This is a genomic window from Rhodococcus huquni, assembly GCF_055231055.1.
Window position 1 is genome coordinate 1 of sequence record NZ_JBUYWE010000004.1, and the last position, 228,188, is coordinate 228,188.

At 65.3% G+C, this 228,188-nt stretch carries 222 protein-coding genes and 2 tRNA genes (1 of these 224 running past the window's edge); 147 read left to right on the forward strand and 77 right to left on the reverse strand.

Going from position 1 to position 228,188, the window contains the following annotated elements; translation table 11 throughout:
- Window positions 1–173: 173 nt before the first annotated feature.
- From ACZI8R_RS09225 to ACZI8R_RS09235, 3 genes are all read right to left on the reverse strand, one after another.
- Window positions 174–1,709, reverse strand: coding sequence for an amino acid permease (locus ACZI8R_RS09225; protein ID WP_463379305.1), 1,536 nt, complete (start codon window positions 1,707–1,709; stop codon window positions 174–176).
- A gap of 235 nt (window positions 1,710–1,944) precedes the next feature.
- The gene (gene ilvD, locus ACZI8R_RS09230; protein ID WP_463379306.1) at window positions 1,945–3,786 is read right to left on the reverse strand and encodes a dihydroxy-acid dehydratase; all 1,842 of its coding nucleotides are present in this window, start codon (window positions 3,784–3,786) and stop codon (window positions 1,945–1,947) included.
- A 52-nt stretch (window positions 3,787–3,838) separates the two neighbouring features.
- Entirely contained in the window at window positions 3,839–4,318 is a 480-nt protein-coding gene (locus ACZI8R_RS09235) for a PH domain-containing protein (protein ID WP_463379664.1), read from the reverse strand.
- 268 nt (window positions 4,319–4,586) lie between these two features.
- On the opposite strand from ACZI8R_RS09235, the gene ACZI8R_RS09240 reads away from it, so the two are divergent.
- The 5 genes from ACZI8R_RS09240 to ACZI8R_RS09260 all read left to right on the forward strand — a co-directional run bounded on the left by ACZI8R_RS09240 (window position 4,587) and on the right by ACZI8R_RS09260 (window position 10,870).
- A complete protein-coding gene (locus ACZI8R_RS09240; RefSeq protein WP_463379307.1) occupies window positions 4,587–6,515 on the forward strand; it encodes an acetolactate synthase large subunit in 1,929 nt (642 codons plus the stop codon).
- Window positions 6,512–7,015, forward strand: coding sequence for an acetolactate synthase small subunit (gene ilvN, locus ACZI8R_RS09245; RefSeq protein WP_463379308.1), 504 nt, complete (start codon window positions 6,512–6,514; stop codon window positions 7,013–7,015). The genes ACZI8R_RS09240 and ilvN overlap by 4 nt, the downstream gene beginning before the upstream one ends.
- Window positions 7,016–7,067: 52 nt before the next feature.
- Window positions 7,068–8,069: a ketol-acid reductoisomerase gene (ilvC, locus tag ACZI8R_RS09250; protein ID WP_463379665.1), complete on the forward strand. Its 1,002-nt coding sequence runs from the start codon at window positions 7,068–7,070 to the stop codon at window positions 8,067–8,069.
- A 201-nt stretch (window positions 8,070–8,270) separates the two neighbouring features.
- Window positions 8,271–9,863, forward strand: coding sequence for a phosphoglycerate dehydrogenase (serA, locus tag ACZI8R_RS09255; protein WP_463379309.1), 1,593 nt, complete (start codon window positions 8,271–8,273; stop codon window positions 9,861–9,863).
- Complete coding sequence (locus ACZI8R_RS09260; RefSeq protein WP_463379310.1) at window positions 9,860–10,870, forward strand: 3-isopropylmalate dehydrogenase; 1,011 nt, start codon at window positions 9,860–9,862, stop codon at window positions 10,868–10,870. The genes serA and ACZI8R_RS09260 overlap by 4 nt, the downstream gene beginning before the upstream one ends.
- Here ACZI8R_RS09260 and ACZI8R_RS09265 read toward each other — a convergent pair.
- A complete protein-coding gene (locus ACZI8R_RS09265; RefSeq protein ID WP_463379311.1) occupies window positions 10,867–12,084 on the reverse strand; it encodes an MFS transporter in 1,218 nt (405 codons plus the stop codon). The two genes, ACZI8R_RS09260 and ACZI8R_RS09265, sit on opposite strands and share 4 nt — an antisense overlap.
- A 75-nt stretch (window positions 12,085–12,159) precedes the next feature.
- On the opposite strand from ACZI8R_RS09265, the gene ACZI8R_RS09270 reads away from it, so the two are divergent.
- From ACZI8R_RS09270 to ACZI8R_RS09285, 4 genes are all read left to right on the forward strand, one after another.
- Window positions 12,160–12,933 (forward strand): fumarylacetoacetate hydrolase family protein, encoded by a 774-nt coding sequence (locus tag ACZI8R_RS09270; RefSeq protein ID WP_463379312.1) that lies wholly within the window; start codon window positions 12,160–12,162, stop codon window positions 12,931–12,933.
- Window positions 12,934–12,983: 50 nt separating this feature from the next.
- Window positions 12,984–14,459 (forward strand): glutamate--tRNA ligase, encoded by a 1,476-nt coding sequence (gene gltX, locus ACZI8R_RS09275; RefSeq protein ID WP_463379313.1) that lies wholly within the window; start codon window positions 12,984–12,986, stop codon window positions 14,457–14,459.
- A gap of 122 nt (window positions 14,460–14,581) precedes the next feature.
- A tRNA-Gln gene (locus tag ACZI8R_RS09280) sits at window positions 14,582–14,653 on the forward strand.
- A 75-nt stretch (window positions 14,654–14,728) separates the two neighbouring features.
- Window positions 14,729–14,801 (forward strand) — tRNA-Glu (locus tag ACZI8R_RS09285).
- Window positions 14,802–14,854: 53 nt separating this feature from the next.
- Here the strand turns inward: ACZI8R_RS09285 and ACZI8R_RS09290 are convergent.
- From ACZI8R_RS09290 to ACZI8R_RS09300, 3 genes are all read right to left on the reverse strand, one after another.
- On the reverse strand, window positions 14,855–15,019 hold the full coding sequence (locus ACZI8R_RS09290) for a DUF5302 domain-containing protein (RefSeq protein ID WP_463379314.1): 165 nt from the start codon (window positions 15,017–15,019) through the stop codon (window positions 14,855–14,857).
- 73 nt (window positions 15,020–15,092) lie between these two features.
- Window positions 15,093–15,590, reverse strand: coding sequence for a pyridoxamine 5'-phosphate oxidase family protein (locus ACZI8R_RS09295; protein ID WP_463379315.1), 498 nt, complete (start codon window positions 15,588–15,590; stop codon window positions 15,093–15,095).
- A 22-nt stretch (window positions 15,591–15,612) separates the two neighbouring features.
- The gene (locus ACZI8R_RS09300; RefSeq protein WP_463379316.1) at window positions 15,613–16,314 is read right to left on the reverse strand and encodes an IclR family transcriptional regulator; all 702 of its coding nucleotides are present in this window, start codon (window positions 16,312–16,314) and stop codon (window positions 15,613–15,615) included.
- 126 nt (window positions 16,315–16,440) lie between these two features.
- Between ACZI8R_RS09300 and leuC the strand changes: the two genes are divergently transcribed.
- From leuC to ACZI8R_RS09315, 3 genes are all read left to right on the forward strand, one after another.
- Window positions 16,441–17,853, forward strand: a complete 1,413-nt coding sequence (gene leuC, locus ACZI8R_RS09305) for a 3-isopropylmalate dehydratase large subunit (protein ID WP_463379317.1) — start codon at window positions 16,441–16,443, stop codon at window positions 17,851–17,853.
- Window positions 17,854–17,880: 27 nt separating this feature from the next.
- Window positions 17,881–18,489, forward strand: coding sequence for a 3-isopropylmalate dehydratase small subunit (gene leuD / locus ACZI8R_RS09310; RefSeq protein WP_463379318.1), 609 nt, complete (start codon window positions 17,881–17,883; stop codon window positions 18,487–18,489).
- A gap of 159 nt (window positions 18,490–18,648) precedes the next feature.
- Window positions 18,649–19,374 carry an HU family DNA-binding protein gene (locus ACZI8R_RS09315; RefSeq protein ID WP_463379319.1) on the forward strand — a complete coding sequence of 242 codons (726 nt, stop codon included), beginning with the start codon at window positions 18,649–18,651 and terminating at the stop codon, window positions 19,372–19,374.
- A 75-nt stretch (window positions 19,375–19,449) separates the two neighbouring features.
- On the opposite strand, the gene ACZI8R_RS09320 is transcribed toward ACZI8R_RS09315, so the two are convergent.
- Genes ACZI8R_RS09320 through cofC form a run of 3 tightly spaced genes read right to left on the reverse strand, consistent with a single transcriptional unit; the run spans window position 19,450 to window position 23,388 of the window.
- Window positions 19,450–20,379, reverse strand: a complete 930-nt coding sequence (locus ACZI8R_RS09320) for an NUDIX hydrolase (protein WP_463379320.1) — start codon at window positions 20,377–20,379, stop codon at window positions 19,450–19,452.
- Between the two features lie 13 nt (window positions 20,380–20,392).
- Window positions 20,393–22,594 (reverse strand): RNA degradosome polyphosphate kinase, encoded by a 2,202-nt coding sequence (locus ACZI8R_RS09325; protein ID WP_463379321.1) that lies wholly within the window; start codon window positions 22,592–22,594, stop codon window positions 20,393–20,395.
- Window positions 22,595–22,644: 50 nt separating this feature from the next.
- Complete coding sequence (cofC, locus tag ACZI8R_RS09330) at window positions 22,645–23,388, reverse strand: 2-phospho-L-lactate guanylyltransferase (RefSeq protein WP_463379322.1); 744 nt, start codon at window positions 23,386–23,388, stop codon at window positions 22,645–22,647.
- Between the two features lie 107 nt (window positions 23,389–23,495).
- Between cofC and ACZI8R_RS09335 the strand changes: the two genes are divergently transcribed.
- From ACZI8R_RS09335 to ACZI8R_RS09345, 3 genes are all read left to right on the forward strand, one after another.
- The gene (locus tag ACZI8R_RS09335) at window positions 23,496–24,494 is read left to right on the forward strand and encodes an NAD(P)H-dependent glycerol-3-phosphate dehydrogenase (RefSeq protein ID WP_463379323.1); all 999 of its coding nucleotides are present in this window, start codon (window positions 23,496–23,498) and stop codon (window positions 24,492–24,494) included.
- Between the two features lie 3 nt (window positions 24,495–24,497).
- Window positions 24,498–25,652 (forward strand): cystathionine gamma-lyase, encoded by a 1,155-nt coding sequence (locus ACZI8R_RS09340; protein WP_463379324.1) that lies wholly within the window; start codon window positions 24,498–24,500, stop codon window positions 25,650–25,652.
- A 63-nt stretch (window positions 25,653–25,715) separates the two neighbouring features.
- Complete coding sequence (locus ACZI8R_RS09345; RefSeq protein ID WP_463379325.1) at window positions 25,716–26,825, forward strand: D-alanine--D-alanine ligase family protein; 1,110 nt, start codon at window positions 25,716–25,718, stop codon at window positions 26,823–26,825.
- Window positions 26,826–26,834: 9 nt separating this feature from the next.
- Here ACZI8R_RS09345 and ACZI8R_RS09350 read toward each other — a convergent pair whose 3' ends face one another.
- On the reverse strand, window positions 26,835–27,407 hold the full coding sequence (locus ACZI8R_RS09350) for a DUF3515 domain-containing protein (RefSeq protein WP_463379326.1): 573 nt from the start codon (window positions 27,405–27,407) through the stop codon (window positions 26,835–26,837).
- Window positions 27,408–27,496: 89 nt separating this feature from the next.
- Between ACZI8R_RS09350 and ACZI8R_RS09355 the strand changes: the two genes are divergently transcribed.
- The 3 genes from ACZI8R_RS09355 to ACZI8R_RS09365 are packed head-to-tail and all read left to right on the forward strand — an operon-like array spanning window position 27,497 to window position 29,664.
- Complete coding sequence (locus tag ACZI8R_RS09355) at window positions 27,497–28,462, forward strand: thiamine-phosphate kinase (protein WP_463379327.1); 966 nt, start codon at window positions 27,497–27,499, stop codon at window positions 28,460–28,462.
- A 9-nt stretch (window positions 28,463–28,471) separates the two neighbouring features.
- The gene (locus tag ACZI8R_RS09360; RefSeq protein ID WP_463379328.1) at window positions 28,472–28,993 is read left to right on the forward strand and encodes a gamma carbonic anhydrase family protein; all 522 of its coding nucleotides are present in this window, start codon (window positions 28,472–28,474) and stop codon (window positions 28,991–28,993) included.
- Window positions 28,993–29,664, forward strand: coding sequence for a uracil-DNA glycosylase (locus ACZI8R_RS09365; protein ID WP_463379329.1), 672 nt, complete (start codon window positions 28,993–28,995; stop codon window positions 29,662–29,664). The genes ACZI8R_RS09360 and ACZI8R_RS09365 overlap by 1 nt, the downstream gene beginning before the upstream one ends.
- On the opposite strand, the gene ACZI8R_RS09370 is transcribed toward ACZI8R_RS09365, so the two are convergent.
- Both ACZI8R_RS09370 and rpmB read right to left on the reverse strand, forming a co-directional pair.
- Window positions 29,661–30,458, reverse strand: a complete 798-nt coding sequence (locus ACZI8R_RS09370) for an enoyl-CoA hydratase/isomerase family protein (protein ID WP_463379330.1) — start codon at window positions 30,456–30,458, stop codon at window positions 29,661–29,663. The genes ACZI8R_RS09365 and ACZI8R_RS09370 overlap by 4 nt on opposite strands.
- 110 nt (window positions 30,459–30,568) lie before the next feature.
- Window positions 30,569–30,760: a 50S ribosomal protein L28 gene (gene rpmB, locus ACZI8R_RS09375; RefSeq protein WP_463379331.1), complete on the reverse strand. Its 192-nt coding sequence runs from the start codon at window positions 30,758–30,760 to the stop codon at window positions 30,569–30,571.
- 252 nt (window positions 30,761–31,012) lie between these two features.
- On the opposite strand from rpmB, the gene ACZI8R_RS09380 reads away from it, so the two are divergent.
- The 24 genes from ACZI8R_RS09380 (at window position 31,013) to ACZI8R_RS09495 (ending at window position 60,538) form a co-directional block, all read left to right on the forward strand.
- Window positions 31,013–32,665 (forward strand): DAK2 domain-containing protein, encoded by a 1,653-nt coding sequence (locus ACZI8R_RS09380; protein ID WP_463379666.1) that lies wholly within the window; start codon window positions 31,013–31,015, stop codon window positions 32,663–32,665.
- Window positions 32,666–32,701: 36 nt separating this feature from the next.
- Window positions 32,702–34,957, forward strand: a complete 2,256-nt coding sequence (gene recG, locus ACZI8R_RS09385) for an ATP-dependent DNA helicase RecG (RefSeq protein WP_463379332.1) — start codon at window positions 32,702–32,704, stop codon at window positions 34,955–34,957.
- A gap of 149 nt (window positions 34,958–35,106) precedes the next feature.
- Entirely contained in the window at window positions 35,107–38,511 is a 3,405-nt protein-coding gene (locus ACZI8R_RS09390) for a pyruvate carboxylase (protein WP_463379333.1), read from the forward strand.
- A gap of 13 nt (window positions 38,512–38,524) precedes the next feature.
- Window positions 38,525–39,091, forward strand: coding sequence for a 16S rRNA (guanine(966)-N(2))-methyltransferase RsmD (gene rsmD, locus ACZI8R_RS09395; protein ID WP_463379334.1), 567 nt, complete (start codon window positions 38,525–38,527; stop codon window positions 39,089–39,091).
- Window positions 39,088–39,582, forward strand: a complete 495-nt coding sequence (coaD, locus tag ACZI8R_RS09400; RefSeq protein WP_463379335.1) for a pantetheine-phosphate adenylyltransferase — start codon at window positions 39,088–39,090, stop codon at window positions 39,580–39,582. The genes rsmD and coaD overlap by 4 nt, the downstream gene beginning before the upstream one ends.
- A gap of 91 nt (window positions 39,583–39,673) precedes the next feature.
- Window positions 39,674–40,423, forward strand: a complete 750-nt coding sequence (locus ACZI8R_RS09405) for a DivIVA domain-containing protein (RefSeq protein WP_463379667.1) — start codon at window positions 39,674–39,676, stop codon at window positions 40,421–40,423.
- Between the two features lie 148 nt (window positions 40,424–40,571).
- Complete coding sequence (locus tag ACZI8R_RS09410; RefSeq protein ID WP_463379668.1) at window positions 40,572–41,132, forward strand: YceD family protein; 561 nt, start codon at window positions 40,572–40,574, stop codon at window positions 41,130–41,132.
- A 2-nt stretch (window positions 41,133–41,134) separates the two neighbouring features.
- Window positions 41,135–41,317, forward strand: a complete 183-nt coding sequence (gene rpmF / locus ACZI8R_RS09415; RefSeq protein ID WP_463379336.1) for a 50S ribosomal protein L32 — start codon at window positions 41,135–41,137, stop codon at window positions 41,315–41,317.
- 13 nt (window positions 41,318–41,330) lie between these two features.
- Window positions 41,331–42,086, forward strand: coding sequence for a ribonuclease III (rnc, locus tag ACZI8R_RS09420; RefSeq protein WP_463379337.1), 756 nt, complete (start codon window positions 41,331–41,333; stop codon window positions 42,084–42,086).
- On the forward strand, window positions 42,079–42,957 hold the full coding sequence (gene mutM, locus ACZI8R_RS09425; protein WP_463379338.1) for a bifunctional DNA-formamidopyrimidine glycosylase/DNA-(apurinic or apyrimidinic site) lyase: 879 nt from the start codon (window positions 42,079–42,081) through the stop codon (window positions 42,955–42,957). The genes rnc and mutM overlap by 8 nt, the downstream gene beginning before the upstream one ends.
- Before the next feature lie 20 nt (window positions 42,958–42,977).
- Entirely contained in the window at window positions 42,978–43,412 is a 435-nt protein-coding gene (locus tag ACZI8R_RS09430) for an OsmC family protein (protein WP_463379339.1), read from the forward strand.
- Entirely contained in the window at window positions 43,412–43,681 is a 270-nt protein-coding gene (locus tag ACZI8R_RS09435; protein ID WP_463379340.1) for an acylphosphatase, read from the forward strand. Before ACZI8R_RS09430 ends, ACZI8R_RS09435 begins: the two co-directional genes overlap by 1 nt.
- A gap of 22 nt (window positions 43,682–43,703) precedes the next feature.
- On the forward strand, window positions 43,704–47,303 hold the full coding sequence (gene smc / locus ACZI8R_RS09440; protein WP_463379341.1) for a chromosome segregation protein SMC: 3,600 nt from the start codon (window positions 43,704–43,706) through the stop codon (window positions 47,301–47,303).
- Between the two features lie 46 nt (window positions 47,304–47,349).
- Window positions 47,350–48,768, forward strand: coding sequence for a signal recognition particle-docking protein FtsY (gene ftsY, locus ACZI8R_RS09445; RefSeq protein WP_463379342.1), 1,419 nt, complete (start codon window positions 47,350–47,352; stop codon window positions 48,766–48,768).
- Window positions 48,769–48,988: 220 nt separating this feature from the next.
- A complete protein-coding gene (locus ACZI8R_RS09450; protein WP_463379669.1) occupies window positions 48,989–50,248 on the forward strand; it encodes an ammonium transporter in 1,260 nt (419 codons plus the stop codon).
- 92 nt (window positions 50,249–50,340) lie between these two features.
- Complete coding sequence (locus ACZI8R_RS09455; RefSeq protein WP_463379343.1) at window positions 50,341–50,679, forward strand: P-II family nitrogen regulator; 339 nt, start codon at window positions 50,341–50,343, stop codon at window positions 50,677–50,679.
- Window positions 50,669–53,233 (forward strand): [protein-PII] uridylyltransferase, encoded by a 2,565-nt coding sequence (locus tag ACZI8R_RS09460; RefSeq protein ID WP_463379344.1) that lies wholly within the window; start codon window positions 50,669–50,671, stop codon window positions 53,231–53,233. Before ACZI8R_RS09455 ends, ACZI8R_RS09460 begins: the two co-directional genes overlap by 11 nt.
- A 96-nt stretch (window positions 53,234–53,329) precedes the next feature.
- Window positions 53,330–54,910, forward strand: coding sequence for a signal recognition particle protein (ffh, locus tag ACZI8R_RS09465; RefSeq protein WP_463379345.1), 1,581 nt, complete (start codon window positions 53,330–53,332; stop codon window positions 54,908–54,910).
- A 3-nt stretch (window positions 54,911–54,913) separates the two neighbouring features.
- Window positions 54,914–55,999, forward strand: coding sequence for an amidohydrolase family protein (locus ACZI8R_RS09470; protein ID WP_463379346.1), 1,086 nt, complete (start codon window positions 54,914–54,916; stop codon window positions 55,997–55,999).
- 174 nt (window positions 56,000–56,173) lie between these two features.
- Window positions 56,174–56,641 carry a 30S ribosomal protein S16 gene (gene rpsP / locus ACZI8R_RS09475; protein WP_463379347.1) on the forward strand — a complete coding sequence of 156 codons (468 nt, stop codon included), beginning with the start codon at window positions 56,174–56,176 and terminating at the stop codon, window positions 56,639–56,641.
- Entirely contained in the window at window positions 56,638–56,880 is a 243-nt protein-coding gene (locus tag ACZI8R_RS09480) for an RNA-binding protein (RefSeq protein ID WP_463379348.1), read from the forward strand. Before rpsP ends, ACZI8R_RS09480 begins: the two co-directional genes overlap by 4 nt.
- A gap of 11 nt (window positions 56,881–56,891) precedes the next feature.
- Complete coding sequence (gene rimM, locus ACZI8R_RS09485; protein WP_463379349.1) at window positions 56,892–57,440, forward strand: ribosome maturation factor RimM; 549 nt, start codon at window positions 56,892–56,894, stop codon at window positions 57,438–57,440.
- Window positions 57,441–57,450: 10 nt separating this feature from the next.
- Window positions 57,451–58,143: a tRNA (guanosine(37)-N1)-methyltransferase TrmD gene (gene trmD / locus ACZI8R_RS09490; RefSeq protein WP_463379350.1), complete on the forward strand. Its 693-nt coding sequence runs from the start codon at window positions 57,451–57,453 to the stop codon at window positions 58,141–58,143.
- A gap of 76 nt (window positions 58,144–58,219) precedes the next feature.
- On the forward strand, window positions 58,220–60,538 hold the full coding sequence (locus ACZI8R_RS09495; RefSeq protein WP_463379351.1) for a Tex family protein: 2,319 nt from the start codon (window positions 58,220–58,222) through the stop codon (window positions 60,536–60,538).
- On the opposite strand, the gene ACZI8R_RS09500 is transcribed toward ACZI8R_RS09495, so the two are convergent.
- A complete protein-coding gene (locus tag ACZI8R_RS09500; protein WP_463379352.1) occupies window positions 60,539–61,672 on the reverse strand; it encodes an FAD-dependent oxidoreductase in 1,134 nt (377 codons plus the stop codon).
- Window positions 61,673–61,794: 122 nt separating this feature from the next.
- On the opposite strand from ACZI8R_RS09500, the gene ACZI8R_RS09505 reads away from it, so the two are divergent.
- From ACZI8R_RS09505 to ACZI8R_RS09550, 10 genes are all read left to right on the forward strand, one after another.
- Window positions 61,795–62,679 (forward strand): hypothetical protein, encoded by an 885-nt coding sequence (locus ACZI8R_RS09505; RefSeq protein WP_463379353.1) that lies wholly within the window; start codon window positions 61,795–61,797, stop codon window positions 62,677–62,679.
- A gap of 94 nt (window positions 62,680–62,773) precedes the next feature.
- Window positions 62,774–63,115 (forward strand): 50S ribosomal protein L19, encoded by a 342-nt coding sequence (rplS, locus tag ACZI8R_RS09510; RefSeq protein ID WP_463379354.1) that lies wholly within the window; start codon window positions 62,774–62,776, stop codon window positions 63,113–63,115.
- An 82-nt stretch (window positions 63,116–63,197) separates the two neighbouring features.
- On the forward strand, window positions 63,198–63,977 hold the full coding sequence (gene lepB, locus ACZI8R_RS09515) for a signal peptidase I (protein WP_463379670.1): 780 nt from the start codon (window positions 63,198–63,200) through the stop codon (window positions 63,975–63,977).
- A gap of 17 nt (window positions 63,978–63,994) precedes the next feature.
- Entirely contained in the window at window positions 63,995–64,675 is a 681-nt protein-coding gene (locus tag ACZI8R_RS09520; RefSeq protein ID WP_463379355.1) for a ribonuclease HII, read from the forward strand.
- A 37-nt stretch (window positions 64,676–64,712) separates the two neighbouring features.
- Window positions 64,713–65,030: a DUF2469 domain-containing protein gene (locus ACZI8R_RS09525; protein ID WP_005240496.1), complete on the forward strand. Its 318-nt coding sequence runs from the start codon at window positions 64,713–64,715 to the stop codon at window positions 65,028–65,030.
- Window positions 65,031–65,187: 157 nt separating this feature from the next.
- Complete coding sequence (locus ACZI8R_RS09530; protein ID WP_463379356.1) at window positions 65,188–65,544, forward strand: YraN family protein; 357 nt, start codon at window positions 65,188–65,190, stop codon at window positions 65,542–65,544.
- On the forward strand, window positions 65,544–67,052 hold the full coding sequence (locus ACZI8R_RS09535) for a YifB family Mg chelatase-like AAA ATPase (protein ID WP_463379357.1): 1,509 nt from the start codon (window positions 65,544–65,546) through the stop codon (window positions 67,050–67,052). Before ACZI8R_RS09530 ends, ACZI8R_RS09535 begins: the two co-directional genes overlap by 1 nt.
- Window positions 67,049–68,185 (forward strand): DNA-processing protein DprA, encoded by a 1,137-nt coding sequence (dprA, locus tag ACZI8R_RS09540; protein WP_463379358.1) that lies wholly within the window; start codon window positions 67,049–67,051, stop codon window positions 68,183–68,185. Before ACZI8R_RS09535 ends, dprA begins: the two co-directional genes overlap by 4 nt.
- Before the next feature lie 182 nt (window positions 68,186–68,367).
- Window positions 68,368–69,141 (forward strand): siderophore-interacting protein, encoded by a 774-nt coding sequence (locus ACZI8R_RS09545; RefSeq protein ID WP_463379359.1) that lies wholly within the window; start codon window positions 68,368–68,370, stop codon window positions 69,139–69,141.
- Between the two features lie 51 nt (window positions 69,142–69,192).
- Window positions 69,193–70,137 carry a tyrosine recombinase XerC gene (locus ACZI8R_RS09550; RefSeq protein WP_463379360.1) on the forward strand — a complete coding sequence of 315 codons (945 nt, stop codon included), beginning with the start codon at window positions 69,193–69,195 and terminating at the stop codon, window positions 70,135–70,137.
- Here the strand turns inward: ACZI8R_RS09550 and ACZI8R_RS09555 are convergent.
- Entirely contained in the window at window positions 70,122–70,637 is a 516-nt protein-coding gene (locus ACZI8R_RS09555) for a M23 family metallopeptidase (protein ID WP_463379361.1), read from the reverse strand. The two genes, ACZI8R_RS09550 and ACZI8R_RS09555, sit on opposite strands and share 16 nt — an antisense overlap.
- Window positions 70,638–70,943: 306 nt before the next feature.
- On the opposite strand from ACZI8R_RS09555, the gene rpsB reads away from it, so the two are divergent.
- The 6 genes from rpsB to ACZI8R_RS09585 all read left to right on the forward strand — a co-directional run bounded on the left by rpsB (window position 70,944) and on the right by ACZI8R_RS09585 (window position 76,021).
- Entirely contained in the window at window positions 70,944–71,825 is an 882-nt protein-coding gene (gene rpsB, locus ACZI8R_RS09560; protein ID WP_463379362.1) for a 30S ribosomal protein S2, read from the forward strand.
- A gap of 137 nt (window positions 71,826–71,962) precedes the next feature.
- Window positions 71,963–72,787, forward strand: a complete 825-nt coding sequence (gene tsf / locus ACZI8R_RS09565) for a translation elongation factor Ts (protein WP_463379363.1) — start codon at window positions 71,963–71,965, stop codon at window positions 72,785–72,787.
- 186 nt (window positions 72,788–72,973) lie between these two features.
- Entirely contained in the window at window positions 72,974–73,702 is a 729-nt protein-coding gene (pyrH, locus tag ACZI8R_RS09570) for a UMP kinase (RefSeq protein ID WP_463379364.1), read from the forward strand.
- 81 nt (window positions 73,703–73,783) lie between these two features.
- Entirely contained in the window at window positions 73,784–74,341 is a 558-nt protein-coding gene (gene frr / locus ACZI8R_RS09575) for a ribosome recycling factor (RefSeq protein ID WP_463379365.1), read from the forward strand.
- A gap of 61 nt (window positions 74,342–74,402) precedes the next feature.
- Window positions 74,403–75,308, forward strand: a complete 906-nt coding sequence (locus ACZI8R_RS09580; protein ID WP_463379366.1) for a phosphatidate cytidylyltransferase — start codon at window positions 74,403–74,405, stop codon at window positions 75,306–75,308.
- 14 nt (window positions 75,309–75,322) lie between these two features.
- Window positions 75,323–76,021 (forward strand): class I SAM-dependent methyltransferase, encoded by a 699-nt coding sequence (locus ACZI8R_RS09585; protein WP_463379671.1) that lies wholly within the window; start codon window positions 75,323–75,325, stop codon window positions 76,019–76,021.
- Between the two features lie 16 nt (window positions 76,022–76,037).
- On the opposite strand, the gene ACZI8R_RS09590 is transcribed toward ACZI8R_RS09585, so the two are convergent.
- Window positions 76,038–76,394, reverse strand: a complete 357-nt coding sequence (locus ACZI8R_RS09590; RefSeq protein ID WP_463379367.1) for a LapA family protein — start codon at window positions 76,392–76,394, stop codon at window positions 76,038–76,040.
- A gap of 24 nt (window positions 76,395–76,418) precedes the next feature.
- Window positions 76,419–77,276, reverse strand: coding sequence for an HpcH/HpaI aldolase/citrate lyase family protein (locus ACZI8R_RS09595; protein WP_463379368.1), 858 nt, complete (start codon window positions 77,274–77,276; stop codon window positions 76,419–76,421).
- A 135-nt stretch (window positions 77,277–77,411) separates the two neighbouring features.
- Here ACZI8R_RS09595 and rlmN point away from each other — a divergent pair, with 135 nt between their 5' ends.
- On the forward strand, window positions 77,412–78,521 hold the full coding sequence (rlmN, locus tag ACZI8R_RS09600; protein WP_463379369.1) for a dual-specificity RNA methyltransferase RlmN: 1,110 nt from the start codon (window positions 77,412–77,414) through the stop codon (window positions 78,519–78,521).
- A gap of 8 nt (window positions 78,522–78,529) precedes the next feature.
- Here the strand turns inward: rlmN and ACZI8R_RS09605 are convergent, their stop codons facing one another.
- Window positions 78,530–78,802, reverse strand: a complete 273-nt coding sequence (locus tag ACZI8R_RS09605; RefSeq protein WP_463379370.1) for a DUF2631 domain-containing protein — start codon at window positions 78,800–78,802, stop codon at window positions 78,530–78,532.
- A gap of 120 nt (window positions 78,803–78,922) precedes the next feature.
- Between ACZI8R_RS09605 and dxr the strand changes: the two genes are divergently transcribed.
- The 5 genes from dxr (at window position 78,923) to ACZI8R_RS09630 (ending at window position 85,289) form a co-directional block, all read left to right on the forward strand.
- Window positions 78,923–80,080, forward strand: a complete 1,158-nt coding sequence (dxr, locus tag ACZI8R_RS09610) for a 1-deoxy-D-xylulose-5-phosphate reductoisomerase (RefSeq protein WP_463379371.1) — start codon at window positions 78,923–78,925, stop codon at window positions 80,078–80,080.
- A 6-nt stretch (window positions 80,081–80,086) separates the two neighbouring features.
- Window positions 80,087–81,307: a M50 family metallopeptidase gene (locus ACZI8R_RS09615; protein WP_463379372.1), complete on the forward strand. Its 1,221-nt coding sequence runs from the start codon at window positions 80,087–80,089 to the stop codon at window positions 81,305–81,307.
- 40 nt (window positions 81,308–81,347) lie between these two features.
- Window positions 81,348–82,505, forward strand: a complete 1,158-nt coding sequence (gene ispG, locus ACZI8R_RS09620; RefSeq protein ID WP_463379373.1) for a flavodoxin-dependent (E)-4-hydroxy-3-methylbut-2-enyl-diphosphate synthase — start codon at window positions 81,348–81,350, stop codon at window positions 82,503–82,505.
- An 81-nt stretch (window positions 82,506–82,586) separates the two neighbouring features.
- Window positions 82,587–83,423, forward strand: a complete 837-nt coding sequence (locus ACZI8R_RS09625) for a GNAT family N-acetyltransferase (RefSeq protein ID WP_463379374.1) — start codon at window positions 82,587–82,589, stop codon at window positions 83,421–83,423.
- A gap of 51 nt (window positions 83,424–83,474) precedes the next feature.
- A complete protein-coding gene (locus ACZI8R_RS09630) occupies window positions 83,475–85,289 on the forward strand; it encodes a penicillin-binding transpeptidase domain-containing protein (RefSeq protein ID WP_463379375.1) in 1,815 nt (604 codons plus the stop codon).
- Between the two features lie 7 nt (window positions 85,290–85,296).
- Here the strand turns inward: ACZI8R_RS09630 and ACZI8R_RS09635 are convergent, their stop codons facing one another.
- Window positions 85,297–86,169: a LuxR C-terminal-related transcriptional regulator gene (locus ACZI8R_RS09635; protein ID WP_463379376.1), complete on the reverse strand. Its 873-nt coding sequence runs from the start codon at window positions 86,167–86,169 to the stop codon at window positions 85,297–85,299.
- Window positions 86,170–86,286: 117 nt separating this feature from the next.
- On the opposite strand from ACZI8R_RS09635, the gene ACZI8R_RS09640 reads away from it, so the two are divergent.
- From ACZI8R_RS09640 to ACZI8R_RS09650, 3 genes are read left to right on the forward strand one after another with little or no spacing between them, the layout of a single operon-like run.
- Window positions 86,287–87,918 (forward strand): AMP-binding protein, encoded by a 1,632-nt coding sequence (locus tag ACZI8R_RS09640; protein WP_463379377.1) that lies wholly within the window; start codon window positions 86,287–86,289, stop codon window positions 87,916–87,918.
- 10 nt (window positions 87,919–87,928) lie between these two features.
- Window positions 87,929–88,786, forward strand: a complete 858-nt coding sequence (gene map / locus ACZI8R_RS09645; RefSeq protein ID WP_463379378.1) for a type I methionyl aminopeptidase — start codon at window positions 87,929–87,931, stop codon at window positions 88,784–88,786.
- A gap of 20 nt (window positions 88,787–88,806) precedes the next feature.
- Complete coding sequence (locus ACZI8R_RS09650; protein ID WP_463379672.1) at window positions 88,807–90,336, forward strand: cobyric acid synthase; 1,530 nt, start codon at window positions 88,807–88,809, stop codon at window positions 90,334–90,336.
- On the opposite strand, the gene ACZI8R_RS09655 is transcribed toward ACZI8R_RS09650, so the two are convergent.
- Genes ACZI8R_RS09655 through ACZI8R_RS09665 form a run of 3 tightly spaced genes read right to left on the reverse strand, consistent with a single transcriptional unit; the run spans window position 90,333 to window position 92,331 of the window.
- Entirely contained in the window at window positions 90,333–91,025 is a 693-nt protein-coding gene (locus ACZI8R_RS09655; RefSeq protein ID WP_463379379.1) for an ABC transporter permease, read from the reverse strand. The genes ACZI8R_RS09650 and ACZI8R_RS09655 overlap by 4 nt on opposite strands.
- Window positions 91,022–91,942 carry an ABC transporter ATP-binding protein gene (locus ACZI8R_RS09660; protein WP_463379380.1) on the reverse strand — a complete coding sequence of 307 codons (921 nt, stop codon included), beginning with the start codon at window positions 91,940–91,942 and terminating at the stop codon, window positions 91,022–91,024. The genes ACZI8R_RS09655 and ACZI8R_RS09660 overlap by 4 nt, the downstream gene beginning before the upstream one ends.
- The gene (locus ACZI8R_RS09665) at window positions 91,939–92,331 is read right to left on the reverse strand and encodes a GntR family transcriptional regulator (protein WP_463379381.1); all 393 of its coding nucleotides are present in this window, start codon (window positions 92,329–92,331) and stop codon (window positions 91,939–91,941) included. Before ACZI8R_RS09665 ends, ACZI8R_RS09660 begins: the two co-directional genes overlap by 4 nt.
- A gap of 73 nt (window positions 92,332–92,404) precedes the next feature.
- Here ACZI8R_RS09665 and ACZI8R_RS09670 point away from each other — a divergent pair, with 73 nt between their 5' ends.
- The gene (locus ACZI8R_RS09670) at window positions 92,405–92,947 is read left to right on the forward strand and encodes an alpha/beta fold hydrolase (protein WP_463379382.1); all 543 of its coding nucleotides are present in this window, start codon (window positions 92,405–92,407) and stop codon (window positions 92,945–92,947) included.
- Window positions 92,948–92,966: 19 nt separating this feature from the next.
- Here ACZI8R_RS09670 and mtr read toward each other — a convergent pair whose 3' ends face one another.
- Both mtr and ACZI8R_RS09680 read right to left on the reverse strand, forming a co-directional pair.
- On the reverse strand, window positions 92,967–94,343 hold the full coding sequence (mtr, locus tag ACZI8R_RS09675) for a mycothione reductase (RefSeq protein WP_463379383.1): 1,377 nt from the start codon (window positions 94,341–94,343) through the stop codon (window positions 92,967–92,969).
- Window positions 94,340–95,356, reverse strand: coding sequence for an alpha/beta hydrolase (locus tag ACZI8R_RS09680; protein ID WP_463379384.1), 1,017 nt, complete (start codon window positions 95,354–95,356; stop codon window positions 94,340–94,342). Before ACZI8R_RS09680 ends, mtr begins: the two co-directional genes overlap by 4 nt.
- 147 nt (window positions 95,357–95,503) lie before the next feature.
- On the opposite strand from ACZI8R_RS09680, the gene mqo reads away from it, so the two are divergent.
- The 7 genes from mqo (at window position 95,504) to ACZI8R_RS09715 (ending at window position 104,820) form a co-directional block, all read left to right on the forward strand.
- Window positions 95,504–97,024, forward strand: a complete 1,521-nt coding sequence (mqo, locus tag ACZI8R_RS09685) for a malate dehydrogenase (quinone) (protein WP_463379385.1) — start codon at window positions 95,504–95,506, stop codon at window positions 97,022–97,024.
- A gap of 50 nt (window positions 97,025–97,074) precedes the next feature.
- Complete coding sequence (locus ACZI8R_RS09690) at window positions 97,075–97,551, forward strand: GNAT family N-acetyltransferase (protein ID WP_463379386.1); 477 nt, start codon at window positions 97,075–97,077, stop codon at window positions 97,549–97,551.
- Window positions 97,552–97,710: 159 nt separating this feature from the next.
- Window positions 97,711–99,663: a magnesium chelatase subunit D family protein gene (locus ACZI8R_RS09695; protein WP_463379387.1), complete on the forward strand. Its 1,953-nt coding sequence runs from the start codon at window positions 97,711–97,713 to the stop codon at window positions 99,661–99,663.
- Between the two features lie 12 nt (window positions 99,664–99,675).
- Window positions 99,676–100,290 carry a cob(I)yrinic acid a,c-diamide adenosyltransferase gene (cobO, locus tag ACZI8R_RS09700; protein WP_463379388.1) on the forward strand — a complete coding sequence of 205 codons (615 nt, stop codon included), beginning with the start codon at window positions 99,676–99,678 and terminating at the stop codon, window positions 100,288–100,290.
- Window positions 100,290–102,095 (forward strand): cobyrinic acid a,c-diamide synthase CobB, encoded by a 1,806-nt coding sequence (locus ACZI8R_RS09705; protein WP_463379389.1) that lies wholly within the window; start codon window positions 100,290–100,292, stop codon window positions 102,093–102,095. The genes cobO and ACZI8R_RS09705 overlap by 1 nt, the downstream gene beginning before the upstream one ends.
- On the forward strand, window positions 102,092–103,318 hold the full coding sequence (gene cobA / locus ACZI8R_RS09710) for a uroporphyrinogen-III C-methyltransferase (RefSeq protein ID WP_463379390.1): 1,227 nt from the start codon (window positions 102,092–102,094) through the stop codon (window positions 103,316–103,318). The genes ACZI8R_RS09705 and cobA overlap by 4 nt, the downstream gene beginning before the upstream one ends.
- Before the next feature lie 11 nt (window positions 103,319–103,329).
- Window positions 103,330–104,820, forward strand: coding sequence for a DHA2 family efflux MFS transporter permease subunit (locus tag ACZI8R_RS09715; protein WP_463379391.1), 1,491 nt, complete (start codon window positions 103,330–103,332; stop codon window positions 104,818–104,820).
- Window positions 104,821–104,823: 3 nt separating this feature from the next.
- Here the strand turns inward: ACZI8R_RS09715 and ACZI8R_RS09720 are convergent, their stop codons facing one another.
- Window positions 104,824–105,495, reverse strand: coding sequence for a response regulator (locus ACZI8R_RS09720; RefSeq protein ID WP_463379392.1), 672 nt, complete (start codon window positions 105,493–105,495; stop codon window positions 104,824–104,826).
- A gap of 30 nt (window positions 105,496–105,525) precedes the next feature.
- Window positions 105,526–107,130, reverse strand: a complete 1,605-nt coding sequence (locus ACZI8R_RS09725; RefSeq protein ID WP_463379393.1) for a sensor histidine kinase — start codon at window positions 107,128–107,130, stop codon at window positions 105,526–105,528.
- Between the two features lie 122 nt (window positions 107,131–107,252).
- On the opposite strand from ACZI8R_RS09725, the gene ACZI8R_RS09730 reads away from it, so the two are divergent.
- Complete coding sequence (locus tag ACZI8R_RS09730; RefSeq protein WP_463379394.1) at window positions 107,253–108,248, forward strand: Bug family tripartite tricarboxylate transporter substrate binding protein; 996 nt, start codon at window positions 107,253–107,255, stop codon at window positions 108,246–108,248.
- A gap of 36 nt (window positions 108,249–108,284) precedes the next feature.
- On the opposite strand, the gene yaaA is transcribed toward ACZI8R_RS09730, so the two are convergent.
- A complete protein-coding gene (yaaA, locus tag ACZI8R_RS09735) occupies window positions 108,285–109,034 on the reverse strand; it encodes a peroxide stress protein YaaA (protein WP_463379395.1) in 750 nt (249 codons plus the stop codon).
- Window positions 109,035–109,089: 55 nt separating this feature from the next.
- On the opposite strand from yaaA, the gene ACZI8R_RS09740 reads away from it, so the two are divergent.
- The gene (locus ACZI8R_RS09740) at window positions 109,090–110,850 is read left to right on the forward strand and encodes a proline--tRNA ligase (protein ID WP_463379396.1); all 1,761 of its coding nucleotides are present in this window, start codon (window positions 109,090–109,092) and stop codon (window positions 110,848–110,850) included.
- Window positions 110,851–110,896: 46 nt separating this feature from the next.
- The gene (locus ACZI8R_RS09745) at window positions 110,897–112,630 is read left to right on the forward strand and encodes an acyl-CoA dehydrogenase family protein (RefSeq protein ID WP_463379397.1); all 1,734 of its coding nucleotides are present in this window, start codon (window positions 110,897–110,899) and stop codon (window positions 112,628–112,630) included.
- 12 nt (window positions 112,631–112,642) lie between these two features.
- Here ACZI8R_RS09745 and ACZI8R_RS09750 read toward each other — a convergent pair whose 3' ends face one another.
- From ACZI8R_RS09750 to ACZI8R_RS09760, 3 genes are all read right to left on the reverse strand, one after another.
- The gene (locus tag ACZI8R_RS09750) at window positions 112,643–112,900 is read right to left on the reverse strand and encodes an SHOCT domain-containing protein (RefSeq protein ID WP_463379398.1); all 258 of its coding nucleotides are present in this window, start codon (window positions 112,898–112,900) and stop codon (window positions 112,643–112,645) included.
- Between the two features lie 77 nt (window positions 112,901–112,977).
- Window positions 112,978–113,646 carry a response regulator gene (locus tag ACZI8R_RS09755; protein ID WP_463379399.1) on the reverse strand — a complete coding sequence of 223 codons (669 nt, stop codon included), beginning with the start codon at window positions 113,644–113,646 and terminating at the stop codon, window positions 112,978–112,980.
- Window positions 113,643–114,794, reverse strand: coding sequence for a sensor histidine kinase (locus tag ACZI8R_RS09760; protein WP_463379400.1), 1,152 nt, complete (start codon window positions 114,792–114,794; stop codon window positions 113,643–113,645). Before ACZI8R_RS09760 ends, ACZI8R_RS09755 begins: the two co-directional genes overlap by 4 nt.
- A gap of 110 nt (window positions 114,795–114,904) precedes the next feature.
- Between ACZI8R_RS09760 and ACZI8R_RS09765 the strand changes: the two genes are divergently transcribed.
- The 5 genes from ACZI8R_RS09765 to ACZI8R_RS09785 all read left to right on the forward strand — a co-directional run bounded on the left by ACZI8R_RS09765 (window position 114,905) and on the right by ACZI8R_RS09785 (window position 118,547).
- Window positions 114,905–115,804, forward strand: coding sequence for an ABC transporter ATP-binding protein (locus tag ACZI8R_RS09765; RefSeq protein WP_463379401.1), 900 nt, complete (start codon window positions 114,905–114,907; stop codon window positions 115,802–115,804).
- Window positions 115,801–116,673, forward strand: coding sequence for an ABC transporter permease (locus ACZI8R_RS09770; RefSeq protein WP_463379402.1), 873 nt, complete (start codon window positions 115,801–115,803; stop codon window positions 116,671–116,673). Before ACZI8R_RS09765 ends, ACZI8R_RS09770 begins: the two co-directional genes overlap by 4 nt.
- Before the next feature lie 152 nt (window positions 116,674–116,825).
- On the forward strand, window positions 116,826–117,239 hold the full coding sequence (locus ACZI8R_RS09775; RefSeq protein WP_463379403.1) for a hypothetical protein: 414 nt from the start codon (window positions 116,826–116,828) through the stop codon (window positions 117,237–117,239).
- Window positions 117,240–117,285: 46 nt separating this feature from the next.
- Window positions 117,286–117,528, forward strand: coding sequence for a hypothetical protein (locus tag ACZI8R_RS09780; protein WP_463379404.1), 243 nt, complete (start codon window positions 117,286–117,288; stop codon window positions 117,526–117,528).
- A gap of 92 nt (window positions 117,529–117,620) precedes the next feature.
- The gene (locus ACZI8R_RS09785; protein WP_463379405.1) at window positions 117,621–118,547 is read left to right on the forward strand and encodes an alpha/beta fold hydrolase; all 927 of its coding nucleotides are present in this window, start codon (window positions 117,621–117,623) and stop codon (window positions 118,545–118,547) included.
- Here ACZI8R_RS09785 and ACZI8R_RS09790 read toward each other — a convergent pair.
- The 4 genes from ACZI8R_RS09790 to ACZI8R_RS09805 all read right to left on the reverse strand — a co-directional run bounded on the left by ACZI8R_RS09790 (window position 118,528) and on the right by ACZI8R_RS09805 (window position 121,065).
- The gene (locus ACZI8R_RS09790; RefSeq protein WP_463379406.1) at window positions 118,528–119,142 is read right to left on the reverse strand and encodes an FHA domain-containing protein; all 615 of its coding nucleotides are present in this window, start codon (window positions 119,140–119,142) and stop codon (window positions 118,528–118,530) included. The two genes, ACZI8R_RS09785 and ACZI8R_RS09790, sit on opposite strands and share 20 nt — an antisense overlap.
- A gap of 43 nt (window positions 119,143–119,185) precedes the next feature.
- Complete coding sequence (locus ACZI8R_RS09795) at window positions 119,186–120,031, reverse strand: SDR family NAD(P)-dependent oxidoreductase (protein WP_463379407.1); 846 nt, start codon at window positions 120,029–120,031, stop codon at window positions 119,186–119,188.
- 78 nt (window positions 120,032–120,109) lie between these two features.
- Window positions 120,110–120,553: a ferritin-like domain-containing protein gene (locus tag ACZI8R_RS09800; protein WP_463379408.1), complete on the reverse strand. Its 444-nt coding sequence runs from the start codon at window positions 120,551–120,553 to the stop codon at window positions 120,110–120,112.
- Complete coding sequence (locus ACZI8R_RS09805; RefSeq protein WP_463379409.1) at window positions 120,550–121,065, reverse strand: hypothetical protein; 516 nt, start codon at window positions 121,063–121,065, stop codon at window positions 120,550–120,552. Before ACZI8R_RS09805 ends, ACZI8R_RS09800 begins: the two co-directional genes overlap by 4 nt.
- Before the next feature lie 178 nt (window positions 121,066–121,243).
- On the opposite strand from ACZI8R_RS09805, the gene rimP reads away from it, so the two are divergent.
- The 11 genes from rimP (at window position 121,244) to truB (ending at window position 132,173) form a co-directional block, all read left to right on the forward strand.
- The gene (gene rimP, locus ACZI8R_RS09810; protein ID WP_463379410.1) at window positions 121,244–121,822 is read left to right on the forward strand and encodes a ribosome maturation factor RimP; all 579 of its coding nucleotides are present in this window, start codon (window positions 121,244–121,246) and stop codon (window positions 121,820–121,822) included.
- Window positions 121,819–122,850, forward strand: coding sequence for a transcription termination factor NusA (gene nusA, locus ACZI8R_RS09815; protein ID WP_463379411.1), 1,032 nt, complete (start codon window positions 121,819–121,821; stop codon window positions 122,848–122,850). Before rimP ends, nusA begins: the two co-directional genes overlap by 4 nt.
- 44 nt (window positions 122,851–122,894) lie before the next feature.
- On the forward strand, window positions 122,895–123,224 hold the full coding sequence (locus ACZI8R_RS09820; RefSeq protein ID WP_463379412.1) for a YlxR family protein: 330 nt from the start codon (window positions 122,895–122,897) through the stop codon (window positions 123,222–123,224).
- A 108-nt stretch (window positions 123,225–123,332) separates the two neighbouring features.
- The gene (gene infB / locus ACZI8R_RS09825; protein WP_463379413.1) at window positions 123,333–126,245 is read left to right on the forward strand and encodes a translation initiation factor IF-2; all 2,913 of its coding nucleotides are present in this window, start codon (window positions 123,333–123,335) and stop codon (window positions 126,243–126,245) included.
- An 88-nt stretch (window positions 126,246–126,333) separates the two neighbouring features.
- Window positions 126,334–126,624, forward strand: a complete 291-nt coding sequence (locus ACZI8R_RS09830) for a DUF503 domain-containing protein (RefSeq protein ID WP_463379673.1) — start codon at window positions 126,334–126,336, stop codon at window positions 126,622–126,624.
- A gap of 107 nt (window positions 126,625–126,731) precedes the next feature.
- A complete protein-coding gene (gene rbfA / locus ACZI8R_RS09835; protein ID WP_463379414.1) occupies window positions 126,732–127,208 on the forward strand; it encodes a 30S ribosome-binding factor RbfA in 477 nt (158 codons plus the stop codon).
- Window positions 127,209–127,226: 18 nt separating this feature from the next.
- Window positions 127,227–128,240: a DHH family phosphoesterase gene (locus ACZI8R_RS09840; protein WP_463379415.1), complete on the forward strand. Its 1,014-nt coding sequence runs from the start codon at window positions 127,227–127,229 to the stop codon at window positions 128,238–128,240.
- A gap of 33 nt (window positions 128,241–128,273) precedes the next feature.
- A complete protein-coding gene (locus ACZI8R_RS09845; RefSeq protein WP_463379674.1) occupies window positions 128,274–129,626 on the forward strand; it encodes an MATE family efflux transporter in 1,353 nt (450 codons plus the stop codon).
- 19 nt (window positions 129,627–129,645) lie between these two features.
- Window positions 129,646–130,575, forward strand: a complete 930-nt coding sequence (locus ACZI8R_RS09850; protein ID WP_463379416.1) for a metallophosphoesterase family protein — start codon at window positions 129,646–129,648, stop codon at window positions 130,573–130,575.
- Window positions 130,572–131,234 (forward strand): 4'-phosphopantetheinyl transferase Npt, encoded by a 663-nt coding sequence (gene npt, locus ACZI8R_RS09855; protein ID WP_463379417.1) that lies wholly within the window; start codon window positions 130,572–130,574, stop codon window positions 131,232–131,234. Before ACZI8R_RS09850 ends, npt begins: the two co-directional genes overlap by 4 nt.
- A 24-nt stretch (window positions 131,235–131,258) precedes the next feature.
- A complete protein-coding gene (gene truB, locus ACZI8R_RS09860) occupies window positions 131,259–132,173 on the forward strand; it encodes a tRNA pseudouridine(55) synthase TruB (protein ID WP_463379418.1) in 915 nt (304 codons plus the stop codon).
- A gap of 6 nt (window positions 132,174–132,179) precedes the next feature.
- Here the strand turns inward: truB and ACZI8R_RS09865 are convergent, their stop codons facing one another.
- Window positions 132,180–132,899: a metal-dependent transcriptional regulator gene (locus tag ACZI8R_RS09865; protein WP_463379419.1), complete on the reverse strand. Its 720-nt coding sequence runs from the start codon at window positions 132,897–132,899 to the stop codon at window positions 132,180–132,182.
- Window positions 132,900–133,050: 151 nt separating this feature from the next.
- Here ACZI8R_RS09865 and ACZI8R_RS09870 point away from each other — a divergent pair, with 151 nt between their 5' ends.
- The 8 genes from ACZI8R_RS09870 to ACZI8R_RS09905 all read left to right on the forward strand — a co-directional run bounded on the left by ACZI8R_RS09870 (window position 133,051) and on the right by ACZI8R_RS09905 (window position 141,511).
- Entirely contained in the window at window positions 133,051–134,025 is a 975-nt protein-coding gene (locus ACZI8R_RS09870; RefSeq protein WP_463379420.1) for a bifunctional riboflavin kinase/FAD synthetase, read from the forward strand.
- Window positions 134,026–134,138: 113 nt separating this feature from the next.
- A complete protein-coding gene (rpsO, locus tag ACZI8R_RS09875; RefSeq protein WP_463379421.1) occupies window positions 134,139–134,408 on the forward strand; it encodes a 30S ribosomal protein S15 in 270 nt (89 codons plus the stop codon).
- Window positions 134,409–134,820: 412 nt separating this feature from the next.
- The gene (locus tag ACZI8R_RS09880; RefSeq protein ID WP_463379422.1) at window positions 134,821–137,100 is read left to right on the forward strand and encodes a polyribonucleotide nucleotidyltransferase; all 2,280 of its coding nucleotides are present in this window, start codon (window positions 134,821–134,823) and stop codon (window positions 137,098–137,100) included.
- Window positions 137,101–137,261: 161 nt separating this feature from the next.
- Window positions 137,262–138,620: a M16 family metallopeptidase gene (locus ACZI8R_RS09885; protein WP_463379423.1), complete on the forward strand. Its 1,359-nt coding sequence runs from the start codon at window positions 137,262–137,264 to the stop codon at window positions 138,618–138,620.
- 14 nt (window positions 138,621–138,634) lie between these two features.
- Window positions 138,635–139,741: an alcohol dehydrogenase catalytic domain-containing protein gene (locus ACZI8R_RS09890; RefSeq protein ID WP_463379424.1), complete on the forward strand. Its 1,107-nt coding sequence runs from the start codon at window positions 138,635–138,637 to the stop codon at window positions 139,739–139,741.
- Window positions 139,742–139,823: 82 nt separating this feature from the next.
- Entirely contained in the window at window positions 139,824–140,582 is a 759-nt protein-coding gene (dapB, locus tag ACZI8R_RS09895) for a 4-hydroxy-tetrahydrodipicolinate reductase (protein ID WP_463379425.1), read from the forward strand.
- Complete coding sequence (locus ACZI8R_RS09900; protein ID WP_463379426.1) at window positions 140,579–141,049, forward strand: hypothetical protein; 471 nt, start codon at window positions 140,579–140,581, stop codon at window positions 141,047–141,049. Before dapB ends, ACZI8R_RS09900 begins: the two co-directional genes overlap by 4 nt.
- Window positions 141,050–141,109: 60 nt before the next feature.
- On the forward strand, window positions 141,110–141,511 hold the full coding sequence (locus ACZI8R_RS09905; RefSeq protein ID WP_463379675.1) for a flavodoxin family protein: 402 nt from the start codon (window positions 141,110–141,112) through the stop codon (window positions 141,509–141,511).
- 40 nt (window positions 141,512–141,551) lie between these two features.
- Here ACZI8R_RS09905 and ACZI8R_RS09910 read toward each other — a convergent pair whose 3' ends face one another.
- The 3 genes from ACZI8R_RS09910 to ACZI8R_RS09920 all read right to left on the reverse strand — a co-directional run bounded on the left by ACZI8R_RS09910 (window position 141,552) and on the right by ACZI8R_RS09920 (window position 143,456).
- Window positions 141,552–141,986: an SRPBCC family protein gene (locus ACZI8R_RS09910; protein ID WP_463379427.1), complete on the reverse strand. Its 435-nt coding sequence runs from the start codon at window positions 141,984–141,986 to the stop codon at window positions 141,552–141,554.
- 101 nt (window positions 141,987–142,087) lie between these two features.
- Window positions 142,088–142,579, reverse strand: a complete 492-nt coding sequence (locus tag ACZI8R_RS09915) for a toxin-antitoxin system HicB family antitoxin (RefSeq protein WP_463379428.1) — start codon at window positions 142,577–142,579, stop codon at window positions 142,088–142,090.
- 31 nt (window positions 142,580–142,610) lie between these two features.
- Window positions 142,611–143,456, reverse strand: a complete 846-nt coding sequence (locus ACZI8R_RS09920) for a tyrosine-protein phosphatase (protein WP_463379429.1) — start codon at window positions 143,454–143,456, stop codon at window positions 142,611–142,613.
- Window positions 143,457–143,563: 107 nt separating this feature from the next.
- Between ACZI8R_RS09920 and thyX the strand changes: the two genes are divergently transcribed.
- Genes thyX through ACZI8R_RS09940 form a run of 4 tightly spaced genes read left to right on the forward strand, consistent with a single transcriptional unit; the run spans window position 143,564 to window position 148,011 of the window.
- On the forward strand, window positions 143,564–144,316 hold the full coding sequence (gene thyX, locus ACZI8R_RS09925) for an FAD-dependent thymidylate synthase (RefSeq protein ID WP_463379430.1): 753 nt from the start codon (window positions 143,564–143,566) through the stop codon (window positions 144,314–144,316).
- A 43-nt stretch (window positions 144,317–144,359) separates the two neighbouring features.
- On the forward strand, window positions 144,360–145,265 hold the full coding sequence (gene dapA, locus ACZI8R_RS09930; RefSeq protein ID WP_463379431.1) for a 4-hydroxy-tetrahydrodipicolinate synthase: 906 nt from the start codon (window positions 144,360–144,362) through the stop codon (window positions 145,263–145,265).
- Window positions 145,265–147,247 carry a ribonuclease J gene (locus ACZI8R_RS09935; protein ID WP_463379432.1) on the forward strand — a complete coding sequence of 661 codons (1,983 nt, stop codon included), beginning with the start codon at window positions 145,265–145,267 and terminating at the stop codon, window positions 147,245–147,247. Before dapA ends, ACZI8R_RS09935 begins: the two co-directional genes overlap by 1 nt.
- A gap of 53 nt (window positions 147,248–147,300) precedes the next feature.
- On the forward strand, window positions 147,301–148,011 hold the full coding sequence (locus ACZI8R_RS09940; protein ID WP_463379433.1) for a helix-turn-helix domain-containing protein: 711 nt from the start codon (window positions 147,301–147,303) through the stop codon (window positions 148,009–148,011).
- On the opposite strand, the gene ACZI8R_RS09945 is transcribed toward ACZI8R_RS09940, so the two are convergent.
- Window positions 147,993–148,568, reverse strand: coding sequence for a dihydrofolate reductase family protein (locus ACZI8R_RS09945; protein WP_463379434.1), 576 nt, complete (start codon window positions 148,566–148,568; stop codon window positions 147,993–147,995). The genes ACZI8R_RS09940 and ACZI8R_RS09945 overlap by 19 nt on opposite strands.
- Window positions 148,569–148,737: 169 nt before the next feature.
- Between ACZI8R_RS09945 and ACZI8R_RS09950 the strand changes: the two genes are divergently transcribed.
- From ACZI8R_RS09950 to ACZI8R_RS09960, 3 genes are all read left to right on the forward strand, one after another.
- Window positions 148,738–149,364, forward strand: a complete 627-nt coding sequence (locus tag ACZI8R_RS09950; RefSeq protein ID WP_463379435.1) for a TIGR03085 family metal-binding protein — start codon at window positions 148,738–148,740, stop codon at window positions 149,362–149,364.
- A gap of 93 nt (window positions 149,365–149,457) precedes the next feature.
- The gene (locus tag ACZI8R_RS09955; protein WP_463379436.1) at window positions 149,458–152,088 is read left to right on the forward strand and encodes a DNA translocase FtsK; all 2,631 of its coding nucleotides are present in this window, start codon (window positions 149,458–149,460) and stop codon (window positions 152,086–152,088) included.
- Window positions 152,089–152,272: 184 nt separating this feature from the next.
- Window positions 152,273–153,256 (forward strand): TerC family protein, encoded by a 984-nt coding sequence (locus ACZI8R_RS09960; protein ID WP_463379437.1) that lies wholly within the window; start codon window positions 152,273–152,275, stop codon window positions 153,254–153,256.
- Between the two features lie 27 nt (window positions 153,257–153,283).
- On the opposite strand, the gene ACZI8R_RS09965 is transcribed toward ACZI8R_RS09960, so the two are convergent.
- The gene (locus ACZI8R_RS09965) at window positions 153,284–153,568 is read right to left on the reverse strand and encodes a YciI family protein (RefSeq protein WP_463379438.1); all 285 of its coding nucleotides are present in this window, start codon (window positions 153,566–153,568) and stop codon (window positions 153,284–153,286) included.
- 58 nt (window positions 153,569–153,626) lie between these two features.
- The gene (locus ACZI8R_RS09970) at window positions 153,627–154,151 is read right to left on the reverse strand and encodes an amino-acid N-acetyltransferase (RefSeq protein WP_463379439.1); all 525 of its coding nucleotides are present in this window, start codon (window positions 154,149–154,151) and stop codon (window positions 153,627–153,629) included.
- 117 nt (window positions 154,152–154,268) lie between these two features.
- On the opposite strand from ACZI8R_RS09970, the gene pgsA reads away from it, so the two are divergent.
- From pgsA to ACZI8R_RS09990, 4 genes are all read left to right on the forward strand, one after another.
- Window positions 154,269–154,922 carry a CDP-diacylglycerol--glycerol-3-phosphate 3-phosphatidyltransferase gene (gene pgsA, locus ACZI8R_RS09975; RefSeq protein WP_463379440.1) on the forward strand — a complete coding sequence of 218 codons (654 nt, stop codon included), beginning with the start codon at window positions 154,269–154,271 and terminating at the stop codon, window positions 154,920–154,922.
- The gene (locus ACZI8R_RS09980) at window positions 154,919–155,461 is read left to right on the forward strand and encodes a CinA family protein (protein ID WP_463379441.1); all 543 of its coding nucleotides are present in this window, start codon (window positions 154,919–154,921) and stop codon (window positions 155,459–155,461) included. The genes pgsA and ACZI8R_RS09980 overlap by 4 nt, the downstream gene beginning before the upstream one ends.
- A gap of 70 nt (window positions 155,462–155,531) precedes the next feature.
- On the forward strand, window positions 155,532–155,861 hold the full coding sequence (locus ACZI8R_RS09985; protein WP_463379442.1) for a helix-turn-helix domain-containing protein: 330 nt from the start codon (window positions 155,532–155,534) through the stop codon (window positions 155,859–155,861).
- A gap of 209 nt (window positions 155,862–156,070) precedes the next feature.
- A complete protein-coding gene (locus ACZI8R_RS09990; RefSeq protein ID WP_463379443.1) occupies window positions 156,071–156,910 on the forward strand; it encodes a PspA/IM30 family protein in 840 nt (279 codons plus the stop codon).
- A 67-nt stretch (window positions 156,911–156,977) separates the two neighbouring features.
- Here the strand turns inward: ACZI8R_RS09990 and ACZI8R_RS09995 are convergent, their stop codons facing one another.
- Genes ACZI8R_RS09995 through ACZI8R_RS10005 form a run of 3 tightly spaced genes read right to left on the reverse strand, consistent with a single transcriptional unit; the run spans window position 156,978 to window position 158,849 of the window.
- The gene (locus tag ACZI8R_RS09995; RefSeq protein ID WP_463379444.1) at window positions 156,978–157,583 is read right to left on the reverse strand and encodes an energy-coupling factor transporter transmembrane component T family protein; all 606 of its coding nucleotides are present in this window, start codon (window positions 157,581–157,583) and stop codon (window positions 156,978–156,980) included.
- 10 nt (window positions 157,584–157,593) lie between these two features.
- Window positions 157,594–158,274: an energy-coupling factor ABC transporter ATP-binding protein gene (locus ACZI8R_RS10000; RefSeq protein WP_463379445.1), complete on the reverse strand. Its 681-nt coding sequence runs from the start codon at window positions 158,272–158,274 to the stop codon at window positions 157,594–157,596.
- A complete protein-coding gene (locus ACZI8R_RS10005) occupies window positions 158,271–158,849 on the reverse strand; it encodes a biotin transporter BioY (protein WP_463379446.1) in 579 nt (192 codons plus the stop codon). The genes ACZI8R_RS10000 and ACZI8R_RS10005 overlap by 4 nt, the downstream gene beginning before the upstream one ends.
- 198 nt (window positions 158,850–159,047) lie before the next feature.
- Between ACZI8R_RS10005 and ACZI8R_RS10010 the strand changes: the two genes are divergently transcribed.
- From ACZI8R_RS10010 to recX, 8 genes are all read left to right on the forward strand, one after another.
- Window positions 159,048–159,224: a hypothetical protein gene (locus ACZI8R_RS10010; RefSeq protein ID WP_463379447.1), complete on the forward strand. Its 177-nt coding sequence runs from the start codon at window positions 159,048–159,050 to the stop codon at window positions 159,222–159,224.
- Window positions 159,225–159,241: 17 nt separating this feature from the next.
- Window positions 159,242–159,949: a PIG-L deacetylase family protein gene (locus ACZI8R_RS10015; protein WP_463379676.1), complete on the forward strand. Its 708-nt coding sequence runs from the start codon at window positions 159,242–159,244 to the stop codon at window positions 159,947–159,949.
- A 64-nt stretch (window positions 159,950–160,013) separates the two neighbouring features.
- Entirely contained in the window at window positions 160,014–160,604 is a 591-nt protein-coding gene (locus tag ACZI8R_RS10020) for a TetR/AcrR family transcriptional regulator (protein ID WP_463379448.1), read from the forward strand.
- Window positions 160,601–162,130, forward strand: coding sequence for a glycerol-3-phosphate dehydrogenase/oxidase (locus tag ACZI8R_RS10025; RefSeq protein WP_463379449.1), 1,530 nt, complete (start codon window positions 160,601–160,603; stop codon window positions 162,128–162,130). Before ACZI8R_RS10020 ends, ACZI8R_RS10025 begins: the two co-directional genes overlap by 4 nt.
- Window positions 162,131–162,177: 47 nt before the next feature.
- A complete protein-coding gene (locus ACZI8R_RS10030; protein WP_463379450.1) occupies window positions 162,178–163,326 on the forward strand; it encodes a glycosyltransferase in 1,149 nt (382 codons plus the stop codon).
- A gap of 74 nt (window positions 163,327–163,400) precedes the next feature.
- The gene (locus tag ACZI8R_RS10035) at window positions 163,401–163,595 is read left to right on the forward strand and encodes a DUF3046 domain-containing protein (RefSeq protein WP_463379451.1); all 195 of its coding nucleotides are present in this window, start codon (window positions 163,401–163,403) and stop codon (window positions 163,593–163,595) included.
- Between the two features lie 142 nt (window positions 163,596–163,737).
- Complete coding sequence (recA, locus tag ACZI8R_RS10040; protein WP_463379452.1) at window positions 163,738–164,781, forward strand: recombinase RecA; 1,044 nt, start codon at window positions 163,738–163,740, stop codon at window positions 164,779–164,781.
- A gap of 4 nt (window positions 164,782–164,785) precedes the next feature.
- Window positions 164,786–165,310 carry a recombination regulator RecX gene (gene recX, locus ACZI8R_RS10045; RefSeq protein ID WP_463379453.1) on the forward strand — a complete coding sequence of 175 codons (525 nt, stop codon included), beginning with the start codon at window positions 164,786–164,788 and terminating at the stop codon, window positions 165,308–165,310.
- A gap of 1 nt (window position 165,311) precedes the next feature.
- Here recX and ACZI8R_RS10050 read toward each other — a convergent pair whose 3' ends face one another.
- From ACZI8R_RS10050 to ACZI8R_RS10065, 4 genes are all read right to left on the reverse strand, one after another.
- The gene (locus ACZI8R_RS10050) at window positions 165,312–166,181 is read right to left on the reverse strand and encodes an amino acid ABC transporter permease (RefSeq protein WP_463379454.1); all 870 of its coding nucleotides are present in this window, start codon (window positions 166,179–166,181) and stop codon (window positions 165,312–165,314) included.
- On the reverse strand, window positions 166,178–166,858 hold the full coding sequence (locus ACZI8R_RS10055) for an amino acid ABC transporter permease (RefSeq protein ID WP_463379455.1): 681 nt from the start codon (window positions 166,856–166,858) through the stop codon (window positions 166,178–166,180). Before ACZI8R_RS10055 ends, ACZI8R_RS10050 begins: the two co-directional genes overlap by 4 nt.
- A gap of 84 nt (window positions 166,859–166,942) precedes the next feature.
- Complete coding sequence (locus ACZI8R_RS10060) at window positions 166,943–167,776, reverse strand: glutamate ABC transporter substrate-binding protein (protein ID WP_463379456.1); 834 nt, start codon at window positions 167,774–167,776, stop codon at window positions 166,943–166,945.
- Between the two features lie 110 nt (window positions 167,777–167,886).
- Window positions 167,887–168,615 (reverse strand): amino acid ABC transporter ATP-binding protein, encoded by a 729-nt coding sequence (locus ACZI8R_RS10065; protein ID WP_463379457.1) that lies wholly within the window; start codon window positions 168,613–168,615, stop codon window positions 167,887–167,889.
- Between the two features lie 197 nt (window positions 168,616–168,812).
- Between ACZI8R_RS10065 and miaB the strand changes: the two genes are divergently transcribed.
- A complete protein-coding gene (gene miaB, locus ACZI8R_RS10070; RefSeq protein WP_463379458.1) occupies window positions 168,813–170,330 on the forward strand; it encodes a tRNA (N6-isopentenyl adenosine(37)-C2)-methylthiotransferase MiaB in 1,518 nt (505 codons plus the stop codon).
- Entirely contained in the window at window positions 170,327–170,902 is a 576-nt protein-coding gene (locus tag ACZI8R_RS10075; RefSeq protein ID WP_463379459.1) for an Rv2732c family membrane protein, read from the forward strand. Before miaB ends, ACZI8R_RS10075 begins: the two co-directional genes overlap by 4 nt.
- Before the next feature lie 72 nt (window positions 170,903–170,974).
- On the opposite strand, the gene ACZI8R_RS10080 is transcribed toward ACZI8R_RS10075, so the two are convergent.
- Window positions 170,975–172,333, reverse strand: coding sequence for a DUF349 domain-containing protein (locus ACZI8R_RS10080; RefSeq protein ID WP_463379460.1), 1,359 nt, complete (start codon window positions 172,331–172,333; stop codon window positions 170,975–170,977).
- Between the two features lie 138 nt (window positions 172,334–172,471).
- On the opposite strand from ACZI8R_RS10080, the gene ACZI8R_RS10085 reads away from it, so the two are divergent.
- The 6 genes from ACZI8R_RS10085 to ACZI8R_RS10110 are packed head-to-tail and all read left to right on the forward strand — an operon-like array spanning window position 172,472 to window position 178,428.
- The gene (locus ACZI8R_RS10085; RefSeq protein WP_463379461.1) at window positions 172,472–173,188 is read left to right on the forward strand and encodes a class III extradiol dioxygenase subunit B-like domain-containing protein; all 717 of its coding nucleotides are present in this window, start codon (window positions 172,472–172,474) and stop codon (window positions 173,186–173,188) included.
- Window positions 173,185–174,165: a tRNA (adenosine(37)-N6)-dimethylallyltransferase MiaA gene (gene miaA / locus ACZI8R_RS10090; RefSeq protein ID WP_463379462.1), complete on the forward strand. Its 981-nt coding sequence runs from the start codon at window positions 173,185–173,187 to the stop codon at window positions 174,163–174,165. Before ACZI8R_RS10085 ends, miaA begins: the two co-directional genes overlap by 4 nt.
- A complete protein-coding gene (locus ACZI8R_RS10095) occupies window positions 174,162–175,055 on the forward strand; it encodes a TrmH family RNA methyltransferase (RefSeq protein ID WP_463379463.1) in 894 nt (297 codons plus the stop codon). The genes miaA and ACZI8R_RS10095 overlap by 4 nt, the downstream gene beginning before the upstream one ends.
- Before the next feature lie 14 nt (window positions 175,056–175,069).
- Complete coding sequence (gene dapF / locus ACZI8R_RS10100) at window positions 175,070–175,936, forward strand: diaminopimelate epimerase (protein WP_463379464.1); 867 nt, start codon at window positions 175,070–175,072, stop codon at window positions 175,934–175,936.
- 58 nt (window positions 175,937–175,994) lie between these two features.
- A complete protein-coding gene (hflX, locus tag ACZI8R_RS10105) occupies window positions 175,995–177,407 on the forward strand; it encodes a GTPase HflX (RefSeq protein WP_463379465.1) in 1,413 nt (470 codons plus the stop codon).
- Window positions 177,400–178,428 carry a hypothetical protein gene (locus tag ACZI8R_RS10110; RefSeq protein ID WP_463379466.1) on the forward strand — a complete coding sequence of 343 codons (1,029 nt, stop codon included), beginning with the start codon at window positions 177,400–177,402 and terminating at the stop codon, window positions 178,426–178,428. Before hflX ends, ACZI8R_RS10110 begins: the two co-directional genes overlap by 8 nt.
- A gap of 7 nt (window positions 178,429–178,435) precedes the next feature.
- Here ACZI8R_RS10110 and ACZI8R_RS10115 read toward each other — a convergent pair whose 3' ends face one another.
- The 4 genes from ACZI8R_RS10115 to ACZI8R_RS10130 are packed head-to-tail and all read right to left on the reverse strand — an operon-like array spanning window position 178,436 to window position 182,579.
- The gene (locus ACZI8R_RS10115) at window positions 178,436–178,693 is read right to left on the reverse strand and encodes an HPr family phosphocarrier protein (protein ID WP_463379467.1); all 258 of its coding nucleotides are present in this window, start codon (window positions 178,691–178,693) and stop codon (window positions 178,436–178,438) included.
- A gap of 46 nt (window positions 178,694–178,739) precedes the next feature.
- Entirely contained in the window at window positions 178,740–180,797 is a 2,058-nt protein-coding gene (locus ACZI8R_RS10120) for a PTS fructose transporter subunit IIABC (RefSeq protein WP_463379468.1), read from the reverse strand.
- 28 nt (window positions 180,798–180,825) lie between these two features.
- Window positions 180,826–181,815: a 1-phosphofructokinase family hexose kinase gene (locus tag ACZI8R_RS10125; protein WP_463379469.1), complete on the reverse strand. Its 990-nt coding sequence runs from the start codon at window positions 181,813–181,815 to the stop codon at window positions 180,826–180,828.
- Window positions 181,812–182,579, reverse strand: a complete 768-nt coding sequence (locus ACZI8R_RS10130) for a DeoR/GlpR family DNA-binding transcription regulator (protein ID WP_463379470.1) — start codon at window positions 182,577–182,579, stop codon at window positions 181,812–181,814. The genes ACZI8R_RS10125 and ACZI8R_RS10130 overlap by 4 nt, the downstream gene beginning before the upstream one ends.
- 190 nt (window positions 182,580–182,769) lie before the next feature.
- On the opposite strand from ACZI8R_RS10130, the gene ptsP reads away from it, so the two are divergent.
- The 3 genes from ptsP (at window position 182,770) to ACZI8R_RS10145 (ending at window position 187,053) form a co-directional block, all read left to right on the forward strand.
- Window positions 182,770–184,446 (forward strand): phosphoenolpyruvate--protein phosphotransferase, encoded by a 1,677-nt coding sequence (gene ptsP / locus ACZI8R_RS10135; RefSeq protein ID WP_463379471.1) that lies wholly within the window; start codon window positions 182,770–182,772, stop codon window positions 184,444–184,446.
- Window positions 184,447–184,526: 80 nt separating this feature from the next.
- Window positions 184,527–185,798, forward strand: coding sequence for a uracil-xanthine permease family protein (locus ACZI8R_RS10140; protein ID WP_463379677.1), 1,272 nt, complete (start codon window positions 184,527–184,529; stop codon window positions 185,796–185,798).
- Window positions 185,799–185,910: 112 nt separating this feature from the next.
- A complete protein-coding gene (locus ACZI8R_RS10145) occupies window positions 185,911–187,053 on the forward strand; it encodes an acyl-CoA dehydrogenase family protein (protein WP_463379472.1) in 1,143 nt (380 codons plus the stop codon).
- A gap of 68 nt (window positions 187,054–187,121) precedes the next feature.
- On the opposite strand, the gene lexA is transcribed toward ACZI8R_RS10145, so the two are convergent.
- Entirely contained in the window at window positions 187,122–187,895 is a 774-nt protein-coding gene (gene lexA / locus ACZI8R_RS10150; protein ID WP_463379678.1) for a transcriptional repressor LexA, read from the reverse strand.
- A 231-nt stretch (window positions 187,896–188,126) separates the two neighbouring features.
- On the opposite strand from lexA, the gene ACZI8R_RS10155 reads away from it, so the two are divergent.
- A complete protein-coding gene (locus tag ACZI8R_RS10155) occupies window positions 188,127–188,615 on the forward strand; it encodes a LysM peptidoglycan-binding domain-containing protein (RefSeq protein WP_463379473.1) in 489 nt (162 codons plus the stop codon).
- 152 nt (window positions 188,616–188,767) lie between these two features.
- The gene (gene nrdR, locus ACZI8R_RS10160) at window positions 188,768–189,253 is read left to right on the forward strand and encodes a transcriptional regulator NrdR (RefSeq protein WP_463379474.1); all 486 of its coding nucleotides are present in this window, start codon (window positions 188,768–188,770) and stop codon (window positions 189,251–189,253) included.
- A 15-nt stretch (window positions 189,254–189,268) separates the two neighbouring features.
- Here nrdR and hrpA read toward each other — a convergent pair whose 3' ends face one another.
- Window positions 189,269–193,189 carry an ATP-dependent RNA helicase HrpA gene (hrpA, locus tag ACZI8R_RS10165; RefSeq protein WP_463379475.1) on the reverse strand — a complete coding sequence of 1,307 codons (3,921 nt, stop codon included), beginning with the start codon at window positions 193,187–193,189 and terminating at the stop codon, window positions 189,269–189,271.
- A 72-nt stretch (window positions 193,190–193,261) separates the two neighbouring features.
- Between hrpA and ACZI8R_RS10170 the strand changes: the two genes are divergently transcribed.
- Window positions 193,262–193,909 (forward strand): Pr6Pr family membrane protein, encoded by a 648-nt coding sequence (locus tag ACZI8R_RS10170; protein WP_463379476.1) that lies wholly within the window; start codon window positions 193,262–193,264, stop codon window positions 193,907–193,909.
- 34 nt (window positions 193,910–193,943) lie between these two features.
- Window positions 193,944–195,188 carry an aminotransferase family protein gene (locus tag ACZI8R_RS10175; protein WP_463379477.1) on the forward strand — a complete coding sequence of 415 codons (1,245 nt, stop codon included), beginning with the start codon at window positions 193,944–193,946 and terminating at the stop codon, window positions 195,186–195,188.
- Between the two features lie 18 nt (window positions 195,189–195,206).
- Here the strand turns inward: ACZI8R_RS10175 and ACZI8R_RS10180 are convergent, their stop codons facing one another.
- A complete protein-coding gene (locus ACZI8R_RS10180; RefSeq protein ID WP_463379478.1) occupies window positions 195,207–195,431 on the reverse strand; it encodes a hypothetical protein in 225 nt (74 codons plus the stop codon).
- Between the two features lie 40 nt (window positions 195,432–195,471).
- Between ACZI8R_RS10180 and ACZI8R_RS10185 the strand changes: the two genes are divergently transcribed.
- Window positions 195,472–196,131: a hypothetical protein gene (locus ACZI8R_RS10185; RefSeq protein WP_463379479.1), complete on the forward strand. Its 660-nt coding sequence runs from the start codon at window positions 195,472–195,474 to the stop codon at window positions 196,129–196,131.
- On the opposite strand, the gene ACZI8R_RS10190 is transcribed toward ACZI8R_RS10185, so the two are convergent.
- The 5 genes from ACZI8R_RS10190 to panB all read right to left on the reverse strand — a co-directional run bounded on the left by ACZI8R_RS10190 (window position 196,106) and on the right by panB (window position 199,754).
- On the reverse strand, window positions 196,106–196,612 hold the full coding sequence (locus ACZI8R_RS10190) for a hypothetical protein (protein WP_463379480.1): 507 nt from the start codon (window positions 196,610–196,612) through the stop codon (window positions 196,106–196,108). The genes ACZI8R_RS10185 and ACZI8R_RS10190 overlap by 26 nt on opposite strands.
- A gap of 69 nt (window positions 196,613–196,681) precedes the next feature.
- Complete coding sequence (locus ACZI8R_RS10195) at window positions 196,682–197,365, reverse strand: PhzF family phenazine biosynthesis protein (RefSeq protein ID WP_463379481.1); 684 nt, start codon at window positions 197,363–197,365, stop codon at window positions 196,682–196,684.
- A gap of 49 nt (window positions 197,366–197,414) precedes the next feature.
- The gene (pip, locus tag ACZI8R_RS10200) at window positions 197,415–198,371 is read right to left on the reverse strand and encodes a prolyl aminopeptidase (protein WP_463379679.1); all 957 of its coding nucleotides are present in this window, start codon (window positions 198,369–198,371) and stop codon (window positions 197,415–197,417) included.
- Between the two features lie 23 nt (window positions 198,372–198,394).
- Window positions 198,395–198,850: a hypothetical protein gene (locus ACZI8R_RS10205; protein ID WP_463379482.1), complete on the reverse strand. Its 456-nt coding sequence runs from the start codon at window positions 198,848–198,850 to the stop codon at window positions 198,395–198,397.
- A gap of 37 nt (window positions 198,851–198,887) precedes the next feature.
- On the reverse strand, window positions 198,888–199,754 hold the full coding sequence (gene panB, locus ACZI8R_RS10210) for a 3-methyl-2-oxobutanoate hydroxymethyltransferase (RefSeq protein ID WP_463379483.1): 867 nt from the start codon (window positions 199,752–199,754) through the stop codon (window positions 198,888–198,890).
- Window positions 199,755–199,904: 150 nt separating this feature from the next.
- On the opposite strand from panB, the gene ACZI8R_RS10215 reads away from it, so the two are divergent.
- From ACZI8R_RS10215 to ACZI8R_RS10230, 4 genes are all read left to right on the forward strand, one after another.
- On the forward strand, window positions 199,905–201,470 hold the full coding sequence (locus ACZI8R_RS10215; protein ID WP_463379484.1) for an alpha/beta hydrolase: 1,566 nt from the start codon (window positions 199,905–199,907) through the stop codon (window positions 201,468–201,470).
- 127 nt (window positions 201,471–201,597) lie between these two features.
- Window positions 201,598–202,938, forward strand: coding sequence for a type I glutamate--ammonia ligase (gene glnA, locus ACZI8R_RS10220; protein WP_463379485.1), 1,341 nt, complete (start codon window positions 201,598–201,600; stop codon window positions 202,936–202,938).
- Window positions 202,935–205,961, forward strand: coding sequence for a bifunctional [glutamine synthetase] adenylyltransferase/[glutamine synthetase]-adenylyl-L-tyrosine phosphorylase (locus ACZI8R_RS10225; protein ID WP_463379486.1), 3,027 nt, complete (start codon window positions 202,935–202,937; stop codon window positions 205,959–205,961). The genes glnA (ACZI8R_RS10220) and ACZI8R_RS10225 overlap by 4 nt, the downstream gene beginning before the upstream one ends.
- Window positions 205,958–206,929 carry an endonuclease/exonuclease/phosphatase family protein gene (locus ACZI8R_RS10230; protein ID WP_463379487.1) on the forward strand — a complete coding sequence of 324 codons (972 nt, stop codon included), beginning with the start codon at window positions 205,958–205,960 and terminating at the stop codon, window positions 206,927–206,929. The genes ACZI8R_RS10225 and ACZI8R_RS10230 overlap by 4 nt, the downstream gene beginning before the upstream one ends.
- 73 nt (window positions 206,930–207,002) lie before the next feature.
- Here ACZI8R_RS10230 and ACZI8R_RS10235 read toward each other — a convergent pair whose 3' ends face one another.
- The 6 genes from ACZI8R_RS10235 to glnA (ACZI8R_RS10260) all read right to left on the reverse strand — a co-directional run bounded on the left by ACZI8R_RS10235 (window position 207,003) and on the right by glnA (ACZI8R_RS10260) (window position 213,133).
- Window positions 207,003–207,992: a glycine betaine ABC transporter substrate-binding protein gene (locus ACZI8R_RS10235; protein WP_463379680.1), complete on the reverse strand. Its 990-nt coding sequence runs from the start codon at window positions 207,990–207,992 to the stop codon at window positions 207,003–207,005.
- 14 nt (window positions 207,993–208,006) lie between these two features.
- Window positions 208,007–208,762 carry an ABC transporter permease gene (locus ACZI8R_RS10240; RefSeq protein WP_463379488.1) on the reverse strand — a complete coding sequence of 252 codons (756 nt, stop codon included), beginning with the start codon at window positions 208,760–208,762 and terminating at the stop codon, window positions 208,007–208,009.
- Complete coding sequence (locus ACZI8R_RS10245; protein ID WP_463379489.1) at window positions 208,759–210,009, reverse strand: ABC transporter ATP-binding protein; 1,251 nt, start codon at window positions 210,007–210,009, stop codon at window positions 208,759–208,761. Before ACZI8R_RS10245 ends, ACZI8R_RS10240 begins: the two co-directional genes overlap by 4 nt.
- Window positions 210,002–210,658 carry an ABC transporter permease gene (locus ACZI8R_RS10250; RefSeq protein WP_463379490.1) on the reverse strand — a complete coding sequence of 219 codons (657 nt, stop codon included), beginning with the start codon at window positions 210,656–210,658 and terminating at the stop codon, window positions 210,002–210,004. Before ACZI8R_RS10250 ends, ACZI8R_RS10245 begins: the two co-directional genes overlap by 8 nt.
- A gap of 45 nt (window positions 210,659–210,703) precedes the next feature.
- Window positions 210,704–211,537, reverse strand: a complete 834-nt coding sequence (locus tag ACZI8R_RS10255; protein ID WP_463379491.1) for a putative protein N(5)-glutamine methyltransferase — start codon at window positions 211,535–211,537, stop codon at window positions 210,704–210,706.
- Window positions 211,538–211,696: 159 nt separating this feature from the next.
- A complete protein-coding gene (gene glnA / locus ACZI8R_RS10260) occupies window positions 211,697–213,133 on the reverse strand; it encodes a type I glutamate--ammonia ligase (RefSeq protein WP_463379492.1) in 1,437 nt (478 codons plus the stop codon).
- A gap of 224 nt (window positions 213,134–213,357) precedes the next feature.
- On the opposite strand from glnA (ACZI8R_RS10260), the gene ACZI8R_RS10265 reads away from it, so the two are divergent.
- On the forward strand, window positions 213,358–213,837 hold the full coding sequence (locus tag ACZI8R_RS10265; RefSeq protein ID WP_463379493.1) for an RDD family protein: 480 nt from the start codon (window positions 213,358–213,360) through the stop codon (window positions 213,835–213,837).
- An 82-nt stretch (window positions 213,838–213,919) separates the two neighbouring features.
- Here ACZI8R_RS10265 and ACZI8R_RS10270 read toward each other — a convergent pair whose 3' ends face one another.
- From ACZI8R_RS10270 to sucB, 5 genes are all read right to left on the reverse strand, one after another.
- Window positions 213,920–214,678, reverse strand: coding sequence for a DUF4191 domain-containing protein (locus ACZI8R_RS10270; RefSeq protein WP_463379494.1), 759 nt, complete (start codon window positions 214,676–214,678; stop codon window positions 213,920–213,922).
- Between the two features lie 72 nt (window positions 214,679–214,750).
- A complete protein-coding gene (lipA, locus tag ACZI8R_RS10275; RefSeq protein WP_463379681.1) occupies window positions 214,751–215,803 on the reverse strand; it encodes a lipoyl synthase in 1,053 nt (350 codons plus the stop codon).
- Window positions 215,804–215,846: 43 nt separating this feature from the next.
- On the reverse strand, window positions 215,847–216,623 hold the full coding sequence (gene lipB / locus ACZI8R_RS10280) for a lipoyl(octanoyl) transferase LipB (RefSeq protein ID WP_463379495.1): 777 nt from the start codon (window positions 216,621–216,623) through the stop codon (window positions 215,847–215,849).
- A gap of 72 nt (window positions 216,624–216,695) precedes the next feature.
- Window positions 216,696–217,586, reverse strand: coding sequence for a TIGR01777 family oxidoreductase (locus ACZI8R_RS10285; protein WP_463379496.1), 891 nt, complete (start codon window positions 217,584–217,586; stop codon window positions 216,696–216,698).
- Window positions 217,587–217,659: 73 nt separating this feature from the next.
- The gene (gene sucB, locus ACZI8R_RS10290; protein WP_463379497.1) at window positions 217,660–219,402 is read right to left on the reverse strand and encodes a 2-oxoglutarate dehydrogenase, E2 component, dihydrolipoamide succinyltransferase; all 1,743 of its coding nucleotides are present in this window, start codon (window positions 219,400–219,402) and stop codon (window positions 217,660–217,662) included.
- Window positions 219,403–219,738: 336 nt separating this feature from the next.
- On the opposite strand from sucB, the gene ACZI8R_RS10295 reads away from it, so the two are divergent.
- On the forward strand, window positions 219,739–220,077 hold the full coding sequence (locus tag ACZI8R_RS10295; protein ID WP_463379498.1) for an oxidoreductase: 339 nt from the start codon (window positions 219,739–219,741) through the stop codon (window positions 220,075–220,077).
- Between the two features lie 24 nt (window positions 220,078–220,101).
- On the opposite strand, the gene ACZI8R_RS10300 is transcribed toward ACZI8R_RS10295, so the two are convergent.
- Window positions 220,102–221,619: a leucyl aminopeptidase gene (locus tag ACZI8R_RS10300; protein ID WP_463379499.1), complete on the reverse strand. Its 1,518-nt coding sequence runs from the start codon at window positions 221,617–221,619 to the stop codon at window positions 220,102–220,104.
- Window positions 221,620–221,752: 133 nt separating this feature from the next.
- On the opposite strand from ACZI8R_RS10300, the gene gcvT reads away from it, so the two are divergent.
- Together gcvT and ACZI8R_RS10310 are read left to right on the forward strand one after the other, a co-directional pair.
- Window positions 221,753–222,853, forward strand: coding sequence for a glycine cleavage system aminomethyltransferase GcvT (gene gcvT, locus ACZI8R_RS10305; protein ID WP_463379500.1), 1,101 nt, complete (start codon window positions 221,753–221,755; stop codon window positions 222,851–222,853).
- 32 nt (window positions 222,854–222,885) lie between these two features.
- On the forward strand, window positions 222,886–223,989 hold the full coding sequence (locus tag ACZI8R_RS10310; protein ID WP_463379501.1) for a branched-chain amino acid aminotransferase: 1,104 nt from the start codon (window positions 222,886–222,888) through the stop codon (window positions 223,987–223,989).
- Here the strand turns inward: ACZI8R_RS10310 and ACZI8R_RS10315 are convergent.
- Genes ACZI8R_RS10315 through ACZI8R_RS10325 form a run of 3 tightly spaced genes read right to left on the reverse strand, consistent with a single transcriptional unit; the run spans window position 223,986 to window position 226,437 of the window.
- Window positions 223,986–224,750 carry an adenosylcobinamide-GDP ribazoletransferase gene (locus ACZI8R_RS10315; protein WP_463379502.1) on the reverse strand — a complete coding sequence of 255 codons (765 nt, stop codon included), beginning with the start codon at window positions 224,748–224,750 and terminating at the stop codon, window positions 223,986–223,988. The genes ACZI8R_RS10310 and ACZI8R_RS10315 overlap by 4 nt on opposite strands.
- Before the next feature lie 3 nt (window positions 224,751–224,753).
- Window positions 224,754–225,809: a nicotinate-nucleotide--dimethylbenzimidazole phosphoribosyltransferase gene (gene cobT, locus ACZI8R_RS10320; RefSeq protein WP_463379503.1), complete on the reverse strand. Its 1,056-nt coding sequence runs from the start codon at window positions 225,807–225,809 to the stop codon at window positions 224,754–224,756.
- Window positions 225,810–225,840: 31 nt separating this feature from the next.
- On the reverse strand, window positions 225,841–226,437 hold the full coding sequence (locus tag ACZI8R_RS10325; RefSeq protein WP_463379682.1) for a bifunctional adenosylcobinamide kinase/adenosylcobinamide-phosphate guanylyltransferase: 597 nt from the start codon (window positions 226,435–226,437) through the stop codon (window positions 225,841–225,843).
- A gap of 99 nt (window positions 226,438–226,536) precedes the next feature.
- Here ACZI8R_RS10325 and ACZI8R_RS10330 point away from each other — a divergent pair, with 99 nt between their 5' ends.
- The gene (locus ACZI8R_RS10330) at window positions 226,537–226,758 is read left to right on the forward strand and encodes a hypothetical protein (protein WP_463379504.1); all 222 of its coding nucleotides are present in this window, start codon (window positions 226,537–226,539) and stop codon (window positions 226,756–226,758) included.
- Between the two features lie 31 nt (window positions 226,759–226,789).
- Here ACZI8R_RS10330 and ACZI8R_RS10335 read toward each other — a convergent pair whose 3' ends face one another.
- Entirely contained in the window at window positions 226,790–227,446 is a 657-nt protein-coding gene (locus ACZI8R_RS10335; protein ID WP_463379505.1) for a DUF3043 domain-containing protein, read from the reverse strand.
- A 100-nt stretch (window positions 227,447–227,546) separates the two neighbouring features.
- Here ACZI8R_RS10335 and ACZI8R_RS10340 point away from each other — a divergent pair, with 100 nt between their 5' ends.
- On the forward strand, window positions 227,547–228,188 hold the 5' portion of the coding sequence (locus tag ACZI8R_RS10340; RefSeq protein WP_463379506.1) for a glycerate kinase family protein. Its footprint extends 453 nt past the window's final position; only the first 642 of its 1,095 coding nucleotides appear in the window; the start codon lies at window positions 227,547–227,549; its stop codon lies beyond the right edge, outside the window.

Genomic DNA, 228,188 nt, shown 5'->3' on the forward strand with positions numbered 1-228,188 from the left:
CACTCGCTCGAACACCTTCGCTTCGTCACCACCGAACTCAACGAACGCCCCAGGGCGGCGCTAGGCTACCGCCCACCAGTCGAAAAGTTCGCTGAGCTCATCGGTGCATCCACCACTTGAAACCGCCTCACGCGAACCGGTGTGACATTCGTCGGGGGGAGGGAAATGTGGGCTCAGTTCTCGACGAGTTCGGGAATGGTTTCTTCCTCGGGCGGATCGGCCGGTGCGCTGAGGCGGTTGCCGAGCACCGAATGCCTGCGGCTGTAGGCGAAGTAGATCACCACGCCGAGCGCCATCCAGACGAAGAAGCGGATCCACGTCTCGACCGACAGGTTCAGCATCAGCCAACCGCAGGCGAGCACGGCGAGGATCGGTACGAGGGGCACGAGGGGAACGCGGAATCCCCGCTCGAGGTCCGGGCGGGTGCGGCGCAGAATGATCACGCCGATGCACACCAGAACGAAGGCGAAAAGTGTGCCGATGTTCACCATCTCCTCGAGGGTGCCCATCGGGAAGAACGCGGCAAGCAGGCCGACGACGGCTCCGACGACGAGGGTGATGCGAACCGGTGTGCCCTTGCTTCCGGTGCGTGCGAGCTTCTTGGGCATGAGCCCGTCACGGGACATCGCGAACAGCACGCGTGTCTGGCCCAGCATCATCACCATCACGACGGTGGTCAGGCCCGCGAGGCCACCGAAGTTGATCGCGGTCTGGGCCCAGGTGATCCCGTGGGCTTCGAATGCGGTCGCGAGAGTTGCGCTGCTGTCGCCGACGAGTGGGCTGCCGGTGCGAAGGTCGGTGTAGTGCACCATCCCGGTGAGAACGAGGGTGACGGCCACGTACAGCACGGTCACGATTGCGAGGGAACCGAGAATGCCACGTGGCAGTGCCTTCTGGGGATTCTTGGTCTCTTCGGCGGTGGTGGCGACGACGTCGAAGCCGATGAAGGCGAAGAAGACGAGACTGGCGGCGGCCAAGAGTCCGTACCAGCCGTAGGTGCTGCCGTCGGCGCCGGTGAGGAACGAGAACAGACTCTGATGGACCCCGCTGGCGGTGCTCTCGGCGCCTTCGCTCGGCGGAATGTAGGGGGAGTAGTTCTCCTTCTTGATATAGAAGGCGCCGACTGCCACGACCAGCAATACGACGGCGATCTTGATCGCGGTGACCACGGCCGACACCCGCGACGACACCTTCGTGCCCGATACGAGGACTGCGGTGATGGCGCCGACGATGATGAGGGCGCCCCAGTCGAAGTCGACAGGCCCCAGGTGTGCGGTGGTCGAGCCGCTGAATCCGAGGACGTTGCCGAGATAGAGGGACCATCCCTTGGCCACGACGGCGGAGGCGAGTGCGAACTCGAGGATCAGATCCCAGCCGATGATCCACGCGACGAATTCACCGAAGGTGGCGTAGGAAAAGGTGTACGCGCTGCCGGCGACCGGGACGGTGGACGCGAATTCGGCGTAACACAGTGCGGCGAGTCCGCAGGCAATCGCGGCGAGTACGAATGCGAGTGAGATCGACGGTCCTGCAACGTTTCCCGCTGTTCGAGCGGTGAGGGTGAAGATGCCGGCGCCGATCACGACGGCGACACCGAACACCGTCAGATCCTTGGCCGTCAGCTCGCGGCGGAGTCGACTTCCGGGTTCGTCCGTATCCGCGATCGACTGCTCGACGGATTTCGTGCGCCATATGCCGACTCCGGGCATGGGAACTCCTCGATTCGTGCAGAGACTGTGATTCAGGTCTCATTGATGAATCGAGGGAACCACTGGTGATCGGTCTGCGCAAGGAATCGTGGAGAAACTGAGCTATCTGATCAGTGATCGAGAATCGAACGACGTCCGAACTGCGCGGACCGATCACTTCGACGTCGCCCTACTGCGACCAATGTCACACCGGTTCGCGTGAGCTGAACCGGTGTGACATTGGTCGGGGGTGGGGTCAGGGAACCTGGCGGACGGCACCCTTGTCGGCCGAGGTGGCGAGCGCGGCGTAGGCGCGTAGTGCGGTGGTGACGGTGCGCTGACGATCGACGGGCTTCCAGGGGTTCTCGCGTGCCTCCATCTTGGCGCGGCGCTCGGCCACCACGTCGTCGTCGACCAGAACCTCGAGCGCGCGGGATGCGACGTCGATGCGGATGCGATCGCCGGTCTCGACGAGGCCGATGACGCCGCCCGAAGCGGCCTCCGGGGAGATGTGTCCGATCGAGAGTCCCGAGGTGCCACCCGAGAATCGTCCGTCGGTGATCAGGGCGCACTTCTTACCGAGGCCCGCGCCCTTGAGGAACGCGGTGGGGTGCAACATCTCCTGCATTCCCGGTCCACCGGACGGACCTTCGTAACGGACCACGAGGACGTCGCCTTCGGTGATCTTCTTCTGGAGGATGGCGGAGACGGCCTCCTCCTGAGACTCCACCACCAGTGCGGGGCCTTCGAAGGAGTAGAGATCCTCGTCGATACCGGCGGTCTTGAGGATCGCGCCGTCGAGAGCGATGTTGCCGCGCAGCACCACGAGGCCGCCCTCGACGGTGTAGGCATTTTCGACGTCGCGGATGCAGCCACCTGCGGCGTCGGTGTCCAGCGACGACCAACGGTTCTCGGTGGAGAACGGCTCGGTGGTCCGGACGCCGCCGGGTGCGGCATGGAACAGCTCGAGGGCTTCCTCGGTTGCCTTGCCCGAACGGATGTCCCAGTCGTCGAGCCACTGACCGAAACTCTTGGTGTGGACAGTGGAGACATCGGTCTCGAGGAGTCCGCCGCGACGAAGCTCGCCGAGAAGGGCCGGAATTCCGCCCGCGCGGTGCACGTCTTCCATGTGGTAGTCGGAGTTGGGGGAGACCTTCGACAGGCACGGCACCTTGCGGCTGATCGCGTCGATGGTGTCGAGGTCGAAGTCGACCTCGCCCTCCTGTGCAGCGGCGAGGGTGTGCAGGACGGTGTTGGTCGATCCGCCCATCGCCACGTCGAGCGCCATCGCGTTACGGAAGGCGGCAGGGGTGGCGATGTTGCGGGGGAGTACCGACTCGTCCTCGTCCCGGTAGTACTTCAGAGCCGCCTCGACGACGGCGGTGCCGGCACGGCTGAACAGAGCGCGGCGCGCTTCGTGTGTCGCGAGCGTGGATCCGTTGCCGGGCAAGGCGAGACCCAGCGCCTCGGTGAGGCAGTTCATCGAGTTCGCCGTGAACATTCCCGAGCAGGAACCGCACGTCGGGCAGGCGCTGAGCTCCACCTCGGACAGTCCCTCGTCGGACACTGCATCGTTGGCGCTCGCAGAGATCGCGGTGATGAGGTCGGTGGGTGCCTGGGCGACGCCGTCGACCACGACGGCCTTGCCGGCTTCCATCGGGCCGCCCGACACGAAGACCGTCGGAACGTTCAGTCGCATTGCGGCATTGAGCATCCCGGGGGTGATCTTGTCGCAGTTGGAGATGCAGACGAGGGCATCTGCAGTGTGCGCGTTGACCATGTATTCGACGGAGTCGGCGATGATCTCGCGACTGGGCAGTGAGTAGAGCATGCCGCCGTGACCCATTGCGATGCCGTCGTCCACTGCGATGGTGTGGAATTCGCGGGCCACGCCGCCTGCCGCACCGATGGCCTCGGCGACGATCTCGCCGACGTTCTTGAGGTGAACGTGACCGGGAACGAACTGCGTGTACGAGTTCGCAATCGCGACGATCGGTTTCCCGAAGTCCGAGTCGGTCATTCCGGTGGCGCGCCAGAGTGCACGGGCGCCTGCGGCGTTTCGTCCTGCGGTGGTGGTTCGAGACCTCAGCGGGGGCATGAATTATTCCTTATATGGGCTGATAGAACTGCTACTCAACGCTACTCGCGAGTTATTGCTCCGATTCGCGGGGTCCTGGTCCGTCGGCTTCCGATTCGCTCGATTCCGTTTCCCGAGCGTCGGCCTGCGCCGCATACGGATCGGGTACTCGGCCACGGCTCGCCGCGGAGATCTGTGGCAGTCGGTCGAACGTGACGACGGGAAGCTTCACCTCGCCGCCGTCGGCGAGTGCTGCACGTGCCCAACCGTGATCCGGGAAGCGGAAGCCTGCGATTTCTTCCCATTTCAGTTTTCGAGAGCTGACGAGATTGCGAAGTTCGAGGCCGTCCTCGGTGACCGTCGTGCGCACGCGGGCCACCCAGATGCACGCCACGATCGGGGCGATCAGTAGCCAGCCGAAAGCGAGCGGCCAACCGAAGACCGGGAACGTCACGGCAAACAGGAGAAATGCGCACCCGATGTAGGCGAGTGGCGAAATCCGTATGACCTGCCGGGGAGTCTTGGCCGTATGGGATGATGGACGAGGTGGCACGGGCTGCTGCGAAGTTGACACCTCTACATCCTCGCACTGCAGCCGATGTATCCTACATTCTGGGACGGTCGACTCACCAGGTTTGACTGTTCACCGTTTGCGCGCCTAACGTCGAGCGCGTGAAACAGAATGAGTTGCTCGTAATCGGCCGGCGCGTCGTCGCCTGAGTCGATTCCTCAACTCGCAAGATAACGACGCGCCACCCTCGTACAGCATTGTGCTGACGGGGGTTTTTTGTTGCCCGGAGCCAGAATCAGAGGATTTTCCAGTGAGCGCACCAACTGCACGGCCCCAACCCACACCGCGGAAGGCGGCGGCCTCCGGCCCCGCCGCCGCGGCAGCAGCAACGCCGACGGGTAGCCGCCGCCAACTCGCCCCCGAGCGAGTCACCGGCGCACAGTCGGTCGTTCGCGCACTCGAAGAACTCGAGGTCGATACGGTCTTCGGGCTCCCGGGTGGGGCGGTTCTTCCGGTGTACGACCCGCTCTTCGATTCGAAGAAGGTTCGGCACGTCCTCGTGCGGCACGAGCAGGGCGCAGGTCACGCCGCCACGGGCTATGCACAGGCGACCGGCAAGGTCGGTGTCTGTATGGCCACGTCCGGTCCCGGCGCCACCAACCTGGTGACCCCTTTGGCCGACGCCCAGATGGATTCGGTTCCCGTCGTGGCCATCACCGGGCAGGTCGCCCGCAACCTGATCGGCACCGACGGCTTCCAGGAGGCCGACATCTCCGGCATCACGATGCCGATCACCAAGCACAACTTCCTGATCACCGATGCCATCGACATCCCGCGGATCATCGCCGAGGCATTCCACCTCGCGGAGAGCGGGCGTCCGGGTGCGGTGCTCGTCGACATCCCCAAGGACATCCTGCAGGCCCAGACCACGTTCTCGTGGCCGCCGGAGATGCGTCTGCCCGGATATCGTCCGGTCACGAAGCCGCACGGCAAGCAGGTCCGTGAGGCGGCCCGCCTGATCACGGACGCCAAGCAGCCCGTTCTCTACGTCGGCGGCGGCGTCATCAAGTCCGACTCCTCCCAGGAACTGCTCGAACTGGCCGAGCTCACCGGCATTCCTGTGGTGACCACTCTCATGGCGCGGGGTGCCTTCCCGGACAGCCACACGCTGAACTGCGGCATGCCCGGCATGCATGGAACCGTCGCCGCCGTGGCCGCGCTGCAGCGGAGTGACCTGCTGATCACCCTCGGCGCCCGGTTCGACGACCGTGTGACCGGTCAGCTCAGTTCCTTCGCGCCGGACGCGAAGGTGATCCACGCGGACATCGACCCCGCAGAGATCGGGAAGAACCGGTACGCGGACGTGCCGATCGTCGGTGACTGCAAGGAGGTCATCGGTGAACTCATCGAGGCCGTCAAGGCAGAACTGGCGACCGGAACGAAGTTCGAGCTGTCGGAGTGGTGGGCGTACCTCGACGACATCCGTAGCACCTACCCGCTGTCATACGACCGTCCTACCGACGGCGCGCTCTCGCCCGAGTTCGTGATCCAGGCCGTCGGACGCCTGGCGGGCCCGGACGCGATCTATTGCGCCGGCGTCGGCCAGCACCAGATGTGGGCTGCGCAGTTCGTGAAGTACGAGAAGCCCCGCACCTGGCTCAACTCGGGTGGTCTCGGCACGATGGGCTACGCCGTCCCGGCCGCGATGGGCGCGAAGATGGGCATGCCGGACTCGGAGGTCTGGGCCATCGACGGTGACGGCTGCTTCCAGATGACCAACCAGGAACTCGCGACGTGCGCGGTCGAGGGCGTTCCGATCAAGGTTGCGCTCGTCAACAACGGCAACCTCGGCATGGTGCGGCAGTGGCAGACCCTCTTCTACGAGGAGCGCTACTCCAACACCAACCTCGGTACTCACGGCGCGGTGCGCATCCCGGACTTCGTGAAGCTGGCGGAAGCGCTGGGCTGCCACGGTATTCGGGTCGAGCGTGAAGAGGACGTGGAAGCCGCGATCCGCGAGGCACAGTCGATCAACGACCGACCGGTCGTCATCGACTTCATCGTCGGTGCGGATGCTCAGGTGTGGCCGATGGTCGCCGCCGGCACCAGCAACGACGAGATCATGGCGGCACGGGGCATCCGTCCGCTGTTCGACGAAGACGAAGCGGTCGCCGAACCGGCCGTCATCCACGAAGCCATGGAGCGCGAGATGCGCGCCGCCGAGGAGGATCAGCAGTGAGCACGAGCCACACCCTCAGTGTTCTCGTAGAGGACAAGCCGGGCGTGCTGGCCAGAGTTGCCGCACTGTTCTCCCGTCGTGGATTCAACATCGAGTCGCTCGCAGTCGGTGGTACCGAGATCCCCGAGATCTCGCGTATGACCATCGTCGTCACCGTCGACGAGTTCCCCCTGGAGCAGGTGACGAAGCAGCTCAACAAGCTGATCAACGTCATCAAGATCGTCGAACAGGACGGTGACGCTTCGGTCGCACGTGAACTCGTGCTGATCAAGGTGCGGGCGGACGCGAACGTCCGGACACAGGTCATCGAGACGGTGAACCTGTTCCGCGCCAAGGTGATCGACGTTTCTCCCGAATCGGTCACGATCGAGGCGACCGGAACCCGGTCGAAGCTCGACGCGCTGCTGCGCATGCTCGACCCGTACGGTATTCGGGAGATCGTGCAATCCGGTGTGGTGGCCGTCGGTCGCGGACCGAAGTCCATCACCGCCACCCGCTAGTACTTACTTCGAGAAGAAAATCCAAGAAAGAGGTTGAGAAGTGGCAGTCGAGATGTTCTATGACGACGATGCCGATCTGTCGATCATCCAGGGCCGCAAGGTTGCTGTGATCGGCTACGGAAGCCAGGGCCACGCGCATTCGCTGAGCCTGCGTGACTCGGGTGTCGATGTGCGCATCGGCCTCAAGGAGGGCTCGAAGTCGCGTGCGAAGGCAGAGGAGCAGGGCCTGAAGGTCGGCACCCCCGCCGAGGTCTCCGAGTGGGCCGACGTGATCATGGTGCTCGCACCCGACACCGCTCAGGCGTCGATCTTCACCGCTGACATCGAGCCCAACCTGAAGGACGGCGACGCCCTCTTCTTCGGACACGGACTCAACATCCACTTCGACCTGATCAAGGCACCGGAGTTCGTCACCGTCGGCATGGTCGCTCCGAAGGGCCCCGGACACCTCGTGCGTCGCCAGTTCGTCGACGGCAAGGGTGTTCCCGCGCTCATCGCGGTCGATCAGGACCCGAAGGGCGAGGGCCAGGCTCTGTCGCTGTCCTACGCCAAGGGCATCGGCGGCACCCGCGCCGGCGTCATCAAGACCACGTTCAAGGAAGAGACCGAGACCGATCTCTTCGGCGAGCAGGCCGTTCTCTGTGGCGGCACCGAGGAACTGGTCAAGACCGGTTTCGAGGTCATGGTCGAGGCCGGATACGCCCCCGAGATGGCGTACTTCGAGGTTCTGCACGAGCTCAAGCTCATCGTCGACCTCATGTACGAGGGTGGCATTGCCCGCATGAACTACTCGGTGTCCGACACCGCGGAGTTCGGTGGCTACCTGTCCGGACCGCGCGTCATCGATGCGGACACCAAGGAGCGCATGAAGGCGATCCTGGCCGACATCCAGTCGGGTGAGTTCACCCGCCGCCTGGTCGCGAACGTCGAGAACGGCAACACCGAACTCGAGGGCCTGCGCAAGGAGAACGCCGAGCACCCGATCGAGGTCACCGGCAAGAAGCTGCGTGACCTGATGAGCTGGGTCGATCGCCCCATCACCGAGACCGCCTGAGTCTCGTTGTCGAAGTCCGGCCCGGTGTCGCAATTGCGACACCGGGCCGGACTCGTTTCCGGCGCGCGCGTCTGTAAGCGAAATCACGGCCGACGTTCCACTATGTGGTATTGCGGACCAGGATGCGGTTTCGGAGTGAGTACGCACTAAGCTGGGGGTGCTCGAATCACCCCCACACCCACCTATCCAGGGAGTTTGCACGTGAGCCAGCCAGGCCGTCCTGTTGTACTGATCGCCGACAAGCTCGCGCAATCGACCGTCGATGCGCTCGGCGACAGCGTCGAGGTGCGATGGGTCGACGGCCCGGACCGTCCCGCGCTGCTCGCTGCCGTTCCGGAGGCGGACGCACTGCTGGTTCGTTCGGCCACCAAGGTCGATGCCGATGTGCTCGCCGCAGCCACGAAGCTGAAGATCGTCGGCCGCGCAGGTGTAGGCCTGGACAACGTCGACATCCCCGCTGCGACCGAGCGCGGTGTGATGGTCGTGAACGCACCCACCTCGAACATCCACTCGGCCGCCGAGCACGCCGTCGCGCTGCTGATGTCGACCGCACGTCAGGTCCCGGCAGCAGACCGCACTCTGCGTGAGAACACCTGGAAGCGCTCGAGCTTCAACGGCACCGAGATCCTCGGAAAGACCGTCGGTGTCGTCGGACTCGGCCGGATCGGCCAGCTCTTCGCTCAGCGTCTCGCCGCGTTCGAGACCAACATCATCGCGTACGACCCCTACCTCCCGGCGGCTCGCGCAGCCCAGCTCGGAATCGAACTGGTCGACATCGACGAGCTCGTCGAGCGTGCCGACTTCATCTCGGTGCACCTCCCCAAGACCAAGGAAACTGCCGGCCTGATCAACGCCGAGCGCCTCGCTCGCGCCAAGGACGGCGTCATCATCGTCAACGCCGCTCGTGGCGGGCTCATCGACGAGGACGCGCTGTACGACGCGCTCGTGTCGGGCAAGGTCGGCGGCGCCGGCCTCGACGTCTTCGAGTCGGAGCCCTGCACCGATTCGAGGCTGTTCGAACTGCCCAACACCGTCGTCACCCCGCACCTCGGCGCCTCCACTTCGGAAGCGCAGGATCGCGCGGGTATCGACGTCGCGAAGTCGGTGCTGCTGGCGCTCGCGGGCGAGTTCGTGCCGGACGCGGTCAACGTCAGTGGTGGCCCGGTCGGTGAAGAGGTCGCGCCGTGGCTCGAGCTGGTTCGCAAGCTCGGCCTTCTCGCCGGAACCTTGTCGACCGACGCAGTGCAGACCGTTCAGGTCGTCGCGAGTGGCGAGCTGTCCGCAGAGAAGGTCGACATTCTCGGCCTGGCCGCACTGCGCGGCGTGTTCTCGGCTTCGAGCGACGAGGCGGTCACTTTCGTCAACGCACCGCAGATCGCGGAGCAGCGCGGCGTCTCGGTGTCGGTCGACACCCACTCGGAAGCCTCCACTCACCGCAGTGCCGTCGAGGTGCGCGCCGTGTCCGGTGACGGAGCCGTCACCTCGGTGACCGGCGCCCTCACCGGTCTGCAGCAGGTCGAGAAGATCGTGAACGTCAACGGCCGCAGCTTCGATCTGCGCGCACAGGGGCAGAACCTGGTCGTCCACTACACCGATCGTCCCGGCGTGCTCGGAACCCTGGGCACGGTGCTCGGAAATGCCGGCGTCGACATCCAGGCCGCCGCACTCAGCCAGGACGCGGAGGGTGAGGGCGCAACTGTGATCCTCCGCGTGAGCAAGGTGGTCGGCGACGCAGAGGTCGCAGCCATCGTGTCCGAGCTCGATGCTCGCGTCGCGCAGGTCGACCTGTCGTGAAGCTTGCCGTAATTCCCGGTGACGGCATCGGCGTCGAGGTCACGGCAGAGGCACTGAAGGTGCTCGAGAAGCTGGTCCCCGAATTGGAGACCACGGAATACGACCTGGGCGCTCGCCGCTACAACGCAACAGGTGAATTGCTCCCCGAAGGCGACCTCGAGGCGATTCGCAAGCACGACGCGATCCTCCTCGGCGCCATCGGCGATCCTTCGGTCACACCCGGTGTGCTCGAGCGTGGGCTCCTGCTCAACATGCGTTTCGCGCTCGACCATCACGTGAACCTGCGTCCTTCGCAGCTGTACCCGGGCTCCACATCGCCGTTGGCCGCGCAGCCGGACATCGACTTTGTCGTGGTGCGGGAGGGGACCGAGGGCCCGTACACCGGCAACGGTGGCGCGATTCGAGTGGGAACTCCGCACGAGATCGCGACCGAGGTCTCGATCAACACGTGGTTCGGCGCCGAGCGTGTCGTTCGGTATGCGTTCGCGCTCGCGCAGACGCGGAACAAGCACGTGACGCTGATTCACAAGACCAACGTGCTCTCGAATGCGGGTGCGATCTGGACCCGCGCGGTCGAGACGGTCGCAGCCGAGTATCCGGAGGTCGAGACGGCGTACTGCCACATCGACGCGGCGACCATCTACATGGTCACCGATCCGTCCCGCTTCGACGTGATCGTCACGGACAATTTGTTCGGCGACATCATCACGGACCTCGCAGGAGCGGTCACCGGCGGTATCGGACTGGCAGCGTCGGGGAACATCGACGCCTCCGGAACCAACCCGTCGATGTTCGAGCCTGTACACGGCAGTGCACCGGACATCGCTGGTCAGGGCATTGCGGATCCGACCGCTGCAATCCTTTCTGCGGCACTGTTGTTGCGTCATCTCGGACGCGCCGACGATGCTGCCCGGGTGGAAGCAGCCGTCGAAGCGGATCTCGCTTCGCGTGGCGACTCGAAGGTCGTCACCACCGAGGTCGGCGATCGTATCGCCGCAGCGCTCTAGCTCGAATCACGTTCGGATTCCACAGGAATCATCGGTATCGCAGCGGCGGGAAACGCCGCTGCGATACCGAAGGCCAGTGGAAAGCTCACTGCGCCGATGATCGCCCCGAACACGGGCGGCACCACGGACGCTGCGACGAACTGACCGGTGTTCTGCATCCCGAGGGCACGTCCGCTCCAGAACGGCCCCGAAATCTCTGCGACCGCAGTGAACGCCAATCCGTTGGGGGCAACGGTGGCAACCGAAGCGGCCATCAGCACGATCACCGAGGCCGTGAGATCGAACTGATCGGTCACCGCGAGCAAGAGCATCAGAACAGCGCCCGTGATGGCGACGAGGCGCATCGGGCGGAGCCTGGTGCCCACTCGATCGGACCAGTAGCCCACCGCGATACGTCCCGCTGCGCCCAGAAGCTGCGAAGCGGTGATCATCAATCCTGCCGATGTCGCATCCCAATCCCGTTCCGAGATCAGCCACACGAGGGCGTAGGTCCATACGGTGTATTGCGGCACCACGAGCAGAACCGACGCGGCATGGATGCGCCACAGAACAGCGCTGTCGCGATAAGGGTTGTCGAGCAATCCCTGTTCGGCTGCGACGCCGCGATCAGGGCGCGGTGGATCGACGATCCCGACGATGCTCGCGGCTGCCGCCACCGCACACACGGCCGCCGGAAGCGCGATCGCCCAGCCGATGCCGTGGGAATCGGCGATCGGGGGGATGGTCATTGCGGCACAGGCGATGCCGAGGGGAAGCGACATCTGGCGTATCCCCATTGCCAGTCCGCGACGCTCTGGCGGGAACCAGCCGACGACCACCCGGCCACTGGCCGCGTTCGCCGCCGATGCTGCCATTCCGCCCACCATCAGAAGCAGTGTGATCCAGGGGAGTGACGGCGCCAGTGCCGCGCCTGTTGCGGCTGCGGCGGCGAGAGCGAGCCCGGCCGCGAGCACGATGCGTTCGCCGAACCTGTCGGCCAGGCCGCCCCACAGAACGAGCGTGAGCATCACACCCACCGTGGGTGCTGCGACCACGATTCCGGTGTGCGCCAACGTCAGACCGTGGTCCTTCTGAAGCGTCGGAATGAGGAAGGCGACGCCGTTCACCAGGATGGCCTGCGCAGCCTGCGCGAACATGCCGAGGCCGAGCATCCACCACTTGCGCGTGGACGAGATGTTCTCGGCAGCCCGAGGTATTCGCATAGCATCTCGCATTCTGAGATCCCGTTCCCAATGATTGGTATTCGTGCGAAGTCTATACCTCTGTGCCGATCCGATAGACTCGGCGCCATGCGTCTAGGTCGAGTAGCAAGCCCTGATGGGGTCGCGTTCGTGAGCATCGAGGGTGACGGTGACGATGCTCGGGCGAAGGAGATTGCCGAGCACCCTTTCGGCAATCCCACGTTCACGGGGCGTAGTTGGGCCCTGGCGGATGTCCGGCTCCTCGCCCCGATCCTCGCGAGCAAGGTGGTCTGCGTCGGGAAGAACTACGCCGCGCATGTTGCCGAAATGGGTGGGGAGGCGCCGGAGGATCCGGTGATCTTCCTGAAGCCGAACACGTCCATCGTCGGTCCTGGTGCGCCGATCGTGCTTCCGGCCTCGTCGACGGAGGTGCACTACGAGGGTGAACTCGCCGTGGTGATCGGCCGCCCCTGCAAGGACGTTCCCGCCGCGAAGGCACTCGACGTCGTGCTGGGTTACACGGTCGGCAACGATGTGTCCGCTCGCGATCATCAGCGCAAGGACGGTCAGTGGACGCGGGCGAAGAGTCATGACACGTTCTGCCCGCTGGGTCCCTGGATCGAGACATCACTCGATCCGTCCGATCTCGATGTGAAGACCGAGGTCGACGGTGTGGAGAAGCAGAACAGCAACACTGCGCTGTTGCTGCACACCGTTCCCGAGATCATCGAATGGGTATCGTCGATCATGACGCTCCTACCGGGAGACGTCATCCTCACGGGAACACCGGAGGGGGTCGGCCCGATAGTGAACGGACAGACGGTCTCGGTGACCATCGGTGGAATCGGAACCTTGAGCAACCCGGTGGCATCCAAGCGCTGAGGACTAGCCTGTCAGACGACCTTCACTTTCCACGCCGACCCGAGTGAGCCATGAGTACCAGCGAAGTCCGTGTCCGATTCTGCCCGTCGCCTACCGGGACCCCGCACGTGGGTCTTGTACGAACGGCCTTGTTCAACTGGGCGTTCGCCCGGCATCACGAGGGCTCCTTCGTCTTCCGTATCGAAGACACCGATGCGGCTCGCGACAGTGAAACCTCGTACCAGGCCATTCTGGACGCCCTGCGCTGGCTCGGTCTGGATTGGGACGAGGGTCCGGAGGTCGGGGGCCCGTATGCGCCGTACCGTCAGTCCCAGCGCCGCGACCAGCACATCGAGGTCGTGTCCCAGTTGCTTGCTGCGGGAGAGGCGTACGAGTCGTTCTCCACGCCCGAGGAGGTCGAGGAACGGCACAAGGCTGCGGGGCGTGATCCCAAACTGGGATACGACAACTTCGACCGTGATCTGAACGACGAGCAGCGAGCTGTGTACCTGGCGGAGGGGCGAAAGCCCGTGGTGCGGTTGCGTATGCCCGACCACGACCTGACCTGGACCGACCTCGTACGCGGCGACACCACCTTCAAGGCAGGGACGGTTCCGGACTTCGCACTCACACGCGGGAACGGAGTTCCCCTCTACACCTTGGTGAATCCGGTCGACGACGCTCTGATGAAGATCACTCACGTGCTTCGCGGCGAGGATCTGTTGTCGTCCACTCCGCGGCAGTTGGCCCTGTACGAGGCACTCCAGCGAATCGGCGTTGCCGAGTTCACACCGGAGTTCGGCCATCTCCCGTTCGTGATGGGGCAGGGCAACAAGAAGCTCTCCAAGCGTGATCCCGAGTCGAATCTGTTCATCCATCGGGATCGCGGATTCGTTCCGGAGGGGCTGCTGAACTACCTCGCGCTTCTCGGTTGGGGTATCTCCGACGACCACGATGTGTTCTCGCTGGACGAGATGGTGGCGGCATTCGACATCTCGAAGGTCAACTCGAACCCGGCCCGTTTCGACCAGAAGAAGGCCGATGCGATCAATGCCGAGCACATTCGACTGCTGGAGCCTGCGGACTTCAGGGACCGGCTGCGCGAGTACCTGACGCACCACGGCCACCTCGACAGCGCTATCGACGATGCGGTGTTCGCCGCCGCAGCCGAGCTGGTGCAGACCCGCATCGTCGTGCTCTCGGACGCCTGGGGTCTGTTGAAGTTCCTCTTCGTGGACGAGTCGAGCTTCGTCGTCGACGAGGCGGCCGCGGCAAAGAACCTCAAGGAGGATTCTGCGCCGGTCCTCGACGCCGCGATCGACGCGCTGAGCGCCGCCGGCGAATGGAACGCGACCACGATCGAGGAAGCCCTCAAAACGTCGCTCATCGACGGATTGGGGCTGAAACCGCGCAAGGCCTTTGCACCCGTTCGAGTCGGGATCACGGGCTCGCACATCAGCCCGCCTCTGTACGAGTCCATGGAACTGCTCGGAAAGGACACCTCGCTGGCTCGCCTGCGGGCGGCGAGGGCGTCCGTCGCCGCGTAGAAGGCCTTGAAAACGTGCTCTGACCATACGATTTGGTAAACCACACCGGGGGGCTGGTAATCTCTTCTTCGGCCCGAGGCGGTCCGCGAAGCGTTTACGCCGAGCGAATCGAGCACGGCCATTGGGGTATGGTGTAATTGGCAACACAGCGGTTTCTGGTACCGCCATTCTAGGTTCGAGTCCTGGTACCCCAGCGGAAATTCGGTCGATTTTGAGACCGAACCTCAGCGAGCTAAGCTTGCCGAGCTTCCAAGAGAAATAGAAGTCCTGGCCCCGTCGTCTAGCGGCCTAGGACGCCGCCCTCTCAAGGCGGTAGCGCGGGTTCGAATCCCGTCGGGGCTACAAAGAAGAAGTCCTCCGATCGATGATCGGAGGACTTCTTCGTTTCGGCGTGGCTATCCGGTCTTGCGGCGGAAGTCGCGTTTGTGGTCTGCGGGGCCGTGCGCGTCGTGGATCTTGGTGTGCGAATCCTTGTGATCCACGGAATGTGAATCCTGGTGATTCTTGCGCTCCAGTGCCTCGCGGAACTTTTGCTTCGTATCGTCGCTTGATTCGGTCACGATGCCTCCTCGATAACGGTGTGTATCGAAACTACGCCGCGTACCCGGGAATGGCCCGTGATTTCTTTGCGCCCTATCGGTGGTGCGCGGTGTCGCCGGCAATCGGCATTGCCGGGATGCCGAGCTTGCGATGGTCCCATGAGCGGGTGCGCTCCGGAATCAGGCGGACGACCACGCGATTGTGCAGCAATTGTTCGATTGCGGGCTGAAGGTCGTCGCTGTACGGGCCCGTGTAGCGCTCCCACACGCTGACGCCCACGGCGAATGCGGCTTCGGGGTCGTCGACGATTTCGCCTCGTCCTTCGATCGCGACGCCACGCAGCGAATCGTAGGTGTCGCCGTCCTCGATCATCAGCGTCATGCGGTCGTCTCGGCGAAGGTTCACTGCCTTCTGCGATTTCGACTTGGTCTCGAACCAGATCTCGCCGTCGACCACCGCGTACCACATGGCGACGAGGTGAGGGGTCCCCGTCTTTCCGATGGTCGCCATGGTGGCGACTCGGCTGCGTGCGATGAAGTTGGTGATCTCGTCTTCGCTCATCGTGATCTGAGCGCGTTGATTGTTTCCCAAGGCCTTGCTCCTGTTCGTCGATTCAGAGACGTTTGTGTAGTGCCTCCGCTGCGGCGAGGAGATCCGCCGCCCAGCGGGCGCCCGGTCGGCGACCCATTCGGTCGATGGGTCCGGAGACGGAGATCGCCGCGATCACCGCGCCGTTCGAGTCTCGGACAGGTGCCGCGACACTGGCGACGCCCTGTTCGCGTTCGGCCGCGCTCTGAGCCCACCCGCGACGGCGTACTTCGAGGAGCACGCGCTCGCCGAACGAGGCCTCGGGGAGTACCGCGCGCTGCGTCTGTGGGTCGGCCCAGGCCAGTAGGACTTTTGCGCCGGAGCCCGCAGTCATGGGAAGGCGTGCACCGACGAGTACGGTGTCGCGAAGGCCCGCAGGAGGCTCCATCGACGCGATGCAGATGCGTTGTGTGCCTTCGCGGCGGTACAGCTGGACGCTTTCCCCGGTGATCTCGCGGAGTCGCGGAAGAACGAGCGCGGCGGCGGAGACGAGAGGATCGTTGGCGGTGGCGGCCAACTCGGCCAATCCGGGGCCGGGGCACCACAAGCCGTCGTTGTCGCGGGTGAGTAGGCGATGGACCTCGAGACCGACGGCGAGGCGATGAGCAGTCGCGCGCGGAAGTCCGGTTCGTCCGCACAGTTCGGTGAGGCTGCAGGGCTCCTCGGCGACCGCGTGCAATACGCCCATGGCTTTGTCGAGGACTCCGATGCCGCTATGCTGTCTCATAGGTCGATACCAACTTCTCGCATATTGGGATCATAGCGCACGCGGCACTCGATGTGGGCATCCCGAGAAGAGAGTTGCGACGACACGAAGATTGCGCACACCAGTTCACGTACAGAGGTGGAACAGATGGCAGAGAAAGCACGCACCCTCGCCGAGAAGGTCTGGGACGACCACGTCGTCGTCCGTGGCGAAGGCGACAGCCCCGACCTCATCTACATCGACCTCCATCTCGTCCACGAGGTGACCAGTCCACAAGCGTTCGACGGTCTGCGCCTGGCAGGTCGTGGCCTGCGCCGTCCAGACCTCACCATTGCCACCGAGGACCACAACGTTCCCACGGTCGACATCGACAAGCCGATCGCGGACCCGGTTTCGAAGACACAGGTCGACACCCTGCGCCGCAATTGCGAAGAGTTCGGTGTTCGTCTGCATCCCATGGGGGACATCGATCAGGGCATCGTCCACGTCGTGGGTCCGCAGCTGGGGCTGACGCAACCCGGGATGACCGTCGTGTGCGGCGACAGTCATACCTCCACGCACGGTGCATTCGGTGCGCTGGCAATGGGTATCGGTACGAGCGAGGTCGAACACGTGATGGCGACCCAGACACTGTCGTTGCGGCCGTTCAAGACCATGGCGATCACGGTCGACGGCGAATTGTCGCCCGGCGTCACCAGTAAGGACCTCATCCTCGCTGTCATCGCGAAGATCGGGACCGGCGGTGGACAGGGCTATGTTCTCGAATATCGGGGCGAGGCCATCCGAAAGATGTCCATGGAAGCGCGGATGACGATCTGCAACATGTCGATCGAGGCCGGCGCTCGCGCCGGCATGATCGCGCCGGACGAAGTGACGTACGAATTCGTCAAGGGTCGCCCGCACGCGCCGCAGGGTGCCGACTGGGATGCAGCAGTGGTCGCCTGGGAACAACTGAAGACGGACGACGGTGCGGTCTTCGACAACGAGGTCCACATCGACGCATCGAACCTCACCCCGTTCGTCACCTGGGGCACCAACCCGGGGCAGGGGCTGCCGCTGGGGGAGAAGGTTCCGGACCCGGCCGACATCGTCGACGAGAGCGAGCGCTACTCGGCCGAGAAGGCGTTGGCCTACATGGGACTCGAAGCGGGAACGCCGCTGCGTGAGGTCGGAGTGGACACCGTGTTCGTCGGCTCGTGCACGAACGGCCGAATCGAGGACCTGCGAGCGGTCGCCGAGGTCCTTCGTGGACGTCATGTGGCAGAAGGTGTCCGAATGCTGGTCGTGCCCGGTTCGATGCGAGTGCGCGCTCAGGCGGAAGAAGAAGGTCTGGGCGAGGTGTTCGTCGCCGCAGGTGCCGAGTGGCGTCAGGCGGGCTGCTCGATGTGCCTGGGAATGAACCCCGATCAGATCGCGCCGGGGGAGCGTTCGGCGTCGACCTCCAACCGCAACTTCGAAGGCCGGCAGGGCAAAGGCGGCCGCACGCACCTCGTCTCGCCCTTGGTGGCCGCGGCCACCGCGGTTCGCGGAACGTTGTCGGCACCGTCGGATCTGGTCTAGGACCCGAGGAATTTAGGAGATATTTCGATGGAATCCTTTATCACGCACAAAGGGATCGGTGTTCCGCTCCGGCGCTCGAACGTCGATACCGACCAGATCATTCCGGCGGTCTACCTGAAAAGGGTGACACGCACGGGATTCGAGGACGGGCTGTTCGCAGCATGGCGGGGCGATCCCGAATTCATTCTCAATGTCGCGCCGTACGACAAGGGCTCGGTGTTGGTCGCCGGTCCTGACTTCGGTACGGGATCGTCTCGCGAGCATGCGGTATGGGCGCTATCGGACTTCGGGTTTCGGGTCGTGATCGCTTCGCGCTTCGCCGATATCTTCCGGGGGAACGCCGGTAAGGCAGGCTTGCTCGCCGCCCAGGTGGACCAGCCGGACGTGGAACTGCTGTGGAAATTGCTCGACGAGCAACCAGGTCTCGAATTGATCGTCGATCTCGAAAACCGGACTGTGACGGCCGGAACAACTGTGGTGCGCTTTGACATTGACGACTACACGAGATGGCGTCTATTGGAAGGTCTGGACGATATCGGCCTGACATTGCGCCAGGTAGAAGCGATTTCCGAGTTCGAAAAGTCAAGGCCTTCATGGAAACCAGAGACCCTCCCGGGGAGGGTCGACGCGAACTGAAACGCTACGACTGCGGTCGAATCCGACGCCATTCGAGTCCATGTAATTGGCGCCACGCCCAATGAGAATTGGCGTGGCACATAGACTCTTGCCGTATTCGGGTTTACCGTGGTTCGTAGTCGGTCCGAAAAAGGACCATTAGTTTGCGGAGGAATTTCAATGAACAAGGCAGAGCTCATCGATGTTCTGACCGAGAAACTGGGGTCGGACAGGCGGACAGCGACGGACGCCGTCGAACATGTGGTGGACACGATCGTTCGAGCCGTTCACCGCGGCGAGAGCGTCACGATCACCGGATTCGGAGTTTTCGAACAGCGCCGCCGTGCCGCGCGTGTGGCACGCAATCCGCGCACCGGTGAGACCGTGAAGGTCAAGCCGACGTCGGTCCCGGCCTTCCGCCCCGGCGCTCAGTTCAAAGCCGTTATCGCTGGCGGCCAGAAGCTTCCGTCCTCCGGGCCCGCTGTGAAGCGTGGTGTGGCTGCACCTGCCAAGAAGACGGCTGCGAAGAAGACAGCGGCAAAGAAGGCGGCTGCCAAGAAGACCACCGCGAAGAAGACTGCGGCAAAGGCTCCCGCCAAGAAGACCACCGCTACCAAGACGGTGGCAAAGAAGGCTCCGGCCAAGACCGCTGCGAAGAAGACTGCGGCAAAGGCTCCGGCCAAGAAGACCACCGCAAAGAAGACTGCAGCTAAGGCCCCGGCCAAGAAGACCACCGCAAAGAAGACTGCGGCAAAGGCTCCGGCCAAGAAGACCACCGCAAAGAAGACTGCGGCAAAGGCTCCGGCCAAGAAGACCACCGCAAAGAAGACTGCGGCAAAGGCCCCCGCCAAGAAGGCTCCGGCCAAGAAGACGGCGGCAAAGAAGACTTCCGCACGGCGGAAGTAGTCCTTCGGTCGAAATTCGGCGCCGGCAACGCGATGACGCGTCGCCGGCGCCGAATTCGGTTCCTGGCGGGCTCGTTCAGTTCGCTCTCTTCACCGGCAATGGACTGTCGATATGGTCCGCGGCGCACAACCGTCCGCCGGACAGCGAGAGCACCCACATACTTGCTTTACGATTTCTCGCGGGCGGCAACTCGATTCCGTCCGCGTCGGCCCACCACGAAAGCAGGTCGGGGATCACCCCGCCCTGGCTCGAGATCACGGGTACGCCACCGTTGGACGCGATCTTTCGTACGAGGGTGCGGGTACCCGCATGGTCCGCCGCGAAACCCTCCTCGGAAAGCAGCGGATCCGTGTGGATTTCGATGCCTTCGGAATCGGCGAACGGCTGGACCGTCTGGATGCACCGCGTGCGATCGGCCGAGGTCACGGACGACGCACCGAACGCGCGGAGCTGGGCGGTGAGGGCGTCGGCTTGCAGACGCCCCTTGCTGTCGAGAGGACGCTTGGTGTCGTCACCCTTGTATCGCTTCTTGGATCCGGCCTTGGCGTGCCGGACAACGAGGACGGTGGCGGTATCCGCCGGCAGAGACTCGAAACGACGAAGAATCTGTCGGTCCATCGGATACGACAACTGATCAGGCACCTCGTGCACCGGCAACCACCGGAGTACGTCGACCTCGGAATTCGGAACGAATTCTCCGGAAACCGCCTCGCCGTTCCAGTATTCGACCCGCTTGCGGAGGCGATGCCCGGGAACGGGGTAGGACACGGAGCCCAAGTGGCGACCGGTGCGAATCGTCATTCCGGTCTCTTCGCTCACTTCGCGAATCGCGGCGACCAATTCGGTCTCACCAGGGTCGAGCTTGCCCTTGGGGAAAGACCAATCGTCGTACTTGGGGCGGTGAACCAGCGCGAGTTCTACCTCGTCCGGTCGACTCGGCGACTTGCGCCAGACGACGGCGCCCGCGGCGAAGACATTTGCCTTGAACGGCTTGTTCGACGACATGTTCGGTGACCCGTTATCCGGCGTTCGTCCGGCTGCGCATGAGCGCTTCTTGATGTTCTCTGACTTCTTCGCCGCGGGCGGGGGCAGCAACCCAGCCGCCGTCGGGCTGGAGAACCCAGCAGCGAGTCGTGGGATCGAGCGCCGAATCGAAGATGTCGCTCAACTGTGTGGCAAGTCGCGGATCCTTCACCTGGGCCATGACTTCCACCCTGCGATCGAGATTGCGGTGCATCATGTCCGCGCTGCCGATCCAGAACTCGTCCGAAGCTTGGAAGTGGAATATGCGCGAGTGCTCGAGGAATCGTCCGAGGATCGATCGGACCTCGATGTTCTCGCTCAGTCCCGGAACACCGGGCCTGAGACCGCAAATTCCGCGAACCACGATCTCCACCGGTACGCCGGCATCAGAGGCGCGGTACAGCGCGTCGATGACCTGTTCGTCCACCAGAGCGTTGGCCTTCAACCGAATCCGCGCATCGCGCCCCTGCTTCTTGGCGGCCACCTCCGCGTCGATGCGCTCGATGATGCCCTTCCGCACGCCGTAAGGAGCGACGAGCAGATTTCGATAGTTCGACTTTCGCGAGTATCCGGTCAGCGAGTTGAACAGATCCGTGAGGTCCGCGCCGATCTCCGGCGCTGCCGTCAGCAGACCCACGTCCTCGTAGAGGCGGGCTGTCTTCGGGTTGTAGTTGCCGGTACCGATGTGGCAGTACCGACGGATCGTGGAACCTTCTCGGCGAACCACGAGGCACGTCTTGCAGTGGGTCTTGAGCCCGACGAGACCGTAGACGACGTGCACGCCGGCCTGTTCGAGTTTGCGCGCCCACTTGATGTTCGCCTGCTCGTCGAAACGTGCCTTGATCTCCACAAGTGCGACAACTTGTTTGCCGGCCTCCGCCGCGTCGATCAGAGCGTTGACGATGGGTGAGTCACCGGAGGTGCGGTAGAGCGTCTGCTTGATCGCGAGCACCTGGGGGTCCGCCGCGGCCTGTTCGATGAAGCGCTGAACACTGGTGGAGAACGAATCGTACGGGTGTTGAACGAGAACGTCGCCGTCGCGCAGGGTGGAGAAGACACTCTTGGGTGTCTCGCGTTCACCGAATGCCGGGTGGGTGGCCGGAACGAACGGAGCGTCCTTGAGGGCCGGGCGATCCACCGCGTACACCTGCCAGAGGCATGAGAGGTCGAGTAGACCGGACACTTGGATGACGTCGCCGGGATCGACGTCGAGTTCGCGCAGCAACAACTCGAGCATGTGATCGGTCATGTCGTCAGCGACCTCGAGTCGGACCGGCGAACCGAAACGGCGCCGTGCGAGCTCACGTTCGAGGGCCTGCAGCAGGTCCTCGTCGCGATCCTCCTCGACCTCGAAATCCGCGTTACGGGTAATGCGGAACGCGTGATGCTCCACGATCTCCATACCGGGAAACAGCACGTCGAGGTGTGCGGAGATCAGTTCTTCCATCGGAAGGAATGCGTCGATCGAAGACGGAGTGTCGTTACGGCGTACGCGGACGAACCTTCCGACGTTGTCCGGCACCTTCACTCTGGCGAAGTGCTCACCTCCGGTAGCGGAGTCCTTGACGGTCACCGCGAGATTGAGGCTGAGGCCACTGATGTACGGGAAGGGATGCGCATGGTCGACGGCCAGTGGGGTGAGCACCGGAAAGACCTGATCGATGAAATGTGCGGACAGGCGCTCGTGGTCTTCGGCGGTGAGGTCCTGCCAGCGAACGATCGAAATCCCTTCGGCAGCGAGGGCAGGCCGAACGGAATCCATGAAGACCCGAGCGTGCTTGCTGGAAATCTCCTGGGTTCGAGTATTGATGAGCGCCAGCTGTTCGCGGGGTGACAGACCGTCTGCGGACCGCACGGAGAGACCGGTCTCGTCGCGGCGCTTCAGACCGGCCACCCGAACCATGAAGAACTCGTCGAGATTGGACGAGAAGATCGCCAGGAACTTCGCGCGTTCGAGCAGCGGGAGCGACGTGTCCTCGGCGAGGGCAAGGACTCGTGAATTGAAGTCCAACCAGCTCAATTCGCGGTTGAGGTAACGATCCGAAGCCACGCCGTCCGACAGCGCGTTCGTGATTCCGTTCGTTGCAGCGGGGGGTGCGGTGGGGATGTTCGACCGCGAATGCGACCCGTTCGGGGATCCGGCGTCGGACTCTGGCTTCTGGTCGGTGTGCCGGCCGAGTGCTTCAGTGTTGCTCACCCCACGATCATCCCTCACAATCCGAGAAGCGGACAATCATGCGCGAAAAATCACCGGTGTGACTCGGGCGCCGAACTCGACGAGAGTCCGGCGAGGACCCCGGCGGTGGCGGGGCCGACACCGAGTTCCGTTGCAGCCGCGATGTCGGGCTCGGTATCGACGTCCGTGCGTAGTCCCGGCCAGTCTCCGTCGAGTGGGTGCGCTCCCGATTCGAGATGTCGCCTTGCCGAGCTCGGGCCGAAGGAGGGCCGCAGTTCTGCGGTCGGATCACACGAGAACAACGCCGCGGTCCCGGTGCCGTGCCGATCGACGATCATCGAACGAGAATGTGCGCGCGCTGCGGCAAGTGCTGTCGCGAGTTCGTCAACCCGAATCGACGGTAGATCGGCTTGCAGTGCAACGAGGTCCGTCGAAGGATCGAGCCGCCGTACATGGTCTGCGGCCGCAGCGAGGGCCGAATTGAGGCCGCGTTCCGGCTCGTCGTGTCGCACACCGATCGGATGACGGGAAGCGTCGGACCGGGGCAGCGGGTCCGGATACACGTGCGCGCCGACGCTTCGGGCGAGCTCGGCCACCGCCTCGTCGGGGGTGACGACCGTGACTCCCGATACCGCCGAGGTGGCTCGGACCACGGACAAGGTGTCGTGGAGCATCGACAGCACGAGTTCGGTCCGCGCAGATGCGCCGACGAACTCGGCAAGACGAGTTTTCGCGACCGCCAGATCCTTCACCGCAACGAGGACGTGCACGTGCGGCTCGTGCGCACGTGTCTTCGCGCCAGCGCCGGTGCTCATGTGGACAATCCTGCCAGGTCTGTTCGCGTGCGCCTCACCCTGCCGGACTGTGACAGTGAACGATAGTGTTGGAAGAACACAATCGTCGATAGAGGTGAGGGGCCGACGTGACCAAGGCAGCGGTATTGGGTGCAGGGTCGTGGGGGACGGCCTTCGCGAAGGTTCTGGCCGATGCGGGCACCGATGTCACCATGTGGGCACGGCGGCCCGAGGTAGCGGACTCGATCGTGAGCCGTCACGAGAATGCCGCCTATCTGCCCGGCGTCGTGCTGCCTCCCGGTCTGACGGCCACCGCCGACCACAGCGAGGCCTTGGCGGATGCGGAACTCGTGGTATTGGCGGTGCCTTCCCAATCGCTGAGAGCGAATCTGGAGTCCTGGAAGGACTCCTTGCCCGCGGACGCGACCCTGTTGAGCCTCGCGAAAGGAATCGAGACCGGGACACTGATGCGGATGAGTCAGGTCATCGGTCAGGTCACCGGCGCCGATTCGAATCGGATCGCCGTTCTGTCGGGGCCGAATCTGGCACGCGAGATCGCATTGGGGCAGCCGTCCGCGACGGTGATCGCGTGCACCGATTCGACGCGTGCGCTGGCAGTTCAGAAAGACTGCGCCACACGCTATTTCCGGCCGTACACGAACTCGGACGTCATCGGCTGCGAGGTGGGAGGTGCCTGCAAGAACGTGATTGCACTGGCATGCGGAATGGCCGCGGGAACCGGACTCGGCGAGAACACCACCGCCTCGATCATCACCCGCGGTCTGGCAGAAGTCACCCGGCTCGGCGTGGCACTCGGCGCGAAACCGGCGACCCTCTCCGGCCTGGCCGGCGTCGGTGACCTCGTCGCCACCTGCACGTCGCGACTGTCTCGTAATCGGACCTTCGGCGAGCGTCTCGGCCAAGGCGGTTCGATCGAAAGTGCCCAGGCCGCCACCAACGGCCAGGTCGCGGAAGGCGTGAAGTCCTGCACGTCGGTCCGCGCGCTCGCGACGGGGTTCGACGTCGAGATGCCGCTGACAGAGGCAGTGCACCGCGTGTGCCACGACGGCCTCGACGTCGAGGAAGCGATCGGACAGTTGCTCGGACGCCGAACGAAGCCGGAGTAGAAGGTGCATCTCACCGGCGGTGAACCGGAGAGCACGTTCGGCGACTCCACACGCTGCGTCAAGGCTGTTGCCGCTCCGCACGCGCCCGGGGAGCCGATGCAGCGTGGGCCGGTGCCGGCGGCGCCCTACCAGCTCTCTCCGGACGAAGGCTCGGAGTCCGATACGTATGCGCGCGCGTCCAATCCGGGTTGGCGGGAACTGGAAGCCGCCTTGGCCGAACTCGAGGGCGCGACCGGAGCGCTGCTTGTGGGATCCGGGATGTCCGCGATCACCGTGACGCTGCGGACGTTGCTTGCCACGGGCGGCACCGTGATCGTTCCTTCCGACGGCTACTACCAGGTGCGCGCGTATGCCCGCGAGATGCTCGAGCCGTTCGGGGTGACCGTGCACGAGTTCGCCACCGCCGACATGCTGTCGCCTTCCGCCGAGACGGCGATAGCCGGTGCGGAGGGCCCAGTGGTCGTGGTGGCCGAGACACCGGCCAACCCGTCGCTCGACGTGGTGGATTTGCGTGCCCTGTCGGATTTGTGCACTCGATCGGAAGCACTGCTGGTCGTGGACAACACGACGGCAACCCCGTTGGGGCAACAGCCGCTGGCGCTCGGAGCCGATGTGGTGGTTGCCAGCGGCACCAAGGCGCTGAGCGGACACAGTGACCTGTTGATGGGGTACATCGCGCTGTCCGACGCCACATTGCTCGGCCGGATAGGGAGGGAGCGCCTGTTCTCGGGCACCGTTCTCGGCCCCTTCGAGACGTGGCTCGCGCACCGTAGCCTCGGCACCGCTGGACTCCGGTTCGAGAGGCAATGTGCGAACGCCCTCGCTGTCGCACAGATGTTGTCCGCGCACCCGAAAGCCCGGCGCGTTCGCTACCCGGGGCTGGAAGCGGATCCGTCATACGCAGTCGCCTCGCAACAGATGCGCAGATTCGGGGGACTGGTCACGTTCGAGCTGGACTCCGCAGCCGAATTCCACCGCCTTGTCGAGATTGCCGAACTACCGATCGCGGCGACGAGCTTCGGTGGGATTCACACCACCGTCGACCGGCGCGCCCGGTGGGGCGATCCGGTCCCGGAGGGCTTCGTGCGGCTTTCGTGCGGCATCGAAGACACCGATGACCTCGTCTCGGATCTCGAGGCCGCACTAGGCGCACTGTGAGCCGCGTCGGCAATCGGGCGGTGGGGTCGGTGGCTACCTGCGGTGACCGGTACGGTTTGTCTCGTGAGTGAACCGCGTATCAGGGTCGCCGTCGTCTTCGGCGGACGCAGTAGCGAGCATTCGGTCTCCTGCGTATCGGCTGGAAGTGTCCTGACCAATCTCGACCCCTCCCGTTACGAAGTGGTGCCTGTCGGCATAGCCCGGGACGGCAGCTGGATGCTGGGGTCGACGGATCCGGAGGCGCTCGCGATTCGCGACCGCACCATGCCGAGCGTGCAGCCCGGCGGTAGCGAACTGGCCCTGACCGCGGATCCGACCAGGCAGGGCGCGCTCGTGTCGCTCAGTGACGGTGAGGCGGGCAAGGTCCTGGCCTCGGTCGACGTCGTGTTCCCCGTACTGCACGGCGCGTACGGCGAGGACGGCACGGTGCAGGGCCTTCTCGAACTTGCCGAGGTTCCGTACGTGGGTCCGGGAGTGCTGGCGAGCGCGGCCGGGATGGACAAGGAGTTCACCAAGAAGCTGCTCGCCGCCGAGAACCTGCCCGTAGGACACCAGGTCGTCTTGCGCCCCGGCACGAGAACACTCACGCAGGAACAGAAGGACGGCCTCGAACTTCCCGTCTTCGTGAAGCCGGCCCGAGGCGGTTCGTCGATCGGGATCACACGGGTTGCGGATTGGTCGGGACTCGACGAAGCCGTCGCCCACGCGCGGTTGCACGATCCGAAGGTGATCGTCGAATCGGGGATCGTCGGCCGCGAGGTCGAGTGCGGGGTGCTCGAGTTCCCCGACGGTTCGGTTCGCGCGAGCGTGGTCGCCGAGATCAAGATGCCCGAGTCGAGTCGCGACGACGACTCCGCGTTCTACGATTTCGACACGAAGTACCTCGACGACATCTGCGAGTTCGACGTTCCGGCGAAACTCGACGACGACGTCAGCGACGAGATTCGCAAGCTGGCGGTCGAGGCCTTCCGCGCACTCGACTGCCAGGGCCTCTCCCGCGTCGACTTCTTCGTCACGGAGAACGGACCCGTCATCAACGAGATCAATACGATGCCAGGGTTCACCGCGATCTCGATGTATCCGCGTATGTGGGATGCGGCCGGAGTCGATTACCCGACGCTCGTGTCGACACTGGTGGACACGGCCTTGGCTCGCGGGACCGGTCTGAGGTAGAGCGGCCGGTCAGGACCCGGGGAGCGGTGCCGGATCGAGCGGTCGCGCTTCCAGGGTCTTCGCGGCCACGGCGGACATCTCTTGCAACGGTGTCGGCCCAGAACCGTTGGGCACGGTCAGTGCGACGTAGACGCCGCGGTCGACCAGGTACCAGGTGCTCGACTCGAGTCCGATCTCGGCGCCCGAGACCTCGAACCACTGCACACCGTCGATAACCTGAAGCGGCGCGGCCTGATCGAACTCCACCGGCCGGTCGACCCCGCAGCGCAGAACGACGGGATCGCCTTCGACCGGTTGCCAGGCAGCGGCGGATTCGGGCGCAGGCTGGGCCAGTTCGCCTCGTTCGAGGTCGCCCAGGTTGTCGGGCAGGGCTTCCACGAGTGCCGCGCACTCGGGGGTACCTGCGGCGGGCGCGGGCACTGTTCCCAGCGACACCGGTTCGCGGATGGGGTCGCGGCCGGCGAGGAAGGCCGCAACGAGGACCGCGACGACAAGGGCGACGGGGATTGCCACGGCGGTGGCAATGAGGGCCGGATGTCGGCGATGGTCCTGCTCGGGCTGTGATGTGTCGGTCTCGGGCATGCTCGGATCTTGTTCGTCGTATCGTCTGGACTGTTCGAATCTACCGTAGGAGGCACCCCATCTCTCCGATCGATGCCCAGCCCGACGACATGGACCCGCGTTCGCGCACGGTGGCGGAGGTGGGCGAATTCGGTGTGATCGGGCGCGCAACAGCGGCTCGGAAGCAGCCCGCAAGCACTCTGCTCGGACCCGGTGACGACGCCGCGGTCGTGCGTGCCGCGGATGGCAGAGTGACCGTCTCCGCCGACATGCTCGTCGAGGGTAGACACTTCCGGTTCGACTGGTCCACGCCTCATCAGGTCGGACGAAAAGCCTTGGCGCAGAATGCCGCCGACATCTTTGCGATGGGTGCGCAACCGACGGCACTGCTCGTGTCCATCGGTTGCCCTGCGAACACACCGGTCGATGTCGTCGACGGGATCTCGGCGGGGGTGGGCGAGGCCGCCGAAGAACTCGGGGCCGGTGTCGTCGGCGGTGACCTCGTCCAGGCGCAGCAGGTGGTGGTCGCGGTAACCGTGCTCGGGGATCTCGGCGGCGCAGATCCGGTCCTCCGGTCCGGTGCGAATGCGGGAGACGTCGTCGCGGTCACCGGCGGACTCGGGCGGTCTGCTGCGGGACTGGCGTTGTTGACGGCCGGTGCCGACACCGGGGCCGACGGGCTCGCCGGCCTCGTCGACGCGCATCGGGTTCCCGCGCCACCCTATTCGGCAGCGCGGGCGGCCGCAGGATCGGCGACCTCGATGACCGACGTCTCGGACGGTCTGCTGGCAGACCTCGGCCATCTGTGCACGGCGTCCGGGGTCGGCATGGATCTGGAATCTGCGCGGCTGGACCCCGACACCGAGGTCGCTGCGGCCGCAGAGTTGCTCGCTGCCGACCCACGTGAATGGGTGCTGACCGGAGGTGAGGACCACGCGTTTGCCGGGACGTTCCCGGTGGCGGCCGAACTGCCGGCCGGCTGGATTCCGATCGGACGGGTGCGAGAAGGTACCGGAGTGTCGATGGACGGTCGACCGGCCACGGGGGCCGCAGGGTGGGAAAGCTTCTCCGTATAAGTTGCAGGCATGGCTATCTACGCGCTCGGTGACCGAACCCCTGACATCCATCCGGACGCCTACGTCCACCCCGACGCGGTGGTGATCGGTGCCGTCACGCTCGCGGCCGGAGCGTCGGTGTGGCCCGGCGCGGTTCTGCGCGGTGACTACGGGACCCTCTCGATAGGGGAGCGGACCAATATTCAGGACGGCACGGTGATCCATTGCACGCCCGTCGATCCCACCGTGATCGGAGCGGGCTGCGTCGTCGGCCACAATGCTCACGTCGAAGGTGCCACGGTAGGTGACAACTGCCTCATCGCGTCCGGGTCGATCGTGCTGAACGGCGCGGTGGTAGGCGAGGGAGCAGTCGTGGGGGCGGGCGCTGTCGTCCCGTTCAAGTTCGAGGTTCCCAGCAGGCGAATGGCGTTGGGGGTGCCGGCCAAGGTGCGCGAAGGATTCGAGGTGCCGGAAGGCCACGTGGACCTCAATGTGCAGATGTACTCCGCGAATGCGGGGTACTACCGGGACGCACTGCGCAGGCTCGACTGATGACGCCGCTGAAGGAAGTCGTGGACGCCGGTTGGGCCCAGGCGCTCGAGCCGGTTGCCGGGCGAATCACCGAGATGGGGGATTTCCTGCGTGCGGAGAACGCCGCGGGCCGGGGGTACCTGCCGTCGGGTGACAACGTACTGAGAGCTTTCACGCACCCGTTCGAGGACGTCAAGGTCCTGGTCGTCGGGCAGGACCCGTACCCGACGCCGGGGCATGCTGTGGGGCTGAGCTTTTCGGTCTCGCCCGATGTTCGGCCCGTGCCACGAAGTCTCGGGAACATCTTCACCGAGTACTCGAAGGATCTGGGATTTCCCACGCCGTCGAACGGCGACCTCACGCCGTGGTCCCGCCAAGGAGTGCTGCTGCTCAACAGAGTGCTGACGGTCGTACCGGGTGAGGCTGCTTCGCACCGTAGGAAGGGGTGGGAAGCAGTGACGGAGCAGGCGATCCGGGCGCTCGTCGCTCGTCCGGAGCCCCTCGTGGCGATTCTCTGGGGGCGTGATGCCGCGACGTTGAAACCGATGCTCGGCGATGTTCCGGTGATCGAATCGGCGCACCCGTCGCCCCTGTCGGCGTCTCGCGGCTTCTTCGGATCACGACCGTTCAGCCGCGCCAACTCCCTGCTCGAAGAGTTGGGCGGCGATCCGGTCGATTGGCGATTGCCCTAGCTGCTGCGAGTCACCGAACCGAAGTCGGCGCGACGCTTCTCGACGAACGCATCGACGCCTTCGATCCCGATGGGACTGTCCGCGGCGGCCGATATGGACGCGGTCTCTGCGTCGAGCTGCTCGCTCAACGTATTGGTGATCGAGGCGGCGAGCAGCTTCTTGATGCCCGCGAAGGCGTCGGTGGGGCCTGCCGCGAGCGAGCGAGCGAGTCGGAAGGCTTCGTCCTGGATGACGTCGTCGCCCACGAGTCGGCTCAGTATGCCGATTCGAACGGCTTCGTCACCACCGAGAACCGAGTCGGAGAGGAGGATGTCGCGGGCACGCGAGATTCCCACGATTCGGGGAAGCAGCCACGACATGCCTCCGTCGGGGGTGAATCCGATGGAAGGGTATGCGGGGCGAAGCTTGGTGGACGGGCCACCGATCGCGATGTCTGCCAGGCACACGAGACTCATACCGGCCCCGGCGGCCCAGCCGTGGACCCCGGCGACAACGGGTGCAGTGAGCTCGCTGAGCGCTCGAACGAATTCGTGCAGCGCTCGGGCGACCTCGGCGACGTGAGCGCCGCGGTCGGGTGCAGAAGCGAATCCGTGTACGTTTCCGCCCGCGCAGAAGTTGGGTCCCTCGCCGACCAGGAGCACACTGCCCAGGTCGTTGCCGAGGATGCGGAGCGCCTCCGTGCCCTGAGCGACACCGTCCGAGTCGAGTGACGCACCGTTGTCCGCGGTGGCGATCACGATCCGCAGGACACCTTCTTCGTACGTCACTTTGGAGAGTTGATCTATGGAGTTCACGGACTGCACATTACAGACGACGATGCGCCCTGTGGACAGCACTGCACCCCACAGCGAAACGCTGTGGGGTGCAGTGTGAGTGTCTCGAGTTTCGAAACTCGGTGACGGTGTCAGCCTCGAGCGACCTTGCCTGCCTTCAAGCAGGAGGTGCACACGTTGACTCGCCGGGTGTTTCCGGGAGCAACCTGGGCGCGAACGCTCTGGATGTTCGGGTTCCAGCGACGATTGGTACGCCGGTGCGAGTGCGAGACCGACTTACCGAAGCCGGGCCCCTTGGCGCATACGTCGCAGACGGCAGCCATAGTCGCGAACTCCTTCAGATAGTGAACAGTGCTTCGTCCTCGTGAGGTATTCCCCCACGAGGCAACCGTGTAAGAGTAGCTGTTGAGGAGCGGATTGGCCAAACTCGCACCTGTGGCATGGATCGCCTCCGTTGCGCGGCGCACCGCCGGCTCGCGATATCCTGGCCTCATCCATCGTAGGTCCACGCCGAGAGGACGTTCGTGAACCCAGAGGTCCGGCCCGCTCAGGGCGCAGACCAGGCCGACTTCCTTATGGACGGCCGCCTGCTCGGACGGTGGGCTCACCTGTGTGTGGCAGGACTGGAGCAGCGATGCGCCGAGATCGACGATCTCAACGTCTACCCGATTCCGGACGGCGATACCGGCACGAACCTGCTGGCGACGATGCGTGCAGCCACTGCGGCCGCCGAAGAGTACGCACTGGACGGCGATGGGCAGCCGTCCCGAGACGCTCATCAGATTGCGGTGGCACTGGCCAGGGGAGCGGTTTCGGGTGCCAGGGGCAACTCCGGGGTGATCCTGTCGCAGGTGCTGCGCGGCATCGCGCAGGCTTCGGGCGAAGGCGCGCTCGACGACGCCGCCCTGCGCAGTGCTCTTCGCCAGGGCTCGAACCTGGCGGCCGATGCCGTCAGCGAGCCGGTCGAGGGCACCATCGTCACCGTTCTGAGGTGCGCTGCAGACGCCGCGGCGACCGCACCGCAGGGGGCCGGGCCGGCAGCGACTGCACGAGTGGCGGCGGACGCGGCGGCTGCAGCCCTGGTGCGGACGCCAACTCAACTCGACGTACTCCGCGTGGCGGGGGTGGTCGATGCCGGCGGATTGGGTCTCGTCGTGATCCTCGACGCGCTGGTCGAGTCGATGGACGGTGCAGCGCCCGAGCGCGACCTCGTGACGCGTCCGGCGCCCCGAGAACTGTCACCACGCACCGAGTGCGCGGCCACCGGGCACGAGCACGCTGGACGAGACCGCTCGGGGCGGGACTACGAGGTGATGTATCTCGTCGCCGATTCCGACGACGAACGTATGGCGGACCTGCGTGTGCACCTCGGCGCGCTCGGCGACTCCATCGTGATCGTCGCCGACGGAGTCGGCGGGTGGTCCGTGCACGTGCACTGCACCGATGCCGGCGCCGCTGTCGAGGCGGGCCTTCTGGCGGGCCGTGTGCACGGAATCCGAATCACGAGTTTTCTCGTCGACGCGCGTGACCAGGGCCTCGTGACTCCGAGTGTGCGTGTCCGGCCCCGTAGGAGTGGGCGGGGGATCATCGCCATGGCAGCGGGTGACGGCGCCGCGGAATTGTTCGAAGCCGAAGGCGCGACCGTCCTGCGTTGCGACACCCCGGTCACCCGTGGCCGGTTGCTCGGTGTGATTCGAGAGATCGAACGCAGTGAAGTGTTGGTACTACCCAACGGCGCGTTGTCCGCGCAGGAGTTGGTTGCCGTGAGCGCAGCGGCCCGCGACTCGAGTCACGAGGTGGTGTTGCTCGCCACGTCGTCGATGGTGCAGGGGATCGCAGCACTCGCGGTGCACGACCCGAGCCGCGACGCCGGTGACGACGCGTTCACGATGTCCGAGGCGGCGGCGGCCACCCGGTGGGGTTCGCTGCGAGTCGCTTCCGAACGTGCGCTGACCTACGTCGGAACGTGTGAGCCGGGGGACTCCCTCGGCCTGATGGGGCACGAGGTCGTCCTGATAGAGACGGACGCCGTCACGGCCGGTACCCGACTGGTGGACGTCGCGCTCGGTGGCGGCGGTGAACTCGTCACCGTGATACTGGGAGCGCACGCCCCGGAAGGACTCGGTGAACACATCGGCGACCACGTCACCCGAACGCACCCCGGTGTGGAAGTGATGGTCTACTTCGGCGGACAGGTCGACGATCTGCTTCAACTGGGTGTCGAATAGTCGAGCAGGACCGAGTGGTTCGGGAAGGAACGTGACATGGCGACGCTTTCGGATCGTCTCGATCTGCTCCTGGGAAACAAGACGGCGGAAGCGCTCGCCGAGGCCTTCGAGATCCGCACGGTGGAGGACCTGCTTCGTCATTACCCCCATCGTTACGCATCCCAAGGTCGTGAGCTGGCGGAGAAGGAGCCGCCCGAGGGCGAACACATCACCATCATCGCCAAGGTGACCTCCGCCGCGGTCGTGAAGATGCGCAACCGCCCGGGCCAGATGCTCAAGGTGGTGCTCACCACGGACACTCAGAACGTCGACGTCACCTTCTTCAACCCGCAGAAGGTCCGGCATGTGATCAAACCGGGTGTGCGCGCGATGTTTTCGGGGACGGTGAAGTACTTCCGTGGAAAGTGGAGTCTCACCCATCCCAGTTATCTGATCCTTCCCGAATCGCGCGGTGAGGAAGACCCGGTTGTCGAGGTCGGTCGCATTCGAGGCTCCGGCGACCTGGCCGGTATCGCGCGGGCCGGTGTCGATTCCGGTGCGGGCGTCGACATGTCGGTGTTCGACCGTGCCTTCATCCCGCTGTATCCGGCGACCAGGGACGTCGAGAGCTGGACCATCATGCGGTGCGTCCGGCAGGTGCTCGATCAACTCGATCCTGTCGTAGATCCGCTGCCGGACGCCACTTCGGCCGAGCACGGCCTCATCGGCCTGGACGCTGCTCTGCGCTCGATTCATCTGCCCGACACCAGGGAAGAGATCGACCACGCGCGAGATCGTCTTCGCTTCGACGAGGCAGTTGCCCTGCAACTCGTACTCGCGATGCGCCGCCGAGACAATGCGCAGCGAGTGGCTCCGGTGTGTCCGCCCGTGCCGGATGGAATCGCCGAACGCTTCGAAGCCAGACTGCCGTTCACGCTCACGGACGGCCAGCACGAGGTCGCAGAGGAGATCTCGGCGGATCTCTCCCGTCCGCATCCGATGAGCCGACTCCTGCAAGGCGAAGTGGGCTCCGGAAAGACGATCGTCGCACTGCGCGCGATGCTGCAGGTGGTCGATGCCGGGTATCAGTGTGCGTTACTGGCGCCGACGGAAGTCCTCGCCACCCAGCACGCGAAATCGTTGCGGGCGATGCTCGGGGGCCTGGGGACTGCCGGCGAGCTCGGCTCCGAGGATCAGGCCACCCGCATCACGCTGGTTACGGGCTCGATGTCGGTTGCGACGAAACGGGCCGCACTCAACGAGGTGGTCGTGGGTGACGCGGGGATCGTCATCGGCACCCACGCCCTCATCCAGGACAACGTGGACTTCTTCAAACTCGGCATGGTCGTCGTGGACGAACAACATCGGTTCGGAGTCGAGCAGCGAGATGCCCTGCGCTCCAAGGCAAGAGGCGGTCTGAGTCCGCACGTTCTCGTCATGACCGCGACCCCGATACCGCGAACGATTGCCATGACGGTGCTCGGTGACCTCGAGGTGTCGACCCTTCGACAGTTGCCCAAGGGACGCTCGCCCATCAAGAGCAGTGTGGTCCCCGCCCGTCAGAAGCCGCAGTGGGTCGGTCGGGCCTGGGAGCGGATACGTGAGGACGTCGCCGACGGTCGACAGGCCTACGTCGTGTGCTCACGTATCGGCGACGGTAAGGACGAGCCCGGCGGCAAGGACGAAAAGGACGCCCAGCAGCAGACGATCGCCGCGACCGAACTTCACGAGCAGTTGAGCACCCAGATTCTCCCGGACCTTCGTGTCGGGCTGTTACACGGTCGTCTGCCTTCGGACGACAAGGATGCCGCGATGGCGGCGTTCGACGTGGGGGATACGGACGTCCTCGTGTGCACGACCGTGGTCGAAGTCGGCGTGGACGTTCCCAATGCGACCGTGATGGTCATCGTCGATGCGGACCGATTCGGAGTGAGTCAGCTACATCAGCTTCGTGGACGCGTGGGACGTGGAAAGCATCAGGGGCTGTGCATCCTGATCACCGGCGCCAGTCCTGGTAGTCCGACGTACGAGCGGCTCTCGAGTGTGGCATCGACCAACGACGGATTCGAACTGGCGAGGCTCGACCTCGAGACTCGCCGCGAGGGTGACATTCTCGGAAAGGCACAGAGCGGGACGACCACGACATTGCGGCTGTTGTCGCTCCTCGAACACGAGGACGTCATAGCGAGTGCGGCACAATTCTCGCGTGCGGTGATCGACACCGATTCCACACTCGAGAATCATCCTGGACTTGCCGCAATGGTCGGCGCGGCTCTCGATTCCGAGAAGATCGAATACTTGGAGAAAGCGTGACCTGACGTGCGCAGATGTGCCGTGTGAGTGTTTCGCCGGTATTACCGAAGTTGCACCCTGCGGAAGTCTTCTTGTGAAGTCGTTTGTGGAATCTTGAATACTGGGACGCGGGTTCCCCGGCGCCCTTCCCAGCGGGGTAGTTTGCAGCCATGTTCTCAAAAGTGCTTGTCGCCAACCGCGGCGAAATTGCGATCCGCGCGTTCCGCGCCGCCTACGAACTAGGCGCCGGAACCGTCGCGGTGTTTCCGTACGAGGATCGGAACTCGATCCACCGTCTGAAAGCCGACGAGAGTTACCAGATCGGTGAGGAAGGGCACCCGGTGCGGGCGTACCTGTCCATCGACGAGATCGTGTCGGCCGCCGTACAGGCCGGGGCCGACGCCGTCTACCCCGGGTACGGCTTCCTGTCGGAGAACCCCGACTTGGCCGCTGCCTGCGCGGAGGCCGGAATCACGTTCGTGGGTCCGTCCTCGGACATCCTCGAACTGACCGGAAACAAGTCTCGGGCAATCGCGGCTGCTCGCGCGGCCGGACTGCCCGTGTTGGCGTCCTCGGAGCCCTCGTCGGACGTCGACGAATTGGTGGCAGCTTCCGAGAACATGGAGTTCCCCCTGTTCGTGAAGGCGGTAGCCGGCGGCGGCGGTCGTGGCATGCGCCGAGTGGCCGAGCCCGCGCAGCTACGTGAGTCAATCGAGGCCGCCGCTCGCGAGGCCGAGTCCGCTTTCGGTGACGCCACCGTGTTCCTCGAGCAGGCCGTGATCGACCCACGCCACATCGAGGTACAGATCCTCGGCGACGGCGAGGGCAACGTCATCCACCTTTTCGAACGCGACTGCTCATTGCAGCGGCGTCACCAGAAGGTCATCGAGATGGCGCCCGCACCGAACCTGTCCGAGGAACTGCGTGAGCGGATTTGTGCGGATGCCGTCGCGTTCGCCCAGCAGATCGGCTACTCGTGTGCCGGCACCGTGGAGTTCCTCCTCGATGCCCGTGGAAATCACGTCTTCATCGAGATGAACCCGCGCATCCAGGTCGAGCACACCGTGACCGAGGAGGTCACCGATGTGGACCTCGTTCAGTCGCAGTTGCGTATCGCCTCGGGCGAGACCCTGGCCGACCTCGGTCTGAGCCAGGACAAGATCACCCTGCGCGGCGCCGCGATCCAGTGCCGTATCACCACCGAGGACCCGGCCAACGGTTTCCGGCCGGACACCGGCCGAATCACGGCCTACCGCACACCCGGCGGCGCCGGTATTCGCCTGGACGGGGGCGCCACGCTCGGCGCAGAGGTGGGTGCCTACTTCGACTCGATGCTGGTCAAGCTGACCTGTCGTGGCCGCGACCTGGAGACAGCGGTGAGTCGTGCCAGGCGAGCGGTCACCGAGTTCCGAATCCGCGGTGTGTCCACGAACATTCCGTTCCTGCAGGCGGTTCTCGACGACCCCGACTTCCGTGCCGGGAGGGTGACCACGTCCTTCATCGAGGAGCGCCCGCAACTACTGACGTTGCGTTCGTCCGCGGACCGCGGCACCAAGATCCTCACTTACCTCGCCGACGTGACGGTCAACAAGCCGCACGGCGAACGTCCGTCGTCGGTGTACCCGCACGACAAGCTGCCCAAGATCGATCTGTCTGCTCCGGCTCCCGAGGGCAGCCGTCAGAAGCTTCTGACACTCGGCCCCGACGGATTCGCCAAGGCACTGCGTGAGCAGAAGGCCCTCGGCATCACCGAGACCACGTTCCGCGACGCGCACCAGTCGTTGCTCGCTACCCGGGTGCGCACGAGTGGGCTGTTGGCGGTTGCGCCCTACGTGGCTCGCACCACGCCCGAACTGCTGTCGATCGAGGCCTGGGGTGGGGCGACCTACGACGTCGCACTCCGGTTCCTGCACGAGGACCCGTGGTATCGCTTGGCCGCACTGCGTGAAGCTGTCCCGAACATCTGCCTGCAGATGCTGCTGCGCGGCCGCAACACCGTCGGCTACACCCCGTACCCGGAGAAGGTGACTCGCGCTTTCGTCCAGGAAGCGACGGACACGGGCATCGACATCTTCCGAATCTTCGATGCGCTCAACAATGTCGACCAGATGCGTCCGGCGATCGATGCGGTCCGCGAGACCGGAACCGCCGTCGCCGAGGTCGCGCTGTCGTACACGGGCGACCTGTCGAACCCGAACGAGAACCTCTACACGCTCGACTACTACTTGAAGCTGGCGGAGGAGATCGTAGAGGCCGGCGCTCACATCATCGCGATCAAGGACATGGCGGGCCTGCTGCGCGCTCCGGCCGCCGCGACACTCGTGACGGCGCTGCGCAAGAACTTCGATCTGCCCGTCCACGTGCACACGCACGACACCCCGGGCGGACAGCTTGCGACATATCTGGCCGCTTGGCAGGCCGGGGCGGACGCGGTCGACGGCGCCTCGTCGGCTCTCGCCGGCACTACGAGTCAGCCCGCGCTGTCGGCAATCGTCGCCGCGGCCGCACACACCGAGCAGGACACCGGCCTCGACCTGCAGGCGGTATGTGATCTCGAGCCGTACTGGGAAGCGCTTCGCAAGGTCTACGCGCCGTTCGAATCCGGTATTCCGGCGCCGACCGGTCGCGTGTACACGCACGAGATTCCGGGCGGGCAGCTGTCGAACCTGCGAACCCAGGCCGTTGCGCTCGGGCTGGGCGACCGGTTCGAGGAGGTCGAGGCCAAATACGCTGCTGCGGACCGGATGCTGGGTCGCCTCGTCAAGGTCACCCCGTCCTCGAAGGTCGTGGGCGATCTGGCGCTGCACCTCGTCGGGTCCGGCGCCTCCACCGAGGAGTTCGCCGAGAACCCGTCGCGTTTCGACATTCCGGATTCGGTGATCGGCTTCCTGCGCGGTGAACTCGGGACCCCGCCCGGTGGGTGGCCCGAACCGTTCCGAACCAAGGCTCTCGAGGGCCGCGGAGCGGCCAAGCCAGAGGTACCACTCAGCGAAGAAGACGAGAAGGCGCTGTCGGGAACGTCGGCGGAACGCCGGAGCACTCTGAACCGGCTGCTGTTCCCGGGGCCGGCCAAGGAGTTCCTCGAGCACTACGAGAAGTACGGCGATACCTCGCAGTTGTCTGCCAACCAGTTCTTCTACGGGCTGCGCCGGGGCGACGAGCATCGCGTGAAGCTGGCGCAGGGCGTGGAATTGATCATCGGTCTCGAGGCGATTTCCGAGCCCGACGAGCGCGGCTATCGCAACGTGATGTGCATTCTCAACGGCCAGCTCCGTCCCGTGTCGGTGCGTGACCGGTCGATCGCCAGCGAGGTGCCGACAGTGGAGAAGGCGGACAAGAAGAACCCGGCGCACGTCGCCGCGCCGTTCGCCGGAGTGGTCACCCTCGCAGTGTCGGAGGGAGACGAGGTCGAAGCGGGCGGAACTGTTGCCACGATCGAGGCCATGAAGATGGAGGCTGCCATCACCGCACCTCGCGGAGGCGTCGTCTCGCGTCTCGCGATCAGCAGCGTTCAGCAGGTCGAGGGCGGCGACCTGCTGATCGAGGTATCGGCAGGGGAGTCGGCGGCGCAGTGACGAGGCTGTTCCGATGACACGGATCATCGCGGGACTCGCAGGCGGACGTCGCTTGCGGGTCCCGCCTTCCGGTACCCGTCCCACCTCGGATCGTGTCCGCGAAGCCCTTTTCAGCATGCTCGATGCCCGCATGGACCTCGAAGGTGCTGCCGTTCTGGATCTGTATGCAGGTTCCGGTGCGCTCGGCCTCGAGGCGTTGTCGAGGGGTGCCTCCCACGTCGTGCTGGTCGAATCCGACCCCGCGGCAGCGCGAGTCGTGTCGAGCAACGTCGAGACCACGGCACTTCCGGGCGCCTCGGTGCGCCGCGCGCCGGTCGAGGCGGTAGTCGGATCTCGCGCGGATCGCGAGTTCGATCTCGTACTGGCCGATCCGCCGTACGGGGTCGACGACACCGTCGTGCGCGAAGTGCTGATCTCACTGCGCACCAACGGGTGGGTGGGCGAGGGGTCTCTCGTCGTCCTCGAAAGATCCTCGCGCTCACCTGAAACGGTCTGGCCCGACGGCTTCGAGGGTCGCAAGGGCAAGAAGTACGGGGAAGCCAGAATCGAACTCGCAACCTGCTACGGTCGGGACTCATGACTGGAGCTGTGTGCCCGGGATCCTTCGACCCTGTGACCAACGGCCATCTGGATGTCATTTCCAGGGCTGCGGCGCAATTCGACGAAGTCATCGTCACGGTGATGATCAACAAGAGCAAGCGCGGCTTGTTCACCGTGGACGAACGCATCCGGATGCTCGAGGATGCGACGAGCGATCTCACCAACGTGCGAATCAGTTCGTGGCACGGCCTGCTCGTCGACTACGCGAAGCAAGAAGGCATCACGGCAATCGTGAAGGGTCTGCGTGGTGCCAACGATTTCGACTACGAGTTGCAGATGGCCCAGATGAACCAGAAGTTGTCCGGAGTCGACACCTTGTTCATCCCCACCAATCCGACCTACAGCTATCTGTCGAGTTCCCTCGTCAAGGAAGTCGCAACCTTCGGGGGTGATGTCGCCGACATGTTGCCGGCGAAAGTGCACTCTCAGCTGCTCGAGCGCATCGCGGAGCGGGCAGCCGAAAAGAGCTGAATCCCGACACACCGGCTCACGCCCCACATCGGCGGAGTCGATCCGGCAGACTTGCCGGCAGTAGTTGTGTCACCGACGAATGGGGTTGCTTGTGTACCGGGTATTCGAGGCGCTGGACGAACTCGTCGCGATCGTCGAAGAGGCGCGCGGAGTTCCGATGACAGCCGGCTGCGTCGTTCCGCGCGGAGACACTCTCGAATTGCTGGACGACGTACGTGACGCCATTCCCGGTGAACTCGACGACGCTCAGGACGTGCTCGACCACCGCGACAAATTGGTCGGCGACGCACGCGCCAGCGCCGAGAAGACGGTGACGGTGGCCAACGCAGAGGCCGGTTCGACGGTCGAGAATGCGCGCGAGGATGCCGACCGGATTCTGTCGGACGCCAAAGCGCAGGCCGATCGCATGGTTTCGGAAGCCCGTGCGCACGCCGACCAACTCGTCGCCGATGCCGAGGCGGAAGCGGAGCGGGCGGTCGACGAAGGCCGTCGCGAGTACGAGTCCGTGACCGGCCGGGCGCGCTCCGAAGCCGATCGGATGATCGAATCCGGGAAGGCGACCTACGAGCGTTCGGTGGCCGACGGAACGGCGGAGCAGGAGCGCCTGGTCTCCGAGACCGAGGTGGTGCAGGCAGCGCACGCGGAGTCGGCCAGGGTCATCGATTCCGCGCACGCCGAGTCGGATCGTCTCCGCTCGGATTGTGACGTCTACGTCGACACGAAGCTTGCAGAGTTCGAAGACTTCCTCAGTGGCACGATCCGGTCCGTGGGCCGGGGTCGTCAGCAGTTGCGAACCGGTTCGGGTGTGCCCGACTACGAAGACGACCGCCGCCGCAGGTAGTCGCTCTTTACGTGCCCGAGCTACCGAGTTGAGCCCAGTCGACCGATCGCGTACCGTTGAGTGGTTGCCCAATCAGTACACGTCGAAAGCGATTCTCGTGACTTCCCGTCATCACCGTCCGTCGCATCCCACCAAGGATGCGGATTTTGTGCTGGGCACGTCCACTTTGGGGCGTCGTCCAGGCTCGATGCAGACGGTCGAGCGGGTCGTGTCGGCTCCGAGGCGTATCGGCCTGGATCTCGTCGCGATTCCAGAGGGATCGAACATCGACTTGGACGTGAAGCTCGAAGCGGTCTCCGAAGGTGTCCTGGTGACCGGAACACTGTCTGCGCCTGTCGCGGGTGAATGTTCCCGTTGTCTCGAGCCGTTCACGGACGAACTCGAACTGCGCCTCACCGAACTGTTCGCCTACCCGAACAGTGCCACCGACGAGACCACCGAGGAGGACGAGGTATACCTCGTCGAGGACGAGCACATCGACCTCGAACCCCTCGTGATCGACGCCGTAGGACTGGCGCTTCCGTTGCAGCCCCTCTGTAGTGAGGACTGCCTCGGATTGTGCTCGGAATGTGGCGTTCGCCTGGCGATTGCAGAATCCGGGCATGGGCATGAGATGATTGATCCTCGCTGGGCTGGTCTTGCAGCCAAATTTGGCGTGGATCCAGAACCGAGCACAAATCTTGTGAACACCGAAGCCGAGGAGAAGTAGAAGTGGCTGTCCCCAAGCGCAAAATGTCGCGATCGAACACCAGGTCGCGTCGCAGCCAGTGGAAGACCACTGTGCCCACCCTCGTCACCTGCCCCAACCGCGGTTGCGGCGAGAAGACGCTGCCCCATGTGGCGTGCCCGTCCTGCGGCACGTACAAGGGCCGCCAGGTGACTGCCGCAGTTTAAGTCTTCGGTAGACGTGACGAGCGACAGCACCGCAGTGCACGCCAGCGGCGAGGAGGATCACGATTCCCTCCTCGCCGCTCTCGGCGTGGACATAGAGCCCGAATTACTCATCCTCGCGCTGACGCACCGCTCGTATGCGTACGAGAACGGCGGGTTGCCGACCAATGAGCGGCTCGAGTTTCTCGGCGACTCCGTCCTCGGAGTCGTCGTCACCGAGAACCTCTATCGCGCGCACCCCACCAAGACCGAAGGCGATCTCGCCAAGATCCGCGCAAGCGTGGTCAACATGCATGCGCTGGCGGAGGTGGCCAGGCAACTCGGTGAGGGTGGTCTGGGCTCCCATCTGCTGCTCGGCAAGGGCGAGGAGATGACCGGTGGGCGTGACAAGCCGAGCATCCTCGCCGACGGGATGGAATCCATCCTCGGCGCCATTCATCTGGAGCACGGGATCGAGACGGCTCGACGAGTCGTTCTCGACCTCTTTGCCGATCTCCTGGATCGCGCGCCGCGTCTGGGCGCCGGCCTCGACTGGAAGACCAGTTTGCAGGAGCTCACCGCCGAACGTGGAGCCGGCGTGCCGGTCTACGAGATCGCGGCAACCGGACCGGACCACGACAAGGAATTCACCGCGACCGTTCTGGTCGGCGGAGACGCACTCGGTGTCGGGGTCGGCCGTTCGAAGAAGGAAGCCGAACAGAAGGCAGCCGCCACAGCGTGGAACGCGCTGTCCGATGCCGGGGACGGCGACGCTCCGGTCCTCGGTGCCTGAACTTCCCGAAGTCGAGGTCGTCCGCCGTGGCCTCGAGAAATTCGTGGTCGGATCCACCGTCGACTCGGTGGAGTTTCTCCACCCCCGATCCATTCGCCGGCACGTGCTCGGCGGCGCAGACCTCGCCGGGCAGATCGTGGGCCATCGCATCGTGTCCGCGGATCGTCGTGGGAAGTACCTGTGGTTGGTTCTCGACCCAGGAACCGTTGCGATAGTCGTCCACCTCGGGATGAGCGGGCAGATGCTCGTCCAGCCGGCGGATGCACCCGACGAGAAGCACCTGCGTATTCGTGCCCGACTGTCCGACGGCAACGACCTCCGATTCGTCGATCAGAGGACCTTCGGCGGGTGGGCAATGGCTGAATTGGTCGAAGTCGACGGCACCGCCGTTCCCGACTCCGTGGCCCACATCGCGCGCGACCCGATGGATCCCCGCTTCGACGTCGAGACCGTGGTGAAGACGCTGCGCGGCAAGCACACCGAGATCAAGCGCGCGCTGCTCGACCAGACCGTGGTGTCCGGGGTGGGGAACATCTACGCCGACGAGGCACTGTGGCGCGCACAGGTCCACGGCAACCGTCTCACCGACAAGCTCACCGGCCCGAAGTCGAGGGAGATCCTCGCGGCGGCGCGGACGGTGATGGACGCGGCTCTCGCCGAGGGTGGCACCTCGTTCGATGCCCTGTACGTCAACGTCAACGGAGAATCGGGCTACTTCGACCGCTCACTGCATGCGTACGGCAGGGAAGGCCAGCCGTGTGATCGATGCGGAGCGCCGATCCGCCGGGAGAAGTTCATGAACCGGTCGTCGTTCAGCTGCCCGGTGTGCCAACCGTCACCTCGCCTCAGGTCGCCCCGCGTTCGAGGATGACCGAGTGGCAGGATTGCCACATGACTGACGATAACGCCGCGCCGTCCACCGAGCTCTGGGTCGAGCGCACGGGAACCCGTCTCTACACAGGTCGCAGTTCGCGCGGCGCCGAGGTCCGTATCGGGTCGGACGGCGTGGAGGGTGTGTTCACCCCGGGCGAGCTCCTCAAGATCGCGCTCGCTGCGTGCAGTGGGATGAGCTCGGACTTTCCTCTGTCGCGCCGGTTGGGCGAGAACTACGACGCCACCATCCGGGTGTCCGGCGCCGCCGATCGGGAGAACGAGGTGTACCCCCAGCTTGACGAGGTCCTCGAACTCGACCTCAGCGAACTGGACGACGAGGCCCAGGCCCGTTTGGTCACGCTGGTGGAGCGGTCGGTCGACAAGGTGTGCACGGTGGGCCGCACATTGAAGGCCGGCACGAACGTGACACTGACGGTGTCCGGGGAGAGCTGATGGATCGGCTCACTGCCTGGGTGCACGGCAGGGTTCAAGGTGTCGGCTTCCGGTGGTGGACGCGGGCGCGGGCGCTCGAGTTGGGTCTCGTCGGATATGCGGCCAACAAGTCGGACGGGCGAGTGCTCGTCGTTGCCGAGGGAGATCACGCGCGACTCGAGACGCTGGTGGATCTGCTGCGCAGCGGCGAGACACCAGGCCAGGTCGATCTCGTTGTGGAAACTTTCGATCCGGCGCGCGGAGACCTGATCGGGTTCGTCGAACGGTGAACCGAAGGTAAACTCGTCGGCCATGCATCTGAAGAGTCTGACGTTGAAGGGATTCAAGTCCTTTGCGTCTGCGACGACTCTGCGATTCGAGCCCGGAATCACGTGTGTCGTCGGCCCAAACGGGTCCGGCAAATCCAACGTGGTCGACGCCCTGACCTGGGTCATGGGTGAGCAGGGCGCGAAAGCTCTACGTGGCGGCAAGATGGAAGACGTCATCTTCGCGGGCACCGCCGGCCGCGCACCGCTCGGCCGCGCGGAAGTGACGCTCACGATCGACAACACCGACGGTGCACTCCCGATCGACTACTCCGAGGTGTCGATCACGCGCCGGATGTTCCGAGACGGCGCGGGCGAGTACGAGATCAACGGCTCGTCGTGCCGGTTGATGGACGTGCAGGAACTGCTCAGCGACTCCGGCATCGGCCGGGAGATGCACGTGATCGTCGGGCAGGGTCGACTCGCCGCGATTCTCGAATCGCGCCCCGAGGATCGGCGCGCGTTCATCGAGGAGGCCGCGGGTGTCCTCAAACACCGCAAACGTAAAGAGAAGGCCGTTCGCAAGCTCGATTCGATGCAGGCCAATCTTGCGCGTCTCACCGACCTGACGACCGAATTGCGACGTCAGCTCAAGCCTCTCGGCCGGCAGGCAGAAGTCGCACGGCGGGCGCAGACGGTCCAGGCGGATCTTCGCGACGCACGGATGCGCCTTGCCGCAGACGATCTGGTCACGCGCCGCTCCGAGCTGGAGAATCAGGCACAGGACGAGAAGGTCGCCCGCGAGCAGTACGACCAGGTGACGGCGGCGCTCGACGACGCGAACCTCGAACTCGGTCGGCACGAGCAGTCCCTTGCCCGCCTGACCCCGGGAGCCGAGGCCGCAGCACAAACGTGGTTCCAGCTGTCGGCTCTGGCCGAGCGCGTCAACTCCACCATTCGCATCGCACGCGAGCGGGCCCGCCATCTCGATGCCGATCCCATCTCGAACCGGGGCGAGGATCCCGACGCGATGGAAGCGCGTGCCGAGCGCATCGCACTCGAAGAAGCCGAGCTGGTCGAAGCGACCGAGATGGCCCGCGCGGCGCTGGACGCGGCCAAAGAGCAGTTGGCGATCAACGACGACGCCGCTGCGGCTGCGGAGCGAGCACACATGGCAGAGGTCCGTGCCATCGCCGACCGGCGGGAAGGACTCGCCAGGCTCTCCGGCAGGGTCGACACGCTGCGCACGCGGGGAGAGTCGGTGGATGCGGAGGTTGCGCGCCTCACCGCTTCGATCGAAGAGGCCCGTGCGCGGGGCGAGCAAGCCCAGGTCGAGTTCGAATCGGTGCAGTCGGAGATCGGTGACCTCGACGCCGGCGAGCTCGGCCTGGACTCCAATCACGAACGAGCCGTCGAAGCGCTGAAGTACGCCAACGAACGAGTGGACGAACTCCAGGACCAGGAACGCGCGGCCAGCCAGCAGGTCGTATCCCTGAAGGCCCGCATCGAAGCGTTGTCGATGGGTCTCGAGCGCAGGGACGGCGGAGCCTGGCTGCTCGAGCACCGTGCGAACGACGGTGTTCTCGGTTCCCTGTCCGATCGGATCACCGTCGAGAAGGGCTACGAGGTTGCTGTGGCCGCCGCGCTCGGGCCGGCGGCGGACGCCGTGATCGCCGAGTCCCTCGATGCCGCGAAGGGTGCTGTCGCGGCACTGAAGGAAGGCGACGGAGGTCGGGCGTCACTGCTGATCGGAAGGGGCAGTGGGCCGAGCACGGATGCCGCGCCGGCGAACTCGCGGTGGGCACGAGATGTCGTCGACGCGCCGGCCGAGTTGCGTTCGGGTCTTGCTGCTCTGCTGTTCGGCGTCGTGGTGGTCGACGATGTGGACCAGGCCGTGGCGGTAACGACCGCCGACCCGAGTCTGCACGCGGTGACGAAGGGTGGAGATCTCCTCGGTGCCGGGTGGATGACCGGAGGTTCCGATCGGCAGCCGAGCACGATCGAGGTGCAGGCGGCGATCGACGACTCCGCCAAGGACCTGGCACACGCCGAACGCAGAGCCGAGGAACTGTCCGCAGCGCTGTCCGGCGCCCGCGAAGAGCAGGCTGCGAGGCAGGAGAGCGCGGAGCAGTCGTTGGCGGCGCTCAACGAGTCGGATGCCGCGATGTCGGCGATCTACGAGCAGCTCGGACGTCTGGGTCAGGTGGCTCGCGCCGCACACGCCGAGTCCGACCGGCTCGCTCAGCAACGCGATCGGGCAGAGAGCGGCCGGGGCGATGCTCTGACGGAACTCGCCGAACTCGAGGAACGGTTGCGGCTCGCCGAGCAGGAAGGCGGGGGAGAAGACGACTACGCGGCCTCCGCGAGCACCGGAACCGATCGCGAGATGGCAGCGGCGGCGTTGTCCGAAGCGCGTGCCGTGGAGGTCGACGCCCGGCTGACAGTACGTACGGCGGAGGAACGTTCGGAATCCGTGCGGGGCAAAGCGGATTCGTTGCTGCGGGCTGCTCGCGCGGAACGCGAGACGCGCGCGCGTGCCGAGCGTGCGATGAAGGCGCGGCAGAACGCAGCCGCCGTCGCCGGGGCGGTCGCCGAATCAGGTCAGCGAGTGGCGGACCATCTCGACGAGGTGGTCACCGCAGCCATGTTGCATCGTGACGATCTCGCGCGCCACCGGACCGAGCGCACCGAACAACTCGAACAGGTCAAGGAACGTGTTCGCGCTCTCACAGCACAGATGGCCTCGCTCACCGACGCCGTTCATCGTGACGAGGTGGCGCGGGCGCAGGCTGCCCTGCGGATCGAACAGCTCGAGGAATCGATTCTCGAGCAGCACGGAATCGGCCTGGACGACCTGATCGCCGAGTACGGACCCGACGTGCAACTGCCGCCCTCGGCCCTCGAACTCGAGGAGTACGAGCAGGCCAAGGAGCGCGGCGAGCAGGTCACGAAACCCGCTCCGGTGCCGTACGACCGCGCGACCCAGGAACGTCGTGCCAAGCGCGCGGAGAAGGATCTCGCAACGCTCGGCAAGGTCAACCCGCTCGCCCTCGAAGAGTTCGCGGCGCTCGAGGAACGCTACAACTTCCTCTCCACCCAACTCGAGGACGTGAAGTCGGCGCGCAAGGATCTGCTCGGAGTGGTGGCCGACGTCGACGCACGCATCCTGCAGGTGTTCGCAGAGGCGTATGCCGACGTCGAGCGTGAATTCGTTCAGGTGTTCGCGAAGCTGTTCCCGGGCGGTGAGGGCCGCCTGGTGCTCACCGACCCCTCGGACATGCTCACCACCGGAATCGAGGTGGAGGCCAGGCCACCCGGAAAGAAGGTCAAGCGGCTGTCACTCCTGTCGGGTGGCGAGAAGTCGCTCACCGCAGTGGCGATGCTCGTCGCGATCTTCCGCGCACGCCCGTCTCCGTTCTATGTCATGGACGAGGTCGAAGCCGCACTCGACGACACCAACCTGCGTCGCCTCATCGGCCTGTTCGAGCAACTTCGCGAGAAGTCTCAGCTCATCGTCATCACTCACCAGAAGGCGACGATGGAAGTGGCAGACGCACTGTACGGCGTGAGCATGCGTGGCGACGGAATCACGACCGTCATTTCGCAACGTCTGCGTGGGCAGGACATGGTGACAGCGGACGCTTGACCGGCGGGAGTGTGCGGCACCGGTCGTAGCCTGAAACAATGGCGGCGTGAATACCGGAGCTTGGATTGCCATTGCGGCCGTACTGGCCGTTCTCCTCGTCGTACTCGTCGTCGGCACGGTGCTGTACCGCCGTCGCCGCATCTCGCTCGCTGAGCCGGAGAAGCGTCAGGTCGATGCGGGCGAGAAGGACAAGTCGGGCGGCTATCAGGCCGGCAGCGGCTTCAGTTTCAGTCAGGGCGCCACGGCAACGGCACCTCCTCGCGAGGCGGTTCCGGTCCCGAAGACCCCGGCTCCGGAACCGACACAGCCGGCTGCGGAGACCCCACTCGCGGAGCCGCCCGTTGTCGAGCGGCCTACAGAGTCCCCGGTCGTGGACGACACGGTCGCCGACCGGGTAACCGCCGAACCTGTCACCGCGGAGCCGGCCCCGGTCGAGCCGGAAGTTGCTCCGACCCCCGCTCCTGCGGAACCCGAGCCGCTCCCCGCCGAACCCGAACCCGAATCCGAGGCGACACCCGCACCGGCGCCGGTGCTCGACGAGATCGCGCCGACCGAAGGCCGTCTGGATCGTCTGCGCGGACGCCTCTCTCGTTCTCAGTCCGCCGTCGGCAAGAGCCTGCTCGGCATTCTCGGCGGCGGCGACCTGGACGAGGATTCGTGGGAAGAGGTCGAGGACACGCTGTTGATCGCCGATCTCGGCTCGGCGACGACCGAAAAGATCGTCACGGCGCTACGTGAGCAGATGGCCGCGCGCAGTGTTCGCACCGAATCGGAGGCCCGCGCACTGCTGCGTGAGGTGATGATCGAGGAGTTGAAGCCCGATCTGGACAGGTCGATCCGAGCGCTCCCGCACGACGATCACCCCGCCGTGCTGCTCGTCGTCGGCGTGAACGGCACCGGCAAGACCACTACGACGGGCAAACTGGCCCGGGTGCTCGTGGGCGACGGGCGCCGGGTGCTGCTCGGTGCCGCGGACACCTTCCGTGCGGCAGCGGCCGACCAGCTTCAGACCTGGGCCGAACGAGTCGGCGCCGAGGTGGTGCGCGGCAAGGAGGGTGCGGACCCGGCAGCCATTGCATTCGACTCGGTCGTCAAGGGCACGGAGAACGGTGTCGATGCGGTTCTGATCGACACGGCGGGCCGGCTGCACACCAAGACCGGGCTGATGGACGAGCTGAGCAAGGTCAAGCGCGTCGTGGAGAAGAAGGCGTCCGTCGACGACGTCCTTCTCGTCTTGGACGCGACCATCGGTCAGAACGGGCTCGCGCAAGCCCGAGTCTTCGCGGAGGTCGTCGACATCACGGGCGTGGTGCTCACGAAGCTCGACGGCACCGCCAAGGGCGGCATCGTGTTCCAGGTCCAACACGAGTTGGGCGTGCCGGTGAAGCTGGTCGGTCTCGGTGAGGGTGCGGACGATCTCGCGCCCTTCGAACCCGCGGCATTCGTGGACGCTCTGCTGGGCTGAACGGAGCCTCACAGCTCCGATCGGGCGGCAAAGTGCCTGGCGAAACGTGTACGCAACACAAATAGTGGATGCGTTCACAAGCGTGAAACGGTGGAGTGCCACAGCCGAAACACCGTGAAACCACTCTTCTCCTTACGACGTGCTGTTCCCAGCGCGCGCGACGAGGAGGTAGTAAGTGAGTCCCGACGAAGTGTTGGCAAACTCCGGTAATGCCGCGTGGATGCTGATGGCGGCATCACTGGTGTTGCTGATGACCCCCGGCCTGGCGTTCTTCTACGGCGGGATGTCCCGCTCGAAGTCCGTGCTGAACATGATGATGATGTCGTTCGGTGCGATGGCCGTCATTGCCGTCGTGTACGTGCTGTGGGGCTGGTCGATGTCCTACGGAACGCAGGACATCGGCGGCGTCTTCGCGAATCCGTTCGAGTTCTTCGGTCTGAAGGACAGCATCACGGATGCGGACGGCAACTTCATCGCCGGTGCGTTCGGATACCCGAACGTCATCGACATCGCCTTCCAGGTGACGTTCGCGATCATCACCACGGCACTGATCAGTGGTGCACTCGCGGAACGTGTGAAGTTCGGGACGTGGATGGCGTTCTCGGCCGTCTGGGTCACGGTCGTCTACTTCCCGCTCGCTCACATGGTGTGGGGTGGCGGATTGCTCTCCGGGTCGGAGAGCGGACTGGCCGCGAAGATCTTCGGCACGATCGACGACGGTGAAGGCGGGTTGGTCGCGGCCGTCGAGCCGATCGACTTCGCCGGTGGCACGGTGGTGCACATCAACGCCGGTATCGCGGCCTTCGTCCTCGCCCTGATCGTGGGGAAGCGCGCCGGCTTCGGCAAGACCGCTTTCCGTCCACACAATCTTCCGTTCGTGATGCTCGGCGCTGCCCTCCTGTGGTTCGGGTGGTTCGGATTCAACGCCGGATCGGCCTTCGCCGCTGACGGGGCTGCCGGCCTTGCCTGGGTGAACACGACCGCGGCCACCGCTGCCGCCATCCTCGGCTGGCTGCTGACGGAACGGATTCGTGACGGTCATGCCACCAGCCTCGGTGCCGCCTCGGGTGCCGTGGCGGGCTTGGTCGCGATCACACCGGCCGCGGGATCTCTCAGCCCGGTCGGCTCCCTGGTCCTCGGCGCGGTCGCGGGAATTCTGTCGGCCCTCGCCGTCGGTCTCAAGTTCCGCTTCGGCTACGACGACTCGCTCGACGTCGTCGGCGTCCACCTCGTGTCCGGATTGTGGGGCACGGTAGCCATCGGCCTCCTCGGAACCGAAACCGGTCTGTTCTACGGTGGGGACTACAAGCAGTTGGTCGTTCAGGTGGTGATTGCCGTGGTCGCACTTGTCTTCACCGCAGTTCTGACCGCCGTGATCGCGTTCGCTCTGAAGCCGCTCGGTTGGCGCGTCTCGCCGGAATCGGAGGCCCGCGGAATCGACGAGTCGGAGCACGCAGAGACGGCCTACGACCTTGCCTGATCCGCTGATGGCACCTGTCAACTCGGGCGATGGCCCTACTGTGAATTGCAGAACCCTACTGTGAACCGCAGAACATTGGAAGGAATCGCGAAATGAAGCTGATTACGGCAATTGTCAAGCCGTTCACCCTCGAGGACGTGAAGACCAGCCTCGAGCAGGCTGGCGTGCTCGGCATGACCGTCAGCGAGGTCCAGGGCTACGGTCGGCAGAAGGGGCACACCGAGGTCTACCGCGGTGCGGAGTACTCCGTCGACTTCGTACCCAAGGTTCGGGTAGAGGTCGTGATCGACGATTCGGCTGTGGACCAGGTGGTCGAGGTGATCGTGGAGGCTGCGCGCACCGGCAAGATCGGTGACGGAAAGGTGTGGGTCTCGCCCGTCGAGTCGGTGATCCGGGTCCGCACCGGAGAACGCGGCGCGGATGCACTCTGACCCAGCCGGGTCCGGATCGGTCGGCCCTGATTCTGCTGCTTTGGCGGCGGGGTCGGGGCCGTCCTCGTCAGGGCCTACGAATCTCGCACCGCCCACTGCCGCGGACGATTTGGTGCGGGCCCGCCAGCAGCTTCTGATCGGCGGAGAGAGGGGCGCGTCGCACGGCGGCGGCCGGGCCCGCCGCCTCGACGCACCGGCGCTGCGGAACGCGCTGGTCGAACTGCACGAGTTCTGGTTGACGACCAAGGGCGCTGAGCTCGGAATGTCCCCTGATTGCGGTGTGGCACTGGTCGCTGTCGGTGGGTTGGGCCGCCGCGAGTTGCTGCCGTACTCGGATCTGGATCTCATTCTCCTGCACGACAACGTCGACCCGGACATCGTTGCGGGGATTGCCGATCAGTTCTGGTATCCGCTGTGGGACGCCCACATCAAACTCGATCACAGCGTGCGGACGATTCCGCAGGCTCTGCAAGTCGCAGCCTCCGACATGACGGCGGCACTCGGCATGCTCGAAGCCCGGCACATCGTCGGGGACATCGAGTTGAGCAATCTCTTGATCGGCGGTGTTCGCCGGCAGTGGCGCACCGACATCAGGAACCGATTCGACGAACTGATCGACCAGACCAGGTCACGCTGGGATCGAAGTGGTCAGATCGCGCATCGCGCCGAACCCGATCTGAAGAGCGGCCGCGGGGGCCTGCGGGACGTGCAGTTGCTCGGCGCGCTGGCCGTGGCGCAACTGACCGACGGTATGCCCGGTCTGGATCCCGATTCGCCCGGTGGCGGGCTGACGGTGGCTCACGAGCGGCTGTTGGACGTGCGTACCGAACTGCATCGCGTCGCCGGTCGTGCGCGCGATCAGGTTCTCGCTCAGGATGCGGACGAGATCGGCGCGGCACTACGCCTGGGCGACAGGTTCGACCTCGCGCGGACTCTCAGCGATTCCGCGCGGACGATCGGGTACTCGGTCGACGTCGGAATTCGTACGGCGGCCAATTCGTTGCCGCGGCGCGGACTGTCGATGCTGCGCAGGGTTCCTGTGCGCCGCCCGCTGGACGAAGGTGTCGTCGAGCACGCGGGTGAAGTGGTACTGGCCCGGGACGCCCGCCCGAGTAAGGATCCGGCCCTGATCACGCGGGTCGCCTCGGCGTCGGCCCGGACGGGGATGCCGATCGCTGCGTCGACTCTGAACCGGCTGGCGGACAGTGCACCCGAACTGCGGCAGCCGTGGCCGAAGGAAGCGCTCGACGACCTACTCGTGCTGTTGGGCAGCGGAACTCGGATGATCCCGACGATCGAAGCGCTCGATCGGACGGGATTGTGGGGCCGGTTGCTGCCCGAATGGGGTGCGGTCCGGGATCTGCCACCGCGCGACGCCGTGCACACGTGGACCGTCGATCGCCACCTCGTCGAGACCGCGGCCTACGCGAGTGGACTCACCACCCGGGTCAGCCGCCCGGACCTGCTGGTGCTCGGGGCGCTCCTGCACGACATCGGCAAAGGTCGCGGGGGAGACCACAGCGTGGTCGGCGCGGAACTGGCCGATCAGATCGGACGGCGGATGGGGTTGTGGCCATCCGATCTCGCACTGCTGACCGCAATGGTCCGACACCACCTGCTGCTTCCTGCGACCGCCACCCGTCGTGACCTCGACGACCCGGCGACCGTGCAGAAGGTGGTCGATGCGTTGGGCAGAGACACGGTCCTTCTCGAGCTTCTGCACGCGCTGGCCGAAGCAGATTCGCTCGCCACCGGGCCCGGTGTCTGGGGTGACTGGAAGTCCTCGCTGATCGGGGAACTCGTACGTCGGTGCCGCATGGTGATGGCGGGTGATCGGCTGCCGGCCCCGGACCCACTCGACCCCGAACACGTGGCGCTCGCCACGGCAGGTGGGGTGCACGTCGACCTCACCACCACCGATACCGCGCACACCTACGTCGTGACGGTGATCGCTCCGGACACATCGGGGCTACTCGCCAAGGCCGCGGGAGTGCTGGCGCTCAACTCGCTCCGTGTCTATTCGGCATCGCTGGGAAGCCACGAAGGGTCCGCGATCAATTCGTTCGTCGTGTCGCCCCGGTTCGGGGCGCCTCCGCAGGCCGGGCTGTTGCGGCAGGAATTGATCAGAGCTCTCGCCGGCGATCTCGACGTGACCGTAGCGCTCGAGACCAAGGACGCGGAGGCACGGGAGGCGCGGCAGGAGGAACGACGGGGCGAGCGCGGGGTGCCGACGTTGTGGGCGCAGGCGCCCCCACGCATCATCTGGTTCGATGCGCCGACGCCGGGCGAAGCGGTTCTCGAACTGCGGGCCGAGGACAGGGCCGGACTGCTGTGCCGGTTGGCGTTCGCGCTGGAACGGTGCGGCGCGGATGTGAAATGGGCGCGCGTGAGCACCCTCGGGTCCTCGGTGATCGATGCATTCTGTGTCGGTCGGGACGGTATCGACACCCGTGGGGTGCGGGAGGAACTGGAGGCTGCAGTCCTCGCGGTCGTCCCGCTCACCAAGCCGCCCGGGCCTGCGGCCGGAGAGGGGAGCGAGTCCGGGGGCGAGTGATCGTCGGATTCGAAGCGGCTACGCTGGTACCCGAGAATATCCACGTAGTCGACGCACGCGCGGCGGCACACTCGTACGAACTCAGGAGCGCACTCGGTGTTCGAATCCCTTTCCGACAGATTGACCGGATCTCTCAAGGATCTGCGTGGCAAGGGTCGACTCTCCGGAGCAGACATCGACGCGACGTGCCGCGAGATCCGGCTGGCGCTCCTCGAAGCCGACGTAGCGCTTCCGGTCGTGCGCACCTTCATCGCGAAGATCAAGGAACGTGCGAAGGGCGTCGAGGTCTCGGGCGCGCTCAATCCGGCCCAGCAGGTCGTCAAGATCGTCAACGAGGAACTCGTCGGAATCCTCGGTGGCGAAACCCGTCGCCTCGCGTTCGCGAAGAACCCGCCGACCGTGGTGATGCTCGCCGGTCTCCAGGGTTCCGGTAAGACGACCCTCGCAGGAAAGCTCGCGAAGTGGCTGAAGGACCAGGGCCACACTCCTCTTCTCGTGGCGTGCGACCTCCAGCGCCCCGGCGCGGTCACCCAGCTTCAGATCGTCGGCGAGCGTGCCGGCGCCGCGGTCTTCGCGCCGCATCCCGGAACCTCGATCGGTGGCGGCGACAACCAGTTGGGCGTTACGGCGGCGGATCCGGTCGAGGTGGCCCGCGCCGGCGTCGAGGAAGCCCGCAACAAGCAGTACGACGTGGTCGTGGTGGATACGGCCGGCCGTCTCGGTATCGACTCCGAACTGATGTCGCAGGCAGCGGGTATTCGCGACGCCGTGATGCCGGACGAGACCCTCTTCGTTCTCGACGCGATGATCGGCCAGGACGCCGTCAGCACAGCAGAGGCCTTCCGTGAAGGTGTCGGTTTCACCGGTGTCGTACTCACCAAGCTCGACGGTGACGCCCGCGGTGGTGCCGCACTGAGCGTTCGCGAGATCACCGGCGAGCCCATCCTCTTCGCGTCCACCGGTGAGAAGCTGGAGGACTTCGACGTCTTCCATCCGGACCGCATGGCGAGCCGCATCCTCGGCATGGGTGACGTGCTCAGCCTCATCGAAGCGGCCGAACAGCACTTCGATGCACAGCAGGCCGAGGTCACCGCCGGCAAGATCGGTTCCGGACAGCTCACGCTCGAGGACTTCCTCGAGCAGATGATGGCCGTCCGCAAGATGGGGCCGATCGGAAACCTGCTCGGCATGCTCCCGGGTGCGGGGCAGATGAAGGATCAGCTCGCCAACGTCGACGAGAAGCAACTCGATCGAGTGCAGGCGATCATCCGCGGTATGACACCGGCCGAACGCACCGATCCGAAGATCATCAACGCGTCGCGTCGCCTGCGCATCGCGAACGGTTCCGGCGTCAAGGTGTCCGACGTCAACCAGTTGGTCGACCGGTTCTTCGAGGCCCGCAAGATGATGGCCGCGATGGCCGGCCGCATGGGAATGCCCGGTGCCCGCAAACCTCAGCGCGGCAAGAAGGGGAAGAAGGGCAAGAAGGGCGGCAAGGGTCCGACGCCTCCGAAGATGAAGGGCGGCTTCCCCGGTGGGCTGCCGGGTGGATTCCCGGGCGGGATGCCCGGTGGCGACGGCATGCCGGACCTGTCCAACATGCCGAAAGGCCTCGACGAGTTGCCGCCCGGACTCGAGGGCCTCGACCTGTCTCAGTTCAAGCTCCCCAAGAAGTAGACCGTGAGCGCACTTCATCTGCGTGGCACGCTGCTGCCGGGCGAGCAACAGGTCGACCTGTGGATCGACGGCGACGTCCTCTCGTTCGAGCCGATCGAGGGCGCGGAGACGGTCTGTGAATCGGGCTGGATCCTTCCCGGCCTGGTCGATGCGCACTGCCATGTCGGCATCAAGTTCGGCGGTGGCGGGGGAGAGACACGGGAAGGTCTGCTCGAACAGGCTCTCGCCGAGCGGGACGCGGGTGTGCTGTTGCTGCGTGACGCAGGTTCGCCTGTCGACACGCGATTCATCGACGAGCGCGCCGATCTGCCTCGCATCGTTCGGGCGGGGCAGCACATTGCGGCGCCCAGACGTTACATCCGCGGGCTGCCGGTGGACCTCGAAGACGAGCAGCAATTGCCGGACGAGGTGGTTCGGCAGGCCAGAGCGGGCGACGGCTGGGTCAAGCTGGTCGGTGACTGGATCGATCGCTCGGTAGGCGACCTCACACCGCTGTGGAGCGACGAGATACTGGTGGAAGCCATTGCGGCGGCGCACCGAGAAGGGGCACGAGTCACCGCACACGTGTTCGGCGAGGACGCGCTGCCAGGCTTGATCAACGCGGGAATCGACTGCATCGAGCACGGAACCGGACTGACGGACGCCACCATCGAATCGATGGTGGCGAATGGAACAGCCCTGGTTCCCACGCTCGTGAACATCGCAACCTTCCCCGAGATCGCCGACTCTGCCGGCAAATTTCCGATCTATGCGGCTCACATGCGTGACCTGCATGCGAGGGTGGAGGACACGATCGGGGCGGCCCACGACGCGGGGATACCGATCTATGCGGGTACCGACGCCGGCGGCTCCATCAAGCACGGGCGGATCGCGGACGAGGTGGAGGCGCTCGAAGGTGTGGGCCTTTCGCCCACCGATGCGCTCGGTGCGGCGAGTTGGAATGCTCGTACCTGGCTCGGCCACGACGGAGTGACCGAGGGTGGCCCGGCTGATCTTGTGGTCTATCGCAACGATCCGCGCGGGGACGTCGGCACCCTGCGCGAGCCCGATCTCGTGGTGCTGCGGGGCCAGGTCGTGAAGTCCAGATGACCTCGTTTTCCGTGCGCAGCGTTCGTCTGGCAGAATGAACCGCTGTCGTCGCATCCGGTTACGTACCGCGCGGCGGTCACAGGTTGGAGGCAAAACCGGGCTCGCTATCCTTGCGGGTCGCTGAATTGCACGTGACATGCGCATTTTCGTGTGCGCTGAAGGAGAAGTACAGCAGTGGCTGTCAAGATCAAGCTCACCCGGCTCGGCAAGATCCGGAACCCGCAGTACCGCATCGTCGTCGCCGACTCTCGCACCCGCCGCAACGGCCGTGCGATCGAGACCATCGGCAAGTACCACCCCAAGGAAGAGCCCTCGCTGATCGAGGTCGACTCCGAGCGTGCGCAGTACTGGCTCGGAGTGGGCGCGCTGCCCACCGAGCCCGTCGAGGCCATCCTCAAGGTCACCGGTGACTGGCAGAAGTTCAAGGGCCTGCCGGGCGCCGAGGGCACCCTGAAGAAGGCAGAGGCCAAGCCCACCAAGCTCGAGCTGTTCCAGGCTGCGCTCGCGCAGGCCGAGAACGAGCCCGTCGCCGAGGCCGTCACCCCCAAGAAGAAGAAGGCCAAGGCCGATGACGCCGAGGCTGCTGCCGAGGCTCCGGCAGAAGACGCCGCTGCCGAGAACTCCGAGGCTGCGCAGAAGTGAGTGACGTCGTCGCCGATGCCGTCGAGCATCTCGTCCGAGGCATCGTCGCAAATCCCGACGACGTCCGTGTCGAGTTGATCACCGGACGTCGGGGACGCACCGTCGAGGTTCATGTGAACCCCGACGACCTGGGCAAGGTCATCGGTCGTGGCGGCCGTACCGCCACGGCTCTGCGGACACTGGTCTCCGGTATCGGTGGCCGCGGAATCCGGGTCGACGTCGTCGACACGGATCAGTAGACGGCCCGGCAGTGGAGCTCGTTGTCGGCCGAGTGGCCAAATCGCACGGCATCAAGGGCGAGTTGGTCGTCGAGGTTCGCACCGACGAACCCGAGGATCGATTCGTCGTGGGTGCCGAACTGCACGGCCGCAAGCCGCGCGAGCAGAAGCACGAAACGTACGAGGTGGAAGCCGCCCGGGAACACTCCGGGCGGCTTCTGCTGCGTCTCGTCGGGGTGCAGGATCGCACCGCGGCGGACGCACTTCGGGGGACGCTGTTCGTCATCGACAGCGAGGAACTGGAAACCCCGGACGACCCGGACGAGTTCTACGACCACGAACTCGAAGGTTTGTCGGTTCGTCTGGCCGACGGTTCCGAGGTGGGCACCGTCCTGGAGGTATTGCATTCGGCAGCAGGTGAACTGCTGTCCGTTCGTCCCGTGGGCGAGGACCGGGAGCTGCTGATCCCGTTCGTAGCGGCCATCGTCACGTCGGTATCGATTGCCGACGGCGTGGTCGAGATCGACCCGCCCGAGGGGCTGCTCGACCCCGACTTCGGTGAACCCGCCGACGGCAAGTAGGCGGTGACCTGTGCGTCTCGACGTCGTCACCATTTTTCCCGAGTACCTCGAGCCGCTTCGTGCGGCTTTGCTCGGTAAGGCCATCGACAAGGGTCTGATCTCCGTCGGCGTCCACGATCTGCGCGACTGGACCCACGACGTACACAAGGCCGTAGACGATTCTCCCTACGGCGGGGGTCCGGGCATGGTCATGAAGCCCACCGTGTGGGGCCCGGCACTCGACGACGTACTGAGTGGCCCGGACGCGGACAGTGACCCGATTCTCGTCGTCCCCACTCCGGCCGGAGTTCCCTTCACTCAGGAGACCGCGCACCGTTGGGCCGACGAGAGGCATCTGGTTTTCGCTTGCGGCCGGTACGAAGGTATCGACCAGCGCGTCTTCGACGATGCCGCCCGCCGAGTACGAGTCGAAGAGGTGAGTATCGGCGATTACGTACTCATCGGGGGCGAGGCCGCGGTGCTCGTGATGGCCGAGGCTGTGGTTCGGTTGATGCCCGGTGTGTTGGGGAATCAACAGTCGCACCAAGAGGATTCGTTCTCGGACGGCCTGCTCGAGGGGCCCAGTTACACGCGGCCGGCCAGCTGGCGCGAGCTGGACGTCCCGCCGGTACTGCTGTCCGGGGATCATGCGAAGGTCGCCCAGTGGCGGCGTGAGCAGTCGGTGGTCAGGACCACCGAGCGAAGGCCCGATCTGTTGCCTTGATGCGGCAGCGCCTGATCGCCGAAGTCCCCTTCACCGCTGAAATCTCTGTCTCACGGGGGCGGTAGGGTCAGTTTTCGTGACTCTGAAGACCGTGAACCAGCGCATCGCCGAAGAACTCGACGTTCGAGAGGGACAGGTGGCCGCGGCCGTCGACTTGCTCGACGGTGGGTCGACCGTTCCGTTCATCGCCCGCTACCGCAAGGAAGTCACGGGCATGCTCGACGACGCCCAGCTGCGCCAACTGGAGGAGCGGCTGCGCTACCTGAGGGAACTCGACGAGCGTCGAGAGGCGATCCTCGAATCGATCGACGGTCAGGGCAAGCTCGACGACCAGTTGCGTGGGCAGATCATGCTGGCGGAAACGAAGGCGCGTCTCGAGGACATCTACCTGCCGTTCAAACCGAAGCGGCGTACCAAGGCCCAGATCGCGCGCGAGGCCGGCCACGAGCCGGTTGCGGATGCGCTCATCGGCGATCCGACCACCGACCCCGCCCAGTACGACGCCGAGCAGCTCGAGGGCGCTCGCGCGATCCTCGTGGAGCGGTTCGCGGAGGACGCCGACCTGGTCGGTGAGCTGCGCGAGCTGATGTGGAGCCGCGGCAAACTCGTGACGGCGGTGAAGAAGGGCAAGGAGACCGAGGGTGCCAAGTTCGCCGACTACTTCGAGTTCTCCGAGCCCTTCACGAATCTGCCCTCGCACCGCATTCTCGCTGCCTTGCGTGGCGAGAAGGAGGGTGTGCTCTCGCTGACTCTGGCGCCGGATGCGGACGAGCCCGAGCCTGGTGTCCCCACCGTGTACGAGGGCCGGATCGCAACTCGGTTCGACGTCGCCGATCGGGGCCGGGCCGCCGACCGCTGGCTCCTGGACACCGTGCGATGGGCGTGGCGCACCAAGCTTCTGATCACCATGGGAATCGACATGCGGATGCGGCTGCGGCAGTCTGCCGAGCACGATGCCGTCGACGTGTTCGCCAACAATCTGCGTGACCTGCTTCTTGCCGCTCCGGCCGGTACTCGTCCCACGATGGGCCTCGACCCCGGGTTCCGTACCGGTACGAAGGTCGCTGTCGTCGACGCCACCGGGAAGGTCGTCGCGTACGAGACCATCTACCCGCACCAGCCACACGCCAAGTGGGACGCGGCACTCGTCACGCTCGCCCGACTGGTGAAGGAACACGGTGTCGAACTCGTCGCGATCGGAAACGGGACTGCGTCGCGTGAGACGGACACTCTCGCCGCGGAACTGATCAAGGTCGCCGGGGCGTCCGATCTCACCAAGATCGTCGTGTCGGAGGCGGGCGCGTCCGTCTACTCGGCGTCCGCCTATGCGTCCCAGGAGTTGCCGGACCTCGATGTGTCGATTCGTGGCGCCGTGTCCATCGCGCGCCGACTTCAGGACCCGTTGGCAGAGCTCGTGAAGATCGACCCCAAATCGATAGGTGTGGGGCAGTACCAGCACGACATCTCCGAATCCCTCCTGGCGCGATCCTTGGGTGCGGTGGTCGAGGACGCGGTGAACGCCGTAGGGGTCGACGTGAACACCGCATCGGTGCCGCTTCTCTCTCGGGTGTCCGGAATCGCGGGTTCGCTGGCCGAGAGCATCGTTGCTCACCGAGACCAGAACGGTCCCTTCGTCAGCAGGAAGGGACTGAAGGACGTATCCCGACTCGGCCCGAAAGCATTCGAGCAGTGCGCGGGCTTCCTGCGCATCGCGGGCGGTGAGGATCCGCTCGACGCCTCGAGTGTCCACCCGGAGGCGTACCCGATCGTGCGCAGAATCGTCGACACGACCGGCACGGGCGTTCGCGAGATCATCGGCAACACCCGCACGCTCCGAGCGTTGAATCCCGCCGACTTCGCCGACGAACGCTTCGGACTTCCGACCGTCACCGACATCATCGGTGAACTCGAGAAGCCGGGACGCGACCCGCGCCCCGAGTTCAAGACGGCGACCTTCGCCGCCGGTATCGAGAAGGTTGCGCATCTGAAGCCCGGAATGGTGCTCGAGGGTGTAGTGACGAACGTCGCCGCGTTCGGTGCCTTCGTCGACGTGGGCGTTCACCAGGACGGATTGGTACACGTCTCGGCTATGTCGAAGACATTCGTCAAGGACCCACACGACGTCGTGAAGTCCGGCGACGTGGTGAAGGTGAAAGTTCTCGAGGTCGACGAAGCGCGGCAACGGATCGGGTTGTCACTTCGACTCGACGACGAGCCGGGGGCCGGACAGCGCAAGCCTGCCGGCGACCGCCGCGAGAACGGCAAGCAGGGCGGCGACCGTAAACCGGGTGGCGGGGATCGGCGCGGTGGAAAGCCCACGGGTCGCCGTGATTCCGCACCGGCCGCAAGCGGTTCCATGGCGGATGCTTTGCGGCAGGCGGGCTTCGGGCGCTGATCAAGCGTCCTTGCGATACACCAGTCCGGACAACCGGATCGAAAGGTTGCGGCGCACCGCCGGAATTCTGCCGAGCGCGCCCAGCGCAAGATTTCGTGCTGGGCGCACGGCAGGTGGGACGGTGGCGAGCCTGGTCAGAACCTTGGAGAACGACACGATGTCGCTGGCGAGGGGCCGGCGGGCGTAGTCGTCGAGGATCGTGTCCGAGCCGCCGTCGAGTACGCGGCCGAGGGAGTCTGCGAGCGCGAGGGCATCGTGCAGTCCCAGATTCATGCCCTGCCCACCGGCCGGGCTGTGGACGTGCGCTGCATCTCCCGCGAGCAGTACACGTCCTTGGCGGTACGTGGCGGCAACTTTGTGATGGATGCGGAATCGGGAACCCCATTCCACTTCGCCGACTCGAACCGGCTGGATGGGGCCTCGGTCGTTCAGGAGATCTTGGATGAAATTCCGGTCAGGGTCTCTCGGCGCCTCGTCGACGGCGGCGACGATTCGGAAGTGACCTCCGGGCAGTGGTGCGGTGACGACCATGCCTGCTCGGGAGAAGAACAGAATCACTTCGTCGTGGGGGAGTGCGCCGTCGATGGATACGTCGGCGAGCGTGAACGACTCCGCCACGTCGTCACCTTCGAACGGGATTCCGGCGCTCTTGCGCACAGTGCTGTTCATCCCATCGGCACCGACCACGTAGCGAGCGTCGAGAGTCTCGCCGTCCGCCAGTTGCGCATGTATCGCGTCGCCGGATTCGTGTACGCCCGTCACGACAGTCGAGCGACGAATGGCGACGCCGAGATCGTCGAGCCGATCGTTCAACACGGTTTCGGTGACGTGTTGCGAGATCATCAACGAATAGGGATATCGGCTCGGCAAGGTGGTGAATTCTATTGGGACGAGCACCCGGTCGCGGTCCCGGACGGTGAAGCGGTGCGCGGGACTCCCGAGACTCACCAGAGTGGACGCGACCCCGATGGATTCGAGGATCTCCAAGGTGTGGGCATGAACCACGGCCGCACGCGACGATGCAGAACGTTGGTCGAAGCGGTCGACCAACGCGACCGACCTGCCTTGCTGGGTCAGTGCCGCTGCGAGGGCCATCCCGGTCGGCCCGGCTCCGACGATCAGTACATCGACCATGCCTGCCTCCTGGCCCGGCGACCTCGGCGAATCTGCTGCTGTCGTCGACGCTAGTGGGCGCGAGTGCCTGCGCGGAAGAGTCGGGCATGCGATGCTCGTGACGACCCGTGAGGAGGGCGCCGATGCGCGAGTGGCTCGAGCGCGAGATCGTCGGCAATGGTCGGCTCCCTCTGCTCTTCTTCCTCGTGGGGTTTCTCGCGGCTTTTCTCTTCATCAGGTTGAGCGTCCGGCTTATTCGAGCGGACGTGAAATGGTGGCCCGGCAACGTGACGCCGGGTGGTCATCACGTTCATCACGTCGTGTTCGGTGTCGTCACGATGCTCGTGAGTGGTGGGGCGATCATTGCCGTCTACGAGGACGGGACGCAGACGACAGGGGCGGTACTCGCGACATTCTTCGGTATCGGCGCCGCCCTGGTTCTCGACGAGTTCGCACTGATCTTCTATCTGAAGGACGTGTATTGGTCCGAACAGGGCAGAACGTCCGTCGATGCGGTCTTCATCGCGGTCGCTGTGACGGGCCTCGTACTGCTCGGATTCCGTCCTCTCGAATTGTTCGACGTCGCAGGCTTTCGGAGTGAACCCGATCCGTGGCTGCGCGCTGCGATCAGCGCGGCGACCGTTGTCAATCTTCTGCTTGCCGGCATCGTGCTCGCGAAAGGCAAGATATTCACAGGCATGGTCGGACTGTTCATCTTTCCGATCCTGATAGTGGGGGCGCTACGTCTGAGTAGGCCGGGTGCTCCGTGGGCCAGGTGGCGCTACACCCGCAAGCCGAAAAGGATGCGTCGAGCCATCGTGCGTGAGCGGAGGTGGCGGCGTCCGGTGATCCGGGCGAAGATCTACGTGCAAGATCTGGTGGCGGGTACACCCAGCGTCGAACACGCGAGAACGGCCGCAGAGGAAGAACTGGAGCACGTAGTGCACCCCGCACCTGCACCGATTTCCCTGATGGGGGATCCGTCTGGCACAATTGACGGGTTGCCTGGACCAGGTGACGCTACTTGAACTGGGCACGAACCAGACGAGCACCGGACGTGAATGCACTGCCGGGTGCCGCTCGGTTCCTCTGCTCCTGCGAAAACGCAAGGATGGAACACCGATGAACACCCTCGATTTCCTGGACAAGAAGTCCCTCCGCGACGACATTCCCGCATTCCGCGCCGGCGATACCCTCAATGTGCACGTGAAGGTCATCGAAGGCTCGAAGGAGCGTGTGCAGGTCTTCAAGGGCGTCGTGATTCGTCGCCAGGGTGGCGGTGTCCGCGAGACCTTCACCGTTCGTAAGGTCTCCTTCGGCGTCGGCGTCGAGCGCACCTTCCCGGTGCACAGCCCCAACCTCGCCCAGATCGAGGTCTTGACCCGCGGTGACGTTCGCCGCGCCAAGCTGTACTACCTGCGCGATCTCCGTGGCAAGGCCGCGAAGATCAAGGAGAAGCGCTGATCTTTCGGATGAGCCCGGCGTCGCACAGTTGCGGCGCCGGGCTAATCTGTTTTCTGTGACCGATTCGTCGAAGGAGCAGGCATTGTCGTCCGAGTCCGAGAATGCCCGAGATGAAGCCGACGAGGCGGTCGAACGTTTCGGGAAGAAGGGCAAGAAGAAGGAGCGATCCTTCTGGCGTGAGCTGCCCATTCTCATACTCGTTGCGCTCGTTCTGAGCTTTCTGCTCCAGACCTTCGTTGCACGGGTCTATCTCATTCCCTCGGAGTCGATGGAGCCCACGCTGCACGGCTGCCCGGGCTGCACCGGTGACCGCATCGTCGTGGAGAAGATCGGCTACCGATTCCACGATCCGAAGCCCGGCGACGTCGTCGTGTTCCGTGGCCCCGACTCGTGGTCCGAGGAGTTCGTCTCGACGCGTTCGGACAATGCCATCGTCCGCGGGGCACAAGAGGTCGGTTCGCTCGTCGGGCTGGTGCCCCCGGACGAGAACGACCTGGTCAAGCGTGTCATCGCTACCGGCGGCCAGACCGTCGAGTGCTGTGACGAGCAGGGGCGGATTCTGGTGGACGGAAAGCCGCTCGACGAGCCGTACGTCAAGATGGACTTCCCCTTCGTGCCCGGGCAACAGGATTGCGAGAGCGATCTGAAGTCCGGCCGTTGCTTCGCCCCCGTCACGGTGCCCGAAGGCAACATCTGGGTGATGGGCGACAATCGCAGCAACTCTGCGGACTCCCGTTTCCACGTCGGAGACGACTTGCAGGGCACGGTTCCGATCGAGAACGTGATCGGTAAGGCCCAATTCATCGCACTGCCGCCCGGCCGCACGGGTGGAATCAGTTCTCCCGATATTCAGGGCAACTGAGAAGTTGGCGTAATCGCTTGAGCACCTGGCCACCTCGCACCGTCATCCGTAGGGCCTCCGGTCTGCGGACGATGGAATCTGCCCTGGTTCGCAGCGGACTCGGGCCCGTGGCGGGCGTCGACGAGGCCGGCAGAGGGGCATGCGCCGGCCCTCTGGTGGTGGCGGCGTGTGTACTCGCGTCGAAGCCGCATCCCGCTCTGGCTCGACTCGACGATTCGAAGAAGCTCACGGAGAAGTCCAGGGAAGAACTGTTCCCGATCATCACCCGGCTCGCGTTGTCGTGGAGTGTCGTGCAGGTGCCTGCCTGGGAAGTCGATGCAATCGGCGTTCATGTCGCCAACATCGAAGGAATGCGGCGAGCAGTCGCCGGTCTGGGGGAGACGCCGGGATACGTACTCACCGACGGATTCCGGGTGCCGGGTCTTTCGGCGCCATCGTTGCCGGTGATCGGCGGAGACGGTGCGGCGGCGTGTATTGCCGCCGCGAGTGTTCTTGCCAAGGTGACCCGAGACCGAGTGATGATCGATCTCGAAAATGTGTACCCCGGATACGGATTCGCGATACACAAGGGATACAGCACGACGGCGCACATGTCGGCTCTGCACGAGTTGGGTCCGAGCGACGAGCATCGTTTCTCGTACGCGAACGTGGCAGCGGTTCGGGACCGGGTGGGCGTCGCTGTGAGTGGTGCGAGATGATGACTGTTCACACCCGAGTAGGAGGGCCTTCCGTCCGATGAGTGCCGAGGATCTCGAGAAGTACGAAACCGAGATGGAGCTGTCGCTCTACCGTGAATACCGCGACATCGTCGGTCAGTTCTCGTACGTGGTCGAAACGGAACGCCGCTTCTACCTGGCCAATTCCGTGGAGCTCTTGCCCCACAACGCCGATGGTGAGATCTACTTCGAGCTCCGGATGTCCGACGCGTGGGTGTGGGACATGTACCGCCCGGCGCGTTTCGTGAAGTACGTCCGGGTGATCACGTTCAAGGACGTGAACATCGAGGAGCTCGACAAGCCTGACCTGCGCCTTCCTGACAACGGTCTGTCCTGATACCCCGGTATCGATAGCGGCTTTTCCACATCGCTCCGGTTGTCCACAGATCGGTTTGCGACCTGGCCGTTTCGTTCGCGTGGTCCACGGCCGGGTGCACTCTGTTGATCGGAGCGGCTCCGAGGGGCGGAGTCGCCGGGGGTGACGGAGGCCGGCGGTGGGGCACAATCTCGCGCTCGGAGCACACGGAGAACAGCTGGCGGCCGACTATCTGGTCGAAGCGGGTATGGAGATCGTCGAACGCAACTGGCGTTCGCGACACGGTGAGATCGATCTGATCGGTGCCGAGAACGACTGCCTGGTCTTCGTAGAGGTCAAGACGAGAACGGGACGCGGCTTCGGTTCACCCGCCGAGGCCGTGACTGTCACCAAGCAGCGCCGGATCAGGCTGTTGGGCCTCGAATGGCTGCGCTCCTCGGGTCGACATTGGGGACGCGTCCGTTTCGACGTGGTGTCCATCCTCATCGAGAACGACTGCGCGCCGCGTATCGACCACATCGAAGGCGCATTCTGATGGCGCTCGGTCGCGCGCATTCAGTTGCCGTCACCGGTGTGGACGGACAGGTCGTCGAGATCGAGGCGGACATCGGTCGAGGCCTGCCTGCTGTTCACCTCGTGGGGTTGCCCGACACCGCTCTACAGGAAGCCAGGGATCGAATTCGTGCGGCGGTGACGAATTCGGAGGAGGAATGGCCGGATTCCAAGGTGATACTTGCGCTGTCACCTGCAACATTGCCGAAGGTGGGGTCCGTTTACGATGTGGCCTTGGTGGCCGCTGTTCTCGATGCGGCCAACAAGGTTCAGCGCGATCGCCTTCGGCGCACCGTACTGCTCGGTGAGTTGGCCCTCGACGGCCGACTTCGTTCGGTTCGTGGAGTTCTGCCCGCAGTACTGGCCGCCAAGAAAGCAGGGTGGGCCACCGTTGTGGTTCCGGAGGACGCGCTGCCCGAAGCCGGCCTGGTCGGCGGAATCGAGATACTCGGGGCGGCAACTCTCCGTGGGGTGCTCGGATGGCTTCGCGGCGAGCGGCAGCTGACTTCCCCGGAGCCGCCGACTCACGCGACGCGCGCGGACTACGCGGACCTCAGTGAGGTCGCCGGCCAGTCGGAAGCGCGGTGGGCGATAGAAGTAGCGGCAGCGGGCGCTCATCACCTGATGCTCACCGGGCCACCCGGAATCGGCAAGACCATGCTGGCGCAGCGGCTTCCCGGTGTCCTGCCTGCGCTGACCGAATCGGAGTCGTTGGAAGTCACCGCAATTCACTCCGTTGCGGGCACCCTTCCGTCCGGACGTCCGCTCATCGACCTTCCGCCGTTCATCGCTCCCCATCACACCGCGACGGTCAGCGCCCTCGTCGGCGGCGGCAGCGGCATGGCGAAGCCGGGCGCGGTGAGCCGTGCCCATCGCGGGGTGCTCTTCCTCGACGAATGTGCCGAGATCGGCACCAAGGTCTTGGAAGCACTTCGTACGCCGCTCGAGGATGGCGAGGTGAGGATTGCGAGACGCGATGGCGTCGCCCGCTATCCAGCGAGATTCCAGCTGGTTCTGGCGGCCAACCCGTGCCCGTGTGCGCCCGCGCGGGAGGCGGATTGCGTGTGCGCGCCGACCGCTCGGCGTAAGTACCTGGGCAAGTTGTCGGGGCCGATCCTCGACAGGGTGGACTTGCGGGTGCGGATGCAGTCCGTGGCGACCGGCGCATTGATCGACGAGGTCGGTGAGAGCACCGAAACGGTCCGCGAGCGCGTAGCGCAGGCGCGGACTGCTGCAACCGAGCGGTGGCAGGACTTCGGTTGGATCAGCAATGCCGAAGTACCGGGCCCGGCGTTGCGTCAACGATTTCGTCTGTCCAGAGACGCGCTTGCGCCCGTAGAGCGGGCATTGCAACGCGGTGTGATCACCGCTAGGGGCGCGGATCGTGCTTTGCGAGTTGCCTGGACCCTCGGGGATCTGGCCGGGGTGGACATGCCGGGCGCCGACCAGGTGACCACGGCGTTGGGATTTCGCGATCGGGGGACTCGATGACGCTGCAACAAGAAATCGGGGATCCGCGCCTACAGGCGTGGGCGTATCTATCGAAGGTGGTGCAGGGCCCGTGTGCCCCGTTGTCCGAGTTGATCGACAAGGTGGGGCCGGAGGAGGCCGCCCGGGCAGTACGTGAGCGAGACCTCTCCGAGTACCTGGGGGAGCGAACGGTTGCCCGAGCGCACGTGGACACGGCCGGCGACGACCTGCGGCAACTGTCCGAGATCGGCGGGCGTCTCGTCACTCCGGACGACGACGAATGGCCGAGGTGGCGCATGCTCGCGTTCGACGGCCTTGGGCATTCGCGTGCCGACGGCGCACCGCTGGCGTTGTGGGTCGTCGGCTCTCGCTCGCTCGCGGACTTGACCGAGAGATCGATGTCGATCGTGGGAACCCGCGCCGCGAGTGGCTACGGCGAACACGTCACGGCCGAGATTGCCGGTGACCTCGCACTCGACGGCTGGACAGTCCTCTCCGGCGCAGCCTTCGGGATCGACGGTGCCGCACACCGCGCAGCGCTCGGAGTGGGTGGTGTGACCGTCGCCGTGCTGGCGTGCGGGGTCGATCGCGCCTATCCGGCCGGGCACGCGCGGTTGTTGCGTCAGATCTCTCAGAACGGTCTGGTGATCAGCGAATATCCGCCGGGTACGTCGCCGGCCAAACATCGATTTCTGGCACGAAACCGATTGGTCGCCGCGTTGTCGGATGGCGTGGTCGTGGTGGAGGCCGGGTGGCGTAGCGGCGCTCGAAACACCGCTGGTTGGGCTCGGAGAATGGGACGCCCGGTGATGGCCGTGCCCGGCCCCGTCACGTCCGCATCCTCGGCCGGCTGCAACCGGATGATCCGAGAAGGTGAGGCGCGCCTGGTGACGCGGGCGTTGGACGTGGTCGAGGAGGCGGGGCCGATCGGCCTCACCGACAGCGAGGACGAGAAGGTGACACGTGAGACGGATTCGCTCGAGGGGAACGCACTGCTGGTCTACGAGGCGCTGCCGATTCGGGGATCCCTGTCGGTCCAGGACGTGTCCGTGGAATCCGGGGTGCCGATCGGAAACGTGCGAACAATGCTCGCGCAGTTGGAACTCGACGGATTCGCGGCCCCGGACGAGGACGGCTGGAGGCGATCACCATGAGTTCGTCGGGATCCAGAGGTGGACGACTCTGGAAGATCCGTGGCTCCGGGTGTTCGATCCACGTGATGAATGGGGGACCGAGATTCCGGACGCCGCTCATGGGCCGTATCTCCCTCATTCGCGTACGGTAGTTAGGTAATGCTTACTTGTGTACGCGTGTAATCGAGGATTCGAGGTCGTAAATGGCGAAGCCGACAACGGTGCTGACAGTGGTTCGAACGCAACAGCTGACGCCCCACATGATTCGAGTGCACCTCGGCGGTTCGGGTTTCGACTCGTTCACTCCCAACGCCTTCACCGACATGTACGTGAAGCTCGCATTCGGAGTAGGTGAGGACTCGGTAGTCCGCACCTACACGATTCGATCGGTCGATCTTGTGAAGCGGGAGATCGCCGTCGACTTCGTTGTGCACGGAGATGTCGGCGTCGCCGGTCCGTGGGCGGCGTCGGCGCGTCCCGGGGATGAGCTGGAGGTTCGTGGCCCGGGAGGCGCCTTCGTACCCGACCCGTCGGCCGATTGGTATCTGTTCGCCGGTGACGAGACTGCGATTCCCGCCATCTCCGCCGCCGTCGAACGGCTCCGACCCGATGCGGTCGGAAACGTGCTCGTGGAGGTCGGCGGCCCCGAGGACGAGTTGCCGATCAGTGCGCCGGCCGGCGTGGACGTGCGGTGGATACACCGAGGTGCGTCGTCGGATCAGGTGGAGGATTCCAAGTCCGGTGACGGAGCGCCGCTTGTCGAAGCGGTTCGGAACGTGTCGTGGCGCGATGGGCAGGCGCACGTGTTCATTCACGGTGAGGCGCAGGCGGTCATGACCAACCTGCGGGGGTACGTCCGCAAGGAGCGTGGAGTCTCCGCAGGTTTCGCGTCCATCTCCGGATACTGGCGCAGGGGGCGGACCGAAGAGGGCTTCCGAGTGTGGAAGTCGGAGCTCGCTGCGGCCGAGCAGGGCTGAGTATGGCGTGTCCCGCTTGCCTGGCGACCACCGGCCACGAATCATGGCTGTATGAACGGTGAGCGCGGGTCCGGGGTCGCGTTGCCGCCTGAACTCGACGAGGTGCTCGACGAGTATTCGGAGCATCTGCGCCTCGGCCGCGGAAGGTCGGAACACACTGTTCGCGCCTACCTCGCCGACGTACGGTCGCTGCTGCGTCACTTCGCTTCAGCAGAGCCCGAAGCGAAGATTTCGACGCTCGACCTTTCGGTTCTTCGGTCCTGGCTTGCTGCTCAGGCCGCGGCAGGGACCGCGCGGACGACCCTCGCGCGAAGGACATCGTCCGCGCGAAACTTCACGGCCTGGTTGATGCGCACAAGGCGTCTCGCGACCGACCCGGGCGTACGGCTGGTCGCGGCGCGTGCTCACCGAACACTGCCCGCAGTTCTTCGCCGCGCGCAGGCAGTGGAAGCGATGGATGCGGCAGAACTCGGTGCAGCGCAGGAAGACCCGATCGCGCTCAGAGATCGGCTCGTCGTCGAACTGCTCTACTCGACCGGTATTCGGGTGGGTGAACTGTGCAGCCTGAACATGGTGTCCGTGGACAAGCATCGCCGTCTGTTGCGGGTGATCGGCAAGGGTGACAAGGAGCGGTCGGTTCCGTACGGCCGGCCGGCCGCGGACGCCATCGACGCGTGGTTGCGTGCGGGCAGGCCCAAGTTGGTCACCGAATCCTCCGGCAATGCGCTGTTGCTCGGAAAGCGCGGCGGGAGATTGGATCAGCGGCAGGCACGCAGCGTCGTTCACGACGTGATGTCCGCGGTGTCGGGGTCGCCGAACCTGAGCCCCCACGGGCTCCGGCACAGCGCAGCAACGCATCTCCTCGAAGGCGGCGCCGACTTACGGGTCGTCCAAGAACTGCTCGGGCACTCGAGCATGGGAACGACGCAGCTCTACACGCACGTTTCGGTCGAGCGATTGCGGGCGGTGCACGATCAGGCTCACCCGAGAGCCTGATCCGCCTCGACCGGTTTGAGGCGCAGGGGAGCGGTGCGGACGAGGCGGAGCGGGTCGAGATATTCACGGTCGCGTCGTACGCCCCAGTGCAAGCAGGCGACAGCCGGGCAGCCGGGGTGGCCGGTGTCGAGTACGCCCAACACCGTTCCGATTCCCACGCGCTGGCCGCGGCGCACGCGGGCGATCACCGGCTCGTAGGTGGTTCGCAGGCCGCCGTCGTGATCGACGGAAACCGTCGGCTTACCGGCCACCTCGCCGGCGAATGCGACGATTCCGGCCCCCGCGGAGAGCACGGCCTGCTCGGGGGGGCCGACAAGGTCGACCCCGCGGTGACCCGGTAGCCAATTGTGTTCCGGTTTGTCGAACGTGCGTACCACTTTCGGTCGGGGGTGGAGCGGCCAGTCGAAATCGGAGGTCGGTATCGCGGCTGTGTCTGGGGTACCGATCAGGAGTAGGGCCGCCAGTATCGGCAGGAGAGAAGCGCTGCGAGGTCGGTTCACTGGGACGACAGTGCTCGATCTTCGCGCACGAAACCGCACGTAACTCGTCATGTGGACGGACCGTTCGGTTGTCCACACGGGCGCGAAAGGGGCTTGACAGATATCGCGGTTATGGGGAGTGGGTTGCAGGCCGTACACTGGTCGAGCGGTCTGTGCTCGCACAGTCCGACTTCGCGCGCCCGCGCATGATCTACGGCCTTCGGCTGGTCTCGCACCCAGAGTGCGAGTCCGAAGTCCTGCGGGCGCCAGGGCGGAGCGTCACCGACACTCCGCGTGAACCGGCAATTGAAAGAGAGATACACAGCCATGGCTGTCGTAACAATGAAGCAGCTGCTCGACAGCGGCACGCACTTCGGTCACCAGACCCGTCGTTGGAACCCGAAGATGAAGCGTTTCATCTTCACCGATCGCAACGGCATCTACATCATCGACCTGCAGCAGACGCTGACGTACATCGACAAGGCGTACGAATTCGTCAAGGAGACCGTCGCTCACGGCGGCACCATCCTCTTCGTCGGTACCAAGAAGCAGGCGCAGGAGTCCATCGCGGGCGAGGCGACTCGCGTCGGGATGCCCTACGTCAACCAGCGTTGGCTCGGCGGCATGCTCACCAACTTCACCACCGTCCACAAGCGCCTGCTCCGCCTCAAGGAGCTCGAGGCGATGGAGCAGACCGGTGGCTTCGAGGGTCGCACCAAGAAGGAAATCCTCATGCTCACGCGTGAGATGACCAAGCTGGACCGCACTCTCGGTGGTATCCGCGACATGGCCAAGGTTCCGTCGGCCGTGTGGGTCGTCGACACCAACAAGGAGCACCTGGCGGTTGCCGAGGCTCGCAAGCTGAACATCCCGGTCATCGCGATCCTGGACACCAACTGCGATCCCGACCTCGTCGACTACCCGATCCCGGGCAACGACGACGCCATCCGTTCGGCCGCACTGCTGACCAAGGTCGTCGCTTCCGCGGTTGCCGAGGGCGTGCAGGCACGTGCCGGACAGAGCGCCGACAAGGATGCCAAGCCCGAGGCCGGCGCCGGCGAGCCCCTCGCCGAGTGGGAGCAGGAGCTGCTTTCGCAGGCCACCCCCGCCGCTGAGGCACCGGCAGCAGAGGCACCGGCAGCCGAGGTAGCAGAGGCACCGGCAGCTGAGGCCGCACCGGCCACAGAGGCCCCCTCCACCGAGGCCTGATTCGGACGACAACGGCCCTGACCAAGAAAGTCTTTGGTCAGGGCCGTTTCACCGTCTTCTTCACGTACTACCCTGACGTACGTCGTGACAGACACCTCGACGTACGACCCATTACACAATGAGGAGGCTCGCTCACAATGGCGAACTACACCGCCGCTGACGTCAAGCGGCTCCGTGAGCTCACCGGCTCCGGGATGATGGCATGCAAGAACGCGCTGGCCGAGGCCGACGGGGACTTCGACAAGGCTGTCGAGCAGCTGCGCATCAAGGGTGCCAAGGATGTGGGTAAGCGTGCCGAGCGCACCACCGCCGAGGGCCTGGTCGTCGCCAAGGACGGCGTCCTACTCGAGATCAACTGCGAGACCGACTTCGTCGCGAAGAACGCGGAGTTCCTGAAGGTCGCCGAGTCGATCGTGGCAGTTGCCGCCGAGGCGAAGCCTGCCGACATCGACGCGCTGAAGGCGCTCGAGCTCGACGGCAAGACCGTCGACGCGGTCGTGCAGGAGCAGTCCGCGAAGATCGGCGAGAAGCTCGAACTGAGCAAGATCGCCTCCTTCGACGGCCCGGTTGCCGTCTACCTGCACAAGCGCAGCGCAGACCTGCCGCCCGCCGTCGGCGTTCTCGTCGAGTACAGCGGCGAGGGTGACGCGGCTGCCGAGGCTGCCCGCAATGCTGCGATGCAGGTCGCCGCGCTCAAGGCGAAGTACGTCACTCGCGACGAGGTGCCCGAGGAGATCGTCGCCAACGAGCGGCACATCGCCGAGGAGACCGCGCGCGCAGAAGGCAAGCCCGAGCAGGCTCTGCCGAAGATCATCGAAGGCCGCGTCAACGGCTACTTCAAGGATGTCGTGCTGACCGAGCAGTCCTCGGTGCAGGACTCCAAGAAGTCGGTCAAGGCGATCCTCGACGAGGCAGGCGTGACCGTGAAGCGGTTCGTGCGCTTCGAGGTCGGCGCCTCCTGATCGATTCGTGGGACGTGTGGCCCCGTCGGCCGAGAGTTCGCACTCGAACCGGCGGGGCCAACGTATGCCACGGAGCGGTACCGATGAGGCAGGATCGGAAGTGAATCCGCGGCTGGTACGAGCCGCGGCGGCTGGGTAGACAGCCGATGAGATCGAACGAGCGTGACGGAAGAACCGAGGAGAACAATGTCCGAAGCAGCCAACGAACGTCCAGGCTTCCGCCGTGTCCTTCTGAAACTCGGTGGCGAGATGTTCGGTGGCGGCAGGGTCGGTCTGGACCCTGACGTCGTGACGAAGGTGGCCGAACAGATCGCCGGCGTAGCACGCTCCGGCGTCCAAGTTGCCGTCGTCATCGGTGGTGGAAACTTCTTCCGTGGTGCCGAACTGCAGCAGCGCGGGCTCGATCGCGCCCGGTCCGACTACATGGGAATGCTCGGGACGGTCATGAATTCGCTTGCACTGCAGGACTTCCTGGAGAAGCAGGGAATCGACACTCGCGTCCAGACCGCGATAACGATGGGTCAGGTCGCCGAGCCCTACATTCCACTGCGTGCCCAGCGGCACCTCGAAAAGGGTCGCATCGTCATCTTCGGTGCCGGCATGGGCATGCCCTACTTCTCGACCGACACGACGGCTGCACAGCGCGCGCTCGAGGTCGGTGCCGAGGTCGTTCTGATGGCGAAGGGTGTCGACGGTGTCTACTCCGCCGATCCGCGCCTCGATCCGGACGCGACCATGTTCGACCAGATCACGCACCGCGAGGTGATCGAGCGCGGACTTCAGGTTGCCGACGCGACAGCTTTCAGTCTGTGTATGGACAACAAGATGCCGATGATGGTGTTCAATCTGCTCACCGAGGGCAATATCGCCCGCGCGGTGGCCGGTGAGAAGATCGGAACACTGGTCAAGTCCTGAGCGGGCCTGACTTGGGCGGCGACGCCGACGTGCAGAATCAGAGCAACGACACCGAAGCAGAACGAACATGGAGGACATGCCGTGATTGATGAAGCTCTCTTCGAAGCAGAAGAGAAGATGGAAAAAGCTGTCACGGTGGCGAAGGACGACCTCGGTTCGATCCGCACGGGTCGCGCCAACCCGGGCATGTTCTCTCGCATCGTCATCGAGTACTACGGTTCGATGACTCCGATCACGCAGCTCGCCAGCATCAACGTGCCGGAGGCGCGCCTTGTGGTGGTGAAGCCGTACGACGCGGCACAGCTGGGCGCCATCGAGACGGCGATCCGCAACTCGGATCTCGGTGTGAATCCGACCAACGACGGAAGCTTGATCCGTATCTCGGTTCCTCAGCTCACGGAGGAGCGCCGCAAGGAATTGGCCAAGCAGGCCAAGGCCAAGGGCGAGGACGGCAAGGTGTCGGTGCGTAACGTCCGGCGCAAAGCGATGGAGCAGCTGGCGCGCATTCAGAAGGACGGCGACGCGGGTGAGGACGAGGTCGGTCGCGCGGAGAAAGAACTGGACAAGACCACAGCGCGATACGTTGCTCAGATCGACGAGCTGTTCAAGCACAAGGAAGCCGAACTGATGGAGGTGTGAGTGTCCTGTGGGCACTACACACGGCAGTTCGACATCGATACGAGGGGCGGAACGGGAGACAGTGACCGTGCCAGCAGAACGAGGGACACCCGGTGGACCTGCATCGGGCGAGCCGTCGGCGGCAGACGCTGATCCCGGCAGTGCTCCGAAGTCGAAGGCCGGCCGCAATCTTCCAGCCGCCATCGGTGTGGGGCTTGCGCTCGGCGTCTCGCTGATCCTCATCCTTGCCTACGTACCACTCGTCTGGATCGGTGTCGTCGCGGTCGCGATGGCCGTCGCAACATGGGAAGTGGCGAAACGCCTACGTGAGGCCGATATTCGGGTTCCGCGAGTTCCTCTGATCGCCGGCGGCCAGGCGATCCTGTGGCTGGGGTGGCCCTTCGGTGTCCAAGGGGTTCTGGCGGCGTTCGCGGGCACCGTTCTCGTATGCATGATCTGGCGACTGTTCGACCACGGGTTGAGCGCGACCCCGCGAAACTTCCTCCCCGACACGGCAGTGACGACCTTCGTTGCCGCCTGGATTCCGCTCTTCGCCTCGTTTGCCGTCCTGATGGTCCTGCAGGAGGACGGCGCCGGACGAGTGCTGTGCCTGATGATCGGTGTCGCGTGCTCCGATATCGGCGGTTACGCGGCGGGGGTGCTGTTCGGCAAGCATCCGATGGTGCCGCGCATCAGTCCGAAGAAGTCCTGGGAGGGCTTCGGCGGTTCGCTGTTGTTCTGTGTCATCGGCAGCATCGCTACGGTGACGCTGATCCTCGACGAGAATCCGTTGATCGGCCTCGTGTTGGGTGTGGTGCTCGTCGTCGTCGCCACGCTCGGTGATCTGATCGAATCGCAGATCAAGCGCGAACTGGGAATCAAGGACATGGGAACCCTCTTGCCCGGGCACGGCGGCATCATGGATCGTCTCGACTCGCTGCTGCCCTCCGCCGTGGTCACGTGGCTGATCCTGACGCTCTTGGTGTGAGCCTCCCTGCCGGTGTGACGATTCCGAGCCCGAACATCTGGCACTGGCCGGAGCTGTACGAGATCGAGAATCGCGCCCAGGACGCGGACGGCTCCGTGTACCGAACTTTGTCCGACGTGGCCGACTGGTCGGACGGACTCGTCGTAGACCTCGGTTGCGGGAGCGGGTTCCACCTACCGATGTTTGCCGAAACGGCTTCGTCGGTGATCGGTGTCGAACCTCATCGCCCGTTGGTGGCGGCGGCCCGGCACCGGACGCGGGAACTCGAGAACGTCGAAGTACGCGAGGGTAGGGCCGAGTCCATACCGGTCACCGACGGCGTGGCGCATCTCGTTCATGCGCGGACGGCTTACTTCTTCGGCCCGGGGTGCGGGGCGGGGATCGCCGAGGCGATGAGAGTCCTCGAGCCGGGCGGAGTCCTAGCCGTGATCGACCTCGATGCGACGGCGGGCACGTACGGACAATGGATGCGGTCGGATCTGCCGCAGTACGACCCGGCCCTGGTGGAGAAGTTCTTCGAGGCCCAGGGCTTCGACCTGCTGCGCGTCGACACCCGGTGGGAGTTTCAGGACCGTGAGTCACTGCGCGGCGTGCTCGGCATCGAGTTCACGAAGCGGACGGCCGCGAAGGCGTTCGAGCAGACTCCGGGCCTCGCCCTGGACGTCCGGTATCGACTGCACACCAGGACGAAGCCGGTCGGGTTGGTGACCTGATCGGACGTGCGGGTCGTCAGAGACCGCGTTTCGCGGCGCGCCTGATCTGGAGGATCCGGATTCCGCCGGCGAGGGCCATCACGACTGCGCCCGCGATTGCCGCCAACAGGATTGTCACGCCGAGCGGAAGGGTGAAGTCCCACGCGAAGAGGTGCAGTGTCGAGCTGTCCAGATTCTGCAGGATGAAGATCAGCAGAAGGATCAACACGAGGATCCCGATCACCAGCCCGGTCCAGGTGGCCGCTGCACGCGTGTGCGCGATCGAGTCCGTCGTGGCGGTACCGGTTGCTCCCGTCTCGGGGTATCGGTCCTCGCCGGAGTCGTGGCCGTGGCGCGGCTCCAGGGGTGACGAATCATCCGGTGTTGTCGACATGATTCGATCTTGGCACTCGCGTGCTCATTCCGCCTGGATATGGAACAGCTTCGCGAGTGCGTCGATCTTCTTCGCCTTGGCGAGTTTGGGCAGGTCGCTGCCGTCGCGAACGCGCGAACCGTCGATGCCGAGATCGGCGATCACCGATCTCGCCCATCCTGCATCGGCCGCCGAGGGGCTGAGCGCCCTGTTGACCGGACCGGTTTGTGCCGTGGTCATGCACAGCTTTCCGGTCATCCCCATCGACAGTGTCAGCAGCGACGCACGGTGAAGCGCCTCGGAATCGTAGCCGAGCGTCGGCCCATCGATCGGCGGTGCTATCCGAGCGGCCCGGCTCGCGATGGTCAGACGCGATCGTGGATACGCCATCGCCAGGGGAGAGTCGTCCATGCCGGTGTCCCGACGAAAGTCGCCGCTGCCGAAGGCAAGTCGGAAGGTGGCATCCGCGCGGGCGATCTCTGGCGCTGCCTCCAGTCCGACGGCGGATTCGAGGAGAGCGATCACTCTTGTGCCGGCGGGTAGCCGCTCTGCGGTGGCATCGATCTGCATACCGCTCTCCACCTTCGCCAACATGACCCCTTCGAGTCCCGGAAGGTCGTCGATCGCAGCGAGGTCCCGATCCCAATGCGCAGTGGTGGCGTCGTTGATCCGAACCCACGCACGACGGTTCTCGCAGATCCAGGCCACGACATCGGCGCGGGCCGCGGACTTGCGGCCCGGCGGGACGGCATCCTCCAGATCGAGAATCAGCGCGTCGGCCGACCCGCGATGGGCGTCTTCGAACACGTCCGGTCGCCCACCCGGCACCAATTGCCACGACCGCGCGTACTCGGCGGACACGCGCGATCCCAAGGCCTCGTCCAGATCGAAGTCAGTATCCATGTTCACAATTGCACCGTCCCAGTGATGTACACGACATCGATTGTCCGCTGTTTCGACGTCCGCTTCTACTTGCGTAACTAATGTTCATTTCGAAATTGGGTCCGATTGGACAGCAGTGGGAGAATGGAGCGCACTATGGCTGTTTCTCTCCCTCTCGTGTTCAATGCGCCCCGTCGTGGGATGCCTCCGCGGCACCTCGCCGACCTCGATTCGGCAGAGCGGCGTGCTGCGGTCGAGGAACTGGGTCTGCCCGGTTTTCGTGCCGACCAACTCGCGCGCCAGTACTACGGGAGGCTCGAGGCCGACGCGGACAAGATGACAGATCTACCTGCGTCTGTTCGTGAAAAAGTTGGGTCCGCGCTGTTTCCGCAGCTTCTCACGCCGTTGAAGCACCTGGCGTGTGACGGGGGAGAGACTCGTAAGACGCTGTGGAAGGCGGGCGACGGAACTCTCCTGGAGAGCGTTCTGATGCGGTACCCCGAGCGTGCCACCCTGTGCATCTCGAGTCAGGCCGGTTGCGGCATGGCGTGCCCGTTCTGCGCGACCGGTCAGGCGGGCCTGCAACGGAACCTGTCGACCGCCGAGATCGTGGATCAGGTGCGTGCGGCGGCGGCGGCGCTGCGTGACGGCGAAATGGAAGGCGGGCCAGGTCGTCTTTCCAACGTCGTGTTCATGGGGATGGGCGAACCACTCGCGAACTACAAGCGCGTGGTTGCGGCGGTCCGTCGGATCATCTCACCCGCCCCGGACGGGTTGGGTCTGTCCCAGCGATCGGTGACGGTGTCGACGGTCGGTCTGGCTCCGGCGATCCGGAAGCTCGCGGACGAGGGACTGAACGTCACTCTAGCGGTGTCGCTGCACACCCCCGACGACGAACTGCGTGACACCCTGGTGCCCGTCAACAACCGGTGGTCGGTGGCAGAGGTGCTCGACGCGGCGAGGTACTACGCGGACAGCACGGGCCGGCGGGTGTCGATCGAATACGCGCTGATCCGTGATGTGAACGATCAGCCTTGGCGCGCGGATCTACTGGGGAAGAAGCTGCGCAAGGCGCTCGGTGCGCTCGTGCACGTGAATCTGATTCCGCTCAATCCGACTCCGGGCAGCGAATGGGATGCCAGCCCGAAGCCGGTCGAGAAGGAGTTCGTTCGCAGGGTGATCGCACAGGGTGTGTCGTGCACCGTGCGCGACACCCGCGGTCAGGAGATCGCGGCGGCGTGCGGGCAGCTCGCCGCGGAGAACTGACGGTCGAACTAGCGCGGCTTGCGGCGCAGAACGGCGTCGCGGACGAGCATGATCACCATGAGGGCGGCGAATCCGATGAGGTACCAGTCCTCGACACGGCCCTCGTGGTTACCGATGATCATCGCTACCAGGAATGCTGCGAAGAGCCACCCGAAGACGCGGAACGTCTTGAGCGACTCGCCGCTCCATCCCCACTCTGCAGAGGGAACCTCGGCTGTATCGACATTCGAGACCGCCACGACGGGTTCGCTGGAAACCTTGTCCAACTCGGTATCGGCCACGGTCGATCCTCCTGCTAGTTCGAGTGTCACTGACTTCATATCGTGGCATACGACCGGCCGTCGTATGTAGTGGGGCCATCCATCAGGGTGCTCTCAGGTGGAATCAGGAACAATGGTCCGGTGCATGCAAACAAGCCCACCCGGGTACTCCTGCTCGGAAGCACCGGTTCGATAGGTACGCAGGCGCTCGAGGTCGTCGCAGCCAACCCCGACGAGTTCGTCGTGGTCGGTCTCGCCGCCGGCGGCGGAAACATCGACCTGCTGCGTCGACAGATTCGTGAGACGGGCGTGGACGCCGTCGCGGTCGCCGATCCCGTCGCGGCCGAGTCGCTCGATCACCCGGGCGTCCTGACCGGCCCCGACGCCGTCACAGAACTTGTGCGCACGACCGAAGCGGACGTCGTGCTCAATGCGCTCGTCGGATCGCTCGGACTCGCGCCCACTCTCGCAGCCTTGAAGTCGGGGGCCCGGTTGGCACTGGCCAACAAGGAGTCGTTGGTCGCCGGCGGCGCACTGGTGACCGCAGCGGCCGCACCCGGACAGATCGTCCCCGTCGATTCGGAGCACTCGGCGCTGGCCCAGTGCCTGCGCGGCGGCTCGGCCGGCGAAGTGGATCGGCTGGTGCTCACTGCGTCGGGCGGACCGTTCCGAGGGTGGTCGGCGCAGCAACTGGAGTCGGTGACACCGGAGCAGGCGGGCGCGCATCCCACCTGGTCGATGGGACCGATGAACACGCTCAACTCGGCGACCTTGGTGAACAAGGGCCTCGAACTCATCGAAACCCACCTGCTGTTCGATGTCGACTACGACCGGATCGACGTCACGGTCCATCCGCAGTCGATCGTGCACTCCATGGTGACGTTCACGGACGGGTCGACGTTGGCGCAGGCCAGCCCGCCCGATATGAAGCTGCCGATCGCGCTGGCGCTGGGATGGCCCGATCGGGTACCCGGTGCGGCTTCGGCCTGCGACTTCACTGCCGCAGCCACCTGGGAGTTCGAGCCGCTCGACACTTCGGTGTTTCCTGCCGTGGATCTCGCGCGGTCCGCCGGAAAGGCAGGGGGAGCGCTCACTGCCGTCTACAACGCGGCAAACGAGGTGGCGGCGCAGGCGTTCCTCGACGGAGTCGTTCGGTTCCCGGACATCGTTCGCACAGTCGAGTCGGTACTCGGTGACGCGGACGAGTGGTCCGCGACACCCGCTACCGTGGACGATGTACTCGCCGCCGACGGCTGGGCACGCACGCGGGCGCGTCAGCTCGTGAATCAGGAAGGCTAGAACTGCATGATATTCGCAGTGGGCGTTGTCCTTTTCGCCCTCGGTATCGCGCTGTCCATCGCGCTGCACGAAGCCGGCCACATGTGGGTGGCGCAAGCGACCGGGATGAAGGTGCGGAGATACTTCATCGGCTTCGGCCCCAAGATCTTCTCCTTCCGGCGCGGTGAAACCGAATACGGACTGAAGGCACTTCCGCTCGGCGGGTTCTGCGACATCGCAGGCATGACCGCCATCGACGAGCTCGCGCCGGACGAAGAAGACCGCGCGATGTACAAGAAGGCCACCTGGCGGCGACTCGTCGTCATGTTGGGCGGCATCACGATGAACCTCCTGCTCGGCCTCGTCCTCATCTACGTGCTTGCAGTGGGTTGGGGTCTTCCGAATCTGAACAAGCCGACGACAGCGGTGGTCGGTTCCTTGGCATGCGTGTCGCCGACGCAGGGCGGCGGACCCGATTTCGCACTGTCGGAATGCAGTGGAGCGGGGCCGGCAGAACAAGCAGGTATCCGGGCCGGCGACACCATCGTGGCGGTCGACGGTCAGGAAGCATCGACTTTCGCCGAGGTGGCGGAGAAGACGCGCGCGCTGAGTGGACCGCACGATTTCACTGTCGATCGGGACGGTGAGGAACTTACGGTCACCGTGCTGGTCGAACAGGCCGAGCGATGGGTGCAGGACGCAGCCGACCCGGAGCCTCGAATGGACACGGTGGGTGCCATCGGGATCGTGGCCCCGCCCAACGTGGTGGAGCACTCGGCTCTGAGCGCGGTGCCCGCGAGCTTCGGCTTTGCCGGAGACATGTTCACCATGACCGTCGAGCGCCTGATCCAGATGCCCGAGAAGGCCGTGGACCTGTGGCATGCGGTCACGGGTGGTGAGCGTGACCCCGAAACGCCGGTCAGCGTCTACGGCGCGAGCGTGCTGGGCGGTGAGATCGCCGAGCAGGGAATCTGGGAAGCATTCGTGTTACTTCTCGCGAGCCTCAACTTCTTCCTGGCGATCTTCAACCTGCTGCCCCTGCTCCCACTCGACGGTGGGCACATGGCGGTGACCATCTACGAACACATCAGAAACTGGTTCCGGAAGTTGAAGGGCCTGCCGAAGGGCGCCCCGGTCGACTACATGAAACTTCTGCCCGTGACCTATGTGTTCATCGTCATCGGTGGTGCGTACATGTTGCTGACACTCACCGCGGACATCGTCAACCCCATCAAGCTCTTCCAGTGATCGTTAGACTCGAATCGAAGCTACGAAAGAAGGCATCCTCGTGACCAGCCCCATCGGATTGGGTATGCCCGAAGGCCCGGCCGCGGTTCTCGCGCCTCGCCGTAAGACTCGACAGCTCCAGGTCGGGTCGGTCGGTGTGGGCAGCGACAGCCCGGTGTCGGTGCAGTCGATGTGTACCACCAAGACCCACGACGTGAACGCCACACTGCAGCAGATCGCAGAGCTGACGGCGTCCGGTTGCGACATCGTGCGCGTCGCCTGCCCTCGGCAGGAAGACGCCGATGCTCTGGCGATCATCGCGAAGAAGAGTCAGATTCCCGTCATCGCGGACATCCACTTCCAGCCGCGCTACATTTTCGCTGCCATCGATGCAGGTTGCGCCGCCGTGCGAGTGAACCCAGGAAACATTCGGGAGTTCGACGGCCGGGTGAAAGAGGTCGCCAAGGCGGCAGGTGACGCGAACATCCCGATCCGCATCGGTGTGAATGCGGGTTCGCTCGATCCACGGCTCATGCAGAAGTACGGCAAGGCCACCCCGGAGGCACTCGTCGAGTCGGCGTTGTGGGAGGCCGGACTGTTCGAGGAGTTCGGCTTCGGGGATATCAAGATCTCCGTGAAGCACAACGACCCTGTCGTGATGGTCGAGGCGTACAAGCAACTTGCTGCACAGTGCGATTACCCCCTGCACCTCGGCGTTACCGAGGCGGGGCCGGCATTCCAGGGCACAATCAAGTCTTCGGTCGCGTTCGGCGCGCTGCTCTCGGAAGGTATCGGCGACACCATTCGCGTGTCGTTGTCCGCGCCGCCTGCTGAAGAGATCAAGGTGGGCACGCAGATATTGCAGTCGCTCAACCTGCGTCCTCGCAAGCTCGAGATCGTGTCCTGCCCGTCCTGTGGCCGTGCTCAGGTCGACGTCTACACGCTTGCGGACGAGGTCACCGCAGGTCTCGAGGGTATGGAGATCCCGCTTCGCGTCGCCGTCATGGGCTGCGTCGTCAACGGACCAGGCGAAGCACGCGATGCCGATCTCGGTGTCGCTTCCGGAAACGGTAAGGGTCAGATCTTCGTGAAGGGCAAGGTCATCAAGACCGTGCCGGAAGCTCAGATCGTCGAGACGTTGATCGAAGAAGCCATGCGTATCGCCGAAGAAATGGAAGGCGAGAATTCCGACGGATCGCCGGTGGTCACGGTCAGCTGACGATCGCGTACAGAAACTTGCCCACTCGGGGCAGGTTCGTGGCAATGTGGTGGCACGACCACTAGCCGACAAGGTGGGCAGATGCTCAAGCTCCTGGGTGCCAGACAATTGGGTGGCAGGGACGTTGCGCAGGTACTCAGCGTTCTCGACGCCGACCCTGTTGCTGCGTGCATGGTTGCGTCCCGCGTGGAGAAGTCGGGCCTCGACCCCAGAATGATTCACGGGGAGCTGTGGAGCCGTGGTGGTCCGGTCGAGTCGCTCTGCTACGCGGGCGCCAACCTCGTCCCGCTGCGGGGGGATCTCGATGACCTGCGTGCATTCGCCGATCGGGCGTGCCGAGGTCCGCGCATGTGTTCCTCGCTCGTCGGCCGGGCGGAGCTGACCCTGCCGCTGTGGGAGATGCTGGAATTGGACTGGGGCCCCGCCCGCGAGGTGCGTTCGGAACAGCCGCTGCTTGCTCTCGGTGGTCCAGCGACCTGTCGGCCCGACCCTTCGGTGCGCAGGGTGCGTATGCACGAACTCGAACAGTACCTGCCCGCGGCAGTCGCCATGTTCATCGAAGAGGTCGGCATCGACCCACGAGTGAACGACGGCGGACGTAGCTATCAGCGCCGCGTCGCCAATCTGATCTCCTCGGGGCGGGCGTGGGCGCGATTCGAAGACGGTGAAGTCGTCTTCAAGGCGGAGGTCGGTTCCGTGTCGTCTCGGGTCGGGCAGATCCAGGGCGTGTGGGTCGCGCCGTCGCATCGCGGCCGTGGCCTGGGAGCTGCCGGTACCGCAACCGTGGCCGAATCCATTCTCGCCGACGGGCGGACAGCGAGCCTCTACGTCAACAGCTTCAACGGCGCAGCGCGAAGAACGTACGCGCGCATCGGATTCGAGCAAGTCGGGACATTCGCGACAATTCTCCTCGACTGACGCGCCGCGCCTCACCTGGAACGGGAACGGACCGCCCTAGTATTGGCGACGATGAAGCCCCTTCGTGCGTCGCGCCCTTGCCTGACCAGGTCTGTTGCCCTGTTCGGTGCAGTCGCTGTCGCAGCGGGGCTGGTGGCGTGTACTCCGCGCCCCGACGGTCCGCAGCCGGCCGCCCAGGATTTCCTGTCAGCGTTCGCAGAGCACGACACGGCCACAGCTGCCGAACTGTCCGATCGCCCGGAAGACGCCGCGCCGGCCATGGACGAAGCGTGGAAGTCACTGCAGGCGATCTCGCTGGAGGCCGAGACAACCGACGTCGACATCAGGGGCGACACTGCGAAGGTCGGCTACAGCTACGAATGGCACCTCCCGAAGGACCGCGTGTGGACGTACACCGGTGAACTTCAGATGGGCCGGCGCGGCGGCGATTGGGCGGTCCGTTGGAGTTCGGCGAATCTGCACCCGAGGCTCGGTGACCGCCAGAAGATGGTCCTTCGGGCCGAGCCCGCCGAACGCGCGCGGGTCAACGAGCACGCCGGCTCCGACGTCCTGGTACCCGGAGTCGTGTATCGGGTGAAGCTCGACGCGTCCAAGTCGGATGATCTCGTGGGCACGGCTAGGTCCTTGTCCGGGGCGCTCAAAGCCTTCGACGCGAGCGTGACGCCACAATCGGTCGTGGAATCGGCCACCGGGGTCAAGGGCGACTACCTGGTGACACGTCTGCGCAAGGAGGACTACGACCAGATCGCCCCCGCGCTCGACGGTCTGTCCGGCGTCACGGTGTCCGACGAAGCGGATCTGGTTGCCACGGACCAGACCTTTGCTCCCGATCTCGTCGGGCAGGTGAAGAAGACGATCATCGACGACGTCGACGGGAAGTCGGGTTGGAGCGTCGTGACCGTGAATCGGAACGGCGCCGACACGGATGTGTTGACCGAAACTCCACCGGAGCCTGTTCCGTCCGTGTCGATCAGTCTGGATCGCCCCATACAGGTGGCTGCCCAGAATGCTGTGGACGCTCATCCTGATCAGGCGATGATGGTGGTGATCCAGCCCTCCACCGGCGATGTGCTGGCGGTGGCGCAGAACAAGGCGGCGGATCGTGACGGTCCGGTGGCCCTGACCGGTCAGTACCCGCCCGGCTCCACGTTCAAGATCGTGACTGCCGGTGCTGCGATCTCCTCCGGCCTCGCAACACCGGACACCACGGTGCCGTGCCCGGGAGAGATCGTCATCGGCGAGCGCAGTGTGCCCAACTACGAGCATTTCGCACTGGGCAACGTGCCGATGGCAACGGCCTTCGCTCGATCGTGCAACACGTCGTTCGCGAAACTGGCGAGCGAATTGAAGCCGGATGCATTGAACGTCGCGGCTTCGCAATTCGGAATCGGGCCGAAGTACGAGGTGGTGGGGCTGCCGACGAACTCGGGGTCGGTGCCGCCCGCGAAGGACATGGTGCAGCGCACGGAAGACGGTTTCGGTCAGGGCCGAGTGGTGGTCAGCCCCTTCGGGATGGCGTTGGCAGCGGCGACGGTGGCGCACGGCTCGACGCCTGTTCCGCAGCTGATCAAGGGACGCGAGACGAAGATCGAAGGCGAGCACCCGAAGATCGACCCCGAGATGGTGAACGGCTTGCGCGGCATGATGCGGCTCGTGGTCACGAGCGGCACGGCGGAGCGGATCGCCGACCAGGGCGAGGTGTACGGCAAGACCGGTGAGGCCGAGGTCGAGGGCGGATCGCATGCGTGGTTCGTCGGCTATCGCGGCGATCTCGCGTTCGCGACGCTCGTCGTGCGCGGCGGCAGTTCGGACAACGCGGTCGCGGTCACTCGCGACATGTTCACTGCGTTGCCCGAAGGCTACTGAGAGTCTCTCAGGGGAGCAGTCCCAGTTTGCGGGCGGCGACCACTGCTTCGTGACGGTTGTGCGCGCGGAGTTTGCGCATCGCGCCGCGTAGGTAACTCTTCACCGTCTCGGGCCCGAGGGAGAGGCGCTGCGCTGCTTCGTTGTTGGTGCAACCCAAGGCGATCTGGGCGAGCACGTCGAGTTCGCGTGGTGTCAGGATCGGCGCTTCGGGCGCAGACTTCTCGGGGTCGGCCGTCGCAACTCCGGCGAGACGACTCGAGATTGCCCGCAGTCGATCCCGCAATGCCTCATCGGCAACCGCGTGCGCCACTCCGCGCAGGTCGGCGTGGATGTCGCGGAGCTCCTCCGTCGACATGGCTTCTGCCGCCGGTGTGTCCACCTTGCTCAGCATGCGGACTCGTCGATCCACTTCGTCGCGGATCGTGATCTCCGAACCCAGTCTGCGAGATGCCGCGACGAGGGTGTCCGTCGCGCGATCACCGAGCGGTGTGCAGTCACGCGCGGCCGCGTAGAGCACGGCGCGCGAACTGCCCTTGACGACGACCGGCACGGCGAGGATGGATCGAAGCCCCTCGCCCTGCACAGGGCCGTCGAAGTGGTGGGTGATCGTGGTCGAGGTGCCGTAATCGCTGACCGCATACGGCCGCCGGTGTTCGAGGACGCGGCCGCCCAGACCCGACCTCGGCGGGATCGACAGGCCGGCGAGGCCGTTGGTTCTGGTGCCGACGAACTCGGTGAGATGCAGCGTTTCGGCGGAGACGGATCCGCCGAACAGAACGGGGACACCGGCGCGTGCAGCGACTCCACGTAACTCGGCACGTAGGGCGTCGGAGTCGCGAGGCCGCAGCAGGACACCTGCTGACGGGGTGTGGTCGAACATTCGCACCCCTTTCCGGGGGTATTCACGGCAGTCTGTGAGCTAGATCATAGACGGCGACGAAGATGGACGGTTGCCCCCACCGGGGCAGCCTCCGACCGGAGTAGCGAGGAGCCACCGATGCACCCTGATGCCGACGCCCGCGTGCGTGAACTGCTCGGCGAATACGACACCCCCGACGCCTGCACGGCCGATCTGCTGTGCGACCGGCACCCTGCCGATGCGGTCGCGTTCACGGTCGTGGACGGAGATCTCTCCCACGTCGACCTGACCTACGGGCAGTTGCGGGAACAGTCGACGCGCTTTGCTGCTGCGCTCGCGGACCTGGGTGTGAACGCCGGGGACCACGTGGCGACCTTGATGGGTAAGTCAGCCGACCTGGTGGTGGCGCTCTTGGGGATCTGGCGTCGCGGTGCCGTGCACGTGCCGCTGTTCACGGCGTTCGCCGCACCTGCCATCGCATTCCGCCTGGAGGCGAGCGGGGCGAAGGTAGTGGTCGCCGACGCCGACCAGACCTCGAAGCTCGCGCCGGGCGAGGACATGCCGTCCGAACCGTCGTGGCGGCTCGTCGTTGCCGGTCCTGCGACGGACGGTGCGGACTCCTTCCGTGAACTCGTGGACTCGCATTCGGCGGAAGATCCGAACGGTGCGGCCGCCGTGGTCGGCGGCGACGGGCCGATGGTGCAGCTCTTCACGAGCGGGACGACGGGTACGCCCAAGGGCGTTCCTGTTCCGGTCCGCGCGCTGGCCTCGTTCCACGCCTACCAGGAGTTCGGGCTCGACGTCCGACCCGACGACGTGTTCTGGAATGCCGCCGATCCGGGCTGGGCTTACGGGCTCTACTACGCATTGCTGGGCCCGATGGCGGCCGGCACTCGGAGCCTGCTCCTGCATTCGGGCTTCTCCGCGCCACTCACCTGGCAGATCATCGAAAAGTTCGGAGTCACCAACTTCGCGGCGGCACCGACCGTGTACCGAAGCTTGCGAGCAGACGAGACGCCCGTGCCCGAGGGGTTGTCACTGCGGCGTGCCTCGTCGGCAGGCGAGCCGCTCACCCCGGACGTGGTCGCCTGGTCGAAGTCGACGTTGGGCGTCGAGGTGCGCGATCACTACGGGCAGACCGAGCACGGCATGTTCATCGTCAACGGGTGGGCCGACGGGGTCAGGGCGGACGTGCGTCCGGGCTCGATGGGCCTGCCCTTGCCCGGCTGGGAATGCACGATCCTGCTCGACGACAAGGACGAACCGGCACCCGCGCTGACACAGGGGCGCGTGGCGATCGATGTCGAACGCAGCCCGCTGCTGTGGTTCACGGGGTACGTCGACGCACCGGAGAAGACTGCCGGACGGTATGCCGGGGATGGGCGCTGGTATGTCACCGGTGACGCAGGCATGTTCGACGAGGACGGCTTCTATTTCTTCTCCGCCCGCGACGACGACGTGATCATCATGGCCGGTTACCGGATCGGTCCTTTCGACGTCGAGAGTGTCCTGGTGATGCACGAGCAGGTGGTGGAGGCTGCCGTCGTGGGTATGCCGGACGAACTGCGTGGTGAGGTGCTGGAGGCATTCGTGGTCCTGCGTGACGGAGTCGACGGCGACGATGCGCTCGAGACCGAACTGCAGCAGCTGGTGAAGGCCAAGTTCGCTGCGCATGCGTACCCGCGAACGGTCCACTTCGTGCCCTCGCTGCCGAAGACGCCGAGCGGCAAGGTGCAGCGCTACATCCTGAGGAAGGGGGAGCCCAGGTAATCTGGCGGGCATGTCTGTGCGTACCGAACTTCGTCCTGGAACCGTCTCGCCCGTACTGAGTGTGCCCGCCGGCATCGAGCGGCCCGAGTACGCGTGGAAGCCCACCGCGAACGAGGGCAACGAGCCGTGGGTCCAGACTCCCGAGACGATCGAGGCGATGCGGACCGCAAGCAAGATCGCCGCGAGGGCACTTCAAGAGGCAGGCAAGGCTGTTGCGCCAGGCGTGACGACCGACGAACTCGACCGGATCGCCCACGAGTACATGTGCGACCACGGTGCGTACCCGTCGACTCTGGGTTACCGAGGATTTCAGAAGTCCTGCTGCACTTCGCTCAACGAGGTGATCTGCCACGGCATCCCGGATTCGACGGTGATCCAGGACGGCGACATCGTCAACATCGACGTCACGGCCTACATCGGTGGAGTGCACGGCGATACCAACGCCACGTTCCTCGCCGGCGACGTGTCCGAAGAGCATCGCCTGCTCGTGGAGCGCACCCACGAGGCGACGATGCGCGCGATCAAGGCGGTCAAGCCGGGCCGCGCACTCAACATCATCGGCCGGGTCATCGAGTCGTACGCCCACCGGTTCGGGTACGGCGTCGTGGAGGATTTCACCGGACACGGCATCGGTGAGACCTTCCACAACGGACTCGTGATCCTGCATTACGACCAGCCGAACGTGGACACGATCATCGAACCCGGCATGGTGTTCACCATCGAGCCGATGATCAACCTCGGTGGTATCGAATACGACATCTGGGACGACGGCTGGACCGTGGTGACCAAGGACCGCAAGTGGACCGCCCAGTTCGAGCACACACTGGTGGTCACCGAGTCGGGTGCCGAGATCCTGACCCTGCCGTGACCTCCGGCGCCCGGCGCGGAATCGGCGGCGCACTTCTCGTCGCGGGTACGACGTCCGACGCAGGGAAGAGCGTGCTGGTTGCGGGACTTTGTCGTCTGCTCGCTCGTCGCGGCTTCTCTGTTGCGCCGTTCAAGGCGCAGAACATGTCGAACAACTCGGTGGTCACGCTCGACGGCGGCGAGATCGGCAGAGCGCAGGCACTACAAGCTCAGGCCTGCGGATTGGAGCCGAGTACCCGCTTCAACCCGATTCTGCTGAAGCCGGGTAGCGATCGACGATCGCAACTGGTCGTTCGGGGTCGAGCTGTCACCACACTCGGCGCCGCCGACTACATGAAGCAGCGCGACCACCTGCGCGGAGTGGTCGCGGAAGACCTCGCGTCTTTGCGGGCCGAGTTCGACTACGTCGTCTGCGAGGGCGCAGGTTCACCTGCCGAGATCAACCTTCGCGCAACCGACTTGGCGAACATGGGTCTTGCTCGTGCAGCGAACCTGCCCGTCATCGTGGTGGGGGATATCGACCGCGGCGGTGTACTGGCCCACCTGTTCGGAACGTTGGCCGTGCTGTCGCCCGAGGATCAGGCTCTGATTTCCGGGTTCGTGATCAACAAGTTCCGTGGCGATCCGAAGCTCCTGGAGCCCGGCCTCGAACAGCTACGCACTCTCACCGGCAGGCCGACGTTGGGCGTCGTCCCCTTCGCGAACGATTTGTGGATCGATGCCGAGGATTCCCTCGGAGTGGTTGCCGACGCTCCGGTGGGCCGGCCGGCGCCGCCGATCGGTGACGAGTGGCTGCGCGTGGCCGCCGTGAGACTGCCTCGCATCTCCAACTCCACCGATGTCGAGGCACTGGCCTGTGAGCCGGGCGTCTCGGTGCAGTGGGTGACGGAACCATCTCGTCTCGCCGACGCTGACTTGGTGGTTCTGCCGGGGAGCAAGTCGACGGTCAGCGACCTCGAGTGGTTGCGTCGCAGCGGTATTGCAGATGCGATCGTTGCCAGGGCGGCGGCCGGTCGGCCGATTCTCGGGATCTGTGGCGGCTATCAGATGTTGGGGTCCGTGATCGACGACGACGTCGAATCGGGGGAGGGGCACACGCGGGGCCTCGGTCTCCTGGACCTCGAAGTCGAGTTCGCGACGGACAAGATCCTGGCGCAGGTGCGCGGCGATGCTCACGGTGTTCCGGTGTCCGGATACGAAATTCATCACGGCCGGGTACGTCGAAACGGCGATCCGCCACTGCTGCACACGCACGACGGCGCCGCGGAAGGAAGTATCCGCGGCGCCGTGTACGGGACTCACTGGCACGGCCTGCTCGAGTCCGACCGATTCAGACGGATTCTGTTGACAGACGTCGCCGATCATGCGGGCCGGTACGGGTTCGTGGTTGCACCCGACACCGACGTCTCCGAAATGCGTACGGCCCAGATCGATCTGCTGGCCGACTTGGTCGAGAAGCACCTCGACGTCGATGCGATTCTGGGCCTCCTCGACGAGGGCGCCCCGTCGGGACTACCCACGGCCGGGACGAACCTGTCCGGTGGCCGTTAAGCCGTAGCGCGGCGAATCAGCTGCCAGGCACCGGCGATGAACGCCGCGGCCAGAACTGCCGGGAACAGGACCATGGGGACTACTCGGGGAACGTCGGCGAACCAGTGACCGATCTCCGGCCACCATCCCTGCCAGGTGACGACGACGGCGGCGATACCGGCGACGATCAACACTCCGGCGCCTACCGACAGCAGGCCCGTGACCCGCCACCTCCGGTGCAGCGCTCCGAACAGCAGGCCGACGCCGGCGATCAAGGCAAGAACGGCGAGATACGTGCCGAGCTGAACGAACGGATTGGACGTGAAGATGTTCGGAATTCCGAACATCACCATGTCCACACCCCATCCGTCGGTAGCAGTTTCGACTACGGACAGGAGCCACAGCATCACCCCGAAGCCCACGATCTGGGCGAGGGCGACGAGCAGTGTGGCGGCGAAGTAGTCCCGCCGAGTGACACTCAGGCCGAGGGCGAAGGGGAACGTCTGGGTCATCGCGCCGATGTAGAACGCGAGAGCCACACCGAGCAGTGCGGAAACGCTTCCCGTGAAATTGGATTCGCCGGTCTGCGCGATGGCGAAGATCGCCCAGGGGATCGCGAACGCCACGGCCAGTATTCCGATCGGCCATGCCACCAGAAGTGGCCAGGCGACGGTGTGGATGCGTGAAACGGCAAGTGCGCGGGTGATCATCGCGGGGCCTTTCCGTGCGGGGTGGTGGTGTCGACGATGAGTTGCTGGAGCGAGACGGGTTCGACGGACAGGCCGAGTGCCTTTGCGTGCGCGACGTCCTCGGAGTGCGAATCGGATCGAATCGTGACGCGAGTGTGGTTGCCCATCGACTCTCGGCGAAGTTCAGGACGGGCCCCGACGAACGGGTCGACGTCCACCGATGGGCCGGCGACGGAGATCGCAGATTCCCTGAGCTCGTCCGCGTCGGCATCGGTGACGATGCGTCCGCGATCGATGAGGATCACGTGCTCGAGCAGGTCGGCGACCTCGTCGATGAGGTGTGTCGACAGCACGACGGTCCGCGGATGCTCGGCATAGTCGGCGAGCAGTCGATCGTAGAAAAGATGTCGCGCAACAGCATCGAGACCGAGGTAGGGCTCGTCGAAGAACGTCAGCGGCGCCCTCGACGCCAGTCCGATGACGACACCAAGGGCCGAGTTCATGCCGCGGGAAAGCTTCTTCACCTTGCGATCGGTGGGTAGGTCGAAGTCGCGCAGAAGGTCCTGCGCGAACTCTTCGTCCCAATCGCGCAGGAGGTGGCGCGCGGCGGCAAGGACGTGCTTGACCTTGAAGTCCGGGGGATAGCACTGCCCTTCCCGGATGCAGGACACCTCACGTAGTACTTCGGTGTTCTCGTGCGGCGTCGCCCCGAACACCGTGACTTCTCCGGACGATTGAAACGCCTGGCCGGTGAGAATCTGCATCAGGGTCGTCTTGCCGGCGCCGTTGCGGCCGAGAAGGCCGTAGATCCGGTTGCGCTTCAGGTCCAGCGTCACGTCGTCGAGTGCGGTGAACCCGCCGAATCGCTTGGTCAGCCCCCGAGTCGAGGCGACGATATCGGTATCTGTCCCGAGCCGGTCGATCGTTGCGGCGCTCATCGCGCCCCCTCTCGTTGTTCGAGCATGGATTTGATCTCGCCGATGTCGAGGCCGAGCTTGTCTGCCTCGGCGACCATCGGGTCGATGTATTGGCGTGCGAACCGCTCGCGGCGTCGAAGTCGGAGTGCGTCGCGCGCCCCCTGGGTGACGAAGAGGCCGATGCCCCGCTTCTTGTAGAGGATGCCGTCTGCCACGAGCTGATTCAGTCCCTTCGCAGCGGTTGCCGGGTTGATTCGGTGGAAGGCCGCGAGCTCGTTCGACGAGGGCGCTTGGTCGTTTTCGGGGAGGGAGCCGTCGATGACCGAGTTCTCGACCATCTCCGCAATCTGCAGGAACAGTGGCTTGCCGTCTTCGAACACGACGTCACCTTCCCCGGTTGCGTGGTTCATTAGTCATGTAATGAACCATAGGGGTGATTCGGGTGCAGCGCAAGAGGTGGCGGATCGCGTACCGTTTCGGACCATGGAGTTGATTCACGTGGCGGTGGACGGCGGGGATGCGGCCGTCCGAGTGGACGGGCCTGCGAGCAAGCACGTGGTGCTTCTGCTGCCCGGCGAAGGGGATTCGCCCGACGTCTACGACGCGGTGTGCGAACGGCTGCACAACTCGGACCTGCGCACCGTCGTTCCAGAGGGGGACGGCTGGACGCAGGAAGCGATCCTGTCCGCGCTCGACCAGCTCGACGTGAGCTGGGTCAACCTCGTGGGTAGCGGCAAGGGTGCCGAGCTCGCGTGGGAGTTGGCGGCCCGGCACTTCGGGAGATTCGCAAGCCTGATCGTGGCCGATCGGGGCCACCCGGCCGTCGGCGGTTCCGATTGCCCGCCGGTCGAGCTTCCGACCACGATCATGGTCGGAAGCTCGGAGCGGCGAGCGGACGCCGACGCGAGCGGACGCTACGTGTACGGCGAGCTACGAGTGGTCGAGACGCCGGCCACCGACAACGTGCCCCGGGACCGGTCGGCAGAACTCGCGAGCGAGATCGTTCTCCGCACCAGCCCCTGGTGAGAACCGAGCTGTAGAGGGCTCAGATCTCGAGGCCGAGAAGTGCGTTCTCGACCACTTCCGGCAATCCTGGGTGGATCCAGTACTGACCTCTCGCCATCGTCATGGCATCGGTTCCGAGGCTCATCGCCTGGATGAGCGGCTGGATCACCGTGGGCGCCTGGGCACCGATCACGTGAGCGCCGAGGAGCCGTCCTGTCCCGCGCTCCGCGATGATCTTGCAGAAGCCCTCGTCGTCCTCCATCGCCCATCCGTAGGCGACGTCGCCGTATGCCTGCACCTTCACCGTGATGTCGAAACCCTGTTCGCGGGCTTCGCTTTCCGTCAGTCCGACGTGGGCGATCTGGGGGTTCGTGAAGACGGCGGCAGGGACGAAACGGTGGTCCGACTTGCGCAGCTCGGACGTGTCCTTCCAGGCGTCGTGAAGGAGGTTGTGTTGCACGATCCGGGCCTCGTGGTTCGCGACGTGCTTGAGCTGTTGGTGCGAGGAGACGTCACCGAGAGCGAAGATGCCTTCGGCGGTGGTGCGCTGGAACTCGTCCACGACCACGTATCCGTCGCCGTCGAGTTCGACGCCGGTCTCGGCGACATCGAGGAGATCGCCGTTGGGCTGTCGACCGGTCGCGACGAGTAGTGCGTCGGCGTCGATCGTGGTGCCGTCGGTGAGTTCGACCACGACGCCGTTCGCGGAGTCGTGCACGGACTTCAAACCACTCTCGAGACGCACGTCCCACTTTCCGAGTGCGAGATCGGTGAATCGCTGCGACACCGAGTCGTCGAGATGGCGCAACATGTGGGGGCCGCGCGCGATGATCGAGACCTTGCTGCCCAGCGATCCGAAGACGTGTGCGAACTCGGTTGCGACGAAGCCGGATCCGAGAATCACCAGGTGCTTCGGTAGCTCCGGCAGGCGCATCACGTCTTCGTTGGTGTAATAGCGCGCTCCGTTCGTCAGCACGGCGTCGGGCACTGTCGGCCGCGAGCCTGCCGCGATCACCACCTGGTCGGCCGTGATGACTTCACCGGTGCCGGTGTCGATCGTGCGCGGACCGACGAACCGTGCGTGCCCGCGATAGACGGTGATGTTGGGGCTGCCGTTGGTTCGGTAGTTGTCACCACCCTCTGCGATGGGATCGATACGGCCGAACACGCGCTTCACGACGTCCGGCCACCGAACGCCGTCGAGAGTCGCGTCGACGCCGTACTTCGCCGAATGGGTGACCGCATTGGCAACCTCTGCGGCGTACACGAACATCTTGGTGGGGATGCACCCTACGTTCAGGCACGTTCCGCCGAACGTCCCCTCTTCGAGAATCGCGATCTTCTTGTCGTCGAATCGCTCGTCCGGCAAGGAGTTTCCGGAACCGGTGCCGATGATTGCGAAATCGTAGTGCGTCATGCGTTCGTCTCCTGATGTCCGTGCAGCCAGTCGAGCCAGAGGTCGACCTCGGAGAAAGCCTGTGCGAGGGGTTCTTTCGACGACAGGAAAACGTCGTGCCGTGCGCCGTCGATGGGAACGATGGTGGTTCGGTCGCCGAGGCATCCTGCCCAGCGGGCGATCTGACGGACGTCGAGGACCGAGTCTGCAGTGTCGACCTTCGGGTCGTAACGCGGTGCGAAGTACGTCTTCTTCGACCGCAGAACGAGGGCCGGTACTCCGATGTCGAGTCCGCGATGCAGTTTGGCGTGCCCGCGGCGAATCGCGCGCAGCCAGCCGAACGTGACCGGAAAGCCGCTGAGTGGTTTCCAGTCGAGGTTGTAGTTCCAGATGCCGTTGCCGTCGACGTGCAGGCTGGTGCCGTACGTGTCGAGGGTGGTCTTGGGGATGACGTTCTTCGACGCCACCTTGCCCACGGCGTCGACGGCGACCGTGCCGACGCTGCGGAGATACGAGGGACCTTGCAGGTCGAACCACGGGCTGTTGAGGATCACGCCGGTGATTCCGTGTCCTGCGGTGCCGCCGGGTCGGCGCTGCAGTTTGTCGAGCCACAGCGGCAGGACCAGACCGCCCGTCGAGTGGGCCACGAGCAGAACTTCGCCGAGCTTCTCGGGTGCGGCCGTCTCTTCCCGAACGATGCGCAGGGCCTCGTTCAGTTCCGTCTCGTACATGGTGAGATCGGACACGAAGTGCGCCGTCTGACCGGGGCCCAGCGACCTTCCGCACTTGCGCAGATCCAAGGCGTAGAAGTCGTAGCCCTGCTGCGCGAAGTGTTCGGCGAGATGCTTCTGGAAGAAGTAGTCGGTGAACCCGTGAACGTAGAGAACCGCACGTCCAGTGCTCTGCCCGGACGCTGCGGGTCGGTACTTCACCAGGGTGGCCCGGACGTCGCCTTCGCCGTCCGGATCGGCCCCGAGGGGGATGGTCGTCTGCTGGTATCCGTCGCCGAGGACGTCTGGAACCCAAGTAGTCACAGATCACAATCTAATGGGCGCAACGACGGAGCGCGGAGGGGCACAATTGGGGGGAGTGAATGGGCTGCTTACACCCAGGTAGCCTGTTTCGCGGAACATTGCGAGCGGATTGCGCGCACGGCTCATGGACAGGAAGTCGATTCTCCAGTGTCAGACAAGAACGCGGTAGAGACGAAGACCGATGTAGTGCTCGTGGGCGCCGGCATCATGAGCGCGACCCTCGGTGCGATTTTGCGCCAGGTCCAGCCGGACTGGTCGATCACGCTGTTCGAGCGTCTCGACGCTGCGGCAGCCGAGAGCAGCGATCCGTGGAACAACGCAGGTACCGGCCACTCCGCCCTGTGTGAACTGAACTACACGCCGCAGAACTCGGACGGCTCGGTCGACATCGCCAAGGCGATCAACGTCAACGAGCAGTTCCAGGTGTCGCGTCAGTTCTGGTCGCACGGCGTCGAGACCGGTGTTCTGACGCAGCCGAAAGAATTCATCAACCCCATCCCGCACGTCAGCTTCGTTCACGGGGCAGACAACGCGAAGTACCTGCGTGCGCGCTACGACGCACTGGCCGGTCACCCGCTGTTCGCCGGCATGGAGTACATCGACGACGCGGACGAGTTCGCCCGCCGCCTGCCGTTGATGTCCAAGGGTCGCGACTTCTCCGATCCCATCGCCCTCAACTGGACCGAGAACGGCACCGATGTCGACTTCGGTGCGCTGTCGAAGCAACTCCTCGGCTACGTGGGGTCCTCCGGAGGCACCATCCACTTCGGTCACGAGGTGACAAACCTCACCAAGCAGTCCGACGGCTCGTGGGTCGTCAAGGTGTCGAACCGCCGCACCGGTGCGAAGAAGACCGTCCGCGCGAAGTTCGTGTTCGTCGGCGCGGGTGGCGGCGCCCTGCACCTGCTGCAGAAGTCCGGTATCGAAGAGGCCAAGGGCTTCGGTGGGTTCCCGGTCAGCGGTGCCTTCCTGCGGTGCACCGATCCCGACCTGATTCACCAGCACAACGCCAAGGTCTACGGCAAGGCTGCCGTGGGTGCGCCCCCGATGTCGGTTCCGCACCTCGACACCCGCGTCATCGGCAACAAGCCCGGCCTGATGTTCGGCCCCTACGCCGGCTGGTCGCCCAAGTTCCTGAAGGAAGGCCGCGTGACGGACCTTCCCGGTTCGGTGAAGCCCAACAACCTGCTGTCGATGCTCGGTGTGGGCGTCAGCGAGCTCGGTCTGGTGAAGTACCTGGTCAGCGAGCTGGCAAAGACAGAAGCCGGTCGCATCGACGACCTGAGTGAGTTCGTGCCGAAGGCGCTCGCGAAGGATTGGGAACTCATCACCGCAGGCCAGCGCGTCCAGGTGATTCGCCGCGCCAAGGGCAAGGGCGGGGTGCTCGAGTTCGGTACCGCCGTGGTCAGCGCCGGTGACGGCACGATCGCCGGCCTTCTCGGTGCTTCGCCAGGCGCCTCCACGGCCGTGCCGGCGATGCTCGACGTTCTCGAGCGTTGCTTCCCCGGCCAGTACGAGGCATGGAAGCCGAAGCTGCAGGAAATGATTCCTTCGCTCGGTGTGAAGCTCAGCGACGACAACGATCTGTTCCGTCAGGTGTGGGACTGGTCGTCGAAGGTTCTGCAGCTGGACTCCGCCGATATCGACGAGGTCGCAGTCTCGGCGTAGCACCGCGGGCACAGGTCGAGAGCTCGGGCTGTGTGCCATAGTTGCTCCCCATGACGGCTACTGCGGCACTGCGACGCTCCTGGGCTCTCGATCTCGACAACAAGACGCTTTACGCCTTGCTGAAGCTGCGCGTCGAGATCTTCGTCGTGGAGCAGGAGTGCCCGTACCCGGAGCTGGACGGCCGTGATCTCGAGGCCGAGACCCGTCATCTGTGGTTGGAGCAGGACGGTGAGGTCGTCTGCACGCTCCGCCTGATGGAGGAGCATCACGACGGCAACACGTCGTTCCGAATCGGTCGGCTGTGCACTGCCGAGTCCGCGCGAGGGCGCGGCCACACCACCAGGTTGCTGCGGGCGGCGCTCGCCGAAGTCGGGACGGCTCCGTGCGACCTCTCGGCGCAGAGCCACCTCGTCGAGATGTACGGCAAGCACGGATTCGTGGCCGTCGGCGAGGAATACCTCGAGGACGGCATCGCGCACACTCCGATGCGTCGGGGCGGCGGGGACGCCTTCACCGTCACACCCTGAGGGCCGCGCGGCCGCGCGGACAACTAGGGTTGTGTCGTGCGCTGCGGGAAAGTCCTGTTCGAACCAGGCGCGGTCCCGCCACTGTGACGGATCCTCCGATCCCAGCCAGGTTGCCGTGGCGTACGTACCGGCAATAGATCTCGGCGTGGATACCGAGTGGTGAAGGGAAGTCGTGTGCGTACGGAACCAGACCTCGACAGGCAGAGCGGCTTTCCGTTCAGTGCGGTGGTGGGTCAGGACCAGCTGAGACTGGCCTTGATCCTGTGTGCCGTACACCCCGGGATCGGGGGTGTCCTCGTTCGCGGCGAGAAGGGCACCGCGAAATCGACGGTGGTGCGAGCACTGACCGCCTTGCTTCCCGCCGTCCTCGTGGACGGCGAGTCGCGCCCCGCGCGTCTGGTCGAACTACCGGTCGGTGCCACCGAGGACCGGGTCGTGGGCTCGCTCGACCTCGAGAAGGTGCTGCGTGAGGGTGAACGTTCCTTCCAGCCCGGTCTACTCGCGGCCGCGCATCAGGGCGTGCTGTACGTCGACGAAGTGAACCTCCTGCACGACCACCTGGTCGACGTGTTGCTCGACGCGGCGGCGATGGGTCGAGTGCACATCGAGCGGGACGGCATCTCCCACTCGCACCCGTCGAAGTTCGTTCTCGTCGGAACGATGAACCCGGAGGAGGGCGAGCTTCGCCCGCAGCTCCTCGATAGATTCGGCCTCGCGGTCGACGTGTCGGCGTCGAGGGACGTCGACGTTCGCATGGAAGTGGTGCGCAGGCGCCTCGATTTCGAGCGGGACCCGGAGGCATTCGTCGCGGCGTACGAAGCCGCGGACGCCCAGCTGGCCGCAGAAATTCTGAGTGCGCGTGATCGTCTCGATCAGGTGTCGCTCGGCGAATCGGAACTACGCCGAATCTCTTCGCTGTGTGCGTCTTTCGATGTCGACGGTATGCGCGCGGACCTCGTGCTTGCCCGGACGGCCACCGCGCACGCAGCGTGGCGCGGCGCGGAAGAAGTGGAAGCAGAAGACGTTCGGGTCGCCGCGGAACTCACGCTGCCGCATCGGCGTCGGCGTGACCCCTTCGACGAACCCGGCCTCGACGAACAGCAACTCGACGACGCGCTGAAGCAGGCCGACGACGACGTTCGCGAACACCAGGAGCAGGACGACCCGCCCTCGGACGAGGGCCCGGAAAACGGGGAGCCACAACCGGATTCGGACCCGGGTGAGGGGCCGGACGGCCCCGATCCCGACGGCCCGGATGATCCGGACGGCCCCGGTGGTGGCGCGCCCGCGCCGCCTCCCGAGCGTCCGGCCGGCCCACCCGGCGCGAAGTTCACGACCCGGCTCCTCGAGATTCCGGGTGTGGGTGAGGGTGCGCCCGGAAAGCGCTCTCGATCGCGGTCGTCTCGAGGCCGAGCGGTGCGTTCCACGACCGAACGCGGCCACGGTTTGCACCTCGTGAGCACCCTGTTCGCCGCTGCCGAGAACCAGCACGCACGGGGACGCTCGAGCGGGCGAATGATCCTGGACTCCGCGGATCTGCGAGGTTCCGAAAAAGAGGGCAGGGAAGGCAACCTCGTCCTGTTCGTCGTCGACGCTTCGGGGTCGATGGCCGCCCGCGACCGCTTGTCCGCGGTGACGGGTGCCGCCGTGTCCCTGCTCCGGGACGCTTACCAGCGGCGCGACAAGGTTGCGGTCGTCACGGTTCGCGGCCAGGAAGCGGACCTGGTGCTGCCACCGACGTCGTCGGTCGACGTGGCCGTGCGACGCCTTTCGGCGATGCGTACCGGCGGCAAGACCCCGCTCGCCCGTGGCTTCCTTAAGGCAAGAGAAGTCGCACTCCGGGAGCGAGTCCGCGATCCTCAACGCCGAGCACTCGTCGTCGTGCTGACAGACGGACGTGCCACCGGCGGAAAGGATCCGGTCCACAGGGCGAAGGTGGCCGCCGGGCTGTTGGCCGACGCCTCGGTGGCGTCCGTCGTGGTCGACTGCGAAACCGGAATGGTGCGGCTGGGTCTCGCAGCGGAGTTGGCCCGGGAGCTGCGAGGTGGCTACGTCCGACTCTCGGAATTGTCGGCGCAACAGGTCGCGGGCGTCGTCCGCGCCGCAGCATAGGGAGGGTTCGACATGCCGAAGGGTGTACCTACAAGCGTGCCCGACGACGGGCTCACCACGCGCCAGCGGCGCAATGCGCCGGTTCTCGCCGTGCACACCGGCCCGGGTAAGGGGAAGTCGACGGCCGCGTTCGGTATGGCGTTGCGAGCGTGGAACCAGGGCTTCGACGTCGGTGTGTTCCAGTTCGTGAAGAGTGCGAAGTGGAAGGTGGGGGAGGAAGCCGCATTTCGCGCCCTCGGACGTCTCCACGAGGACACCGGCGAGGGCGGATCGGTGCAGTGGCACAAGATGGGGGAGGGCTGGTCCTGGGCGCGTAAGTCCGGCAGCGAGGAAGACCACGCGGCGGCCGCTCTCGAAGGGTGGCGGGAGATCTCTCGTCGCTTGCAGACCGAGGAGCACGGTTTCTACGTTCTCGACGAGTTCACCTACCCACTGAAGTGGGGGTGGGTGGACGTCGACGAGGTGGTCGAGGCGCTGGTGTCGAGGCCGGGCAAGCAACACGTGGTCATCACCGGACGTGATGCCCCGCAGGCGCTGATCGATGCCGCCGACCTCGTGACCGAAATGACCAAGGTCAAGCATCCGATGGATGCGGGCCGCAAAGGCCAGCGCGGAATCGAGTGGTGATGCCCACGCCCGCTGTCGTGATCGCCGCGCCCGCTTCGGGCAGTGGAAAGACCACGGTGGCAACGGGACTCGTAGGAGCTCTGCGACGGTCCGGTAGTGAGGTGGCGCCGTTCAAAGTCGGACCCGACTACATCGACCCTGGCTATCACGGACTTGCGGCGGGCAAACCCGGACGCAATCTGGATCCGGTTCTGGTCGGCGCCGACAGAATCGGCCCGTTGTTTCTCCACGGGAGCGCCGGGTGCGACATCGCTGTCGTAGAGGGCGTGATGGGCCTCTTCGACGGAAAGATCGACTCGGGCGAGGTTGCGCCCGCAGCCGAGGGGTCCACGGCGCAGGTGGCCGCACTTCTCGGTGCGCCGGTGATTCTGGTGGTCGATGCGCGCGGGCACAGCCAGAGTCTCGCGGCAGTCCTGCACGGGTTCTCGACCTTCGACGCCGGCGTTCGGATCGGTGGTGTCGTCCTCAATCGGGTGGGCAGTGCGCGGCACGAACAGGTCCTTCGAGATGCCTGTGAGCGAGTGGGGCTGCCGGTACTCGGGGCCGTGCCGCGGCTGGCCGAGCTGGAAGTGCCGTCTCGGCACCTCGGCCTGATTCCGGCTGCGGAGCACGGCGACGCGGCCCTCGCCGCTGTCGCGGCCATGACGGACCTGGCCGAGAAGCACCTCGATCTCGATGCCATCAGGGGGCTGGCTCGCGCGTCGGTCACCGGCGAAGCCTGGGACCCTGTGGCGGAGGTCGGCGCTATCGACGACCGACCACGGCCGGTGGTGGCGGTGGCCGGCGGGGACGCCTTCACGTTCGGCTACGCCGAGCACCGGGAACTGCTGTTCGCAGCAGGTGCCGATGTCGTGGTGTTCGACCCGCTGCGCGATGGGCTCCCCGAGGACACTGCTGCAGTCGTGCTGCCGGGTGGCTTCCCGGAGGAACATTCCGCGGAGCTCGCGGCGAACACCGAACTGTTGGATCGGCTGCGCGCGCTCGCGGCCGCGGGAGCGCCGATCCATGCCGAGTGTGCCGGCCTGCTGTACCTGGCTCGCAGCCTCGACGATCGGAAGATGGCCGGGGTGATCGGAATCGACGCGTCGTTCGGACCACGACTGACTCTCGGTTACCGCGACGCCGTGGCACTCGGCAACTCCGTGCTGTTCGACGCCGGCGAGCGGGTCACCGGACACGAATTCCACCGCACGGCACTGGGCTGCGAGTCCGCGGACGGATTCGGGCCGGCGTGGGGCTGGCGGCCGTGGGACGGTTCGCCGGCCCGCGAGGGCTTCGTTCGGGATGGGGTTCACGCCTCGTATCTACACACCCACCCGGCCGGTCAGCCGGCATCGATACGGAAATTCGTTGCTGCGGCGCGGAAGTTCGCTGCCGGGCCCGACCTGTGGGTAGGGGTCGGCTTCGGGACGGGAGCCACAGCAGAGCAGATCGTGATTGCCGTCCGCGCGGCGTTGGCCGGATTGCCCACCGCGGAGAGCTTCGGACTGGTCACCCTCGATCGCAAGGCCGAGGCAGCCGCCTTCGTCGAAGCGGCGGGCCGGCTCGGGGTGCCGAGCGCGGGTGCACCCGCACCGGAGTTGGCGGGAGTGGACGTTCCGAACCCGTCGGCGCGAGTGCATGACGCAACGGGGCTCGACGGGGTGGCGGAGTCCTCGGCAGTGATCGGTTCGGGGCGCGGCGAGCTGGTCGTGTCCAAAATGCAGGTGAATGGTGTCGTCGTGGCGGCTGCCCGTAGAGTTTTCCCGGTCGGCCGGACCCTGTCGGGGGACCGGCCACCTTCGACGAACGAGGAGATCGCGTGAGCACTGCTGCCGGAGGCGAGAGCAACTATCTCGTCGGACTCGACCTGGACGGCCGTCGGGTAGTGGTCGTCGGCGGCGGCACCGTTGCCCAACGCCGACTCGGCCTGCTCGTCGCATCGGGTGCGGACGTGCACGTGGTGAGTCGGGAGGTCACGCCTGCCGTCGAGGGCATGGCGACCGGTGGTCAGATCGCGGTCGAACTGCGCGATTACGCCGACGGTGATCTCGAGGGCGCGTGGTACGCGATCGCCTGCACCGACGAGCCCGAGACCAACGCCGCTATCGTCGCCGAAGCCGAGCGTCGTCGGATCTTCTGCGTCCGCGCCGACAATGCACGCGAGGGCACCGCGGTGACCCCGGCATCGGCAACGTACGACGGAATGAGTCTCGGCCTGCTGGCGGGCGGCGACCACCGGCGGTCGGCTGCTGTTCGGACCGCCCTGCTCGAGGCCCTCCAGTCCGGCGCCGTGACAGATTCCGCCGAACGTCCGGCAGCGGGGGTTGCTCTCGTGGGAGGTGGGCCCGGCGACCCCGACCTGATCACCGTCCGCGGCCGCAGACTTCTGGCCCACGCCGATGTGGTGGTCGCCGACCGACTGGCCCCACCCGAACTACTGGCAGAGCTGGGCCCGCACGTCGAGGTCGTCGATGCCGCGAAGATTCCCTACGGCCGTGCGATGGCGCAGGAAGCGATCAACTCCGCGCTTATCGACAACGCGAAGGCCGGTAAGTTCGTCGTCCGGCTCAAAGGCGGTGACCCGTTCGTCTTCGGGCGCGGCTACGAGGAACTCGAAGCATGTGCAGCGGCGGGCGTACCCGTCACGGTCGTGCCCGGCATCACGAGCGCCATCTCGGTGCCGTCAGCAGCCGGAATCCCGGTCACCCATCGGGGAGTCACCCACGAGTTCGTGGTCGTCAGCGGACACGTGGCTCCCGACCACCCGGATTCACTGGTCGATTGGTCTGCGCTCGCGCGGTTGAACGGCACCATCGTGCTCCTCATGGCCGTGGAGCGGATCGGTCTGTTCGCGGATGTTCTGGTCGAAGGTGGACGCTCCGCCGAGACACCCGTCACGGTGATTCAGGAAGGGACATTGCGTACACAACGGGTGCTGCGCGCCGACCTCGCCACCGTGGCCGCGCGTGTCCGTGATGAGGAGATTCGTCCACCGGCGATCGTTGTGATCGGGGCTGTGGCCGGGTTTTCTGTGGACGCTGGGTAACGTGAACTCCTGTGTCTGATTCCAGAGTGTCCGAAGGCGCTGTGACGCCGTCCGCAGCGACCCGTGTTCTTGGTCTGGCGATCATCGTCCTGAGCGGTCTTCAGATGATGGTCGTCCTGGACGGCACGGTGGCGAATCTGGCGCTCGCGCCGTTGCAGGCAGATCTCGGCCTCAGCGACAGCGGTCGGAATTGGGTTCTGACGTCGTACGCGCTGGCATTCGGTGGGCTCATGCTGCTCGGTGGGCGACTCGGTGACGCCTTCGGTCGCAAGAAGATGTTCGTTGCCGGCGTCGCGCTCTTCACGGTGGCATCGCTGCTCTGCGGGCTGGCGATCAACGAGTTCATGCTCATCTTCGCGCGATTCCTGCAGGGCGTCGGTGCTGCGATCGCCTCACCGACCGCGTTGGCGCTGGTGGCGACAACCTTCGCAGCGGGGCCGGCTCGCAATCAGGCCATTGCCATCTTCGCCGCGATGACGGGAATCGGTTCGATCGCCGGCCTGATCATCGGCGGCGCACTCACCGAGGTCTCCTGGCGGCTGATCTTCCTCATCAACGTGCCCATCGGAATCTTCATCGTGTTGTGTGCACTCAAGGCGTTGAAGGAGACGGCGGGTGAGCGTCTGGCTCTCGACGTTCCCGGTGCCATCCTGGCAACGCTGGCGGCTACGGGTGTGGTCTTCGCGCTCACCGAGGGGCCGGAACTGGGGTGGACGAGCCCGCTCGTGATCGGTTCCCTGGTGATCGGTCTCGTACTGTTCGCGGTCTTCCTCTACGTCGAACGCACGGCGGACAACCCGCTGCTCCCGTTCTCGCTCTTCGCAGACAAGAACCGGGTCGCGACCTTCGTGGCGATCTTCTTCGCGGGCGCCGTGATGTTCACGGTCGCGGCGTTCGTGGCGCTGTTCGTGCAAGACATCCTCGGGTACAGCCCCCTCGAGGCCGGTCTCGCGTTCATACCGTTCGCGTTCGGTCTCGGCGCGGCGGCCACCGTGGCATCGCGACTGGCCGTCCGTATTCAGCCGCGCTGGCTCGTGCTCAGTGGGGCCGCGATCATGGTGGTGGGTCTGCTCTACGGATCGACCCTCGACGGTTCCGCGGACTACCTGACCAACCTCTTCGTCCCGATCATCGGCATCGGCTTCGGCGTGGGACTCGCAGTGGTACCGCTTCCCCTGTGTGCCATCGCGGGTGTCCCGGAGACCGAGATCGGCCCACTGGCAGCCATCGCGCAGGTGGCACAGACACTGGGCGGCCCACTGGCTCTGGCCGTCATCGGCGCCATGGCGACGTCTCGCACACTCTCGCTCGGAGGGGTCTCGGCCAAGGTCTCCGAAATGAATCCTGTTCAGCTCGAGGCGTTGGGGGAGGGCTACACGTTCGCCCTCGTCGGCAGCGCAGCGTGCGCGGCGATCGCCGGACTCGCCGCGATGTTCATTCGGTTCACGCCGGAGCAGGTGGCGCAGGCGCAGGCCGCAGAGAAGTCGGCCCAGCAGAGCTGACGCTCAGGTGAGCGTTCGATAGCGGCGGACCGGACGTCCGGTGGAACCGTAGACGAGTCGGACCGTCAGAACGTTCTCGCCGAGATAGTGCTCGAGGTATTTGCGGGCGCTGACGCGTGAGAGACCGGCGAGTTCGGCGCACTCGCTGGAAGAGACCTCTTCCCGCGATCGCACGACCTCCAGGACCAGACGGCCGGTCTCCACACTGAGGCCTTTGGGGAGTGGGCCCGCGCCGGGCTTCTTGGCCGTACCTCCGAACAGAGAATCGATGACCGACTGATCTGCACCGGTCGAGGACTCGAGAGTCCGAGCACGCCGATCGAAGTTCTCGAGCTTCTCCTGCAACTGGCGGTAGTCGAAGGGCTTGACGAGGTAGTCGGATGCACCCCCGTGGAGAGCGCGGCTGACGGTGTCGATCTCCCGTGCCGCGGTGATCATGATGACCCCGATCGCGTTCCGCTCATTGCGCAACTGCTTCAGGACGTCCAGGCCCGACATGTCCGGAAGATAGACGTCGAGCAGGACGAGGTCGGGGGTGCGGGTGTGTATCGCTTCGAAGGCTTCCTCGGCCGTACGCGCCACGCCGACGGTGCTGAATCCGGGGGTCTTGTCGACGAATCTGCGATGGATCTCGGCAACCATGAAGTCGTCGTCCACGACCAGGACGTCATACATCTCCGCGCCGTATCGCCATCGCTCGCCTCGTCATGATCGGGAAGTGTAGCCACGTGGCAGACGGACGGTGAAGAGCGCGCCGCCGGAGTCCGGTGCGTCGGTGACTGACGCTGAGCCGCCGTGTTGTGACGTCACCAGACGGACGAGCGCCAGTCCGATCCCACGCCCGCCCGGAACGCCGGGTTTCGACGTGACCCCGCGCGAGAAGATCTCGTCCCGCATCGATTCCGGCACCCCGGGTCCGGAATCGGCCACCTCCACGAGAATTCCGTCTCCGTCGGTGATCCGTACGCGGATGCTCGAGCCCGGGGTTCTCTCGGAAACGTCGACCGCGTTGTCGACGAGGTTGCCGACGACCGTGATGACGTCGGTCGCCAATTCCGGGTCGAGCGGCCGTAAGTGCGAATCGCCGGCCAGCGTCAGGGAGACACCCGTCTCGGCGGCGAGGGACGTCTTCGCGATCAGGAGTGCGGCCACCGCGGGGTCGGAGATGCGCTGCGTCACTGCATCGCTGATCTCTGCTCGTCGTCTGGTCAGGGTGCCGACGAAGTCGGTCACGGCATCGAAGTCGCCCAGCTGCGCGAGGCCGGAGATCGTGTGCAGCTGGTTCGAGAACTCGTGCGTCTGGGCGCGCAACGTGTCGGTGACGCTCTTGTGCGAAGACAGTTGACTTTGCAGCGAGGCGAGTTCGGTGCTGTCACGCATCGTGGTGACTGATCCGATCCTGTGCCCCTGACTGGTGGCGGCCCTTCGGCTCAACGCCAGCATTCGGGAGGCCGTCGAGAGGACGACATCGGGGCTGTCGCCCGCACTTCGCAGATATTGCCGCACCCCGGTGTCGAGGTCCACTTCGTCCACATGCCGGCCGACCACGTTGCCTGGCAGGTCGAGCAGTTCGCGGGCGCTGTCGTTGAACACTGTGATCACGCCGTCCGTGTTCACGGCGACCACGCCTTCGCGAATGCTGTGCAGCAGTGCTTCTCGATGATCCGCGAGATTCGCGATCTCCGTGATCTCGAGGCCACGCGTGTGCGTCTTGATACGCCGCGACAGCAACCACGATCCGATTGCGCCCAGGCCGGCGCCGATGCCCAGATACAGCAAAAGGCGTGCGCCCGCTCCGCTCAGCAACTCCCAGGTGGACGGATAGTTCTGGGCGACCGTCACTACGGCCAGAACGTCTCCGGACCGGGACAGGATCGGCACGTGGCTGGCAATGGACTCCCGGCCGTCGATGTCCAGGTCGCCGACCCACCCACGCCCGGACATCACGTCGCTCGATCCGAAATTCGATCTGGTTCCCAGTCGGGTCGGATCGGACGAAGCGAGGACGACCGCGTCCGGCCCGACGATCTCGGCCACCGTCGCGTCGGACAGGTTGACCGCTCGGTCGACCTCGGGTGCGAGGACCCGTTCGAGATCGGGTTCGCTCAATCGGTCACGCACGACCGGGGTCGAGGCCACGGTCTCGGCCACGGCGATCATGCGTTGGCCCTGCAGGTCGCGGAACTCCACCGTCGACTGATGAACGGACACAGCGGCGACGGCGACGAGCACCACTGCCACCACCACGAGTTGAAGGAGCAGCACTTGGCCCGCGAGGCTGCGTATGCGCAGACGCCGCTGTGACCACATGGACCTGGTTCCGTTCCGTTGTGACGAGGATGTCGCCGATGGTCCAGTATTGCCGACGAGAGTGTTGCGCGTGACGGGGCGCATGATCGACGCGGGGCAGAGACAGGAACAGGAGCGCTGTGGTGGTCGAGATCGGCCGGAGGTCCCGGCTGCGGGATGTGGCGCTACTGGTCGTGGTCGGCCTGCTTGCGCTGGTCACCACCGGCTGCGGCGTCGGCCGCGACGACGTGGGGCTACCCGGCGTCCGGATGATGGTTCCGAACAGTCCGGGGGGCGGTTACGACCTGACGGCGCGAACCGCTGTGAAGTTGATGGAAGACGAGGGCATCACGGGACGCATCCGGGTCTTCAACGTCGTCGGTGATTCCGGAACCGTCGCCATGGCCCGGTTGATGAACGAAGCGGGCAACGACAAGCTGATGATGACGACCGGTCTCGGTCTGGTCGGAGCCGGATACACGAACGGCTCGGCGGTACGAATGTCGGACGCGACCGCGCTCGCCAAGCTGGTCGAGGAACCCGAGGCAATTCTCGTTCCCGCCGATTCCCCGCTGCGAACGCTCGACGACTTCGTCGCGGCATGGCGGGCCGATCCCGGTTCCGTGACGGTCGGCGGCGGGTCGCTCCCAGGCGGTCCGGACCACTTGTTCCCGATGGAGACCGCCCGAGCGGTGGGGGTCGATCCCGCTCGGGTGGATTTCGTGTCGCACGACGGCGGTGGCGATCTACTGACGGCGCTGCTCGGGCACACGGTCACCGTTGGCACTTCCGGCCTGGGCGAATACGTCGACCAGATCGCGGCAGGCGCGGTTCGGGTCCTCGCCGTGTCGGGAAGCGAGCGGGTTCCGGGGATCGACGCGCCGACGCTGACCGAGGCAGGGATCGACCTCACCTTCGCGAACTGGCGCGGAGTCGTTGCGCCGCCGGGAATTTCCGACGATGCGCGGGCCGCGATGGTGGAGGCGCTGACCGAACTTCACAGCAGTGCACGGTGGCGCGAAGCACTCGCGCAGAACGGGTGGTCGGACGCGTTCCTCACCGGCGCCGATTTCGAGCAGTTCCTGCGTGACCAGGACGAGCGGGTGGCGACCACCCTGTCCGAGCTGGGTCTCGGTTGATCGGCACGGTCCGAGCTGGGTCTCGGTTGATCGAGGTCAGGTGGGATCGGTCAGGATGACGAGTTCGCGCTTCGAGGCGACTTCGACGCGGAGCCCGGCCTTCGAGGCCACGCGTGCCACGCCTCGAACATCCGTCGGCTCGGCGCGCGTGACGGTGAGTGCTCGCGCCAGCAGTCCCTTGTGATGCTTGTTGAAATGACTCACCACGCTGCGAGACCCGTCGGGCTTCTCCGTGAGGACGGTGGCGATCACTGCATCCGGTAGCGGGCCGAGCTGCTGGTACGTCCCCGAACGGAGGTCGACGATCAGCCCTTCGGCTTCCTGCTCGATCGCGGTCGCCAGTTCCGGTTTCCACATCGACCGCAGGGTGCCGAGGCCGGGGAGAGTGGAGCCGCCGCTCAACCGGTAGGCAGGAATGCGATCTCCGGCGCGCACCGCACCGAACAGGGCGGAACCGATGCCGAGTCGCGCATAGGCCTTCGACTTCTGCACCTTGGTGAACGAGCCGGCGTCCAGAGCGTCGAACAACACGCCGGTGTAGCGCTCGAGCGCCGGACGGGTGGGGGAGACCCACAGTTTCGCGTTGCGTTCGATCTCGTCCGCCTGGGTGGGCCCCAAGCCCAGGGCCTCGCAGGACGCGTCGAAATCCGCAGCGAGGTGGACCAATGAACGGACCAGGATCTCCCGGGTCTCGGTCAACTGCGGCATCGACAGATCTGCCAGGTTCAGCGGGGAGTCGGAGCCACCGTCGGACTTGGTCTCGGAGGGAGGGAGAAGGACCAGCACGGTCGATACCGTACCGAGGAGCGTGAGGGCAGCCGAGCCGACTATCCTCGCTGACGTGATTACCCGCCTTTCGCACCTGTTCCTTCGCACGCTGCGGGACGACCCCGCCGACGCCGAGGTGCCCAGCCACAAGCTGCTGGTTCGCGCCGGTTACGTCCGCCGCATCGCGCCGGGCGTCTACTCGTGGTTGCCCCTCGGTCTCCGGGTGCTGCGTCAGGTCGAGCGGGTGGTGCGCGAGGAGATGAACGCGATGGGAGCGCAGGAGATCGCTCTCCCGGCGTTGCTTCCTCGCGACCCGTACGAGGTGTCCAATCGCTGGACGGAGTACGGCGACGAACTCTTCCGCCTTCGGGACCGCAAGGGTAACGACTACCTGCTCGGGCCCACCCACGAGGAGCTGTTCGCTCTCACGGTGAAGGGTGAGTACAACTCCTACAAGGATTTCCCGGTCACCCTGTACCAGGTGCAGACCAAGTATCGCGACGAAGCCCGGCCGCGGGCGGGCATCCTGCGTGGGCGCGAGTTCCTGATGAAGGACTCTTACTCCTTCGATCTCACAGACGACGGTCTGGCGGCCAGTTACCAGGCGCACCGCGACACCTACGAGCGGATCTTCACCCGTCTGGCAGTGAAGTACGTGATCGTCGCGGCCACCTCCGGTGCGATGGGCGGCAGTGCTTCCGAAGAGTTCCTCGCGGAGAGCGAAGTTGGTGAGGACACGTACGTGCGTTGCACGTCCTCGGGCTACGCGGCCAACGTCGAGGCTGTCACCACCCTCGCGCCCGAACCGATTCCGTTCGACGGATTGCCCGCCGCGCAGGTGCACGACACCCCGGACACTCCGACGATCGCCACTCTCGTGGAGTGGGCCAACGGCGCCGATCTCGGACGTACCGTCACGGCGGCGGACACGTTGAAGAACATTCTGGTCAAGACTCGGCAGCCGGGCGGTGAATGGACCCTGCTCGGTATCGGCCTCCCCGGTGACCGTGAAGTCGACGACAAGCGCCTCGAAGCCTCGCTCGAACCCACGGAATACGAACTTCTGACCGAAGCGGACTTCGAGGCCAACCCATTCCTGATCAAGGGGTACATCGGACCGAAGGCATTGCAGGCCAACGGTGTGCGATACGTGGTCGACCCCCGCGTGGCCGACGGCACGAGTTGGATCACCGGCGCGGACGAGAAGGGCCGGCACGTGGTGGACCTCGTCGCCGGTCGCGACTTCACGCCGGACGGCACCATCGAGGCCGCCGAGGTCCGTGACGGAGACCCGTCGCCGGACGGGGCGGGGGAGCTCGTGTCGGCGCGCGGTATCGAGATCGGCCACGTCTTCCAACTGGGTCGCAAGTACACCGACGTGTTCGGGGTGGACGTGCTTGCAGAGAACGGCAAACCGGTTCGGCCCACCATGGGTTCCTACGGTGTCGGCATCTCTCGCTTGGTCGCGGTCATCGCCGAACAGCACCACGACGACAAGGGCCTGCGCTGGCCCGCCGAGGTCGCACCGGCCGATGTCCACCTGGTGATCGCGAACAAGGACGAATCTGCGCGGGACGGCGCGGAAAGCCTCGCTGCCGATCTCGACCGGGCAGGGCTCGAGATCATTCTCGACGATCGCAAGGCGTCGCCGGGGGTCAAGTTCAAGGACTCCGAGTTGCTCGGAGTTCCGTTGGTGGTCGTCGTGGGTCGTGGTTGGGCGGACGGCAAGGTCGAATTGCGTGATCGCTTCGGTGGCGAGGCCCGCGAGATCGCGTCCGAATCGGCTGTCGACGCGATCGTCGATGCAGTGCGTGGCGGAACCGCCGCGAGCTAAGTTACCGGCTGGTAGCGTTTGCGTCATCGCGACGAAAGGCAAGGCAATGGCGAACTCCGGCAGACTTCTCCTCGATCCGAACACCTACGATCCGCAGCAGTTCGACGAGGAGACTCGGCGGCAGTTGCGGGCGGTGATCGACTGGTTCGAGAGCCGCGGCAAGCGGCAACTGATCCAGGACGACCTGGACAGCGTGTGGGTGTCGGAGTTCCTCGAGTTCGTCGCGAAGGAGAAGATCTTCGCCACGTTCCTGACCCCGTCCGCATATGCCGACGGGGACCCGAACAAGCGCTGGGACGCCGCTCGCAATGCCGCCCTCTCCGAGATCTTCGGTTTCTACGGCCTCGCATACTGGTACGCCGAGCAGGTCACGATTCTCGGTCTCGGTCCGGTGTGGATGAGCGATAACGAGACGGCGAAGAAGCGAGCCGCGCGCCAGCTCGACGAGGGCGGCGTGATGGCCTTCGGTCTGTCCGAGCGCGAGCACGGCGCAGACGTGTACTCCACCGACATGGTGCTGACACCTGCGGCCGACGGTGACGTCGCGTTCCGGGTCTCGGGCACCAAGTACTACATCGGCAACGGCAACGTTGCGGGCACCGTGTCGGTGTTCGGTCGGCGATCCGACGTCGACGGCGCGGACGGCTACGTCTGGTTCACTGCCGACAGTGCACACGAGAACTACGAGCTGATCGACAACGTCATCGACGGCCAGATGTACGTCAGCACTTTCCGTCTGAACGACTACCCGGTGCGCGAGGAGGACATCCTCCACACCGGACCCGAGGCTTTCTCGTCGGCGCTGAACACCGTGAACGTCGGCAAGTTCAACCTGTGCAGCGGCGCGGTCGGCATGTGCGAACACTCCTTCTACGAGGCGATTACCCACGCCGACAACCGCATTCTCTACGGCAATCCGGTCACGGACTTCCCGCACGTGCGAACAAGCTTCGTGGATGCGTATTCGCGGCTGATCGCCATGAAGCTGTTCAGTGGTCGCGCCGTCGACTACTTCCGAAGTGCCAGCCTCGAGGACCGCCGCTACCTGCTGTTCAATCCGGTCACCAAGTCGAAGGTCACCGCCGAGGGCGAGAAGCTCATCACGCTTCTGCAGGACGTGCTGGCGGCCAAGAGTTTCGAGAAGGACAACTACTTCAGCCAGGTTGCCCGGCTGATCGCCACCTTGCCCCGTCTCGAAGGCACCGTGCACGTCAACGTGGCCCAGATCCTCAAGTTCATGCCGAACTACCTGTTCGATCCGGTCGAGTACCCCGAGATCGGAACCCGCGACGACGCCGCCGACGACGTCTTCTTCTGGGAGCAGGGGCCGGCCCGCGGCGCAGCCAAGGTGAAGTTCGCCGACTGGACCGCGGTCTACGAGAAGCACACCGATGTTCCGAACGTGGCGGTGTTCTACGAGCAGGCCAAGGCGCTCCGGGATCTGATGGCGACGGCAGCGCCGGACGCCGAGCAGCAGAAGGATCTCGACTTCATGCTCGACGTCGGGCACCTCTTCTCACTCGTCGTCTACGGCCAGTTGATTCTCGAGCAGGCGGAACTGACCGGTCTGGACTCGGATTTGATCGACCAGATCTTCGACTTTCAGGTTCGCGACTTCTCGGCCTACGCGGTGTCGCTGCACGGCAAGAAGTCGTCCACCGATGCGCAGCAAGAGTGGGCGATCGGTGCCGTCAGCAAGCCGACGGTCGACACCGACCGATTCGATCGGGTGTGGGGCGAGGTCAAGGGCTACAACGGCGCGTACGAGATGCGCCCCTGACCCTTGCCGCGGTCAGCGCCTGGTCTCGCGTAGAACGGCCAGGCGACTGCGGTACTCCGATTCGGTGATGTCGCCCTTCGCGTAGTGATCGCGCAGGGCGTCCTCACCGGATCGGCCTCGGAACCTTCTGCGGGCCACGATGATCAGGACGACCACCACCGTCCAGAAGGCGATGGGAACGAGAACGAACCAGGGGCCAGGGCCCCAGGCGTGGTGCTGGTACTCATCGGCGAGAAGCATTCCGGCTCTGGTGTATTCGTTGATGTTCATGACTTCAGCGTGCGCCGTGCCGGGCGTCCGGCACATCGGCCGTGGTACGGGTTCGTGGGTACGCGCAGGTGCGTACGTCAGTCCTGCCAACCCGGTTTGACGAGTCCGTGCTCGTACGCGGCGACCACAAGCTGAGTACGGTCACGGGCTGCGAGCTTCAGAAGTATCCGGCCCACGTGAGTTCGGGCCGTGGCCGGACTCACGAACAAGCGCTCCGCAATCTCGGCGTTGGTCAGACCCTCCGCGACGAGGACCATCACCTCACGCTCGCGTTCTGTGAGTTGATCCAGCTCGGGTGAGCTGGGTGGCGGCTTCGCATGGCTGGCGAACTCTGCAACCAACGTTCGCGTGACAGACGGCGAGAGCAGTGCTTCACCGGAGGCGACCACACGTACTGCCCGTACGAGATCAGCGGGCTCCGTGTGCTTCACGAGAAATCCGCCTGCGCCGGCACGCACCGCCTCGAAGACGTACTCGTCCAGTTCGAACGTGGTCAGGACCACGACATGCACCTGCGTCAGCGCAGGATCCGAGGCGATACGGTGAGTCGCCTCCAGGCCGTCCATGACGGGCATTCGGATGTCCATCAACACCACGTCGGGGACGAGATCCACACAGGCCGCCAACGCCTGTTCTCCGTCCTCGGCTTCGCCGACCACCGTGATGTCGTCCTGGGCATCGAGAAGGGCGACGAATCCGGCCCGCACGAGAGCTTGGTCGTCGGCCACCACAACCCGAATCGTCATGCGTCACCTTCCGCCGGATGCCGGTAGGGCAGTGAGGCGAACACTCGGAATCCGCCGTCGGGTTTGCGTCCGGCACTCAGGTGTCCGCCCAAGGCCTGTGCACGCTCGATCATGCCCGGGATCCCGTTGCCGCCCGGACCGTCCGAGGCATCCGAACTGCCGTGGTCGTCCACGTACAGCTCGAGCGAGGCGCCGAGGTAGGTCACCCGAACTTCGGCGGCCGCGGTACCCGAGTGCCGCGCGACGTTGGTCAGCGATTCCTGGACGATGCGGGCTGCGGCAACGTCCACGATGCCCGAGAGCGGCCGCCGAGTTCCGGTCACGGTGGTGGACACTTCGATGCCGGCGTCCTTGGCTCTACGCACCACTGCGTCGAGATCGGCGATGCCGGGTGTCGGTGCCTTCGGAGGGCCACTCCCGTCGCGTAGCGAGTCCAGCAGGGAGTGGACGTCGCCGATGGCCTCACGACTGGCGTCCTTGATGGCAGCAAGAGCAGGGCGGGTGCGTTCGGGCGCGGAGTCGAACAGCTCGAGTGCGACACCGGCCTGTACGTTGATGAGCGACAGGCTGTGGGCAAGCACGTCGTGAAGCTCTCGTGCGATGTCGAGCCGTTCCTCACTGGCAAGGCGCCGGCGTTCGGCAGCAGCCGATTCCGCAGCAGCGTCGGCCCGCCGGCGGCGTTCGGCGGCGGCAGCGCGTCTGCTGCGGATGATCTCCGCGGTGGCGACCAGCACGAGCAGCCACGCCGCGACACCGGTCGCCACCGCGAAGTTGGGAACCGGGCTGCCACCGTGTTGCGGAGCGATCCACATGAACAGGACGTATCCCACCGCGACGACCGGGTAGGTGCGCCATCGTGAACCCGTCGTCCCGGCCGTGAGGAAAGCGACGACCAGTGAGAGAAAGATGGGGCCGTATCCGAAGTCGCGGACGTACAGGGCCGTGGCGCCGAGGACCACGAAGAGCGTGAACAGTGGATAGCGGCGCCGAAAGAGGAGAACGACCGGGCCGAGAGCGATGAGCACATAGGCGAGACCGTTCAGTGGCAGCACCGACTGGTGCTCATTGGCACGGGGGCTTCCTGCCACCTGCACCACGAGTATCGCAAGGCTGACCGCCCAGTCGAAGGTTCTCGGTAGGAAGCGCACACTGACGAAGCTAGCCCCGCGGGCGACGGCCTGTCATCGTTCTCGATACGTACGCGCGATGCCGTACGTGGGCGGATGTACGTGTGATCGCTCCGGCGCACGCTCGAAACATGACTACAGAAACAGTGATCACGGATGGCCTGACGAAACGATACGGCGACACGAACGTGGTCGACGGAGTGCGGCTGACGGTTCGGGAAGGTGAAATCTACGGATTCCTCGGTCCGAACGGTGCCGGCAAGACGACCACACTTCAGATGCTGGTCGGGCTCGTGCGGCCGACGTCGGGGACAGCGACGATATTCGGGTGTGCGCCGGGTGATCCGTCCGCTGCCGCGCGGACGGGTGTGCTGATCGAGGGGCCGGGATTTCATCCCTACCTGTCGGGCCTCGACAACCTTCGATTCGTGAGCCGGCTACGCAATGTCTCCGACGACGCTGCTGCCCTCGCTCTCGAGCAGGTCGGGCTCGGCCCGCGCGGCGGAGACAAGTTTCGGACGTATTCCCTGGGCATGAAACAGCGACTGGGTGTGGCAGCGGCGCTGGTGGGCGAACCCGACCTGTTGGTTCTCGACGAACCGACCAATGGTCTGGATCCGGGCGGCGTCGTGGAGATGCGCGCGCTGATCGTCGACCTGGCCGGACGTGGGCACACGATCGTTCTCTCGAGCCACATGCTGACCGAAGTGCAGGAGATGTGCGACCGCGTCGGGGTCATCTCCGAAGGAAAGCTGCTCACAGAATCGACGGTGAGCGAACTTCGCGGCGACTCGAGGCTCGTCGTGCGGGCGAATCCGACCGGCCGCGCCGAAGAACTGCTATGCGGACTGCTCGGCGCCGATGTGGTGACGCATAGAACGGACCGTCTCGAAATTTCGGTATCCGCCGAGCTGGCGCCGAAGGTGGCAAGGACTCTGATCGAAGAAGACGTGGATCTGCTCGAGCTGACCAGGCAGGAACGAACGCTCGAAGACGTGTTCTTCGAGATGACAGGAGCGCAGTCGTCATGAACGGGTTGCGAGAGAAGAGAAGTCCAGTATCGAGCGCGTACCGGGCGGAGGTTCTCCGCCTGATCAAGTGGCCGACTCTGTGGATACTGTTGGCGGCGTGGATGGCGCTGAATCTGGTGTTTCTCTACGTGTTCAACTACCTGACCTACAAGAGTGGCGGTGCCACCGACAGTCCTTCGGCAGTACCCCACGACGTTCTCCTCGAACGGATGTTGCCGACCGCAGTGCCGGAGGTGTTCACACAGGGGATGGCGATGTTCGGCGGCGCGCTGATGCTCATCGCAGGTGCGCTGGCGACCGGTAGCGGCTACGGATGGGGGACATGGAAGACGGTGTTCACCGCCGGCCCCTCGCGACTGTCCGCCTTCGTGGGAACGGTTGTGGCGCTGGCAGTCGTCGTGGTCGTGCTCGTGTTGGCAGTCTGTGTCGCCGATCTGGGCGTGTCCGCGGCAATCGCCGCATCGGAGTCGAAGTCGATCGCGCTTCCACCCGTGGCCGCGCTTGCCGAATCGATCGGGGCCGGGGTGTTGATCCTGGGTATGTGGACGATGGCCGGAGTGCTGGTGGGCGTCCTGACGAGGGGGCCCGCACTGTCGGTCGGGCTCGGATTGGTGTGGATTCTGGTGGTGGAGAACCTGCTTCGTGGAGTTGCGGTCGTCTTCTCACCCCTGGCCGTCGTCACCGACTACCTGCCAGGAACGGCCGCGGGCTCCCTGGCGGGCAGCCTGCGTGGCGTGAGCGAGGGCGAGACGACGCCGGGTGTTCTGAACGTTCTGGACGGATCGACAGCCGTTGTCCTTCTCTGTGTGTATCTGGTCGTATTCGGGGCTGCGTCCCTGTGGTCGATCCGCACGAGGGACATCCACTGAAGCAGTAGGTTCGCGCGGTGCGCACACACCCGAAGGTGTGAACCGATACCCCGGGGGTGGGCGATTACCCACCCCGGGGTGTCTGTTTTCGGCGGGCGTTTCGGCGGAATCTTGGGTGGCAAGCAAATCCACCCACACAGGGAGCAAATGAAATGTCGAACACCATCAAGTCCACTTTCGCAGCAATCGCGATCGCAACGTTCGCTCTGGCGGCCGGCTCGGGAATCGCCGCCGCGGCACCGGGCGACGGCGGCACCTCGCAAGGCGGCAACGGAACCGGCGGTGGCGCACAGAGCGGCGGCGCAACGACCGGCCCCGGCGGAAATGCACAGGGCGGCGCAGGTGGCAGCGGCAACGTGGGTATCGGTGGTGTCAACATCGGCAACGGAAATCAGGGTGGCGTCGACGTGGGAAACGGCGGAGGTGCGCAGGGCGGTAACAGTGGGAATGCGCAGACAGGAAATGCAAACGGCGGCAACGGGACCGGTGGGAACTCCGGGCCGGCGAACGGCGGCAACGGCGGCAACACCACCACGAGTTGCACCTTCGCCTGGCCCTTCTGCTGATCGCGTGAGCACTCGGACAATCCACGACCACTCGAAAGGAAGAACCATGTCACACGCTCACCGATTCGCCGGAGTACTTCTGGCGGCAGGATTCGCACTCACGGTAGGTGCCGGCGTCGCGTCGGCGGAGATCCCGCAGTACGGAGCCGACGGCAACAGCGGCAACGTCGGTATCGGCGGCGCCGATGTAGGACCCATCGGAGTCGAGGGAATCATCGCGGGCCCCGGAGGAGCCTCGGTCGGTGGTTACGCCGTCGGCGTTCCCGGATCCTTTCCCGGGTTCGGCTGACAAGCCGAAGCCCGCACCCCGGCCAGTTTCACAGTCCCCATCCACCCATCCCGGCCGACCCGGCCCCGCTGATCTGCTCGGAAGGAGTTGTCATGACGAAGAACGCAGCAGATCAGGGCGGCCGGGTTTCGGTGTCCACCCGAGATGGAATCCGGCTCGCGGTGACGACACACGGTCCGCAGGACGCGCCGCTCACGGTGATATTCGTGCACGGGCACTGCCTGGACGGCGAATCGTGGGCGCCGCTCGGTCGTCGACTGACGGCCAGCTGGGGCAAAGACGTGCGCCTGGTGACCTACGACCAGAGGGGCCACGGCGACTCGGCACACGCACCCGCTGACACGTACACCATCGACCAGTTGGGCAGCGATCTCGGCGCGGTCATCGACGCGGTGGCCCCCACAGGACCGCTCGTACTCGTCGGGCATTCGATGGGAGGGATGGCGACCCTGGCGTTTGCCCGGACCCATGCACCGTCGATCGGCCCCCGCGTGGTGGGGGTTGCTCTGATCGCCACCGCCGCAGGTGGAGTCACGGAGTTGGGACTCGGACGGCTGCTGCGGGCCCGGCCTGTCGCCTGTCTTCGTACCGTTGCCCATCGGGCGCCTGTCACGCTGCACAGATCGAAGCGGTTCGGACACAAGGTGAGTCGGGTCGCGGCCGGTAGGCTTCGTGGTCGGGCAGCAGCGAGGGTGGGAGCCGTCGCCGCGGCGCTGGCGGACTCCACCTGCGTCGTGACGATGGTGAGCTTTTTGCAATCGTTCATCGAGTTCGACGAGCGGGCGACGCTGGCCGGGCTGACGCACATTCCTTCGTTGGTCCTGTGTGGGACGGACGACCCCATTACGCCGTTCGAGCATTCTCTGGCGATCGCGGCGAGCCTGCCGTCGTCCGAACTGGTGAGTGTGAACGGCGCCGGCCACTCGGTGATCCTGGACCGGGCAGAGGAAGTGGCGAGTGCCGTGAGCGCACTCCTGTCCCGCGTGACTGCGGATTCGTTCACAAGTCGCGTCGGTTGACGATTCCACTGTGCAGAGCCAGTTCCGCCAGCCGCACCCGTTTCTGATTCTGGGGGAGTTGCTCGACGTGGAACTTCGCGAAGAGCGTTCGCAGATGGGTTTTCACCGCGTCGACACTCAGGTACAGCTCCTGCGCTATTTCCTGGTTCGATGCCGGATGCACGAACGCCGAGTTCTGTTTGTACGGCCGACACAAGGCGGCAAGCAGGGCTCGCTGAGTCTCGGTCAACGAGCGCACCGAGGGCAGATCCCCGGCCAGATGGGTGGCCTCGTCCTCGGCGGCGCCGAACTCCTGGTACACCAGTGCCGTTCGCCCGATTCGTACGGAGTCACCGTTGCGCAACCGTCGACGGCCGGATATGCGATCACCGTTGACGAAGGTGCCGTTTCGGGACAGCCCGTCGTCGAGGATCGTCCACTGGTCGTCCACGCATTCGATGACCGCGTGCAGGCGGGAGACCTCCTCGTCGCCGGGCAGGGGCATCCCACTTCTCGGTGATCTGCCGACGGTGAGGCGCGGACGATCGGGGGACAGGTCGATCCGGTGCGTTCGACCTTCCGTGTCGATGTAGTTCAGGCGCGACAGTGCCGTCACGATTCCATCGTGCGCCTCACGCGTGAGCGTAGGCAACAGGCGATCAGAACAGGGGGCCGCCGCCGAACGGATCGCGATGAGACGGAGGCTGGTTGCCGGCGTGATCGGTGATCCCGTATTCGACTGCGAGTTCCGCGGTCACGTAGGTGTGCCCACTACGTTCGTTCAGCGCGGGATCGTCGAACAGAGCGGCGATCACCCGGCCGATGAACTCCGGGCTCTCCGCATCGGCGACAGGGAATCCGGCGATGGTCTCGAGTCCGCTGGCGACCAACTTCTCGGTGCGCACGATTCCGGGCCACAGTGAGACGGCGTTCACGCCGTGGCGCGCCAACTCGGCGCCCATATCGCTCGCCATCTTGTCCAGGCCGGCCTTCGACATCCCGTACAGCACGGAGTGCAGGTGCCCCCGGGTGCCGAACGAGGAGATGTTGGCGATCAGACCGGATCGCCGGGGGACCATGAGTCGAGCGGCCTCCACGGATGCGACGTAGTGGGCGCGCAGGCCGACGTCGATCAACGAATCCCAGTCGGAGAGCGGGCGTTCCCAGAACGGTGTGTCGAATCCGCCGAACCCGCGCGGAGCGGCCCACACGTTGTTGACGAGGAGGTCGAGGCGCCCGTGCCGGTCGTTCTCGATGGTGCGGAACAGAGCTGCCACGTCCTCGTCGACCCGGTGATCGCACGCGACTGCGATACCGCGCCCGCCGAGTTCGGTGATCTCGTTCGCGCAGGCGCGCAATCGTGAATCGTCGGTGAGGGGGCCGCGACCGGTGACGTACACCGTCCAACCATCGGAGCCCAGCGCGCGGGCGACACCCTTTCCGACTCCTCGGCCGGCTCCCGTGACGAGTGCGACGCGGTTGTTCGAGTCGGCTGATGCGGTCATGGATCCTCGCTCTGTCGCAGTGACGTACCGACTACGACACTAGAACGTGTTTCAATCTCGGGTATCGCCGGGGAGTGATCAGGGCTGTCCGGGGAAGGCGAGGGTCCACGGGTCGGCGCCGAGGACCGACCGCCACAGTGCGGCGCGGACCGCCACTCCCGCGAGGGTGTCGACAGCGAAGGTGCGAGTCTCCTCGGTTTCGGCGTTCTCGACTACGCTTCGCCACGCCACGGACGTGTCGAACTCCGTCTGGGCGGCGAGCTGAGCTGCCGACGGCGGATCCACCACCGGGAACGGCGTCGAGTACGCAGCCGCGGCAGGGGCTGCCGCGAAACCGGCCGCCGTCAACGCGTCGACGAGGGCGTCCCGTAGGGCGCGATGGGCTGCCAGGTCTGCGTTCACCTGACCGGAGCGGGTGGGGTTCGCGTACGCGGCGATCACGCCGTAGGCGTAGATCGCGGCATGCTCGGTCGCCAGAGCGGCGGACAGGCTGGACTGTTCTGACGCAGTGGGGGTGATCACGGGAGCAATACCACCACATGCGTGCCGCACGCGGCCGCGATGGAGGCGCACAGACCGGCGCGGAAACCGCTGAGCGAGCGGGCGAGTCCGGCTGCGTCGCGTTGGGATTCGGAGAGTCTGGTCCGCAGTGTGTCCAGGTCCGGAGGTGGAACAGGCTGTGCGGGTGCGGACGACGTCGCGGTCGCTGTCGTCGGCGCCGACCCGTCGGCGTAAGTTCCTGCTGCCCTGGCGATCTCGGCATCCAAAGCGTTCGCGTGCTCGCCCCGCTGCGCACTGATCGTGGTGAGTGCGCCCGCACGGTCGGGGAGCAAGGCTATTGCGGCGGCAGCATTCTCGGAATCGCGGCGGGCCAGTTCGGCTGCCGACGTGAGGCGGTCGATCTCCACGGCGTCGTCTTCGTCGTCGGAACAACCGGCCAGCGTGGTGACCGCGAACGCACCCACCGCCGTTGCGGATGCAAGCCTCAGCGCGGACCTTCGCGTCAGAACGGTGGAGTGGGCAGGGTTGGGCACGGGTCCATCGTGCCAGGTGTGAGTGCGATGACGAGAATCGAAGCCCCGGGGTGGTCACGGCTCCGTGAAACGGGCGTTAGGCTTAGGTGTTCGAAGAGAACGGCCGATCGTCGTCGCCGAGTAGGTGCGCGGCAGTCGGCCGCCGCCCGATGACAACCGAAAAGAGGAGCGTCTCGAGATGCCGGTTCCGTCCAATGAAAGAGTGACCGAACTCGTCTCCGACCTGGTGCAACGCCGTGGTTTCGATCTCGAGGACGTCGTGATCACCTCGGCAGGCAAGCACAGTGCGGTGCGGGTGGTGGTCGACAGTGACGCGGGCCTCGAACTCGATCAGGCGGCCGAACTGAGCCGCGAGATCTCGGCTGCGTTCGACGACGTGTCCGATTTCGGTGAGTCCCCGTACAACCTCGAGGTGACCTCTCCGGGGGTGGATCGTCCGCTGACCCTGCCGAGGCACTGGCGTCGTGCGCGAGGAAGGAAGGCGACATTCGACCTCGGGAGCGAGAAGATCGAAGGTCGTATCGGACGATTGAACGAGAGCACGCTGGACGTGGTGGTCGCCGGCGCGAAATCGGGCCCGGCCGTGCGCGAGATTCCCCTGGGCGATATCCGCAGCGCGGTCGTACAGGTGGAGTTCTCGAAGCCGAACGCCCTGGAAATGGAGCTCGCGGGAGGCGTTCCCGAGGGGCGAGTAGCACCCGCCGAACCGACGCTGTCGGTCGACGGAGAAGAAGAATCGGAAGGGCTGGACAAGTGAATATCGACATCGCGGCATTGCGTGCGATCGAGGCCGACAAGGGCATATCGATCGAGACGGTCATCGCCACCATTCAGAGTGCGCTGTTGACCGCCTACCGGCACACGGAAGGCCATCAGCCCCACGCACGTATCGACGTGAACGCCAAGAGCGGTGTGGTGCGAGTGATGGCGCACGAGACCGATGCCGAAGGCAGCATGGTCGGCGAGGAGTGGGACGACACCCCCGAGGGCTTCGGACGAATCGCCGCGACCACCGCGCGGCAGGTCATCCTGCAGCGGTTGCGGGATGCCGAACACGAGCGCAGCTTCGGTGAGTACGTCACTCACGAGGGTGAGATCGTCGGCGGGGTCATCCAGCGCGACACCCGCGCCAACTCGCGCGGCATGGTCGTGGTTCGGATCGGCAGCGATGCCAACGGCGCCGAAGGTCTGATCCCGCCCGCAGAGCAGGTTCCCGGAGAGACCTACGAGCATGGCGAGCGGCTCAAGTGCTACGTCGTGGGGGTCTCGCGCGGTGCGCGGGGGCCGCAGATCACCTTGTCGCGAACTCACCCCAACCTGGTGCGCAAGCTGTTCGCTCTCGAGGTTCCCGAGATCGCCGACGGTTCGGTGGAGATTCTCGCGGTTGCGCGCGAGTCGGGCCACCGGTCGAAGATCGCCGTGCAATCGCGCGTATCGGGCCTCAATGCGAAGGGCGCGTGCATCGGTCCGATGGGGCAGCGGGTCCGGAACGTCATGAGTGAGCTCGCGGGCGAAAAGATCGACATCATCGATTTCGACGACGACCCCGCCAAGTTCGTCGGCAACGCACTGTCGCCGTCGAAAGTGGTGTCGGTCACTGTCGTGGATCCCGAACTTCGGGCCGCGAGGGTCGTCGTACCCGATTTTCAGCTGTCGCTCGCCATCGGCAAGGAGGGGCAAAATGCCCGCCTCGCTGCACGGTTGACGGGGTGGCGCATCGACATCCGTAGTGACGCGGCCGACGTCACCGAGGCCTCCGGCGACCCCGGCGTGAACAGTGCATAAACGAGGAATGCGGAGAACCGGGGCAGACAGCGGTAGAGTGATCAATGGTTCAGCATGAGCTACCCGCTTCCGCGCGTGTCGGCACCGATTTTCCGGTGCGTACCTGCGTCGGTTGCAGGCAGCGAGCGCAGACCGTCGATCTGTTGAGGATCGTGGTCGGCGAGCACGCCCCCGAGGGTGCGGTGCTCGTCCCCGATCCGCGGCACAGACTTCCCGGGCGCGGTGCTTGGTTGCACCTCGATCGCGAATGTCTGGACCTGGCAGAGCGACGCCGAGCATTTGGCAGAGCACTGCGAGTGTCCGGGAAACTGGATACGTCAGCGGTCGATCGCATGATCGACCCTCTCGAGAAGAACAGGCACAAGCACTCATGAGCACACCGTGAAGCACCAGCGATGAACGTCCATCGGAGATAACCCGAGGTCGTGCGGGACCCCCGTTTTCGGGGAGCCTCCTGCTCGACCTCACCAGTGAGGAGAGCAGTGGCAGGCAAGGCCCGCGTGCACGAGTTGGCAAAAGAACTCGGTGTCACAAGTAAGGAACTACTCGCAACGCTCAAGGAGCAGGGCGAGTTCGTGAAGTCGGCGTCTTCGACGGTCGAAGCACCCGTCGCACGGCGTGTTCGGGAGTCGTTCCCGTCTGCGCAGCCGAAGAGCGAGGGCGAATCCGCGCCTCGCACCGAGGCCAAGCCCGGCGGAGCGAAGGAACCCAGCGCTACTACAGCGAAACCGGGCAGCGCGCCCAAGCCCGGCGCACCGCGTCCCGGTCCCAAGCCCGCAACACCGGCCGCAAGCCCAGCAGCCCCGGAAGCAGTCACTCCGGAGGCGGCAGCGCCGCAGGCACCCACAGCGCCTCCCGCTGCAGCACCGGGCCCGAAGCCGGGTCGTCCGGCTCCGGCGGCACCCGCCCCGGCAGCCCCCGCTGCCAGTGCTACTCCGGCAGCTCCCGCTGCAGGCGCGACCCCGGCGGCTCCGTCGACCGGTGCGAAGCCGGGTGGACCGCGTCCGGGACCGAAGCCCCCGCGCGTCGGTAACAACCCGTTCTCGTCCGCTCCGGCCGAGCGACCCGCTCCGCGTCCCGCCCCCGGCGGTCCGCGACCCGGCGCACCCCGCCCCGCTCCCGGTCAGGGCGGTCCCCGTCCGGCTCCGGGTCAGGGTGGCCCGCGTCCGGCTCCCGGTCAGGGCGGTCCCCGTCCGGCTCCGGGTCAGGGCGGTCCCCGTCCGGCTCCCGGTCAGGGTGGCCCTCGTCCCAGCCCGGGATCGATGCCGGCCCGTCCCAACCCCGGCGCAATGCCTGCACGGTCCGCACGTCCGGCACCGGGCGGTCGTCCCGGTCGTCCGGGTGGCGCACCGGGCGGTCGTCCCGGTGGCGGCGGCGGTGGCTACCGCGGCGGTGGCCCCGGCGCACCTGCCGGCGGCCCTCCGGCCGGCGGATTCCGTGGTCGTCCCGGTGGTGGTCGTCCCGGTCAGCGTGGCGCCGCAGCCGGTGCCTTCGGTCGTCCGGGCGGTGCCCCGCGTCGTGGCCGCAAGTCGAAGCGTCAGAAGCGCCAGGAATACGATTCGATGCAGGCGCCCGCCGTCGGCGGCGTGCGGTTGCCACGTGGCAACGGCGAGACCATCCGTCTCGCTCGCGGCGCATCACTGTCCGACTTCGCGGAGAAGCTGGACGCGAACCCGGCCGCATTGGTGCAGGCACTCTTCAATCTCGGCGAGATGGTGACGGCAACTCAGTCGGTCAACGACGAGACGCTGGAACTGCTCGGCAGCGAGATGAACTACGTCGTGCAGGTCGTCAGCCCGGAGGACGAGGATCGTGAGCTGCTCGACAGCTTCGACCTCACCTACGGCGAGGACGAAGGCGGCGAAGAAGACCTCGCGTCGCGGCCCCCGGTGGTCACCGTCATGGGTCACGTCGACCACGGTAAGACTCGCCTGCTCGACTCGATCCGCAAGGCCAACGTCCGTGAGGCGGAGGCCGGCGGCATCACGCAGCACATCGGTGCCTACCAGGTGCTGACGGAGCTCGAAGGTTCCGAGCGTCTCGTGACCTTCATCGACACCCCCGGTCACGAGGCCTTCACGGCCATGCGTGCCCGTGGTGCCAAGGCGACCGACCTCGCGGTCCTTGTTGTCGCAGCCGACGACGGCGTCATGCCGCAGACGGTGGAAGCGATCAACCACGCCCAGGCGGCCGACGTGCCGATCGTGGTCGCGGTCAACAAGATCGACAAGGAAGGCGCGAACCCGGAGAAGATTCGACAGCAGCTCACCGAATACGGGCTGGTTGCCGAGTCGTACGGCGGCGACACCATGTTCGTCGACATCTCGGCGAAGCAGGGCACCAATATCGACGCACTGCTCGAAGCTGTGTTGTTGACGGCGGATGCCGCGCTGGATTTGCGGGCCAACCCGGACATGGATGCTCAGGGTGTCGCCATCGAGGCTCACCTCGACCGTGGTCGTGGTCCCGTCGCCACCGTGCTCATTCAGCGCGGAACGCTGCGGGTCGGTGACTCGATCGTCGCCGGTGACGCCTACGGTCGCGTGCGACGGATGGTGGACGAGCACGGCGCGGACGTCCACGAGGCACTGCCTTCGCGGCCCGTTCAGGTGGTCGGTTTCACGTCGGTCCCCGGTGCAGGCGACAACCTGCTCGTGGTCGACGAGGACCGCATCGCACGTCAGATCGCCGACAAGCGGAACGCACGCAAGCGCAACGCCTTGGCCGCGAAGAGCCGCAAGCGGATCAGCCTCGACGATCTGGATGCAGCACTCAAGGAGACGTCGCAGCTCAACCTCATCCTCAAGGGTGACAACTCGGGCACCGTGGAGGCGCTGGAAGAGGCGCTGCACGGCATCGAGATCGATCCCGAGGTGCAGTTGCGGGTCATCGACCGCGGTGTCGGTGGCGTCACGGAGACCAACGTCAACCTGGCGGCGGCTTCCAACGCGATCATCATCGGCTTCAACGTCCGTGCCGAAGGCAAGGCGACGGAGCTGGCGAACCGCGAGGGTGTCGACATTCGGTACTACTCGGTGATCTACCAGGCCATCGACGAGGTCGAGAAGGCGCTCAAGGGCATGCTCAAGCCGATCTACGAAGAGGTCGATCTGGGCAAGGCGGAGATCCGTGCGATGTTCCGTTCGTCCAAGGTCGGCAACATCGCCGGTTGCTTGGTCACCTCGGGTATCGTGCGGCGCAATGCCAAGGCCCGGTTGTTGCGTGACAACCGCGTGGTTGCCGAGACGATCACCATCTCCTCGCTCAAGCGTGAGAAGGACGACGCCGTCGAGGTTCGCGAGGGTTACGAGTGTGGTCTGACCGTCACCTACGCCGATATCAAGGTGGGTGACGTCATCGAGGCGTACGAGCTTCGCGAGAAGCCGCGCGACTAGATTCGGTCCGCCCGCAGGGCAGCATCAGTCGTCCGCTCTCCCGGTTCACGTCGAACCGGGGGAGCGGACGTCGCGCGAAGGAGGAATGTTGTACGTCGGGGCACTCGAGCTGGACATCCTGCTCGGAGATGTGCGGTCGCTGAAGGAAAAGCGAGCTTCGGTCAAACCCGTGCTCGCAGCACTGCGGCGTTACGGGGTTTCGGCCGCCGAAACCGGGGAGCTCGATCGATTCCGTCGTTCGATGCTCGGTGTGACGATGGCGAGTTCCGCCGTGGATCACGTGCACGAGGTGCTGGACACGTGCGAGCGGCACGTGGCCGAGTTGCCGGAGCTTCAGCTTCTGGCAGTGCGTCGACGCATTTTCGGTCCGGAGGACTGACAGCTGCGCTCCGTGCGTGAGCGGCGCGGAGCCGCCGATAGTGTGCAAGGCTCGAAACAGGAAACAGGCCGGTTCGGTGACGGGCCAGGGAGAGGAGACTGAAGGTCATGGTGGATCCCGCCCGGGCACGAAAGCTCGCAAAACGTATCGGAACGATCGTCGCCACCGCGATCGATCACGAAATCAAGGATCCGCGGCTGGCGTTCGTCACGATCACCGACACCAAGGTGACGGCAGATCTGCACGACGCCACCGTGTACTACACGGTCATGGGTGCGGACCTCGATACCGAGCCCGACCTGGAGTCGGCCGCTGCGGGTCTGGAGAAGGCCAAGGGGGTGCTGCGTTCGAAGGTGGGCGCCGGCACCGGGGTGCGCTTCACTCCGACCCTGACGTTCGTAGCCGACACGGTTCCGGACACAGCCCGGCACATGGAGGAACTTCTGGCGCGGGCACGCGCGGCCGACGACGAGGTCGCCCGAGCCGCAGCCGCCGCGAAACCTGCCGGCGAAGCGGACCCGTACAAAGAGCCGCGAGACCAGGGATCGGACGAATCGGTGCCCGATTCACCCGAGTCTCACTGATCCGGCGCCGAGGTGACCATGACCCCTGCCGTGGAACGAACTCCGGCGGCCGATCTGTCCGAACTCGATACGCTCGAGATGTGCAAGGCGCGTGTCGTCTCGGTTCTCGAGAACGCGACCTCGGTGACGGTGCTGTGCCACGTACAGCCTGATGCCGACACGATCGGCAGTGGCCTCGCGCTCGGCATGGTGCTCGAACGCAAGGGCATACCGGTTCAGGTCGCATTCGGTTCCCCCGACGAGCTGCCGGAATCTATGCGTGAGCTGCCAGGCAAGCATCTGCTGGTCGCGGCAGATCGCTTGCAGCGAGAGGTCGACCTGCTGGTCACCGTCGACTGCGGGAGCGCAGGTCGACTCGGCCGCCTTGCCGACCGCGTGGACTCGGCGCGTGAAGTGCTCGTCATCGATCATCACAGGTCGAACACGCGGTTCGGGTCGATCAATCTGATCGACGAGCGGGCCGAGTCGACCACCGCGGTCCTCGCGACGTTGTTCGATCTGTGGGGCATCGAGATCGACGAAGACCTGGCGCACTGCCTCTACGCCGGACTGGTCACGGACACGGGTTCGTTCCGCTGGGTTCGGCCCGGGACGCACACCCTTGCCGAACGCCTGTTGGCGACCGGGATCGACGGCTCGAGGATCGCTCGGCGGCTATTGGACACGCATCCGTTCGGGTGGTTGCCCATGCTGTCGTCCGTCCTCGCGTCGGCGACGCTCGTGCAGGAAGCCGCCGAGGGACGCGGGCTCGTGTACGCCGTCATCAGACGCAGTGATGTCGGAGGTCTTCGTTCCGAGGAGATCGAGAGCGTCATCGACATCGTGCGGACCACTGCCGAGGCGGAGGTGGCCGCCGTACTCAAGGAAGCGGCCGACGGAACGTGGGCGGTGTCATTGCGCTCGAAGTACGACGTCGACGTGTCCGCTGTCGCCGGCCTACTCGGCGGTGGGGGACACCGGTTCGCAGCAGGCTACACCGCGGAGACCAGTTGGGAAGACGTCGTCGCCGTCCTGCTCGAGACCCTCGGGTGAGACTTGGGGTCGGATACGTCCGGTAGTGACAAGGTGCGTGCGCACGACGAGACGGACGACGTCCCCTCGTCGCGCATCTTCGGACTCGCCTTTCCTGCGCTGGGCGTTCTTGCCGCAGAACCGCTCTATCTGCTGTTCGACATCGCCGTGGTCGGACGCCTCGGGGCGCTGGCGCTCGCGGGCCTTGCCGTGGGCGGCCTGGTCCTCGCCCAGCTGAGTACCCAGCTCACCTTCCTGTCCTACGGGACCACCGCGCGCGCCGCCCGGTTACACGGTGCCGGTGACGAGCGGGCAGCGGTACGTGAGGGCGTGCAGGCGACCTGGTTGGCCTGGGGCGTGGGAGCGATCGTGATCGTCGTGGTCCAACTGTGTGCGGGCCCCGTGACTTCGGTGATCGCCGGCGGGTCGGACATCGCTGCGGCCGCGGAGAGTTGGTTGCGCATCGCGGTGTTCGGCACTCCGCTGATTCTGACCGGGATGGCCGGGAACGGATGGATGCGCGGTGTCCAGGACACGATGCGACCGCTTCGGTTCGTGATCGCGGGCCTGGTCGTGTCCGCTGTTGCGTGCCCAGCGCTGGTCCATGGGCTTGTCGGTGCGCCTCGCATGGAGCTCGAGGGTTCGGCGGTTGCCAACGTCTTGGGGCAGTCGGTGTCGGCGGCCCTGTTCGTCGGCGCGCTGGTACGTGAACGGGTCCCGCTCACGCCGAGTTGGTCCGTGATGCGCGCGCAGATGCTGCTCGGTAGGGACCTCATCATGCGGAGTCTCGCGTTTCAGGCGTGCTTCCTGTCGGCAGCCGCCGTCGCGGCGCGGTTCGGGGCAGCGTCGGTTGCGGCGCACCAAGTGGTACTGCAGCTCTGGAACCTCGTGACCTTGACCCTGGATTCGCTTGCCATCGCCGCCCAGACGCTCGTGGGTGCAGCGCTGGGTGCCGGTCGAATCGGCGGGGCCAGGCGTCTGTCGCGACGCGTCACCCTGTGGTCCGCGATCTTCGCGCTGGGACTGGCTGTCGTGTTCGCACTCGGTCACACCCTGATTCCCGGACTGTTCACGACGGATGCCGACGTTCTGGACGAGATGGCCGTCGCATGGTGGTTCTTCGTCGCCGTCATGCCGATCGCCGGCGTGGTGTTCGCACTGGACGGAGTGCTGCTCGGCGCCGGGGACGTCGCGTTCCTGCGCAACGCGACGCTGATGTGTGCGCTCGTCGGGTTTCTGCCGCTGATCTGGTTGTCGATGGTGCAGGGTTGGGGTCTCGCGGGAATCTGGTCGGGGCTTACGGTGTTCATAGTTCTGCGGATGCTCGCGGTGGTCTGGCGTGTCGGCTCCGGCCGCTGGGCAGTGTCGGGTGCGGACCTTCAGGTGAAGGCCGACGACGAACGGTGAGTGGGAAGGGGAGCGGTAGGTGGCAGCCAAACTGATGGCGGTGAGCGACATCCACGTCGGTCATCGTGGTAATCGTCCGATCACCGAGGACCTGTATCCGGACAGCCCGGACGACTGGTTGATCGTGGCGGGGGACGTGTCGGAGAAGACCGACGACATCCGCTGGGCGCTGAAGACGTTGCGCGAGCGCTTCGCGAAGGTCATCTGGGTGCCCGGAAACCACGAACTGTGGACCACGGCCAAAGACCCCGTGCAGATCTACGGGGCCGCACGGTACGAGTACCTCGTCGACCTGTGCCGCGAACTCGACGTGATCACCCCGGAGGATCCCTATCCGGTGTGGGAGGCAGAAGACGGCCCGGTCACCATCGTGCCGATGTTCCTCCTGTACGACTACAGCTTCCTGCCGGAGGGCGCTGTCACCAAGACCCAGGGCTTGGCGATCGCGCGGGACAAGAACGTCGTGGCCACCGACGAGTTCCTGCTGTCGAGCGAGCCGTTCGCCACCCGCGATGCCTGGTGTCGTAGTCGGATCGAGCTGACCGCACAGCGTCTGGACGCACTGCCGCCCGGGACCCGCACGATTCTGATCAACCATTTCCCGCTGGTGCGCGAGCCGACGCATGTGCTCTGGTATCCGGAATTCGCACTTTGGTGCGGAACGGATCTCACGGCGGACTGGCACATCCGCTACAACGCGGTGTGCGCGGTCTACGGACACCTGCACATCCCACGCACCACCTACTACGACGGTGTTCGGTTCGAGGAAGTCTCGGTGGGCTATCCGCGCGAGTGGAAGAAGCGTGGGCTGCCCGAGAATGTGCTCCGTCAGATCCTGCCGGTGCCCGAGTATCCACCCGGGACTCTCAACAAATGGGGCGGCCACTTCCAGGTCACGCCCGAACAGGAAGCGGAAGTGGAGAAGATGCGAGCGGGGCGGCGGTCGTGATCGAGCGGATTCTCCCGACCGGTGTCGCGTCGGCCGAACTGTACGAGGACCCGCCCGGCCTTGCGCCCCACCCCCGAGAGGAAGCGCTGATCGGCAGGGCGGTGGAGAAGCGTCGGCGTGAGTTCACCACGGCGAGGCACTGTGCACGGCTCGCGATGACTCGGCTGGGTGTGGAGCAGGGGCCCGTCCTGCGTGGCGAGCGCGGTTCTCCGATCTGGCCACGTGGTGTCGTCGGGAGCCTCACTCACTGTGACGGCTATCGAGGTGCGGTGCTCGGGTATTCGATGCAGGTGCGGTCGCTGGGCATCGATGCGGAACCGAACGCCCCGTTGCCGGACGGCGTGCTGCCTGCCGTGAGTCTCGAGCAGGAACGGGAGTGGCTTGCCGGCACCGGTACGGACCGGGGAGTGCACTGGGATCGCCTGCTGTTCTGCGCCAAGGAGGCCACGTACAAGGCGTGGTTTCCACTGACCCAGCGGTGGTTGGGGTTCGAGGACGCGCACATCACCATTCAGGAGGGAGCGGACGGAACCTCGGGAACGTTCCGGTCGGATCTGCTCGTCTCCGGTGAGACGGTGGACGGCCCGCCGTTGGCCTCGTTCGACGGACGATGGCTGACCGCGGACGGACTGATTCTCACGGCGATTTCGGTGGTGTGATCGGTCCTGGCAGAATCGTCAGACGTGCCTCCACATGAAAAGCCTTCGTCCGGACTGGTCGGTGCCGGTCTTCTCGTCGTGGACAAGGACGCCGGGATCACCAGCCACGATGTCGTCGCCCGGTGTCGGAAACTGTTGAACACCCGCAAGGTGGGGCACGCGGGAACCCTGGATCCGATGGCGACCGGTGTTCTGGTGCTCGGGATCGAGCGGGCGACCAAGATGCTCGGACTTCTCGCCCTGACCACGAAGGCGTACACCGCGACCATTCGCCTCGGCGCGTCCACGACGACCGACGACGCGGAGGGCGAGACCGTCGAATCCCATGATGCGGCGCATCTGACGGATGCGGAGGTCGGTTCGCACATTGCGACTCTGACCGGAGACATCTCGCAGGTCCCGTCCAGCGTGAGTGCGATCAAGGTCGACGGTCAGCGCGCGCACGCCCTCGTTCGCGCCGGTGAAGAGGTCGAACTGGAAGCGCGTTCGGTGACCGTGGACCGCTTCGAGGTGACGGCGAGGCGGACGTCGGGCACGTTCGTGGACCTGGACGTCGAGGTGGACTGCTCTTCGGGCACCTACGTTCGCGCGTTGGCGCGCGATCTCGGGCGGGCGCTCGGTGTGGGCGGACACCTGACGGTGTTGCGTCGCACTCGGGTGGGTCCGTTCACACTCGATCACGCTCTGACACTGGACGAACTGGCCGAGAACCCCGCGGTCAGTCTCGACATAGATGCTGCCGCGCAGACTGCGTTTCCGCACCGCCACATCGATGCCGACGAGGCCGAATCGATCAGCCAGGGGCGATGGCTGACGACCATCGGAATCAAGGGCGTGTATGCGGCGATCGATCCGAGCGGTCACACCATCGCACTTCTCCAGGAGCGAGGGCGCCGGGCGAGTTCGGTGATGGTGGTGCGTCCGGCCACGCTGCGCTGAGCCGAATCAGACCAGCCAGATCGCCTGTGCAGCAGGATTTCCCAACTCGATTGCGTCGCTCTCAGCGCTCGCATCGAGTCGAACCGACACGGTGCCGGCGAAATCGCGGCGTTCGAGCACGGTGACCTGGACGTCGAGGGCCACGCCCACCGAGTCGAAGTAGCGCAACATTTCGGCATCGGAATCGGAGATTCGAGCGACCGTGCCGCATTCGCCTTTCGCGAAGTCGCTCAGCTGGCGAGCGGGAGGTGTGGGTATCGACCCGTCGACGGTCGGGATCGGGTCGCCGTGCGGATCACGCTCGGGGTGACCGAGTTTGGTGTCCATCCGCGACACCATCAGATCCGACACCGCGTGCTCGAGGATCTCCGCCTCGTCGTGAACTTCGTCCCAGCCGTAGCCGAGTTCCTGGACCAGGTACGTCTCGATGAGGCGGTGACGGCGCACCATGCCGATGGCGGCGGTACGGCCGGCATCGGTGAGGGCGATCGATCCGTAGCGGGCATGATCGACCATGCCCTGGTCCGACAGTTTGCGGATAGCTTCCGACACGGTCGAGGCGGAGACCCCCATCCGCTCGGACAGCAGCTTCGTAGACACGCGTTCGTGGGACCACTCCTGGATGGTCCAGATCACCTTGAGATAGTCCTGCGCCACCGCGGACAGCGACACCTGTTCGGTCGTCTCGTCCGGGACGGCGTTCTGTTCCTTCTTGTTGCCCACCACGGAGTCGAGCTTAGGCAAACGCTGGGGCGCGTACACGGCAACACACGCGTGAGCACTCTCACCAGCAGGAAAGCGACCGCACGGCCGGACACGTCCACGGATGTGCCCACCGGAGATGAAGATCGACGCTCGGGGCCGTAGGCTGCCAGGCGTGCTGAGATGGCGTGGTCTCGACGAGGTTCCGGCCGACTGGGGTCGTTGTGTTCTCACGATCGGCGTATTCGACGGTGTGCACAGAGGGCACGCCCAGCTGATCTCGCGTGCGGTCGAGTCCGCGCGCAAGCGGGGGATCAAGAGTGTCCTCATGACATTCGATCCGCATCCGATGGAAGTCGTCCGCCCCGGGAGTCATCCCGCCCAGTTGACGACACTGGCACGTCGCGCGGAACTCGCTGAATCACTCGGTATCGACGTCTTCTGCGTCATGCCCTTCACCGCCGAGTTCATGAAGCTCACCCCCGAACGGTATGCGCACGAGATTCTCGTCGAGCGTCTGCACGTCGCCGAGGTGGTGGTGGGGGAGAACTTCACCTTCGGAAAGAAAGCAGCCGGCGACGTCTCCATGTTGCGCGAGATGGGTGAACGATTCGGGTTCGCCGTCGATGGTGTGACTCTGCTCGCGGAGCATGCGGTGACGTTCTCGTCCACCTACATCCGCGCGTGCGTCGATGCAGGGGACATGGCGGCCGCGACCGAGGCGCTGGGGCGTCCACACCGAGTCGAGGGTGTCGTCGTGCACGGAGACGGCCGTGGGCGTCAACTCGGATATCCGACGGCGAACGTCGCGCCCCCGATGTTCTCTGCGATTCCTGCAGACGGCGTGTATGCGGCCTGGTTCACCGTGCTCGGCCCTGGCGCCGACCTGGGGACAGTTGTGCAGGGCGAGCGCTACATGGCAGCCGTCTCCGTAGGCACCAACCCGACGTTCTCCGGACGTACGAGGACGGTCGAGGCCTTCGTGCTCGATCGCGAGGCCGACCTCTACGGACAGCACGTGGCGGTAGATCTCGTGGCACGGCTGCGCGGGATGGAGAAGTTCGACTCCGTGGACGACCTGGTGGTCGCCATGGGGCACGACGCGGACAACGCGCGCGAGATCCTCTCCTCCTCCGAGCCTGCGCGGTAAATTCGGTCACGTTCGGCCTGGTAGGCTGTTCCGTTGGTGTGGGCTGCGGTTCGCGGTGGCTCCGCCGAGATTCGATCCTTTTTGCGCGAACGTCATCACCAGGAGTGAAGCAAGTGGCACTGAGCACCGAAGAAAAGAAGCAGGTTCTGGGCGAGTACGGCCTGCACGAGACCGACACCGGTTCGCCGGAGGCGCAGGTGGCCATGCTCACCAAGCGCATCGTCGGACTCACCGAGCACCTCAAGACGCACAAGCACGACCACCACTCCCGCCGCGGCCTCCTGCTGCTGGTCGGACGTCGTCGTCGTCTGCTCAAGTACGTCCAGAAGGTCGACATCGCACGCTACCGTTCGCTCATCGAGCGCCTCGGCCTGCGTCGCTGACGTCGGACTATCCGTCGACACGGCCCGCCGTGTCGCGCGGCCGTCGAAGTGCCCGTTCACCATTCGGTGGGCGGGCATTTCGCATCTCGGTACCGAAGGTCGAGCGCCTGCGAGAATGCGCTGGGATTTACACCTGCGATGGTAGTGTTCACAGGGGTTCGTGGATGCGTGATTTCGCCTGCGCCCCGGGACGGGAGCCACAGGCACCGTCCGCTCGCTACGCAGGAGTCGAATCGTATCGGCTGGTCGGTCCTCGGTAGTGGTTGCCGGAAGGCAGCGAGCCCGCGCCCTCGGCGCGGATTTCATCGCTGTCCGGCAACTTCGATCGATGGCCGTCGCCGCGGATGAGGTTCGACACATCCCGCTCCGATGCGAGCCCCAGAAACAAAGACGACGAAGAGAAAAGACGAAGATGACAGAAAATTCTGCAGTAGAGGTCGACGAAGGCGTGTTCGAGTCGACCGCCGTGATCGACAACGGGAGCTTCGGCACCCGCACCATCCGATTCGAGACCGGACGCCTTGCACAGCAGGCCGCCGGAGCCGTTGTCGCCTACCTCGACGACGAGACGATGCTGCTGTCCGCCACCAGCGCGGGCAAGCACCCCAAGGACAACTTCGACTTCTTCCCCCTCACGGTGGACGTCGAGGAGCGCATGTACGCCGCGGGCCGGATCCCCGGCTCGTTCTTCCGTCGCGAGGGCCGCCCCTCGACCGACGCCATCCTCACCTGCCGCCTGATCGACCGGCCGCTGCGTCCGTCGTTCGTCGACGGTCTCCGCAACGAGATCCAGGTCGTCGTCACGGTGATGAGCCTGAACCCGCAGGATCTGTACGACGTGGTCGCGATCAACGCGGCTTCCGCTTCGACCCAGATCGCCGGCCTGCCGTTCTCCGGACCCGTCGGTGGTGTGCGCGTCGCGCTGATCACCTCGGAGGAGAACAAGAAGGGCCAGTGGGTCGCGTTCCCGACCGTCGAGCAGCTCGAGAATGCTGTGTTCGACATGGTCGTGGCCGGTCGCATCGTGTCCGGTTCCGGTGACAATGCCGATGTCGCGATCATGATGGTCGAGGCAGAGGCCACCGACAACGTGATCTCCCTGATCGACGGTGGCGCTCAGGCTCCGAACGAGGCCATCGTGGCCGAGGGCCTCGAGGCCGCCAAGCCGGCCATCGCTCGTCTGTGCACCGCACAGCAGCAGCTCGCCGAGAAGGCCTCGAAGCCCACCGGTGACTTCCCGCTGTTCCCCGCGTACCAGGACGACGTGTTCGCGGCTGTCGAGGCGGCTGCGTCCGAGAAGCTCAGCGCAGCGCTGACCATCGCGGGCAAGCAGGAGCGCGACGACAAGACCGACGAGGTCAAGGTCGAGGTGCTCGAGAAGGTCGCTCCCGATTTCGAGGGTCGCGAGAAGGAGATCGGTGCAGCGTTCCGTTCGCTGACCAAGAAGCTGGTTCGCCAGCGCATCCTGCGTGATCAGTTCCGTATCGACGGTCGCGGGATCACGGACATTCGTTCGCTGTCCGCCGAGGTCGCGGTCATCCCGCGTGCGCACGGCTCGGCTCTGTTCGAGCGTGGCGAGACCCAGATCCTGGGCGTCACCACTCTGGACATGGTCAAGATGGCGCAGCAGGTCGACTCGCTCGGTCCCGAGACCAGCAAGCGCTACATGCATCACTACAACTTCCCGCCGTACTCGACCGGTGAGACCGGTCGTGTCGGTTCGCCGAAGCGTCGCGAGATCGGCCACGGCGCCCTCGCAGAGCGCGCGCTGATGCCGGTGCTGCCCAGCGTCGAGGAGTTCCCCTACGCGATCCGCCAGGTGTCCGAGGCTCTGAGCTCCAACGGCTCGACCTCGATGGGCTCCGTCTGTGCGTCGACGTTGGGTCTGCTCAACGCCGGTGTTCCGCTGAAGGCTCCGGTTGCCGGCATCGCAATGGGCCTCGTCTCCGACCAGGTCGACGGCGAAACCCGTTACGTGGCACTGACCGACATCCTCGGCGCCGAAGATGCCTTCGGTGACATGGACTTCAAGGTCGCCGGTACCAAGGACTTCGTGACGGCTCTGCAGCTCGACACCAAGCTCGACGGCATCCCGTCGAAGGTGCTGGCCGGTGCGCTGTCGCAGGCCAAGGACGCACGTGCCACGATCCTCGAGGTCATGGCCGAGGCCATCGACGCTCCGGACGAGATGAGCCCGTACGCACCGCGCATCACCACCATCAAGGTCCCGATGGACAAGATCGGTGAGGTCATCGGCCCCAAGGGCAAGATGATCAACTCGATCACCGAGGAGACCGGCGCCAGCATCTCGATCGAAGATGACGGCACGGTGTTCGTCGGTGCAGCGGACGGCCCGTCCGCACAGGCCGCGATCGACAAGATCAACGCCATCGCCAACCCGCAGCTGCCGAAGGTCGGAGAGCGGTTCCTGGGCACGGTCGTGAAGACCACCGCCTTCGGTGCCTTCGTTTCTCTCCTGCCGGGCCGCGACGGCTTGGTCCACATCAGCAAGCTGGGTAACGGCAAGCGCATCGCCAAGGTCGAAGACGTGGTCAGCATCGGATCCAAGATCCGCGTCGAGATCGCCGACATCGACAACCGCGGCAAGATCTCGCTGGTCCCCGTCGAGGAGAACAGCGACAACGCAGCCGCAGCCGAGTCGGAGCCTGCTCAGGCCGACGCCGAGGCCTGATAGCGGCCCCGCCGCTGTGGCCTGATAGCGGCCACGCACGTAGAACGACAGCACCGCCCGCAGCCCTCTCGAGGGCTGCGGGCGGTGTCGTTGCTTCGCGTGTATCGTTCGGTTTTCCGGCATTCCGACCCAATGACACTCGAGGACCAGCTGACCGATTCATGGCAAAGAACGAGCGCAACACCGCGCGTAGTCGCACTGCGACCCTGATTCGCGCAACCCCGTCCGGAAGTCCGATCACGGGTGTTCGCCGCACCGTTCTTCCCAGCGGTCTGCGTATCGTCACCGAGCACGTGCCCGGCGTGCGATCCGCTTCGGTCGGAGTGTGGGTCGGTATCGGTTCGCGGGACGAGCAACCGCGCGTGGCCGGCGCCGCACATTTCCTCGAACACCTACTTTTCAAATCCACCCCTACTCGCTCCGCGCTCGACATCGCGCAGGTGATGGACGGGGTGGGCGGCGAGCTCAACGCCTTCACCACGAAGGAACAGACCTGCTATTACGCGCACGTTCTCGACGACGACCTACCTCTGGCATTGGATCTCGTCAGTGATGTCGTCCTCCGTGGACGTTGCCGGGCATCCGATGTGGACGTCGAGCGTCAGGTGGTTCTCGAAGAGATCGCGATGCGCGACGACGATCCCGAGGATCTGCTCGGAGACGACTTCTTGACGGCGATGTTCGGTGATCATCCGATCGGCCGTCCCGTGATCGGTTCGACCGAGTCGGTCGAATCGATGACTCGTGCGCAACTGCACTCCTTCCACGCCCGCCGATACACCCCGCAGCGCATGGTCGTGGCGGTTGCGGGCAACGTCGAGCACGAGCACGTCGTGGAACTGGCCGTGCGAGCATTCGCTGGCAAACTCGCCGAGCACGGCGAGCCCGCTCCGCGGCGCGAGGGCCGGATACGTATCGACACCCCGCCGACTCTCAGCGTCACCGAACGCGACAGCGAACAGGTGCACATCTCACTGGGAGTTCGAGCGTTCGGTAGGCACGAAGGCCATCGGTGGGCGCTCTCGGTGCTCGATGCCGCAGTCGGGGGAGGGCTGAGCTCGCGGCTGTTCCAGGAAGTCCGCGAAGCGCGCGGACTCGCGTACTCCGTCTACTCGGGTGTCGACACCTTCGCTGACACCGGCGCCTTCTCCGTGTATGCGGGATGCCAGCCGGAGAATCTGGGCGAGGTGGTCACGGTGGTTCGTGAGATCCTCGCGAACGTGGCCGCGGAGGGCATCACGGATGCCGAATGTGCCCGCGCGAAAGGCGCTTTGCGTGGTGCGTTGGTGCTCGGCCTCGAAGACTCCGGGTCCAGGATGAATCGTCTCGGACGAAGCGAACTCAACTACGGCAATCACCGCAGCATCTCCGACACACTCACCAGAATCGACGCGGTCACGACCGCGGAGGTGCGTGAAGTAGCCCGCATACTGTTGCAGAGGCCTTTCGGGGTAGCCGTGGTCGGTCCGTATCGGCGGGTTCGCGATCTGCCTGCTTCCGTGCGGGGGATCGTTCGATAGAGGAGGATCGTGCGATGAGAATTCGTGGTGCCGTACTCGAAGAAATCGGCCGGGCGCGTCCGTTCGCCCAGTCGCGACCGATTTCCATCGCCGAGCTCGAACTCGACGAGCCCGGCGACGGTGAGATTCTCGTACGAATAGAGGCGGCGGGTCTCTGTCATTCGGACCTCTCGGTCGTGGACGGAAACCGGGTGCGCCCGGTGCCGATGTTGCTCGGACACGAGTCTGCGGGAATCGTAGAGAAGGTCGGGGCGGGTGTCGACGACCTGACCGTCGGCCGGCGCGTGGTGATGACGTTCCTGCCTCGGTGCGGTGAATGCGATGGCTGCGCGACCGACGGCGTGATGCCGTGCAGCGCAGGGACGGCGTCCAACAACGCGGGAACCCTGCTCGGTGGAGGTTCACGGCTCCAGCGCGACGGCGAGAACGTCAACCACCACCTCGGAGTGTCCGGATTCGCCACGTATGCGGTCGTGGACCGCAAGTCGGTGGTTGCGGTCGGTGACGACGTTCCTCCTGAAGTGGCCGCGGTTCTGGGGTGTGCTGTTCTCACCGGCGGCGGGGCAATTCTCAACGCGGCGCGGCCACAACCTGGCGAGGCGATCATGGTGTTCGGACTCGGCGGGGTCGGGATGGCGGCAATTCTCACTGCCGTCTCGCTCGGCGGCGGGGACGTGATTGCAGTCGACACCATGAGCGAAAAGCTCGACGCGGCGCGCGAACTCGGCGCGACGGCCGCCTACACACCGGACGAGGTGAGCGAACACGGCGTGCGCGCGCCGATCGTGATCGAGGCGGCCGGAAACGCCCGAGCATTCGAATCGGCAGTCGCAGCGACGGCGCCCGGCGGCCGGACGATCACGGTGGGACTCCCGTCACCCGATGCGCGTTCGTCGATCTCGCCTTTGGCCCTCGTCGCCGAGGCCCGCACGATAATCGGTAGCTACCTGGGATCCGCGGTGCCGGCCCGGGATATCCCGATCTACGAGAACCTCTGGCGTTCCGGTGCGTTGCCCGTCGAAAAGCTGGTGTCGTCCACGATCGCATTGGACGACATCAATCGGGGAATGGACGAGCTCGCGGACGGACGCGCAATCCGTCAGGTCATTCTCTTCGACTGACCGACGGCATCCGGCTGGTGGCGCCGAATCCAATTTGCGTAGGCTTCTCTCGAATCGTTGTGACTGGACGGAGCGTGGAGAAGTGAGCGCAGAAGACGCGATCAAGGTCGGAGTTCTCGGAGCCGAGGGCAAGGTCGGCAAGGCGATGTGCGAGGCCGTCGAGCAGGCCCCCGACCTGGAACTCGTCGCGAAGGTGGACCACAACGACTCGTTGGAGTCGTTCGTGGAGTCGGGGACCGAGGTGGTCATCGACTTCACGCACCCCGATGTGGTCATGGGCAACCTCGAGTTCCTCGTGCGCAACGGCATCCACGCGGTTGTCGGCACCACCGGTTTCGACGACGCTCGGCTCGAGCAGGTTCGATCCTGGCTTGCCGACCAGCCGTCCGTCGGTGTTCTCATCGCCCCGAACTTCGCGATCGGCGCCGTGCTCTCCATGCGGTTCGCGGAAGCTGCCGCACGCTTCTTCGACTCCGTCGAGGTCATCGAGCTTCATCACCCCAACAAGGCAGATGCGCCGTCCGGCACCGCATATCGCACGGCCGGGCTCATTGCTGCCGCGCGAGACAAAGCCGGTGCCCCGCGCAGCCCCGACGCCACGACCTCAGAACTCGAGGGTGCGCGCGGCGCGGACGTGAACGGCGTGCGCGTGCATTCCGTTCGCCTCGCCGGGCTGATCGCACACCAGGAGATCCTGCTCGGGACTCAGGGCGAGACCCTCACGATCCGTCACGATTCGATGGACCGTAGCTCCTTCGCGCCCGGCGTACTGCTCGGCGTCCGTGAGATCGCCAAACGCCCCGGTCTGACCGTGGGACTCGATCCGTTCCTCGACCTGTGAACAACGAGGTGACCCGCAAGGTCGCATTGATCGCGTTCCTCGTGGCGGCACTCGGCGTGTACTTCGTGTTGCTGGGGCAGCGCGGCGTGAGCCTCATCCAGCACGGCGGCGTCGCGGCCGTCGGGTTGGGTATCGGAGTACTGATACTTCCGTTCCTGGGAGTCTGGATCGTCGTTGCGACGTTGCGCGCCGGCTTCGCTCACCAGCATCTGGCCAAGCGGATTCACGACGAAGGTCTCGAGTTGGATGTGTCGGATCTTCCGCGCAGGCCGTCCGGCCGCATCGACCGTGACGCTGCAGACGCGATGTTCGCGCAGGTGAAGTCGGAGTGGGAAGAGGACCCCGACAACTGGCGTAATTCCTACCGCTTGGCCAGGGCGTACGACCATGCGGGGGACAGGGGCCGCGCACGCGAGACGATGCGCCGGGCAGTGGAACTCGAACGAGTCGAACGTCAGGGCCAGTAGCCTGTAGGTGTGAAAACTCTGCTCCTGGTGCATCACACGCCGTCGCCTTACACACAGGCCATGTTCGAGGCTGTCGTGTCCGGTGCGACCGATCCAGAGATCGAGGGTGTCGAGGTCGTCCGTCGTGCGGCGCTCACGGTCTCGCCGGCCGAGATGCTCGAGGCCGACGGCTACCTCCTCGGCAGCCCGGCGAATCTCGGATACATCAGCGGCGCCCTCAAGCACGCGTTCGACTGCGCGTACTACCAGATCCTCGACTCGACCAAGGGTCGTCCGTTCGGGCTGTACCTGCACGGAAACGAGGGCACCGAAGGCGCGGAGAAGGCTGTCGACTCCATCACGACCGGACTCGGCTGGGAGAAGGCCGCCGGCTACGTCACGGTGTCGGGCAAGCCGGAGAAAGCAGACCTCGAAGCGTGCTGGGAACTGGGCGCGACGGTGGCCGCACAGCTGATGGAGTGAAGTCCGGGGCAACGCCGCCGGACTTCACTCGTCTACTTTTTCAGAGACTTTCGACGAACTTGGTGAGACCCTTGCTCGCCGTTTCGAGTGCGGACTTCTGAGCCTTCTTCACGAGGAATCCGGGAAGCGGAACCTTCGGATCGACGGTCAGCTCGAAGTGCACCTTCGTTCCGGAGCCCGACGGTGAGAGGACGTAGGAGCCTTCCTGCGAACTCTGCTGGGAGCTCTCCACCAAGGTCCACGAAACGGTGTCGTCGCCGGTGAACGTGTAGTCGACGACCTGGTCGTCGTTGATTCCGAGGATCGAGACCGACATGCGCACGCGGTTGGGGCGGCCGTCGTCGTGGGTGCTGAGAACCTCCACGGACTTGTGCGGACCCGACCATTCGGGGAGGCGTTCCACAGCAGCTATCGCGGCCATGACTGTTGCCGGATCGGCCTTGATCTCGAATTCTTTGTCGCCCGATACGGCCATCTCGATCGCTCCTTCGTACACATGACACATTCACCGTGTGGCTGATGTGACGCTATTACATCACTGTCGGAATGCTGCGTGTGCGGAGCCTGCGAGTCGGTTCAGAATTTGTCCATCCCGTTACGCCGCATCTGATCGCGCAGTGCTCCCTGCACAGCCTGCGACACCCAAGAGTTCAGGGAAACACCGTTCTGCGTTGCGGCCTCCTCGGCACGCTCCTTGATCTGTTCGACGAGTCGGAGCGTCACGCGACTCACGTCGCCGCTGAGGTCGTCGAAGGCGGTTTTGGTGTCGTAGGCGTCATGCGTGGCGTCGGTGGTGTCATCGTTGCCGTTCTCGGTGGTCGCGGTAGGCGTCTTCGTCACGTCGAGCACGACTTCTTCGCCGTCGAGGCGCACCGAGACCTGTCGGTCGCCCAGCGCCTCCGACACCTCACCGGCGAATTCGCCGAGTGCGGAGAGGAGGACGAGTTTGAGTGCGGGTGAAGTGGCAGCCGCCAGCGCCAGTGCGGTCTCGCGAGTCTTGTCGTCGCCGAGTGCCGCTGCGGCGCGCATATCCGCGTCGAGGCGGTCGGTGTACTTGTTCAGGTCCATGACGTCATGGTGACGTCATAAGTGACGTCAGTCAAGGGTGGGGTGACCGATAGGGGGTCAGGAGACGTTCCTTCAGTCGATCGACCTCGGACTCCGACAGGCCGAGCCCGCGGGATACGTACTCGTCGACGCTCCCGTACTTCCTGTCGACGGCGTCGAACGCGCCGTTCAACCAATCGGCGCTGACGCCGTTCAGTCCGGGGTTGGCAGGATCCGCGCCTCGGTAGGTGTTGCTGAGCAAGAAGTCCTCGGTGACGACTTCCCTCGGTACGCCGAGGACGCTCAGGATGACGGCGGTCGCCCATCCGGTGCGATCCTTACCCGCCGAGCAGTGGTAGAGGACTACGCCGTCGGAGGTCGCTACGTCATGCAGTACCGCGGCGAAAGCCTCGTTCGCTCCGGGCCCGTCGACGAATGCCCGATACGCGGCAGGCATGTCGACCAGAGTCGTCAGGGGCGAGCCGCCAAGCACGTCGTACCAGGCGGCCTGTGTACCTGCGGGTATGCGGTCGGGTGCGACGGTGCGCTCGTACACGGTGCGGAGATCGTCCACGTGGGTGACGCCGGCGGCCGACAATGTATTCAGATCCTGATCGGTGGCGTGGTCGAGTGAGCCCGTCCGGAACACGACTCCGGTGCGGACGGTCTCGCCGTCCGCCGTCTCGTAGCCCCCGATGTCGCGGGCGTTGGCCACGCCCGCGAGTCCGAGTGAATGATCGAGCTCCGTACGGGGCACGGCAGGTTGCTGTAGAGCCGGGCCGGCGGGCTGCTGAGCGAGTGCGACCGGGGCCGCGCCGAGGAGCGACGATCCGAATAGTCCTGCTGCCGCGAGCGTGGTGAGTGTTCGGGGGAGTGCGCGAGAGAATGCTGTCGCCATGACGGGAATGTTCCTGTCGCCGAAGGGGTCGGAAGGTGCCGGGTGAGCCGAGGTGATCGTCGCGGGGATAGTGTCGGAGCGCAAACGCTGGAGAAGGAGATCGAACCGTGCCACGATCGGTGTCGTTGAAGGTGCAACTGGTGGCCCGGACAGAGTTCACTCCACCCGACGACATTCCGTGGGAGACCGACGCGGATGGTGGCGAGGCCCTCGCCGAGTTCGCGGGGCGTGCCTGCTATCAGAGCTGGTCCAAGCCCAACCCGCGCACAGCTACCAACGAGGGCTACCTGCGGCACCTCCTCGAGGTCGGTCACGTGTCGGTCCTCGAGCACGCGAGCGTGAGCTTCTACATCAGCGGCATCTCGCGCTCGTGCACGCACGAACTCATTCGTCACCGCCACTTCTCGTACTCGCAGCTTTCGCAACGTTTCGTCCGAGAGGACGACGCGGACGTCGTGCCACCCCCTGCCATCGCGGGTGACCCCGAGCTCGAGGCGCTGTTCGCCGAGGCGACCGAGGCGAGCAGCGCGGCGTACTCGAAGCTCCTCGCAGCGCTCGAAGTCAAACTCGCCGACGTACCGAGTGCACCGTTGCGGAACAAGCAGGCTCGTCAGGCGGCGCGGTCGGTGCTGCCCAACGCCACGGAGACGCGCCTGGTGGTCACCGGCAACTATCGAGCATGGCGTCATTTCATCGCCATGCGGGCGACGGAACACGCCGATGTCGAGATTCGAGGAGTGGCGGTCGAATGTCTGCGCCAACTACGCGAGGTGGCCCCCAACGTGTTCGGCGACTTCGAGACGGTGGAACTCGGCGACGGCACTTCCGTGGCCAGAACTCCGTATTCACTCGACACGTGAGTGCCGTGCAGCAGTCGGGTGTTCACCGGGTAGCCTTCTGACCATGACCTACGGTGAATCCGCTTTCGCAGTCGAGCGTCCGTTCGGCACAGTGTCCACCGCGATGGTGACTCCGTTCACTTCGGACGGAAAGTTGGATGTCGATGCGGGCGTCCGGCTCGCCGCTCACCTGGTCGAGAACGGCTGCGACGGACTGGTTCTGGCGGGTACGACCGGCGAATCACCGACCACCACCGAGAACGAGAAGCTCGAGCTTCTCCGTGCGGTGATCGACGCGGTCGGCGATCGCGCGAAGATCATCGCAGGTGCCGGTAGCAACGACACCGCACACAGTGTGGAGCTCGCGCGCGACGCGGCCCGCGCCGGTGCGCAGGGCCTCCTCGTGGTCACCCCTTATTACTCACGTCCGCCCCAGGCCGGTCTGTTCGCGCACTTCAGTGCAGTCGCGAACGCGACCGACCTGCCGGTCATGTTGTACGACATTCCGCCGCGCTCGGTGGTTCCGATCGAAACGGACACCATCCGGTTGCTCGCGGAACATCCGCGGATCGTCGCGGTCAAGGACGCCAAGGGTGATCTCAATGCCGGCGCCGAATTGATCGGCACCACGGATCTGCAGTTCTACTCCGGTGACGATCCGCTCAACCTGCCCTGGCTGTCCGTCGGCGCAGTCGGATTCGTCAGCGTCATCGGGCATCTCGTTCCCGGTCGTCTTCGGGAACTGCACAGCGCATTCCTCGCGGGCGACATCGCGCGTGCCCGCGCCATCAACCTCAGCCTCATCCCAGTGATCCGGTCCGTCGCAAGGCTCGGCGGTGTCAGTGCATCGAAAGCCGGTCTACGGCTGATCGGTCTGGATGTGGGGGAGCCGCGCTTGCCGCAGGTTGCTCCCACCCACGACATGATCGATGGGTTGGCAGCGGATCTTCACGCAGCAGGAGTTCTCTGATGACCCGTCCCCCTCGTCGACGTAGCGCCAGCCGTCAGGCCGGCCCACCCGAGCCCATTGTGGAAAAGCCCGCTGTGGAGAAGCCCGTCGCAGAAAAGCCCGTGACCGAGAAGAAGGCCACGCGAGAGGCTGTTGCTGCGGAGGAGCCCAAGAAGGCGTCGCAGAGGCCTGTCAAGGCAGCCTCCGCCAAGGGTGGGGCTGCGAAGGGTGGATCGTCGAAGTCGGGCTCCGGCAAGTCCCGCCGCTCCGGCGGTGGCCGACGCTCCGATTCGCGCGGTTCGGCACCGGCCCCCGTCGACGCGTCCGTTCGGCTCGGCTCCCCTCCGAAGGCACCGTTCAAGGGTTTGCGTGTCGTCGCGCTCGGCGGAATCGGCGAAATCGGCCGCAACATGACGGTGTTCGAGCACCAGGGCAAATTGCTGATCGTCGACTGCGGTGTGCTGTTCCCCGAGGACCAGCAGCCCGGCGTCGACCTGATCCTTCCCGACTTCGGGCATATCGAGGATCGGATGGCGGACGTCGAGGCGGTCGTCCTCACGCACGGACACGAGGACCACATCGGCGCGGTGCCGTTCCTGCTGCGTCTGCGTCCGGACCTGCCGGTCGTCGGCTCGAAGTTCACCCTCGCGCTCGTGGCCGCCAAGTGCCGTGAGCACCGTCAGCGACCCAACCTGGTCGAGGTGATCGAGGGGCAGCGCACCACCCACGGCCCGTTCGAGTGCGAGTACTTCGCGGTCAACCACTCGATTCCCGACGCGATCGCGGTCGCGATCCGCACGGACGCCGGCGTTGTTCTGCACACGGGTGACATCAAGCTGGACCAGTTGCCGCTCGACGGACGACTGACCGACCTCGCCGGATTCTCGCGACTCGGTGACGAAGGCGTCGACCTGTTCCTGGTCGATTCGACCAACGCGGAAGTCCCCGGATTCGTCACTCCCGAACGTGAGATCGGCGGCGTACTCGACAACGTCATCGGTAAGGCGAAGCAACGAGTGATCGTCGCGTCGTTCGCCAGTCACGTGCACCGCATTCAGCAGGTCGTCGACGTCGCGCACCGGTACAACCGCCGGATCTCGTTCGTCGGCCGTTCGATGGTCCGCAACATGCAGATCGCACAGGATCTCGGGTACCTGAGCGTTCCCGACGGGCTGGTCGTGGACATCGACACGGCGGCCAACCTGCCGGACGACAAGCTCGTGCTCATCTCCACCGGTTCGCAGGGCGAGCCGCTGTCCGCTCTGTCGCGGATGGCGCGTGGCGAGCACCGGCAGATCAACATTCGGGCGAACGACCTGGTCGTGCTGGCATCGTCGCTCATCCCGGGCAACGAGAACTCCGTGTTCACGGTGGTGAACGGCCTCGCCAAGCGTGGCGCGACCGTCGTCACCCAGCAGAGCGCGAAGGTGCACGTCTCCGGCCACGCATCGGCCGGCGAGCTCCTGTACCTCTACAACGCAGTGCGCCCCACCAACGCGATGCCCGTGCACGGCGAGTGGCGCCACCTGCGTGCCAACGCGGCACTGGCGAAAGCGACCGGGGTTCCCGAGGATCGCATCGTGCTCGCCGAGGACGGCGTGGTCGTCGACATGGTCGACGGGTTGGCCGAGATCGTGGGTCAGGTCCCGGTCGGACACGTCTACGTGGACGGATTGTCGGTGGGCGATGTCGGCGATTCGACACTGTCGGACCGGCTCGTGCTCGGGGAGGGCGGGTTCATCGCCATCACCGCGGTCATCGACGAGACGACCGGCAAGTCGGTGCGCACGCCGGAGGTGTCCGGTCGTGGATTCTCGGACGACCCGAACGCGTTGTCCGATGCAGCTCAGCTGGTCGAAGCCGAACTGCTCCGGTTGGCGGGGGAGGGCGTGACCGACACTCATCGCATCGCGCAGGCGATTCGCCGTGTCGTGGGTCGGTGGGTCGCGGACAAGTACCGCCGTCGGCCGATGATCGTTCCCACGGTGATCGGTGTTCCCTGACGGGGCTTCGATGAGACCCAGCTACCGCAGTCGGAGCGGTTAGGCTCGCGAGCGTGGGTCTACAGTTCGGGACGCGTGTCTCCGACTCGCCGTGGGTCGCTTCGGTCTGGACGTGCTCGAGTGAGCGCATTCAGCAAATGACGTCGGTGGCCTCGGAGACCTGGGGCCTCGTCTTCTGGGAGCAGGAAGGTCGGCCTGCCGTGGCCATCACCGGGCCTGAAAGTCGCACCGCGACAGCCCCGGTGCCCGAAGGTGCCACGTTCGTCGGCATCCAGTTCGCGGTCGGCACTACTCTTCGTTCCGTCCGGGCCGGCTCGTTGCTCGACGGCGGGATCGAGCTGCCGGATGTGACCCGCCGTTCCTTCTGGCTCGACGGCGGCCGCTGGCAGACGCCCGGGGTGGACGATGCCGAGGCACTCGTGGTCCGTTTGGAGCGCGCGGGTCTGTTACTTCGTGACCCGATGGTCGTGGCGGATCTCCGAGGGGAACCCTCGACTGTCAGCAGCCGTACGATCGAACGACGCTTCCGCGCTGTGACCGGGCTGACCCGAGGCGCCGTCGAACAGATCGAGCGAGCCCGGACCGCAGCGCAACTGCTGGCATCAGGCGAGCAGGTCGACCGTGTCGTCGAGAAGCTTCACTTCTACGACGAACCACACCTCGCCCGCGCCCTACGCCGCTTCGTCGGACGGACCGCGAAGCAGCTCAGGGACGGCCGGGTCGGGGTCCTTGCCCTCGACCTGGCTCAGGACACGACGTCGTAGACGAGCTTGACGACCCCGTTGTCGTAGGCCGCGGAATCGATGAGCTTCAGGTTCTGTTCGACGTGGTCGGCACGGCTGAAGACGCTTTTGCCCGATCCCAATAGAGCGGGGAACATCAGCAGGTTGTACCGGTCGATGAGCCCGGCCTCCGCCAGGCGGCCGGCGAGCTCCGGACTGCCATGGATGAAGATCGCGCCGCCGTCGGTCTCCTTGAGTGCGGCCACGTCCTCGGTCGACCGGAGGATAGTGCTCGGTCCCCATCCATCGACCATGTCGTCGTCTGCGAGCGTGGACGACACGGCGTACTTGGGAAGATCCTTGTACGCCGCGTGATCGGGCGAATCGGGCCAGACCGCGGCGAACGCTTGATAGCTGCGTCGACCGAACATGAGAGCCGTGGTCTCCGTCAGCTCCTCACCCTTGAGTGAAAATGCCTCCGGAAGGAACTCGGTTCGGGCGACCCAGCCCCCACTGGGGTGTCCCTCGCTCGTGCCGCCGGGTGAGTCCGCGACGCCGTCGAGCGTGACGAACCCCGTGTAGACCAATTTGCGTGGCACTAGTCCTCCTGCGTGATGAATGGGGCGTTCATTCTGCGTGGCGTTCCAGGATCGGTCCCGAGCCACGGCGATGAGCGTACTGAGCTCAGAGCGTCCCGGTCTTGGACGAAAACGACACCGCCAGGCTTCACAGCTGCCCAGGATCGACCTACCCCTGTAGGTTCGTGAGGTGACATTCGCACGGGACGAGCGCCGCGCACTCGCCGATTCCATGACCGAGTACGGCGCCGACGCACCGACCCTGTGTGGTGAGTGGACCAATCGGGACCTGGCCGCGCATCTGATTCTGCGCGAGCGCAGGCTCGACGCGGCCGGGGGCATCCTGATTCGGCAACTTGCCGGGCGCACCGAGCGGATACAGGCCGACATAGCGGCCCGGCCGTGGAGTCGGCTTCTCGACGAAGTGCGATCCGGCCCACCCGTGTGGTCACCTCTGCGCTGGGTCGACTCGTTGGCCAACACGAGCGAGATGTTCGTCCACCACGAGGACGTCCGCAGGGCGCATCAGGGATGGCAGGCTCGTCCGCTCGGGGAGGACATACAGGATTCCCTGTGGTCGCTGGTGAAGGGCGTCGCACGTCACGGCTACCGAAATGCCGCGACGCGTGTCGTACTCGAACGCCCGTCCGGTGCGAAGATCACGGTCGGCGCCCGGAACGAGGCGGAGTCCGTCGTATTGCGCGGGGAACCGTCGGAGTTGCTGTTGCACGCCTTCGGTAGGGACGAGACCACGGTCCGGGCCAGTGGTGCACCGGACGCTGTTTCGGCCGTTCTGGCTCTCGACAGAGGGGTCTGAACTCCCGTTTCGCCGAGAGCGTGACACGCGTCCACGGGAGTTACGAGTGTTGCGGATGGTCCTGATGGTGGGCCAGCGACTAACGTGGACCCTATGGCAGGTAAGACGAGCACCCGCAGCACGAGCGCTTCCACGTCCAGATCTCGGACGAGCTCACGCGCTGGTTCTGCCAAATCCACGCCGAGAACACGGACGACGAAGACGGTCACGACTCCTCGCAAGGCCCCGGCCAACCGCGCTCGCGGAAACACCCGCCGACCTGCGAAGAAGAAGTCCAGTGCAAGTCCGCTCGAGGCAGTCTTCCGGGGAATCGGAGCCGGTTGGTCCCTCGTGGCGAAGGGGGTCGGTGCCACTACCCGGACGGTGAGCCGTGCAGCAGACATCGACGAGGGACATCGCCGCGATGGAATTGCCCTCGGATTGATGGCCGCAGCGGTCATCGTCGCAGGTAGCATCTGGTTTTCGGTCGGCGGACCCGTGGGTTCGGGCATCGAAACCGGAATTCGAGCGGTGGTCGGCGCGGTGTCGGCGGTGCTGCCGGTCATAGCCATCGGTATCGCGATCGTGCTCATGCGAACCGAGCCGCGGCCGGAGATACGGCCCCGCCTCGTGCTCGGCTCCCTGCTCATCGGCCTTCCTGTTCTCGGTCTCTGGCACCTCGCCGCCGGCGCTCCCACCGATCCGGACGGCCGTGCACAGGGCGCCGGAATCGTCGGATATGCGATGGGTGGCCCGCTCACGGACGGCCTGACCGTGTGGCTGTCCGTTCCGCTGCTGCTGATCGCGCTGATGTTCGGTGTTCTTCTACTGACCGGGACCACGCTGCGTGAGGTGCCTGGCAAGTTCCGGTCGTACTTCGGGCTCGGCCGCGAGGACTACGGCTACGACGAGTACGAAGACGAGTACGACTACGACAGCGATCCGTCGCTGTTCGACGCCGACGGCTACCCGGTCGACGACGGCGGCCGGACACGCGGTGGCCCTTACGACAATTACCCTGCGGACGAATATGCCGGTCGCGGTACCGACGCGAAGACCGAAGTGCTCGGACGCTGGGAGAAGCCGAAGGCTGCCGGCGAGTCGGCGGCCGCATCCTCGGCAGCTGCGGCGGCCGAGCCGGTGAAGGCGAAGCCCAAGCGTCCCGTGGTGAAGGCGAAGCCGGTCGTGCCCGATCCCGAGCCCCCGATTCCCGAGGTCGAGAAGTTCGTCACCGACCGAGTGCCCGACGGCGACTATGCGCTGCCTTCGTTGGACCTGTTGATCGACGGCGATCCGCCGAAGACCCGCAGTGCCGCCAACGACGCGATGATCGAGTCGATCACCGAGGTGCTCGAGCAGTTCAAGATCGATGCTGCCGTCACCGGATTCACTCGGGGCCCCACGGTCACCCGCTACGAGGTCGAACTGGGCCCCGGCGTCAAGGTCGAGAAGATCACGGCACTGGCCCGAAACATCGCGTACGCGGTTGCTACCGACAACGTGCGCCTGCTGGCGCCGATCCCGGGCAAATCGGCCGTGGGTATCGAGGTGCCGAACTCGGACCGCGAGATGGTTCGCCTGTCCGACGTGCTCACTGCCTCGAGTACCCGGAAGGACCATCACCCGCTCGTCATCGGTCTGGGTAAGGACATCGAAGGCGATTTCGTCAGCGCCAACCTGTCGAAGATGCCGCACCTGCTGGTGGCCGGTTCGACCGGTTCGGGTAAGTCCAGCTTCGTGAACTCGATGTTGGTGTCTCTGCTGGCACGCGCCACGCCCGACGAGGTTCGGATGATCCTCATCGACCCCAAGATGGTCGAGCTCACCCCGTACGAGGGCATCCCGCACCTCATCACCCCCATCATCACCCAGCCGAAGAAGGCGGCCGCAGCGCTCGCCTGGCTGGTGGAGGAGATGGAGCAGCGCTACCAGGACATGCAGGCGAGCCGGGTGCGGCACATCGACGACTTCAACTCGAAGGTGAAGTCGGGCGATATCACGGCGCCGCTCGGTAGCGAACGCGTCTATCGCCCGTACCCGTACATCCTCGCCATCGTCGACGAACTCGCCGACCTGATGATGACGGCACCTCGAGATGTCGAGGATGCGATCGTCCGCATCACGCAGAAGGCGCGTGCTGCCGGTATCCATCTCGTTCTGGCGACCCAGCGTCCGTCCGTGGACGTCGTGACCGGTCTGATCAAGACGAACGTTCCTTCGCGTCTGGCCTTCGCGACTTCCTCACTCACCGACTCCCGCGTGATCCTCGATCAGCCCGGTGCCGAGAAGCTCATCGGTATGGGTGACGGCCTGTTCCTGCCGATGGGTGCCGGCAAGCCGACCCGTATGCAGGGTGCGTTCATCACGGACGAGGAAATCCAGAAGGTCGTCGACTTCACGAAGAACCAGGCCGAGCCGGAGTACACGGAGGGTGTCACTGCGGCGAAGGTCGGCGAGAAGAAGGATGTCGACCCGGATATCGGGGACGACATGGACGTCCTGCTCCAGGCCGTGGAGTTGGTGGTTTCGAGCCAGTTCGGTTCGACCTCCATGCTGCAGCGCAAGCTGCGTGTCGGGTTCGCGAAGGCGGGCAGGCTCATGGACCTGATGGAGAACCGTGGTGTGGTCGGTCCCAGCGAGGGGTCGAAGGCGCGCGAGGTGCTCATCAAACCCGACGAGTTGGACGGTCTCCTGTGGTCGATCCGTGGCGGCGATCCGGACGAGGCGCCTGCGGGCGAGGAGTAAGTGGTCGTTTTGTCCACCCTGTGATTGAATAAGGCACGAATTGGAGGGGAGTATCCCCGCCTCTGCGACAGCATCGTCAACACGATCGGCACCATTGCCGATCCGGAGCTGTCGATCGGACCGGTAGACCGGTTCGGTGGGAGAGACCTCCGGCACCGTACAGGTCGACCGGAGGTCTTTTTTCATGCATGTTTCCCCGTTGGTCTGGGGCATCACCTGCGTGGTGATACTCGGATTGTTCGTCTTCGATTTCTTCGCACACGTGCGAACCCCACACGCCCCGACATTCCGTGAATCGGCCTTTTGGTCCACGGTCTACATCGCGATCGCGCTCGTGTTCGGGCTGCTGGTGATGTGGTTGTGGGGAACCGGCTACGGCGGCGAGTACTACGCCGGGTACGTCACCGAGAAGGCCCTGTCGGTCGACAACCTGTTCGTATTCGTCATCATCATGAGCACGTTCGCCGTCCCACGGGAATACCAGCAGAAGGTGCTGTTGATCGGCATCGTGATGGCTCTGGTGATGCGTGGTGGATTCATCGCCGTCGGTGCGGCCGCCATCAACACCTACAGCTGGGTGTTCTACATCTTCGGCGCATTCCTCCTCTACACCGCGTACACGCTGGTCCGAGACCACAACAAGGAGAAGGACGGTGCGGAGGAGAAGGACAGCCGCATCATCGCTCTCGCGAAGAAAGTGCTGCCCACCACCGACAGTTACGACGGCGACAAGCTCGTCACCCGAATCAACGGCAAGCGAGTGGTGACACCCCTGTTGCTGGCGCTCGTCGCGATCGGATTCACCGACGTGCTGTTCGCGCTCGACTCGATTCCGGCGATCTACGGGCTCACCCAGGAGCCCTACCTGGTGTTCACGGCCAACGCCTTCGCCCTCATGGGATTGCGTCAGCTGTACTTCCTGATCGGTGGACTCCTGGACCGCCTGGTCTACCTGTCGTACGGTCTGTCGATCATCCTGGCGTTCATCGGCGTCAAGCTCGTGCTGCACGCGCTGCACGAGAACACGCTCGGTTTCGTCAACGGCGGCGAGCACGTCTCGGTGCCCGAGATCTCGACCGGCCTGTCACTCTCCGTCATCATCGGCGTGCTGGCCGTCACCACGGTCGCGAGCCTGGCGAAGACGCGAGTGAGCGAGCGCGTGTCCTAGCTGCCGCGTTTCTGGATCGAAAACGTGTCAGGAAGCGAACTCGCCCATCACCGGCTTCCATTCGGTGATGCGGGAGTCCGCGACGAGGCCGGCGCGGGCGAACGGGTCGTGCGTGAAGAGCGTGCGAACGGTGCCCGCGTCGTCCGCGTCGACGATGATGAGCGCCCCCGAGCCGTCGGGAAAGGGGCCGCTGGAACGAACCACCTTCCGGTCGACGAGATCGGAGAGCCACGCGCGATGGTCCGGACGGACCGCATCGCGTGCGTCGGACTTCTCCGGTGCGTAGGTGTACTCCACCAGGAACAGGGGCATCGTGGTGCTCTCTTTCGTCTTGCGCGTATCGGGTGTGGGGGAGTGGGCGGCGTGACGGCTACAGCGTCATGAGCATGCGGGTGTTTCCGAGCGTGTTGGGCTTCACGAAGCTCAGGTCCAGGAACTCGGCCACACCCGTGTCGTACGACCGGCACATCTCTGCGTACACCTCGGCGGTCACCGGCGTGCCGTCGATTTCCGCGAATCCGTGTCGGCCGAAGAAGTCCACCTCGAACGTCAGAACGAACAATCTGTGCAGCTCGAGTTCGCGTGCGACCTCGATCAGTTTGGCGACAACGCGATGTCCGGCGCCCTGTCCCTTCGCGACGGGATCGACCGCGACGGTGCGCACCTCACCGAGGTCGGCCCACAGGACATGCAGTGCGCCGCAAGAGATCACCTGTCCGCTGCGTTCGCAGACCCAGAATTCCTGCAGCGACTCGTAGAGATTGACGAGGTTCTTCTCGAGTAGGATCTTGCCCGAATAGATGTCGATGAGACGCTTGATCTCGGGGACGTCGGAGGCACGTGCTCGCCGTACCACCGTCTCGCTTTCGGCAGCTTCCGGAGTCCGAGTTGTCATGGGGTGAACAGTAGTCAATCGAGCAAAGGATATTCTGGGGCACGTGCCGGTTCGACCACTGATCGTTCAGCTTGCCTCGTATTCGCCGGGGCCCCTTCCACGCGCCATGGCGGCCGGATGACTTCCCGCCGCGAAGACCCGGCCCAATCGATCGTGCCGGCGCCTACGGCGCCGCCCGCATCGGACCCGCCCGCACCGTTGTTCAACATCGCGAACATTCTGACGATGCTGCGTATCGTCCTCGTCCCGGTGTTTCTCGTCGTTCTTTTCGTGGAAGACGGTCACTCGACGGTGTGGCGCCTGGCTGCCACCGGAGTGTTCGCGGTCGCCGCCATCACCGATCGGATCGACGGTCAACTCGCGCGCAAGTACGGGTTGGTCACCGACTTCGGAAAGATGGCAGATCCGATAGCCGACAAGGCGCTGATCGGCGCCGCCCTCATCGGTCTGTCGATTCTGGGAGACCTGCCGTGGTGGGTGACGATCGTGATCGCGGCGCGCGAACTGGGCATCACGGTCTTGCGCTTCGTTGTGCTTCGACATGCGGTCATTCCGGCGGGCAAGGGCGGCAAGCTCAAAACCCTGCTTCAGGCATTGGCGATCGGGGTGTTCCTGCTTCCTCTTCCGGATGCCGTGCTCCCGTTCGGGTGGGTGCTCATGGGGGCCGCACTGATTCTGACCGTGGTCACCGGTCTGGACTACGTCGTGCAGGCCGTACGGCTACGTGCGGGCGTATCGCGGGCCGAGTCGACTTCGGGAACCGAAGAGTGACAGCGAGCGCTGATCGATCCTCCGAATCGGTCGACGCTGCAGTGATCGAACTCGTGTCCGCGCTGAAGGAACGTGCGCAGACGGTAGGCACCGCCGAATCGCTGACGGCGGGGCTGTGTGCCGCCACGATCGCCGATGTTCCGGGCGCAAGTGCGGTGCTGCGCGGTGGCCTCGTCGTCTATGCGACCGACCTGAAGGCGTCGCTGGCCGGGGTGGATCCCGCGAGGTTGGCTACGGACGGTGCTGTGGCGAGTTCGACGGCCGGGGCGCTGGCGGAAGGTGCACGGGAGCGATGCGCGGCAGACTGGGGCGTGGGTCTCACCGGGGTGGCGGGACCGGACGAGCAGGACGGACATCCTGTGGGCACCGTCTTCGTCGGTATATCGGGGCCGGACGGCACCGAGGTCGTCGAATTCGCTCTGACGGGAGACCGACGGGCAATACGCTGTGAAGCGGTGGCGCGGGCGGTCGCCGGACTCCGTGATCGTCTCGACCGCACAGGGGGCGTCGGGACGCAGGACACCACACCGGCACGATAGGCTCGGGAACCAATCGGACCTGCTCGCACGTTGAGAATGCGAGACAGGTGACGGATGAAGGAGGAGCGAGATGGCGCTGCTATTGCGTGAGGCAATCGGTGACAGTCTTCGTCGCGCGCGCGTTTCGCAGAGCCGGACCCTGCGTGAAGTCTCCAACAGTGCGCGCGTGAGCCTCGGATATCTCTCCGAGGTCGAGCGTGGACGCAAGGAGGCGTCGAGCGAATTGCTCGCGGCTATCTGCGAGGCGCTCGAGGTTCCGCTGTCGACGGTCCTCGTCGAGGTCAGTGAATCGATGGTGGATCGCGCGGTCGCGTCCGAGGCGGCAACGGTGGGTTCGACGACCATTGCGAAAGAAACTCGGGTGGTCATTCCGGCTCCGGCCGCGCTGGCCGCTGCCTGAGCAGGAAGCCGTCTGGCGTAGCAGCCGCGGCGAGTTACCGATAGATTCTCACCAACCACTCGGTAACGAGACAGAACAGAGCTTGGTGGGAGACCGTAGTCGGGGGCGGCGCCCTTGTCGGCGGGGCATGGCCCTTGTGCCGGTGCGCGACGGTCGCGTATCGGGTCGCGTAATCGCGCGGCGCAACAGATGGAGGCAGGATCACACCCATGGCTAATCCTTTCGTCAAGGGATGGAAGTACCTGATGGCGCTCTTCAATTCCAAAATCGATGAGAAGGCCGACCCAAAGGTTCAGATTCAGCAGGCGATCGAAGATGCCCAGCGGCAGCATCAGGCGCTCTCGCAGCAGGCTGCTTCCGTCATCGGCAACCAGCGCCAGCTCGAGATGAAGCTGAGTCGTCAGTTGGACGAGGTCGAGAAGCTCAACGCGAATGCGCGACAGGCTGTCAACCTGGCGGATCAGGCCCAGACGGCGGGGGACACCGAGAAGGCAGTGCAGTACACGAACGCCGCAGAGGCTTTCGCTGCACAGCTGGTGACCGCCGAGCAGGGTGTCGAGGATCTGAAGGCACTGCACGATCAGTCGCTGCAGGCCGCAGCACAGGCGAAGAAGGCCGTCGAGCAGAACGCCATGACCTTGCAGTCGAAGGTTGCCGAGCGCACCAAGCTTCTCAGCCAGCTCGAGCAGGCCAAGATGCAGGAGCAGGTCAGCGAGTCGCTGCGTTCCATGGACAGCACGCTTTCGGCGCCGGGTACCACGCCCAGCCTCGACGCGGTCCGCGACAAGATCGAGCGCCGCTACGCGGACGCACTCGGTTCGGCCGAGTTGGCGCAGAACACGGTCAGCGGCCGCATGATGGAAGTTCAGCAGGCCAGCGTGCAGATGGCCGGCCACAGCCGCCTCGAGCAGATTCGCGCTTCCATGAAGGGTGACGCACTGCCCTCGGGTGGTACCAACGCGAGTGCCCCGGCTGCGAACCCCGCCGCCAACCCGGCAAGCCAGCAGCAGCCTCCCGCTGCAGGCCAGGCAGGGCCCGCAGGAGCCTGATTCGACCCGACCGAACCCCCTGTGAGCGGTGAGCGAGTCTCTGGACTCGTCAACCACTCACAGGGGTTCAGTCGTCTGCGCCGCGAGCAGCGAGCGCTTCGCCCATGGCATCGGCCGTGAGCAGCGCGCTGACGACGACGGGAACCGCGAAGGCCCGTAGTGAATTGCCCAGACCACGCGCCTTCCGCGCTTCCGAGACCTGGCGGATCATGCCGGCCAGGAGCGGGATGCATCGGACGGTCATTGCGAGCACCAGCGCGACCCGCTCGGGGTTCACGCCGATCTTTCGAAGGGGAGCCAAGCCGCGAGTGACGGAATCGAGGATGTCCGATACCCGGGTCGTGAGTGTCACCAGTGCGGCGAGTGCCACGGCCAGCAGAAGCGTCCCGCACACGACGACGGCGCGCTTCCAGCCGGTGAAGATCAGCTGAAACACCCCGATGACCACCAACATCCACAGCACCGTGCGAAGTTGCGCCAGCGCAGGCCGGAATCCGATGCGGGCGACGGCGTACGCACCGGTGACGAGAATCGCGGCAGGGATCAGGTGCCACGGCTGTCGCACGAACACGGTCACAGCGACGATCGCCAACACGAGGAGAATCATCTTCGGCCCTGCACCGAGGCGGTGCAGGACACTCGAACCTGGCTGATATATGCCGAGGGGCGTCATGAATGTCGCCTCATCCGACGAGGGAACGGTAGTGCGCGATGGCGGTGGACGGGTCCGAGTCTGCGACCACGCGGCCCTCGTCGATCACGAGAACGCGGTCGAACCCGTCGAGCAGATCGAGTTGGTGCGTCACCACGACGAGTTGTTGGGGCAACGATGCGAAAGTCTCGGCGATGACCTTCGTATTGCGCAGGTCGAGGAGAGTCGTCGGCTCGTCCGCGACGAGCACATCGGGGTCCGTGACCATGATCGCGGCGAGAGCCAACAGTTGCTTCTGTCCGCCGGACAGCAGGTGCGTGGGGTGGTCACGATGCCCGGAGAGGCCGAACCGTGCCAGCACTGCGTCGACACGCTCGGCCCGTTCCGATCGGGACGCCGAACTTCGGCGGAGTGAAAAATCGATGTCCTCGGCGACGGTGGGCATGATGATCTGATGGTTGGGGTCGGTGAAGACGAAGCCCACCTTCTTGCGTACGTCCCGACCTTTCTTCCTGGTGTCCAGTCCGTCTACGGTGACGCGACCCGACGTCGGTACCACCAGGCCGTTGATCATGCGGGCCAGTGTCGACTTGCCACTGCCGTTGGCGCCGATGACACCGACGCGATGTTCGGTGAGTTCGAGATCCATCTGTTCGAGCACCGCGCGTTCGCCGTACGCGTGCTGCACGCCCTCGAAGCGGATGACGCTCATCGCGCGGGCGCTGCGGATTCCGCCAACAACGCCGGATAGGCGCGGTGCACCTGGGCGGCGACCACTGCGGTGACGACGGCCTTGATCAGGTCTCCCGGCAGGAAGCTCGCATTGGCGGCGAGAGCGCTCCATGCTGTGAGATCGGTGCGGAGCATCATTCCCGCGATCCCGAACACGTAGAGCACGACGATTCCGCCGAGCACGTTGATCGCGAATCCGGTGAGCACGCGATACCGGGGCAGCATCCGATAGGTGAGCCAGCCGATCACCGCAACCGCAGGAATCCATCCGACGAGGAATCCAGCGGTCGGTCCGGCAAGTGAGGTCAGGGTGGTCCGCCCGCCGGCCAGGATCGGCAACACGAGGCCGAGAGCCATGACTGTGAGGATCGAGAGGACGCCCTTTCGGGCCCCGAGCAGCGCGCCGGCGAGCATGACGCCGAGGCTCTGGAGAGTGATGGGCACTCCGGACGTCCCGAGATTGATGCTTCCGGGCAGGCCGAGTGCGGCGACGAGCGCTGCGAACACAGCCACCTGTGCCAGATCACGGACGGTGAATCGGGTGTTCGACGACACGGCTCGCGTGCTCCTGTTCGTGCGGGAGTGAATCTGCAGATATTACGTCAGGCAGGCGTGGGCGCGGTGTCCGACCACCCCCGCCCGCCGTATGGGGGTCATCCCTGACCTTTCCCTGATCTTCGCTCTGACCAGGTGCTTTCTGTTGCCTGCCGTGACAGTCTCTAGGTACGTGCATCAGCGAGTGGAGGCAAAATTATGTTGTGGAAGATCATCCTGGGCGTGGTGCTGGTGTGGATCGCACTGGCTGTGATCGGTGCGTTGATCAAGGGAGTGTTCTGGCTCGTGGTGGTCGGTGCGATCGTGGCCGGGATCTACATGTTGGTGAAGGCGATCTCCGGACATGACGAGAAGTCCGGCGTCACCCGTCCCTGAGTGACATGCTCGACGCCATGGAGACGATGCCGGAGGACTGGAACAGGGCCGTGGTGATCGTGGCGCACCCCGACGACATCGAGTACGGGTGTGCCGCTGCGGTCGCCCGGTGGACCGATGAGCGTAAGGACGTTCGATATGTGCTCGCCACCAGCGGGGAGGCCGGTATCGCGGGTCTCCCGCCCAGCGAATCGGGCCCGTTGCGTGAGGACGAGGAGCGTCGGTCGGCCAGCGTGGTCGGGGTCGACGTCGTCGACTTTCTGGGGTTGCCCGACGGCCGTCTCGAGGGCGGTGTCGAGCTCCGTCGAATACTCGCCGCGGCTATTCGTCGACACCAGCCGGAGTTGGTGGTCACGATGAACTTCGCCGGCACTTGGGGGCCCGGCTACCCGAACAGTGCCGACCATCGGGCACTCGGGCAAGGGGTCCTCGACGCGACGTCGGATGCGGCGAACGAATGGATCTTTCCCGAACTCGACGAGGCGCCCTGGAGCGGTGTGCGGTGGGTGGCCGTCAACACCATGACCCCGACCCATGCGGTGGACGTCTCGGGAACGGTGGAACGGGCGGTGGCGTCACTCGAGGAGCATGTTCGATACCTCGAGGCGCTGAGTGACGAACCTGTCTCGAAGCAGGCGCGCGAGCAAGTGGAAATGGTCACCGGGCCCAAACCGGGCTTCGACGCGGAGCGGGCCGTAGGCTTCGAACTGTTCTACTTTTCCTGACCGAACGCCCGGTTTTCCGCAAAGATGCAGCGAACGCGACCGATGCGTTACGCTGTTACACATAATGTCTATTCGTAACGATGAGGACACGGTCAAGAGCGTGGAGGATCTGATCCTCGACGCAGCCCGCTCGTGCATCCTGGACTTCGGCATTCGCAGAACCACGCTCGCCGAGATCGCCCGGCGCGCGGGCGTCAGTCGTCCCACCGTATATCGGCGCTGGTCGGACACGCGAGCGGTTGTCGCAGATCTGATGACCAGGGAAATCGCGGCTGTGATGCCGGTCCCGGATCCGAATGCACCCGCGCGGACGCAGGTGGTCGAGGCGGCCGTCACTGTCGCGGAACGGATGCGCGCGCATCCTCTGTTCGTCACGATTCTGAAGTTCGATCAGGACATGTTCGGCACGTATGTGTTCGAGCGGCTGGGAACCAGCCAGAAGGCAGCGATCGACCTTGTTGCCGCAGGTGTCCTCGCGGGTCAGGCGGACGGTTCGATCCGCGTCGGCGAGAGCCGTCACATCGCAACCATGGTGTTGCTCATCGTGCAATCCGTCGTGCAGTCGATGAACATGGTCAGCTCGGAAATGAAGGGTGACGACGTGATCACAGAACTGCGAACCGCAGTGGACTCCTACCTGGCGCCGGTCCGATGAGCGGGCCCGAAGGTTCGTCCGCGCTCGACGCAGACCGCCGGTCGCGAGAGCTGGCGGAAATTGCGGCCGGTGCGCCGATCGACGTCCTAGTGATCGGCGGCGGCATCACGGGCGCCGGTATCGCGCTCGATGCGGCCTCCCGTGGACTGAGCGTGGCTCTCGTCGAGAAGCACGACCTCGCGTTCGGCACCAGCCGATGGAGTTCCAAGCTCGCGCACGGCGGGTTGCGCTATCTTGCTTCCGGAAACGTCGGGATCGCGCGCGAGAGTGCGGTCGAACGCGGCATTCTGATGACCCACACGGCTCCACATCTGGTTCGGGCGATGCCACAGCTCGTACCTCTGCTTCCGGAGACGAACTTCTTCGGCAGGGCTCTCGTACGGGTCGGTTTCCTTGCCGGTGACATTCTCCGAGCGACCGCCGGGACGGCCTCGTCCGTTCTGCCACGATCGCGGACTGTGGATGCCGCGCGCACTGCGGAACTGGCCCCCGCCGTCAAGCGTGAGGGGCTCCGCGGCGGACTCATGGCATTCGACGGACAGTTGATCGACGACGCGCGTCTCGTCGTGTCGATCGCTCGGACGGCGGCCATGCACGGCGCGAAGATCCTGACCCGAACCGGTGCCTACGATGTGACCGGTTCGTCGGCAACCCTTCGCGACGAATTGACGGGCGACGAGTTCGAGATCCGTCCGCGCACGGTGATCAACGCGGCGGGTGTGTGGGCCGGCGAGGTCGACCCCGAGATCACGCTGCGCCCGAGTCGGGGTACCCACTTGGTGCTGTCGGCGGAGAAGCTCGGAAACCCGACTGCCGCGCTCACGGTGCCGATCCCCGGTGAGACCAACCGATTCGTGTTCGCGCTGCCGGCGCAGCTCGGTCGGGTCTATCTCGGATTGACGGACGAAGCTGCACCGGGGCCCGTGCCGGACGTACCGACGGCGTCCGAGGACGAGATCGACTTCCTCCTCGAGACCGTCAACACGGCGTTGGAGACAGATCTGACCCGTGACGACGTCCTGGGAACGTATGCCGGGCTGCGGCCGCTCCTCGACACCGGTGATGGATCGACCGCCGACCTGTCGCGCAATCACGCTGTGCTGCATTCGAAGACGGGCACGATCAGCGTGGTCGGAGGCAAGCTGACCACCTATCGCCGGATGGCGGAGGACGCCGTCGATGCAGCGGTGAAGGCCGCGAACCTGCAGGCGGGCGAATGCCGCACGCGCAACCTGCCCCTCGTGGGAGCCGGAACACAGCAGGCACTCCGCGGTGTCGATACGACTCCGGCCCTGCGTGAGCGCTACGGCATGGAGGCGCCCCTCGTGGCTCGGACGGGTTCCGAAGCATCGACACCCGTAGCCGAGGGAATCGACGTCACCCGTGGTGAATTCCGATTCGCGGTGACGCACGAGGGCGCCCTCGATGTGGACGACATTCTCGATCGACGCACACGAATCGGGTTGGTCCCGGCCGACCGCGATCGGGCGCTTGCCGCGGCCCAGGACGCGCTCTCGGCGAACTGACGGGGGAGTTGCGCAAGTCCGCGCGGAGGCTGTGACACTCTGTTGACGTGCGAGTCGCCGTCGTAGCCGGGCCGGACCCTGGGCATGCCTTTCCTGCCATTGCGCTGTGCCTTCGTTTCGCGGAGGCGGGCGACGAGCCGATTCTGTTCACCGGCACTCGCTGGCTGGAGTCTGCCCGCGGCGCCGGACTGCGCGCCGAAAGGCTCAAAGGTCTCGCACCCCGACCTGTGGACGACGATCTGGACGCCGGAGCCCGTATTCACGGACGCGCCGCACACATCTCCACCGAGCTGGTGCCCGATCTGACGGCTGTCGCACCCGACCTGGTGGTGTCGGACATTCTCACGGCAGGCGGTGGTCTTGCTGCCGAGCGGATGGGGATCCCGTGGGTGGAGTTGTCGCCGCATCCGCTGTACTCGGCATCGAAAGGACTGCCTCCCATCGGAAGTGGGCTCGCCCCCGGTGTCGGGTTTCGTGGCCGCCTCCGGGATGTGGCGATGCGGGCTGCCACCGGACGTTCCATTCGGCAAGGTTTGCGGCAGCGATCGGATGCCCGCGAGAGCATCGGACTGCCCAGGACCGATCCGGGCCCGGCGGCCCGGTTGATTGCCACGTTGCCCGCATTGGAGGTGCCCCGCCCGGACTGGCCGAACGAGGCTCACGTCGTGGGACCGCTGCTGTGGGAGCCGACCGAAGCCGTTCTGGAACCGTCCCCGGGCGATGATCCGGTGGTGATGGTCGCGCCGTCGACGGCCTTCACCGGAGCGGAGGGGATGTTCGAGATGACGGTTCGCGGCTTGTCCGGGGCAGGGGTGCGGATGGTCGCCTCCCTGATCGACGGCGCGCCCGACGCGGAGTTGCCGACGTGGGTGCGGGCCGGTCTGGGCCGTCAAGACGAGATGCTGCGACATGCGTCGGTGATCGTGTGCGGGGGCGGTCACGGAATGCTCGCGAAAGCATTGTTGGCCGGGGTTCCGGCAGTGGTGGTGCCAGGGGGCGGTGATCAGTGGGAACTCGCGAACCGGGCCGAGCGGCAGGGGAGCGCGATCATCGTCCGTCCGGTGACTGCCGATGCGCTACGCGAAGCGGTCCTTCGCGTGCTCGGTGACGAGACCTTCGCGCGTGCCGCGCGGGACGCGTCCCGGACCGGCGTGAACCTCGAAGACCCCGTGAGGGTGTGCAGAGACTCCCGGTAGCGACGAACGGGACGTTCGTCCGATCCGACTGGACGAATGTGCCATTCGTCGACGCTGCCCGTACCGTGTGTGCTGTGCGGATGACCGAATTTCACGAACTCGTCCGAGAGGAGTTCGGGCAGGTGCGCGGCGACTCCTTGCTGGTCGACCACGTCCTGCTCTCGCTCGAGGGAAAGACTGCGGCGGAGGCCATCGAGGCTGGTCGAGAACCCCGTGAGGTGTGGCGTGAGTTGTGCGCCGAGTTCGACGTTCCGCCGTCGAGGCGTTGACCCACGGCGTGTCGCTCCAACATTCGAACTGATCGAACACACGTTCGTTTACACTGGGCACGTCCGGTGATCACGAAAGTTGTCGGTACCGGCTTCTAACCTGACCACAGATCACCGATGAGACTCGAGAATGGGGACGACGATGGCACCACAGGCACACGATCGAGACAAGGCGCTCGACCTGGCGCTGGCGCAGATCGACAAGAACTTCGGCAAGGGTTCGGTGATGCGTCTCGGTGAGGGAGTGCGCCAGCCGATCGCGGTGATTCCGACGGGCTCCATCGCGTTGGACGTCGCCCTCGGTATCGGTGGTCTTCCTCGTGGCCGTGTCGTCGAGATCTACGGTCCCGAATCATCCGGTAAGACCACAGTGGCACTGCACGCAGTCGCCAATGCGCAGGCCAACGGTGGCATCGCCGCATTCATCGACGCGGAGCACGCACTCGATCCCGATTACGCGCAGAAGCTCGGCGTCGACACCGACGCACTTCTCGTGTCGCAGCCCGATACCGGTGAGCAGGCGCTCGAGATCGCGGACATGCTGATCCGTTCGGGCGCGCTCGACATCCTGGTCATCGACTCGGTTGCGGCTCTTGTGCCCCGCGCCGAGATCGAGGGCGAGATGGGTGACAGCCACGTCGGTCTGCAGGCGCGATTGATGAGCCAGGCGCTTCGTAAGATGACGGGTGCGCTCAGCAGCTCCGGCACCACCGCGATCTTCATCAACCAGCTGCGCGAGAAGATCGGTGTCATGTTCGGCTCGCCCGAGACCACCACGGGCGGTAAGGCACTCAAGTTCTACTCGTCCGTTCGCCTCGACGTTCGCCGTATCGAGACGCTCAAGGACGGCACGGATGCGGTCGGTAACCGTACCCGCGTGAAGGTCGTCAAGAACAAGGTCGCCCCGCCGTTCAAGCAGGCCGAGTTCGACATTCTCTACGGCCAGGGAATCAGCAAGGAAGGCTCGCTGATCGACATGGGCGTCGAGCACGGGTTCATCCGTAAGTCCGGGTCTTGGTACACGTACGAGGGTGACCAGCTCGGCCAGGGCAAGGAGAACTCGCGCAAGTTCCTTCTCGAGAACACCGATATTCGGGACGAGATCGAGAAGAAGATCAAAGAGAAGCTCAGTATCGGAGCCGACGTGACAGCTGACACCGAAGAAGCGGCACCGGTCGAGTTCTGATCCGATGAACAAGTCCACTGGTGACGGTGGTGGAACAGAGGCGCAGGCAAAGGACGTTTGTCTGCGCCTCTTGACCGACCGGGCCCGAAGTCGAGCCGAACTTGCCGAACGCCTGGAAAAGAAGGGCTTCGCCGCGGATGTCGCAGACCGCGTGCTCGACCGTCTCGCAGAGGTGAGGTTGGTCGACGACGCGGACTTCGCGCAGCAATGGGTGCATTCACGCCACACATTCTCGGGCCGCGGTAAGCGCGCACTTGCACTCGAACTCCGCAAGAAGGGGGTCGACCAAGAAGATGCGGCGCGTGCGCTCGACCAGATCAGCGTCGAGGACGAGCGGGAGAAGGCCACCGAACTGGTGGCTCGCAAAATGCGGAGCGTCTCACTCGACGATCGTCAACGCGCGATGCGAAGACTGGTGGGAATGCTCGCGAGACGCGGCTTTCCCCCGGGCCTCGCATTCGAGGTGGTCAAGGAACAGATCGGACGGGCGGGCGCCGAGATCGACGCACCGCCCGCCGACGGATTCTGAACTATCGGGCTGCAGCGTCCACGGTGGCCGGTGCGTTCACGGGACCTTTGCCCTTTCGTCCCGACCGCAGCCGCTTCTCGAGGCGTGTGGCAAGAATTGTGAGAGCCGAGTTCAGGATGATCATGATGACGGCGACCACGATGAGGGCCGGCAGGTAGTTGCTGTAGTAGGCACCCAACTGCTGACCCGAACGGACCAACTCCGTGTAGCCGAGTAGGTAGCCGAGAGCCGAATCCTTCAGCGCCACCACCATTTGAGAGATGATCGCAGGCAGCATCGCCGTGACGGCCTGTGGCAGCAGGATGGTGCGCATGACCTGCCCTTTGCGCATCCCCACGGCTTTGGCTGCCTCGGCCTGCCCCTTGGGCAGTGAGTTGATGCCCGAGCGGACGATCTCGGCGATCACTGAGCCGTTGTAGAGCGTCAGACCCACGATCACGGCTGCCAGCGCCAGATACTTGGACTTGAACACCTCGTACTCCGCGAAGACCTGATACATGAAAATCATCAGGATCAGCACGGGAACTGCTCGGAAGAACTCCACGAACACGCCGGCGACGATGCGGATCGGTCGGTGATCCGACAGTCGTGCGATACCGAGTACCGCACCGAGAATCAGCGCGAGAACGATCGATGCCGCGGCCGCGACGAGCGTCCCTTGGATACCCGGCAACAGGTAGGTCTCCCAGGAGGTCTTCTCGATGAAGGGCTGCCACTTCTCGGAAGTAAGCTGCCCCTTCTCGTCGAGAGCGACGTAGATCAGGTAGCCGATTCCGACGAGGACCGCGACGACGACAACGGAGAACAAATTGTAGAGACGACGAGCCTTCGGGCCCGGTGCGTCGTAGAGAACAGTTGCGCCGGAACTCATCGTGCAATCTCCAAACGCTTGCTGAGGTAGCCGAACAGAAGTCCCATCGGCAGGGTCAGGATCACGAAGCCGAGCGCGAAGATGCCACCGACCACGAAGATGGCGGCCTCGTTCTCGATCATCTCCTTCATCAGGAGAGCGGCTTCTGCGACGCCGATCACCGCGGCGATGGTCGTGTTCTTGGTCAAGGCGATGAGCACGCTACCGAGCGGGGCGATCACGGTCCGGAACGCTTGCGGCAGCACGATCATGCGCAGGTTCTGGAAGAACGTGAGGCCGAGTGATCGTCCGGCCTCTGCCTGCCCCACATGGACGGTGTTGATGCCCGACCGCAGAGATTCGCAGACGAACGACGCCGTGTAGACACTCAGGCCGAGCACGGCGAGGCGGAAGTTGTTGTCCACCAGAAAGGTCGGCGAACTCGATTGCGCCAACTGGACACCGAGCGTCTGATACAGCCCGAACGAGCAGAAGACGATGATGAGCGTCAGGGGAGTGTTGCGGAAGATCGTGACGTACGTGGCCGCGAAGACCCGCGCCACCGGTATGGGCGACACTCGCATTCCGGCCAATATCGTGCCGAGGATCAACGCTCCGACCGCGGACAGCACGGTGAGTTGCACCGTTGTCCAGAAGGCGGAGATCAGTTGATCGCCGTACTTGCTCAGTAGATCCACGTGCCGTCTCCGTTGTGCTGGCTATGGGGCCTACGTGGCGACTCTCCGGTGACCGGAGAGTCGCCACGTACGGACTGGAAAGAATCAGTAGCGATCGACGGTGGGCGGTGCCGGCATCGGGTAGCCGGACGCACCGACGGTCTCGTTGAACGCCTTCTCCCACGACCCGTCGGCGATCATTGCCTCGATCGCGTCGTTGATCTTGTCGCGGCTCTCGTTGTCGTCCTTGGCAAGGCCGATGCCGTACTTCTCCTCGGTGAACGGTTCACCGACGACCTTGAACTCGCCGGGGGACTGGGCGGCGTAACCGGCGAGGATGATGTCGTCGGTCGTCAGTGCGTCGACCGCACCGTTGCGCAGCGCCTCGACGCAGGCCGAATAGGTGTCGTACTCCTGGAGTTGCACGTCCTGCGCGTACTCGTCCTTCACGTTCTGCGCGGGAGTCGATCCGGCCACCGAGCACAGCTTCTTGCCGCCGGTGAGGGACTCCGGTCCGGTGATGTCCTGGTTGTCCGAACGGACGAGAAGCGACTGGCCCGCAATGAAGTACGGACCGGCGAAGTCGACCTTCTTCTTGCGCTCGTCGGTGATGGAGTACGTGCCGACGATGTAGTCCACCTCGCCGTTCTGGATGACTGTTTCGCGCTGTCCCGACGGCGTCTCCTTGAACTCGATGTTCTCGGGGCTCACGCCGAGCTTTCCGGCGACGTACCTTGCGACCTCGACATCGAAGCCGCTGAACGTGCCGTCCGGGTTGCGCTGGCCGAGGCCGGGCTGATCGAACTTGATACCCACGACCAGCGAGCCGTTCTCGGCACTCTGGGTGACGTTACGTTCTTCACCGCCGCCACAGGCCGTGGCAGCGAGGGCGATCGCCATGACGCCGAGACCCAGGCGCACAGAACGAGTGATGTTCATCGAGATCCTCCAAAACGACAGTTGATTGTCACTGCGGTTGACGCGCAGCGCAGTTCTTCGAGCGGGGTGAATCTTCCAGCGGGTGTGTCGGTAGCTCAGGAGCTTTCAGATCAGTGGCTCAGTATTTTTCCGAGGAAGTCCTTGGCACGTTCGGACTTCGGGTGGGAGAAGAAGGTGTTCGGATCGGTGTCCTCGATGATCTGGCCGTCGGCCATGAACAGGACTCGATCTCCGGCTTTGCGGGCGAAGCCCATCTCGTGGGTGACGACGAGCATCGTCATGCCCTCCTTGGCGAGCGAGGTCATCACCTCGAGCACTTCGCCGACCATCTCCGGGTCGAGTGCCGATGTCGGCTCGTCGAACAACATGACCTTGGGGTCCATGGCGAGAGCGCGGGCGATCGCGACTCGCTGCTGCTGGCCACCGGAGAGCTGGGCGGGATACTTGTCCGCCTGATTTGCGATACCGACACGCTCGAGAAGTGCGAAAGCGCGCTCACGGGCTTGTTCACGCTTCTTCTTGCGCACCTTCATCGGCGCGAGCATCACGTTCTCGAGGATCGTCTTGTGCGCGAAGAGGTTGAACGATTGGAAGACCATTCCCACATCTGCGCGCAACGCGGCGAGCGCACGCCCTTCCTCGGGCAGCGTCCGACCGTCCACGTGGATCTCACCGGAGTCGATGGGCTCGAGGCGGTTGATGGTCCGGCAGAGTGTCGACTTACCCGAACCGGACGGCCCGACCACGATGACGACCTGACCGGCCGGCACCTCCAGGTCGATGTCCTGCAGCACGTGCAGCGAACCGAAGTTCTTGTTCACCGCTCGCATCGAGATCATGGACGAACTACTGCTCCTCGCGGGCGGTGGTGTCACCGCATCGGCTTGGGTCATAGTCGGAGACCCTATGTGTTGGGGCCTGGCAGATACACCATTTGGTAGCGGTTTCGTCCCGATGTCACGGAAACTTTACGGCGGGCGGCCGTTGGAGCAACGGTGCTGGGAGAGCGGTCGGAGGCGGGCCGTACTCTGGAGGTGTGGACACGATCGACCGGAACACCCGCCGAAGCTACGAGGTGCGCACCCACGGCTGCCAGATGAACGTGCACGATTCCGAGCGTTTGTCGGGTCTGCTCGAGGACGCCGGATACGCGAAGGCGGCCGAGGGGGAGGCGCCCGATCTCGTCGTTTTCAACACGTGCGCCGTCCGTGAGAACGCGGACAACAAGCTGTACGGCAACCTCAGCCAGCTGGTCCCTGCGAAGGAACGCAACCCCGAGATGCAGATCGCGGTGGGCGGATGCCTTGCGCAGAAGGACCGCGACGTCGTGGTGAAGAAGGCCCCGTACGTCGACGTCGTCTTCGGAACTCACAACATCGGTTCGTTGCCTGCGCTCCTCGAGCGGGCACGCCACAACGAGCGCGCCGAGGTCGAGATTCTCGAGTCGCTCGAGGCGTTTCCGTCCACGTTGCCCGCCAAGCGTGAGTCGGCCTACGCGGGTTGGGTGTCGATTTCGGTCGGATGCAACAACACGTGCACCTTCTGCATCGTCCCCGCCCTGCGCGGCAAAGAGGTGGACCGGCGCCCGGGCGACATCCTGGCCGAGGTTCAGGCTCTCGTGAACGAAGGTGTCCTGGAGGTCACGCTCCTCGGACAGAACGTCAACGCGTACGGAGTGTCGTTCGCGGATCCCGAGCATCCCCGCGACCGGGGTGCATTCGCCGCCCTGCTCCGCGCGTGCGGTGACGTCGAGGGACTCGAGCGGGTGCGCTTCACGTCACCACACCCGGCGGAATTCACCGACGACGTCATCGAGGCGATGGCCGAGACTCCGAACGCATGCCCGCAGCTCCACATGCCGTTGCAGTCGGGATCCGACCGCGTGCTCAAGGCGATGCGGCGCTCGTACCGTAAGTCTCGGTTCCTCGGAATCATCGAGAAGGTGCGGGCGGCGATGCCCGAAGCCGCGATCACCACCGACATCATCGTGGGCTTCCCAGGGGAGACGGAAGAAGACTTCCAAGAAACTCTCGACGTGGTTCGGAAGGCCAGATTCACGAGTGCCTACACGTTCCAGTACTCGAAGCGCCCGGGAACACCGGCTGCCGACATGGAAGAACAGCTCCCCAAGGCGGTGGTGCAGGATCGGTACGAACGCCTGCTCGCGCTCCAGGAAGAGATCACTCTCGACGAGAACCGCAAGCTCGTCGGCAGGGAGGTCGAACTCCTCGTCGCGGCCGGTGAAGGTCGGAAGAATGCCGCCACCGCACGTATGAGCGGTCGCGCCCGCGATGGTCGACTCGTCCACTTCCGGCCGGAAGGTGCGATCGACCAGTCGATTCGCCCCGGGGACATCGTCACGACAACGGTGACCGCAGCCGCGCCACACCACCTGGTGGCGGACGACGAGGTCCGAACGCATCGGCGCACCCGGGCCGGAGATTCCTTCGAAAAGGGCATCACCCCCAAGACTCCACCGATCGGTGTCGGCCTCGGACTTCCACAGGTCGGGGCTCCCGATCCATTACCCGCACAGATGGGATGCAGCGCATGAAGGACCAGCGCGGACAACACGACACGGACCCCATCGAGGGGTACCGGAAGGATTTCGACGCCGCCGAGCGCAAGGTCGCCGGTGAGATCGATCCCGGCGCCCGTGCCGTAGTCGTCGCGGTGATCGTTCTGATCTTGCTCGTGTCCCTGAGCCTGCCGCACGCAGGCGGTGCGAACGGATGGGAAGTTCTCGTCGACGGCGACGCTGCTCGGGACGAACTCGTGAAGGGTCCGTCGCGCGTCTTCGTCGGGTTCGTCGTGGTGTTCGGCGTGATCGCGTCGATGCTCGCGCTCGTCACCCGACGCTGGGTGCTCGCGTGGGCGGCCCTTGCCGGCTCCGCGATCTCCATCGTCCTCGGCATGCTCTCGATCTGGGCTCGTCAGACAGTGCCCACCGACGCCGGACTGGCAGGGCCGGGCATCGGCCTCGTGCTCGGCTGGGTGGCAGTCATCGTGCTCACCTTCCACTGGCTGAAGGTCGTGTGGAGCCGCACCGCTCTTCAACTGGCGGCCGAAGAGCAGCGCCGCACCGCTGCCGCCGAAGCGGAGCGCCGCGGCGACTGGATCGTCTAGCACCCCTTCCCCGACCAATGTCACACACGTTCAGCTCACGCGAACCGGTGTGACATTGGTCAGTCGGGGGTACTAGTCGTTCACGGCGCTCTCGGCAGCCGCTGCCCACTCACGCCACTGCGCCGCCTGAGCCTGCGCCTTCTCGGCGTCCTTCTTCTTGCCGGCGGCGGTGGCCTTCGCGGCCTGCTCCTCGAACTGAGCAACCCGCTCACGGAACTGCGCTGCACGAGCGAGGGCCTCGGGGTCGGTACGACGCCACTCGGCATCGGCGGCTTCGCGGACCCGCTTCTCGATCGCCCGTAGTTTTCCTTCGAGATCGTGCATCCGCTCACGCGGAACCTTGCCGATCGCGTCCCACTTCTCCTGCAGGTCGCGTAGTGCCGCGCGGGCTGCGTCGACGTCCTTGGCGGGATCGATGTCGCCCGATTCCTTCAGGAGCGCGTCCTTCGCGACGGCATTCTGTTCGAATTCGGCATCGCGCTCCGACGCGACCGCATTGCGGGCTCCGAAGAACACGTCCTGCGCGCCTTTGAAACGCTTCCAGAGGGCGTCGTCCGCGTCACGAGGTGCCCTTCCGGCCGCCTTCCACTCGACGAGGAGTTCACGGAACGCGGCCGCGGTCCCACCCCAATCGGTGGAATCGGACATCGCTTCGGCACGGGCAACGAGGTCTTCCTTCTTCGTCCGCGCCGTGGCCCGATCCCGGTCGAGTTCGGCGAAGTGGGCACCGCGACGGCGGTTGAAGGCTTCGCGAGCTTTCGAGTATCGCTTCCACAGTCCGTCGTCGACCTTGCGGTCCACACCACGGATCGTCTTCCACTCGTCGAGGATCTCGCGCAGGCGGTCGCCGGCGACCTTCCACTGGGTGGATTCGGCGCCGATCTGCTCGGCCTCCGCAGCGAGGGCTTCCTTGCGGGCGGTGTGTTCCTGCCGCGACTGTTCCTTCTCCTGCTTCGCGTGCTCGGCCGCGACCTCCGACTCGGCGATCACGATGTCCAACCGGGCTGCGAGCGCGGGAATATCGCCGATCACGGCGGCAGTGGGAAGGGATTCCGCCAGCGCCACAGCGGCGGACTTCGTCTTCTTCGCATCGCCCGCTCCAGAGGTGAGCCGGGCTTCCAGCAGACCGACCTCCGTTGCGAGGTCGTCGAATCGACGACCGAAGTGCGCGAGTCCCTCTGCGGCGTCGCCGGCCTGCCAGGAGCCGATCTGGCGCTCGCCGTCGGGCGTTGTGACCCACGCAGTGCCGTCGTCGTCGACCCGGCCGAACTTGCTGGGATCGCTCACGACGACGATGGGTACGGGAGTGGGTGCGATATGAGCCGCCGGACCGGGCTTGGGCGCGCCGGGTTTCGGGCCGCCGGGCTTGGGTGCTCCGGGCTTGGGTGCGCCAGGCTTGGGGGTGGGAGTGACGTGGCTGTTGTCGGTCATCGGTTCCTCATCTCTGCCGCGCGACACGGCCGCCTGATCGCGTTCTTGCTCTATTCAACCCGGTATGGGTTCTGATCACTATTGAATCAGAGGAGACGGGCAGGGTCGGACCGATCTCGGTCGGATAGCGTTGCCCTCGTGTTCGCCGCAGCTGCCCTTGTTCCGTCACCGCCTATTCTCGTCCCCGAACTGGCAGGCCGGGCTGCGGACGAGACGGCAGATCTACGCGACGCGGCAGGCCGGGTCGTGAATGCTTTGGCCGGCGAATCGACCGACTGGATTGCTGTCGGTGTCGGATCATCCGCGCACTTCGGTGCACCGAAACGGGGAACGTTTCGTGGCTTCGGCGCGGACATCGAGGTGTCGTTCGGCGCCGTGGGCGCGACGGATGTCGAGCCGGAACTGCCTCTCGCTGCACTCGTCGCGGGCTGGCTGCGCGGTAACTATGCCCCGAGCGTCGAGATGGAGGTGCGGCTCTTCTCGGACGATCTGTCGCCCGCGGACTGCCGGGCGCAAGGGGAGCGATTGCGTGCCGAACTGGATCGCGGCGACACGCCGCGTGGTCTCCTGGTGATCGGGGATGGATCGAACACCCTCACGCCCAAGGCGCCCGGCGCATTCGATCCAGGCGCGGAGCCGGTCCAGGCGCGGATGGACGGTGCGCTGTCGAGCGGAGACATCCGCGAATTGACGGAGCTGACGCCCGAAACGGCCCGACGCTTCGGGATCGGCGGACGCGTCGCCTGGCAGGTCCTGGCCGGGGTGTTCGAGGGTGCGCTGCCGTCACGAACGTCCACCGAGTACGTGGGCGCGCCGTACGGAGTCGGGTATCACGTGGGGATGTGGTGGGCGTGACCGATCTCGGGAAGCACGGTGATGCCGCGAAGCGAGGTGAGCGACCGAGCACGCCGGTCGCGGTCGTCGGTCCGACTGCGACGGGCAAGTCGGATCTCGCTCTCGACCTTGCCCAGCGGTGGGGCGGCGAGATCGTCAACATCGACGCGATGCAGCTGTATCGCGGAATGGACATCGGAACTGCGAAGCTGACGCCGGACGAGCGGCGTGGCATCACCCATCATCAGCTCGACGTATTGGACGTCACGGAGACGGCGACCGTCGCGACGTACCAGCAGAACGCAGCCGAGGACGTCGAGGCGATCCTCGCCCGCGGCGCAGTTCCGATCATCGTCGGCGGATCGATGATGTACGTACAGGCGCTGCTCGACGAATGGTCTTTCCCCGCGACCGATCCAGAGGTTCGCGCCAAGTGGGAGGCAGTCCTCGCCGACGGTGGGGTGGTGGCGGTACATCGGAAACTCGTCGAGGCGGACCCTGCCGCAGCCGCATCGATTCTTCCCACCGACTCGCGTCGAATCGTGCGTGCTCTGGAGGTGGTAGAGCTCACCGGCAAGCCCTTCGCCGCTTCCGCGCCCACCATCGGTGACCCACGATGGGGCACCCACATCATCGGGGTCGATCGCGACACCACAGGGTTGGACGAGCGGATTCGCTTGCGCACGCAGGTGATGTTCGATCGGGGGCTGGTTTCCGAGGTGCAGGAGCTGATCGAGGTGGGCCTGCGCGAGGGCGTCACCGCCCAGCGTGCAATCGGCTACGCGCAGGTGTTGGCCCATCTGGACGGAGAATACGACTTGGCCGAAGCGCAGGAGCGAACGTTCATCGGTACCCGGCGATATGTGCGTAGGCAACGATCGTGGTTTCGCCGCGATCCACGCATCGAATGGGTCGACGGTGACGATCCGCAGCTTCTGTCGGCTGCGCTGGAGGCGCACGCCGCTCTCACCCGTAATGCTGTCGAAGGAGACGAATGAGCCGCACACCGCCACCGAGACGTTCGGCCCCGAGAGGTGGAGCCGGCAAGGGTTCGGCGAAACTTCTGGTGACCACACGCAACGCTCGGTTCCAGCAGTGGGAGTCGTTTCTGGGCAATCGCACCAAGCGAACCCGCGCAGGACGCTTTCTGATCCAGGGCGTGCGACCACTGAACGTCGCGTTCGACCAGGATTGGCCGATCGAAGCACTGTTGCACCGCATGGGCGGGCCGTCGCTGTCGGACTGGGCACGCGGGCTGATCGAACGTGGTGGGGTGGAGCACATCGGCGTGGGCGCCGAGCTGATGGCCGAGCTGGGGGAGAAGGACGGCACTGCGCCGGAGCTCATCGCCGTGGCGCACACCAGGCACCCACGTCTTCGGGATCTTCGCCTCGGTGAGCGACCGCTCGTCGTCGTGTTCGACAGGCCGAGTTCACCGGGCAACCTGGGCACGTTGATCAGGACCGCCAACGCCTTCGGTGCGGATGCCGTCGTGGTCGTCGGGCACGGCGCCGATCCTTACGATCCGCAATCGGTGCGCGCGTCGACGGGGTCGTTGTTCGCGTTGCCCGTCATCACGGTGTCCTCCGTCGACGAAGTGCTCGCTTTCCGTGACTCGCTTGCCGAGAACGGCACCGCCCTGACGGTGGTGGGCACGGACGAGGACGGATCGGTCGTGATCGACGATCACGATTTCACGACCGGCACGCTGCTGGTGGTGGGTAACGAGACGCGGGGTATGAGCGCGGCGTGGCGGCAGGCGTGCGACGCCGTGGTGAACATTCCGATCGGCGGAGCGGCGAGCTCGTTGGGTGCGCCTTCGGCAGGCGCAGTCGGTCTCTACGAAATCGCGAGGCAGCGGCGACTCGGCGCGCGGCGAGCTACGTAGTTAGGCTTGTCGGCATGGATTTCAGCAAGGGCCACGGGACCGAGAACGACTTCGTCGTACTCCCGGATCTCGATGTTCGGATCGATCTGACTCCGGACCGGGTCGCTGCCCTGTGTGATCGACAGCGCGGTCTCGGAGCAGACGGCGTGTTGCGAGTCGCGCGCGTCGGCGCGCTGACGGATGCCGGGGTGCTGCCCGACGTGCCGGACGGTCTGTCGGCGGAGGACTGGTTCATGGACTACCGCAACAGCGACGGTTCGATTGCGGAGATGTGCGGCAACGGCGTTCGAGTGTTCGCGCACTACCTCCGTTCGAGTGGATTCGAGCAGCGGGAGGAGTTCGTCGTGGGCTCGCGTGCCGGCGCACGCCCGGTGACAGTGCACGAGGCGGACGGCTGGACAGGTGACGTCACCGTCGACATGGGTGCGGTGCACGAGTTCGGCACCAGCACGGCGACGGTCGACGGCCGAGTGTTCACCGGGTTGGGTATCGACGTCGGAAACCCGCACCTGGCGTGTGTCGAGGAATTGACGGACGCCGCACTCGGCGCCCTCGATCTCACGGTCTCACCCGGCTTCGACCCAGGATTCTTCCCGCACGGCGTCAACATCGAGATCGTCACACCACTGGTGGACGGGGCAGTCTCGATGCGGGTGCACGAGCGAGGTGTGGGCGAGACTCGATCCTGCGGAACCGGCACGGTCGCCGCCGCGGTCGCTGCACTGCGTCACGGCGGAGCGGATGCGGGCGAAGTTCGTGTTCGAGTGCCCGGTGGGGAAGTGACGGTCGGATACGCCGACGGCAATGCCACGTTGCGCGGTCCGTCACGGCTCGTCGCGACGGGAGTGCTCGACGAGCGGTGGTGGGCGCAGCTCGCCTGACTTCGCCGCAGGTAAAGAAGGTGCACTCTGTCGATGATCCGTGGGATCATGGTGGTGTATGACGAACACACACGAATCCGAACAGTCACCTTCCGTCGGTGATATGCAGCTCGACGACCGCAGTGCGCTGCGCCGTGTCGGCGGTCTCTCCACCGAGCTCGCCGATGTCACCGAGGTCGAATATCGCCAGCTGCGCCTCGAGCGCGTCGTGCTGGTGGGTGTCTGGAACCAGGGCTCCGCAGAGCAGGCCGAGTCGAGCATGGCCGAGCTGGCTGCTCTCGCCGAGACTGCGGGATCCGAGGTTCTCGAGGGGCTGGTGCAGCGCAGGGACAAACCGGACGCGGCCACCTACATCGGGTCGGGCAAGGCCGAGCAGCTGCGTGAGGTGGTCCTCTCGACGGGCGCGGACACCGTCGTCTGCGACGGTGAACTGACTCCTGCTCAGCTCACCGCGCTCGAGAAGATCGTGAAGGTCAAGGTCATCGACCGGACCGCACTCATTCTCGACATCTTCGCCCAGCACGCCACGTCGCGTGAAGGCAAGGCGCAGGTCGCGTTGGCCCAGATGGAGTACATGCTCCCGCGTCTGCGTGGTTGGGGCGAATCCATGTCGAGGCAGGCCGGTGGCCGGGCCGGCAGCAACGGCGGCGTGGGTCTGCGTGGCCCCGGTGAGACGAAGATCGAGACCGACCGTCGGCGAATCCGCGAGCGCATGGCCAAGTTGCGCCGCGAGATCAGGGGTATGAAGGCGGCGCGTGACACGAAACGTACGCGGCGCGTGCGTAGCGAGATCCCGTCCGTCGCGATCGTCGGATATACCAACGCCGGCAAGTCGAGCTTGCTCAATTCTCTGACGGGCGCGGGGGTGCTCGTTCAGAACGCGCTGTTCGCGACCCTCGATCCGACGTCGAGGCGTGCGGCGCTCGATGACGGCCGCGAGTACATCCTCACCGACACGGTCGGATTCGTACGGCACCTGCCCACCCAGCTCGTCGAGGCGTTCCGCTCGACTCTCGAAGAGGTCACGGACGCAGATCTGCTGCTGCATGTCGTGGACGGATCGGATCCGCTGCCGACCGATCAGATCAAGGCCGTGCGCGAGGTGATCACAGACGTCGTTCGCGAGACGGACCTGCCTGCGCCGCCGGAGTTGATCATCGTCAACAAGATCGACGCTGCCGATCCCGTCGTACTCACTCAGCTTCGTGGACTCCTTCCAGGCGCCGCATTCGTTTCGGCCCGGACCGGCGAGGGAGTCGCCGAACTCAGGGAGTTGTTGAGCGAGGTTCTGGTCCGTCCGGAGGTCGAGGTGAGCGTTCTGCTGCCTTACACCCGCGGCGACCTGATGGCTCGCATCCACTCGGATGGGCAGATCCTCACCTCCACACACGACGAGGACGGCACGAGAGTCCGGGCCCGTGTCCCGGAAGCCCTTGCTTCGGCGCTCGTCGAGTACGCCCACAGTGCATAGATTTCGATACGCGCCACTCGTTTCGGCGGCGTCCCTCGTTGTGCTGGGCGCAGCACCCGCGGCCGCGCAACCGACAGTTCCGGAACCAGCCGCGTTCGACACGCTGTGCACGCCGACCGACCCGAAGCTGGCCGAGCTGTCCGGACTCGTCGCCACCGGCGACAAGTTGTTCGCGATCGGCGACAGCGGTTCGGACGACGCAGTTGCCGTCATGGACCGATCGTGTGCCGTCTCGGAGTGGATTCCGGTACCGGTGGATCCGTACGACGTCGAGGACCTGTCAGCGCGTGGCGGTGATGTGTGGTTGGGCGACACCGGTGACAACGATCATCGCCGCGAGACAGTCGCGCTGACGAGAGTGGACCAGAAGTCGGGTGCCGGGGAGCTACACCGGCTGACCTACCCCGACGGTCCACACGACGCCGAGACCCTCCTGATTCAGCCGGACGGCGTTCCGTTGATCGTGACCAAGAACGTCTTGGGAACGAGCGGTGTCTATCGCCCCGTCGGAGGTGCGAGTGTGGACGATCTGCCGACGCCCGGCCCTTCGCGGCTCGAGAAGGTCGGCGACGTCGACGTTTCCGCGACCCAGGAAGAGGGCGCCATCGGGTCGGTCATGTTCACCGGTGGCGCAGTCTCGGCCGACGGGAAAGTGGCCGCGGTACGGAGCTACTCGGACGTGTATCTGTTTCCGGTGTCGGATGGAGACGTGGGCGTAGCTCTGACTGCCGGTGAGCCTGTGCGGGTTCCGTTGCCGAGCCAGCCTCAAGGTGAGGCAGTGGCCTTCACCGAAGACGGTGATCTGCTGATCGCGTCGGAGTCTCGCGGGGGCCCGCTACCCCCCGTTCAGATACTTCGAGGGGCAACCGATCTCGTTGCGGACACCGATTCCGACGGCACCGGGTCGGACTCGTCGGACGCTACCGAATCGGCGGCGCCGTGGGTCGTCGGCGCAATCGCCGTTGTCGCCGCCGGCGCCCTGGGGTGGTTCCTGGTTCGCCGACGGCAACGTTCGCGTTAGACGCGATTCAGGCGTCGAGGTCCGCAGACACGAGCGCTGCGATCTTGTCGAGAGTCTCGGCGTCCTCGGTGTCCACGACCACCTCGGTGCCCTGGGTGGCACCGAGAGTCATGATCAGCAATGCAGATCCGGCATCGACCGGTTCACCGCCCGCGACTGCGAGAGTGACGGGTACGCCGGATTCTGCGACGGCATCCGCGATCACGGCTGCGGGCCGGGCGTGCAGGCCGATCGACGAACCGACGGCAACGGTCTTACTGGGCATGGTGTCTCCTTCTTCGGTCGAACGCTGTTGAATTCATGGAGCCGGGTCAGGCGACAACGGCATGGTTGTCGACATCGGTATCGACTTCGGGGGCCTCTGCGGCCTTCTTCCGAACGAGTACTTTCGCCAGGACGACGAGGACGGCGCCGACGACGGTTCCCGCGGCGATCGCAAGGACGAACCAGAGAAAGTTCGTGATCGCGAAGAACACGAGGAAGCCGCCGTGCGGGGCGCTGAGAGTCACGTCGAAGGTCATGACAAGGGCGCCCGTCACGGCTCCACCGGCCATCATCGACGGTATGACGCGTAGTGGATCGGCTGCGGCGAACGGGATCGCGCCTTCCGAGATGAATGCGGATCCGAGAAGCCACGCGGCCTTACCGTTCTCGCGTTCGGCTTCACTGAACATGCGCGGCCGGAGGACTGTCGAGGCGAGAGCCATCGCAAGGGGTGGCACCATTCCGGCAGCCATCACGGTGGCCATGATGCGCAGGGTGGCGACATCGTCCACGTTGAGCCCTGCGACAGCGAATGCGTACGCCGCCTTGTTGACCGGACCACCGAGGTCGAAGCACATCATCAGGCCCAGAATGACACCGAGGGCGACGGCCGAACTGCCGGACAATCCGCCCAGCCAATCGGTGAGGCCGTTGGTGATCGCGGCCAGCGGCCGACCGAGGACGAGGAACATCAGAGCGCCCACGAACAAGGTGGCGAAGAGCGGAATGATCACGACAGGCATGAGGCCGCGCAACCACTGCGGTACCCGTATCCGGCCGATCCAGAGCGCAACGACACCGGCGATCAGACCACCGACGAGACCACCGATGAACCCGGCGCCAACGAACACCGCCACGGCACCTGCCGTGAATCCTGGTGCGAGGCCGGGCCGGTCGGCAATGGCATACGAGATGTAGCCGGCGAGAGCGGGAACCAGGAAGCTGAACGCCAGAGTCCCCAATTGATAGAGCACAGCGCCCAGATAGATGCGGAGACCTCCGTCAGGGAGGTTGCCGAGCGAATTGTCGAGGACGATGCTCTCCGCGGGATCGGAGATCTCGTAGCCGCCGAGGAGGAACCCGAGCGCGATGAGCAGTCCGCCGGCGGCGACGAAGGGGATCATGTAGCTGACGCCTGTGAGCAGTACCTGGCGCAGGTGCGTACCGAATCCGACCGTCCCGGCTTCGTCTTCGTCCGTCGTGCCCGAGGCGCCGGCGTCGACCGTGGTCGCGGACGGGTTGGTGCCTGCGTGCACCGCCTCGGCGATCATCGTGTCGGGTTCGTTGATCGCTCGTTTGACGCCGGAAGCCACCACAGGTTTGCCGGCGAAGCGTTCCTTGCCCTTGACCCCCACATCGGTTGCGAAGATGACGGCCGACGCATCGGCTATCACCTGAGGTGAGAGTGGTGTGCTACCGCTCGATCCCTGGGTCTCGACCTGGATTTCGACGTCGGCCCGTTCTCCGGCAGCCTTCAGTGCATCGGCAGCCATGTAGGTGTGCGCAATGCCGGTCGGGCAGGCGGTGATCGCCACGATTCGACTCTTCGACTCCGCGGGCGCGGCCTCGACCGGTGTATTCGATGTCGCGACCGGTGCCGCTTCGGGTTCGGTCGTGGCTGCCTTCGGTGCCGGCGCGAGGACGCCGTTCACGAGTTCCACGACGTCGGTGGGGGATTGCGCCTCGCGAAGTGAGCCGACGAAGTCCGGGCGAACCAGCGCCCTGGCCAACGACGACAGGAGTTTCATGTGCTCCGCGCCGGCGCCCTCCGGGGCCGCGATGAGGAACACGAGATCGGCGGGGCCGTCCGGTGCACCGAAATCCACCTTCGGTTCGAGACGTGCGAACGCGAGCGAGGCACTGGTCACTGCGGCAGATCGGCAGTGTGGAATCGCGATACCGCCGGGAAGGCCGGTGGCCGACTGAGCTTCTCGCGCCAGTGCGGCTTCTTCGAGGTCGGCGGCATTGGTTGCGCGGCCGTTCTCGGCAAGTCGTATGGAAAGGGCCGAGACGACCTCGCTCGTCGAGGATCCGAGGTCGGTGTCGAGAGAGACCAGGTCGTCGACGATGACGGCCGGCTCGTGTGCGGGGACCGGAGTGGACATGATGATTCCTTCGCGCTCGGGCAGGAGGTCAAGCGAGGTCGGTTGCGGGGGCGAGATCGGTGACGACGACGGCGTCGAGGTCGATCTGATCGGGAGTCGGTGCGGAGGTGCCAGGCAAGGCGGCGGCCGCGCTGCCGTAGGCGACGGCGGTGCGAAGGCACGTTGCCGGGTCTGCTCCGCCTAGTTGTGCGCTCAGATAGCCGGCGAGGGACGAATCCCCGGCGCCCACCGTGCTGCGGGCGACGGTCGGTGGAGGTGTCGCCCGCCAGGCTCCGTCCGGTGTGACGAGTACCGCGCCGGCAGGCCCGAGCGTGGCGAGGACGGCGCCGACCCCTTCTGTCAGGAGCCTGCGAGCCGCTTCGACGGTCGTGGTCGTGTCGCCCTCGATCGCAGCTGCTTCGAGTAGTTCGGGGGCGATGCCGCAGATGTGGGCGAGCTCCTCGCCGTTCGGTTTGATCAGATCGGGAGCTGCTTCGGGGAAGCGCTGCACCAGTGCGCTCAACGGCGCGTCGGACGTGTCGACGGCAACCCTGCACCCGGTGCCGCGGAGCGCGGTACGCAATGCGACGACGACGTCGGCGTACCAGCCGGCCGGGACGAGCGGCGGCAAGGAGCCGGAAAGGACCACCCACTCCGCATTACGGGCGAGAGCGACGATGTCGGCCTCCAGGTAGCGGAGTGTGGATTCCGGGGTGGCCGGACCGGGCTCGTTGATCTTGGTCGTCGTCCCGTCCGGTTCGGTCACCGTGATGTTGGTTCGGGCAGGACCGGCGGCCGGGACCGCCCGGTACATGATTCCTGCGGCGGCCATTGCTGCCAGGAGCGGGTCGTCGGCGTTGCCGGGAAGCAGCGCGATGGTGTCGAGGTTCGCTGCAGCGAGCGCCCGCGAGACGTTCACTCCCTTTCCTCCGGGGTCGTTCGAGGAGGCCTCGGCGCGAAGGACCGTGCCCCGCTGTAAGCGATCGCCGAGTGTGATCGTGCGGTCGATGCTGGGGTTGGCTGTCACCGTGACGATCACGCGATCACCACCTCGATTCCCTGTCGTTCCAGTTCGGTTTTGTCGTCCCGGTCGATGTCGGCGTCGGTGACCAGCACATCGACCGCACCGATGGGAGCGAAGCTGATCAGATGTTCACGTCCGATCTTCGATGAATCTGCAGTGACGACAACAGTTCTGGCGGCCTCGACCATTGCCCGCTTGACCGCGGCCTCGTCCGAGTCGGGGGTCGAGAGGCCGTGCGCGACGGTGAGAGCGTTCGTCCCCACGAAGGCCACGTCCACACGAAGGCCTGCGAGTACTCGAAGAACCTCGGCGCCCACCGCGGCCTGCGTGACACCCCGTACCCGTCCGCCCAGCAGATGGAGTTCGACCGTGCTGAAGGCCGCAAGGCGAGCGGCGATCGGGACCGAGTTGGTCACGGCCGTGAGGTTGGGCGAGGTGGGAAGTTCTGTGATCATGCGTGCGGTCGTGGTGCCCGCATCGAAGAGCACGCTGCCGCCGGGCGAGGGAAGGAAGGAGACCGCAGCCCGTGCGATTCGATCTTTCTGATCTGCACGAGTGCCGTCGCGTTCTGCAAGCCCTGGTTCGCCTACCGTCACCGATCCGGTGGGTACTGCGCCACCGTGGACACGGCGTACGTGGCCGAGTCGCTCGAGGACCGCGAGGTCGCGGCGCACTGTTTCCGTGGTGACACCGAAACGATCCGCCAACTCCAGCACGGAGACGCGGCCACGCTGGGTGATGAGCGTGGCCACCGACTGTTGGCGTTCTTCTTGGTACACGGATCTCCGGTCTTCGTTCTGTCGACTGTGCGTCCCGTCACAGCGGATGTTGTCTTATGTTGTTTTACGCCCGTATGTGTTGACATGTCAATACGAATGCGTAATCTACATCACAGTCGATCGAATCGGGCGCCCTCGTCGGCAGTAGTGGGCAGTCCGCAGCAGTGAGTAGTCAGTTCAGGAGGACTCCATGACCCGAGCCGTTGCCCTCGTCGGCACCCCCGCCGTGCCGGGTGTCGCATATGCACCAGTCGTCTGGGCATCGCCGAGGCCGGAGTCGACCGGCGGTGGTCCGAGGATCGCGGAAGCGGAGCGCGGCGCGGAGAAGACCCGATTCCGGGAAGCGGCAGCCGCAGTGGCACTCCGGCTGCGGGAGCGGGGCGCCGCGGCAGGTGGAGTCGCTGCGGAGGTGCTCAGTGCCAATGCGGCACTCGCCGAGGACCGCGGCTGGCTCGGTGCGGTCGACAAGTCGATAGAGGCCGGATCGCCTGCCGCCGAGGCGGCTGCTTCGGCAACCGAACAGTTCACGGTCCTGTTCACCCAGATGGGGGGATTGATGGCCGAGCGCGTGACCGACCTGCGCGACGTCCGGGATCGCGTCGTCGCCGAGTTCTCCGGGCTCCCGGAGCCCGGGGTTCCCACTTCTCCGCACCCGGCCGTGTTGTGTGCCGAAGACCTCGCGCCCGCGGACACCGCCGGCCTCGACCCCGCTCGCATCGTGGGGATCGCTACCGTCCTCGGTGGCCCGACGAGTCATACGGCGATCATTGCGCGGCAGTTGGGAATCCCCTGTGTGGTCGCGGTTCGCGATCTCGAACGCATCGATACCGATCGATTCGTTCTCGTCGACGGGGGAGCCGGATCGCTCACCGTCGACCCGGATCCCGACGACGCGCGTGAACGCGTGGATGCAGCCGTCGAAGAGGCTGCGCGAGTGGCGGCATGGGCCGGGCCCGGTCGTACGAGCGACGGCACTGCGGTCGCGATGCTTGCCAACGTCCAGGACGGTGCCGGCGCGCGGGCTGCTCGTGGAACCGCTGCGGAAGGAGTCGGACTCTTCCGCACCGAGCTGTGCTTCCTCGATCGCGACACCGAACCGACGGTCGAGGAGCAAGCCGAGATCTACGGCCAGGTCCTGGACGCGTTCGGAGGGCGCAAGGTCGTGATTCGAACGCTCGACGCGGGTTCGGACAAGCCACTGCGATTCGTGAACCACCAGGCAGAGCCGAACCCGGCTCTCGGTGTCCGGGGAATCCGCATCGCGGCGCAGGAGCCGGGAATCCTCGAGCGGCAACTCGATGCGATCGCCCTGGCCGCCGCCCGAACGGGTAACCGCCCGTCCGTGATGGCGCCGATGGTGGCGACGGTGGCCGAAGCGGAGTCGTTCGCAGCCTCGGTCCGGTCTCGTGATCTGGTGCCGGGAGCGATGATCGAAGTTCCGGCGGCGGCATTGCACGCCGACCGCCTGCTGCGCCACGTCGACTTCCTGTCGATCGGGACCAACGATCTCACCCAGTACACGATGGCGGTCGATCGAATGTCCTCCGACCTCGCTGCATTGACCGATCCGTGGCAGCCGGCGGTTCTTGCCCTTGTCGCGTCGGCCGCCTCGGCGGGGCGAAAGGTGAACAAGCCAGTGGGAGTGTGCGGTGAGGCTGCCGCAGATCCGTTGCTCGCGTGCGTGCTGACCGGAATGGGAGTCACGTCGCTCTCGTGTGCGGCCGCCGCCGTCGCGCGGGTGGGCGCGAAAGTGGGTGCGACGACGATGTCTGCGTGCGAGCGGGCGGCCGAGGCTGCTCTCGACTCGGACGGGCCGGACGCCGCGCGCTCGGCGGCGCGCGAGGCGCTGTACCTGTCTCGTCCGTAGGCCAGGACGCCTACTATTTCGCTGTGGCAGAACCTGAGACCCCGGCAGTAGCTCGCACGGGTACGTCCCATTCCGGACCGTTGACATGGCGGGTTCACGGCGACGGAAAGCGCATCACCGCGGGGGAGGTGGTGGCCCCGGACGAACGTCTGAGCTGGCCGCGGACCATCGGGATCGGGATGCAGCACGTCATCGCGATGTTCGGCGCGACTTTGCTGGTCCCCACCATCACAGGCTTCCCGGTGACCACGACCCTGCTGTTCTCCGGTATCGGAACCGCGCTGTTCCTGGTGATCACGAGGGGGCGGATCCCGAGCTACCTGGGTTCGTCGTTCGCGTTCATCGCCCCACTGTCCGCAGCGCAGGCGTCGGGGCCCGCCGCTCAACTCGGCGGTGTCATGGCGGCGGGTCTGCTCCTGGCCGTGGTGGGCGTGATCGTGAAGGTCGTCGGTCCGAGACTCATAGACATCGTCATGCCACCCGTTGTCACGGGTGCCGTGGTCGCGCTGATCGGACTGAATCTCGCACCCACGGCGGTGGACTCGTTCGAGGCGCAACCACTCGTTGCCGGAGTGACACTGTTCTCCATACTTCTCGTGACGGTTGTGGGCCCCGGGCTTCTCGGCCGGCTGGGAATTCTGGTCGGTGTGATCGTCGGCTGGATCTTCGCTGCTCTCGTCGGCGGAATCGCGGACGAGCGCTCGACTGCGTTGCGTGAGGCCGCGTGGTTCGGCTGGCCCGAGTTCCGAGCGCCGGCCTTCGAATGGTCGGTGGTGGCGTTGACGCTTCCGGTGGTGATCGTTCTCGTCGCGGAGAACGTGGGCCACGTCAAGGCGGTGGCCGCTATGACCGGTCGCACCCTGGACGACGTCGCGGGCGACGCTCTGCTGGCCGACGGTCTTGCCACCACCATTGCCGGCCTGGGTGGGGGTTCGGGTACGACCACCTACGCGGAGAACATCGGGGTCATGGCGGCGACCCGCGTGTATTCGACAGCGGCGTACTGGGTTGCCGCGGCGACGGCAGCAGTGCTTGCGTTCTCACCGAAGTTCGGGGCGCTCGTGTTCACGGTGCCGGACGGTGTGATCGGCGGGGCGACCTTGGTTCTGTACGGGCTCATCGGGGTCCTGGGCGTCCGCATCTGGATGGAGGCGAAAGTCGACTTCACCGACCCGGTGAATCTGTCCGTCGTGGCTGCCGCCCTGGTCGCCGGCGTCGGTGACCTGACGTTGAAGATCGGATCCGTCGAGCTCGGCGGTATTGCCTGGGGTTCGGTGGGGATTCTGGTGGCGTACCCCGTCATGCGCAGACTCGGTTCCCTCGGGCGATCGCGGGCCGGTCACGATTCCTGATCGTCTCGGTCCTCCCTCAGGGGTGTGATCGGGCTTACCGTCGAGGAAACAGCTGCGCGGACGCAGCCTTGCATTCAGCACTGCACGACAACTACCGCTACGAGGAGCCGACGTGGATCGCACCCTGTTCGAGCCTGAGCACGAACTTTTCCGTGAGTCGTACCGCAAGTTCTTGGCTCAACATGTCGAACCGTTCCACGCACAGTGGGAAGAGCAGAACATCGTCGACCGCAGTGTGTGGGTCGAGGCCGGGAAGCAGGGCTATCTGAGCACCGCCGTGCCCGAGGAGTACGGCGGCGGGGGAGTACGGGACTTCCGGTACAACGCGATCGTCACGGAGGAGACCACGAGGGCCGGGTGCAGTGGCATCGGCTTCACCCTGCACAACGATGTGGTGGCGCCCTACCTGCTCGACCTCACCAACGACGAGCAGAAGCAGCGCTGGCTGCCCGGCTTCTCTTCGGGTGAACTGATCAGCGCCATTGCCATGACAGAGCCGGGAACGGGCAGTGATCTGCAGGGCATCAAGACCCGTGCCGTGCGCGACGGTGACGACTGGATCCTCAACGGGTCCAAGACGTTCATCACGAACGGAATCAACGCCGACATCGTGATCGTGGTCGCGTGTACCGACCCCGACAAGGGCGCCCAGGGATTCAGCCTGTTCGTCGTGGAGCGCGGAATGGAGGGATTCGAGCGCGGCCGTAACCTCGACAAGATCGGGATGAAGGCCCAGGACACTGCAGAACTGTCCTTCACCGACGTGCGGATTCCGGGCTCGAACCTCCTCGGCGAGGAGGGCATGGGCTTCCTGTATCTGATGAAGAACTTGCCGCAGGAACGCCTTTCGATCGCCGTGGTCGCCGTTGCGGCGATGGAGTCCGCCCTGGACATGACCATTCAGTACTGCCGAGACCGTAAGGCCTTCGGCAAGTCGATCGGAAGCTTCCAGAACACGCGATTCGTTCTTGCCGAACTCGCCACCGAGACAACGGCCGCACGAGTGCTCGTGGACAAGTTCATCGAACAACTCAACGCCGAGAAGCTCACCGTTCAGGAAGCAGCCATGGCGAAGTGGTGGACCACCGAGGCTCAGGTGCGTCTGATCGACCGGTGTCTTCAGCTCCACGGCGGGTACGGCTACATGAAGGAGTACCCGATCGCCAAGGCATACATGGACTCCCGCGTGCAGACCATCTACGGTGGCACCACCGAAATCATGAAAGAGATCATCGGCCGTGGCCTGAATCTCTGACCGCCGGCATCTTTCGACAGCGAAAGGGCCGTCCGAGCAATCGGACGGCCCTTTCGCGTATTCGTGGTTCAGATCTTGCGTACGACGGTGACGACCTTCCCGAGGATCACGGCGTCGTTGCCGGGAATGGGGTCGAACAACTCGTTGTGCGGCATCAGCCACACCTCTTTGTCCGTGCGCTTGAACGTCTTCACGGTGGCCTCTCCGTCGATCATCGCAGCAACGATGTCGCCGTTGTCCGCGACGTTCTGCTGGCGGACGGCGACGTAGTCACCGTCGCAGATGGCGGCGTCGACCATCGATTCACCGACGACCTTCAGCAGGAAAAGTGAGCCCTGGCCGACCAACTCGCGCGGAAGTGGGAACACGTCCTCCACGGCCTCCTCTGCCAGAATCGGCCCGCCCGCTGCGATCCGGCCCAGGACCGGAACGAACGTGGGTTCCGGTAGAGCCGCGCCGTCTGCACCCTCCGGTGCATTCTGGGCGACGAGAGTGGGGCGCATGGTCCGCGCGGGCTGAGCGCCGGCGGCTACGTCCGCTGCAACCTCGTCGAGGCCGCGAACGTCGACGGCGCGAGGGCGATTGGGGTCCCGACGCAAGAATCCCTTGCGTTCGAGTGTGCGCATCTGGTGGGCCACCGACGAAGTGGAGGTGAGCCCCACGGCGTCACCTATCTCGCGGATGCTCGGCGGGTATCCGCGTTCGGTGACCGACGCACGAATGACTTCGAGGACGCGCCGCTGACGGTCGGTGAGCTCGGCAGGATTCGGGGCGCTGTCGGCGCTGGACCCTGCGGCCGCACCTGCCACGTTCGAATCTTCGGGCGAGCTGTCGTCCTTCATGCTGCGTGCCTCCGTGGGTGCGCGGTCGTGGGTGCGGGCTTCGGTGTGGGCTCGGGTGGTCCCTGCTGTGCGTTCTGCCACGAATCTAGCGACTTCTCCAGCCGTTATCAAACATTTGTTCGATTCGTGTCGCCGGAAATGGCGACATTGTCGGACCGCCGTGGTAGAAATCGAACATACGTTCTTTCGAACGTCTGATCGAACAGGGTGATCGACTACCGGAGGTACCAGATGAGCAGCGCGGTTCTGAACAGGCGAGCGGTGGGTTACGCGGAGGCAGAATTCGGACGCGAGGCGGATGTCGTCCGGGCGGATGTGGTTCGGGAGCGGCGGATCGCGGAGCGGCGCCGGGATCCGCGACGACCGGACTCCGGTGCCGTCCGCTACCGCGCGGATCACGTCCGGGTATCGCAGGCCGACCATCACTCGGTCGATGTGGACGTCAGTTGGCGCACGATGCTGATGACCGTTCTGGCCACCACCGCAATTCTTCTGGGTTTCGGTGTCGTGGCCTATGCGGTGACAGCGAGCGGCGAAGCAGGGCTGACCGAAACGACAGAGGTCGTTCAGGTGGGCTCAGGCGAGTCGTTGACCGATGTTGCCGCTCGAATCGCGCCTCAGCTGCCGGCAGGGCAGGTGGTCGATCGGATCATGGATCTCAATGCGCTGTCGAACTCCTCGCTCCACTCGGGTCAGAGCCTCGTGGTTCCGGCACCGTAGAGCTGACCCGCAAGGGCGGATGCATGCGTGATGATGCGAGTCGAGCGAGTATTCTCGAATGCTGTCAGTCACACCACCTTGCGTGGTCGCGTCGGCATCGTGCATTCGTTGCGGAAAGTCGCGGTCGCGTCGGCTACGACGAAGGAACCGCCATGCATTGCCCTTTCTGCCGGCACCCTGATTCACGTGTAGTCGATTCGCGTGAGGCAGACGAGGGCCAGGCGATTCGCAGACGCCGATCCTGCCCCGAATGCGGTCGCAGGTTCACGACCGTCGAAACGGCAATCCTGTCCGTGGTGAAGCGAAGTGGCGTCACGGAGCCCTTCAGTCGCGAAAAGGTGGTGCGCGGTGTTCGCCGTGCGTGCCAGGGGCGTCAGGTCGACAACGACGCCTTGAATCTTCTGGCGCAACAGGTGGAGGACGCCGTACGTGCCTCCGGTTCTGCCGAGATCCCCAGCAACGAGGTCGGGCTCGCCATCCTGGGTCCACTCCGCGACCTGGACGAAGTCGCCTACCTGCGTTTCGCCTCGGTGTACCGATCCTTCAGTTCTGCTGACGACTTCGCGCGCGAGATCAAGGAACTCCGCGAGCATCAGGCATCGAAGGCCGAGGCAGAGGACCCTGACCGCAGCTCCTGATGGCACCGTTCGGTGTCAGCGCGAGCGCAGTACGCCGTCCATCATCTTGAGGATTCGCTTCTCGGACACCGCCACCGGCGTGCCCAACGATTGAGCGAACAAGCTCACGCGTAGCTCTTCGATCATCCAGTGAATGGCGTCCACGTCCGGGCGGTGATGGCGCTCCGGACGGATCGACGCCAGCATTCGTTCGTATGCGGCGTAGACCCGGTCGAGGGCGTCCATTCCGTTTCGGTCGCGGTCGGCGCTGGCCGGCAGCGACTCCAGTCGAATGGTGGCCGCCGCAAGGTAGCGCGGCAGTTCGCGTAGGTGAGTCACTCCGAGGTCTGCGACGAAGCCGGGGAAGAGTAGTGAGTCCAGCTGCTCGCGCACGTCCTCGGCTGCCTCGCCTCGGGAGCGGGCGAGGATCGTGTCGAGGCGATGAGCGTTCTCGAGAGCGGGGATGGTGAGACGTAACAGGATGGTGGCGTTGCGAGGCAGGGTGTCGCGGGCGACCTTGACCAGCGCCTCGAATTCTTCGGGGCTTCGGACCGGTTCCTTCCACGAGTCGATCAGTGTGTTGGCGGCAGCGTTCCGGCAATCCGCCACCAGTGCGTCGAGGCTTCCGTCAGGATTCTGGCCCAGCGTGAGCCGCTGCACGTTGGTCACGCCAGACACGACAGTCTTGGTTCGAGTCGGAACCATGCTCAGCAGCAGTTCGCGGAGCCCCGTTCTCGTGGCGGCCTTCTGTTCCGCCGCCGTACTCAGGACTCGGACGGCGACACCGTCGTTCTCGTGTACCAGCGCGGGGTACCCCACCACCTTTTGGCCGGCTACTTCGCGGGTGACCGTGTCCGGCAATGTGCCGAGGGTGGCGGGGGTCCAGGTGAGTGCGGGGGGACGCTCGGAACTCGACGCTGTTCGAGCGACCTCGTCGCGTACGCGGGGAGCGAGCGAGTTTCGGAGCTCGGTGAGACTCTTGCTCCGACCGAGCACGTCACCGGTTTCGTCGACAGCAGCGAACGTCATACGCAGGTGGTCGGGGAGTGCGGCGGTGTCGAAGTCGTCGGGCGTGATGCGGCACGAGCCGAGTCGGGACAATTCCCGGGCCACGGCGATGGTCAGGGGTTCGGATCGGGGTTTCACGGCAGACAGTGCGGCGGCAGCGAAATCCGGTGCGGGAACCACTTGACGGCGAAGTGTCTTCGGGAGGGTCTTGATGAGTGACGTGACGAGCTCTTCACGCATCCCGGGCACGAGCCAGTCGAATCCGACCGGCCGAAGCCCCGCGAGGATCGCGATCGGAATGCGGGCCGTCACGCCGTCGTCCTCGGTGCCGGGTTCGAACTGATAGGTGAGGGGAAACTGGATCTCGCCCTGCCGCCACGCATCCGGGTATCGGCCGTCCAGGACCTCGGCAGTGTCGGAGTTGACGACCGTGTCGGGCGTGAAGTCCAGAAGATTCGGTGTCGTACGACGCGTCTTCTTCCACCAGGTGTCGAAGTGCCGTGCCGACACCGCTTCCGGCCCGATCCGGCTGTCGTAGAAGTCGAAGAGGGTGTCGTCGTCGACCAGAAGGTCTCGTCTGCGCGCGCGGTTCTCCAACTCTTCCACGTCGTCCAGGAGCGCGCGGTTGGCGTGGAAGAACTTGTGGCCCGTCTGCCACTCACCCTGCACGAGGGCATGGCGGATGAAGAGGTCTCTGGAGACCTCCGGGTCGATGGTCGAGTAGGTGACCGGGCGCTTGGCGACGAGTGGCAGCCCGTAAAGGGTCACTCGCTCGTAGGCCACGGCAGCGGCCCGCTTCGTCGACCAGTGCGGTTCGGAGTACGTCCGTTTGACCAGGCTGGGCGCCAGCTTCTCTACCCATTCGGGTTCGATGCGCGCGGACATTCGCGCCCAGAGCCTCGACGTCTCGACCAACTCGGCGGCCATGACCCAGCGCGGGGGCTTCTTGAACAGTGTCGAACCCGGAAATATTGCGAAATGCGTTCCCCGCGCACCCAAGAACTCGCGCTTCTCGCCTTCGCGAAGACCGATGTGTGACAGCAGCCCCGCAAGCAGGGACTGATGGATTGCCGACTCGGTGGCAGTAGCTTCGCCGATCTCCCAGCCGAGTCCACGGGTGATCTGGCGGAGTTGCCCGTGCAGATCCTGCCACTCGCGGATGCGAAGCCAATGCAGGAACTCGCCCTTGCACATCTTGCGGAACTGGCTGGACGAGAGTTCCCGTCGCTGATCGTTCAGGTACTCCCACAGTTTCGTGAAGGCGAGGAAGTCGGAGCCCTCCACGGCGAAGCGGGCATGCTTCTCGTCGGCTGCCTGTTGATGGTCGGAAGGTCGTTCGCGGACATCCTGAATCGACAGTGCCGACACGATGACGAGAACCTCTGCGAGACAACCGTTGCGATTGCCCTCCACGAGCATCCGTGCCATGCGCGGGTCGACGGGGAGCTGAGCGAGCTCTCGCCCGGTTGCGGTGAGGACCGGCTGCGCGCCCGGCCCGCGCTCGATGGCGCCGAGCTCTTCGAGTAGACCCACACCATCGCGCACCGCTCGCGGATCCGGCGGCTCGACGAAAGGGAATGCCGACATGTCGCCGAGACCGAGCGCCGTCATCTGCAGAATGACGGACGCGAGGTTCGTGCGCAGGATCTCGGGTTCCGTGAAGACCGGACGAGCCTCGAAATCTTCTTCCGAGTAAAGGCGGATACAGATGCCGTCGGCGACGCGCCCGCAGCGACCCGACCGCTGACGCGCGGAGGCCTGCGAGATGGGTTCGATGGGTAGGCGCTGAACCTTCGTCCGAACCGAATAGCGAGAGATACGCGCCGTACCTGGATCGATGACGTAGCGGATGCCGGGAACGGTCAGGGACGTCTCGGCCACGTTGGTGGACAGGACGACGCGGCGGCCCGAATGGGGAGCGAAGACCTTGTGCTGTTCGGCCGCCGACAATCGGGCATAGAGGGGGACGATCTCGGTGCCCCGCAGCTTGCGGTCTCGCAGGGCGTCGGCCGTGTCACGGATCTCGCGTTCACCCGAGAGGAATACGAGGATGTCGCCGTCGCCTTCGGCGCAGAGTTCGTCGACGGCCTCGCACACGGCGTCCACGGGATCCAGATCGATCACCTGATCGCCGACTTCGACCGACAGGGGGCGATAGCGCATTTCGACGGGGAAGGTGCGCCCGGAGACCTCGACGATCGGTGCCGGGCCGTCCTTCGAGGCGAAGTGCTGCGCGAAGCGTTCGGGGTCGATGGTCGCCGAGGTGATGATCACCTTGAGGTCGGGGCGGCGGGGGAGAAGTTGCTTCAGGTAGCCGAGGATGAAGTCGATGTTGAGGCTGCGCTCGTGTGCCTCGTCGATGATGAGGGTGTCGTAGCGTCGCAGCATCGCGTCACGTTGGATTTCGGCGAGCAGGATGCCGTCGGTCATCAACTTGACGAGAGTGCCGTCCGACACCTGATCGTTGAATCGGACCGTGTAACCGACGGTGTCGCCCAGATCGGTACCGACTTCTTCCGCGATACGTTCGGCGACGGTGCGGGCGGCGAGGCGGCGCGGCTGAGTGTGGCCGATGAGACCCCGCACGCCGCGGCCGAGCTCGAGGCAGATCTTGGGGATCTGCGTGGTCTTTCCCGACCCGGTCTCACCGGCGACGATGACGACTTGGTTCTCGGCGATGGCCTTGGCGATGTCGTCCTTACGCGCGGAGACCGGCAGCGCCTCCGGGTAGGTGACCTGCGGCACGTGCGCGGCTCGGGCGGTCACGCGGGCTCGGGCGTTGTCGATCTCGGATGCGATTGCCGCGAACGCTTCTGGCGTCTTGGCACGATCGAGGCGTCGCCGAAAGCGACTTTCGTCCCGGAGGGATACCTCGGACAGGCGGTCCTTCAGATCTCGACGGGACGGGGTGTTCGGCGCCCGTTCGGCGGAGGGTGGTGGCTTCGACATGCTGGTGACAGCCTAACCGGCGGCGCAATCGATTACTCCGACCAGTGGCCGCGCATGTGCAAGCATTGAAAGATGAGCCGGACCGAGGTGCTCGTCCGTGTGATCCGCTTCGCTGCGGCGGTCTACGGGATCGTGGCGTTGGTGTGGATTCCGGTGCGCAACCTGGGCGTCGATTCGTTCTCGCTGGGGAACTACCTGAGCTATTTCACGATCGAGAGCAATATTCTCGCGGTGGCCGTGCTTCTGGTCGGCGCCGCCTGCAGTCCGCGATCCGGCACCTGGCGGTCGCTGCGCTGGCAGTGGGTGCGAGGCGGCGTCACCACCTACATGGTGATCACCGCGATCGTGTACCAACTCCTCCTGGCGAACGTCGACGTGATGTTGCAGGACGGATGGATCAACATCGCAACACACCGCGCCCTGCCGCTGATCTTGCTGCTCGACTGGCTGCTGAACCCGCCGTACCACCGGATCGGCATACCTCAGAGCCTTGCGTGGTTGTGGTTTCCACTGGTCTACGGCATCTACAGCCTGGTGCGTGGGCCGATCGTGGATTGGTACCCCTATCCATTCCTGGATCCGCGGGACCAGGGGTACGGGCCGATGGCGGTGGGACTGCTCCTCGTACTCGTCGCCATGGCCGCGGTGGCTGTTGGCGTCGGGTGGATCGGGAGGGTTGCCTCTCGCCGCCGAAGCCGACCGGAGACGCTAGTGGCATAGTCGCTCATGGAACGTACGTGAGGAAAGGACTGGAATGGCATCGGCGACTGGCACCGGATCAGCACTGTGGCACGGATTCGCAGACATGGGAGCTGTGGAGCGAGGCGGCGCATTCGTCGTCTCCAAGGGTGAGGGCGCCTACATCTGGGACGACGTGGGCAACCGCTACCTCGATGCCACGGCCGGTCTCTGGTTCACCAATGTCGGCCACGGGCGCCGCGAGATCGCGGACGCCGTGGCGGAGCAGCTGTCCACTGTCGCGCACTACTCCAACTTCGGCGACTTCGCCCCGGAGACCACGGTGAAGCTCGCCGAGCGCCTCGCCAAGATCGCGCCTGTCGAAGGCAGCAAGATCTTCTTCACTTCGGGTGGCTCCGACTCGGTCGACACGGCCGCCAAGTTGGCTCGTCGTTACTGGCACGAGATGGGGAAGCCCGACAAGAACATCGTCGTCGGCAGGACCAAGGCGTACCACGGCATGCACGTGGCCGGCACTGCGCTCGCCGGCATTCCGGTGAACCGCGAGGGCTACGGCGAACTGATGGCCGACGCCGCGACGGTCGAATGGGACGAGGCCAAGAGCCTGCTCGCTCTGATCGAAGAGATCGGCGCGGATCGTATTGCCGCCTTCTTCTGTGAACCGATCATCGGTGCCGGTGGCATCTACCTGCCGCCTGACGGGTACCTGGCCGAGGTCCGTGACATCTGCCGCGAACACGACATCCTGTTCGTGGTGGACGAGGTGGTCACCGGATTCGGCCGTATCGGCGGCGAGTGGTTCGCATCCACGCGCTTCGATCTTCAGCCCGACATGATGACCACCGCCAAGGGGCTGACGTCCGGCTACGTGCCGATGGGTGCTGTGTTCATCGCGCCGCGGGTGGCGGAGCCGTTCTTCTCCGGCGGTGTGTGGTGGCGCCACGGGTACACCTACGGTGGCCACGCGGGTGCTGCCGCAGCCGCTCTCGCGAACCTCGACATTCTCGAGCGCGAGAACCTGCTCGCCGAGTCCAAGCGGCTCGAGGCTTCGCTGCACGAGCACCTCGCGCCGCTCGTAGACCACCCCCGCGTCCAGGAAGTGCGCAGTGGTCTCGGCGCCGTCGCGGCCGTACAACTCGTGGATCCCGCCGAGGCGCCGCCGTTCGTCGGGAAGCTGCGTGCACACGGAATCTCGGGCCGGGCAGCGGGACAGGGCGCGATGCAGATCTCGCCGTCGTTCGTGATGACCGACGATCAGGTCGCGGAGATGGCAGCCGGGATTCGTGCCGCACTCGGATGAGTCCGAGTGAGCGGTAGGTCAGTGGGCTGTGTCGCCCGAACCGTGCTTGTCGTCGCCGGTTCGGGCGTACGCCTGCGTGTACCGCTCGTGTAGCCGGGAGCGAACTTCGTCCGGCGTGTAGGCCTTGCGCTGGCGATCGGCGCGGACGGCGAGTGCGCCGGTCGCAGCCACACCCATGACGCCCGCCAGTCCGGCGACCTTCCACCATTGCTTCGCGGTGGGACGGGTGATTCGTAGACGCATGTCACCAGCCTAGGCGCGGGCGTCGCCTAGTGTGTTCGACATGGCCCGCCGCACAGGACGATCCGAGGTCGATCTCGACACCGCCGTGAACGAGACCCGTACCGGCGACATCTGGATCTTCCGTGGGGAATCGGCCGCAGACAGGGCAATACAAACCCTCACGAACAGTCCCGTCAATCATGTGGGAATGTCCGTGGTTCTGGGCGACCTGCCGCCCTTGATGTGGCACGCCGAACTGGGGCACTCGCTGCCGGACATGTGGTCCGGTCGTCATCAGCGAGGCGTGCAACTGCACGACCTGAAATCCGCAGTGCGGGTGTGGGGATCGAAATACGGGCAGCGTGCCTGGTTGCGTCAGCTGCTCAGCCCGATCGCCGTCGAGCAGGAAGATGCGTTGCTGCGCACCATCGCCCGACTCGATGGAACACCGTTTCCTTCGACGGCCAAACTCTTCTCGCGGTGGTTCGTCGGCCGCACACCGAAACTGCGTGGTGGGGATTCCGAGTCCGTGAGCCTCGAAAGTGCGTACTGCGCAGAAGTCGTCGCCCGGACCTACGAGGCGATGGGACTGGTGACGGGGCGCAGACGCACCAACTGGTACGATCCGGGAAAATTTTGGAGTGGCGATCGACTTCCGCTGGCGGCGGGTGTCGAGTTGGGCGACGAAGTGGCTGTCACTCTCGACCCCGGTAGTCGATGAGTCCTGGCGAGCAAAGCGAGCCGATGTCGGCAACTGTCCGATCCGAATTGCGAGCGACCCAAACAGGTTTTCCGTCCCGACACGTCGGCATCAAGAGTCGCTGGCCGTCGATAGGCCATTGCACGTAGGGGAGGCCGCCTGCCAACTGATCTTGCACTTCACCAGCGATCGACACTGTCAGATCCTGGATCGACTGTTCGATGAACCGCGCTCCGAAAGAGAACCCTCGCAATGCGGTGGTTCCGGCGCTCTTATGCCGCGGTCGGGGGCCAGCTTCGAGCGCGATGTCGCAGAATTCGGTGTCGAGTACCGATACCGTCCACAGGCAGTTCTCCATGTACGTATCGGGTCCGTACCAACGGCACTGCAGGTCCCGGCCCACGGCCTGGCACGCTTCGACGAACTTCGTCGGGGCGTCATCTGGTGCGTCAGGTCCGGTGATCGAAAACGTCCACACATAGAGATAATTGTTATCGGGCATGAACATTCACCCAGCTTTGCACGGCACCACGCTGGTGACGTCAGTTTTGCGAGTGTGCGGGTATTGGACTCAGAGAAGCGTCCGCGACTCGTCGGGGCGAACCAACCCGCCGACCTCGATCCACCCGTCGGGGTCGTAGGTGGTTCGCAGTTGGGAGCCTTGACCCTGGTTGATGAGGAGGGCCAATCGGAGATTCTCGGTGAGTCGCACGGCGGCGGCGCCCGTCGCCTCGTCTTCCGCTATCCCCATGTCGGGCGCGAACATTCGGGTACGCACCGAGTGTTCGAGTTTGTCCACCCACGCCCACACGTAGTGGTGACCCTCACCGAACTTTTCCGGGTCGGCCGCGTCCACGTCCTCCACGGTGTCGAGAGGGTAGATAGAGAACTCCGGTGCCCACTCTGCTCGCGCCCGCACCCACCACGCCTCGCCGGACTTGCGCGTGGCGATCTCACCGGCCGATGTCTCCAAGGCGCCCACAGGCGTGCCACGTTGGTCGAGCCACCATGCGGTGCCGACGGTCGGATGTCCGGCGAACGGCAGCTCGGAGACGGGGGTGTAGATCTGCAGACGGGCCCGATCGGCGCCGGCCTCGGGCAGCTCCACGAACACCGTTTCGCTGTAACCCAGTTCCTTCGCCACTGCCTGACGTTCGTCGACAGGTACCGCGGCAGCGTCGACGATTCCGAGAGGGTTGCCGTGCTTGCCGTCCGTGTCGGTGAAGACCCGGACCACGTCTACGTTGACTGCCATCCCTGCACCATATCGAAATCCGCTGGACCGGTGACGCAGGATTGCGGTGTCAGGATCGGAACCGATCCGTGGCGCTCACGAGGTGGTGGACGATGCCGGGTTCGAGCGCGCTGTGTCCCGCATCGTCGACGACGTGCAGAGCAGACCAGGGCCACGCCTTGTGCAGTTCCCAGGCGCTGATCGCCGGGCACACCACGTCGTAGCGGCCCTGCACGATCACCCCGGGAATGCCGGCCAGAAGGTGGGCGTCGCGAAGCAGCTGACCGTCGTCGATGAAGCCGCGATTGTGGAAGTAGTGGTTCTCGATGCGAGCGAACGCCAACGCGAAGCGTGGGTCGGCATTCTCTTCGACACGTTCGGGGTGGGGGATGAGTGAACTGGTTGTGGCTTCCCATGTGGACCACGCGACCGCTGCCCGAGTTGCGACGTCGAGGTCGTCATCGTGAAGTAGCCGGTGATAGACCTCGACGAGGTCGTCACCGCGCTCGGACTCGGGTACGGGTTCGAGGAACTTCTCCCACTGCTCGGGGAAGATGTTGCCGGCGCCCCCGTTGTAGTACCAGTCGATCTCGCTGCGGCGCAGCAGGAATATGCCGCGCAACACCAGTTCGGTCACCCGCTCGGGGTGACGCTGCGCGTAGGTGAGCGCCAGGGTCGAGCCCCACGATCCGCCGAACACCTGCCAGCGGTCCACCCCGAGGTGCTCACGAAGAACCTCGATGTCGGACACGAGATGATCGGTGGTGTTCACCGAGAGGTCCGCTCCGTCTGCGACGTGTGGGGTCGACCGGCCACACCCGCGCTGATCGAACAGGACGATGCGATATGCCGCCGGATCGAAGTACCGACGCTGATCCGGGCCGGTGCCACCGCCGGGGCCGCCGTGCACGAACACCACGGGACGGCCGTCGGGGTTACCGCTCTGTTCCCAATGGAGCTGCTGGCCGTCACCGACGTCGAGGAATCCCGACTCGTAGGGATCGAGTGGTGGGTACAACGTGCGCAGTTGCCGAGTCTCCGTATCGGCGCTCACAGTCCGATCAGTCCCGATGCCAGATCAGGAATGTCGATGGCCGAGATCGCACCTTCACGAACGTCCGGGCAGGCAGACGACGTGATCGTGTCGATCCGCGACTTGTCCTGGACGAACGAGATCGGATCGAGGCCGTTCTGGGCAATCCACGAACCGACCAGCGTGTTCAATCCGGCCTTGCCGATTGTCGGCGTGTAGGTCCGCCAGCTCTGCAGTTGCTTCTCCATGTCGGTGCACAACTGCTGCGCCTGTGCCTCGGTGACTCCACCCGCCACCTCGCCACCCTGAGTGGGCGAGGGCTCGGTCGGTGCTTGGGACTCGGAGGAGGGAGCGGGTGCCGGCCCCTCGTTGTTGCCCGCGCATCCCGCGGCGAACAGGGCAAGGGCGATGCCGCCGGCTGCGAATGCAGCACGGCGGCGCCCGAGCAGGTCGGTCTGACGGTGTTCCTTCATGAACACCCCTCTCGGCTCGTGAAGCTGGTGAGCAGCGTCAGAAGCTGTGCTCCTCGGCGGGGAAGGTGCCCGCACGAACCTCGGCGGCGTATGCCGCGGCGGCGCTGCGCAATTCGCCACCGACATTACCGAAGCTCTTGACGAACTTCGCGGTCCTGCCCGAGGTGTAGGACGCCATGTCCTGCCACACCAGCACCTGGGCGTCGCACTCCACGCCCGCGCCGATACCGACCGTGGGGATGGTGAGCTTGCGGGTGACCTGTCCGGCGATGTCGGCAGGGACCATCTCCATGACGACCGAGAACGCTCCGGCCTCCTGGACGGCGATGGCGTCGGCGATCAACTGATCGGACGCGTCACCGCGACCCTGGACCCGGAAGCCGCCAAGGGTGTTGACGCTCTGCGGCGTGAAGCCCACGTGCGCCATGACCGGAATTCCGGCAGCCGTCAGCGCGGCGATCTGCGGTGCGATGCGCTCGCCACCCTCGAGCTTGATCGCGTGCGCAAGCCCTTCCTTCATGAAGCGCGTTGCGGTGGCGAGTGCCTGCTCGGGCGATGCTTCGTAACTGCCGAACGGAAGGTCGGCAACGACCAGCGCGTTCGGGGCGCCACGAACGACGCCGCGAACGAGCGGAATCAGTTCGTCCGCTGTGACGGGGACGGTGGTGTCGTAGCCGTAGACGACGTTGGCGGCCGAGTCACCCACGAGGAGTACCGGAATGCCGGCTTCCTCGAAGATGCGTGCCGTGGAGTAGTCGTACGCGGTGAGCATCGACCACCGCTCACCCTCGGCCTTCATCGTCTGAAGATGGTGGATGCGGGTCTTGCGCTTCGGCGCGGCAGTCCCGTACAGCGCGGTTTCGGGCTGGGATTCTGCGGGCCGAGCGTTCTCTGTTGCGGACATCGTTCGATACCTTTCGTGCCTCGAGGCCCTTGTCGGGTCCCCGGGTGGAGGTGATGACGCCTCAAGTCTGCCACCGCGCGAAGGGGCTGCGAAGTGGGAGTGCAGGTGCGATGGGTCACACCTCCGGTCTGCCTGGCACGATCGGGTGTCATGCGGAAGTCTTTGGTGGGTGTCGTGCCCCTGCGTATGGCAGTGACGCTCTGTAGCGCGGTGGTGCTCGTCGCCTCCTGTGCGGGCAGTACGTCGGGCGAGGCCGAGCCTTCCGGGTCGGAGCGCTCCGGCCCCGCCGGAGCCGTCCCCGCGGGGCTCGAGGAGTTCTATTCACAGGAACTGACCTGGGGTTCGTGCGACGGCTTCAGTACGGACGGTTCCGACCTCTCGGGCGTCGAATGCGCCAAGGTGATCGTGCCCGTCGACTATGCGGATCCGGGTGGCCCCACCGCGGACATCGCGATTTCCAGGGCGGCGGCCTCCAGCGAGTCACAAGGCTCGTTGCTGATCAATCCAGGCGGCCCGGGCGCTTCCGGTCTCGGTGCTGCTGCGGTGACCGGTGGGTCACCTGTGGCCGAACACTTCGACACCATCGGTTTCGATCCTCGCGGTATCGGCGCGTCGACACCCGCAGTTCGATGCCTGACGGCGCCGGAGGTGGACGCTCAGCGCCAGGACCTCGACATCGACATGAGTCCCGAGGGTATTGCGGAGTCCGAGACGGAGAACCGTGACTACGCGCAGAAGTGCGCCGAACGATCCGGCGTCGAGTTGCTCGCCCATGTGGGCACCTACGAGGTGATCCGGGACATGGACGTCATCCGGTCCGTTCTCGGTGACGAGAAGCTGAACTACCTCGGCTACTCGTACGGCACCAGACTCGGTTCGAGTTATGCGGAGGCGTTCCCGGATCGAGTGCGCTCGATGGTGCTCGACGGCGCGCTGGATCCGGAACAGGATCCGGTCGAGGAAGTGATCCTGCAGGCAGCCGGATTCCAGGCCGCATTCGGTGCCTTCGTCGAGGACTGCGTGAAGTCGCCCGACTGCCCGCTCGGTACGGACCCGGCGCTGGCCGACGAGAAGTTTCGCGCCCTGGTCGACCCACTGATCGAGAAGCCGGCAGCGACGACCGACCCGCGCGGCCTGAGCTACACGGACGCGATCACCGGGGTTCAGCAGGCGCTTTACTCGCCGAGTCTGTGGGGCCTGCTCCGTGGCGGGTTGAGCAGTCTCGCCGATGGCACCGGCGACTCGTTGCTGCGTTTGGCGGACATGTACGAGGGCCGGGCGGACGACGGCAGCTACTCCAACCTCAACGACGCCTTCAACGCCATTCGTTGCGCAGACGACCCGCCGGAGACCGATCGCGCGGTGACGGGCGAGGCCGATACGCGCTACCGGGAGGCCGCGCCCTTCCTGGACGACGGCCGCGGGACCGGAAATGCGCCGCTCGACATCTGCGCGTTCTGGCCCACCCCGAACACCAGCGAACCGCACACGATCGACGCGCCCGGTGTGCCGCCGATCGTGGTCGTGTCCACCACGGAGGACCCGGCCACGCCGTACCAGGCGGGTGTCGACCTGGCCGCCCAGTTGGGTGGTTCGCTGATCACGTACCGGGGCACCCAGCACACCGTCGTGTTCGACGGGGAGTCCTGCGTGGACGACGCGGTCGCGGACTATTTCGTCGATCTCACCGTTCCGAAGGACGGGCTCGAGTGTTGAGCGTGGCGTACATTCTCGCCGCACCTCACGGCTGCACGCAGGCACTATGTAATCGGGATGTGTGGCGAGTGGTGGGGGATTGCGCGAAGTAACACAGATTTAACGAACTTTGCTTAGTCTCGCGGACATGGATCGCCAAAAGGAGTTCGTGCTTCGCACCCTGGAAGAGCGCGATATTCGGTTCGTCCGATTGTGGTTCACGGACGTGCTCGGGTACCTGAAATCCGTCGCTATCGCGCCGGCGGAACTGGAAGGCGCGTTCGAAGAAGGGATCGGCTTCGACGGCTCTGCCATCGAGGGGTTCTCGCGCGTCTCCGAGGCGGACACCGTCGCCAAGCCCGATGCGTCCACGTTCCAGGTTCTCCCGTGGAGTTCGAGCAAGGGACACCAGCATTCCGCGCGCATGTTCTGTGACATCGCGATGCCGGACGGTTCGCCGTCCTGGGCCGACTCCAGGCACGTGCTGCGTCGTCAACTGAACAAGGCCAGTGACCTCGGCTTCAGTTGCTACGTTCACCCCGAGATCGAGTTCTTCCTGCTCGAGAACGGTCCGATGGACGGCACACCGCCGATCCCCGCGGACTCCGGCGGATACTTCGACCAGGCCGTCCACGACTCGGCCCCCAACTTCCGTCGCCACGCGATCGACGCGCTGGAGTCGATGGGCATCTCTGTGGAGTTCAGTCACCACGAGGCCGCTCCGGGTCAGCAGGAGATCGATCTGCGCTACGCGGACGCCCTCTCGATGGCCGACAACGTGATGACGTTCCGCTACGTCGTCAAGGAGGTCGCCATCTCCGAAGGCGTGCGGGCCACGTTCATGCCGAAGCCGTTCAGCAACGAGGCCGGCTCGGCGATGCACACGCACATGAGCCTCTTCGAAGGTGACACGAACGCCTTCCACAATCCGGACGATCCGATGCAGTTGTCGGACACCGGCAAGGCGTTCATCGCCGGCATCCTCGAGCACGCGAACGAGATCAGCGCGGTCACCAACCAGTGGGTCAACTCCTACAAGCGTCTGGTGCACGGCGGGGAGGCCCCGACCGCAGCGTCGTGGGGTCCGTCCAACCGCTCCGCGCTGGTGCGCGTTCCGATGTACACGCCGAACAAGGCATCCTCGCGTCGTGTCGAGATTCGCAGCCCGGACTCCGCGTGCAACCCGTATCTGACGTTCGCGGTGCTGCTCGCAGCAGGGCTTCGCGGTGTGGAGCAGGGCTACGAGCTGCCACCGGAAGCCGAGGACGACGTCTGGTCGTTGACCTCCGCCGAGCGCCGCGCCATGGGCTACAAGGAATTGCCCGGCAATCTGGACACGGCACTGCGTGAGATGGAGAAGTCCGAGCTCGTCGCGGAGGCGTTGGGGGAGCACGTGTTCGACTTCTTCCTGCGTAACAAGCGTCGCGAGTGGGAGGACTACCGCGCCAGAGTGACGCCGTTCGAGCTCGAGACCTACCTCGGGTTGTGAGTGGACGCGCGGTGAAGCCACCTGCAGCACGGTCTGCCATCCCAGGTCCGGGTCGTCTCGGTCTCGTCGAGCCGACCGCACCCGACGAGTTGCGTGAACTCGGCTGGGTCGATGTGTCCAAGGTCGAGGTGTTGTGGTCGTTGTCGCGCGCCGCGAACGCCGATCTGGCGCTGCGCACTCTCGTTCGCCTGAAGGAGGGTCTCGGCGACGAGTGGCGCGAACTCGACCACGCACTCGACACCGACAAGGGCCTACGTGGCCGCCTTTTCGGGCTTCTCGGCGCGTCGAGCGCGTTCGGCGACCACCTCGTTGCCGAGCCTTCCTCCTGGCGGATCCTGGCCGGTGACGTCGACCTGCCGTCGAGGCAGGAGGCGACGGACCGGCTTCTCGAATCGGTCGAGGCAACTGCGGAGCCGGGTTCCGGGCCGGACGTCCTGATGTACCGGGCCGCTGTCACCGGCCCGGATGCGGTTGCCGCGCTGCGAAAGTCCTACCGCGACCAGCTGATGTTGCTGGCGGCCGTCGACCTCGCGGCCACCGTCGAGAACGAGCCGGTGCTCCCGTATCAAGCTGTCGGACACCAGCTGTCCGACCTCGCCGATGCGGCGCTCACCGCGGCCTTGGCTGTTGCCGTCGCGACCGTGTGCCCGGACGAGCCGTGCCCGGTCCGACTGGCGGTGATCGCCATGGGCAAATGCGGTGCTCGTGAACTCAACTACGTGAGCGACGTCGACGTCGTGTTCGTCGCGGAGCCCGCCGACGCCGTAGCGAGTCGTCTCGCCGGCGAGATGATGCGTATCGGTTCCTCTGCGTTTTTCGACGTGGACGCAGCTCTACGGCCGGAAGGTAAACGCGGTGAACTGGTTCGCACCCTCGAATCGCACGTCGCGTACTACAAGCGCTGGGCAAAGACCTGGGAATTCCAGGCGCTGCTGAAGGCGCGCCCCATGACCGGGGACCTGGTGCTCGGCAAGCAGTACTCCGATGCGCTGAGCCCGATGGTGTGGATCGCCTCCGAGCGCGAGAACTTCGTACCCGAGGTTCAGGCCATGCGCCGCCGGGTTGAGGAAATGGTTCCCGCGGAACTGCGCGAGCGTGAGCTCAAGCTCGGCCGAGGAAGCTTGCGTGACGTCGAGTTCGCAGTGCAGCTGTTGCAGCTCGTCCACGGCCGCGCAGACGACTCTCTGCACGTGCAGAGCACGGTCGACGCGTTGAGTGCGCTTGCGGCCGCTGGTTACGTCGGTCGTGACGATGCGGCGAATCTCACTGCGTCGTACGAGTTCCTGCGTCTGCTCGAGCATCGACTGCAGTTGCAGAAGCTCAAGCGCACTCACACGCTGCCGCCGGCGGACGACGAAGAGGCCTTGCGGTGGCTGGCACGTGCCGCGCACATGCGTCCGGACGGAACGAAGGATGCCCTCGGGGTCCTGAACGCGGAGATTCGGCGCAACTCGCATCGGGTGCGACGCCTGCATGCCAAGCTCTTCTACCGTCCGTTGCTCGAATCGGTCGCGCGCACGGACAAGGATGCGCTTCGGTTGTCGCCGGACGGCGCTACGCGTCAGCTCGCCGCTCTGGGATACACGGCGCCGCAGAATGCGCTCGGACACCTGACGGCGCTGACCGGAGGTGCGTCACGCAAGGGGCGCATCCAGGCGCTGTTGCTCCCCACACTGCTCGAATGTCTCGCGGACACACCGGATCCCGATGCCGGTCTCCTCGCGTACCGACGTCTGTCGGATGCGATGGTCGACCAGACCTGGTTCCTGCGTCTACTCCGTGACGAGGCGTCGGTGGCGGAACGCTTGATGACGGTTCTGGGATCGTCCGCCTACGTTCCGGACCTTCTCGTGAAGGCGCCCGACGTCGTTCGGCTCTTCGCGGACGCACCGAGCGGGCCGAGACTGTTGGAATCGAAGCCGGAGGACGTCGCCCGCGGAATCCTCACTGCGTCGGCACGTTACGACGACCCGACACGGGCGATCAACGCGGCACGGTCGCTTCGTCGCTACGAACTCGCGCGAGTCGCCTCCGCGGACATCCTGGGGATGTTGGACGTCCCGCAGGTGTGCAAGGCGCTGTCTTCGGTCTGGGCCGCCGTGCTCAACGCGGCATTGACCGCTGTGATCAAAGCGAGTGTGGCCAAACGAGGCGCGCCCGCACCCGCAGACTTCACGGTGATCGGCATGGGCCGTCTCGGTGGCGGTGAGCTCGGCTACGGCTCCGACGCGGACGTCCTGTTCGTGTGCGATCCGGTGGAGGGCGTGGAAGAGTCCGTCGCGGTCAAGTGGGCCAACAGCATTGCCGACCAGGTACGAACCCTGCTGGGTGCGCCGAGCACGGATCCGCCGCTCGAAGTCGACACCGGATTGCGTCCGGAAGGTCGAAACGGGCCCGTGGTGCGAACGATCGCGTCCTACGCTGCGTACTACGACCAGTGGGCGCAGGCGTGGGAGGTGCAAGCCCTGTTGCGGGCGCACCACATAGCGGGAGACCCGGACTTGGGTCTGCGGTTCCTGCACATGATCGACAAGACTCGATACCCCGAAGGTGGCGTGTCCGACCAGTCCGTCCGTGAGATTCGGCGGATCAAGGCGCGCATCGACTCCGAGCGTCTGCCGCGCGGCGCCGATCCCGCCACTCACACCAAACTGGGTCGAGGCGGTCTGGCGGACATCGAGTGGACCGTGCAGTTGTTGCAGCTGCGATACGCGGACGAGCTGATGTCCCTGCACAACACGTCCACGCTCGAGACCTTGGACGCGATCGGTGCGGCCGAACTCCTCGGTGAGGCCGACGTCGAATTGTTGCGCGATGCGTGGATCACGGCGACGAAGGCACGAAACTCCTTGGTTCTCGTCCGTGGGAAGCCGACCGATCAACTGCCCGGGACGGGACGGGTGCTGTCTGCCGTCGCACAGGTCGCCGGTTGGGGGAACGACGATGCGGGGGAGTTCCTCGACAACTATCTCCGAATCACGAGGCGAGCGAAAGCGGTCGTGGAGAGAGTCTTCGGAGAGTGATCTCCCGCTGGATTCGGCGCCTGCTGATCGGCGCCGGGTGGCTTGCTGTGCTCGTCGGCGCGTTCGGTGTCGTTCTGCGAACGCTCGACCTGCACAACCAGCGACTGATCATGATGGTGTCGGCGGCGCCGTATCTGATGGCGATCGGTGCTCTCGGCGTCGTCCTGCTGGGGTTCACTCGCCACTGGATCGGCTTCGCCGTGTCGCTGATGGTGTCGGCGGTGGCGGTGTGGGGACAGGCCCCGCTGTACATTCCGGACGGCGAGCCAGGCACGGACGGTAACGAACTCACGGTGATGCAGGCGAACATCTGGCTCGGAAACGCCGATGCGGATGCACTCGTTCGCCAGATCGGGTCGGAGCGGGTCGACGTGATCACGGTCGACGAACTGACTCCGGAGGCGATCGACCGTCTCACGGCAGCCGGTATCACGGACGAACTCCCGTATTCCTTCACTCGGCCGTACAGCGGGGGAGCGGGTACGGGCATCTGGAGCCGATACCCCCTGTCGGACGAGGTGCACTACGAAGAGTTTCTACTCGCCGGCCTTTCGGCCCGAATCACGCTGCCCGACACGACGAGCGCCGCCGTCTTCGCGCTTCACCCGGTACCGCCGTGGCCCACTCCTGTCTCCACATGGGCGGCCGAGATGGACCGTATCTCCGACATCTTGAACGCGGTGCCGGCCGATGCCGGCCCAGTCGTCGTCAGTGGCGACTTCAACTCGACACGAGATCACGTCAAGTATCGAAACTTGGTGTCGGGCCGCTATCGCGACGTGGCAGATCAGGTCGGCGCCGGTGTGCAGAACACGTATCCGGCGGACAGGTCACCGATTCCGCCCATGATCGCCATCGACCACATCGCCACCAGTGCGGCCCCGGCTCGCTCGGTGGATGTCGTCACGATCGAAGGTTCGGACCACCGCGGGTTGATTGCGCGGCTGGTTCTCCCACCACCCGCCTGACCAATGTCACACACGTTCAGCTCACGCGAACCGGTGTGACATTGGTCGGGGTGCGCGGGGCGGGGGAGGCGGGTCAGGGCAGGGAAACGAACCCTTCGGACACCATCCAGTCGCGGGCGGCATCGGCGGGTTCCTTACCGTCGACGTCGACCTGGCGGTTGAGTTCGGTGATCGCCTCGTCGGTCAACGCCGCCGAAACCGGAGCCATGATGTCCGCCACCTCCGGATGGGCGTCGGCGAACTCCTTGTGCATCGTGATTGCCGCGTTGTACTTGGGGAAGAACGATCGGTCGTCGTCCAGGAGAACGAGGTCGAGAGCCGGGATGCGCCCATCCGTGGTGAACACCTCGCCGAACTTGCACGGCGAGCCGTTGGCAGTGGCCTGGTAGATGATTCCGGTCTGCAGGATCGGGCGGTCGACGGCATTCGGGTCGAATTCGTATCGCTCGGCCATGCCGGGGAATCCGTCCTGCCGAACGTTGAATTCGGTTTCCACACACGTGGTCGCGGCGGCCGGGTCGTTCTTCACGAGGTCGGCGTACTGGGACAGGGTGGTGATGCCCGTTTCCTGGGCCGTCTGCTTGCTCATCGCCAGCGCGTAGGTGTTGTTCATCGGCGCGGGGTCGACCCAGACGATGTCGTTCTGTGCCAGGTCCGCATCACGCACAGCCTCGAACTGGGCAGCCGGATCCGGGATGGGCTCCTCGTTGCCGAGGTAGTTGATCCATCCGTTGCCCGTGTACTCGTAGGTGATGTCGATCTGGCCGTCGAGTTGGGCGTCGCGCGTGCTGCTGGACCCTTGGATGTTGGTGAGGTCTCGAACCTCTGCACCTGCGGCACTGAGCGCGAACTCGATGATGTATCCGAGGATGACCTGCTCCGTGAATTCCTTCGAACCCACGGTCACCTGCACACCCTCGAGCGAAGACACCGGTTCGATGCTGCCCGGCTCCACCGAGAGTGGAATGGCGCCACCGGATTCCAGTCCGCAGCCGGCCGCAGTCACGGCGGTGACCGCAGCCAGGGCGGCAGTGGCAAGGCGAACGCGGAACGCCTTCTTCATGACGCGCCCCGACTTCATCGCAATCCCTTCGGACCGAGGAACTCTTCTGCCAGTGCGCCCAGCCAGTCGACGAGCAATGCCAGCGCGACGGCAAGGACGGCGCCCACCACGAGGGTGACGTTGTCGCGCAGTTTGTAGCCGGTATCGATGAGAATACCGAGACCACCTGCGCTGACGAGGAAACTGAGTGTGGCGGTACCCACCGCGAGCACGAGCGACGTGCGTAGGCCGGCGAGAATATACGGAATCGCAAGCGGCAGTTCGACGGTACGCAGGATGAGCCGTGCCGACATGCCCTGCCCCCGTCCCGCATCGATGAGTGCCGGGTTCACCTCCTGCAGGCCCAGCATGGTGTTGCGCAGCACGGGGAGCAGTGAGTAGAACGCGATCGGAAGAACACCGATCCAGAAGCCGGTGCGGTTGGTCGCGAGGAACAGAAGGACCAGCAGACCGATTGCGGGGGCGGCCTGTCCGATGTTCGCGATCCCGATGAATATCGGTGCCAGGCGTTTGAATCGGGGCCGGGTCAGCAGGATGCCGAGCGGCACCGCGATGACGACGACGAGCGCGACCACCACCACAGTGAGCAGCACGTGCTGCCAGGTGAGGGTGGCGATGTTGGCGGCGTTGATGCTCGCCTTCTGGCTCTCGCTGAGATCGCGTGAGAACGCCCAGGCCAGGACGCCGACCACCAGAATCGCGACGATGATCGGCTGAACGTAGAGGCGCGCACGCTCCGGCTTCACCGCGCTCGCGACTGCCGAAGTCATGAAGGGTCACCGCCCCCGATGGGCCGACTACCGGTAGAGGCGGCCGAGTCGGGGGACGTCTCGTCGGAGTCCACGTCGTCGGTGTCGGTGTGCTCGGCGCGCATCGCAGCAAGATGGGAGACCAGGGTGTCGATGGTGATGAGGCCCTCGAACTGTCCCCGGCGTCCGGTGACGACGGCGGAGGCATTGCTGTCCACGAGAAGGGATTCGAGGGCGTCCTGCAACGTGGACTTGGTGGATACGAGGTCGGTCACCTCGACACCCACGCCGCGGAGCGACGATGCATGCGCGAGATGCGCCGCCGAAACCCATTTCGCAGGACGGCTGCGCTCGTCGAGGACAATTCCCCACTTGGCCCTCTTTGTGGCCATCTCTGCCCGTAGTTCTTCGACGGAGCCGTCCAAGGTTCCGGTCGGGCAACTCGCCAGATCGACGTCGCCGACTCGGGTGAGAGTCAACTGCTTGAGCGAGGCATCCGCGCCGACGAATCCGGACACGGTGTCGTTGGCAGGATTCGCGAGGATCGCCTCGGGGGTGTCGTACTGGAGAATGCGGGACTGGTTGCCGAGGACTGCGATTCGGTCGCCGAGTTTGACGGCCTCGTTGAAGTCGTGGGTCACGAACACGATGGTCTTGCCCAGTTCGGTCTGGAGGCGGACCAATTCGTCCTGAAGCAGTCCGCGAGTGATGGGGTCCACGGCGCCGAACGGTTCGTCCATCAGGAGCACGGGAGGATCGGCAGCGAGTGCTCGGGCGACCCCGACGCGTTGCTGTTGGCCACCGGACAGTTGGCGCGGAAAGCGGTCGCGGTAGGTGTCGGGATCGAGTCCGACGAGGTCGAGCATCTCGTCGGTTCGCGCGGCGATGCGCTTCTTGTCCCACCCGAGGAGGCCGGGGACGGTTCCGACGTTCTTGGCGATCGTCAGGTGTGGAAACAGACCGGCCTGCTGAATCGAGTATCCGATACCGCGACGAAGCTTGTCCGGGTCGATGGACAGCGCGTCCTTGCCGTCGATCGTGATCTTCCCGGAGGTCGGCTCGATGAGCCGATTGATCATGCGCATCGTGGTGGTTTTCCCGCAGCCGGACGGGCCGACGAAGACCACCGTCTCACCGGCAGGAATGGTCATCGACACCCTGTCCACAGCAGGTGCTTTCGATCCGGGGTACCTCTTCACGACATCTTCGAGGACGATATCGACTCCGGATACGATCCGCTCTTCGGCGGCGGGTTGGGTCTCAGTCACGAATTCCCCTGGGAGTTGTGAGTCGGCCGACGAGGACGTAGATCCCGTCGAGGATCAAGGCGAGCACGACGATGAGGATGGTTCCCGTCAACGCCTGCGACACGGCTGTGGGGCTGCCGACTCGTGACAAGCCGGAGAAGATGAGATTTCCGAGACCCGGACCCTTGGCATATGCGGCGATGGCCAAAATTCCCATCAACATCTGCGTGGACACCCGCATACCGGCCAGAATCGACGGCCAGGCCAGGGGAATTTCGATTCGGCTCAGGACCAGAGCTCGCCCCATTCCGATTCCGCGGGCGGCATCGGTGATCGCGGGATCGACGGAGGCGAGTCCGAGAATCGTATTCCGAATAATCGGTAGAAGGGCATACAGCACGAGAGCAGTCACCGTCGGCGCGACGCCGAGCCCGAGAATCGGGATGAGTAGTCCCAGAAGGGCGAATGACGGAACCGTGAGAATCGTGCTGGCCAGTGCCGTAGCGATGGACGAACCCATCGGACTGCGATACACCAGAATTCCGATGGCGACCGCAACGATGGTGGCGATAACCACCGATTGGATTACGGCACTGACATGAAGAAACGAATCGGTGAGCAACTGTTGTCGTCGCGCGGAGGCGAACTCCCAGAGGTCGCTGAATACCAAAGGTTCACCCCGTGCGGTTCATGAATCATGTGCCGATGTTGCGTTTCACCTTTCACAGTGCGGGGCGCAATTGCAAGAGTTGAAATCACCTGGCGTGTCATCATTACTGGCGCGGGCCACGATCACGGTGGTGCCGTATTCGCTCGTGTGGGCAGATTCGGTTGCCATTCCAGCATTTCGACACAATGCTTCGGACGCCGAACTCTGCTTTGCACTGGTCTCGACGACGATACGACCACCCGGCGCCAGCCACTTCGATGCTTCGGCGACGATGCGGCGTTGGATGTCGAGGCCGTCGGGGCCGCCGTCGAGGGCCGAATGCGGCTCGTGCAGCCGAGCCTCCACCGGCATCATCTCGATCTCGTCGGTGGGGACGTACGGCGCATTGGCCACCACGAGATCTATCCGGCCGCACAGATTGCCAGGAAGCGGATCGAACAGATCACCTTCGTAGACGGTGCCGCCTGCGGCTTCGACGGTCGGTCGGGCGCAGCGGATACACACCGGGTCGATGTCCACTGCATACAGCCGCACCTTCGGGAAGCGTTCGAGCAGTGCGACTCCGACGGCGCCGGATCCGCAACACATGTCGACGACCGTCGTTTGCTCCGACATGTGCGCCGCCGCGACCCGAACGAGAAACTCGGTACGTCGACGCGGCACGAACACGCCCTCACTCACCGGAATTCGTAGTCCACAGAATTCCGCCCATCCGAGAACGTGTTCGAGAGGGGTCCCGGAGAGGCGACGCCTGACGAGTTCGGCAAGTTCGTCGGGTGATTCGGCCGACTCCACGAGAAGGGCGGCCTCTTCCTCGGCGAAAACGCACCCCGCTTCTCGGAGGGTGGTGACGAGATCGAGTGGGGGATCAGTCGGCACGTGGGGACCTGCGTGATCGAGGTGGCGGCGAAGAATGTGGATACGGTACCGCGGACAGCGGGTAGATGAACGCAGAAATCCGGCCGACCCACTGCCACGGAGGTGGCGGCGGATCGGCCGGACTCATGTCAGCTGTGTCGACTCACACGCGGTGCCGACTCACACGTCGTAGTAGAGCTCGAACTCGTACGGGTGCGGTCGCAGGTTGACCGGAGCGATTTCCTGTTCACGCTTGAGCGAGATCCAGGTCTCGATGAGGTCGGAGGTGAAGACTCCACCCTCGGTGAGGTAGTCGTGATCCTGCTCGAGACGGTCGATGACGGTCGAGAGCTGGGTGGGGGCCTGCGGGATGTTGCGGGCCTCCTCCGGCGGTAGCTCGTACAGGTCCTTGTCGACCGGTGCCATCGGCTCGATCTTGTTCTTGATGCCGTCGAGGCCGGCCATCATCTGCGCCGCGAAGTTCAGGTACGGGTTACCCGAGGAGTCGGGAGCGCGGAACTCGAGGCGCTTGGCCTTCGGGTTGTTGCCGGTGATGGGGATACGCACGGCTGCGGAGCGGTTGCGCTGGCTGTACACCAAGTTGATGGGGGCTTCGTAGCCCGGCACCAGGCGGTGGTACGAGTTGATCGTCGGGTTGGTGAAGGCCAACAGCGACGGGGCGTGGTGCAGGATGCCGCCGATGTAGTGGCGTGCCATGTCGGACAGGCCCGCGTAGCCGGCCTCATCGTGGAACAGCGGCTTGCCGTCCTTCCACAGCGACTGGTGGACGTGCATGCCCGAGCCGTTGTCGCCGAACAGCGGCTTCGGCATGAAGGTGGCCGACTTGCCGTGCTTCCAGCAGGTGTTCTTCACGATGTACTTGAACAGCTGCAGGTCGTCTGCGGCGGCAAGCAGGGTGTTGAACTTGTAGTTGATCTCCTGCTGCCCGCCGGTACCGACCTCGTGGTGGCCGCGCTCGAGCTCGAAGCCCGCGTTGGACAGGTTGGTGGAGATCTCGTCGCGCAGGTCGACGTAGTGGTCGTAGGGCGCGACGGGGAAGTAACCACCCTTGGCGCGAACCTTGTAGCCGAGGTTGGGGCTGCCGTCGGCGTTGCGCTCGTTGCCGGTGTTCCAGGCGCCGGACACTGCGTCGAGCTTGTAGAACGCACCGTTCATGCTCGAGTCGTATGCGACGGAGTCGAAGATGTAGAACTCGGCCTCGGCACCGAAGAAGGCGGTGTCGGCGATGCCGGTCGACTTCAAGTACTCCTCGGCCTTACGAGCGACGTTGCGCGGGTCGCGGCTGTAGGACTCGCGAGTGAACGGGTCGTGGACGAAGAAGTTGATGTTCAGCGTCTTGGCGGCACGGAACGGGTCGATCTGCGCGGTGGTGACGTCGGGAAGCAACATCATGTCCGACTCGTGAATCGACTGGAAGCCGCGAACGGAGGAGCCGTCGAACGCGAGGCCGTCCTCGAAGACGTCCTGGTTGAACGCGAAGGCCGGGATCGAGAAGTGCTGCTGGACGCCGGGCAGATCGCTGAACCGGATGTCGACGTACTCGACGTTTTCGTCCTTGATGAACTTGATGACCTCTTCGGCCGTGGTGAAAGCCACGCTTGTGCTCCTTAAGTCGCTTCAGCCAAGTGGGTATTGGCGAATTCGTCGAGCCAGACGCTATGGACCTGGTGTTGCCCGCTGGTCAACCTTTTGTTTCGCCCGTGTTACACGTGGCAACATTCTGGGCATATTGCTCGGTCTGTGACCGCTCACACATACTAATCGGCCTAGGTGAGGTCCCGTGGGCTGGATCAGCGACTTCGACGCCTATCCTGGACGGCATGGCACGGATTACGGGTTCTTGGCTCTCCGGACCCTCGGCAGCTCTGCCCGAGGGAACCGACGGAAAGACGCCGCAGAACTTCAAGGGTGAGCGGCTCGGATTGCCCGCAGAGGGCCCCGGATCGCTGTCCGGTACCGGTCGGCGCGTGGCGGCACTGATGATCGACTGGCTGTCGTCGGCGGGTGTCGCGGCCCTGTTCATCGGAGAGGGCGCCCTGCAAGGCGCGATCGGCACGATCACCCTGATGGTGTGGTTCGTCGTCGGTGTCGTCACCGTCAGCATCTTCTCGTTCACGCCGGGGCAGTTCTGCCTGGGTGTTCAGGTGGCTCGGATCGACGGACCGCACCGCGTCGGGGTGCGCAGGGCGCTCGGGCGCCAAGCTCTGCTCGTGTTCGTCGTCCCGGGAATCATCACGGACGTCGACAGTCGCGGTATGCAGGACCGCGCGACGGGGACGGCCCTGATCCGTACCCGCTGACCTGTTCCCCATCAACGACCAATGTCACACCGGTTTGCGTGAGCTGAACCTGTGTGACATTCGTCGTTGAAGGGGAGGGGAATCAGCGGCGGCGGATGGTGCGCTGCACGCCCTTCATCTTCGCGCCTCCCGGCATCGGACCCTTCGGGAGAGCCGCGCCGCCGCCGCGGTTGCTGAGTGCGGCGAGCCGGCCCTCGATGGCGTCCATGCGCTTGGTGTCGATGTTCTTGGGCAACTTGTTCAGGTGACGCTGCAGCTTGGACAACGGAACCTGGCCTTCGTCGTTGCCGACGACGAGGTCGTAGATGGGGGTGTCGCCGACGAGGCGAGAAGTCTTCTTCTTCTCCTGAGCGAGAAGCGCCTTGACTCGTTGAGGTGAACCCTCGGCCACCAGGATGATGCCCGGTCGACCGATCACGCGATGCACCGCATCCAGCTGGGTGGTGCCGGCGACCGCACTGTTCACGCGCCACGCGCCCTGCATGTTGTCGAGTGCCCAGGCAGCTGCTCCGGCCTGCCCCTCCGCTTTGCCGTACACGGTCTTCTGAACCCGGCGGCCGAAGATGATGAACGCACCGAGGATGCCGAGCACGATGCCGATGGGGAGGAGGAACCATTGGATTCCCCAGATGAGGCCGACGAGGAAGAAGAGAACCGCCAGGCCGACCAGAGTGCCGATCATCAGCGGCAGCAGCAGCTTGTCGTCCTTGCGCTGCATCTGGAACGCCTGCCAGAGCTGTGTTCTGCGCTCCTTGGACGCCTGCTTGCGGGTAGCCTTCGCGGCCGCCTTCGCTTCCTTGCTGGGTTTGCCCGCCTTGCTGCTCTTACTGCCGTTCGCCATGTCTCCAAGGATACGTCGCCGGGGTGGTGAACTTACGACCACTCCGGCGAGCGCATCGACGAGGGTGGTGGATCAGCGTGCGAGACGGGCGAGTAGGGAGCCCGCTTCCTGCGACGCGTCGCCGCCTTCCGTCAGATGTTCTTGTCCGGGAGGCAGTTCGCGACCGTGTCGTGCCATCGCCTGGGCGTACAGCCGACCGGCTCGATAGGACGACCGCACCAGCGGACCGGCCATTACTCCGGCGAACCCCATTTCTTCTGCGGCCTTGGAGTGCTCGACGAACTCCTCCGGCTTCACCCAACGCTCGACGGGGTGGTGCCGTGGTGACGGACGGAGGTACTGAGTGATGGTGAGAATGTCGCAACCGGCCTCGTGCAGGTCGTGCATCGCCTCGTTGACCTCTTCCGGCGTCTCGCCCATGCCGAGAATGAGGTTGGACTTCGTGACGAGGCCGTAGTCGCGCGCAGCGGTGATCACGTCGAGCGAACGCTGGTACCGGAAGGCCGGCCGGATCCGTTTGAAGATCCTCGGAACCGTCTCTACATTGTGCGCAAGGACCTCGGGGCGCGACGAGAACACTTCTTCGAGCAACTCGGGTACGCCGTTGAAGTCGGGGATCAGGTTTTCGACTCCGGTACCGGGGTTGAGCTCGTGGATTTTGCGTACCGTCTCCGCATACAGCCAGGCACCGCCGTCCGGCTGGTCGTCACGAGCGACGCCGGTGATGGTGGAGTAGCGCAGGCCCATCGCCTGGACGCTCTCGGCGACTCGGCGCGGTTCGTCGCGGTCGAGTTCGGCGGGCTTTCCGGTGTCGATCTGGCAGAAGTCGCATCGCCGGGTGCACTGCTCGCCGCCGATGAGGAATGTGGCCTCACGGTCTTCCCAGCATTCGTAAATGTTGGGGCAGCCCGCCTCTTCGCAGACGGTGTGCAGACCTTCGCGCTTCACCAGACCTTTGAGTTCGGTGTATTCGGGGCCCATCTTGGCGCGAGTTTTGATCCAGTTGGGCTTACGTTCGATCGGGGTCTCCGCATTTCGGATCTCGAGGCGGAGAAGTTTGCGCCCTTCCGGAGCGGCGGGCGCACTGGCAGCGGGGTTGTCGGGTGTGACAGTCACGCGTCCGATCGTACGCCTGGGAGTCGCCCGCTCAGGGGGCGGGCACGCCTGGTCAGCTGTACTGGACAGTAGTGAAAGTCGGCTGCTGCGAAGGCGCGTCGGACACGTGTGGGACAACTCTCTCGATGTCGTGGTCGGTCACCTCGAGGACGCCGTCGAGAGCGTCTGCGACAGCTGAGGTGACGGCGTCGACGACCTCGTCGACGGTGACGTCTCGCCCCAGCTCGGCAGACAGCGAGGTGACCCCCGCATCGGTGATACCGCACGGGACGATGGTGTCGAAGGCGCCGATGTCGGAGTTGCAGTTGAGGGCGAAGCCATGCAGCGCGACACCTCGCTGGACACGCACCCCGATTGCGGCGACCTTCCGTTCGGGCAACCACGCGCCGTTACGCAGAACCGCCGGAAGCCAGACGCCGGATCGGCCGTCCACTCGGCCGCACGCGAGGCCGTAGCTCTCGCACACGCTGATCAAGGCCTGCTCTATGCGACGCACGTAGCGCACGACGTCCACCGGCTCCGCAAGCCTGACGATCGGATAGCCGACCAGCTGACCGGGACCGTGCCACGTGATCTTGCCGCCGCGGTCGACGTCGATGACCGGCGTTCCGTCGGAGGGACGATCCTCGGGCGCTGTCCGCCGGCCGGCGGTGTAGACCGCCGGGTGCTCGAGCAGGAGCATCGTGTCGTGGTCGGTGGCGCCGTCTGCCCGATCCTGCGCGAGGGACCGCTGCTTGTCCCAGGCCTCGACGTAGTCCGTCAGCCCGAGGTGTTCGATTCGCATGGGAGTCGAGGACAGACGCGCCGATGTCGGATAGGTGCCAGCCATGACGTCGAGATTACGCGGACCCGATCAACTTGCGAGCACTGCTACCGATCAACTTGCGAGCACCGCTCCCGATCAACTTGCGAGCACTGCTCCCAGGGCCTCTCCGATGGTGTTGCGCCGAAACGCGAACCCGGCACCCTCCAACGCATTCGGGATTGCGCGTTGTCCCGCCAAGAGTCCGATGCGCGCGAACTCGCCGACTGCGGCCGACAGTGCGAAACCGGGAACCACCCAAGGGGCCGGACGGTGTAGAGCGCGCGCGAGCGCCGAGGTGAACTCTGCGTTTGTGACCGGTGCGGGCCCGGTGAGATTGACCGGACCACGGATCTCGTCGTGGGTGAGCACGAACTTGACCGCGTCCACTTCGTCTTCGAGCGCTATCCATGGAAAGTACTGCCGGCCGTCGCCGAGACGGCCGCCCAGGCCGAGGGAGAAGAGTCCGCGTAGCCGGCCGAGGGCGCCGCCGCGCGGCGACAGGACGACTCCGCTGCGCAAGAGCACGGTTCGAGTTCCGGCGTCGGTCGCAGTGGTGGTTGCACGTTCCCAGTCTTGACAGGTCGTGGACAGGAAGTCGGTACCGACGGTCGCGGATTCGGTGACGACGTGCGCACCACAGTCGCCGTAGTATCCGACCGCTGATGCGCTTGCGAACACCGGTACACCGGCGTCGGCCACAGCCGTGGCGAGGACATCGGTGGAGATGATTCGACTGTCCCGGATCAATTGCTTATAGGCACCGGACCAGCGGGTGTCACCGATCCCGACGCCGCACAGGTTCACGACCGCGTCTGCGCCCCGGATCGCTGCGACCGGCACCTGACCACGTTCCGGATCCCACCTGGCCTCGTCCGGTCCGGCCGTCGGGCGGCGGACCAAGCGGACGACATCGTGACCGTCGGATCGAAGCGAGGACACGAGGGCAGTACCGATCAGGCCGGAGGACCCGGCCACGACGACTCGCATGTAGACCTCCTCGCGAAACACCGGAGGCGCCATCCCGGCATGGAATGGCGCCTCCGGTGGGTTCAGCTTATTGCTACAGGCCCAGATCCGCTTCGAACGACGCTTCCTCGAGACGCTGCTTGACCGTCGTCAGGAAACGGCCGGCGTCCGCGCCGTCAACGAGGCGATGGTCGTACGTCAGAGGCAGGTAGCACATCGACCGGACGCCGATCGACTCGCTTCCGGCCTCGTCGGTGACCACGACAGGACGCTTGACGATGGCGCCGGTACCCAGCATCGCCGCCTGCGGCGGAACCAGGATCGGGGTGTCGAAGAGAGCGCCCTGGCTACCGATGTTGGTGATCGTGAAGGTGCCGCCGGACAGTTCGTCGGGCTTGAGTCCGCCCGAACGCGCGCGCTTGGCGATATCTGCGATGGCACGCGCGAGGCCGGCCAGCGAGAGGTTGCCGGCATTGTGGATGACCGGTGAGAGTAGGCCCTGCTCGGTGTCCACTGCGATACCCAGGTGCTCGGCGTCGTAGTAGGTGATCTGCTTGGCGTCCTCGTCGTAGCTGGCGTTGACGTTGGGGTGCGACTTGAGCGCCTCGACCACTGCCTTGGCAAAGAACGGGAGGAACGTCAGCTTGACGCCCTCACGCTCGAGGAACGTGTCCTTCGCCTGAGCTCGCAGTGCGGCGATCTTGGTCACGTCGACCTCGAACGTCTGCGTGAGCTGTGCCGTCGTCTGCAGCGACTCGCGGGTCTTGGTCGCCGTGATCTGGCGGATCCGATTGGCCTTCTGCGTGGTTCCACGCAGGTGGGCCAGTTCCGGGCGGACACCGGCAGCCGGGCCCGTTGCGGCCGCAGGAGCGGATGCCTGCGGCGCCGATGCCGCAGGCGCCTTCTGGGCGTCTGCTGCGGCGAGGACATCCTGCTTGCGGATGCGTCCGCCGACTCCGGTGCCGGTGAGGCTCCCGAGATCGACGTTGTTCTCGGCCGCGAGCTTGCGGACGAGTGGGGTGACGTACGGCGTGGCGTCGCCGGCAGGTTTCGCCGACTCGGACCGAGGAGCCGGTGCGGACTCCTGCTTCGGTGCGGACTCTTGCTTCGGTGCCGGCTCGGGGGTGGGCGCGGGCGCCGGGGCAGGAGTGGGTTCGGGTGCAGGTGCGGCGGCAGCCGGTTCCGGTGCGGGGGCAGGGGCCGACTTCTGGGCCGGTGAACCCGATCCCACGACCGCGAGCTGTCCGCCGACATCGACGACGTCGTCTTCCTGCGCACTGATTTCGAGGAGTACACCGGCAACGGGAGACGGGATCTCCGTATCGACCTTGTCGGTGGAGACTTCGAGAAGAGGCTCGTCGACCGCAACTTCGTCGCCCACGGCCTTGAGCCAGCGGGTGACGGTGCCCTCCGTGACGGACTCGCCGAGTTCCGGCATCTTCACCGACGTGCCCTCGGCAGCACCCGAAGATTCGGCAGAGCTCGAAGACTGTGCGGGGGCGGATTCGGCGGGGGCTTCTGCAGCGGGCGCAGGGGCGGCCTCGGCAGCGGGGGCCTCGTTCGCGGGCTCCGGTTCGGAGGTCGGCTCGGGGGACTCGCCGGCATCACCGATCACGGCGAGCTCACCGCCGATGTCGACGGTGTCGTCTTCCTGCGCGACGATTTTGCTCAGCACGCCGGCAGCGGGAGACGGGATCTCGGTGTCCACCTTGTCCGTGGAGACTTCGAGCAGGGGTTCGTCGACTTCGACCGTGTCTCCTTCCTGCTTGAGCCACCGAGTGACAGTTCCCTCGGTGACGCTCTCACCAAGAGCTGGCATCTGGACGGAGAAGGCCATGTCTTTTGACTCCTCGACAGTTGTGTTCGGGTTTCGTTGAAGTTGTGTCGACTTGTGGTCGTGAACTTGTGCTCGTGAACCATTGTGCTCGAGTTACACACGCAGTGTGGGTTACTGGTTGGTAATGCAGTAGACCGTCACCCAGTCACAGTGTCGGCGCCGTCTCATCCTTCCACTCTCGGGTCTTCCGTGTCCGACGAGGGTGACCGTGTCGCATGTGGAAAGGATGCCACTTTCGACCTACTGGCCAGTAGATTTGCGTTGACGTCGTGGATGTCGACTTGCTGGCAAACTTGTACGACCGGCACAGGTCGGGCTCGTCGAAGGAGGCGGAACGTGGGATTGTTCGATCGGTTCTCGCGCAAGGGGCGCGCGCGACAGGTGCCGTCCAACGACGATGCGGCGTACCTGGCGCAGTGGACGCACACGCACACCGGCGTCGAGGCGTACGTGGAACCGCAGACCACCGTCACCGAGGTGACCGTGGTTCTCGTGGCGACCGACGGGGAGTGGACCCGCCGCCGAGTCGGTGGTGAGCAGGGCGCCCGGAAACTCGGCAAGGACTTGAAGATTCCCGTCTACGACGTACGCAAGACGGGGTATCCGCAGCGAATGCGAGACTTCGATTCTCGACGGCGAATCGAGCGGAAGCGGGAGCGCGAACGCGACCTGTGAGCGCACTCCCGCATCCGTCGGCGATCAGCCGTGTGCGGCGATGTCCTCGATGACCGTGATCATGGTGCGCACGGGAACTCCGGTGCCACCCTTTCCGGTGTAGCCCCACGGTCCGGACGTGTTGTACGACGGTCCTGCCACGTCGATGTGGGCCCACTGCACGCCCTCGGCGACGAATTCCTTCAGGTAGATCCCGGCGACGAGCATGCCGCCCCAGCGCTGGTTGGTGACATTGGCGAGGTCCGCGACCTTGGAGTCGAGATCCGCACGCAGTTCGCCCGGAAACGGCATCGCCCACCCGTTCTCGCCGATCTGCTGCGACAGAGTCGCCACGCGATCACGGAATTCGTCGGTGCCCATCACGCCCGGCGTGCGATTGCCGAGGGCGACCATCTGGGCGCCGGTGAGCGTGGCGGTGTCGATCAGATAATCCGGCTCGTCTTCGCAGGCGCGGACGATGGCGTCCGCCAGGATGAGGCGTCCCTCGGCATCCGTGTTGATCACCTCGACCGTGGTGCCGCCGTACTGGGTCAGGACGTCGCCGGGCCGCTGGGCGGTGGAGGACGGCATGTTCTCGGCCATCGGCACGGTGGCCGTGACGTCGACCGCCAGCCCGAGTTCCGCTGCCAGGACGACGGTGGCGACGACTGCCGCGGCGCCGCCCATGTCCGACGTCATGTTCTCCATGCTCGCTGCCGGCTTGATCGAGATTCCGCCGGTGTCGAACGTGATTCCCTTGCCGACGAGGGCCACCTTGGGGGCGCCCTTCTTCTTGGCGGCGTACGACAGTCGAACCAGTCGTGGCGGTCGTGACGATCCCTTGCCGACTCCGATGATGCCGCCGTAGCCGTCCTTCTCGAGTGCTTTCTCGTCCAGGACTTCCACCTTCAGGCCGGCCGCGGTTCCAAGGGTTCTGGCGCGTTCGGCGAACTCGGCGGGGAAGAGGTGGCTCGGGGGAGTGTTGACGAACTCACGGGCCGTCGCGACGGCCTTCGCCACGGCGACCGACCGCTCGAGGACGGATTTGAGGGACTTGTCCTTCGGAGCGGAGACGAGCAACTCGACCGACCCGAGGGGTCCCGAGTCGGGGCCGGGCGCCGACTTCGCGGACTTGTACTCGTGGAACACGTACGAGCCGAGCGCGAAACCTTCCGCCGCGGCGGCGAGGTCGAGAACCGACAGCGTCGTGGCTGCGATGCCCACACCCTTCAGGCTGCGGGCGGCCGCTCCTGCAGATTTGCGAATCTGCTCCGCATCGAGCGAATCGGCCGCTCCGAGACCGACAGCGACGACGCTGTCCACGGGCAACGAGTCCGGTGCGGGAACGCGAGTGATCTCCTCTGCCGAGCCCGTCGCGCCAACGAGGGCGAGATCGTCGAGGACTGCCGAGAGAACCGCGTCGTCCACCGTGCCGTCGGCGAGTGCGAGTTCCGGTCCGTCGGCGGACTTGGTCAGGCCGATCACCAACACGTCCGCACGCTTTCCGACGCTGCTCGCCAACGCGAGGGTGGGTCCGAGTGGTCGGGGTGTGTAAGTGCTCACTGTGTCTCCTGAATCGTTTCGGATACGAGGCCTGCGCCGGGCGGACCCGACCGTCACCGATGCTAGCCCGACGGCGCGGGCGCGGCTCGGAACCGGATGCGGCGCACCCGAGGGGTCCGATAGGTTGTCCCGCATGACCGACGATCAGTTGCTGCAGGGCCCCCTCCATTCCGTTCACGTCGATCTCGGCGCGACGTTCGCGCCGTTCGGCGGGTGGGAGATGCCGGTGTCGTATTCGGGCGTGGTGGCCGAACACAACGCGGTGCGAGCGAGCGTGGGACTGTTCGACGTCAGCCACCTTGGCAAGGCTCTCGTGTCGGGGCCGGGGGCGGCGGAGTTCGTCAACTCTGCGCTCACCAACGATCTGAACAAGATCGGTCCGGGCAAGGCCCAGTACACGCTGTGCTGCACGGCGTCCGGCGGCGTGATCGACGATCTGATCGCCTACTACGTCGGACCGGACGAGGTGTTCCTCGTACCGAACGCCGCCAACACGGCCGATGTCGTCGCGGCACTGCAAGCGCAGGCACCCGAGGGTGTCACCGTCGAGAACCAGCATCGCGGCTACGGCGTCGTCGCGATTCAGGGTCCGAAGACGGTGGAGGTGCTCACCGGACTGGGCATCCCCACGGACATCGAATACATGGGTTTCGCAGACGCCACATGGAACGGCCTCCCGGTACGCGTGTGCCGCAGTGGCTACACCGGGGAGGTCGGATACGAACTCCTCCCACGGTGGGAGGACAGCGAGCAATTGTTCCGGGCGCTCGTCGACGCCGTTCGATCCGCGGGCGGCGAAGTGGCCGGTCTCGGTGCCCGCGACACCCTTCGAACCGAGATGGGATATCCGCTGCACGGCCACGAGCTGTCGTTGGAGATCTCACCGCTCGAGGCCCGGTGCGGGTGGGCTGTCGGCTGGAAGAAGCCCGCGTTCTGGGGTCGCGAGACTCTCGTCGACGAGAAGGCTGCGGGTCCGGCCAGAAAATTGTGGGGAATCAAGGCCTTGGATCGCGGAGTGCTGCGCGCCGGTCAGTCGGTGCAACGCGACGGTGCCACCATCGGAGAGAACACCTCGGGCACCTTCTCGCCGACCTTGAAGGTCGGAATCGCGCTCGCTCTGATCGACGTCGACGCCGGTGTGGCGGCGGGCGACCAGGTGGACGTGGACGTGCGCGGAAGGTCGCTGCGCTGCGAAGTGGTCTCGCCGCCGTTCGTGGACGTCAACACCAAGTAGGTCGATTCGCGTCGTTCGATAGGATCACCTGCATGACAGAGGCCACCGAGTTCGTTCGCGTCCAGCACCCTTCGCCTGCCACCGCGCAGGCGCGGAAGGAGATTCTGGACGCGCCGGGCTTCGGTCGGTATTTCACCGACCACATGGTGTCCATCGACTACTCGGCAGGCAAGGGCTGGCACGATGCGCGCATCGAGCCGTACGGCCCACTGACTCTCGACCCGGCCGCGATGGTCCTGCATTACGGTCAGGCGATTTTCGAGGGGCTCAAGGCCTACCGGCAGGCCGACGGCGCCATCTCTTCGTTCCGCATCGAAGCGAACGCGGAGCGGTTCGCCACGTCGGCCCGCCGTCTGGCGATGCCCGAACTTCCCGCCGACACCTTCGTTCAGTCGATCGTCGAGTTGCTCGACATCGATCACGACTGGGTGCCGGAGGCGGGCGGCGAGGACGCGCTGTATCTGCGCCCGTTCATGTTCGCGACCGAAGCGGGCCTCGGGGTTCGGCCGGCCGACTCGTATCGCTACCAGCTCATCGCCTCGCCGGCGGGTGCCTACTTCCCTCGGGGAGTCCACCCCGTCAGTGTGTGGTTGTCCACCGAATACGTGCGCGCTGCGCCCGGCGGCACCGGCGCTGCCAAGTTCGCCGGAAACTATGCGGCGTCACTTCTCGCTCAGGCTCAGGCTGCGGAACAGGGCTGCGATCAGGTGGTATGGCTCGACGCCATCGAACGGTCGTACGTGGAGGAGATGGGCGGCATGAACCTCTTCTTCGTGTTCGGTTCCGGTTCGGATGCGCGTTTGGTCACCCCGGCGCTGTCCGGCTCGTTGCTTCCGGGTATCACCCGTAACTCCCTGCTCGGTCTTGCCGCCGACTCGGGACTCCCGGTCGAGGAGCGGAAGATCAGCACGGAGGAACTGCGCACCAAGAGTGAATCCGGGGAGATCACAGAGGTTTTCGCGTGCGGTACCGCCGCCGTGATCACCCCGGTCGGACGCGTCAAGTCGGAGTCCGGTGAGTTCACTATCGCCGACGGCGAACCCGGTGAGGTGACGATGGCTTTGCGCGACACACTGACCGGCATCCAGCGAGGCACCTTCGCGGACATCCACGGCTGGATGACGAAGCTGCGCTAGCCGCCCGCTGCTGCGCTCAGCGTGACCGCTAGTGCGGTCACGCTCAGTTCGAGTGTTGCGCCCAGAACGTCCCCGCCGAGACCGCCGAATCTCCGTATGCAGTGCCGGACGAAGAAGACGGTCGCTCCGAGTACAGCTGCGGTGACCAGGGGACCGAACCACGGTGTCGAGGCGCACCAGACCGACGCCACGAGTGTGATCGCAGTCCATACACCGATGGCCACCGGACCCTGTGTGCCCGCGACGAGGGCACCGAAGCCTCGGTCACTCGCAGCCGACGTGCCACGCCTGCACGCGATCACGACGGCCACTCGCCCTGCGAACACGACCAGAACCAGCGCACCCCACCTGCCGGCCGAGGCGAGCTCTGCGAACGCCCAGGCCTGCGCGCCCAGGCACACGACGAGCGTGGCGACACCGAACGGACCGGCGCCGCCGCTGTGCATGACCTCGTGTGCGCGTTCGGGCGGGCCGTAGCAACCGAGCCCGTCGAAAGTGTCGGAGAGGCCGTCGATGTGCATGCCGCGGGTCACGAGTGCGTGTGCACCGACGGTGAGTATGCCCGCGAGCGGGGGAGCGAGGCCGACCGCGGTCAGCAGCCAGAGCAGTGCCGCGACGACTGCGCCGAGAGCGAGTCCCGTCAGTGGTGCTGCCGTGATGGCGCGGGCAGCAGATCGTCGATCGACGGCGGCCGGGCCGCCGACCGGCAGGACCGTGAGCCACGAGAATGCCAGCCGGACAGCCTCACCCTCTCGCCTCACGCGTCAGCTCGCGTCGTCCGTCGTGACGCCGGCTTCTGCGAAAGTGGCCATGTTGGCAAGTGTCGCAATGGCCGCCTGCAGTACGGGAAGGGCGGTGACGGCACCCGATCCCTCACCCAAGCGCATCTCGAACTCCAGCAAAGGATCCAGCTGAAGGTGCTTCAACGCGATGGAGTGCGCGGGCTCGGTGGATCGATGCCCCGCCAGCCACCATTCGCGAGCGCCGTGCGCGAGTTCCTCTGCTACGACCGCGGCAGCGGTGACGACCACTCCGTCCAGGATGACCGGTGTCCGCCGTACCGAGGCTTGGGCGAGGAACCCGGCCATCGCCGCGATGTCCGCCCCCGAGGACGTGGCGAGCAGTGCGACCGTATCGCGCACGTGGGGACGGGCACGTCGCATCGCGTCGCGGATCGCGGCCGTCTTTCGGATCCAACCGGCATCGTCGATTCCGGTTCCGCGGCCCACTGCAGCCACCGGCTCGGTATCGGTGATGGAGGCGATCAGTACAGTCGCCGGCGTGGTGTTGCCGATTCCCATGTCTCCGACGATGAGAAGATCTGCACCGGAGTCGATTTCGTCGTCCGCGATGGCTCGGCCGGCCGCGATCGCGCTCAGCACCTCCTCGCGGGTGAGGGCGTCCTCGATGTCGATGGAGCCGGACGAGTTACGTACCTTGTATGCGGAAGTCGTCTCGTCGGTGTCGGCAGCGACCGCCATGTCGACCACTCGAACGCCGGCTCCCGCGACGGCGGCGAGAGCGTTGACCGCGGCGCCACCGGCCTGGATGTTGGCGACCATCTGGGCTGTGACTTCGGTGGGGTAGGCAGACACCCCGTGCTGAGCGATCCCGTGGTCGCCTGCGAAGACCACCACCCGGGGCCGGGTGAGTTCGCGCGGCGGGCAGACACCCTGGCAGGCGGACGCCCAGCACGACAACGTCTCGAGGCGTCCCAGGGAATCTGCGGGCTTCGTCAGAACCGAGTGCCGGGCCCGTGCCTGCGCGTACACCTCACGATCAGGAGGGGATACGGCGTCGAATCGGGCGTCCGGGGTCACTCACACAGCCTTCCGTAGGTGTCGAACATCTTCAGCTTCCAACGTCTTTCAGGACCAGCGGGAGCCCCGCCACAACGAGGACGACCCGATCGCATTCGTGCGCGAGTCGGGCGTTGAGGGCGCCGATCTCGTCACGGAACAGTCTTCCCGATCGTGATTCCGGCACTACGGCCAACCCGACTTCGGGAGTCACGATCAGCAGATCTCTGGGGTATGTGCGCACGCGATCGACGAGGGAATCGATGTCGACGGCGATGGTGCCTCGCGGGCGATCCCACGCGTGTGCTCGGTCGAGAGTGTCGGTGAGCCAGGTACCCAGGTCGTCGACGAGAGTGACGGGCCAGTCGGTGCGGCTCAGTTCGTCGACGAGACCGCGGTGGTGGGCGGTCTCGACGACGTTCCAGTGTGTGGGGCGTCGTCGCCGGTGTCCGTCGATGCGGTCTTCCCAGTCGGAATCGTCGGGGTGGCGACGGGCGGTGGCGAGGTACCGGACGGCGACGGAGTTCGGCACTCCGCCGGCGAGCGACTCTGCGTGCGCGGACTTGCCGGAGCGGGCGCCGCCCAGAATGAGGGTTCGAACTCCGTTGTCGGCTCGTTCGGTATCGGGCACGGTGTCAGACGTTACCAAGGCCACGGACCGTCGAGTCCGCTTCCGTGGCAGTTTTCCGGCGAACAACGACAGTTCTGCCACTTACGGCAGAAATGAGACTGGCGCAGCATTACTGCCATGATTGAAATCCTGGCACTCGTAGTCATCATGATCGCGCTCGACCGGGCAGTCGTCTGGGCGGGCAGTCGCGTCGGCGGGAATCGGATCCCGCGTTCATTGGCGCGTCTCTACAACACCAATCGCGATTACTCGTATCGCGACGATGAGTTCAGGCCGGCGGATCCGATGGTCGATTTCGCCGACGACCGCGAGGGGCGAATCGCCCCGCAGTTCTGCTGAGGTCGCGCGTGGAGTTCGGCCGACAGGACCCTCAGATCGCGTCGCCCGGGCTCACGCGGGGCTTGGGAGCCCGCAACTTTCGGATCTGCGACGCACGCACGAACGCGTACCACCCGAGCTTGAATCCGCCGTCCGGAGTGTCCGGGAATCGCGCCCGGACACGGTTGTTCACCAGACGGCCGAGGTAGACGCCCTCACCGGCCATGAAGACCATCATGACGAGCATGGCGAGAGTGATGATCGCCTGTAGCTGCGGACTCACGAACATCGCCATGATCAGAACCAGGGCGAGCGGCATGAACAGGCCGACGAGGTTGCGTCGGGCATCGATGATGTCGCGGACGTAGGCGCGGACCGGTCCCTTGTCGCGGGGGAGCAGGTACTTGTCGTCGCCGGCGAGCATGCGTGCTCGGCGCTCCTGGGCATTCGCCCGGCGCTCCGACGCGGCCACCTTGCGGTCGTCCTTGCTGCCCTTGTTGGCCTTCTTGCGGGCCCTGGCCTCTTTCGCGGTCATCGGCGCAGGCGCGACCGGGCCGCGGCGCTTGCCTTCGGCATCGCGTCGTTTCGGGGTGGGACGGCCCTTGCCGACACTCTCCGGTGTCGAGGTTTCCTCGATCGCAGAAGACTCGGTGACCTCGACGTCTCGCTTGTCAGGTTTGTCCGAATCGCCTCGTCGTAGCAGTTTCACACTCCCAGGCTATGGGATGGACCGCGAAGAGGGAAAACCGGTACCGATGTCATCGTCGGAGAAAAATGCCGTGTGGGCTGCGCAGCCGTACACTTTCGCGATGCGCGTGCTGATCGCTCCCGACTCGTACGGTGACACCCTGACCGCCGATTCGGCGGCCACGGCCATCGCCGCCGGATGGGCGACCGCGCGCCCCGGCGACGACCTCGTGCAATCCCCGTGCTCCGACGGTGGTCCAGGATTCGTCGACGTACTGGCCGCGACCGGCGGCTCGCTACGGGAACTCGAAGTGGAGGGCCCGCTCGATACCCGCGTCACCGCACGGTGGCTGTTGGACGCCGGTTCGCTGGACGGAATCGAATGTGGCCAGGTCGCGTATGTCGAATCCGCTCAGGCGTGTGGGTTACATCTCCTCGGCGGATCGCCGACACCGGCCACGGCGCTGGCTGCACACAGCAGGGGAGTGGGCCAACTCGTAGAGGCGGCGGTTTCGGCGGGAGTTCGCAGAGTGGTCGTCGGTCTCGGTGGTAGCGCCTGCACGGACGGGGGCCGGGGGTTCGTGGCGGCGCTCGGCGGGCTGGCGAACGCGCGTACTCGCCTCGCCGGTATCGAGGTCGTGGCTGCCACCGACGTCGAGAACCCCTTGACGGGGCAGGAGGGTGCCGCACACGTATTCGGACCACAGAAGGGCGCCGATTCCGCAACGGTCGCGGTTCTCGAACGGCGAAACTGCGAGTGGGCC

Excerpts from the sequence above, each read along its gene's own strand:
- ACZI8R_RS09225 (WP_463379305.1), bottom strand. The coding sequence starts at position 1,709 with ATGCCCGGAGTCGGCATATGGCGCACGAAATCCGTCGAGCAGTCGATC.
- ilvD (WP_463379306.1), bottom strand. The coding sequence starts at position 3,786 with ATGCCCCCGCTGAGGTCTCGAACCACCACCGCAGGACGAAACGCCGCA.
- ilvC (WP_463379665.1), top strand. The coding sequence starts at position 7,068 with ATGTTCTATGACGACGATGCCGATCTGTCGATCATCCAGGGCCGCAAG.
- ACZI8R_RS09265 (WP_463379311.1), bottom strand. The coding sequence starts at position 12,084 with ATGCGAGATGCTATGCGAATACCTCGGGCTGCCGAGAACATCTCGTCC.
- ACZI8R_RS09270 (WP_463379312.1), top strand. The coding sequence starts at position 12,160 with ATGCGTCTAGGTCGAGTAGCAAGCCCTGATGGGGTCGCGTTCGTGAGC.
- gltX (WP_463379313.1), top strand. The coding sequence starts at position 12,984 with ATGAGTACCAGCGAAGTCCGTGTCCGATTCTGCCCGTCGCCTACCGGG.
- ACZI8R_RS09300 (WP_463379316.1), bottom strand. The coding sequence starts at position 16,314 with ATGAGACAGCATAGCGGCATCGGAGTCCTCGACAAAGCCATGGGCGTA.
- leuC (WP_463379317.1), top strand. The coding sequence starts at position 16,441 with ATGGCAGAGAAAGCACGCACCCTCGCCGAGAAGGTCTGGGACGACCAC.
- leuD (WP_463379318.1), top strand. The coding sequence starts at position 17,881 with ATGGAATCCTTTATCACGCACAAAGGGATCGGTGTTCCGCTCCGGCGC.
- ACZI8R_RS09315 (WP_463379319.1), top strand. The coding sequence starts at position 18,649 with ATGAACAAGGCAGAGCTCATCGATGTTCTGACCGAGAAACTGGGGTCG.
- ACZI8R_RS09320 (WP_463379320.1), bottom strand. The coding sequence starts at position 20,379 with ATGTCGTCGAACAAGCCGTTCAAGGCAAATGTCTTCGCCGCGGGCGCC.
- cofC (WP_463379322.1), bottom strand. The coding sequence starts at position 23,388 with ATGAGCACCGGCGCTGGCGCGAAGACACGTGCGCACGAGCCGCACGTG.
- ACZI8R_RS09350 (WP_463379326.1), bottom strand. The coding sequence starts at position 27,407 with ATGCCCGAGACCGACACATCACAGCCCGAGCAGGACCATCGCCGACAT.
- ACZI8R_RS09355 (WP_463379327.1), top strand. The coding sequence starts at position 27,497 with ATGGACCCGCGTTCGCGCACGGTGGCGGAGGTGGGCGAATTCGGTGTG.
- ACZI8R_RS09360 (WP_463379328.1), top strand. The coding sequence starts at position 28,472 with ATGGCTATCTACGCGCTCGGTGACCGAACCCCTGACATCCATCCGGAC.
- ACZI8R_RS09365 (WP_463379329.1), top strand. The coding sequence starts at position 28,993 with ATGACGCCGCTGAAGGAAGTCGTGGACGCCGGTTGGGCCCAGGCGCTC.
- rpmB (WP_463379331.1), bottom strand. The coding sequence starts at position 30,760 with ATGGCTGCCGTCTGCGACGTATGCGCCAAGGGGCCCGGCTTCGGTAAG.
- ACZI8R_RS09380 (WP_463379666.1), top strand. The coding sequence starts at position 31,013 with ATGGACGGCCGCCTGCTCGGACGGTGGGCTCACCTGTGTGTGGCAGGA.
- recG (WP_463379332.1), top strand. The coding sequence starts at position 32,702 with ATGGCGACGCTTTCGGATCGTCTCGATCTGCTCCTGGGAAACAAGACG.
- ACZI8R_RS09390 (WP_463379333.1), top strand. The coding sequence starts at position 35,107 with ATGTTCTCAAAAGTGCTTGTCGCCAACCGCGGCGAAATTGCGATCCGC.
- rsmD (WP_463379334.1), top strand. The coding sequence starts at position 38,525 with ATGACACGGATCATCGCGGGACTCGCAGGCGGACGTCGCTTGCGGGTC.
- coaD (WP_463379335.1), top strand. The coding sequence starts at position 39,088 with ATGACTGGAGCTGTGTGCCCGGGATCCTTCGACCCTGTGACCAACGGC.
- ACZI8R_RS09430 (WP_463379339.1), top strand. The coding sequence starts at position 42,978 with ATGACTGACGATAACGCCGCGCCGTCCACCGAGCTCTGGGTCGAGCGC.
- ACZI8R_RS09435 (WP_463379340.1), top strand. The coding sequence starts at position 43,412 with ATGGATCGGCTCACTGCCTGGGTGCACGGCAGGGTTCAAGGTGTCGGC.
- smc (WP_463379341.1), top strand. The coding sequence starts at position 43,704 with ATGCATCTGAAGAGTCTGACGTTGAAGGGATTCAAGTCCTTTGCGTCT.
- ACZI8R_RS09450 (WP_463379669.1), top strand. The coding sequence starts at position 48,989 with ATGCTGATGGCGGCATCACTGGTGTTGCTGATGACCCCCGGCCTGGCG.
- ACZI8R_RS09455 (WP_463379343.1), top strand. The coding sequence starts at position 50,341 with ATGAAGCTGATTACGGCAATTGTCAAGCCGTTCACCCTCGAGGACGTG.
- ACZI8R_RS09460 (WP_463379344.1), top strand. The coding sequence starts at position 50,669 with ATGCACTCTGACCCAGCCGGGTCCGGATCGGTCGGCCCTGATTCTGCT.
- ACZI8R_RS09500 (WP_463379352.1), bottom strand. The coding sequence starts at position 61,672 with ATGGTCGATGTACTGATCGTCGGAGCCGGGCCGACCGGGATGGCCCTC.
- ACZI8R_RS09505 (WP_463379353.1), top strand. The coding sequence starts at position 61,795 with ATGCGCGAGTGGCTCGAGCGCGAGATCGTCGGCAATGGTCGGCTCCCT.
- rplS (WP_463379354.1), top strand. The coding sequence starts at position 62,774 with ATGAACACCCTCGATTTCCTGGACAAGAAGTCCCTCCGCGACGACATT.
- ACZI8R_RS09525 (WP_005240496.1), top strand. The coding sequence starts at position 64,713 with ATGAGTGCCGAGGATCTCGAGAAGTACGAAACCGAGATGGAGCTGTCG.
- ACZI8R_RS09535 (WP_463379357.1), top strand. The coding sequence starts at position 65,544 with ATGGCGCTCGGTCGCGCGCATTCAGTTGCCGTCACCGGTGTGGACGGA.
- dprA (WP_463379358.1), top strand. The coding sequence starts at position 67,049 with ATGACGCTGCAACAAGAAATCGGGGATCCGCGCCTACAGGCGTGGGCG.
- ACZI8R_RS09545 (WP_463379359.1), top strand. The coding sequence starts at position 68,368 with ATGGCGAAGCCGACAACGGTGCTGACAGTGGTTCGAACGCAACAGCTG.
- ACZI8R_RS09550 (WP_463379360.1), top strand. The coding sequence starts at position 69,193 with ATGAACGGTGAGCGCGGGTCCGGGGTCGCGTTGCCGCCTGAACTCGAC.
- rpsB (WP_463379362.1), top strand. The coding sequence starts at position 70,944 with ATGGCTGTCGTAACAATGAAGCAGCTGCTCGACAGCGGCACGCACTTC.
- tsf (WP_463379363.1), top strand. The coding sequence starts at position 71,963 with ATGGCGAACTACACCGCCGCTGACGTCAAGCGGCTCCGTGAGCTCACC.
- pyrH (WP_463379364.1), top strand. The coding sequence starts at position 72,974 with ATGTCCGAAGCAGCCAACGAACGTCCAGGCTTCCGCCGTGTCCTTCTG.
- ACZI8R_RS09590 (WP_463379367.1), bottom strand. The coding sequence starts at position 76,394 with ATGTCGACAACACCGGATGATTCGTCACCCCTGGAGCCGCGCCACGGC.
- ACZI8R_RS09595 (WP_463379368.1), bottom strand. The coding sequence starts at position 77,276 with ATGGATACTGACTTCGATCTGGACGAGGCCTTGGGATCGCGCGTGTCC.
- rlmN (WP_463379369.1), top strand. The coding sequence starts at position 77,412 with ATGGCTGTTTCTCTCCCTCTCGTGTTCAATGCGCCCCGTCGTGGGATG.
- ACZI8R_RS09615 (WP_463379372.1), top strand. The coding sequence starts at position 80,087 with ATGATATTCGCAGTGGGCGTTGTCCTTTTCGCCCTCGGTATCGCGCTG.
- ACZI8R_RS09625 (WP_463379374.1), top strand. The coding sequence starts at position 82,587 with ATGCTCAAGCTCCTGGGTGCCAGACAATTGGGTGGCAGGGACGTTGCG.
- ACZI8R_RS09630 (WP_463379375.1), top strand. The coding sequence starts at position 83,475 with ATGAAGCCCCTTCGTGCGTCGCGCCCTTGCCTGACCAGGTCTGTTGCC.
- ACZI8R_RS09635 (WP_463379376.1), bottom strand. The coding sequence starts at position 86,169 with ATGTTCGACCACACCCCGTCAGCAGGTGTCCTGCTGCGGCCTCGCGAC.
- ACZI8R_RS09640 (WP_463379377.1), top strand. The coding sequence starts at position 86,287 with ATGCACCCTGATGCCGACGCCCGCGTGCGTGAACTGCTCGGCGAATAC.
- map (WP_463379378.1), top strand. The coding sequence starts at position 87,929 with ATGTCTGTGCGTACCGAACTTCGTCCTGGAACCGTCTCGCCCGTACTG.
- ACZI8R_RS09655 (WP_463379379.1), bottom strand. The coding sequence starts at position 91,025 with ATGATCACCCGCGCACTTGCCGTTTCACGCATCCACACCGTCGCCTGG.
- ACZI8R_RS09660 (WP_463379380.1), bottom strand. The coding sequence starts at position 91,942 with ATGAGCGCCGCAACGATCGACCGGCTCGGGACAGATACCGATATCGTC.
- ACZI8R_RS09665 (WP_463379381.1), bottom strand. The coding sequence starts at position 92,331 with ATGAACCACGCAACCGGGGAAGGTGACGTCGTGTTCGAAGACGGCAAG.
- ACZI8R_RS09670 (WP_463379382.1), top strand. The coding sequence starts at position 92,405 with ATGGAGTTGATTCACGTGGCGGTGGACGGCGGGGATGCGGCCGTCCGA.
- mtr (WP_463379383.1), bottom strand. The coding sequence starts at position 94,343 with ATGACGCACTACGATTTCGCAATCATCGGCACCGGTTCCGGAAACTCC.
- ACZI8R_RS09690 (WP_463379386.1), top strand. The coding sequence starts at position 97,075 with ATGACGGCTACTGCGGCACTGCGACGCTCCTGGGCTCTCGATCTCGAC.
- cobO (WP_463379388.1), top strand. The coding sequence starts at position 99,676 with ATGCCGAAGGGTGTACCTACAAGCGTGCCCGACGACGGGCTCACCACG.
- ACZI8R_RS09705 (WP_463379389.1), top strand. The coding sequence starts at position 100,290 with ATGCCCACGCCCGCTGTCGTGATCGCCGCGCCCGCTTCGGGCAGTGGA.
- ACZI8R_RS09720 (WP_463379392.1), bottom strand. The coding sequence starts at position 105,495 with ATGTATGACGTCCTGGTCGTGGACGACGACTTCATGGTTGCCGAGATC.
- ACZI8R_RS09725 (WP_463379393.1), bottom strand. The coding sequence starts at position 107,130 with ATGTGGTCACAGCGGCGTCTGCGCATACGCAGCCTCGCGGGCCAAGTG.
- ACZI8R_RS09745 (WP_463379397.1), top strand. The coding sequence starts at position 110,897 with ATGGCGAACTCCGGCAGACTTCTCCTCGATCCGAACACCTACGATCCG.
- ACZI8R_RS09750 (WP_463379398.1), bottom strand. The coding sequence starts at position 112,900 with ATGAACATCAACGAATACACCAGAGCCGGAATGCTTCTCGCCGATGAG.
- ACZI8R_RS09755 (WP_463379399.1), bottom strand. The coding sequence starts at position 113,646 with ATGACGATTCGGGTTGTGGTGGCCGACGACCAAGCTCTCGTGCGGGCC.
- ACZI8R_RS09765 (WP_463379401.1), top strand. The coding sequence starts at position 114,905 with ATGACTACAGAAACAGTGATCACGGATGGCCTGACGAAACGATACGGC.
- ACZI8R_RS09770 (WP_463379402.1), top strand. The coding sequence starts at position 115,801 with ATGAACGGGTTGCGAGAGAAGAGAAGTCCAGTATCGAGCGCGTACCGG.
- ACZI8R_RS09775 (WP_463379403.1), top strand. The coding sequence starts at position 116,826 with ATGTCGAACACCATCAAGTCCACTTTCGCAGCAATCGCGATCGCAACG.
- ACZI8R_RS09780 (WP_463379404.1), top strand. The coding sequence starts at position 117,286 with ATGTCACACGCTCACCGATTCGCCGGAGTACTTCTGGCGGCAGGATTC.
- ACZI8R_RS09785 (WP_463379405.1), top strand. The coding sequence starts at position 117,621 with ATGACGAAGAACGCAGCAGATCAGGGCGGCCGGGTTTCGGTGTCCACC.
- ACZI8R_RS09795 (WP_463379407.1), bottom strand. The coding sequence starts at position 120,031 with ATGACCGCATCAGCCGACTCGAACAACCGCGTCGCACTCGTCACGGGA.
- rimP (WP_463379410.1), top strand. The coding sequence starts at position 121,244 with ATGCCGGTTCCGTCCAATGAAAGAGTGACCGAACTCGTCTCCGACCTG.
- ACZI8R_RS09820 (WP_463379412.1), top strand. The coding sequence starts at position 122,895 with ATGGTTCAGCATGAGCTACCCGCTTCCGCGCGTGTCGGCACCGATTTT.
- rbfA (WP_463379414.1), top strand. The coding sequence starts at position 126,732 with ATGGTGGATCCCGCCCGGGCACGAAAGCTCGCAAAACGTATCGGAACG.
- ACZI8R_RS09840 (WP_463379415.1), top strand. The coding sequence starts at position 127,227 with ATGACCCCTGCCGTGGAACGAACTCCGGCGGCCGATCTGTCCGAACTC.
- ACZI8R_RS09880 (WP_463379422.1), top strand. The coding sequence starts at position 134,821 with ATGACAGAAAATTCTGCAGTAGAGGTCGACGAAGGCGTGTTCGAGTCG.
- ACZI8R_RS09885 (WP_463379423.1), top strand. The coding sequence starts at position 137,262 with ATGGCAAAGAACGAGCGCAACACCGCGCGTAGTCGCACTGCGACCCTG.
- ACZI8R_RS09890 (WP_463379424.1), top strand. The coding sequence starts at position 138,635 with ATGAGAATTCGTGGTGCCGTACTCGAAGAAATCGGCCGGGCGCGTCCG.
- ACZI8R_RS09905 (WP_463379675.1), top strand. The coding sequence starts at position 141,110 with ATGTTCGAGGCTGTCGTGTCCGGTGCGACCGATCCAGAGATCGAGGGT.
- ACZI8R_RS09910 (WP_463379427.1), bottom strand. The coding sequence starts at position 141,986 with ATGGCCGTATCGGGCGACAAAGAATTCGAGATCAAGGCCGATCCGGCA.
- ACZI8R_RS09915 (WP_463379428.1), bottom strand. The coding sequence starts at position 142,579 with ATGGACCTGAACAAGTACACCGACCGCCTCGACGCGGATATGCGCGCC.
- ACZI8R_RS09920 (WP_463379429.1), bottom strand. The coding sequence starts at position 143,456 with ATGGCGACAGCATTCTCTCGCGCACTCCCCCGAACACTCACCACGCTC.
- dapA (WP_463379431.1), top strand. The coding sequence starts at position 144,360 with ATGACCTACGGTGAATCCGCTTTCGCAGTCGAGCGTCCGTTCGGCACA.
- ACZI8R_RS09935 (WP_463379432.1), top strand. The coding sequence starts at position 145,265 with ATGACCCGTCCCCCTCGTCGACGTAGCGCCAGCCGTCAGGCCGGCCCA.
- ACZI8R_RS09955 (WP_463379436.1), top strand. The coding sequence starts at position 149,458 with ATGGCAGGTAAGACGAGCACCCGCAGCACGAGCGCTTCCACGTCCAGA.
- ACZI8R_RS09960 (WP_463379437.1), top strand. The coding sequence starts at position 152,273 with ATGCATGTTTCCCCGTTGGTCTGGGGCATCACCTGCGTGGTGATACTC.
- ACZI8R_RS09965 (WP_463379438.1), bottom strand. The coding sequence starts at position 153,568 with ATGCCCCTGTTCCTGGTGGAGTACACCTACGCACCGGAGAAGTCCGAC.
- ACZI8R_RS09970 (WP_463379439.1), bottom strand. The coding sequence starts at position 154,151 with ATGACAACTCGGACTCCGGAAGCTGCCGAAAGCGAGACGGTGGTACGG.
- pgsA (WP_463379440.1), top strand. The coding sequence starts at position 154,269 with ATGACTTCCCGCCGCGAAGACCCGGCCCAATCGATCGTGCCGGCGCCT.
- ACZI8R_RS09985 (WP_463379442.1), top strand. The coding sequence starts at position 155,532 with ATGGCGCTGCTATTGCGTGAGGCAATCGGTGACAGTCTTCGTCGCGCG.
- ACZI8R_RS09990 (WP_463379443.1), top strand. The coding sequence starts at position 156,071 with ATGGCTAATCCTTTCGTCAAGGGATGGAAGTACCTGATGGCGCTCTTC.
- ACZI8R_RS09995 (WP_463379444.1), bottom strand. The coding sequence starts at position 157,583 with ATGACGCCCCTCGGCATATATCAGCCAGGTTCGAGTGTCCTGCACCGC.
- ACZI8R_RS10000 (WP_463379445.1), bottom strand. The coding sequence starts at position 158,274 with ATGAGCGTCATCCGCTTCGAGGGCGTGCAGCACGCGTACGGCGAACGC.
- ACZI8R_RS10010 (WP_463379447.1), top strand. The coding sequence starts at position 159,048 with ATGTTGTGGAAGATCATCCTGGGCGTGGTGCTGGTGTGGATCGCACTG.
- ACZI8R_RS10015 (WP_463379676.1), top strand. The coding sequence starts at position 159,242 with ATGGAGACGATGCCGGAGGACTGGAACAGGGCCGTGGTGATCGTGGCG.
- ACZI8R_RS10020 (WP_463379448.1), top strand. The coding sequence starts at position 160,014 with ATGTCTATTCGTAACGATGAGGACACGGTCAAGAGCGTGGAGGATCTG.
- ACZI8R_RS10025 (WP_463379449.1), top strand. The coding sequence starts at position 160,601 with ATGAGCGGGCCCGAAGGTTCGTCCGCGCTCGACGCAGACCGCCGGTCG.
- recA (WP_463379452.1), top strand. The coding sequence starts at position 163,738 with ATGGCACCACAGGCACACGATCGAGACAAGGCGCTCGACCTGGCGCTG.
- recX (WP_463379453.1), top strand. The coding sequence starts at position 164,786 with ATGAACAAGTCCACTGGTGACGGTGGTGGAACAGAGGCGCAGGCAAAG.
- ACZI8R_RS10050 (WP_463379454.1), bottom strand. The coding sequence starts at position 166,181 with ATGAGTTCCGGCGCAACTGTTCTCTACGACGCACCGGGCCCGAAGGCT.
- ACZI8R_RS10060 (WP_463379456.1), bottom strand. The coding sequence starts at position 167,776 with ATGAACATCACTCGTTCTGTGCGCCTGGGTCTCGGCGTCATGGCGATC.
- ACZI8R_RS10065 (WP_463379457.1), bottom strand. The coding sequence starts at position 168,615 with ATGATCTCGATGCGAGCGGTGAACAAGAACTTCGGTTCGCTGCACGTG.
- ACZI8R_RS10075 (WP_463379459.1), top strand. The coding sequence starts at position 170,327 with ATGAAGGACCAGCGCGGACAACACGACACGGACCCCATCGAGGGGTAC.
- ACZI8R_RS10080 (WP_463379460.1), bottom strand. The coding sequence starts at position 172,333 with ATGACCGACAACAGCCACGTCACTCCCACCCCCAAGCCTGGCGCACCC.
- ACZI8R_RS10095 (WP_463379463.1), top strand. The coding sequence starts at position 174,162 with ATGAGCCGCACACCGCCACCGAGACGTTCGGCCCCGAGAGGTGGAGCC.
- dapF (WP_463379464.1), top strand. The coding sequence starts at position 175,070 with ATGGATTTCAGCAAGGGCCACGGGACCGAGAACGACTTCGTCGTACTC.
- hflX (WP_463379465.1), top strand. The coding sequence starts at position 175,995 with ATGACGAACACACACGAATCCGAACAGTCACCTTCCGTCGGTGATATG.
- ACZI8R_RS10115 (WP_463379467.1), bottom strand. The coding sequence starts at position 178,693 with ATGCCCAGTAAGACCGTTGCCGTCGGTTCGTCGATCGGCCTGCACGCC.
- ACZI8R_RS10120 (WP_463379468.1), bottom strand. The coding sequence starts at position 180,797 with ATGTCCACTCCGGTCCCCGCACACGAGCCGGCCGTCATCGTCGACGAC.
- ptsP (WP_463379471.1), top strand. The coding sequence starts at position 182,770 with ATGACCCGAGCCGTTGCCCTCGTCGGCACCCCCGCCGTGCCGGGTGTC.
- lexA (WP_463379678.1), bottom strand. The coding sequence starts at position 187,895 with ATGAAGGACGACAGCTCGCCCGAAGATTCGAACGTGGCAGGTGCGGCC.
- ACZI8R_RS10155 (WP_463379473.1), top strand. The coding sequence starts at position 188,127 with ATGAGCAGCGCGGTTCTGAACAGGCGAGCGGTGGGTTACGCGGAGGCA.
- nrdR (WP_463379474.1), top strand. The coding sequence starts at position 188,768 with ATGCATTGCCCTTTCTGCCGGCACCCTGATTCACGTGTAGTCGATTCG.
- hrpA (WP_463379475.1), bottom strand. The coding sequence starts at position 193,189 with ATGTCGAAGCCACCACCCTCCGCCGAACGGGCGCCGAACACCCCGTCC.
- ACZI8R_RS10170 (WP_463379476.1), top strand. The coding sequence starts at position 193,262 with ATGAGCCGGACCGAGGTGCTCGTCCGTGTGATCCGCTTCGCTGCGGCG.
- ACZI8R_RS10175 (WP_463379477.1), top strand. The coding sequence starts at position 193,944 with ATGGCATCGGCGACTGGCACCGGATCAGCACTGTGGCACGGATTCGCA.
- ACZI8R_RS10180 (WP_463379478.1), bottom strand. The coding sequence starts at position 195,431 with ATGCGTCTACGAATCACCCGTCCCACCGCGAAGCAATGGTGGAAGGTC.
- ACZI8R_RS10185 (WP_463379479.1), top strand. The coding sequence starts at position 195,472 with ATGGCCCGCCGCACAGGACGATCCGAGGTCGATCTCGACACCGCCGTG.
- ACZI8R_RS10190 (WP_463379480.1), bottom strand. The coding sequence starts at position 196,612 with ATGCCCGATAACAATTATCTCTATGTGTGGACGTTTTCGATCACCGGA.
- ACZI8R_RS10195 (WP_463379481.1), bottom strand. The coding sequence starts at position 197,365 with ATGGCAGTCAACGTAGACGTGGTCCGGGTCTTCACCGACACGGACGGC.
- ACZI8R_RS10205 (WP_463379482.1), bottom strand. The coding sequence starts at position 198,850 with ATGAAGGAACACCGTCAGACCGACCTGCTCGGGCGCCGCCGTGCTGCA.
- panB (WP_463379483.1), bottom strand. The coding sequence starts at position 199,754 with ATGTCCGCAACAGAGAACGCTCGGCCCGCAGAATCCCAGCCCGAAACC.
- ACZI8R_RS10215 (WP_463379484.1), top strand. The coding sequence starts at position 199,905 with ATGCGGAAGTCTTTGGTGGGTGTCGTGCCCCTGCGTATGGCAGTGACG.
- glnA (WP_463379485.1), top strand. The coding sequence starts at position 201,598 with ATGGATCGCCAAAAGGAGTTCGTGCTTCGCACCCTGGAAGAGCGCGAT.
- ACZI8R_RS10235 (WP_463379680.1), bottom strand. The coding sequence starts at position 207,992 with ATGAAGAAGGCGTTCCGCGTTCGCCTTGCCACTGCCGCCCTGGCTGCG.
- ACZI8R_RS10240 (WP_463379488.1), bottom strand. The coding sequence starts at position 208,762 with ATGACTTCGGCAGTCGCGAGCGCGGTGAAGCCGGAGCGTGCGCGCCTC.
- ACZI8R_RS10265 (WP_463379493.1), top strand. The coding sequence starts at position 213,358 with ATGGCACGGATTACGGGTTCTTGGCTCTCCGGACCCTCGGCAGCTCTG.
- ACZI8R_RS10270 (WP_463379494.1), bottom strand. The coding sequence starts at position 214,678 with ATGGCGAACGGCAGTAAGAGCAGCAAGGCGGGCAAACCCAGCAAGGAA.
- lipB (WP_463379495.1), bottom strand. The coding sequence starts at position 216,623 with ATGGCTGGCACCTATCCGACATCGGCGCGTCTGTCCTCGACTCCCATG.
- ACZI8R_RS10285 (WP_463379496.1), bottom strand. The coding sequence starts at position 217,586 with ATGCGAGTCGTCGTGGCCGGGTCCTCCGGCCTGATCGGTACTGCCCTC.
- sucB (WP_463379497.1), bottom strand. The coding sequence starts at position 219,402 with ATGGCCTTCTCCGTCCAGATGCCAGCTCTTGGTGAGAGCGTCACCGAG.
- gcvT (WP_463379500.1), top strand. The coding sequence starts at position 221,753 with ATGACCGACGATCAGTTGCTGCAGGGCCCCCTCCATTCCGTTCACGTC.
- ACZI8R_RS10310 (WP_463379501.1), top strand. The coding sequence starts at position 222,886 with ATGACAGAGGCCACCGAGTTCGTTCGCGTCCAGCACCCTTCGCCTGCC.
- ACZI8R_RS10330 (WP_463379504.1), top strand. The coding sequence starts at position 226,537 with ATGATTGAAATCCTGGCACTCGTAGTCATCATGATCGCGCTCGACCGG.